The 226,147-nt window shown below is 72.8% G+C and carries 213 protein-coding genes and 1 pseudogene (2 of these 214 cut by a window edge); 88 read left to right on the top strand and 126 right to left on the bottom strand.

Going from position 1 to position 226,147, the window contains the following annotated elements:
* Both HTZ77_RS11305 and HTZ77_RS11310 read left to right on the top strand, forming a co-directional pair.
* On the top strand, positions 1 to 549 hold the 3' portion of the coding sequence (locus tag HTZ77_RS11305) for an alpha-L-rhamnosidase (protein WP_205302493.1). It extends 2,148 nt beyond the left edge of the window; the window shows 549 of its 2,697 coding nt (coding positions 2,149–2,697); the start codon falls outside the window, past its left edge; it ends in the stop codon at positions 547 to 549.
* A 6-nt stretch (positions 550 to 555) separates the two neighbouring features.
* A complete protein-coding gene (locus tag HTZ77_RS11310) occupies positions 556 to 705 on the top strand; it encodes a hypothetical protein (protein ID WP_175589460.1) in 150 nt (49 codons plus the stop codon).
* A gap of 88 nt (positions 706 to 793) precedes the next feature.
* On the opposite strand, the gene HTZ77_RS11315 is transcribed toward HTZ77_RS11310, so the two are convergent.
* Together HTZ77_RS11315 and HTZ77_RS11320 are read right to left on the bottom strand one after the other, a co-directional pair.
* Complete coding sequence (locus tag HTZ77_RS11315; RefSeq protein ID WP_175589461.1) at positions 794 to 1,411, bottom strand: ATP-dependent Clp protease proteolytic subunit; 618 nt, start codon at positions 1,409 to 1,411, stop codon at positions 794 to 796.
* Positions 1,412 to 1,413: 2 nt separating this feature from the next.
* Entirely contained in the window at positions 1,414 to 1,977 is a 564-nt protein-coding gene (locus HTZ77_RS11320) for a ClpP family protease (RefSeq protein WP_175589462.1), read from the bottom strand.
* A 136-nt stretch (positions 1,978 to 2,113) separates the two neighbouring features.
* On the opposite strand from HTZ77_RS11320, the gene HTZ77_RS11325 reads away from it, so the two are divergent.
* Both HTZ77_RS11325 and HTZ77_RS11330 read left to right on the top strand, forming a co-directional pair.
* Positions 2,114 to 3,340: a sensor histidine kinase gene (locus HTZ77_RS11325; RefSeq protein ID WP_328808529.1), complete on the top strand. Its 1,227-nt coding sequence runs from the start codon at positions 2,114 to 2,116 to the stop codon at positions 3,338 to 3,340.
* Entirely contained in the window at positions 3,337 to 3,984 is a 648-nt protein-coding gene (locus HTZ77_RS11330) for a response regulator transcription factor (protein WP_175589463.1), read from the top strand. The genes HTZ77_RS11325 and HTZ77_RS11330 overlap by 4 nt, the downstream gene beginning before the upstream one ends.
* Positions 3,985 to 4,000: 16 nt before the next feature.
* Here HTZ77_RS11330 and HTZ77_RS11335 read toward each other — a convergent pair whose 3' ends face one another.
* Positions 4,001 to 4,774, bottom strand: a complete 774-nt coding sequence (locus tag HTZ77_RS11335) for a hypothetical protein (protein WP_175589464.1) — start codon at positions 4,772 to 4,774, stop codon at positions 4,001 to 4,003.
* 56 nt (positions 4,775 to 4,830) lie between these two features.
* Here HTZ77_RS11335 and HTZ77_RS11340 point away from each other — a divergent pair, with 56 nt between their 5' ends.
* The 7 genes from HTZ77_RS11340 (at position 4,831) to HTZ77_RS11370 (ending at position 11,255) form a co-directional block, all read left to right on the top strand.
* Positions 4,831 to 5,832, top strand: coding sequence for an AAA family ATPase (locus HTZ77_RS11340; RefSeq protein WP_175589465.1), 1,002 nt, complete (start codon positions 4,831 to 4,833; stop codon positions 5,830 to 5,832).
* A complete protein-coding gene (locus tag HTZ77_RS11345; RefSeq protein WP_328808530.1) occupies positions 5,829 to 6,770 on the top strand; it encodes a DUF58 domain-containing protein in 942 nt (313 codons plus the stop codon). The genes HTZ77_RS11340 and HTZ77_RS11345 overlap by 4 nt, the downstream gene beginning before the upstream one ends.
* A complete protein-coding gene (locus HTZ77_RS11350; RefSeq protein ID WP_175589466.1) occupies positions 6,767 to 7,714 on the top strand; it encodes a VWA domain-containing protein in 948 nt (315 codons plus the stop codon). Before HTZ77_RS11345 ends, HTZ77_RS11350 begins: the two co-directional genes overlap by 4 nt.
* A gap of 11 nt (positions 7,715 to 7,725) precedes the next feature.
* Complete coding sequence (locus HTZ77_RS11355; RefSeq protein ID WP_175589467.1) at positions 7,726 to 8,316, top strand: class I SAM-dependent methyltransferase; 591 nt, start codon at positions 7,726 to 7,728, stop codon at positions 8,314 to 8,316.
* Positions 8,313 to 8,864 (top strand): TrmH family RNA methyltransferase, encoded by a 552-nt coding sequence (locus tag HTZ77_RS11360; protein ID WP_175589468.1) that lies wholly within the window; start codon positions 8,313 to 8,315, stop codon positions 8,862 to 8,864. The genes HTZ77_RS11355 and HTZ77_RS11360 overlap by 4 nt, the downstream gene beginning before the upstream one ends.
* Positions 8,865 to 8,939: 75 nt before the next feature.
* Positions 8,940 to 9,740 carry a glycerophosphodiester phosphodiesterase gene (locus HTZ77_RS11365; protein WP_175589469.1) on the top strand — a complete coding sequence of 267 codons (801 nt, stop codon included), beginning with the start codon at positions 8,940 to 8,942 and terminating at the stop codon, positions 9,738 to 9,740.
* 69 nt (positions 9,741 to 9,809) lie between these two features.
* The gene (locus HTZ77_RS11370) at positions 9,810 to 11,255 is read left to right on the top strand and encodes an MFS transporter (protein ID WP_175589470.1); all 1,446 of its coding nucleotides are present in this window, start codon (positions 9,810 to 9,812) and stop codon (positions 11,253 to 11,255) included.
* Here the strand turns inward: HTZ77_RS11370 and HTZ77_RS11375 are convergent.
* Positions 11,187 to 11,756, bottom strand: coding sequence for a winged helix-turn-helix transcriptional regulator (locus HTZ77_RS11375; RefSeq protein ID WP_205302494.1), 570 nt, complete (start codon positions 11,754 to 11,756; stop codon positions 11,187 to 11,189). The two genes, HTZ77_RS11370 and HTZ77_RS11375, sit on opposite strands and share 69 nt — an antisense overlap.
* Positions 11,757 to 11,789: 33 nt before the next feature.
* On the opposite strand from HTZ77_RS11375, the gene HTZ77_RS11380 reads away from it, so the two are divergent.
* From HTZ77_RS11380 to HTZ77_RS11390, 3 genes are all read left to right on the top strand, one after another.
* On the top strand, positions 11,790 to 12,290 hold the full coding sequence (locus tag HTZ77_RS11380; protein ID WP_175589471.1) for a nuclear transport factor 2 family protein: 501 nt from the start codon (positions 11,790 to 11,792) through the stop codon (positions 12,288 to 12,290).
* A 123-nt stretch (positions 12,291 to 12,413) separates the two neighbouring features.
* The gene (locus HTZ77_RS11385; protein WP_175589472.1) at positions 12,414 to 13,028 is read left to right on the top strand and encodes a hypothetical protein; all 615 of its coding nucleotides are present in this window, start codon (positions 12,414 to 12,416) and stop codon (positions 13,026 to 13,028) included.
* Between the two features lie 218 nt (positions 13,029 to 13,246).
* The gene (locus HTZ77_RS11390; protein ID WP_175589473.1) at positions 13,247 to 13,591 is read left to right on the top strand and encodes an RNA polymerase-binding protein RbpA; all 345 of its coding nucleotides are present in this window, start codon (positions 13,247 to 13,249) and stop codon (positions 13,589 to 13,591) included.
* A gap of 136 nt (positions 13,592 to 13,727) precedes the next feature.
* Here the strand turns inward: HTZ77_RS11390 and HTZ77_RS11395 are convergent, their stop codons facing one another.
* Complete coding sequence (locus HTZ77_RS11395; protein WP_175589474.1) at positions 13,728 to 14,891, bottom strand: DUF5685 family protein; 1,164 nt, start codon at positions 14,889 to 14,891, stop codon at positions 13,728 to 13,730.
* A 261-nt stretch (positions 14,892 to 15,152) separates the two neighbouring features.
* Positions 15,153 to 15,680, bottom strand: coding sequence for a GNAT family N-acetyltransferase (locus HTZ77_RS11400; RefSeq protein WP_175589475.1), 528 nt, complete (start codon positions 15,678 to 15,680; stop codon positions 15,153 to 15,155).
* Between the two features lie 197 nt (positions 15,681 to 15,877).
* Between HTZ77_RS11400 and HTZ77_RS11405 the strand changes: the two genes are divergently transcribed.
* The gene (locus HTZ77_RS11405; protein ID WP_175589476.1) at positions 15,878 to 16,360 is read left to right on the top strand and encodes a hypothetical protein; all 483 of its coding nucleotides are present in this window, start codon (positions 15,878 to 15,880) and stop codon (positions 16,358 to 16,360) included.
* A gap of 55 nt (positions 16,361 to 16,415) precedes the next feature.
* On the opposite strand, the gene HTZ77_RS11410 is transcribed toward HTZ77_RS11405, so the two are convergent.
* Complete coding sequence (locus HTZ77_RS11410) at positions 16,416 to 16,997, bottom strand: hypothetical protein (RefSeq protein WP_175589477.1); 582 nt, start codon at positions 16,995 to 16,997, stop codon at positions 16,416 to 16,418.
* 372 nt (positions 16,998 to 17,369) lie between these two features.
* On the opposite strand from HTZ77_RS11410, the gene HTZ77_RS11415 reads away from it, so the two are divergent.
* Both HTZ77_RS11415 and HTZ77_RS11420 read left to right on the top strand, forming a co-directional pair.
* Positions 17,370 to 18,617, top strand: a complete 1,248-nt coding sequence (locus HTZ77_RS11415) for a sensor histidine kinase (RefSeq protein ID WP_175589478.1) — start codon at positions 17,370 to 17,372, stop codon at positions 18,615 to 18,617.
* A complete protein-coding gene (locus HTZ77_RS11420) occupies positions 18,614 to 19,312 on the top strand; it encodes a response regulator (protein WP_175589479.1) in 699 nt (232 codons plus the stop codon). Before HTZ77_RS11415 ends, HTZ77_RS11420 begins: the two co-directional genes overlap by 4 nt.
* Positions 19,313 to 19,361: 49 nt before the next feature.
* Here HTZ77_RS11420 and HTZ77_RS11425 read toward each other — a convergent pair whose 3' ends face one another.
* From HTZ77_RS11425 to HTZ77_RS11435, 3 genes are all read right to left on the bottom strand, one after another.
* Positions 19,362 to 20,531 carry a cytochrome P450 gene (locus HTZ77_RS11425; protein ID WP_175589480.1) on the bottom strand — a complete coding sequence of 390 codons (1,170 nt, stop codon included), beginning with the start codon at positions 20,529 to 20,531 and terminating at the stop codon, positions 19,362 to 19,364.
* A 26-nt stretch (positions 20,532 to 20,557) separates the two neighbouring features.
* Positions 20,558 to 21,259, bottom strand: coding sequence for a helix-turn-helix transcriptional regulator (locus HTZ77_RS11430; protein ID WP_175589481.1), 702 nt, complete (start codon positions 21,257 to 21,259; stop codon positions 20,558 to 20,560).
* 129 nt (positions 21,260 to 21,388) lie between these two features.
* Positions 21,389 to 21,721, bottom strand: coding sequence for an antibiotic biosynthesis monooxygenase (locus tag HTZ77_RS11435; RefSeq protein ID WP_175589482.1), 333 nt, complete (start codon positions 21,719 to 21,721; stop codon positions 21,389 to 21,391).
* A gap of 94 nt (positions 21,722 to 21,815) precedes the next feature.
* Between HTZ77_RS11435 and HTZ77_RS11440 the strand changes: the two genes are divergently transcribed.
* Entirely contained in the window at positions 21,816 to 22,367 is a 552-nt protein-coding gene (locus HTZ77_RS11440) for a TetR/AcrR family transcriptional regulator (RefSeq protein WP_175589483.1), read from the top strand.
* Between the two features lie 122 nt (positions 22,368 to 22,489).
* On the opposite strand, the gene HTZ77_RS11445 is transcribed toward HTZ77_RS11440, so the two are convergent.
* Complete coding sequence (locus HTZ77_RS11445; RefSeq protein WP_175589484.1) at positions 22,490 to 23,128, bottom strand: response regulator; 639 nt, start codon at positions 23,126 to 23,128, stop codon at positions 22,490 to 22,492.
* Positions 23,129 to 23,131: 3 nt separating this feature from the next.
* Complete coding sequence (locus tag HTZ77_RS47410; RefSeq protein WP_175589485.1) at positions 23,132 to 24,313, bottom strand: sensor histidine kinase; 1,182 nt, start codon at positions 24,311 to 24,313, stop codon at positions 23,132 to 23,134.
* 222 nt (positions 24,314 to 24,535) lie between these two features.
* Here HTZ77_RS47410 and HTZ77_RS11455 point away from each other — a divergent pair, with 222 nt between their 5' ends.
* From HTZ77_RS11455 to HTZ77_RS11470, 4 genes are all read left to right on the top strand, one after another.
* A complete protein-coding gene (locus tag HTZ77_RS11455; protein ID WP_328808531.1) occupies positions 24,536 to 25,210 on the top strand; it encodes an ABC transporter ATP-binding protein in 675 nt (224 codons plus the stop codon).
* Positions 25,207 to 25,944, top strand: a complete 738-nt coding sequence (locus tag HTZ77_RS11460) for an ABC transporter permease (protein ID WP_175589487.1) — start codon at positions 25,207 to 25,209, stop codon at positions 25,942 to 25,944. Before HTZ77_RS11455 ends, HTZ77_RS11460 begins: the two co-directional genes overlap by 4 nt.
* Positions 25,945 to 26,328: 384 nt before the next feature.
* Complete coding sequence (locus HTZ77_RS11465; RefSeq protein ID WP_175589488.1) at positions 26,329 to 26,877, top strand: hypothetical protein; 549 nt, start codon at positions 26,329 to 26,331, stop codon at positions 26,875 to 26,877.
* 521 nt (positions 26,878 to 27,398) lie between these two features.
* Positions 27,399 to 28,406: a hypothetical protein gene (locus HTZ77_RS11470; RefSeq protein WP_175589489.1), complete on the top strand. Its 1,008-nt coding sequence runs from the start codon at positions 27,399 to 27,401 to the stop codon at positions 28,404 to 28,406.
* Between the two features lie 274 nt (positions 28,407 to 28,680).
* On the opposite strand, the gene HTZ77_RS11475 is transcribed toward HTZ77_RS11470, so the two are convergent.
* From HTZ77_RS11475 to HTZ77_RS11490, 4 genes are all read right to left on the bottom strand, one after another.
* The gene (locus tag HTZ77_RS11475; protein ID WP_175589490.1) at positions 28,681 to 29,184 is read right to left on the bottom strand and encodes an FxsA family protein; all 504 of its coding nucleotides are present in this window, start codon (positions 29,182 to 29,184) and stop codon (positions 28,681 to 28,683) included.
* A 69-nt stretch (positions 29,185 to 29,253) separates the two neighbouring features.
* Positions 29,254 to 29,997 carry a polyprenol monophosphomannose synthase gene (locus HTZ77_RS11480; protein WP_175589491.1) on the bottom strand — a complete coding sequence of 248 codons (744 nt, stop codon included), beginning with the start codon at positions 29,995 to 29,997 and terminating at the stop codon, positions 29,254 to 29,256.
* Between the two features lie 2 nt (positions 29,998 to 29,999).
* Positions 30,000 to 31,955, bottom strand: a complete 1,956-nt coding sequence (gene lnt, locus HTZ77_RS11485) for an apolipoprotein N-acyltransferase (protein ID WP_328808532.1) — start codon at positions 31,953 to 31,955, stop codon at positions 30,000 to 30,002.
* Positions 31,956 to 32,617: 662 nt separating this feature from the next.
* Positions 32,618 to 34,813, bottom strand: coding sequence for a HelD family protein (locus tag HTZ77_RS11490; RefSeq protein ID WP_328808533.1), 2,196 nt, complete (start codon positions 34,811 to 34,813; stop codon positions 32,618 to 32,620).
* A gap of 334 nt (positions 34,814 to 35,147) precedes the next feature.
* Between HTZ77_RS11490 and HTZ77_RS11495 the strand changes: the two genes are divergently transcribed.
* From HTZ77_RS11495 to HTZ77_RS11525, 7 genes are all read left to right on the top strand, one after another.
* A complete protein-coding gene (locus HTZ77_RS11495; RefSeq protein WP_175589492.1) occupies positions 35,148 to 36,386 on the top strand; it encodes an ROK family transcriptional regulator in 1,239 nt (412 codons plus the stop codon).
* A 36-nt stretch (positions 36,387 to 36,422) separates the two neighbouring features.
* Entirely contained in the window at positions 36,423 to 37,766 is a 1,344-nt protein-coding gene (locus HTZ77_RS11500; RefSeq protein WP_175589493.1) for an extracellular solute-binding protein, read from the top strand.
* Positions 37,767 to 37,768: 2 nt separating this feature from the next.
* The gene (locus tag HTZ77_RS11505; RefSeq protein ID WP_328808534.1) at positions 37,769 to 38,710 is read left to right on the top strand and encodes a carbohydrate ABC transporter permease; all 942 of its coding nucleotides are present in this window, start codon (positions 37,769 to 37,771) and stop codon (positions 38,708 to 38,710) included.
* Entirely contained in the window at positions 38,707 to 39,540 is an 834-nt protein-coding gene (locus HTZ77_RS11510; RefSeq protein ID WP_175589495.1) for a carbohydrate ABC transporter permease, read from the top strand. Before HTZ77_RS11505 ends, HTZ77_RS11510 begins: the two co-directional genes overlap by 4 nt.
* Entirely contained in the window at positions 39,537 to 40,805 is a 1,269-nt protein-coding gene (locus tag HTZ77_RS11515; RefSeq protein WP_175589496.1) for a family 4 glycosyl hydrolase, read from the top strand. The genes HTZ77_RS11510 and HTZ77_RS11515 overlap by 4 nt, the downstream gene beginning before the upstream one ends.
* Entirely contained in the window at positions 40,802 to 41,851 is a 1,050-nt protein-coding gene (locus HTZ77_RS11520) for an N-acetylglucosamine kinase (RefSeq protein WP_328808535.1), read from the top strand. Before HTZ77_RS11515 ends, HTZ77_RS11520 begins: the two co-directional genes overlap by 4 nt.
* 68 nt (positions 41,852 to 41,919) lie before the next feature.
* Complete coding sequence (locus HTZ77_RS11525) at positions 41,920 to 43,305, top strand: serine hydrolase domain-containing protein (RefSeq protein WP_175589497.1); 1,386 nt, start codon at positions 41,920 to 41,922, stop codon at positions 43,303 to 43,305.
* A gap of 6 nt (positions 43,306 to 43,311) precedes the next feature.
* Here HTZ77_RS11525 and HTZ77_RS11530 read toward each other — a convergent pair whose 3' ends face one another.
* The 7 genes from HTZ77_RS11530 to HTZ77_RS11560 all read right to left on the bottom strand — a co-directional run bounded on the left by HTZ77_RS11530 (position 43,312) and on the right by HTZ77_RS11560 (position 55,544).
* Complete coding sequence (locus HTZ77_RS11530; protein WP_175589498.1) at positions 43,312 to 43,770, bottom strand: Lrp/AsnC family transcriptional regulator; 459 nt, start codon at positions 43,768 to 43,770, stop codon at positions 43,312 to 43,314.
* 23 nt (positions 43,771 to 43,793) lie between these two features.
* Positions 43,794 to 44,387 (bottom strand): GTP-binding protein, encoded by a 594-nt coding sequence (locus HTZ77_RS11535; RefSeq protein ID WP_175589499.1) that lies wholly within the window; start codon positions 44,385 to 44,387, stop codon positions 43,794 to 43,796.
* Positions 44,388 to 44,747: 360 nt separating this feature from the next.
* Complete coding sequence (locus tag HTZ77_RS11540; protein WP_175589500.1) at positions 44,748 to 47,627, bottom strand: ATP-binding protein; 2,880 nt, start codon at positions 47,625 to 47,627, stop codon at positions 44,748 to 44,750.
* Positions 47,628 to 47,699: 72 nt separating this feature from the next.
* Positions 47,700 to 49,610: an amino acid transporter gene (locus tag HTZ77_RS11545; protein ID WP_175589501.1), complete on the bottom strand. Its 1,911-nt coding sequence runs from the start codon at positions 49,608 to 49,610 to the stop codon at positions 47,700 to 47,702.
* Positions 49,611 to 49,794: 184 nt separating this feature from the next.
* Complete coding sequence (locus HTZ77_RS11550) at positions 49,795 to 51,609, bottom strand: ATP-binding cassette domain-containing protein (protein ID WP_175589502.1); 1,815 nt, start codon at positions 51,607 to 51,609, stop codon at positions 49,795 to 49,797.
* A complete protein-coding gene (locus HTZ77_RS11555) occupies positions 51,606 to 53,369 on the bottom strand; it encodes an ABC transporter ATP-binding protein (RefSeq protein WP_205302496.1) in 1,764 nt (587 codons plus the stop codon). Before HTZ77_RS11555 ends, HTZ77_RS11550 begins: the two co-directional genes overlap by 4 nt.
* Positions 53,370 to 53,522: 153 nt before the next feature.
* Positions 53,523 to 55,544, bottom strand: coding sequence for a GTP-binding protein (locus HTZ77_RS11560; protein WP_175589503.1), 2,022 nt, complete (start codon positions 55,542 to 55,544; stop codon positions 53,523 to 53,525).
* 168 nt (positions 55,545 to 55,712) lie between these two features.
* Here HTZ77_RS11560 and HTZ77_RS11565 point away from each other — a divergent pair, with 168 nt between their 5' ends.
* Entirely contained in the window at positions 55,713 to 56,231 is a 519-nt protein-coding gene (locus tag HTZ77_RS11565) for an O-acetyl-ADP-ribose deacetylase (protein WP_175589504.1), read from the top strand.
* 13 nt (positions 56,232 to 56,244) lie between these two features.
* On the opposite strand, the gene HTZ77_RS11570 is transcribed toward HTZ77_RS11565, so the two are convergent.
* The 3 genes from HTZ77_RS11570 to HTZ77_RS11580 are packed head-to-tail and all read right to left on the bottom strand — an operon-like array spanning position 56,245 to position 59,166.
* A complete protein-coding gene (locus HTZ77_RS11570; protein WP_175589505.1) occupies positions 56,245 to 56,859 on the bottom strand; it encodes a hypothetical protein in 615 nt (204 codons plus the stop codon).
* On the bottom strand, positions 56,856 to 58,013 hold the full coding sequence (locus HTZ77_RS11575; protein ID WP_175589506.1) for an acyl-CoA dehydrogenase family protein: 1,158 nt from the start codon (positions 58,011 to 58,013) through the stop codon (positions 56,856 to 56,858). The genes HTZ77_RS11570 and HTZ77_RS11575 overlap by 4 nt, the downstream gene beginning before the upstream one ends.
* Positions 58,014 to 58,056: 43 nt before the next feature.
* The gene (locus HTZ77_RS11580) at positions 58,057 to 59,166 is read right to left on the bottom strand and encodes a M24 family metallopeptidase (protein ID WP_328808536.1); all 1,110 of its coding nucleotides are present in this window, start codon (positions 59,164 to 59,166) and stop codon (positions 58,057 to 58,059) included.
* Positions 59,167 to 59,308: 142 nt separating this feature from the next.
* Between HTZ77_RS11580 and HTZ77_RS11585 the strand changes: the two genes are divergently transcribed.
* Positions 59,309 to 60,616, top strand: coding sequence for a PP2C family protein-serine/threonine phosphatase (locus HTZ77_RS11585; RefSeq protein WP_175589507.1), 1,308 nt, complete (start codon positions 59,309 to 59,311; stop codon positions 60,614 to 60,616).
* A 49-nt stretch (positions 60,617 to 60,665) separates the two neighbouring features.
* Here the strand turns inward: HTZ77_RS11585 and HTZ77_RS11590 are convergent, their stop codons facing one another.
* Positions 60,666 to 61,184: a MarR family winged helix-turn-helix transcriptional regulator gene (locus HTZ77_RS11590; protein WP_175589508.1), complete on the bottom strand. Its 519-nt coding sequence runs from the start codon at positions 61,182 to 61,184 to the stop codon at positions 60,666 to 60,668.
* 54 nt (positions 61,185 to 61,238) lie between these two features.
* Between HTZ77_RS11590 and HTZ77_RS11595 the strand changes: the two genes are divergently transcribed.
* Both HTZ77_RS11595 and HTZ77_RS11600 read left to right on the top strand, forming a co-directional pair.
* Positions 61,239 to 61,958 (top strand): SDR family NAD(P)-dependent oxidoreductase, encoded by a 720-nt coding sequence (locus HTZ77_RS11595; protein WP_175589509.1) that lies wholly within the window; start codon positions 61,239 to 61,241, stop codon positions 61,956 to 61,958.
* Positions 61,959 to 62,006: 48 nt separating this feature from the next.
* The gene (locus HTZ77_RS11600) at positions 62,007 to 62,900 is read left to right on the top strand and encodes a 5'-3' exonuclease (protein ID WP_175589707.1); all 894 of its coding nucleotides are present in this window, start codon (positions 62,007 to 62,009) and stop codon (positions 62,898 to 62,900) included.
* 842 nt (positions 62,901 to 63,742) lie between these two features.
* Here the strand turns inward: HTZ77_RS11600 and HTZ77_RS11605 are convergent.
* Genes HTZ77_RS11605 through HTZ77_RS11615 form a run of 3 tightly spaced genes read right to left on the bottom strand, consistent with a single transcriptional unit; the run spans position 63,743 to position 65,375 of the window.
* Positions 63,743 to 64,723: an NAD(P)-dependent alcohol dehydrogenase gene (locus HTZ77_RS11605; protein ID WP_175589510.1), complete on the bottom strand. Its 981-nt coding sequence runs from the start codon at positions 64,721 to 64,723 to the stop codon at positions 63,743 to 63,745.
* Positions 64,720 to 64,953 carry a helix-turn-helix transcriptional regulator gene (locus tag HTZ77_RS11610; protein WP_175589511.1) on the bottom strand — a complete coding sequence of 78 codons (234 nt, stop codon included), beginning with the start codon at positions 64,951 to 64,953 and terminating at the stop codon, positions 64,720 to 64,722. The genes HTZ77_RS11605 and HTZ77_RS11610 overlap by 4 nt, the downstream gene beginning before the upstream one ends.
* Positions 64,947 to 65,375, bottom strand: coding sequence for a hypothetical protein (locus HTZ77_RS11615; protein ID WP_175589512.1), 429 nt, complete (start codon positions 65,373 to 65,375; stop codon positions 64,947 to 64,949). The genes HTZ77_RS11610 and HTZ77_RS11615 overlap by 7 nt, the downstream gene beginning before the upstream one ends.
* Positions 65,376 to 65,506: 131 nt before the next feature.
* On the opposite strand from HTZ77_RS11615, the gene HTZ77_RS11620 reads away from it, so the two are divergent.
* On the top strand, positions 65,507 to 66,931 hold the full coding sequence (locus tag HTZ77_RS11620; protein WP_328808537.1) for an RNB domain-containing ribonuclease: 1,425 nt from the start codon (positions 65,507 to 65,509) through the stop codon (positions 66,929 to 66,931).
* Positions 66,932 to 67,002: 71 nt separating this feature from the next.
* Here HTZ77_RS11620 and HTZ77_RS11625 read toward each other — a convergent pair whose 3' ends face one another.
* From HTZ77_RS11625 to HTZ77_RS11660, 8 genes are all read right to left on the bottom strand, one after another.
* Complete coding sequence (locus HTZ77_RS11625; protein WP_175589513.1) at positions 67,003 to 67,173, bottom strand: hypothetical protein; 171 nt, start codon at positions 67,171 to 67,173, stop codon at positions 67,003 to 67,005.
* 472 nt (positions 67,174 to 67,645) lie between these two features.
* Entirely contained in the window at positions 67,646 to 70,369 is a 2,724-nt protein-coding gene (locus HTZ77_RS11630; protein ID WP_175589514.1) for a DEAD/DEAH box helicase, read from the bottom strand.
* A gap of 93 nt (positions 70,370 to 70,462) precedes the next feature.
* On the bottom strand, positions 70,463 to 71,350 hold the full coding sequence (locus HTZ77_RS11635) for a YegS/Rv2252/BmrU family lipid kinase (protein WP_175589515.1): 888 nt from the start codon (positions 71,348 to 71,350) through the stop codon (positions 70,463 to 70,465).
* Between the two features lie 16 nt (positions 71,351 to 71,366).
* The gene (gene tatC / locus HTZ77_RS11640) at positions 71,367 to 72,179 is read right to left on the bottom strand and encodes a twin-arginine translocase subunit TatC (protein WP_235994547.1); all 813 of its coding nucleotides are present in this window, start codon (positions 72,177 to 72,179) and stop codon (positions 71,367 to 71,369) included.
* Between the two features lie 85 nt (positions 72,180 to 72,264).
* A complete protein-coding gene (tatA, locus tag HTZ77_RS11645) occupies positions 72,265 to 72,579 on the bottom strand; it encodes a Sec-independent protein translocase subunit TatA (RefSeq protein ID WP_175589517.1) in 315 nt (104 codons plus the stop codon).
* Positions 72,580 to 72,648: 69 nt separating this feature from the next.
* Positions 72,649 to 72,804: a hypothetical protein gene (locus HTZ77_RS11650; RefSeq protein ID WP_175589518.1), complete on the bottom strand. Its 156-nt coding sequence runs from the start codon at positions 72,802 to 72,804 to the stop codon at positions 72,649 to 72,651.
* Positions 72,801 to 73,766: a helix-turn-helix transcriptional regulator gene (locus tag HTZ77_RS11655; RefSeq protein ID WP_328808538.1), complete on the bottom strand. Its 966-nt coding sequence runs from the start codon at positions 73,764 to 73,766 to the stop codon at positions 72,801 to 72,803. Before HTZ77_RS11655 ends, HTZ77_RS11650 begins: the two co-directional genes overlap by 4 nt.
* Before the next feature lie 28 nt (positions 73,767 to 73,794).
* Positions 73,795 to 74,769, bottom strand: a complete 975-nt coding sequence (locus tag HTZ77_RS11660) for a helix-turn-helix transcriptional regulator (RefSeq protein WP_175589519.1) — start codon at positions 74,767 to 74,769, stop codon at positions 73,795 to 73,797.
* Between the two features lie 38 nt (positions 74,770 to 74,807).
* Here HTZ77_RS11660 and HTZ77_RS11665 point away from each other — a divergent pair, with 38 nt between their 5' ends.
* Positions 74,808 to 75,890 (top strand): DUF3866 family protein, encoded by a 1,083-nt coding sequence (locus tag HTZ77_RS11665; RefSeq protein WP_175589520.1) that lies wholly within the window; start codon positions 74,808 to 74,810, stop codon positions 75,888 to 75,890.
* Here the strand turns inward: HTZ77_RS11665 and HTZ77_RS11670 are convergent.
* The 8 genes from HTZ77_RS11670 to prcB form a co-directional block, all read right to left on the bottom strand.
* Positions 75,836 to 76,315 (bottom strand): DUF3291 domain-containing protein, encoded by a 480-nt coding sequence (locus tag HTZ77_RS11670; RefSeq protein WP_175589521.1) that lies wholly within the window; start codon positions 76,313 to 76,315, stop codon positions 75,836 to 75,838. The genes HTZ77_RS11665 and HTZ77_RS11670 overlap by 55 nt on opposite strands.
* A gap of 32 nt (positions 76,316 to 76,347) precedes the next feature.
* Positions 76,348 to 77,016: a helix-turn-helix transcriptional regulator gene (locus HTZ77_RS11675; protein WP_175589522.1), complete on the bottom strand. Its 669-nt coding sequence runs from the start codon at positions 77,014 to 77,016 to the stop codon at positions 76,348 to 76,350.
* Positions 77,017 to 77,096: 80 nt separating this feature from the next.
* On the bottom strand, positions 77,097 to 78,035 hold the full coding sequence (locus HTZ77_RS11680; RefSeq protein WP_175589523.1) for an FKBP-type peptidyl-prolyl cis-trans isomerase: 939 nt from the start codon (positions 78,033 to 78,035) through the stop codon (positions 77,097 to 77,099).
* Between the two features lie 85 nt (positions 78,036 to 78,120).
* The gene (pafA, locus tag HTZ77_RS11685) at positions 78,121 to 79,479 is read right to left on the bottom strand and encodes a Pup--protein ligase (protein ID WP_175589524.1); all 1,359 of its coding nucleotides are present in this window, start codon (positions 79,477 to 79,479) and stop codon (positions 78,121 to 78,123) included.
* 401 nt (positions 79,480 to 79,880) lie between these two features.
* A complete protein-coding gene (locus tag HTZ77_RS11690; protein ID WP_175589525.1) occupies positions 79,881 to 80,450 on the bottom strand; it encodes a hypothetical protein in 570 nt (189 codons plus the stop codon).
* Between the two features lie 90 nt (positions 80,451 to 80,540).
* The gene (locus HTZ77_RS45190; RefSeq protein WP_205302498.1) at positions 80,541 to 81,644 is read right to left on the bottom strand and encodes an SIMPL domain-containing protein; all 1,104 of its coding nucleotides are present in this window, start codon (positions 81,642 to 81,644) and stop codon (positions 80,541 to 80,543) included.
* 547 nt (positions 81,645 to 82,191) lie between these two features.
* Positions 82,192 to 83,058: a proteasome subunit alpha gene (gene prcA, locus HTZ77_RS11700; protein WP_175589526.1), complete on the bottom strand. Its 867-nt coding sequence runs from the start codon at positions 83,056 to 83,058 to the stop codon at positions 82,192 to 82,194.
* Between the two features lie 20 nt (positions 83,059 to 83,078).
* Positions 83,079 to 83,927, bottom strand: coding sequence for a proteasome subunit beta (gene prcB, locus HTZ77_RS11705; protein ID WP_175589527.1), 849 nt, complete (start codon positions 83,925 to 83,927; stop codon positions 83,079 to 83,081).
* 219 nt (positions 83,928 to 84,146) lie between these two features.
* On the opposite strand from prcB, the gene HTZ77_RS11710 reads away from it, so the two are divergent.
* Positions 84,147 to 85,235 carry a DNA polymerase IV gene (locus tag HTZ77_RS11710; RefSeq protein WP_175589528.1) on the top strand — a complete coding sequence of 363 codons (1,089 nt, stop codon included), beginning with the start codon at positions 84,147 to 84,149 and terminating at the stop codon, positions 85,233 to 85,235.
* Here the strand turns inward: HTZ77_RS11710 and HTZ77_RS11715 are convergent.
* The gene (locus tag HTZ77_RS11715; RefSeq protein WP_175589529.1) at positions 85,211 to 85,672 is read right to left on the bottom strand and encodes a hypothetical protein; all 462 of its coding nucleotides are present in this window, start codon (positions 85,670 to 85,672) and stop codon (positions 85,211 to 85,213) included. The genes HTZ77_RS11710 and HTZ77_RS11715 overlap by 25 nt on opposite strands.
* Positions 85,673 to 85,704: 32 nt before the next feature.
* A complete protein-coding gene (locus HTZ77_RS11720) occupies positions 85,705 to 85,914 on the bottom strand; it encodes a ubiquitin-like protein Pup (protein WP_175589530.1) in 210 nt (69 codons plus the stop codon).
* Positions 85,915 to 86,061: 147 nt separating this feature from the next.
* On the opposite strand from HTZ77_RS11720, the gene HTZ77_RS11725 reads away from it, so the two are divergent.
* Entirely contained in the window at positions 86,062 to 86,469 is a 408-nt protein-coding gene (locus tag HTZ77_RS11725; RefSeq protein WP_175589531.1) for a hypothetical protein, read from the top strand.
* A gap of 92 nt (positions 86,470 to 86,561) precedes the next feature.
* Here HTZ77_RS11725 and dop read toward each other — a convergent pair whose 3' ends face one another.
* From dop to HTZ77_RS11745, 4 genes are all read right to left on the bottom strand, one after another.
* Complete coding sequence (gene dop / locus HTZ77_RS11730; protein WP_205302499.1) at positions 86,562 to 88,076, bottom strand: depupylase/deamidase Dop; 1,515 nt, start codon at positions 88,074 to 88,076, stop codon at positions 86,562 to 86,564.
* Positions 88,077 to 88,162: 86 nt separating this feature from the next.
* Complete coding sequence (locus HTZ77_RS11735) at positions 88,163 to 89,287, bottom strand: acyltransferase family protein (protein WP_175589532.1); 1,125 nt, start codon at positions 89,285 to 89,287, stop codon at positions 88,163 to 88,165.
* Positions 89,288 to 89,451: 164 nt separating this feature from the next.
* Positions 89,452 to 91,215, bottom strand: a complete 1,764-nt coding sequence (gene arc / locus HTZ77_RS11740) for a proteasome ATPase (RefSeq protein WP_175589533.1) — start codon at positions 91,213 to 91,215, stop codon at positions 89,452 to 89,454.
* A 204-nt stretch (positions 91,216 to 91,419) separates the two neighbouring features.
* Complete coding sequence (locus HTZ77_RS11745; protein ID WP_175589534.1) at positions 91,420 to 92,280, bottom strand: tRNA (adenine-N1)-methyltransferase; 861 nt, start codon at positions 92,278 to 92,280, stop codon at positions 91,420 to 91,422.
* Positions 92,281 to 92,335: 55 nt separating this feature from the next.
* On the opposite strand from HTZ77_RS11745, the gene HTZ77_RS11750 reads away from it, so the two are divergent.
* Both HTZ77_RS11750 and HTZ77_RS11755 read left to right on the top strand, forming a co-directional pair.
* On the top strand, positions 92,336 to 93,433 hold the full coding sequence (locus HTZ77_RS11750) for a GNAT family N-acetyltransferase (RefSeq protein ID WP_175589535.1): 1,098 nt from the start codon (positions 92,336 to 92,338) through the stop codon (positions 93,431 to 93,433).
* Positions 93,434 to 93,646: 213 nt separating this feature from the next.
* A complete protein-coding gene (locus HTZ77_RS11755) occupies positions 93,647 to 94,135 on the top strand; it encodes a hypothetical protein (protein WP_175589536.1) in 489 nt (162 codons plus the stop codon).
* Between the two features lie 295 nt (positions 94,136 to 94,430).
* On the opposite strand, the gene HTZ77_RS11760 is transcribed toward HTZ77_RS11755, so the two are convergent.
* The gene (locus HTZ77_RS11760) at positions 94,431 to 96,065 is read right to left on the bottom strand and encodes an FHA domain-containing protein (RefSeq protein WP_175589537.1); all 1,635 of its coding nucleotides are present in this window, start codon (positions 96,063 to 96,065) and stop codon (positions 94,431 to 94,433) included.
* Positions 96,066 to 96,559: 494 nt separating this feature from the next.
* Entirely contained in the window at positions 96,560 to 97,696 is a 1,137-nt protein-coding gene (locus HTZ77_RS11765) for a site-2 protease family protein (protein WP_328808539.1), read from the bottom strand.
* A gap of 115 nt (positions 97,697 to 97,811) precedes the next feature.
* Between HTZ77_RS11765 and HTZ77_RS11770 the strand changes: the two genes are divergently transcribed.
* The 3 genes from HTZ77_RS11770 (at position 97,812) to HTZ77_RS11780 (ending at position 101,015) form a co-directional block, all read left to right on the top strand.
* Positions 97,812 to 98,672 (top strand): RecB family exonuclease, encoded by an 861-nt coding sequence (locus tag HTZ77_RS11770; RefSeq protein ID WP_175589538.1) that lies wholly within the window; start codon positions 97,812 to 97,814, stop codon positions 98,670 to 98,672.
* Between the two features lie 442 nt (positions 98,673 to 99,114).
* Complete coding sequence (locus HTZ77_RS11775; protein WP_175589539.1) at positions 99,115 to 100,335, top strand: sensor histidine kinase; 1,221 nt, start codon at positions 99,115 to 99,117, stop codon at positions 100,333 to 100,335.
* Positions 100,332 to 101,015 (top strand): response regulator, encoded by a 684-nt coding sequence (locus HTZ77_RS11780; protein ID WP_175589540.1) that lies wholly within the window; start codon positions 100,332 to 100,334, stop codon positions 101,013 to 101,015. Before HTZ77_RS11775 ends, HTZ77_RS11780 begins: the two co-directional genes overlap by 4 nt.
* Positions 101,016 to 101,109: 94 nt before the next feature.
* On the opposite strand, the gene HTZ77_RS11785 is transcribed toward HTZ77_RS11780, so the two are convergent.
* From HTZ77_RS11785 to metH, 8 genes are all read right to left on the bottom strand, one after another.
* Positions 101,110 to 102,189, bottom strand: coding sequence for an ABC transporter ATP-binding protein (locus tag HTZ77_RS11785; RefSeq protein ID WP_175589541.1), 1,080 nt, complete (start codon positions 102,187 to 102,189; stop codon positions 101,110 to 101,112).
* Positions 102,186 to 103,214: an ABC transporter ATP-binding protein gene (locus HTZ77_RS11790; RefSeq protein ID WP_175589542.1), complete on the bottom strand. Its 1,029-nt coding sequence runs from the start codon at positions 103,212 to 103,214 to the stop codon at positions 102,186 to 102,188. Before HTZ77_RS11790 ends, HTZ77_RS11785 begins: the two co-directional genes overlap by 4 nt.
* Positions 103,211 to 104,224 (bottom strand): ABC transporter permease, encoded by a 1,014-nt coding sequence (locus HTZ77_RS11795; RefSeq protein ID WP_175589543.1) that lies wholly within the window; start codon positions 104,222 to 104,224, stop codon positions 103,211 to 103,213. Before HTZ77_RS11795 ends, HTZ77_RS11790 begins: the two co-directional genes overlap by 4 nt.
* A gap of 93 nt (positions 104,225 to 104,317) precedes the next feature.
* Complete coding sequence (locus HTZ77_RS11800) at positions 104,318 to 106,084, bottom strand: ABC transporter substrate-binding protein (protein WP_175589544.1); 1,767 nt, start codon at positions 106,082 to 106,084, stop codon at positions 104,318 to 104,320.
* A 58-nt stretch (positions 106,085 to 106,142) separates the two neighbouring features.
* Positions 106,143 to 107,141 (bottom strand): ABC transporter permease, encoded by a 999-nt coding sequence (locus HTZ77_RS11805; protein WP_175589545.1) that lies wholly within the window; start codon positions 107,139 to 107,141, stop codon positions 106,143 to 106,145.
* A 255-nt stretch (positions 107,142 to 107,396) separates the two neighbouring features.
* Complete coding sequence (locus tag HTZ77_RS11810) at positions 107,397 to 107,897, bottom strand: cellulose synthase (RefSeq protein WP_175589546.1); 501 nt, start codon at positions 107,895 to 107,897, stop codon at positions 107,397 to 107,399.
* A gap of 181 nt (positions 107,898 to 108,078) precedes the next feature.
* Entirely contained in the window at positions 108,079 to 108,723 is a 645-nt protein-coding gene (locus HTZ77_RS11815) for an HAD family hydrolase (protein ID WP_175589547.1), read from the bottom strand.
* 159 nt (positions 108,724 to 108,882) lie between these two features.
* Positions 108,883 to 112,317, bottom strand: a complete 3,435-nt coding sequence (gene metH, locus HTZ77_RS11820) for a methionine synthase (protein WP_407940496.1) — start codon at positions 112,315 to 112,317, stop codon at positions 108,883 to 108,885.
* Between the two features lie 283 nt (positions 112,318 to 112,600).
* Here metH and HTZ77_RS11825 point away from each other — a divergent pair, with 283 nt between their 5' ends.
* Both HTZ77_RS11825 and HTZ77_RS11830 read left to right on the top strand, forming a co-directional pair.
* A complete protein-coding gene (locus tag HTZ77_RS11825; protein WP_175589549.1) occupies positions 112,601 to 113,455 on the top strand; it encodes a PAC2 family protein in 855 nt (284 codons plus the stop codon).
* Between the two features lie 192 nt (positions 113,456 to 113,647).
* Positions 113,648 to 114,196: a hypothetical protein gene (locus HTZ77_RS11830; protein WP_175589550.1), complete on the top strand. Its 549-nt coding sequence runs from the start codon at positions 113,648 to 113,650 to the stop codon at positions 114,194 to 114,196.
* 29 nt (positions 114,197 to 114,225) lie between these two features.
* On the opposite strand, the gene HTZ77_RS11835 is transcribed toward HTZ77_RS11830, so the two are convergent.
* Both HTZ77_RS11835 and HTZ77_RS11840 read right to left on the bottom strand, forming a co-directional pair.
* Positions 114,226 to 115,044: a sirohydrochlorin chelatase gene (locus HTZ77_RS11835; protein ID WP_235994548.1), complete on the bottom strand. Its 819-nt coding sequence runs from the start codon at positions 115,042 to 115,044 to the stop codon at positions 114,226 to 114,228.
* 239 nt (positions 115,045 to 115,283) lie between these two features.
* Complete coding sequence (locus tag HTZ77_RS11840) at positions 115,284 to 116,555, bottom strand: uroporphyrinogen-III synthase (RefSeq protein WP_328808540.1); 1,272 nt, start codon at positions 116,553 to 116,555, stop codon at positions 115,284 to 115,286.
* Positions 116,556 to 116,840: 285 nt separating this feature from the next.
* On the opposite strand from HTZ77_RS11840, the gene HTZ77_RS11845 reads away from it, so the two are divergent.
* Positions 116,841 to 117,326, top strand: a complete 486-nt coding sequence (locus tag HTZ77_RS11845) for a peptide deformylase (protein ID WP_175589551.1) — start codon at positions 116,841 to 116,843, stop codon at positions 117,324 to 117,326.
* Here HTZ77_RS11845 and HTZ77_RS11850 read toward each other — a convergent pair.
* Genes HTZ77_RS11850 through HTZ77_RS11860 form a run of 3 tightly spaced genes read right to left on the bottom strand, consistent with a single transcriptional unit; the run spans position 117,262 to position 119,093 of the window.
* Entirely contained in the window at positions 117,262 to 117,546 is a 285-nt protein-coding gene (locus tag HTZ77_RS11850; protein ID WP_205302501.1) for a WhiB family transcriptional regulator, read from the bottom strand. The genes HTZ77_RS11845 and HTZ77_RS11850 overlap by 65 nt on opposite strands.
* Positions 117,547 to 117,576: 30 nt before the next feature.
* A complete protein-coding gene (locus HTZ77_RS11855) occupies positions 117,577 to 118,500 on the bottom strand; it encodes a glycosyltransferase (RefSeq protein WP_175589552.1) in 924 nt (307 codons plus the stop codon).
* Positions 118,497 to 119,093, bottom strand: a complete 597-nt coding sequence (locus HTZ77_RS11860) for a D-glycero-alpha-D-manno-heptose-1,7-bisphosphate 7-phosphatase (protein ID WP_312888165.1) — start codon at positions 119,091 to 119,093, stop codon at positions 118,497 to 118,499. Before HTZ77_RS11860 ends, HTZ77_RS11855 begins: the two co-directional genes overlap by 4 nt.
* A 172-nt stretch (positions 119,094 to 119,265) precedes the next feature.
* Between HTZ77_RS11860 and HTZ77_RS11865 the strand changes: the two genes are divergently transcribed.
* Genes HTZ77_RS11865 through HTZ77_RS11910 form a run of 10 tightly spaced genes read left to right on the top strand, consistent with a single transcriptional unit; the run spans position 119,266 to position 129,373 of the window.
* Positions 119,266 to 120,897 carry a carbamoyltransferase family protein gene (locus tag HTZ77_RS11865; RefSeq protein ID WP_175589553.1) on the top strand — a complete coding sequence of 544 codons (1,632 nt, stop codon included), beginning with the start codon at positions 119,266 to 119,268 and terminating at the stop codon, positions 120,895 to 120,897.
* Positions 120,894 to 122,021, top strand: a complete 1,128-nt coding sequence (locus tag HTZ77_RS11870) for a glycosyltransferase family 2 protein (RefSeq protein ID WP_175589554.1) — start codon at positions 120,894 to 120,896, stop codon at positions 122,019 to 122,021. Before HTZ77_RS11865 ends, HTZ77_RS11870 begins: the two co-directional genes overlap by 4 nt.
* Positions 122,018 to 123,031 (top strand): glycosyltransferase family 9 protein, encoded by a 1,014-nt coding sequence (locus tag HTZ77_RS11875; RefSeq protein WP_175589555.1) that lies wholly within the window; start codon positions 122,018 to 122,020, stop codon positions 123,029 to 123,031. The genes HTZ77_RS11870 and HTZ77_RS11875 overlap by 4 nt, the downstream gene beginning before the upstream one ends.
* Positions 123,028 to 124,359, top strand: coding sequence for a glycosyltransferase (locus tag HTZ77_RS46040; RefSeq protein ID WP_175589556.1), 1,332 nt, complete (start codon positions 123,028 to 123,030; stop codon positions 124,357 to 124,359). The genes HTZ77_RS11875 and HTZ77_RS46040 overlap by 4 nt, the downstream gene beginning before the upstream one ends.
* A 3-nt stretch (positions 124,360 to 124,362) precedes the next feature.
* Positions 124,363 to 124,911, top strand: coding sequence for a D-sedoheptulose-7-phosphate isomerase (locus HTZ77_RS11885; RefSeq protein WP_175589557.1), 549 nt, complete (start codon positions 124,363 to 124,365; stop codon positions 124,909 to 124,911).
* Positions 124,908 to 126,242: a D-glycero-beta-D-manno-heptose 1-phosphate adenylyltransferase gene (gene rfaE2, locus HTZ77_RS11890; protein WP_175589558.1), complete on the top strand. Its 1,335-nt coding sequence runs from the start codon at positions 124,908 to 124,910 to the stop codon at positions 126,240 to 126,242. Before HTZ77_RS11885 ends, rfaE2 begins: the two co-directional genes overlap by 4 nt.
* Positions 126,243 to 126,294: 52 nt before the next feature.
* Complete coding sequence (locus HTZ77_RS11895; protein ID WP_175589559.1) at positions 126,295 to 126,969, top strand: SDR family oxidoreductase; 675 nt, start codon at positions 126,295 to 126,297, stop codon at positions 126,967 to 126,969.
* Positions 126,960 to 127,844, top strand: coding sequence for a glycosyltransferase family 9 protein (locus HTZ77_RS11900; RefSeq protein ID WP_175589560.1), 885 nt, complete (start codon positions 126,960 to 126,962; stop codon positions 127,842 to 127,844). Before HTZ77_RS11895 ends, HTZ77_RS11900 begins: the two co-directional genes overlap by 10 nt.
* A complete protein-coding gene (locus HTZ77_RS11905) occupies positions 127,841 to 128,803 on the top strand; it encodes a UDP-glucuronic acid decarboxylase family protein (protein WP_175589561.1) in 963 nt (320 codons plus the stop codon). Before HTZ77_RS11900 ends, HTZ77_RS11905 begins: the two co-directional genes overlap by 4 nt.
* Positions 128,804 to 128,833: 30 nt before the next feature.
* Positions 128,834 to 129,373: a cysteine hydrolase family protein gene (locus HTZ77_RS11910; RefSeq protein WP_175589562.1), complete on the top strand. Its 540-nt coding sequence runs from the start codon at positions 128,834 to 128,836 to the stop codon at positions 129,371 to 129,373.
* Positions 129,374 to 129,415: 42 nt separating this feature from the next.
* Here HTZ77_RS11910 and mshC read toward each other — a convergent pair whose 3' ends face one another.
* The 5 genes from mshC to HTZ77_RS11935 are packed head-to-tail and all read right to left on the bottom strand — an operon-like array spanning position 129,416 to position 133,393.
* Positions 129,416 to 130,639 (bottom strand): cysteine--1-D-myo-inosityl 2-amino-2-deoxy-alpha-D-glucopyranoside ligase, encoded by a 1,224-nt coding sequence (mshC, locus tag HTZ77_RS11915; RefSeq protein WP_175589563.1) that lies wholly within the window; start codon positions 130,637 to 130,639, stop codon positions 129,416 to 129,418.
* A 10-nt stretch (positions 130,640 to 130,649) separates the two neighbouring features.
* Positions 130,650 to 131,348: an NRDE family protein gene (locus tag HTZ77_RS11920; protein ID WP_175589564.1), complete on the bottom strand. Its 699-nt coding sequence runs from the start codon at positions 131,346 to 131,348 to the stop codon at positions 130,650 to 130,652.
* A gap of 39 nt (positions 131,349 to 131,387) precedes the next feature.
* On the bottom strand, positions 131,388 to 132,152 hold the full coding sequence (locus HTZ77_RS11925; protein ID WP_175589565.1) for an SCO1664 family protein: 765 nt from the start codon (positions 132,150 to 132,152) through the stop codon (positions 131,388 to 131,390).
* Positions 132,149 to 132,697, bottom strand: a complete 549-nt coding sequence (locus HTZ77_RS11930; RefSeq protein ID WP_175589566.1) for a DUF3090 domain-containing protein — start codon at positions 132,695 to 132,697, stop codon at positions 132,149 to 132,151. Before HTZ77_RS11930 ends, HTZ77_RS11925 begins: the two co-directional genes overlap by 4 nt.
* Before the next feature lie 9 nt (positions 132,698 to 132,706).
* Entirely contained in the window at positions 132,707 to 133,393 is a 687-nt protein-coding gene (locus tag HTZ77_RS11935; RefSeq protein WP_175589567.1) for a histidine phosphatase family protein, read from the bottom strand.
* Positions 133,394 to 133,457: 64 nt separating this feature from the next.
* Between HTZ77_RS11935 and HTZ77_RS11940 the strand changes: the two genes are divergently transcribed.
* Together HTZ77_RS11940 and HTZ77_RS11945 are read left to right on the top strand one after the other, a co-directional pair.
* Positions 133,458 to 134,405: an aldo/keto reductase gene (locus HTZ77_RS11940; RefSeq protein ID WP_175589568.1), complete on the top strand. Its 948-nt coding sequence runs from the start codon at positions 133,458 to 133,460 to the stop codon at positions 134,403 to 134,405.
* 182 nt (positions 134,406 to 134,587) lie between these two features.
* A complete protein-coding gene (locus tag HTZ77_RS11945) occupies positions 134,588 to 135,490 on the top strand; it encodes a hypothetical protein (protein ID WP_175589569.1) in 903 nt (300 codons plus the stop codon).
* A gap of 84 nt (positions 135,491 to 135,574) precedes the next feature.
* On the opposite strand, the gene fabI is transcribed toward HTZ77_RS11945, so the two are convergent.
* Together fabI and fabG are read right to left on the bottom strand one after the other, a co-directional pair.
* A complete protein-coding gene (gene fabI, locus HTZ77_RS11950) occupies positions 135,575 to 136,339 on the bottom strand; it encodes an enoyl-ACP reductase FabI (RefSeq protein ID WP_175589570.1) in 765 nt (254 codons plus the stop codon).
* A 1-nt stretch (position 136,340) separates the two neighbouring features.
* A complete protein-coding gene (fabG, locus tag HTZ77_RS11955; RefSeq protein ID WP_175589571.1) occupies positions 136,341 to 137,036 on the bottom strand; it encodes a 3-oxoacyl-ACP reductase FabG in 696 nt (231 codons plus the stop codon).
* Positions 137,037 to 137,113: 77 nt separating this feature from the next.
* Here fabG and HTZ77_RS11960 point away from each other — a divergent pair, with 77 nt between their 5' ends.
* The gene (locus HTZ77_RS11960) at positions 137,114 to 138,610 is read left to right on the top strand and encodes a TldD/PmbA family protein (protein WP_175589572.1); all 1,497 of its coding nucleotides are present in this window, start codon (positions 137,114 to 137,116) and stop codon (positions 138,608 to 138,610) included.
* A gap of 32 nt (positions 138,611 to 138,642) precedes the next feature.
* The gene (locus HTZ77_RS11965) at positions 138,643 to 139,998 is read left to right on the top strand and encodes a metallopeptidase TldD-related protein (protein ID WP_175589716.1); all 1,356 of its coding nucleotides are present in this window, start codon (positions 138,643 to 138,645) and stop codon (positions 139,996 to 139,998) included.
* A 154-nt stretch (positions 139,999 to 140,152) separates the two neighbouring features.
* On the opposite strand, the gene HTZ77_RS11970 is transcribed toward HTZ77_RS11965, so the two are convergent.
* Complete coding sequence (locus tag HTZ77_RS11970; protein ID WP_175589573.1) at positions 140,153 to 140,365, bottom strand: dodecin; 213 nt, start codon at positions 140,363 to 140,365, stop codon at positions 140,153 to 140,155.
* A 99-nt stretch (positions 140,366 to 140,464) separates the two neighbouring features.
* Here HTZ77_RS11970 and HTZ77_RS11975 point away from each other — a divergent pair, with 99 nt between their 5' ends.
* Positions 140,465 to 140,779 (top strand): DUF3099 domain-containing protein, encoded by a 315-nt coding sequence (locus HTZ77_RS11975; protein WP_175589574.1) that lies wholly within the window; start codon positions 140,465 to 140,467, stop codon positions 140,777 to 140,779.
* A 314-nt stretch (positions 140,780 to 141,093) separates the two neighbouring features.
* On the opposite strand, the gene HTZ77_RS11980 is transcribed toward HTZ77_RS11975, so the two are convergent.
* The 3 genes and pseudogenes from HTZ77_RS11980 to mobA form a co-directional block, all read right to left on the bottom strand.
* Positions 141,094 to 141,351 (bottom strand): DUF6457 domain-containing protein, encoded by a 258-nt coding sequence (locus HTZ77_RS11980; RefSeq protein WP_175589575.1) that lies wholly within the window; start codon positions 141,349 to 141,351, stop codon positions 141,094 to 141,096.
* 56 nt (positions 141,352 to 141,407) lie between these two features.
* Positions 141,408 to 141,665: a hypothetical protein gene (locus HTZ77_RS48695; protein WP_175589193.1), complete on the bottom strand. Its 258-nt coding sequence runs from the start codon at positions 141,663 to 141,665 to the stop codon at positions 141,408 to 141,410.
* A gap of 600 nt (positions 141,666 to 142,265) precedes the next feature.
* Positions 142,266 to 142,781 (bottom strand): annotated as a pseudogene (gene mobA / locus HTZ77_RS48700) (molybdenum cofactor guanylyltransferase); the annotation flags it as partial.
* A 29-nt stretch (positions 142,782 to 142,810) separates the two neighbouring features.
* On the opposite strand from mobA, the gene HTZ77_RS11995 reads away from it, so the two are divergent.
* Positions 142,811 to 143,422 carry a LysE family translocator gene (locus tag HTZ77_RS11995; protein ID WP_175589576.1) on the top strand — a complete coding sequence of 204 codons (612 nt, stop codon included), beginning with the start codon at positions 142,811 to 142,813 and terminating at the stop codon, positions 143,420 to 143,422.
* Positions 143,423 to 143,445: 23 nt separating this feature from the next.
* On the opposite strand, the gene moaA is transcribed toward HTZ77_RS11995, so the two are convergent.
* On the bottom strand, positions 143,446 to 144,435 hold the full coding sequence (gene moaA, locus HTZ77_RS12000) for a GTP 3',8-cyclase MoaA (protein WP_175589577.1): 990 nt from the start codon (positions 144,433 to 144,435) through the stop codon (positions 143,446 to 143,448).
* Between the two features lie 239 nt (positions 144,436 to 144,674).
* Between moaA and HTZ77_RS12005 the strand changes: the two genes are divergently transcribed.
* The 4 genes from HTZ77_RS12005 (at position 144,675) to HTZ77_RS12020 (ending at position 148,377) form a co-directional block, all read left to right on the top strand.
* Positions 144,675 to 145,316, top strand: coding sequence for a GNAT family N-acetyltransferase (locus tag HTZ77_RS12005; protein ID WP_175589578.1), 642 nt, complete (start codon positions 144,675 to 144,677; stop codon positions 145,314 to 145,316).
* A gap of 73 nt (positions 145,317 to 145,389) precedes the next feature.
* Positions 145,390 to 146,544, top strand: a complete 1,155-nt coding sequence (locus HTZ77_RS12010) for an RtcB family protein (RefSeq protein WP_175589579.1) — start codon at positions 145,390 to 145,392, stop codon at positions 146,542 to 146,544.
* 80 nt (positions 146,545 to 146,624) lie between these two features.
* Entirely contained in the window at positions 146,625 to 147,215 is a 591-nt protein-coding gene (locus tag HTZ77_RS12015; RefSeq protein ID WP_175589580.1) for a hypothetical protein, read from the top strand.
* Positions 147,216 to 147,264: 49 nt separating this feature from the next.
* Complete coding sequence (locus tag HTZ77_RS12020) at positions 147,265 to 148,377, top strand: glycerophosphodiester phosphodiesterase (protein ID WP_235994549.1); 1,113 nt, start codon at positions 147,265 to 147,267, stop codon at positions 148,375 to 148,377.
* 40 nt (positions 148,378 to 148,417) lie between these two features.
* On the opposite strand, the gene HTZ77_RS12025 is transcribed toward HTZ77_RS12020, so the two are convergent.
* The 3 genes from HTZ77_RS12025 to HTZ77_RS12035 are packed head-to-tail and all read right to left on the bottom strand — an operon-like array spanning position 148,418 to position 151,493.
* Positions 148,418 to 149,251, bottom strand: coding sequence for a carbohydrate ABC transporter permease (locus HTZ77_RS12025; RefSeq protein ID WP_175589581.1), 834 nt, complete (start codon positions 149,249 to 149,251; stop codon positions 148,418 to 148,420).
* Positions 149,248 to 150,168, bottom strand: coding sequence for a carbohydrate ABC transporter permease (locus HTZ77_RS12030; protein WP_205302504.1), 921 nt, complete (start codon positions 150,166 to 150,168; stop codon positions 149,248 to 149,250). Before HTZ77_RS12030 ends, HTZ77_RS12025 begins: the two co-directional genes overlap by 4 nt.
* Entirely contained in the window at positions 150,165 to 151,493 is a 1,329-nt protein-coding gene (locus tag HTZ77_RS12035; protein ID WP_175589582.1) for an extracellular solute-binding protein, read from the bottom strand. Before HTZ77_RS12035 ends, HTZ77_RS12030 begins: the two co-directional genes overlap by 4 nt.
* Before the next feature lie 272 nt (positions 151,494 to 151,765).
* On the opposite strand from HTZ77_RS12035, the gene arfA reads away from it, so the two are divergent.
* Positions 151,766 to 153,271, top strand: a complete 1,506-nt coding sequence (gene arfA / locus HTZ77_RS12040) for an arabinosylfuranosidase ArfA (RefSeq protein ID WP_175589583.1) — start codon at positions 151,766 to 151,768, stop codon at positions 153,269 to 153,271.
* Positions 153,272 to 153,307: 36 nt separating this feature from the next.
* On the opposite strand, the gene HTZ77_RS12045 is transcribed toward arfA, so the two are convergent.
* Positions 153,308 to 154,345: a LacI family DNA-binding transcriptional regulator gene (locus HTZ77_RS12045; protein ID WP_175589584.1), complete on the bottom strand. Its 1,038-nt coding sequence runs from the start codon at positions 154,343 to 154,345 to the stop codon at positions 153,308 to 153,310.
* A 169-nt stretch (positions 154,346 to 154,514) separates the two neighbouring features.
* Here HTZ77_RS12045 and HTZ77_RS12050 point away from each other — a divergent pair, with 169 nt between their 5' ends.
* Positions 154,515 to 155,243, top strand: coding sequence for an AAA family ATPase (locus HTZ77_RS12050; protein ID WP_175589585.1), 729 nt, complete (start codon positions 154,515 to 154,517; stop codon positions 155,241 to 155,243).
* A complete protein-coding gene (locus HTZ77_RS12055) occupies positions 155,240 to 155,776 on the top strand; it encodes an NUDIX hydrolase family protein (protein ID WP_175589586.1) in 537 nt (178 codons plus the stop codon). The genes HTZ77_RS12050 and HTZ77_RS12055 overlap by 4 nt, the downstream gene beginning before the upstream one ends.
* A 58-nt stretch (positions 155,777 to 155,834) precedes the next feature.
* Here HTZ77_RS12055 and HTZ77_RS12060 read toward each other — a convergent pair whose 3' ends face one another.
* From HTZ77_RS12060 to HTZ77_RS12070, 3 genes are all read right to left on the bottom strand, one after another.
* Positions 155,835 to 156,311, bottom strand: a complete 477-nt coding sequence (locus HTZ77_RS12060) for a hypothetical protein (protein ID WP_175589587.1) — start codon at positions 156,309 to 156,311, stop codon at positions 155,835 to 155,837.
* Positions 156,312 to 156,474: 163 nt separating this feature from the next.
* Positions 156,475 to 157,647, bottom strand: coding sequence for a hypothetical protein (locus tag HTZ77_RS12065; RefSeq protein WP_175589588.1), 1,173 nt, complete (start codon positions 157,645 to 157,647; stop codon positions 156,475 to 156,477).
* A gap of 89 nt (positions 157,648 to 157,736) precedes the next feature.
* Complete coding sequence (locus HTZ77_RS12070) at positions 157,737 to 159,572, bottom strand: AMP-dependent synthetase/ligase (RefSeq protein ID WP_175589589.1); 1,836 nt, start codon at positions 159,570 to 159,572, stop codon at positions 157,737 to 157,739.
* 154 nt (positions 159,573 to 159,726) lie between these two features.
* Between HTZ77_RS12070 and HTZ77_RS12075 the strand changes: the two genes are divergently transcribed.
* On the top strand, positions 159,727 to 161,223 hold the full coding sequence (locus tag HTZ77_RS12075) for a peptide MFS transporter (RefSeq protein ID WP_175589590.1): 1,497 nt from the start codon (positions 159,727 to 159,729) through the stop codon (positions 161,221 to 161,223).
* A 69-nt stretch (positions 161,224 to 161,292) separates the two neighbouring features.
* A complete protein-coding gene (locus HTZ77_RS12080; protein WP_328808541.1) occupies positions 161,293 to 161,913 on the top strand; it encodes a trimeric intracellular cation channel family protein in 621 nt (206 codons plus the stop codon).
* Positions 161,914 to 162,007: 94 nt separating this feature from the next.
* Here the strand turns inward: HTZ77_RS12080 and yczR are convergent, their stop codons facing one another.
* Positions 162,008 to 163,444: a MocR-like transcription factor YczR gene (yczR, locus tag HTZ77_RS12085; RefSeq protein WP_175589591.1), complete on the bottom strand. Its 1,437-nt coding sequence runs from the start codon at positions 163,442 to 163,444 to the stop codon at positions 162,008 to 162,010.
* A 63-nt stretch (positions 163,445 to 163,507) separates the two neighbouring features.
* Between yczR and yczE the strand changes: the two genes are divergently transcribed.
* Complete coding sequence (gene yczE, locus HTZ77_RS12090) at positions 163,508 to 164,110, top strand: membrane protein YczE (RefSeq protein ID WP_175589592.1); 603 nt, start codon at positions 163,508 to 163,510, stop codon at positions 164,108 to 164,110.
* Positions 164,111 to 164,189: 79 nt separating this feature from the next.
* Positions 164,190 to 165,980, top strand: a complete 1,791-nt coding sequence (locus HTZ77_RS12095; RefSeq protein ID WP_175589593.1) for a glycoside hydrolase family 15 protein — start codon at positions 164,190 to 164,192, stop codon at positions 165,978 to 165,980.
* Between the two features lie 86 nt (positions 165,981 to 166,066).
* On the opposite strand, the gene HTZ77_RS12100 is transcribed toward HTZ77_RS12095, so the two are convergent.
* Both HTZ77_RS12100 and HTZ77_RS12105 read right to left on the bottom strand, forming a co-directional pair.
* Complete coding sequence (locus HTZ77_RS12100) at positions 166,067 to 167,038, bottom strand: hypothetical protein (RefSeq protein WP_175589594.1); 972 nt, start codon at positions 167,036 to 167,038, stop codon at positions 166,067 to 166,069.
* Between the two features lie 43 nt (positions 167,039 to 167,081).
* Positions 167,082 to 168,026 carry a S66 peptidase family protein gene (locus HTZ77_RS12105; RefSeq protein WP_328808542.1) on the bottom strand — a complete coding sequence of 315 codons (945 nt, stop codon included), beginning with the start codon at positions 168,024 to 168,026 and terminating at the stop codon, positions 167,082 to 167,084.
* 31 nt (positions 168,027 to 168,057) lie between these two features.
* Between HTZ77_RS12105 and HTZ77_RS12110 the strand changes: the two genes are divergently transcribed.
* A complete protein-coding gene (locus HTZ77_RS12110) occupies positions 168,058 to 168,942 on the top strand; it encodes a sulfotransferase family protein (RefSeq protein WP_175589595.1) in 885 nt (294 codons plus the stop codon).
* Here the strand turns inward: HTZ77_RS12110 and HTZ77_RS12115 are convergent.
* From HTZ77_RS12115 to HTZ77_RS12170, 12 genes are all read right to left on the bottom strand, one after another.
* Entirely contained in the window at positions 168,914 to 170,800 is a 1,887-nt protein-coding gene (locus HTZ77_RS12115; RefSeq protein WP_175589596.1) for an ABC transporter ATP-binding protein, read from the bottom strand. The genes HTZ77_RS12110 and HTZ77_RS12115 overlap by 29 nt on opposite strands.
* A 115-nt stretch (positions 170,801 to 170,915) precedes the next feature.
* Positions 170,916 to 171,749: an enoyl-CoA hydratase/isomerase family protein gene (locus tag HTZ77_RS12120; RefSeq protein ID WP_175589597.1), complete on the bottom strand. Its 834-nt coding sequence runs from the start codon at positions 171,747 to 171,749 to the stop codon at positions 170,916 to 170,918.
* 123 nt (positions 171,750 to 171,872) lie between these two features.
* A complete protein-coding gene (locus HTZ77_RS12125) occupies positions 171,873 to 172,088 on the bottom strand; it encodes a helix-turn-helix domain-containing protein (protein ID WP_020547488.1) in 216 nt (71 codons plus the stop codon).
* A 113-nt stretch (positions 172,089 to 172,201) separates the two neighbouring features.
* Positions 172,202 to 173,800, bottom strand: coding sequence for an ABC-F family ATP-binding cassette domain-containing protein (locus HTZ77_RS12130; protein WP_175589598.1), 1,599 nt, complete (start codon positions 173,798 to 173,800; stop codon positions 172,202 to 172,204).
* A 182-nt stretch (positions 173,801 to 173,982) separates the two neighbouring features.
* On the bottom strand, positions 173,983 to 176,643 hold the full coding sequence (locus HTZ77_RS12135) for an exo-rhamnogalacturonan lyase family protein (protein ID WP_175589722.1): 2,661 nt from the start codon (positions 176,641 to 176,643) through the stop codon (positions 173,983 to 173,985).
* 4 nt (positions 176,644 to 176,647) lie between these two features.
* Positions 176,648 to 177,547, bottom strand: a complete 900-nt coding sequence (locus HTZ77_RS12140; RefSeq protein ID WP_235994550.1) for a carbohydrate ABC transporter permease — start codon at positions 177,545 to 177,547, stop codon at positions 176,648 to 176,650.
* A 12-nt stretch (positions 177,548 to 177,559) separates the two neighbouring features.
* Positions 177,560 to 178,534: an ABC transporter permease gene (locus HTZ77_RS12145; RefSeq protein WP_328808543.1), complete on the bottom strand. Its 975-nt coding sequence runs from the start codon at positions 178,532 to 178,534 to the stop codon at positions 177,560 to 177,562.
* A gap of 56 nt (positions 178,535 to 178,590) precedes the next feature.
* Entirely contained in the window at positions 178,591 to 180,120 is a 1,530-nt protein-coding gene (locus tag HTZ77_RS12150) for an extracellular solute-binding protein (protein ID WP_328808544.1), read from the bottom strand.
* A 32-nt stretch (positions 180,121 to 180,152) separates the two neighbouring features.
* Positions 180,153 to 180,767: a YesL family protein gene (locus tag HTZ77_RS12155; protein ID WP_235994551.1), complete on the bottom strand. Its 615-nt coding sequence runs from the start codon at positions 180,765 to 180,767 to the stop codon at positions 180,153 to 180,155.
* Positions 180,768 to 180,908: 141 nt separating this feature from the next.
* Positions 180,909 to 181,565, bottom strand: coding sequence for a DUF1961 family protein (locus HTZ77_RS12160; RefSeq protein ID WP_205302505.1), 657 nt, complete (start codon positions 181,563 to 181,565; stop codon positions 180,909 to 180,911).
* A gap of 13 nt (positions 181,566 to 181,578) precedes the next feature.
* The gene (locus tag HTZ77_RS12165; protein ID WP_175589600.1) at positions 181,579 to 182,595 is read right to left on the bottom strand and encodes a LacI family DNA-binding transcriptional regulator; all 1,017 of its coding nucleotides are present in this window, start codon (positions 182,593 to 182,595) and stop codon (positions 181,579 to 181,581) included.
* 463 nt (positions 182,596 to 183,058) lie between these two features.
* Positions 183,059 to 183,772 (bottom strand): acVLRF1 family peptidyl-tRNA hydrolase, encoded by a 714-nt coding sequence (locus tag HTZ77_RS12170; RefSeq protein WP_175589601.1) that lies wholly within the window; start codon positions 183,770 to 183,772, stop codon positions 183,059 to 183,061.
* Positions 183,773 to 184,050: 278 nt separating this feature from the next.
* On the opposite strand from HTZ77_RS12170, the gene HTZ77_RS12175 reads away from it, so the two are divergent.
* Positions 184,051 to 185,076 carry an EAL domain-containing protein gene (locus HTZ77_RS12175; protein WP_328808545.1) on the top strand — a complete coding sequence of 342 codons (1,026 nt, stop codon included), beginning with the start codon at positions 184,051 to 184,053 and terminating at the stop codon, positions 185,074 to 185,076.
* A gap of 204 nt (positions 185,077 to 185,280) precedes the next feature.
* On the opposite strand, the gene hisG is transcribed toward HTZ77_RS12175, so the two are convergent.
* Together hisG and HTZ77_RS12185 are read right to left on the bottom strand one after the other, a co-directional pair.
* Entirely contained in the window at positions 185,281 to 186,126 is an 846-nt protein-coding gene (gene hisG, locus HTZ77_RS12180) for an ATP phosphoribosyltransferase (RefSeq protein ID WP_175589603.1), read from the bottom strand.
* Between the two features lie 64 nt (positions 186,127 to 186,190).
* Entirely contained in the window at positions 186,191 to 186,454 is a 264-nt protein-coding gene (locus HTZ77_RS12185; protein WP_175589604.1) for a phosphoribosyl-ATP diphosphatase, read from the bottom strand.
* Between the two features lie 263 nt (positions 186,455 to 186,717).
* Here HTZ77_RS12185 and HTZ77_RS12190 point away from each other — a divergent pair, with 263 nt between their 5' ends.
* The 4 genes from HTZ77_RS12190 to HTZ77_RS12205 all read left to right on the top strand — a co-directional run bounded on the left by HTZ77_RS12190 (position 186,718) and on the right by HTZ77_RS12205 (position 191,131).
* A complete protein-coding gene (locus tag HTZ77_RS12190) occupies positions 186,718 to 187,731 on the top strand; it encodes a LacI family DNA-binding transcriptional regulator (RefSeq protein ID WP_175589605.1) in 1,014 nt (337 codons plus the stop codon).
* Positions 187,732 to 187,942: 211 nt separating this feature from the next.
* A complete protein-coding gene (locus tag HTZ77_RS12195) occupies positions 187,943 to 189,199 on the top strand; it encodes an extracellular solute-binding protein (RefSeq protein ID WP_175589606.1) in 1,257 nt (418 codons plus the stop codon).
* Positions 189,200 to 189,251: 52 nt separating this feature from the next.
* Positions 189,252 to 190,184 (top strand): carbohydrate ABC transporter permease, encoded by a 933-nt coding sequence (locus HTZ77_RS12200; RefSeq protein WP_175589607.1) that lies wholly within the window; start codon positions 189,252 to 189,254, stop codon positions 190,182 to 190,184.
* Positions 190,184 to 191,131 carry a carbohydrate ABC transporter permease gene (locus tag HTZ77_RS12205; protein ID WP_175589608.1) on the top strand — a complete coding sequence of 316 codons (948 nt, stop codon included), beginning with the start codon at positions 190,184 to 190,186 and terminating at the stop codon, positions 191,129 to 191,131. Before HTZ77_RS12200 ends, HTZ77_RS12205 begins: the two co-directional genes overlap by 1 nt.
* Positions 191,132 to 191,412: 281 nt before the next feature.
* On the opposite strand, the gene HTZ77_RS12210 is transcribed toward HTZ77_RS12205, so the two are convergent.
* The 11 genes from HTZ77_RS12210 to HTZ77_RS12260 all read right to left on the bottom strand — a co-directional run bounded on the left by HTZ77_RS12210 (position 191,413) and on the right by HTZ77_RS12260 (position 202,554).
* Positions 191,413 to 193,422: a DEAD/DEAH box helicase gene (locus HTZ77_RS12210; RefSeq protein ID WP_175589609.1), complete on the bottom strand. Its 2,010-nt coding sequence runs from the start codon at positions 193,420 to 193,422 to the stop codon at positions 191,413 to 191,415.
* Between the two features lie 401 nt (positions 193,423 to 193,823).
* A complete protein-coding gene (locus HTZ77_RS12215) occupies positions 193,824 to 194,183 on the bottom strand; it encodes a metal-sulfur cluster assembly factor (RefSeq protein ID WP_175589610.1) in 360 nt (119 codons plus the stop codon).
* Positions 194,180 to 194,620, bottom strand: a complete 441-nt coding sequence (sufU, locus tag HTZ77_RS12220; RefSeq protein WP_175589611.1) for a Fe-S cluster assembly sulfur transfer protein SufU — start codon at positions 194,618 to 194,620, stop codon at positions 194,180 to 194,182. Before sufU ends, HTZ77_RS12215 begins: the two co-directional genes overlap by 4 nt.
* Before the next feature lie 2 nt (positions 194,621 to 194,622).
* Positions 194,623 to 195,906 carry a cysteine desulfurase gene (locus HTZ77_RS12225; RefSeq protein ID WP_328808546.1) on the bottom strand — a complete coding sequence of 428 codons (1,284 nt, stop codon included), beginning with the start codon at positions 195,904 to 195,906 and terminating at the stop codon, positions 194,623 to 194,625.
* Entirely contained in the window at positions 195,903 to 196,649 is a 747-nt protein-coding gene (sufC, locus tag HTZ77_RS12230) for a Fe-S cluster assembly ATPase SufC (RefSeq protein ID WP_175589612.1), read from the bottom strand. Before sufC ends, HTZ77_RS12225 begins: the two co-directional genes overlap by 4 nt.
* 4 nt (positions 196,650 to 196,653) lie before the next feature.
* Positions 196,654 to 196,971, bottom strand: a complete 318-nt coding sequence (locus HTZ77_RS12235; RefSeq protein ID WP_175589613.1) for a non-heme iron oxygenase ferredoxin subunit — start codon at positions 196,969 to 196,971, stop codon at positions 196,654 to 196,656.
* Between the two features lie 84 nt (positions 196,972 to 197,055).
* The gene (sufD, locus tag HTZ77_RS12240; protein ID WP_175589614.1) at positions 197,056 to 198,180 is read right to left on the bottom strand and encodes a Fe-S cluster assembly protein SufD; all 1,125 of its coding nucleotides are present in this window, start codon (positions 198,178 to 198,180) and stop codon (positions 197,056 to 197,058) included.
* Entirely contained in the window at positions 198,180 to 199,592 is a 1,413-nt protein-coding gene (gene sufB, locus HTZ77_RS12245; protein ID WP_175589615.1) for a Fe-S cluster assembly protein SufB, read from the bottom strand. Before sufB ends, sufD begins: the two co-directional genes overlap by 1 nt.
* Positions 199,589 to 200,299, bottom strand: coding sequence for a helix-turn-helix transcriptional regulator (locus HTZ77_RS12250; protein ID WP_328808547.1), 711 nt, complete (start codon positions 200,297 to 200,299; stop codon positions 199,589 to 199,591). Before HTZ77_RS12250 ends, sufB begins: the two co-directional genes overlap by 4 nt.
* 86 nt (positions 200,300 to 200,385) lie before the next feature.
* Positions 200,386 to 201,684, bottom strand: coding sequence for a multidrug effflux MFS transporter (locus tag HTZ77_RS12255; protein WP_175589617.1), 1,299 nt, complete (start codon positions 201,682 to 201,684; stop codon positions 200,386 to 200,388).
* 93 nt (positions 201,685 to 201,777) lie between these two features.
* Complete coding sequence (locus HTZ77_RS12260; protein ID WP_175589618.1) at positions 201,778 to 202,554, bottom strand: VOC family protein; 777 nt, start codon at positions 202,552 to 202,554, stop codon at positions 201,778 to 201,780.
* Between the two features lie 219 nt (positions 202,555 to 202,773).
* Between HTZ77_RS12260 and HTZ77_RS12265 the strand changes: the two genes are divergently transcribed.
* Positions 202,774 to 203,682, top strand: a complete 909-nt coding sequence (locus HTZ77_RS12265; RefSeq protein WP_175589619.1) for an ABC transporter ATP-binding protein — start codon at positions 202,774 to 202,776, stop codon at positions 203,680 to 203,682.
* On the top strand, positions 203,679 to 204,458 hold the full coding sequence (locus HTZ77_RS12270) for an ABC transporter permease (RefSeq protein WP_175589620.1): 780 nt from the start codon (positions 203,679 to 203,681) through the stop codon (positions 204,456 to 204,458). The genes HTZ77_RS12265 and HTZ77_RS12270 overlap by 4 nt, the downstream gene beginning before the upstream one ends.
* A 15-nt stretch (positions 204,459 to 204,473) precedes the next feature.
* On the opposite strand, the gene HTZ77_RS12275 is transcribed toward HTZ77_RS12270, so the two are convergent.
* Positions 204,474 to 205,640: an MFS transporter gene (locus HTZ77_RS12275; protein ID WP_175589621.1), complete on the bottom strand. Its 1,167-nt coding sequence runs from the start codon at positions 205,638 to 205,640 to the stop codon at positions 204,474 to 204,476.
* A 139-nt stretch (positions 205,641 to 205,779) separates the two neighbouring features.
* On the opposite strand from HTZ77_RS12275, the gene HTZ77_RS12280 reads away from it, so the two are divergent.
* Positions 205,780 to 206,688 (top strand): EamA family transporter, encoded by a 909-nt coding sequence (locus HTZ77_RS12280; RefSeq protein ID WP_407940498.1) that lies wholly within the window; start codon positions 205,780 to 205,782, stop codon positions 206,686 to 206,688.
* Positions 206,689 to 206,737: 49 nt separating this feature from the next.
* Here HTZ77_RS12280 and HTZ77_RS12285 read toward each other — a convergent pair whose 3' ends face one another.
* The 5 genes from HTZ77_RS12285 to HTZ77_RS12305 are packed head-to-tail and all read right to left on the bottom strand — an operon-like array spanning position 206,738 to position 211,321.
* Complete coding sequence (locus HTZ77_RS12285; protein WP_328808548.1) at positions 206,738 to 207,439, bottom strand: GntR family transcriptional regulator; 702 nt, start codon at positions 207,437 to 207,439, stop codon at positions 206,738 to 206,740.
* On the bottom strand, positions 207,429 to 208,439 hold the full coding sequence (locus HTZ77_RS12290; RefSeq protein WP_328808549.1) for an ornithine cyclodeaminase family protein: 1,011 nt from the start codon (positions 208,437 to 208,439) through the stop codon (positions 207,429 to 207,431). The genes HTZ77_RS12285 and HTZ77_RS12290 overlap by 11 nt, the downstream gene beginning before the upstream one ends.
* A gap of 4 nt (positions 208,440 to 208,443) precedes the next feature.
* On the bottom strand, positions 208,444 to 209,433 hold the full coding sequence (locus tag HTZ77_RS12295) for a proline racemase family protein (RefSeq protein WP_328808550.1): 990 nt from the start codon (positions 209,431 to 209,433) through the stop codon (positions 208,444 to 208,446).
* The gene (locus HTZ77_RS12300; RefSeq protein ID WP_175589622.1) at positions 209,430 to 210,431 is read right to left on the bottom strand and encodes a proline racemase family protein; all 1,002 of its coding nucleotides are present in this window, start codon (positions 210,429 to 210,431) and stop codon (positions 209,430 to 209,432) included. The genes HTZ77_RS12295 and HTZ77_RS12300 overlap by 4 nt, the downstream gene beginning before the upstream one ends.
* Complete coding sequence (locus tag HTZ77_RS12305) at positions 210,428 to 211,321, bottom strand: dihydrodipicolinate synthase family protein (protein WP_175589623.1); 894 nt, start codon at positions 211,319 to 211,321, stop codon at positions 210,428 to 210,430. Before HTZ77_RS12305 ends, HTZ77_RS12300 begins: the two co-directional genes overlap by 4 nt.
* Positions 211,322 to 211,462: 141 nt before the next feature.
* Here HTZ77_RS12305 and HTZ77_RS12310 point away from each other — a divergent pair, with 141 nt between their 5' ends.
* Positions 211,463 to 212,449 carry a COX15/CtaA family protein gene (locus tag HTZ77_RS12310; RefSeq protein ID WP_175589624.1) on the top strand — a complete coding sequence of 329 codons (987 nt, stop codon included), beginning with the start codon at positions 211,463 to 211,465 and terminating at the stop codon, positions 212,447 to 212,449.
* 125 nt (positions 212,450 to 212,574) lie between these two features.
* Complete coding sequence (locus HTZ77_RS12315) at positions 212,575 to 213,240, top strand: SanA/YdcF family protein (RefSeq protein WP_328808551.1); 666 nt, start codon at positions 212,575 to 212,577, stop codon at positions 213,238 to 213,240.
* Here HTZ77_RS12315 and HTZ77_RS12320 read toward each other — a convergent pair.
* Both HTZ77_RS12320 and HTZ77_RS12325 read right to left on the bottom strand, forming a co-directional pair.
* Positions 213,212 to 214,363 (bottom strand): PrsW family intramembrane metalloprotease, encoded by a 1,152-nt coding sequence (locus HTZ77_RS12320; protein WP_175589625.1) that lies wholly within the window; start codon positions 214,361 to 214,363, stop codon positions 213,212 to 213,214. The genes HTZ77_RS12315 and HTZ77_RS12320 overlap by 29 nt on opposite strands.
* A 90-nt stretch (positions 214,364 to 214,453) precedes the next feature.
* On the bottom strand, positions 214,454 to 215,410 hold the full coding sequence (locus tag HTZ77_RS12325) for a heme o synthase (RefSeq protein WP_175589626.1): 957 nt from the start codon (positions 215,408 to 215,410) through the stop codon (positions 214,454 to 214,456).
* 354 nt (positions 215,411 to 215,764) lie between these two features.
* On the opposite strand from HTZ77_RS12325, the gene tkt reads away from it, so the two are divergent.
* From tkt to pgl, 5 genes are all read left to right on the top strand, one after another.
* Positions 215,765 to 217,795 carry a transketolase gene (gene tkt, locus HTZ77_RS12330; protein WP_235994638.1) on the top strand — a complete coding sequence of 677 codons (2,031 nt, stop codon included), beginning with the start codon at positions 215,765 to 215,767 and terminating at the stop codon, positions 217,793 to 217,795.
* 2 nt (positions 217,796 to 217,797) lie between these two features.
* Positions 217,798 to 218,889: a transaldolase gene (gene tal / locus HTZ77_RS12335; protein ID WP_175589628.1), complete on the top strand. Its 1,092-nt coding sequence runs from the start codon at positions 217,798 to 217,800 to the stop codon at positions 218,887 to 218,889.
* A gap of 99 nt (positions 218,890 to 218,988) precedes the next feature.
* On the top strand, positions 218,989 to 220,674 hold the full coding sequence (zwf, locus tag HTZ77_RS12340; protein ID WP_235994552.1) for a glucose-6-phosphate dehydrogenase: 1,686 nt from the start codon (positions 218,989 to 218,991) through the stop codon (positions 220,672 to 220,674).
* On the top strand, positions 220,674 to 221,588 hold the full coding sequence (locus HTZ77_RS12345) for a glucose-6-phosphate dehydrogenase assembly protein OpcA (RefSeq protein WP_175589629.1): 915 nt from the start codon (positions 220,674 to 220,676) through the stop codon (positions 221,586 to 221,588). The genes zwf and HTZ77_RS12345 overlap by 1 nt, the downstream gene beginning before the upstream one ends.
* 164 nt (positions 221,589 to 221,752) lie before the next feature.
* Positions 221,753 to 222,526 carry a 6-phosphogluconolactonase gene (gene pgl, locus HTZ77_RS12350; protein ID WP_175589630.1) on the top strand — a complete coding sequence of 258 codons (774 nt, stop codon included), beginning with the start codon at positions 221,753 to 221,755 and terminating at the stop codon, positions 222,524 to 222,526.
* Between the two features lie 13 nt (positions 222,527 to 222,539).
* On the opposite strand, the gene add is transcribed toward pgl, so the two are convergent.
* From add to HTZ77_RS12370, 4 genes are all read right to left on the bottom strand, one after another.
* Positions 222,540 to 223,613: an adenosine deaminase gene (gene add / locus HTZ77_RS12355; RefSeq protein WP_175589631.1), complete on the bottom strand. Its 1,074-nt coding sequence runs from the start codon at positions 223,611 to 223,613 to the stop codon at positions 222,540 to 222,542.
* Between the two features lie 80 nt (positions 223,614 to 223,693).
* Complete coding sequence (locus HTZ77_RS12360; protein WP_175589632.1) at positions 223,694 to 224,314, bottom strand: TetR/AcrR family transcriptional regulator; 621 nt, start codon at positions 224,312 to 224,314, stop codon at positions 223,694 to 223,696.
* Positions 224,315 to 224,393: 79 nt separating this feature from the next.
* On the bottom strand, positions 224,394 to 225,263 hold the full coding sequence (locus tag HTZ77_RS12365) for an oxidoreductase (protein WP_175589633.1): 870 nt from the start codon (positions 225,261 to 225,263) through the stop codon (positions 224,394 to 224,396).
* A gap of 190 nt (positions 225,264 to 225,453) precedes the next feature.
* Positions 225,454 to 226,147, bottom strand: the 3' portion of a protein-coding gene (locus HTZ77_RS12370) for a hypothetical protein (protein ID WP_175589634.1). It continues 167 nt past the right edge of the window; the window shows 694 of its 861 coding nt (coding positions 168–861); its start codon lies beyond the right edge, outside the window — the gene reads right to left on this strand; the stop codon is at positions 225,454 to 225,456.

Raw genomic sequence — 226,147 nt, forward strand, 5'->3', positions numbered from 1 at the left:
CTGACCGAGCACGGCCACGCCGACCTGGCGTACGCGCTGCTGCACCAGGAGGACTTCCCGTCGTGGTGCTACTCGATCCGGCACGGCGCCACCACCATCTGGGAGCGCTGGGACGGCTGGACCGAGGAGGGCGGCTTCCAGTCGGCGAACATGAACTCCTTCAACCACTACGCGCTCGGCTCCGTGGGCGACTGGCTGTACGGGCGGGTCGCCGGCATCGACCAGGACTCCGGCTCGGTCGCCTACCGGCGGCTGCTGCTGCGACCGACCGTCGGCGGGCGGCTGAGCTGGGCGCGGGCGCACCAGGAGACGCCGTACGGCCGCGTCGCGTGCGGCTGGCGCCTGGAGGACGGGGTCGTCGCCGTCGAGGTCTCCGTGCCGCCGGGCGCGACGGCCGTCCTGCACGTCCCCACCTCCGACGCGGCGGCCGTGCGCGAGGGCGGCCTGCCGGTCGAGGCGGCCGAGGGGGTGCGGGTGGCCGGTGAGTGGCGCGGTGTGCTGGCCGTGGAGCTGGCCTCCGGCGACTACGCCTTCACCGCGCCCCTCTGACCCCCGATGCACCCCGAGTCGCTGTCGTACGACTACGCCACCGGCATGGTCTGGTCGCTCACGGAGTGGACCAGGAACCAGTGCGCGACCGAGACGCCCGCCCCGCGGAGCTGCGGGCGCGCCATCTTCGCCTTCCCCCGCACCGCCCTCCCCTAGCCGGACGGGTCCGGTCCGGAAAGCCCGGCCCGGGTGGAGAGCGCCCCCCAGCTCTCCACCCGGGCCGTACCGGTTTCCCGCGCGGGGCTCAGCGGGCGGCCGAGAGGGTGCGCTTGCGGGAGGCGAAGACGTCGTCCACCAGCCCGTACGTGCGCGCCTGCTCGGCCGTGAAGATGCGGTCGCGCTCCAGGTCACGCCGGATCTCCAGCACCGGACGGCCGGTGTGCCGGGACAGGACCTCCTCCTGCTGGTCGCGCATGCGCAGGATCTCGCGCGCGTGGATCTCCAGGTCGCTGGACTGGCCGCGCGCGCCCTCGGTCGCGGGCTGGTGGAGCAGCACCCGGGCGTGGGGCAGCGCGGCCCGCTTGCCGGGCGTGCCCGCCGCCAGCAGCACCGCCGCCGCCGACGCGGCCTCGCCGATGCAGACCGTCTGGATCTCCGGCCGGACGTACTGCATCGTGTCGTAGATGGCCGCCATCGCGGTGAACGACCCGCCCGGCGAGTTGATGTAGAGGCTGATGTCGCGGTCGGGGTCGAGCGACTCCAGGGTCAGCAACTGCGCCATGACGTCGTTGGCGCTGGTGTCGTCGATCGGGGTGCCGAGGAAGATGATGCGGTCCTCGAAGAGCTTGGCGTAGGGGTTGGTCTCCTGCACGCCGTAGGAGGTGCGCTCGGTGAAGGACGGCAGCACGTAGCGTCCGCTCATGATCAGTTCATCCCCCCGGAGATGTGGTCGACGAATCCGTACTCCAGGGCCTCCTGGGCGGTGAACCAGCGGTCGCGGTCGGAGTCGGCCTGGATGCGCTCCAGCGGCTGGCCGGTGTGGTGGGCGATCAGCTCGGCCAGGCGGCGCTTGGTGTGCAGCATGTTCTCCGCCTGGATCTGGATGTCGGCCGCCGTGCCGCCGATGCCGCCCAGCGGCTGGTGCATGACGACGCGGGCGTTGGGCAGGGCGAAGCGCTTGCCCTTGGCGCCGGCGCACAGCAGGAGCTGGCCCATGGAGGCGGCGAAGCCCATGGCCACCGTCGCCACGTCGCACGGCACGAACTGCATCATGTCGTACAAGGCCATCCCGGCGGTCACGGAACCGCCCGGCGAATTGATGTAAAGGGTTATGTCGCGCCCCGGGTCCTCGGCCGCCAGCAAAAGCATCTCCCCACAGAGCCGATTGCAAATGTCGTCGTCGACCTCCTGGCCGAGAACGAGGATGCGCTCTTTCAGAAGACGCTGGCTGAGCTGGTCAGGCCACTGTGTGCGCGAGGTCTCCGTCATGGGTCGCCTTTCTCTCGGACTATGGGGAAACGCTAGACCCGGACCCGCGCCATTCATCGGGCTTTTCGCTGGCGGCGCATTTCTCTCAGGGCGCATTCCTCCGAGAGCGAATAATCATCGACATATACTCACGGATGTGAGAAAGAACCTCCCCCGCCACTGGGCCTGCCTCATCCTGGGCGGGGCGCTGCTGATGCCGTACATGATGGCCGGGGCCCTGGTCGCCGGGCTGACCGCCGGCGGCCGGGGCCAGTTCCTGCTGCCGCTGCAGGTGGGGCTGTACGCGGCCGTGCTCCCGGTGGTCGCGGTCACCGGCCTGTTCCTGCCGGTGCGGGGGCTGGAGGTGAGCGCCGCGCAGGGGCTGCTGGGCGCGCGGGTGGAGACGCCGCCCCGCGAGGCGCGCCGCTCGTGGCAGGAGCGGCGGCGCACGGCCGCGTGGTTCACGCTGCACCTGGCCGTCGGGGGCGTGGTCAGCGGCTTCACGCTGGCGATCGTGCCGTTCACGGTGTACACGCTGGCGCTGCCGTTCCTCGGGGCCCCTCTGCCGGTGATGGGCGTCGAGGTGCGGCCGGGCTGGCCGGCGCTGGCGTGGACCCTGGCCGGGATCGCCGCGCTGGCGGCGCTGGTCCTCATGGCGGCGGGGGCGGGGGCGCTGCTGACCCGGCTGGCGCCCGTGCTGCTCGGCCCGACCCCCGGCGAACGGCTGGCGGCGGCCGAGGAGCGGGCGCGGGTGCTGGCCGAGCGCAACCGGCTGGCCCGCGAGCTGCACGACTCGGTGGGTCACGCGCTGAGCGTGGTGACCCTCCAGGCCGCCGCCGCCGGACGCGTGCTCGACCGCGACCTGGAGACGGCGCGGACGGCGCTGGACGCGATCGAGCGGTCGGCGCGCGCGGCGCTGGAGGACCTCGACCACGCGCTCGGGGTCCTGCGCGCCGGTGACCCGCCCGGCGGGCCCGGGGCACCCGGCGGCTGGGCGACGCTGGACGATCTCGACGCGCTCGTCGCCGCGTCGGGGGCGCCGGTCGAGCACGAGGTGGGCGACGTGTCCGCCGTTCCCGCGCCGGTCTCCCGGGAGGCGTACCGGATCGTGCAGGAGGCGCTCACCAACGCCATCAGGCACGGCCGCTCCCCGGTACGGCTGGCGGTGGCCGTGCGGGACGGCTCCCTGCGGCTGGAGGTGACCAACCGCACCGCCGCCCTCGCCCCCGCACCCCGGAGCGGGAACGGGCCCCGGGGCGGCCGGGGGCTGGAGGGCATGCGCGAGCGCGTCCGGCTCCTGAACGGCGACCTGGACGCCGGACCGGCCGAAGGGGAGGGGTGGTGGCGGGTGAGCGCGCGGCTCCCGCTACGGTCGGCGCCATGACGGTGAGGGTCGTGATCGCCGACGACGAGGACCTGGTGCGCACGGGCCTGCGCGTCATCCTGTCCTCCGAGCCGGGTGTGGAGGTGGTCGGCGAGGCGGCCGACGGCGCCGAGGTTCTGCCCGTGGTGCGCCGCGAGCGCCCCGACGTGGTGCTCATGGACGTGCGGATGCCGGCCGTGGACGGCATCCAGGCGACCCGGCGGCTGGTGGCGCTGGACGACCCGCCGAAGGTGCTCGTCGTCACGACGTTCGAGAACGACGACTACGTCTACGACGCGCTGCGCGCCGGGGCCGACGGGTTCCTGCTCAAGCGGACCCGGCCTGACGAGCTGCTGCGCGCGGTGAAGCTCGTCGCGGCCGGTGACACGCTGCTGTTCCCGGCGGCGATCCGGGCGCTGGCCGCCCGCCGGCCCGGCTCGGACGTGCCGGGCATCGGCCGGCTGACCGGCCGGGAGGGCGACGTGCTGCGGCTGATGGCCCGGGGGCTGTCCAACGGCGAGATCGCGGCCGAGCTCGTCGTGGGCCAGGAGACGGTCAAGACCCACGTCGGCAACGTGCTGGCCAAGCTCGGCGCCCGCGACCGCACCCAGGCCGTCATCGCCGCGTACGAGTCCGGCTTCGTGTCCCCGTCCGACCCCCGCTGAGGCCTCAAGCCGGTTCTCAGAGCTGCTGGTCCTGGCCCTGGTCCTCGCCCGGTGAGCGGCCCGGCGAGCCCTGGCCGCTCTCGCTCGGCGACGGCGTCGGCGAGGGCGAGGGCTGCTGCGGCTCGGGCGTCATCGGGCTGGGCGGCGGCGTCGGCTCGAAGTTGGTGGGCGGCAGCGGCCGGGGCAGCGGCTCGCCGTCCGACCTGCCGAACAGCAGCAGCAGGGCGATCGTCGTCAGCAGCGCCACCAGCACGGCCAGCGCCAGGGCGGCCATGAGCACCCGCCTGCGGGTCTCGGTGAGCGGGGCCGGCCGCGGCGGGGGCCCGGGCAGCGCGGGATCGCGGTCGGTCAGCCAGTACGGCACGAAGTCGGGACCGTGCGCCGGCCCGATGAGGGTGCCCCCGACCATCACCGGCCCCAGGAACCACTCGGCCCCCGGCCGGCCCGGCACGTACGGCACGGCCACCCACGGCGCCCGCCCGGTCTCCATGGCCAGCACCTCAGGCGCGCCCTCCGGCACGGCGGCCCGCGGCCGGGACACCTTGACGAGCCAGCCGCGCATGCCGCCGCCCCGCGCCGACGCCTCGCGCATCGTGGTCACGAAGCGCTCGCGCGCCGCCGCGTCCAGGGCGGCCCCGTGGGTCAGCACGGCCAGGGACACCGCGCGGCCGTCGGCGCCCTGCCCCAGGTACACGAAACCGGCCGGGGCCTGGTGCAGGCGCGCCTGCACGACGAACGGCCCCAGCCGCGGGGGATCGCCATACTGCAGCGGACTTGCCACGTTTGCCATGAAAGCACAGACGTGGCGTGATGCACGTTGGCGGCACGTTTGGTGGAATGGGCGTCATGAGCGTCGCCGAAGAGTTGCCAGGCGGGACGGACGCGGGCGTGCTGCGTCAGGCCCTCGACGAGGTCCGGCGGGTCATCGTCGGCCAGGACCACATGGTCGAGAGGCTGGTCGTGGCCCTGCTCGCGCGCGGGCACTGCCTGCTGGAAGGAGTTCCCGGCGTCGCCAAGACCCTGGCCGCCTCCACCCTGGCCACCGTGGTGGGCGGCACGTTCGCCCGCATCCAGTTCACCCCCGACCTGGTGCCGAGCGACATCGTCGGCACCCGCGTGTTCCACCCGTCCAACGAGAAGTTCGACGTCGAGCTGGGCCCGGTGTTCGTCAACTTCCTGCTGGCCGACGAGATCAACCGGGCGCCGGCCAAGGTGCAGTCGGCGCTGCTGGAGGTGATGGCCGAGCGGCAGGTGACGCTGGCCGGCGTCACCCATCCGCTGCCCCGGCCGTTCATCGTGCTGGCCACCCAGAACCCGATCGAGTCCGAGGGCGTCTACCCGCTGCCGGAGGTGCAGCGCGACCGGTTCCTGTTCCGGGTGCGGGTGCCGCACCCGAGCGCGCACGAGGAACTGGAGATCCTGCACCGCATGAGCGTCACCCCGCCCACGCCGGCGCGGGTGCTGGAGCCGGAGCGGCTGCTCGCCCTGCAGGGCGCGGCCGAGGCGGTCTCGGTGCACCAGCTCGTCGCCGACTACGTGGTACGGCTGGTCATGGCGACCCGCTCGCCGGCCGAGTACGGCCTGGCCGACCTGACCGAGACCATCGAGATCGGGGTGAGCCCGCGCGCCACCCTGGGGCTGGTGTCGGCCGGGCGGGCCCTGGCGCTGCTGCGGGGCCGCGACTACCTGCTGCCCGACGACGTGCGCGACGTGGCCGTGGACGTGATGGCGCACCGGCTGATGCTGACGTTCGACGCGCTGGCCGACGGGGTGGACCCCGAGCAGGTGGTCAGGCAGATCCTGCACGCCGTACCCCCGCCCCTCGTCGTCTGGAACCAGAACCGGTGAGTCCCAGCAGTACTGCCGAGCAGGCGCTGCGGCGCCTGGAGCTGGTGGTGACCCGCAGGCTCGACGGCCTGCTGCACGGCGCCCATCTGGGGCTGCTGCCCGGCACGGGCAGCGAGGCCGGCGACAGCCGGGTCTACGTGCCCGGCGAGGACGACGTGCGGCGCATGGACTGGGCGGTGACCGCGCGCACGACGGTGCCGCACGTGCGCGACCTGATCGCCGACCGCGAGCTGGAGACGTGGGCGCTGGCCGACCTGTCGCCGAGCATGGACTTCGGCACGGCCGACACCGACAAACGCGACCTGGTGGTGTCGGCGATCGGCGCGCTCGGGTTCCTGTCCAGCCGCATGGGCGACCGGTTCGGCGCGCTCGTGCTGCACGACGAGTACGTCCACCGCATGCCCGCCCGCACCGGCCGGCCCGCCCTGTACGGGCTGCTGCACTCGCTGATGGACGCCCCGCGCGGCCGGCCCGTGCCCGACGCGCCCGACCTGGCCGAGGCGATCGAGGTGCTGGCCGCCACCCGAAGGCGGCGCGGCATGCGGGTGGTGGTGTCCGACTTCCTCGACGCCCACCCGGAGCTGGACCCGGCGGCCGAGCGGCCCTGGGAGCGGCCCATCCGCCGCCTGGCGGCCCGCCACCAGGTACTCGCGGTCGAGGTGATCGACCCGCGCGAGCTGGAGCTGCCCGACGTGGGCCGGGTCGCGTTCGCCGACCCCGAGACCGGGAACGTACGCGAGGTGCATCTTTCACCCAAGATCCGGCAAGCCTATGCCGAGGCGGCCGCGGCGCAACGTGAGGGCACCCGGGCGGCGCTGCGCCGCGCCGGCGTCGCCCACCTCGTGCTGCGCACCGACCGCGACTGGGTGTTCGACGTGGCGCAGTTCGTGCTGCGCCAGCGCCGCATGAGCCACCTCGCGCACCGGAGATCCTCATGACCTTCCTGTCTCCCGCGTGGCTGTGGCTGTTCGCGCTGCTCGTGCTGCTGGCCGCCGGTTACGTGGCCGCGCAGTTCGCCCGGCGCCGCTACACGGTCCGCTTCACCAACCTGGCGCTGCTCGACCTCGTCGCGCCCGCCGGGCCGGGCTGGCGCCGGCACGTCGCGCCGGGCCTGTTCCTGCTGATGATGGCGCTGCTGGTGCTCGGCGCGGCCAAGCCCGCCGACCAGGTGCGCGTGCCGCGCGACCGCGCCACCATCATGATCGCGCTGGACGTGTCGCTGTCGATGGACGCCGGCGACGTGCGGCCCAACCGGATCAGCGCGGCCAAGACCGCGGCCCAGGCGTTCGTCAAGGAGCTGCCCGACCGCTTCAACGTGGGCGTGGTGTCCTTCGCCCGGTCCGCGAACGTCGTCATCTCCCCCACCACCGACCACCAGGCCGTGATGACCGCCATCGGCAACCTGTCGACCCGGCCGGGCACGGCCATCGGCGAGGCGGTCTTCAACGCGCTCGACTCGGTCCGCTCGTTCGACCAGGAGGCGGTCACCGACCCGCCGCCGGCCGCCATCGTGCTGCTGTCCGACGGCGACAACACCTCCGGCCGCTCGGTCACCGAGGCCATCGACGCGGCCAAGCAGGCCCGCGTCCCCGTCTCCACGATCGCGTACGGCACGCAGGAGGGCACGGTCTCCATCGACGGCCGGCCGGTCAACGTGCCCGTGAACAAGCAGACCCTGCAGTCGCTGTCCGAGGGCACCAGCGGCCGGGCCTACACGGCCGAGTCGGGCAGCGAGCTGCGCGACGTCTACGAGCAGATCGGCACCTCGCTCGGGTTCAAGCTGGTGAACCAGGAGATCACGCAGTGGTTCATCGTGGCGGCGATCGTCGCGGGGGTGCTGGTGGCGGGCGCCGCCGTCCTGTTCGGTGCGCGGATCCCGTAACGTTCAGGCACGTGGCCCACTACTTCTCCGAACAGCCGGGAGCCGCCAGCAGACCGGGCACCGTCGATCTGGTGCTGCCCGACCTGCACCTGCGGCTGGAGACCGACCGGGGCGTGTTCTCGCCCGAGCGGGTCGACCTCGGCACGCGCGTCCTGCTGGAGACCGTCCCGCCCCCGCCGCGGGAGGGCGACCTGCTCGACCTGGGATGCGGCTACGGCCCGATCGCGCTGACCATGGCCTCGCGCGCCCCGGAGGCGACGGTGTGGGCCGTCGACGTCAACCGCCGCAGCGTGGAGCTCACGGAGCGCAACGCCCGGGCGGCGGGCCTCGGCGGGGTGCGGGCCGTGCACGCCGACGAGATGCCGGACGAGGTGACCTTCCAGGCCATCTGGTCCAACCCGGCGATCCGCATCGGCAAGCCCGCCCTGCACGCGATGCTCACCAGGTGGCTGTCACGCCTCGCGCCGGGCGGCGTCGCCTACCTGGTCGTCCAGAAACACCTCGGCTCCGACTCCCTGCAGCGCTGGCTCGGCGAGCAGGGCTGGCAGGCCTCCCGCGAGGCCAGCCGAGCCGCCTACCGAATCCTGAAAGTGGAAGCATGAGAAGGCAGCTGCGCCCCACCGACGTCAAACGGCTCAACCGCGCCTGGCGGCGTCAGACGGGCAACCGGCTCTCCCTGATCCTCGAGTCGGTCACCGGCCCGTTCAACGTGGGCTCGATCTTCCGGACCGCCGCCGCGTTCGGCGCCGACCAGATCTGGCTGGCCGGCAACGCCACCCCGCCGACCAACCCCAAGGCCGGCAAGACCGCGCTCGGCACCGAGCGGCTGGTCACCTGGCACGAGCCGATGCCGGCCCCCGACGCCGTCAAGGCGGCCCGCGACGACGGCTACACGGTGCTGGCGATCGAGCTGACCGCCGGGGCCGCGCCGCTGCACCGGGCCGACCTCGACCGCGACGTGTGCCTGGTGGTCGGCAGCGAGGACCACGGCTGCTCCCCCGCCCTGCTGGACGCCGTGGACGGCGCCTGCTACATCCCGCAGGTCGGCCGCGTCGGGTCGGTCAACGTCGCCGTGGCGGCCGCCATCGCGCTGGCCGAGGCGCGCCGCCAGGAGTGGCAGAATCTGGCTGAGGCGCCTGAGTCTCCCTGATTTTGGGGGATGCTCGCTGATTCGTAACCGTCGTCCGCATCCACATCGGCATCCACGGAAGGCATACTTCAGGACGTGCTCAGCCGTCGTTTCGCCTTTCTCGACCATCCGGGCCCGCTCGCCTTCGCCCATCGCGGGGGCGCGGCCGAGGGCGCGGAGAACTCCGCCGCGGCCTTCGAGCGGGCGGTCCGGCTGGGCTACACGTACCTGGAGACCGACGCGCGGGCCACGGCCGACGGCGTGCTGCTGGCCTTCCACGACCCGACGCTCGACCGGGTCACCGACCGGCGGGGACGCGTGTCGGAGCTGCCGTACCGCGAGGCGGCCCGGGCCAGGATCGGCGGCGAGCACGAGATCCCGCTGCTGGAGGACCTGCTCGGCACCTGGCCGGAGGCCCGCTTCAACATCGACGTGAAGGAGGCCGGCGCCATCGCGCCGCTGGCCGACGCGATCAGGCGCACCAACGCCTACGAGCGGATCTGCCTGACGTCGTTCTCCGACGAGCGGCTGCTGATGGCCCGGGCCGCGCTCGGCCGCGAGGTCTGCTCGGCGCTCGGCCCGCGCGGCGTGGCCGCGCTGCGCGCCGCCGCCTCGACCTCCGGCTACGGCCGCCTGCTGGCCCGGCTGTCGCGGGCGGGCGTGCCCTGCGCGCAGGTGCCGATGGGCTTTCGCGGGCTGCGCGTCACCACGAGCCGCCTGGTCCGCACGGCGCACGCCATCGGCATGCAGGTGCACGTGTGGACCGTCAACGACCCCGCCCGCATGGACCGGCTGCTCGACCTCGGGGTCGACGGCATCATGACCGACGACATCACCGGCCTGCGCGACGTGCTCGACCGCCGCGGCCAGTGGCATCCCGGCCGCATGGCCGCCTGAGCGGTGGCCGCCACGGCCGCCGGGGCCTCACCGGCAACCTGGACAGCGTCCTAGGAGCGACTCGACACCATGCCCGTACCCGCACCCCCCGCGGTTCCCGACGACCCCACCGCCGACTCCCCGGCCGCCCGCCGGCGCGAGCAGCGCGGCTGGTACGTCTACGACTGGGCCAACTCCGCGTTCTACACCACGATCATCTCGGTGTTCCTCGGCCCGTACCTGATCCCCGTGGCGCGCACCGCGGCCTGCGCCAGGGACTTCCCGACGGTCGCGGCCGAGACGTGCGCGCGCGACTTCGACAAGCTGGCCGCCGCGCATCCCGGGCTCGGGTACGTGGACGTGCTCGGCGCCGACGTGCGCCCCGCGGCGTTCTTCGGGCTGACGCTGACGATCGCGGTGTTCCTGCAGATCGTCTTCCTGCCGATCGTGGGCGCGCTGGCCGACCACACCGGCCGCAAGCGCGAGCTGCTCGGCGCGTTCGCCTACGTGGGCGCGCTGGCCACCATGGGCCTGTACTTCGTGGAGGGCGACCGCTACCTGCTCGGCGGCACGCTGTTCGTCGTCGCCAACCTGGCCTACGGCTCGTCGGTCGTCGTGTACGACTCGTTCCTGCCGCAGATCTCCACGCCGGACGAGCGCGACGCGGTGTCCTCGCGCGGCTGGGCGATCGGCTACCTGGGCGGCGGCCTGCTGCTGGCCCTCAACCTGGTGCTCTACCTCCAGCACGAGAGCCTGGGCCTCAGCGAGGGCATGTCGGTGCGGATCAGCATGATGTCGGCCGGGCTGTGGTGGGCGACGTTCACGATCGTGCCGCTGCTGCGGCTGCGCAACCGGCCGGTGCCCGCCCACGAGGGCACGGCGCTGCGCTCGGTGGCGGGCAGCTTCCGCCAGCTCGGCCGCACCCTGGCCGAGCTGCGGCGCTATCCGCTGACCCTGCTGTTCCTGGTGGCGTACCTCATCTACAACGACGGCATCCAGACCGTCATCGGCAACAGCGCGGCCTTCGCCTCGGAGGCGCTGAAGCTGAGCAAGACCGTGCAGATCAGCGCGATCCTCATGGTGCAGTTCGTGGCGTTCTTCGGCGCGCTGCTGCTGGGCCTGCTGGCCCGCCGGTACGGCACCAAGCGGACCGTGCTGGCCAGCCTGGTGGTCTGGACGGTCATCGTCGTCGCCGCGCTGTACGTCCAGGAGGGACAGGCGACGCAGTTCTACCTCATGGCGCTGGCCATCGCGATCGTGCTCGGCGGCACCCAGGCGCTGTCGCGCTCGCTGTTCTCCCAGGTGATCCCCAAGGGGCGGGAGGCGGAGTACTTCAGCCTGCTCCAGATCAGCGACAAGGGCTCGGCGTTCATCGGCGCGCTGACGGTGACGATCGCGCTGCAGCTCACCAACAGCTACCGGATGGCCATGGTCTCCATGATCGTCTTCTTCGTGGTGGGCTTCGTGCTACTGGCCCTGGTCAACCTGCCCAAGGCCATCCGCGACGCGGGCAATGAGGTGCCCCACCGGATCTGACTCCCGCCTGCCGTCCTCGCGGGCCGGCGGGGCCGCGAGGACCATCGTGCCGGGCCCCTGGGCCGCCCCGGGCCCGGCGACGGGGGTGACCGTGTCGGCGTTCGCCTCGCCGCCGCAGTGGGGACAGGTCACGACGGGGGTGAACCGCTCGCCGCAGGAGTGGACGAGCAGCGCCGGCGGGCCGCCGGGCGGCGTGGCCCAGCGGTCGCCCCAGGCCATCAGCGTGAACAGCGCGGGCACGACGTCACGGCCGGCCTGGGTCAGCCCGTACGCGTAGCGCACCGGCCGGTCCTGGTACGGGCGGCGCTCCACCACGCCCGCCGCCACCAGATGCTCCAGCCGCCGGGTCAGCAGGTTGCGCGAGATGCCGAGGTCCTCGGCCAGTTCGTCGAACCTGCTCAACCCGAGGAAGAGGTCGCGCAGGATCAGCGGCGTCCACGGCTCGCCGAGCACACCGACGGCCTGGGCGATGGAGCAGTGCATCTCACCGAACCTGTTCACGACACCAGCTTAGTGGGTTGATAAAGTGAACTCATGTCAGTTCACATTCAGGACTCACCTGCGAGGGCCTACCGCGAGGCGGGCGAGGCCAAGAACGTCGACGCGGTGATGGCGACCCTGTCCCCCCGGATCTCCTTCCACTCCCCGCTCACCGGCTCGACCCCCTTCGAGGGGCACGACCGGGTGCGCGAGGTGTTCGCCGCGGCCCTGGGCGCGCTCACGGAGGTGCGCTACCACACCGACGTGGGCGACGAGCGGACCCGCATGGTCGCGGCCACCGCCCGGCTGGGCTCGCAGCGCATCGAGGAGTCGGCGCTGCTCCGGCTGGACGAGCACGGGCTGATCGAGGACCTCACCCTGTGGATCCGGCCGCTGCCGGGCCTCACGGCCCTCATGGCGGCCCTGGGTCCCCGGCTGGCGCGGGCCGGCGGCAAGCCCGGGCTGGCGGTGCTGGTGGCGGCGGCCACGCGGCCGCTGGCGGTCATGACCCGCCTCGGGGACCGCACGCTGGTCCCGCTGCTGAACCGCCCCTGACCCGCGACCCCTCCTTCTCGTGAGGCCGGAGCACTGAAAAGAGAGCACTGCTCTTGACGAACGCCGCTCCCAGGAGAGAGCATTGCTCTCATCACAGAGCGATGGTTTCACCTGGGAGTGGTCATGAGTCCTCGTCTCACCTCGGCGGCACTGGCGTCCGCCGGCCTGCTGTTCCTCGTCTACCCGGCCGTACGGCCCGCGGGCGACGACGCCGCCGCCATGGCCGCGCCCGCCTGGGTGGTCGGGCACCTGGCCGCCATGCTGGGGTTCGTCCTGCTGGGACTCGGCCTGCTCGGGCTGCGCGAGTTGCTCGGCGACCGGCTGTCCCTGCGGGCCGCGGCCGTGACCTGGGTGGGCGCGGGCCTGACGCTCCCCTACTACGGCGCCGAGGACTTCGGGCTGCACGTGATCGCGCGCAGGTCGTTGCGCGACGGCGCGCCCGCGCTCATGGAGCTCGCCGGTGAGTTCCGGTTCCATCCCGTGGCGATGACCATGTTCGCCGCCGGGCTGGCGCTGCTCGGCGTCGGGACCGTGCTGGCCGCCGTCGCGGTGCGGCGCTCCGGGCTCATGGCCGCGTGGAGCGCGGCGCCGCTCGCGCTCGGGTTCGCGCTGTTCATCCCGCAGTTCTTCGGCCCCTACCCGCTGCGGGTCGCGCACGGCGCGCTCATCGCCGTGGGCGGGCTGTGGCTGGCGGCCGAGACGTGGCGGTCAGGCCGGCGAGCGCCCGCAGCGGCGTGAACTTCGCCGCCGGCGCCGGTGTCGCCCGGCCCGGACCTGGCGGCCGCACATGCGCAAACGCCGGTCGCACCGGGTCTGGCGCGCCTCCGGAGGGAACTCCTGAGCGCGCGGGCGATTGGATCACGCCACGGGTGGGAATCCCATCACGGTATCAAGCGTTAGACACCGTGGGAGACAGACCCCCCGCGCAATGGGGGCCCTGTAGGAGGCATTCAGACATGGGCGAGCGAGCACTTCGTGGCACCCGGCTCGGGGCAACCAGCTACGAGAACGACCGTAACACGGATCTGGCCCCACGCCAGGAGGTGTCTTACACCTGTCCGAAGGGGCATCTCTTCGAGGTACCGCTCGCCGCCGAGGCTGAGATCCCCGCGACGTGGGAGTGCCGCATGTGCGGCGCCACCGCGACGCGGGTGGACGGCGAGCAGCCCGAGTCGAAGAAGACCAAGCCGCCGCGGACTCACTGGGACATGCTCCTGGAGCGGCGGTCGATCGAGGATCTGGAGGAGGTGCTCAACGAGAGGCTGGCCGTCCTGCGCGCCCAGCGTCGCAAGAGCGCCTGAACTCATCTTCACGGTGTGAGGGCCCCCGGGCAGCCGCCCGGGGGCGCCTTGTTGGACGCCGGTCTCCGATGACGGGGACCGGCGTTCGCCATGCCCGCGGATCGGCCTGACGGAGGCCGCCCGCCCCTCGTGGCGTTCAGCTCCCGCAGGAGCAGTCGCAGCAGTCGCAGCAGCCATCACAACCGTCGCACCCGTCACGCAGGAAGCAGCGCTCGTCCCAGGCGGCGTTCTTCAGCTCGCTCCACTCGGGCCGCCACAGCCCGCAGGTGACGACGGTGCCCACGGCGGCCACCGTCCGCAGGGGCCAGACGGGACGCCGCCGGGACGCCGTCTCGTGCCCGCCGAAGGCGCGGGTCACCGCCCGCCGTACCTCGGTGCCGAGCAGCACGTCCACGAGGTGCCGCTGCTCCAGCTCCAGGTCGCGTACGGCGAGCCCGATGCCGTGGGCGGCGTCGTCGCAGACCCGCCGCGCCTCCTCCCGGGCGGTGCCCGTGGCGGTGAGCGGGTTGAACGCGCCTCGCGCGGCGTCCTCCTCCTGGTCCTCGGCGGCGTCGAGCAGGTGGGCGAGGCGGCCGAACAGTGTGCCGATCTCGGCCAGCGCCGCGGCGTTCCCGGGACGGCCGGCCAGGACCGCCGTGTGCGCGAACGCCGCCGCGACCGCCTCCTCCGTGGGCCGGGTCAGCTCCAGCAGCGCGACCGCCGCTCCCCCGGCGCCGGGGGCGGCCGCACGCCGTTCCCGGTCGGGCAGGGCGGTGGCGGCGCGGCGTTCCCGGTCGAGCAGGGCGGTGGCGGCGCGGCGTTCCCGGTCGAGCAGGGCGGCGGCGGCTCGGCGCTCCAGCGCGATCTGCCGGTCGGCCGTCGCCGCCAGCGTCGCGGTGTCGAAGCCCACCTCCGCCCCGAGCCGCGCCCCGGCCGCCTCCCAGCGGGTCGCCAGCAGGCGGCTCGCGGCGGCCGCGGCCGGGGCCGCGTCGCCGTCCGCGGCGTGGTCGCGGAGCCGCCCGGCGGCCAGCACCAGCGACACCGAGGCGGCCAGCCGCGCCCCCCGCGCCCGATGGTCCACGACGTCGGCCCGGCGGAGGCCGCGCAGCGCGCACGGGCCCGCGGTGCGGTGCGGAGAGGCGGACGGGAGCTGGGCCTCGGTGAGCACCGAGACGATCAGGGTGTCGTAGTTGGTGGCCAGCCGGGCGGCCTGCCCCTGCCCGTCCCTCAGCGTGAGGCAGAGGCCGCACAGGTGGGCGCGCCACGCGTCGCGCACGCTCGCGCAGGCATGCGTGACGCAGGGGCGGATGATTCCGAACACACAACCTCGCCGGTCTTGGAACGATCTATGCGATTGGTCGGAGGATCGTACTGCGAAAGCGGCTCGGGATGATACGGGCCCTCCCCCGGAGCGGGACGATGTGTCTACTCGACCGGGTCCGCGTCCGAACTCAGACGTAGTAGGTCCACGGCAGGACCTGGGCGGCGGTCGTGCAGAACGCCTCGGAGGCCATGCAGGAGCCCGGCTGTCCTGTCTCACCTGATGTGAGGCAGCCTCATCGATCATGAGGCATCCCACCGATCAGTCGCGGAGTTCGCCTTCAAGGAGGCCCATAAGGATCATGTCGTGCCACTTGCCATCACGACGGAAGCACTCGCGGACGCGGCCCTCCTCGACGAAGCCCACCTTCTCGTAGACGCGGCGCGCGGCGGTGTTCTCTGCCGCGAAGTCCAGAGTGATCCGGTGCAGACGCATTTCATTGAAGCCGTACCTGCACATCAGGCGCATCGCCTCAGTGGCGTAGCCACGACCCCAGACATCCTTTTCGCCGAGCTGGATATCCAGCTCGGCATTCCCGACCTCCGGCTTGGCGTCCCTGAGCCGGACGAACCCGACGGCACGCTGATCGTGGAGCGACTCGATGATGAACCGGCAGTTCTCGTAGCTGTTGCGCGACACCGCCGCCAGCCGCTCCTGCGCCTGCACGAACGACTCGGGATAGCCGCTGCTCATCCAGCGCATCACCTCGGGGTCGTGACTCCAGCGCCATATGCTCTCGAAATCCGTGGGTTCGACGGCGCGTAGGCGGACAAGCTTTCCCGTCAGCATCGCCGAGTTCTACCAGCGTGCGATCCGGACAATCAACTGATCCCCCACATCGATGAGACAGTCCGCAGTATGGAGAGGTACGACGAATCCACCATGCCGAGAGAACGCGGAGATGCCTCAGGATTGAACGAGACGGAACACCAGCCCCGATGCCCATGGAGCATCGATCTCTCCTGTCGCACTGCCCGGAGGCCGCCTTGACAGAGATCACCCCTGCCCGGTTACGCGACCTCGCCGGCCGCGCCCAGGCCCTCGCCGCGGAGGTCCGGGCACTGGCCGGCAGCCCGGCCCTCGATTCCCTCGAACGGGAGCACCTGCGCGCGGCCCTGCACGCCGCGGACTGGCTCGACCGGGGCGGCGAGGATCTGCGGCGCGCGGCGGGCGACCTGGCCAGGCTCCGCTCCGTTCCGGAGCCGGCGTGCGGCGTCCCGTGGGGCGTATGTCCCGAGCACGGCAACACCCTGTCCTCCAGCGGGGGCGTCACCACCTGCCGGGTGTGCCGCCGCCGCTGGGACCATGACCGGCTCGGCCGGCCGTGCCAGGAACCGGTGACGTGGAAGGTCACCGACCGGGCGGGCACCGTGACCAAACTGTGCGACGGCCACGTCCTCGCGGCCCGCGCGGCCGTCGAGGGCGCCACCTTCACCCGCCTCGACACCACCAGAGGCGACCAGCCCTGACCGGTCCGCTCGCTGCGCCACGCTGCCCTTCCACCCCGGCCGCTGAACCGCACCGTCAGGCGGTCTCGTTCACGACGGCGGTCCGGCGCGGCAGAACCGGCAGCGCGAGCCAGATCAGCGACGCGCCCGCCACCACGTGCACGGCGCTGGTGAGCAGCGTGTCGGGCAGCGGGGCGAGCACCGCCAGCAGCGGCAGCGCGACACCGTACCCGTACACGGCGGGCCGGGGGAAGATCCGCGAGCGCGCCATCGAGACGGCGAACAGCACCGTGCCGGCCACGAACACCGCGGTCGCGGCGAGGAACGCCGCCCTGGTCGGCCCCTGGAGCAACCGCTCCACGATCGCGGGCTCCAGGTAGAACAGCACGAGGTTCAGGGTGAACGCGACACCGGCGAACAGGCCGAGCCCGACGACGTTCACCGCGTACGCGACGAGCCCGAAGCGCCCGCCGGCGGCGGCCTGGTGGAGGTAGAGGACCGTCAGGGCCGGTGTTCCCAGCGCGGTCCCGAGCCCGAGGACGAAGCTCGTCACGGCGGTCTCGCCGGTGAACGCCTCGACCAGTGCCGGGCCCGCGATCGACAGGCCCAACAGAATCGCGCAGATCGCGCCGAAGCGCGGCAGCCAGGTGGAAGTCATGAGGAAGCGGCTCCTTGCCGTCGGCAGTGGACGTGACGACCGTAGGAGGCCCGGGGCCGGCGGGTGCAGATGCCGGTCGTCCCGGCTCACGTCCGGAGGTCACGGCGCGTACGCCGGGCGGGGCCGCCGGATCCGGAGCCGACCGTGCCGGTCGGCATGTGCCGTCCGGCCAGAACCGGCCCGCGACGATCGACCCCCGGCGGAAGCGGGGCGTAGCCTGACGGCGGGCGCTCCGGCCGGACGGACGGGGACCCGCCGCCGCACACGAGCGGCTCCCGTTCCCCTCACCGAGGTCGCGCGAGCCGGGCACGGCCGTGAGGGACGTGCCGCCCGGGAGGCGGCGTGCCGCCGTACCGGTAGGGAGGGTTTGGGATGACTCCGTCACCGACCGCGCTCGCCCCGGCCGCCGACACCCCGTCACGCGCGTCCGGGCGTCCGGTGCCGTGGGTCGCGCCGGTGCTCTACGCCGCGGTTCTGGCGGCCGGGCTGTACCACGACGCCGTCGCCGCCGTCCCTCCGCCGCCCTCCGCGGTGGCCGTCTTCGTCGCCGGTCTGGCGGCGTTGTCCGGCCTGGACGTGCTGGAGCGGCGCTGCTACCGCGCGCGGACGCCCAAGGGCCCCGCCGCCGCCCTCGCGGGAGCCCGGCTGGCCCTGTTCGTCGTGGTCGCGGCCGCCGATCCGGCCGGCCTGTCCCGGGTGCTGTGGGTCCTGCTGCCGTTCACCGCGTACTTCGCCTTCGGCCGCCGTGTCGCGATCGCGCTGGCCGCCGTGTGCCTGGGCCTGCTGGTCGCGTGGTTCTCGATCGCCGCGCCGGGCTGGTACCTGAACGCGGCCTACGTCTCCGACCTGCTCATGTTCGTCCTGGGCCTGGTCCTCGCCGTCGCCATGGCCGCCGTGGCGGTCGGCGAGCAGGAGTCGCGTACGCGACTGGAGCACGCGCTGCACGAGGTGGCGGAGTCCCACACGCGGCTCAGCAGGTACGCCGAGCGCGTCGCCGAGCTCACGGCGGCCGAGGAGCGCAACCGGGTGGCGCGCGAGATCCACGACAGTCTGGGGCATCACCTCACCGCCGCCGCGGTGCAGATGGAGAAGGCGGAGGCGTTCCTCGACCGCGACCGGCCCACCGCCGAGCGCGCCCTGGCCGACGCGCGGACGTCGGCCGCGCGGGCCCTGGAGGAGGTCCGTCACTCGGTACGCGCGCTGCGCGGGGAGGCGGGGCCGTTCCGCCTGTCGGAGGCGCTCGCCGAGCTCGTACGGCTCCTGGACGGCGCCCGTCCGCACGTGACCCTGGAGACGGCCGGCGACGAGGCGGGCTACGACGCCGCGGCGCTGAGGGCGCTGTACCGCGCCGCGCAGGAGGCGCTGACCAACGCCCTCAGACACGCCGCCGCCGGACGGGTCACGGTCTCGGCGACCTGCGGGGACGTGGAGGCGCTGCTCGTCGTGACGGACGACGGCACCGGCCTTCCCCCCGGCCCCTGGGAGGAGCGGGGGGTCGGCCTGCGCGGGATGCGGGAGCGGATGCGCCTCGCCGGCGGAGCCGTCGCCGTCACGAGCCAGGCGGGGCACGGCACCACCGTCACCGTGACCGTGCCGCGCCGGTCGGCGGTGGGCCGATGACGCTCTCCCCCGCGGACCCCAACGGTCCGGCCGGACCAGGCGAGCAGCGCGTGCGGGTGCTGGTCGTCGACGACCAGGAACTGGTCCGCGAGGGCATCGCCTCCCTGCTCGGCATCCAGCCCGGCATCGTCGTCGTGGGCACGGCCGCGGACGGCCGGGAGGCCGTCGAGGCCGCGCTCTCGCTGGAGCCGGACGTGGTCCTCATGGACGTCCGCATGCCGCGCATGAACGGCGTCGAGGCGGTGTCGGTCCTGCGCCACCGGGCCCCCGCCTGTCGCGTGGTGATGCTGACGACCTTCGACAACGACGAGTACGTCGTCGAGGCGCTGCGGGCGGGCGCGGCCGGCTACCTGCTGAAGAACCTCCCCGCCGCCCGGCTCGCCGAGGCGGTGCGGCTGGCGTCCGCCGGCGTCGCCCAGCTCGACGCCTCGGTCACCCTGCGCCTGGCCGCCGCCCTGCCGTCCGAGCCGGGACCCGGCCGCGACGCCGGGCCGTCACCGGCCTCGGTCCTGACGCCGCGCGAGATCGAGGTCCTGCGGCTCATCGCGACCGGGTCGACCAACAGGGAGATCGCGGCACGCATGTACCTCAGCGAGGGCACGGTGAAGAACCACATCTCGCGGATCCTCGGCCGGCTGGGCCTGCGCGACCGGACCCAGGCCGCCGTCTACGCCAGGGATCACCGGCTCCTGTGAACGCCCCCGGGAAGCGCGGCCACGCCGGGCCGGATCCGGGGTCCCCTGCCTACGGGCTGACCAGCGCCAGATCGAGCACGTCGATGCCGACCGGGGTGCGCTCGGTCGCGATCCGGCTCGTCGCCCACGGACCGGGGAACCGGTGCAGCAGTGCGCGAACCGCGATGGCGACCTCGTGCCGGGCCAGGTGCGCGCCGAGGCAGAAGTGCACACCATGGCCGAAGGACAGGTGCTCGTTGGGCGTCCGGCCGGGCCGGAACTCCTGCGGCTCGGCGAACACCCGGGGATCCCGGTTGGCCGAGAGCACCATGGCGATCACCCGCCGGCCGGCCTCGATGGGGTGCCCGGCGATGCTGGTCGGACCGGTGGTGAACCGGTCGGTGCCACCGATCGGGGGGAGGAACCGCAGCACCTCCTCGACGGCATCGGGCACCAGTCCAGGGTCGGCGCGCAGCCGGGCCAGCGCTTCCGGGTGTGCCGCCAGGCACAGCACGATGTTGACCAGCAGGGTCTTGGTCGTCTCGTGGCCGTTGATGAGCAGCAGCGTGCAGAAGTCGAGCACCTCCTCGTCGGAGAGCCGGCTGCCGTCCGGCTCGGCGGCCAGCAGGGTGTCGATCACGTCGCCCCGGGGTCGGGCGCGGTGTTCGGCGAACACCTGGCGGAAGTACGCGGCCAGCTCGGCGTGCGCGGCGCGGAACGCGGCCTGGCGCGCCGGGTCCTCGCTGAACGAGCCGGCGAAGGAGGTGATCGCCTCGGTCCAGCGCACGAAGTCCGGTTGCCGGTCCGCCTCCACTCCGAGCAGCGCGGCGATGGTGCGCACCGGCAACGGGTGACCGAGCCGGCCGATCACGTCCAGCTCACCGTCCACCTCGGCCAGTTGCGTCCGCACGGTGTCGGTGATCGAGGGAAGCAACGCCCGGATCGCGCGGGGTGTGAAGGCCCGGCTGACCAGCCGGCGCAGCAGGTGGTGCCGGGGCGGGTCGATCGCCGACAGGCCGCCGAGAATCGGATTGTCCCGGTGCGGCACGGGTCGCGCGCTGTGGCGCAGCTCGTCGGACGAGAACACCGGGTAGTCGGTGAGCACCCGCCTCACCTCGGTGTAGCCGTGCACCACCCAGGCCCCGAGCGGTTCGACGAAACGCACGCCGTCCCCGGCGAGACCGTCCCGTGCGGTCTGCCCGTACCAGTCGAAGATCTCTTTGACGCCGTCATCAGCCATGCGCCGAGTGTGTGGGCCCGGGCTGGTCAAGGCTTGGAGAAAACGGACACCGGCAGCAACGTGGCCGGCGACGCCCCCACCGCGTGCCGGAACTCGGCGAGCAGGTGTGACTGGTCGTAGCAGCCGCTGCGCACGGCGATGGCCGCCCAGTCCGGGCGCTCGCCCCTGGCCAGCGCGGCGTGCGCGGCGGCGAGCGCGTGGTGCAGCCGCACCACGCGCACGTACGACTTGGGCCGCAGCCCGACCGCCGCCCCGAACCGCCGCCGTAGCTGCCGCTCGGACAATCCGGCCCGGACGGCATGCCGGTCCACCGGCGCACCCGGCGCCGCGTGCATCGCCGCCAGTACGACGCGCACCCGCTCGTCGACCCGGCATCGCCCGGCCCGCGCCCGCACCAGTGCCAGCGCCCCGGCCAGCCGCTCGGTCACCGGCCCGTCCAGCCGCCCGACCTCGATGGGCGCCCCGGCCAGCGGCACCTCGTCGGCCGCGACCCCGAACAGCCCGGTCACCGTCCCCGGTCGCAGCCGCACCCCGACCAGGGGCCCGCCCTCGGGCAGCGGTCCCCGCCGGACGCGCGTCTCAGGACCGGCCAGCCAGCATGCCCCGTCCGGCATGACCAGCAGGTCGACGGCGGGGTGCGGCAACCCCCTCGGCACCGCGTCGCCATCCAGCACCCAGCTCCCGGCCACCAGGTGGGCCAGGTCGGCAGGCACGGTCAAAGCGGTCACCAGCGCAGTCAACCGGGTGCCCGCCGCGTTCGCCAGCGATTAAGAAGACGACTCGTCCGGTGAGTCGGCGGCAGCACATGAGGGTTGCGGCGATGGCGACAAAGGAATCGTTGGAGGAACGCAGCGGTCTCAGAGGGACACGATCTGATGGATCACGTGGGGGCGGACGAAGAGTTCGTCGTTGGTGCCATCAACGCTCCCGGGTGGGGACGCGCCGAACTCCGCCTCAAGGGCCTCCTTCGTCTCCGCTGACCGAAGCGTCGCGAACGCCGCCTCAAGCGCCCCCGGAGAGTCCATCTTCACGATGGAGACGACGGATTCACCGTCTTCGGCAAGCCAGCAATCGGCTGAGAGGCAGCCGGTCACGTTGCGGAAGACCCGGGCCACTCCTTCCACGTGCCTGGCGAACTGATCGCGGTAGTGGGCGTACGGATAGTGATAGGCGATGAAGCCTGTCTTCATGACGACCTCCTCATATACGCTGCCGTATATTGAGGACCGTAGCCCCTTATATACGCTGCCGTATAGATGGTGGGCGTGTGAGAGGAGTCACATCGTGGGTGCGATCAGGACCCCTCGTGAAGCATGGGTCGAGCAGGGCCTGAAGGCCTTGGCGGAAGGCGGTCCGGAGGCGGTGCGGGTCGAGGCTCTCGCCAAGGCGCTCGGGGTGACCAAGGGCGGCTTCTACGGATACTTCGCGGACCGGAACGCCCTGCTCGAGGAGATGTTGGAAGCCTGGGAGCGGGAGAGTGTCGACGATGTCCTCAGCAGGATCGAGGAGGAGGGCGGTGATCCGCGAGCCAAGATCCAGCTGGCCGGCCGGCTCACTCTTTCCGCCGACCGTCTGCTCCCGATCGATCTCGCCATCCGTGACTGGGCCCGGCATGACGCGGCCGTCGCCGTCCGGTTGCGCCGGGTGGACAACCGGCGGATGGCTCTGCTGCGCGAGATGATCGGCACCTTCTGCTCCGACCCGGACGAGGTCGAGGCCCGCAGCCTGCTGGCATTCTGCATGGCGATCGGCAGTCACTTCCTCGCCGCGGAGCACCTCGGCCGCAACCGCGAGCAGGTCATCGCCCGGGCGGCCGACATCCTTCTGGCAACGTGATCGACACGAGGCTGCTGGGCTCTACTCGTAGCCGATCGATCAGTATGGTCGCGCACATTGATCCAGCGCGTGGCGTACGCCGGGTTTCACTGCCGCCCGCTCAGCCACCGAGCGCTTTCGGACTACAGGAGGCCGGCGTCGCGTACCGTGTTCGCCACGTCCACGCGGCTGTCGGTGCCGAGTTTGGCGAAGATGCGGGTGATGTTGGCCTTCACCGTGGCCACGCTCACCGACAGGTTCGTGGCGATCTCGGGGTTCGAGCTGCCCTTGGCCACCTCGATCGCCACCTCGCGCTCGCGCGCGGTGAGCTGGTCCAGCTCCTTGACGGCCTGCGGCTTGTACCGGCCGGTCGCCGCCGCGATCACCTGGTGGGCGACGCTCGGTGACAGGGCCGGCTCGCCCCTGGCCACCGCGCGCACAGCCTCGATCATCTTCGCCGGCGGCGTGTCCTTCAGCAGGAAGCCGTGCGCGCCGAGCCGCAGCGCGCGCAGCACCATGTCGTCGGCGTCGAACGTGGTCAGCACCAGAATGCGCGGCGGCGACGGTCGATCGAGCAGCAGCTCGGTGGTCGTGAGCCCGTCCTGGACCGGCATCCGGATGTCCATCAGGACGACGTCGGGCCGCATGTCGCGGACCACGGTCATGGCCTGCCTGCCGTCCGCCGCGTCGCCGACGAGATCCAGGTCGGGCTCGCCGCCGAGGATGAGGCGCAACCCCGTGCGTACCATCGGGTCGTCGTCCACGATCACCACTCTGATCACGGGTCAAGCCTCCCATGGCAGCCGCACGTCGAGAATGAAGCGTCCGTCCTGGACCGCGTGGTTCATGGTGCCGCCGGCCATCCGGGCACGCTCGGCCAGCCCGACCAGGCCCAGCCGCCCGCCAGGGCCAGGGCCGCCGAGGCCGGGGCCGGAGCCGGAGCCGGGGCCGGAGCCGGACGATCCGGCGTATGGAGCCGGGTTGCTCATCCGGATCCGCAAGCCCTGGCCTGGTCGTCCGCCGAGCTCGGCTCTCACCCGGGCGCCCGGCGCGTGCTTGCGCGCGTTGGTCAGCGCCTCCTGCACGATCCGGTACGCGTGCCGCCCGGTCTGCGCCGGCAGCAACTCGCGCCCGTCGATGGTGTCGGTCACCTCGACCCGCTGCCCGGCCACGCGTACTTCGTCGAACAGGGCGTCCAGGTCGGCCAGGTTCGGCTGCGGGTCCTCGACGCCGCCGTCGCGGCTCAATGTGCCGAGTACGGTGCGCAGCTCGTTGAGCGACTGGTGTGCGTTCTCCTGTATCGCCTGGGCCGCCTTGCGGGTCTGCTCGGCGGTGAGGTCGGTGCGGTGCGCCAGGCCTCCGGCGAGCATCGCCAGCAGGGAGATCCGGTGTGCCAGCACGTCGTGCATCTCGTGGGCGATCTTGACCCGTTCGGTCAGTCTGGCCTGCTCGACGCGGTGCGCCTGCGCCTCGAGCGCGGCCTGTCGCCGCGAGGCGGCCAGGTCGCGCCGCGCGCTCAGGTAGAGGCCGAAGACGGTCAGCCCGCCGACGATCACGCTGCCGGTCACGATCGTGACGCTCGTGACGGAGACGACCCTGAGCCGGTCGGCGCTCCGCCACAGGATCTGCGTCGCTGGGCACAGCCACACGGCGAGGGCGATCGGGACGATCTGGCGCCAGCGGCGATGCGTGCACAGGGAGACGTAGGTGACGTAGGCGGGGCCGGCCGCGGTGGTCGAGTAGAGGGTCAGGAGCGCGGTCGCCAGCGCGACCTGCCAGGGGAAGCGGTGCCGCCATCGCATCAGCGCCAGACCGGCCCCGAACAGGGCCAGATCCAGCGCAATCTGGGCGAGGCCGGGGGCGACCTCGCGGTTCAGGGCTGACAGGATCGAGATCCCGCCGACGAACAGCGCGGGCACAGTGGCGCAGAGGTAGCGCAGAGCCTCGCCCCGGCTCTTCTCTTTCACGCCCGGCTCACCGACGCCCCGCTCATCCGCCCCTGGCTCATTCACACCCGACAGCCTAAGGAAGTACTGGAGCCGCCCCTAGCTACCAGGGTCCAGAACGGGTAGCCCTGGGTCCATCTCTCGGCCGGTGGCCATCGCCCTGGGTCCGATGACCCGAGGCGGGGAACCCGGTGAACTAGGACCGTGATCGAATTCCATTGCGTCAGCAAGACATACAAAGGGGTGAAAGCCCTCGACGAGGTGTCCTTCACCGTCGAGGCAGGCAGCGTCACCGGGTTCCTCGGGCCCAACGGCGCGGGAAAGTCGACGGCTCTGCGCGTCCTGACCGGGCTCTCGCGGCCGACGTCGGGGTCGGCCACCGTGTTCGGGCTGCCGTACGCCGAACTCGTCTGTCCCGGCCGCCGGGTCGGGACGCTGCTCGACGCCGGCGCCCTGCATCCGGGGCGCAGTGGGCGGGAGGTCCTGACGCTGGGGGCGATGATGCTGGGCCTGCCCCGCTCGCGCGTCGGAGAGAGCCTGGAACTGGTCGGGCTGACCGGCAAGGAGAGCAGGCGGGCCGTCGGCGGCTATTCGCTGGGCATGCGGCAGCGGCTCGGTATCGCCCACGCGCTGCTCGGCCGGCCTGAGGCGCTCGTGCTGGACGAGCCCGCCAACGGCCTCGACCCGCAGGGCATCCAGTGGATGCGCGGGCTGCTGCGCAGCCTGGCCGACTCCGGCTGCGCGGTGCTGCTCAGCTCCCACCTGCTGCACGAGGTGGAGCAGGTCGCCGACCAGATCGTGATGATCGGACGCGGTCGCGTGCTCGCCCGGGGCTCCGTCGCCGAGCTCGCCCGCGGTGGCGGCCTGGAGCGGACCTTCCTCGAACTGACCGCCCAAGCCGACAGGAGCGCCGCATGACCCCTACCGACATTCCGTTCACCAGGCTGCTGCGGGTCGAGACCCGCAAGCTGTTCGACACGCGCAGCGGTCTCATCCTCGCGGTGAGCGCGATCGGGCTGGCGCTCGCGGCCGTCGTCGCCCGGGGCCTCACGTCGGAGCCGCGCTGGTTCACCCTGGCCGGGACCGCCGCCATCCCGCTCGGGACGCTGCTGCCCGTGCTGGCCATTCTCACGGTGACCAGCGAATGGCGGCATCGCACCGCGCTGACCACGTTCGCGCTGGAGCCCCGGCGCGGGCGGGTGCTGGCGGCCAAGTGCCTGCCGCCACTGACGGCCACCGTGGCGGGCTGCGTGCTCGCACTGCTGGCGGCCCTGCCCATGACCGCCGTCGCCGCCGCGGTTCACGGCGTCGAGGCCACGTGGACCGTCGCGCCCGCCCAGGTGCTGGGCTGGATCGCGACGATGGTGCTGCTGACCGGCCAGGGCCTCGGCATGGGTCTGGTGTTGTTGAACGCGCCGGCGGCGATCGTGATCTGTCTGGCCGGCACGGCCCTGTGGAGCGCTGTGGCCCGGCTCGGCGACATGGGCGCGATCCTGGCGGACTGGCTCGACCTCAACCGCACTACCAACCCCCTGATGAACGGCGGGTTCACCGGCGACGCCGCCCTTCGGCTGGCCGTGTCGGTGTTCGTGTGGATCGTCGTTCCGATGGCCGCAGGAATGCTGCGCATCTCGAGGAAGGAGATCGGCTGACGGCGGCGGGGCCGTTGGCTGCGATCGGTGCCGGGTCCCGCCACCTTGATGCCCGTGCACGCCGGCCTGACGTGCACGAGCACCTTCGACAACGCCGTGCCGACCGCGTCGTGGTGGCTGTCGTCCACCAGGTAGTAGCGCACCATGACCACGTCCTCACTGGTCAGGCCAGCCGCCTCGACCGCGTCGAGCGTGATGGCGAAGGCCGTCATGGCCTATAGGTGCCCCACACCGGCCTACACGGACCGACACCTGTCAACGCCTCAACCCGCCGCAGGGAAACACCTGCGCCCGCGGCCGCCGGCCGGACAAGATGCGAGATGTCCCCGGCCCGGGTCCCAAGAAGGGGACCCCGGGATCGCACACCATCGAGAGGGGCACCTCGTGCCGAAGAAGACCAGCGACGGTCCGCACAGCTACGACGCGGACACCGACACCGTCCGGGTGAGCCGTACTGATCTGTGGCGGTTGCTGCTGACCTTCCGGAACCTGGCCCCGGGGCACGGCCAGGGCTCCTGGTCGCACATGGAGGACCATGACATCTCCTTCGAATGCCTGGCCGACGCCATCGACGCGGCCAACCAGGTGCTCAACGGACGCACGTGGACGGGGCCGGACTACCGGATGCGCTGCGATCTGTCGCAGGCCTACCGCTGGCCCCAGCACGCGCCTTACGACGGCGGCCTGGTGACCGCGGTCCGGGTCGTGGACGCCGCCTCCGGTACCGACCGCGGCTCGCATTACGTCCCGGCCCCCCGGCTGGAGTCCTGGCCGACGACGCTGTGCGGGTTCGGCTTCACCCCGCAGGAGGCACGGCCGGTCGACGGCGACCCTGACTGCACCGCCTGCCTCCGCGAGCCGGCCCTGGTGGAGCATCTGCAAGCGACCACCGGCGGCGAGCCCCGTACGACACCGGCCGCCAGGACGCGCTGACGCCACCCCGCGCCGGCCATGGGGAGCAGTCGTCTGCCCTGTGAACGCGGCTTGGGCCTGCGGATCACGGATCGCGCTGGACGCGCGGCCCGATGCGGTCCTCGCGCGCCCGCCAGGCGGCCCGCGTGAAAGCACAGGCAGACCCCATTTCCATGATCCCACGACCATAAGAATGATGGCGCTATCCGTGATTTAAGCCCCCTTCTGGCGCTGAGCGCGACAGAAGGTGCGAAGCATCGTTTATGAGCCACAGAGTCTACCAATGCCATAGTTCAGTGGGAAACCTGGGATAAAAGGAGGCAAAGTTACTTTCGATGTCGAGCAATAGCGCTCGGCGGCGCGGATAGGTGGGCCACCGACGGGCACTCGACCATAGATAGCGGATACCGCGACCGTAGTAAAAGTGACATTTGCGACGAGTTGCGTCGACATAGAAAGAGGCTGCAATGGTAGCGCAAATGGGGCGGGAGAAGCCCGTACGAGACGAGTCTCTCCCCGCAGGAACCCTCTACCACACCTCAATGAACGATTCGGGGGCGTGGGAGGTCTGGACCCCGAACTTCAACGGCGCCGACAAGATGACCTCGGTGTTCGCGGTCAATGACGTCGCCGGCAACACCGGACTGTTCGGCATCGGAGCCGACGGAACCCTGTACCAGACCGCCATGAACAAATCGGGGTACTGGGACGAGTGGACCCCGAACTTCAACGGCGCCGCCAAGATGACCTCGGCGTTCTCGATCTACGGCGTCTCCGGCAACACCGAGCTGTTCGGCATCGGGACCGACCATAACCTCTACCACACCTATATGGACGATTCGGGGTCGTGGTACGAATGGACCCGTAAATTCCTCGGCGGGTGCCACATGGCCTCGGTGTTCGCGATGAACGCCAACACCGGCAACACCGAGCTGTTCGGCATCGGGACCGACAACACCCTTTACCACACCTTCTTGGATCAATCGGGGCGCTGGGACCCGTGGACCCCGTACTTCAACAGCGCGCCCCCGATGGTCTCGGTGTTCGCGGTTTCGCTCATCGCCGGCGGCATACAGACAGGCGACACCGGGGTGTTCGGCATCGGGACAGACGGAACCCTGTACTACTGCACGGTCGGCTGGGACGAGGGGTCCTGGACGGAGTGGACCCCGAACTTCAACGGCGCCGCCAAGATGAACTCGGTGTTCGCGATATACGCCGACGCCTCCGGCAACACCGAACTGTTCGGCATCGGGACCGACGACACCCTCTACCGCACCTACTACTTGGGAGGTGACTGGGACACGTGGGAGCCGAACTTCAATGGCGCCGCCAAGATGACCTCGGCGTTCTCGATCAATGACGTCGCCGGCGACACCGAACTTTTCGGCATCGGAGCCGACGGAACCCTGTACCAGACCGCCATGAACAATTCGGGGGACTGGGGCACCTGGGTCCCGAACTTCAACGGCGCCGCCAAGATGACCTCGGTGTTCTCGATCAACGGCGTAACCGGCAACACCGAACTGTTCGCCATCGGGACGACCTGATCGCCATGCCCGACCGGTGGCCTTCACACCAAGAACGCCGACGGGGGTGAGCGAAGAGTTTCGCGCGGTTATCCGCTCGAAGCGGAAGGTGCCAGGTGCGGCGCTTGGCGACCGCCCTCTCCTGGCCCACGCCGGGGGGCTGGGGGCCGGAAGACCCCCGGACGGGGGTGTGGGGGCTTGCCCCCGCGGAGCGCTGCCCGGAGCCCCATGGCGCGAAGCGCCCCGCGAAGGACCATGCCCTTCGTCCTGAAGCCCCATCAGCGACTTCGACGGGCTACGACTCGCGGTCCTCGCGCAGGACCTCGCCGTGGACCACCTTGCCGCCACGCGCGGGGCCGCCGTCGGCCGCGGCGTCCGGCGCGCCCGGGAACGGCTCAGGGAAGAGCTGCGCGTACGGCGAGGCGGCGGCCATGCGCTTGACCCGGCGGTCGAAGAACCACGCCCCGAGGCGGCGCATCAGCGGCCGGGTGAACGGCAGCACGCACAGGAACCCGGCGATGTCGGTGAAGAAGCCGGGCGTCAGCAGCAGCGCACCGCCCACGAGGATGAGCCCGCCGTCGGCCAGCTCGCGGTCGGGCATGCGCCCGGACCCCAGCGCCTCCTGCAGCGCCCGCCAGGCGCGCCGGCCCTCGCGGCGCACGAGCCAGGCACCGAGCAGGCTGTCGGCGATCAGCAGGGCCACGGTCGGCCAGCCGCCGATGACCGAGCCGACCTGGATGAGCAGCCAGATCTCCAGGACGGGTACGACCAGGAAGGCCAGGAACAGCAGGAGCCGCATCGTTTCCTCGATTTCAGCACACGCGCGTACGGAAGGAACAACGACCGGCGGGGCCGCCGCGTTCCGCGATCAGATGCGTCTCCTGCCGAAGCGGGCCGGCAGACCCGTGAAACCCCACACGGCGATCCGCCAGAACGCCTCCGTCATGATGCGCCGGCTCATCTTGCTGGTGCCGACGGTCCGCTCGACGAACGTGATCGGCACCTCCACCACCCGCAGCCCGTGCCGCGCGGTGCGCAGGGTGAGGTCGACCTGGAAGCAGTAGCCCTGCGACTCGACGTCGGCCAGGCCGATCTTCTCGAGCGTCTCGGCCCGGTAGGCGCGAAAGCCCGCGGTCGCGTCGCGGACGGCGAGGCCCAGCATGATCCGGGTGTAGACGTTGGCGCCGCGCGAGAGCAGCTCGCGGGCGACGGGCCAGTTGACCACCTCGCCGCCGGGCACCCAGCGCGAGCCGATGGCCAGGTCGGCGCCGCCGGCCAGCGCCTCCAGCAGCTTGGGCAGCTCCTCCGGCTGGTGGGAGCCGTCGGCGTCCATCTCGACCAGCACGTTGTAGCCTTCGCCGAGGCCCCAGCGGAACGCCTCGATGTAGGCGGCGCCGAGCCCCTCCTTGCCGGGCCGGTGCAGGACGTGGACGTGGTCGTCCTCGGCCGCGAGCCCGTCGGCGACCTCGCCGGTGCCGTCGGGGCTGTTGTCGTCCACCACGAGCAGGTGGGCCTCCGGCAGGGCCGCCCGCACCCGCTCGACGATCACCGGGACGTTGCCGCGCTCGTTGTAGGTCGGCACGATGACGAGCACTCGGCCAAGAGTCTCCATGATCAGCCCTTCCCCGTCCGGTCGGCTTGCCGCCTGCCGCGCCACACGGCGACGCCCACGGCCGCCACGCCCATCAGCGCGAGCGCCCACTCGGGCAGCGCGCCGACCCGGGTGGCGATCGTCTCGCGGGTGCGCACGGGCACCGTCACCACGTTCATGTCCGCGACGAGCTCGCGGGTACGCCAGGAGACCTTACCGTCAGGCGTGACGTACGCGGAGATCCCCGTGGTCGCGGCCGTCACGACCGCGCGGTTGTGCTCCACGGCCCGGATCTGCGACATGGCGAGCTGCTGGGGCGGCAGGTTGGACAGCGCGTAGGAGGCGTTGTTGGTCTGCACCACGATCGGGCTCGCCCCGGTGCGCACGGTGCCGCGGACGGTGCCGTCGTAGGCCACCTCGTAGCAGTTGACCGCGCCGACCGTCACGGGCCCCATCTTCAGGTCGCCCGGCCGGGTGCCGGGCACGGACTGCCGGCCGACCAGGCTCGCCCGCTGCCACAGCGCGAGCACGATGTCCTTGAACGGGGTGTACTCCCCGAAGGGCACCAGGTTCTGCTTGTCGTAGTGGGCGCCGGGCCCGGTGACCGGGTCCCAGACGAGGCTGCGGGTGGCGCGCTCCGTGTCGCCGATGGCCACGACCGCGCCGACCAGGGTGGGCACGCCCACCGCCTTGACGGAGGCGTCGATGGTCGCGCGGGCGAACGCGTCACGGTAGGGGTCGATGTCGGTGGAGTTCTCCGGCAGGACGACGAGATCGGGCCGGGGCAGCTTGCCCGCCCGCACGGCGGCGGCCAGGCGCTCGGTCTCGGCGGAGTGGTTCTTCAGCACGACGGCCGGCTCGTCGCCCAGGGCGTACATGCCGCGGCCGGGCACGTTGCCCTGCACGATGCCGACGTTGACGGTGCGGCCCTCGTCGCCCGGGTGCGGCACGGCGAGCGTGAGCGCGGGCACCGCCACCGCGAGCGCGACCGGCGCCAGCTTCCGCGCCGCGCCGCCCCGCGCGGGACGGGCGGCGTACGCCGGAAGGACGCGGCTCACGAGGGCGTGGGCCAGCAGGGCGCCGGACAGCACGACGGCGAACGACACGAGCGGCGCGCCGCCGACCGCGGCGAAGCCGGTGTAGGCCGACTCGCCCTGGCTGAAGGCCAGCCGCGCCCAGGGGAAACCGCCGATGGGCACCAGCCCGCGCGCCCACTCCATGGCCACCCAGAGCCCGGCGAACCACAGCGGCCACAGCCGCAGCCGGAACACCGGCGAGGCCAGAGCGGCCATCGCGGCATAGAACAGGCTCTCCACGGCCACGAGCATCGCCCACACGTCGTCGCCGATGGTGCGCACCCAGGAGAGCGTGGGCACGAGGAAGACGGCGGCGGCCAGGTAGCCGAGCCAGGCGGCGCGGCGGGGGCGGGTGCCGTACACGGAGGCCACGACCAGCGTGATGCCGAGCGGCGCGGTGACCCACCAGCCGAGCGGCGGGAAGGCGAGGAACAGCAGGATCCCGCCCGCGGCCGCGGCGACCACCCGGGCGAGCAGGACACGCACGGGCTCACGCGCCGGCCTCCCGGGCCTCACGGCCGCCTCGGCGGGGCTGCCGGGGGGCGGGGTGCTCTCGGGCGGCTCCACGACCGCCCCGGCCCCGCGGGCGCTCTCGGGCGGCTCCACGACCGCCCCGGCCACGGCAGGGCCCTCGGCGCCCGCGCTGTCGCGGGGCGCCGAGTCGGGGGCGGTCTCGCGGGGCCCAGCCTCGGAGGCGGTGCCCGTGGCGTCGTGGAGTGGGGAGCCGGTGGTGCCGGGGGTGCCGGTGTCCGCGCGGTAGGAGGACTCGACGTCGGTGACGCTGCCCGCACGGTCAAGGGAGACGACGTCGGTGACGCTGCCCGTGCGGTCGGGGGATGGGGTGGTGGGACGGGGGCGTGTGGAATCGCCGCCGGTGGGCGGTAGGCCCGTCCTTTCCTGCACCACTCCGCCTGCTCCCCTTCCGCCGCGGGCGGTCCCCGCGGAGCCCCGGCTGGTGCCCGGGGCGAAACGCGTTCTTGCCGAAACGGTACCGCTCCTGGGCGACCATCCGGTCGCGAGGCGCGTCCTCCTCCGAGAATAGGGGTCCCAGGCAGGGGCGACACCCCGGCATCGAGGGGCGATCGCAGGAGCCGATCGCGGGGCGACGGGCGGGCGGGGGGCGGATCGCGGGTGGCGAGCGCGGACAGCGGCTGGGTGATCCCCGGTCAGACGGAGCCGTGGGACCACCCGGCGCTGATGGCGATCCTGCGCACGAGAGCGGGAAGAGGGCCCGGAAACCCTTCGGACCGGACCCGTCTCGTCGGCGGCGAGCGCGGAATTCCGTTGTCTACTGGGCTACCGGGCCCGTCCCGGGTCCAACCCCCCGCCCGGCTGGGGTGCCCCGACTCGACGGACCGACGGCCCTGCACCTGGCTGTGTGGACGGAGTCACGCTCCGTCACGGACGCAGGATCCGACGATGTCAGAGACGGCCAACCGGCCAAGTCCCGTGCTGGACTGCGCAGCAAACTACCGACTCCACCTCAGATGTCAACCGTGTCCCGATCAGCGGGAACATCAAGTTTTCGCAGGTAGGACATGCTTGGCCTGCCGCCCCCAAGCGCCCTAAAGACCGTTTGTCGGTAGATTTCCCCGCGCCTCCAGGCCCGCCAGCGGCTCCGGCAGCGGCTCCTCGTGGACGACCCCCAGCCGGCGCGTCGCCCGGGTCAGCGCGACGTACAGGTCGTTGAGCCCGCGCGGCGACTGGGCGACGACGCGGCCCGGCTCGGCCACGATCACCGAGTCGAACTCCAGCCCCTTGGCCTCCGCCACGCCCATCACGGCCACCGGCGCGTCGAGGGCCACCGCTCCCCCGCTCCGCCCGGAGCCGGGCGCGACCACGACCGCGCCGTCCACGGCCCGGCAGACGGCCTCGCCGATCCCGGCCAGCAGCGCGTCGGGCGCCACGACGGCGACCTTGCCGCCCTCGGCGGCCTCCGCCTTGACCAGCTCGGGCAGCTCCGCCAGCGGCGCCACCCACGGCCGCGCCCCGGTCTCGCGCACCGAGGCGGGCGGCTCCAGCGACGGGTCGATGGCGGCCAGCACGCGCGCGGCCACCTCCATGAGCTCGACCGGGGTGCGGTAGTTGACGGTGAGCCGCTCCTGCCGCCACCGCCCGGCCACGTACGGGTCGAGCACCCCGCCCCAGGAACGGGCGCCGGCCGCGGACCCGGTCTGGGCGACGTCGCCGACGATGGTCATCGACCGGGTGGGCACGCGCCGCATGACGGCCCGCCACGCCATCGGCGACAGCTCCTGCGCCTCGTCCACGATGACGTGGCCGTAGGCCCAGGCGCGGTCGGCGGCGGCCCGCTCGGCGGTGGTGAGATAGGGGCCCTCGCCCCGCTGGCGCTCGGCCAGCCGTTCGGCCTCCATGACGTCGGACAGCCCGGTCAGCTCCAGCACCTCGCGCGCGTAGGCGAGCTCGGCCTCGCGCTCGTGCTCCTCGGCCCGGCGGGCGGCGGCCAGCTCCTCCTCGGCCTGGAGCGCGGTGGCCCGCAGCACCTGCTCGTCGATCTCGCCGAGCAGCTCGGCGGCCTCGTCCAGCAGCGGCACGTCCGACTCGGTCCAGGGGGCGCCGCCGTCGCGGCGCAGCAGCGCGCGTTCCTCCGGGCTGAGCGCGGCGGCGGCGTAGCCGAGCCGTTCGGGCGAGCCGTACAGGCCGAGCAGCAGCCGCTGCGGGGTCAGGTACGGCCACAGCCGGTTGAGCGCGGACTTGACCGCCGGCTCGGTGCGCAGCTCCTCGCGCAGGTCGGCCAGCTCGTCCTCCTCGATGAGGCCCTTGCCGAGCTTGCGGGCGGCCTGCCGGGCGAGGGCGTTGAGCAGCGACCGGACGAAGACCGCGCGGGCCTGGTTGTGCGGGCGGCGCGAGCGGGTGGCCTTGTTGCGAGCCGCGTCGAGCATCGCCCGGTCGACGGTGAGGGCGTGGCGGCCGAGGTCGAGCTCGATCGGCTTGCGCGGCACCCGCTGGCGGTCGCGGACCGCGCGGGCGATCACCTCCGCCATCCGCAGGTCGCCCTTGACCGCGGCCGCCTCGGGCCGCTCGCGGGCGGTGGCGGTCAGGCCGGGGTAGAGCTCGCCGACCGTGGACAGCAGCACGTCGTTCTCGCCGAGGGACGGCAGGACCTGCTCGATGTAGCGCAGGAACGTCGGGTTGGGGCCGAGGACGAGGACGCCGCGCCGCTCCAGCCGCTCGCGGTGGGTGTAGAGGAGGTAGGCGGCGCGGTGCAGGGCGACGACGGTCTTGCCGGTGCCGGGGCCGCCCTGGACGACGAGGACGCCGTTGAGGTCGGAGCGGATGACGCGGTCCTGCTCGGCCTGGATGGTGGCGACGATGTCGCGCATGCGGCCGGTGCGCTGCTCGTCGAGCGCGGCCAGCAGCGCCGCCTCGCCGTTGAGCGTCGCGCGGTCGTCGTCGCTGAGCGCGTCGAGGTCGAGCAGGTCGTCGTCGACGCCGACCACGACGCGCCCCTTGGTCTGCAGGTGCCGGCGGCGGGTGAGGCCCATCGGCGCGGCCGGGGTGGCGCGGTAGAAGGGCTGCGCGACGGGGGCGCGCCAGTCGATGAGCAGCCGCTCCTGCTCGTCGTCCGTGAGGCCCAGCTTGCCGATGTAGAGGCGGCCCTCCTCGACGTGGTCGAGGCGGCCGAAGACCAGGCCCCGCTCGACCGCCCACAGCCGGGCCAGCCGGGAGGCGTACATGCCGGCGAAGGTGTCGCGTTCGGAGCGGTTCTGCATCGTTCCCACGGCTCCCGTGGCCAGCACCTCCTTGAGCTGACTCTGGGTGCGGTCGCGCAGCGTGTCGAGCCGCTCGTAGAGGCGGGCGACGTACTCCTGCTCCCTGGCGAGCTCCGTTTGACGGGTTGTCGCCAGACCATTATTGTTGTTAATGGGACACTCCGGGCCATTCTGCTTGTTGTTACGACAAACGACGACACTAGCACGCCTGTTGAGGCACTCCCATCTTTCCGCGCCATCCCCTCCCCCAGGTACGGTCACGGCTTGGTTGCGGCTCTTGACCAGGACCCCGCCGACTCCTTACGTTCTCGGTGAGTTAGGAAAGTTTCCTAACTCACCGTCTCAGAGCGAAGGAGCACACGTGAGCGGTCCGGTCCCCGGGACTCCGAGCCTGCTGCGCGCCATCAACGACCGCGCCGCCCTGCGGGTCCTCCTCGACCGGGGACCGCTCACCCGCCCCGAGATCGGCACCCTGACCGGACTGTCGAAGCCGACGGCCTCCCAGCTCCTCGCCCGCCTCCAGGAGGCCGGCCTGGTGGTGCTGGACGGCGTCCGCGAGGGCCTGCCGGGCCGTACGGCGGAGGTCTACCGGATCAACCCCGCCGCCGCGTACGTGGGCGCCCTGGACGTTACCCCCGGCCGCATCGAGGCGCGCGTCGCCGACATCACGGGCACCGTCGTCGGCGAGCACACGCTGCCCACGCCGCGCCGCCCCGGCGGCGAGCTCGTCGAGCGGCTCAGCGCGGCCCTGGAGGGCGCGAGCCCGCCGGACCGGCTGCGGCAGGTGGTCATCGGCGTGCAGGCCGCCCTCGACCCGTCCACGGGCGCCCTGGGGTACGCCACGGCCAAGGACATGCCCGGCTGGCAGATCCCCGGCCTCGTGCCGGCGCTGGCGGAGGGCCTCGGCGTGCCCGTGGCCGTGGAGAACGACGTCAACCTCGCCGCGCTGGCCGAGCAGGCCCACGGCGCCGCCCTCGGCCATCCCGACTTCGTGCTGCTGTGGGCCGACGAGGGCATCGGCGCGGCCGTGGTGCTGGGCGGGCGGATGCACCGGGGCGCCACGGGCGGCGCCGGCGAGGTCGGTTACATGCCCACGCCCGGCGCGCCGACGGCCCGCGAGGCCGGGCGCTACGCCAACCACGGCTACCAGGCGCTCACCGGCGGCCCCGCCGTCCTGCGGTTGCTGCGCTCGTACGGCGTGCGCGGCGCCGACTTCCGGCAGGCCGTCGCCAACGCGGTGCGCGCGGCCGAGTCCGCCGCGCGCGGCGGCGGCGACGCGCGGCGGGCCGAGGACGCCCGGGCCGGGCTGCGCGACATCGCCGCCCGCCTCGCGGTGGGCCTGGCCGCGATCACCTCCGTGCTCGACCCCGGTCTCATCGTGCTGGCCGGCGGCATGGTGCTGGCCGGCGGCGAGCCCCTGCGCGAGCTGGTCGAGCACGAGCTGCACGCCCTCACCATCCCCCGGCCGCGCCTGCGGCTGTCGTCCGTCGAGGGCAACCCGGTGCTCGCCGGAGCCCTCGACCTCGCCCTCGACCTGGCCCGCGCCGAGGTGTTCGGCTTCACCCCGGACACCGTGCGGGCCGCCACGACTCCGGCATGAACTCCCCCGTCCCCCCATGATGAGGAGGCACCCCCCGTGCGCTTCGTCCCCCTCGCGGTCGCCGGGCTCACCGCCCTGGCGCTGACCGCCTGCACCGCGGGCAAGGAGGCGGCGCCGTCGCTCGGCGCCCGCCCCGCGCCCTCCGGCTCGGCCGCGCCCTCCCTCCCGGCGGCCACCCTCGAACTGTGGCACGGATTCTCCACGCCCGCCGAGGTGAAGGCGTTCGAGGACGCCATCGCCGGGTTCAACCAGAAGTTCCCGCAGATCACCGTCAAGGCCGTCAAGGGCGTCCAGGACGACCAGATCACGCAGGCCATCCGCGGCGGCAAGGCCCCCGACGTGGCGGCCTCCTTCACCACCGACAACGTCGCCCAGTGGTGCAGGTCGGGATCGTTCCAGGACCTCACCCCCGTCATCGCCCAGGACGGCATCGACCTCGGCGTGCTGCCGCAGGTGGCGCGGACCTACACCGAGTACGCCGGCAAGCGCTGCACGCTGCCGCTGCTGGCCGACGCGTACGGCCTCTACTACAACAAGGCGCTGATGAAGGGCAGCCGGCCGCCCAGGACGCTGTCGGAGCTGACCGCGCTCACCAAGAAGCTGACGGTGCGCGACGCGAACGGCGACATCAAGGTGGCCGGCTTCATCCCGAGCTTCCAGTACTACGAGAACTCCCCCAGCCACCTGGCCCCCATGGTGGGCGCGAAGTGGTACAACGACGACGGCACCTCGGCCATCGGCTCCGACCCGGCGTGGAAGGAGCTGCTGCGCTGGCAGAAGGACCTCGTCGACTGGTACGGCTACGACAAGCTGGAGAAGTTCCGCAAGGGCCTGGGCGACGAGTGGGGCGCCGAGCACCCGTTCTTCACCGGCAAGGTCGCCATGATCCTCGACGGCGAATGGCGCAACGCGATGATCGCGGGCGATCCGAAGGCCAAGGCCATGGACTACGGCACGGCCCCGCTGCCGGTCGCCGACGCCAGGCCCGAGCTGTACGGCAGCGGCTTCACCGCCGGCACCGTGATCGGCGTGCCCAAGGGCGCCAGGCATCCGCAGCAGGCGTGGGAGCTGGTCAAGTACCTCACCACCGACACCGGCTCGCTGGTGACGCTGTCCAACGCGCTGCGCAACGTGCCCACGACCAGGGCCGCCATGGAGTCGCCGAAGCTCACCAAGGACGCGAACTTCCAGACGTTCCTCGACATCTTCGCCCACTCGAGGACCTCGACGCTGCCGTCGGCCGTCAACAGCGTCTTCAACCAGGAGGCGCTGGCCACGTTCTTCACCCGATGGGAGAAGGGCGCGGTGCCCGACCTGGACGCCGGTCTGAAGTCCGTGGACAAGCAGATCGACGACAAGCTCAAGCTGTCGGGGAGCTGAGCGTGGCGTCCGTCGCATCGGCCGCGCCGTCCCGGTGGCGGCGCGGCGAGGGCCTGCGCGCCCTCGTGTGGCTGTCGCCGTGGCTGGCCGGCGTGTCGATCTTCTTCGTCTACCCGCTGCTGGCCACGGTGTACTTCTCCTTCCACCACTACGACCTGTTCACGCTGGAGTGGGCCGGCCTGGACAACTACCGCTACTTGCTGCGCGATCCCCGGGTGGTGACCTCGGCGAGGAACACGCTGTGGCTGGTGGCCGTCATGGTGCCGGTCCAGACGCTGTTCTCGCTGGGGCTGGCGCAGCTCGTGGTCCGGCTCAAGGCGGGCGTCGGGCTGTTCCGCACGATCTTCTACCTGCCGTCGCTGGTGCCGGTGGCCGCCGGGACGATCACGTTCGTGTTCCTCATGAACCCCTCGACGGGGCCGTGGAACCAGTTCCTCGCGCTGTTCGGCGTCACCGGCCCCGACTGGTTCGGCGATCCGGCCTGGTCCAAGCCGAGCCTCACGCTGTTGTCGGTGTGGAGCTGCGGCCAGATCGCGGTCATCTTCATGGCGGCGCTGCTGGACGTGCCCCGGCACCTGTACGAGGCGGCCGCGATCGACGGGGCCGGCCCGTGGCGGCAGTTCCGCAGCGTGACGCTGCCGTCGATCGCGCCGGTCCTGATGTTCTCGGCGGTGACGGGCGTCATCTACGCCGTCCAGTACTTCGCGCAGGCGATGATCGCCTCCCGGGTGGCGTCGGGCGCGACGGACTCGCCGGGCAGCTCGTTCACGCCCGGCTATCCCGACGAGTCGCTGCTGACGCTGCCGCAGTGGCTCTTCCAGGCGGGTTTCCGCGACTACCAGATGGGATACGCCTGCGTGCTCGCCCTGGTCCTGTTCGCCGCGTCGATGGTGTTCACGCTGCTCCTGCTGTGGCAGTTCCGGCGTTCGGAGGGGGCCACGTGAGCGCCCGCCGCAGGCGGGTGCTGGTCTGGATCGCCCAGCACGCGCTGGCGATCGTGCTCGCGCTGATGTTCCTGGCGCCCGTGGTGTTCCTGACGCTGACCGCGCTCATGACCGACGAGCAGGCGCTGACCAGCGACCTGTGGCCCCGGTCGTGGAACTGGGACAACTTCGCGGTCGTGTTCGCCAAGTCGCAGCTGCTGCGCTGGACGGCCAACACGCTGCTGTACGCCGGCCTGGGCACGCTGTTCACGCTCGTGTCGTCCGTGCCGGTGGCCTACGCCCTGGCCCGCTTCCGCTTCCGGGGGCGGCGGGCGGCGTTCCTGCTCGTGGTGGCGGCCATGATGCTGCCTCCGCAGGTCGTCGCGGTGCCGGTCTACCTGGTGTGGGCCAGGCTCGGGCTGACGGACACGCTGTGGCCGCTCATCCTGCCGATGCTGCTCGGCGACGCCTTCTCCATCTTCCTGCTGCGCCAGTTCCTGGTGACGATCCCGCGCGAGTACACGGACGCGGCCAGGGTGGACGGCTGCTCCGACGTGCGCACGCTGGTCAGCGTGATCCTGCCGATGGCCCGCCCGGCCGTCGCGGCCGTCGCGCTGTTCCAGTTCTTCTACTGCTGGAACGACTACTACGGGCCGCTGCTGTACGCGGGCGTGCAGCAGGAGGGCTGGACCCTGTCGCTGGGGCTGGCCACCTTCAAGGCGTTCCACAGCGTGCAGTGGAACCTCACCATGGCCGCCACCCTGCTGGTGACGGCCCCCATCATCATCGTGTTCTTCTTCGCCCAGAGGGTCTTCATCGAGGGCGTGACGCTGACGGGAGTCAAGGGTTGAAACTCGCCGTGGTCGGGGGCGGCTCGACGTACACGCCGGAGCTGGTCGACGGGTTCGCGCGGCTGCGCGACGTGCTGCCGCTCACCGAGATCGCGCTCATCGACCCCGATGAGCGGCGCCTGGGGCTGGTGGCCGGGATGGCGCGGCGCATGCTCGCGCACGCCGGGCACCCGGCGCGGGTGACGGCCGGCTCGTCGGTCGAGGAGGGCGTCGCCGGGGCGGCCGCCGTGCTGTTCCAGCTCCGGATCGGCGGGCAGGCCGCCCGTGAGGTGGACGAGACGCTGCCGCTGCGGTGCGGCTGTGTCGGACAGGAGACGACCGGCGCGGGCGGCCTGGCCAAGGCGCTGCGCACGGTCCCGGTCGTGCTGGACCTCGCGGAGCAGGTGCGCGAGCACGCGCCGGAGGCGTGGATCGTCGACTTCACCAACCCGGTCGGCATCGTCACCCGGGCGCTGCTCGACGCGGGACACCGCGCCATCGGACTGTGCAACGTGGCGATCGGCGTCCAGCGGCGCGCCGCGGCGGCCCTCGGGGTCGCGCCGTCGCGCGTCACGCTCGACCACGTCGGGCTCAACCACCTCACCTGGCTGCGCGCCGTCCGCCTCGACGGGGCCGACGTGCTGCCCGCGCTCATCGACGGACACGTGAAGGAGCTGGCCGAGGGGGCCGGCCTGCGTCCGGAGCTGATCCGGCGGCTCGGCGCGGTGCCGTCGTACTACCTGCGCTACTACTACGCGCACGACGAGGTGGTGGCGGAGCAGCGGACCGCGCCGCCGCGGGCGGCCGAGGTGTCCGCCGTGGAGGCGCGCCTGCTGGAGCTGTACGCCGACCCGTCGGTGGTCACCAAGCCGGAGGAGCTGGAGCGGCGGGGCGGCGCCTTCTACTCGGAGGCGGCCGTGGACCTGCTGGCCGCGCTGCTCGGCGGCCGGGACGACGGCCCTCCCCAGGTGGTCAACGTGCGCAACGGCCGGACTTTGCCGTTCCTGCCCGAGGAGGCGGTGGTCGAGGTGCCCGCGTCCGTCACCGCCGCCGGCGCCGTGCCGCTGCCGGTGCGGCCCGTCGAGCCGCTGTACGCGGGGCTGATCGCGCACGTCTCGGCGTACGAGACGCTGGCCCTGGAGGCGGCGCTGCGCGGCGGGGCCGACCGGGTGCGCGACGCCCTGCTCGCCCACCCGCTGGTCGGCCAGGACGCGGTCGCCGAGGAGCTGACGGGGCTGCTGCTGGAGGCCAACCGCGCCCACCTGCCGTGGGCGGTGGGCCGGTGACCCGCCGCAGGCTCCTGCTCGCCGTGGACGGCGGCAACAGCAAGACGGACGTGGCGGTGGTCGCGGAGGACGGCGAGGTGCTGGCGACGGCGCGCTCGGGGCCGTTCACGCCGCACAGCGCCGGGGTGGCGGCCGCGGTCGACGAGATCGAGCGGGGCGTGCGGGAGGCGCTGGCGGCCCTGGCGCGGGGCGCGGACGGGGCCGGTGGGCCGGCGGCGCCGGTCGGCGGGTTCGACCACGTGGCGGCCTACCTGGCGAACGCCGACCTGCCGGCGGAGGAGGAGGCGCTGGCCCGGGAGCTCGCCGCCCGGGGGCTCGGCCCGGACGTCGTCGTCCGCAACGACACGTTCGCGCTGCTGCGGGCCGGCGCGTCGGCGCCGTGGGGGGTGGCGGTGGTGTGCGGCGCCGGCATCAACGCGGTCGGCGTCTCCCCCACCGGGGAGGTGGCCCGCTTCCCCGCGCTCGGCCGGGTCAGCGGCGACTGGGGCGGCGGCTCGGGCCTGGGCGAGGAGGCGCTGTGGCACGCCGTCCGCGCGGAGGACGGCCGCGGACCCGCCACGGCGCTGGCGGACGTGGTCAAGGAGTGGGCCGGTACGGCCACCGTGGAGGAGCTGGTCCTGGGCATCCACTTCGGGCGGGTGGACGGGGCGCGGCTGCACGAGCTGGCCCCGGGGGTGTTCGCCGCCGCGGCGGCGGGCGACGCGGCGGCGGCGGGGCTGGTGGAGCGGCAGGCCGCGGAGGTGGTGGTCATGGCCGAGGTGTGCCTGCGCCGGCTCGGCCTGCTGGGGACGCCGGCCGAGGTGGTGCTGGGCGGCGGGGTCCTGCGGGCGCGCGACCCGCTGCTGACGGCGCTGCTGGACGAGGGGTTCGCGGCGCGGGCGCCGTACGCGAAGGTGGTCGTGTGCGGGGTCCCGCCGATCGTGGGGGCCGCTCTGAACGGGCTGGAGCGGCTGGGGGCGCCGGAGGCCGCCAAGGCCCGTCTGCGCGCCCGCTGGGAGCCTCAGGGGGCCGCCGGGCGCCTGGCAGGTGTCACCGGCCCGGCATGACCCCTGTCCTGCGGAACCGGTGACAGCGTGGACTGCCCCGGCCGGGCCGGGGCGATCATGCTGGCGGCATGACTACTCCCTCGTTCTCCCGGCCGGGACGCGGCGCCGCAGGGGCGCGCCGCGCCGGGCGTCCGGGCCTGCGCGCGGCCGCGGGCGCCCTGGCGGGCGCGCTGGTCCTCTCGACGGCGTTCACGTCTCCCGCGCGGGCCGCGACCGCCGGGCCGGACCCGGCGTCGCCCGCACCGGCCACGGCCACAGCCCCCGACCCGGCGTCGCCCGCGCGGGCCGCGGGACTGGACCGGGCGGCGCTGCGGCGCACGCTCGACGCCGTCCACGAGGCCGGCATGTACGGCCTCTACGCGGAGGCCCGCGACGGCGGCCAGGCGTGGCGCGGCGCCTCCGGCGTCGCCGACGTGGTCACCCGCCGGCCGGCGCGGCCCGACATGCGCCACCGGGTCGGCAGCATCACCAAGACGTTCACCTCGGTGGCGCTTTTGCGGCAGGCCGAGCGGGGCGCCGTCGACCTGGACGCGCCGGTGAGCCGCTACCTGCCGGGGCTGATCCCGGGCGAGCGCGGCGACCGGATCACCGTCAGGATGCTGCTCAACCACACCAGCCACATCGGCGACTACATCGCGGGCGCGTTCCCCTCGCTGCTGGAGGGCTCGCCCGCCAGTCTCGACGACAACCGCTTCCGCCGGTTCGCGCCGGAGGAGCTCGCGCGCCTCGGCCTGGCCGCCGAGGCGAGCGGCGAGCCGGGGGCGCTGCCGGGCAGGTACTCCAACACCAACTACGTGATCGCCGGCCTGCTGCTGGAGAAGGTGACCGGCGAGGACGCCGAGCGGGTCATCACCCGCGACGTCATCCGCCGGGCCGGGCTGCGCGACACGTTCTTCCCGGCCACGCCGCGCCTGCCGGCGCCGTCGTCGAAGGCGTACGAGTCGATGTACGGGCTCATCGACCCGCCGCGCGACTACAGCGTGTACGACATGTCGTGGGCGAGCACCGCGGGGGCGCTGGTGTCCACCATGGACGACCTCAACCGCTTCTACCGGGCGCTGCTGCGCGGCGAGCTGATCGGGCCGGAGCGGCTGGCGCAGATGCGGACGACCGTGCCGGTGCTGTCGCCGGGCGGGCGCGTGGACTACGGGCTCGGCCTGTACACGGTGGAGCTGCCGTGCGGGCGCTTCTGGGGGCATGACGGGGGCGTCTTCGGCATGACGACCCAGTCGCTGGTCAGCGAGGACGGCCGCCGTGAGCTGTCGTTCGGCCTGAACCTGACGAAGTACCAGCGGATCGGCGACGACGGCAGGCCCCAGCCGGGCCCCATCGACTACGCGATGGGCGAGCACATGCTGGTCGCCCTGTGCGGCCAGGTCCCCCAGGCCGAGGCGCGGACGGCGCGGGCGCCCTTCCAGCCGTTCGCGATGGACCGGGCTCCGCTCGGCCGCTGACCCTCCTCAGGCCGGGGAGTGATCGGCGATCTCGGGGGCCCGGTGCTCGTACGGCGTGCTGAGGACGACCGTGGTGCGGGTGGAGACGTTGGCCGCGGCGCGGATCTGCTGGAGCAGGTCCTCCAGCGCCACGGGCGAGGCCACCCGCACCTTGAGGATGTAGCTCTCGTCGCCCGCCACGCTGTGGCACGCCTCGATGGCGGTCAGGTGGGCCAGCCGGTCGGGGGCGTCGTCCGGCGCGGCGGGGTCGATCGGCTTGATCGACACGAACGCCGTCAGCGGCAGCCCGATCGCGTCGTGGTCGATGACCGCGGTGTACCCGCGCACCACGCCGCGCTTCTCCAGGCGGCGCACCCGCTGGTGGACGGCGGAGACCGAGAGCCCGGTCTCCCTGGCCAGGTCGGTGAAGCTCATCCGGCCGTCCTTGGCCAGCAGCGTGACGATCCGGCGGTCGATCTCCTCCATCGGTCAAAAATAGCCCGTCGAGGTCACGACATGGTTCCGACCGGGGTGGCGCCCCGGCGCATGGCGTGCTCGACGAGCGTGATGAGCACCTCGCGGCCGGAGTCGCGGCGGCGGGCGTCGGTCATCACGATGGGGATCTCCGCCTCCAGGTTGAGGGCCTGGCGCACCTCGCCGACCGTGAACTCCCGGGCCCCGTCGAAGCAGTTGAGCGCCACGACGAACGGCGTGTCGCGCTGCTCGAAGTAGTCGATGGCGGGGAAGCAGTCGGCCAGGCGGCGCGTGTCGGCGAGCACCACGGCGCCGAGGGCCCCCATGTTGAGGTCGTCCCAGACGAACCAGAACCGCTCCTGGCCGGGCGTGCCGAACAGGTAGAGCATGTAGTCGCCGCTGATGGTGATGCGGCCGAAGTCGAAGGCGACGGTGGTGGTCGGCTTGCCCTCGATGCCGGCCAGGTCGTCGATGTGCTGGCCGATCTGGGTGAGGATCTCCTCGGTGCGCAGCGGCCGGGTCTCGGACACGGCGGTCACCATCGTGGTCTTGCCCGCGCCGAAACCACCCGCGATCAAGATCTTGATCGCGGTGGGCAACCGCCACCGATCAGAACGACCGAAATCCATCGAGCACCGCCTGTACATCCCTTCGCGGGCAAGACCCTCGCCATGCCGCGCGCGCACACATTTGCCCTGGGGAGCCTTGGTCGGCGGAGGCCTGTCAAGGCGCGAGAAGAGGTCGATCTACATGCCTGGCATCGGTCACCCTAGCAACGCCTCAAATTCCACTCAAGTCGCAAAGCGCCTCAGAGATCAATATGTCATACCAGAGCGCGGAGTGTGGGTTACTGACGCTCTTCAGGGGTTGGTCAGGAAGGCTGTCACGGCTTTCCGGGTGCCCGTTAGGCCGCTCCGGACGGGGTGAGGACCGGGTGAACGGTGGGGCGGGGCCGCGCCCGTCCCCTCCTCGGGCGTGGCCCCGCCGGCTCAGCGGGTCTGCCCGCCTTCCCCGCCTGCTCCGGCCGCCCCGCTGGTCAGAGCGGGCCGCACGGTGCCCGGGGGGTGCGCGCCGCAGGCGTCCAGCTCGCGTGCGCAGGTCTCGGCGAGCGGCCGGGCGCCCAGCCGGTCGAGCAGCTCGTACGCGGTCCGCAGCCGCTCCGCCGCGGCCCTCCTCCTGCCGGTACGCCGCAGCACCATGCCGAGCCCGAGAAGCGCCCGTCCCTCCTCCAGGGGGTCGGCGGCTACCCGGGCCAGCTCCAGGGCGCGGAGGAGTCTGATCTCGGCGCCGGCGGGCACGTTCCGGGCGCCCAGCAGCAGCCCCTCCAGCCGGGCCCGGGCCGGCCCCGTGCACCGGGTGTCGCCGCGGGCGGCCAGCTCGGCCTGCGCCTCGTCCAGGCGTCCCTCGCTGATCAGCCGCTCCACGAGCAGCGGCCACAGGCCGGCCGCGAACGGGTCCCCGTAGGCCGCCGCCATGTCCGGGCTCCCCGCCGTGGGACTCCCCGCCGTGGGGACGAGCGCCCGCGGAACGAGCGCCCCGGACGTGAGCGACCCGGAGGTGAGCGACCCGGGAGTGTGCGCCCCGGGGGCGGGGAGCATGGGGGCGAGCAGCGTCATGGCGGCGCCCGCCACCGCCTCGCCCCGGGCGTGGCGCATGCGGCGGGCGGCGGCGAGCGCCGCCCCGGCGTGGGCCAGGGCCCGTTCCCGCTCGCCGCGCGCCGCCGGGACGGCCGCGCACACCACGCCCAGCCACGGCAGGAGCCAGCGCTGGCCGAGCCCCCGTGCCTCGGCCAGTGCCCGCTCCGCCCGCGCGGCGGCCTCGTCCCACCGCCCGTCCCGGTACTCGGCCACCGCCAGCAGCGCAGCGGCCATGAGCCGGTGATGGGGCAGCCCCGCCCGCTCCAGCGCCGCGACGACCCCGCCCAGCACGGACAGCGCGCCGGGCACGTCGCCGTCGCGCAGCCGCGCCACGCCCGCCGCCAGCCCGTCCTCGGGCATGCCGGCGCGCGGCCATCCAGCCAGGGCCAGCACGTCGTACGGCCGCGCCGCCGCCCCCTGGAGGGGCTGCCCCACGGCCAGGTCCGCCCAGCCCGCCGCGGCGTGCAGCCGGCCCCTGACCAGGTTGAGCCAGGCGAGCTGCTCGGCCGTGTCGGCGGCGAAGGCGGGCTCGCGCTCGCGCCAGGCGTCCGCCAGCAGCTCCCCCGCCCGCTCCAGGCGTCCCGCCGCCAGAGCCAGCCGTCCCAGCACGTACCGGCGGAACGGCCGGGGGTCGGCGCTCGGCTCGGCGGCCAGCTCGACCGCGCGGGTCACGTCCCCGCCGAGCAGGGTGTGCTCCAGTACGGCGGTGCGCAGCTCCTCGCGCCGGGCGGGCGACTCGGACAGGGCGGCGGCGGCGTGGAGGCAGGCGGCGGCCTCGCGCCACTGCCCGTGCTGCACCTCCTTGGCGGCCAGCCCGGCCAGCTCCTCGGCCAGCGCGTCGTCGGGCCGTCCGGCGGCGGCCGCCCGGTGGCGCAGGGCCGCGCCGGCGTCCTCGACGAGACGGGCGGCGGCCTCGTGCAGGCGGGCCCGCTCGGCCGCCCCGAGCCAGGCGCGGGCGGCGGCTTGGGCCAACGGGCTCGCGAACCGCACGGTCCGTCCGGGGCCCTCCTCCAGCACCCCGGCCTCCACGGCCTTCTGCAACGCCTCGAACGCCCCTCCCCTGGGGGCGCCGCCGCCCGTCAGCGGACGCCGGTGCCCGCCCGCGGCCGCCGCCTCCGGCGCGCCCGGAGCGGTACGGGGCCCCTGCGCCCCGGCCGGGTCCCGGACGGCGGCGGCGACCGCGACGGCCATGTGCAGGTCGCAGCTCTCCCCCAGGACGGCGCACGCCGCCACGAGCGTCCTGGCCGCCGGGTCGCAGGCGCCCAGGCGGCGGGCGAAGGACCGGGTGTAGGTCTCCGGGGCGGGCAACGGCGTACCGGTGTCGGCGAGACGCCGGGGCGTGAGGGTGGCGAGGAGGGCGCGGGCGTGCAGCGGGTTCCCGCCGGTGTGCGCGCACAGCCGCTCGGCGGCCCGCCCGCTCAGCCCCACCTCGGCATGAGCGGCGCGCCCGGTCACCCCCGCCTCAGCATGTGCGGCGCGCCCGGTCACCCTTGCCTCGGCCTGCGCGGCGCGGGCCAGGGCGGACAGGTCGGCGGCCGTCAGCCCGCCCAGGGCGAGGCGGCGCACCGCGTCTCCCGCCAGGAAGCGTCTCAGCCCCTCCGGCAGCCACTCGTCCCCGAGGTCCCGCCCGGCGACCGCCACCAGCAGCCGCCCCCGCGGCAGGCGGCGCAGCACGTAGCCGAGGGACAGCAGCGAGGACCGGTCAGCCCACTGGACGTCGTCCACCAGCACCGCCAGCGGCCCTTCGGCCTCCAGCCGGTCGATCTCCGCCGCCAGCGCCCGGCCGGCCCGCCAGGGGTCGTCGAGTCCGGCCGCCTGCCGCACGAGCTGCCGTACGAGCCCGAACGGCAGCTCACGCTCCCCCCGTTCGCCGCTGACGGCCAGCACCCGCATCCCCGCGCCGGCCCCGGCCCGGCCCCCGCGGTCGGCCCGGGGTCCCGTACCGGCGTCGAGGCCCTCCGCGCACTCCGCCAGGGCCTGGTGGAGCAGGGCGGTCTTGCCGATCCCCTCCGGGCCCTCCACCGCGACGACCCGCGCGCGCCCCTCCACGGCGGCGCGCAGCTCCGCCCGCAGCAGCGCCAGCTCCGCCGCCCGCCCCACGAAGACGGCGTCCCGGGAGAACGGCGCGCTCCCCCCGAAGGCGGCGTCCCCGGAGAACGGCGCGCTCCCCCCGAACGCCACGTCCTGGATGGACGCGGTGTCCCCGAGGGACACCGCCCGCCCGACGTCCATCGCCGCTCCCCTCCGTCGCCCTCCTCTTCACGGAGCGCGGAGCGGCCCCCCTGATACATCGGGGGATCGGCGTCAGCCCACGTGGACGACGGGACGCCGCTCGGCGTCGGGCTCGGCCTGCCGCAGCACCTCGCGGGTCAGCGGCGGGATGTCGCCGCCGCCGAACACCAGGTAGCGCAGCAGCGCCCCGATCGGGTTGCCCTCGGCGGCCCAGTGGAAGTACACGTGCGGCATCTTGCCGGTCTGGTCGCGCAGGTAGAGCAGCAGCGCGGCGATGGCGTTGGCCACGGTCGGGCTCTCCAGGCGCAGGATGCGGTACCCGTGCCGCTCCTCCCCCTTCACCCTGACCTCGCTGGCGAACTCGGAGGCGTCGGGCACCGTGACCTCCAGGAACAGGATGCCCTCGGTGGGCCGCAGCCGGTGCAGCTCCCACGCCTCGCGGGCCTTGTCGATGTACTCCTTGCAGTCGCGGGCGTGCGGCTCGTTGGCGATGAGGCGCAGGTCGCCCGACTCGTTGACGAACTGCCGGGCGAGGTCGTCCAGCGTGATCTCCGTGACGCGCAGCTCGGTCGAGCGGGTCGCCCGCGAGATGAGCGAGGTGATCACGATGGCGAGCACGAACAGCAGGGCGATGACCAGGCCGTCCGGCCGCTCGATGATGTTCGCCACCAGCGCGTACGCGAAGATCAGGGTGATGACGCCGAACGGCACGGCCGCCTTGTACCGGCGGCTGACCCAGGCCGACAGGGTGACGGCGACCGCGGCCGACAGGATGAGCGCGAGCACGCCGGTGGCGTAGGCGCCGCCCTGGGACTCGACGTCTGCGCCGAAGAACAGCGTGATGAGGAACGAGATGACGGTGAAGACCAGCACCATGGGCCGGGCCGCGCGCGACCAGTCGGGCGCCATGCCGTACCGGGGCAGGTAGCGCGGCACGATGTTGAGCAGCCCCGCGAGGGCGGAGGCGCCGGCGAACCACAGGATGGCGATGGTGCTGAGGTCGTAGGCGGTGCCGAACCAGTCGCCGAGGTATTCGTGGGCCAGGTACGCCAGGGCGCGCCCGTTGGCCGAGCCGCCCTCGGCGAACTCCTCGGCCGGGATGAGCACGGTCGTGGCGAAGCTGGAGGCGATGAGGAACACGCTCATGATGAGCGCCGCGGTGGTCAGCAGCTTGCGCGCGCCCTTGACCCGCTGCTCCAGGTTCCCCTTGACCAGCGGCATCACGGCGACGCCGGTCTCGAAGCCGGACAGGCCGAGGGCGAGCTTGGGCATCACGTACAGCGACACGGCGACCATGGCGACCGGGCTGGCGTAGTCGGAGGCCAGCAGGTTCTGCCAGTCGGCGACCTTGGCGGGCGCCGACAGCACGTGCCGGACGGCGGTGGCGACCACGACGACGTTCAGCACCAGGTAGACGGCCACGAGCACGACGGCGATGGAGATCGCCTCGCTGAACCCGGCGAGGAACACGCCGCCGAGCGCGGCGATCAGCAGCAGCGTCACCGGGACCTGCCAGCCGGCCAGCGCCTTCGGCACGAACGGGTTGTGCAGGATGTGCGCGGTGGCGTCGGCCGCCGACAGCGTGATCGTCACGATGAACGCCGTGGCGACGAACCCGAGCAGGAACAGCACGAGCAGCTTGCCGCGCCAGCCGGGCAGCAGCCGTTCGAGCATGGACAGGGAGCCCAGCCCGTGGGGGCTCTGCTCGGCGACGGCCCGGTACGTCGGCAGCGCGCCGAAGAGGGTGAGGGCCACCAGCAGCAGCGTGGCGATGGGGCTGAGCGCGCCGGCGGCGAGGGCGGCGATGCCCGGCTGGTAGCCCAGCGTGGAGAAGTAGTCGACGCCGGTCAGGCACATGACCTGCCACCAGGCGTGCTGATGCTCGGGCGCCTCCTCGTGGTGCGGTCCGGTGGTGCGGTGATCGGAGCGCTGCAGTCCTTTCAGCAGCCACTCGCGTACCCCTGAGCCGGCCGTACTGACCACGTTCTCCCCCTGTGCGACGCGCGTCCCGCCCTGGGACGCCCTCTTGTGGTGGACAACTGTGCCACGCACCCCGGAGGTTCCGTCACCCACCCCTTCTCCCGACATGTCTGGCATGACGCCCGTCCCTTCCCAGCAGGACGTGGCGTACTCATGTCCTGCCGGGAAGGGGCCGGGAGCTGCGGAGCTACTCCGGGGCGCGCTCGCCGGCCTCGGTGACGCCCTCCTCCGCCCACAGCCGCCGCATCTCCGGGCAGTCCGCCAGCAGCCCGGCGAGCGTCCCGCGCCCGGCGACCCGGCCGCGGTCGAGGACGACGATCTCGTCGGCGCGTTCGAGGGCGGCCCGCCGGTGCGAGACCACGAGCAGCGTCGCGGGCCCGCCGCCGTCGCGGGCGGCCGTCGCCAGCCGGTCCCACAGCAGCTCCTCGGTCTCGACGTCGAGCGCGGACGACAGGTCGTCCACGACCAGCAGGTCGGGGGCCCGTACGAGCGCGCGGGCGGCGGTCGCGCGCTGCGCCTGGCCGCCGGACAGCCGGACGCCGCGCGGCCCGACGAGCGTGTCCAGCCCCTCGGGCATCGCGGCCAGGTCGTCGGCCAGCGCCGCCAGGGCCAGCGCCCGCCCCAGGCCCTCGGCGGGCGCGCCGAGCAGCAGGTTCTCCCGCAGCGACGCCGAGAACAGCCGGGGCACCTGCCCGGCGTGGGCCACCCGGCCGGGCACCAGGAACGTCCCGGGGTCGGCGACGGGCCGGCCGTTCCAGGTGATCGTCCCGCCGTCCAGCGGGACCAGCCCGAGCAGCGCCCGTACCAGCGTCGTCTTGCCGGCGCCCACGGCGCCGGTGACCACCGTGAACGACCCGCGCCGCACCCTCAGGTCCACCTCCCGCAGCCCGGCACCGCGCGGCCCGAGGCGGACGGTCAGGCCGCGCGCCTCCAGCACCTCCAGCGGGTCGTCGTGGCGGGGCCGGGGCGTGACGGCGGGCGGCTCGCGGTGGAACCACACGCCGCTGTCGCGCGCCAGCGCGCGGACGTCCTCGTGCGGCGCCATGAGCCGGGCGAGCCGGCCGGTGGCCACGGCGGCGTGCGGCAGCCGGGCGAGGATCCCGCCGACGACGCGCGGCAGCGCCGCCAGCCATCCGGCGTAGCTGGTGAACAGCGCCAGGTCGCCGACCGTGAACCCGCCGCGCCGCATGGCCGGCGCGGCGAGCACGAGCACCAGGCCGGCGCCGATCTCGACCGTCGCGTTCGTGACGCCGTCCAGCAGGTCGGTGGCCAGCCGGTCGCGGACGGCGGCGTCGCGCCGCGCGCGGTTGCGCGCGCGCAGCCGCTCCAGGGCAGCCTCCTCGGCGCCCGCGACCTTGATCGCGAGCACGCCGCCGAACATCTCCCCGACGTACGCGGTGACGTCCGCGCCGAGCACCCTGGCCCGCTGGTGCAGCGACCGGATCCGCCGGCGCAGCAGCCGGCTCGCCGCGCCGATCACGACCATCGGCACCACCAGTGCCGCCGTGACGGCGGGGTCGATCGCCACCATGACGCCCAGGGCGGTCCCGCCGAACAGGATCGCCCCGGCCAGCGGCACCGCCTCGTCCACCAGCTCCACCAGGTCGCTCACGTCGTCGCGCAGCCGCGCGAGCGTGTCGCCCTGGGCGTGCGGCAGCCTGTCCGCCACGGGGCCCGGGGCGGTCAGGACGGAGCGGAGCACGTTGGCGCGCAGCAGGGTCGCCGCCGCGTCCCACCAGTAGTCGCCGTACGTCCAGGCGACCACCATGGTCGCCCCGCGGGCCAGCTCCACGCCGACGAGCGCGGCGCACAGCCACAGCATCTGGTCCAGGGCGGCGGGGGCCTGGCCGCTGATCCCGTCGAAGATCTTCTGCAGCGCGAGGCCGGTGAGGAGCGGCAGCACGCTGACCGGCATCCAGAGCAGCGCGCCCACCAGGAACCGGCGCAGGTCGAAGCGCACCAGCCCGGCCACCACCGTCCAGACGTCCTTCGATCCGCTCATCGGGTCACCCCCGCCAGGTCCAGCAGCCGGGAGAAGCGGCTGCCCGGGTCGGCGGCCAGCTCGGCGCGGGGGCCGAACTCGACCACCCGCCCGCGGGACATGACCGCGATCTTGTCCACCCGCGACAGCGACGACAGCCGGTGCGCGACGATCACCCCCGTACGCCCGGCGAGCAGCCGGTCCATGCCGCGCTCGACGCGGCGTTCGGTGGCGGGGTCGAGCCGGCTGGACGCCTCGTCGAGCACCACCAGCCCCGGGTCGGCCAGGAACGCCCGGGCGAACGCCAGCAACTGCGCCTCCCCGGCCGAGACGCCGCGCAGCCCGGTGTCGAGGCCGTCCGGCAGCCCGGCCAGCCAGTCGCCGAGCCCGGCGTCGGCCAGCGCCCGCCGCAGCACGTCGTCGCCGGGCGACGGCCGGAACAGGGTGAGGTTGTCGCGGACGCTCGCGTCGAACAGCCGCACGTCCTGGGTGACCGCGTACACCCGCTCGCGCAGGGAGCGCTCGTCCACGTCCCGCAGATCGACGCCGCCCACCCGCACCGCGCCCGCGACCGGGTCGTACAGGCGCAGCGCGAGCCGCGTGATCGTGGTCTTGCCGCTGCCGGTGCGGCCCACCAGCCCGAGCGTCTCGCCCGGCGCCAGCGTCAGCGTGACGTCCGACAGCACCGGCCCGCCGCCCTCCTCGGCGGCGTCGTAGGCGAAGGCGACCCCGTCCAGCTCCAGCGCGAGCGCTCCCGCCTCCGGCAGCCGGCGGGGCCGCGCGGGGGCGGGCAGCGTGCGCCGCTCGGCCAGCAGGCCGCCGATGCGGGTGATCCCGGCGAGGGCGCCCTGGTAGTCGCGTAACCGGTCGATGAGCCGTTCGAACGGCGCGCGCACCATCACCGTGCACTGGAACACCAGGACGGCGGTGCCGACGGTGAGCGTCCCGGTGGAGCGCGCCCACGCGGCCAGGGCCAGCATGAGCGCCGTGCCGGCGGCGAACGCGACCGACGTGCCCGCCAGCAGGCCGCTGCCGATGCGGTCGGCGCGGTGCTCGGAGCGGTACCAGGCGGCGGCGGTGCCGAGGAAGCGGGTGACGACGTGCTCGCCGGCGCCGTTGGCGCGGATGTCCTCGGCTCCGGCGATCCGCTCCTCCATCTCGCCGTACAGCCGCGCGCCGGCCGCCCGCGCGGCGGTGGCGGAGGGCACGGCCAGCCGCTGGGCGCGGGTCGTGGCGAAGCCGGCCAGCACGCAGTACGCGAGCAGCGCGCACCCGAGCCGGAGGTCGGCCGCCAGGACGACGCCGAGCACGCCCGCCAGCAGCAGCGCGCCGGCCACGACGTCCATGAGGAACGCCACGACGAACCCCGACACGGCCACCACGTCGCCGTCCACCCGCTCGATCAGCTCGCCGGGCGTGTGCCTGCCGTGGAAGTCCATGTCGAGGCCGAGGGCGTGCCCGGCCAGGCGCTCGCGGAGGCGGTCGGTGCCGTCCCAGGCGAGCCGGCTCGCCAGCCGGGCGGCGACCAGCCGGGCCGCCTGCCCCGCGACGGCCGCGGCCAGGGCGGCGAGCGCGATGAGGGTGAGCCGGCCGGTGCCCGCGCCGGCGATGGCGTCGTCGACGAAGCGGCGGGTGAGCTGGGGGCCCGCGAGCGGGAGCGCGGTCATGGCGGCCACGGCGGCGCCGAGCGCCAGGCCCGCCCGCCGTCCGGGCCGCATGAGCCGCAGCACGAGCCGCCGGACTTCCCTGTCCGTACGAGCCGTCGCATCGTCCGCACGCACTCGCCTGTCCGCGCGAGCCGTCGCATCGTCCGCGCGGGCCTTCCGACCGTCCGCGCGGGCCCGCCCCTGGCCGGGACGGGCCTTCCGGGCGGTCGCGCCGGATCCGGTGGCATGCCGGTCCTCCCGGTCCTGCCGGGTCTCGGAGGTCATCGGCTACACCCTCCGCGCGACGTGCAGGAGGTACTGCTCGCGGTCGAGCGGGTCGCGCCCGTCGCGCCGCCTGACCGGCGCGGGCCCGCGGACCGGCCGGTAACGGTCGAACGACGTCTCCAGGACGCCTTCGCCCCGGGTCAGCCCGGGCACCTGCCGTTCCAGCCGGTGGACCTCCGCGGCCGGGATGTCGCCCTCCAGCTCGCACCACGCGCCCCGCCACACCGTGCCCCCGTGGACGGCGCGCAGCCGCCCCAGGACGGCCGCCGCCTGCATGGCGGTGTCGGCCGGGACCTCCAGGTGGAAGCGGTGGACCGGCTCGCACACGACCGTCCCGGCCCGCCGCAGCGCGCTCATCAGCACCAGCGGCGTCAGGAGCCGGAAGTCGCGGGCCGTGGAGATCGGCGAGGCGTAGCCGGAGCGCGTCATGGTGACCACGCAGTCCACGACCTCCCAGCCGGACAGGCCCTGCCGCAGCGTCTCGCGCACGGTGGCGCCGATCGCCTCGGCCAGCTCGCCGGCCGACTTGTAGACGTACAGCGGGAGCGAGCCCAGCGCGGCGTCCACGCGGAAGGCGACGCCCGAGCCGGGCGGCGCCGGCTCGACGCGCAGCCCGACCGTGGCGACGAACGGGTTGCCGTCCTGGCCGAGCAGCTCGACGGCCTCCCCGGTGGCGGCGGGGCGTTCGACGCAGATGGTGGTGGTCTCGCGGAAGCCGACCTCCAGGCCGTATTCGGCGGCCAGCGTGGCCTGGACGACCTCCTTCTGCACCTCGCCGTAGAGCGAGATGGAGACCTCCTGCCGCTCGTCGTCCTGGCGCAGGCCGATGAGCGGGTCCTGCTCGGCCAGCTCGGCCAGGGCCGCGTGCAGGGCGCCGCGCTCGGCGGGACTGCCGGGCACCACGACGGTCTCCAGGCTGGGCGGCGCGAACCACCCGCCGCGCGGCGCTCCCGAGGACGGCCCCGGGCGGCCCGCCTCGCGGATCTCGTCGCCGATGCGCGCCTCGGGCAGGCCGCACACCGTCCCGATCCGCCCGGCCGTGAGCGCGGCCCGTGGCCCGGCGCCGCCCCGGTCGAAGACGCGGATCGCGGTGATCCTGCCCTCGCGCTCATCCGCCGCGCCGGGAGGGCCGAAGCGGACCCGGTCACGCACCCTGAACGTCCCGGACCGCGCCCGCACGTAGGCGACCCGCTCCCCGGCCGGCCCCCGCTCGACCTTGAAGACGGTGCCCGACGCCGGCGCGTCCGCGTCGCCCTCGGCCGCCGGAAGCAGCTCCTCGATCCCGGCCATGAGCGCGTCCATCCCGGCGCCGGTGATCGCCGAGCCGAACAGCACCGGGTACGCCCGCGCCCGCGCCGTCTGGTCCGCGAGCGCGCGCCGCACCCGGTCGTGGGTGAGGGCGGGCCCGTCGGCGACGTAGGCGGCCAGGAGCGCGTCGTCCCGGTCGGCCAGCGTCTCGGCCAGGCCGGACAGGAAGCCGGCGTCGCGGGGCCCGTACGGGACGAAGGCGGCCGCACGCGTCCCGGCCCCGCGCACGGCGCCCAGCGGGACGGCGTCCGGGGTGAGCCGCTCGGCGACCGCCCGCAGGACCCGGCCGGGATCCGCGCCGGAACGGTCGATCTTGTTGACGAAGATGATCGCGGGGATGCGCAGCCTGCGCAGCGTCCGCATGAGCACGCGCGTCTGCGCCTGCACCCCTTCGACGGCGGAGACGACGAGCACGGCGCCGTCCAGGACGCCGAGGGCCCGCTCCACCTCGGCGATGAAGTCGGGGTGGCCGGGCGTGTCGATGAGGTTGACCGTGACTCCGCCGACCCCGCCGGCCCCGCCGACGGCGAACGACACGACGGCGGACTTGATGGTGATGCCGCGCCGGCGTTCGAGCGCGAGCGTGTCGGTCTGCGTGTTGCCGTCATCGACGCTGCCGACCTCGTCGATGACACCGGCGGCGTGCAGCAGCCGCTCGGTCAGGCTGGTCTTACCGGCGTCTACATGCGCCAGGATCCCCAGGTTGAGCGTTCGCACGAAGCGTCATGTCCTTCACGTAGACGAAACCTCCTTGCTGGATGGACATGGACCTACGCCGCATCTCGGGCCTCCTCGCTCGTTCGCCGGTCGTCGCGGGGAGTGAAACAGACGGCGCACCCCGCGCACAACCGATTAACCGGCGGCCCCTGCGGAAGATTCGCTCCCATGAGGATCACGCTCGTCCAGGGGGACATCACCGTGCAGCGCGTCGACGCGGTCGTCAACGCGGCGAACCCGTCCCTGCTCGGCGGCGGCGGCGTGGACGGGGCCATCCACCGGCGCGGCGGCCCGGCGATCCTCGCCGAGTGCCGGCGGCTGCGCGCCGACCGGTATCCCGACGGGCTGCCGGTCGGCCAGGCGGTGGCCACGACGGCCGGCGAGCTGCCCGCCCGCTGGGTCATCCACACCGCCGGCCCCGTCTACTCGGGCCGGGAGGACCGCTCGCACCTGCTGGCCTCCTGCTACCGGGAGGCGCTGCGGGTGGCCGACGAGCTGGAGGCGGTCACCCTGGCGCTGCCCGCGGTGTCGGCGGGGATCTACGGCTGGCCCGTGGCCGACGCGGCCCGCATCGCGGTGACCACCGTTCGGGCCGCCCGCACGGGGGTGGAGGAGGCGCGGTTCGTGCTGTTCACGGCCGACGTCCACGCCGCCTTCGCCCGCGCCCTGCGGGACGCGGGCGGGTGAGCCGGCCCCGGCGTCAGCCGCCGGGCCCGACGGGGTCGTACGGGGCGCCGTCGCCCGTCGTGGGCAGGTCGCCGCGGGTCACGGCCGTGGGCGGCGGGGCCGGCGTGCCGTCCCCCACCGCGGGACGGGCCCCGGTCGCGGCCTCGCGCAGCGCCTGCCTGCCGACCTGGCCCACCGCGGCGGCCAGCCGGACGTAGTGGTCGCCCCGGACGACGGTGTAGTCCTGGCGGACCCCGTCGGTCCGGTACCAGCCGTCCCCGTCGCGCTCGCACCGCACGGCCGCGCGCCCGTCGCCGCCGCTCACGGGCGTGGACGCGCACACGTCGTCGTCGAACGCGCCCCGGTCGACCCGCAGCTCCACCGGCTGGCCGGTGCCCTTCACGGGGGCGTAGAGGACGCCGAAGCCCTCCTCGTTGACGCCGCCGGCCGACTGCTCCATGATCTGGTAGCCGTCCAGGTCGACGGCGTAGATGAGGTCCGGCGCGGCCCCGGAGGCGCGGGCCCGGTCCACGACCTCCTGGCTCAGCGCCCCCTGCGTCCCACACGCCGCGAGCACCGCCATCGCGAGCCCGGCCGGCAGGAGCGCCCTCGACGGGCGGGACGGGCCGCCCTTCCCGGCGCCCTTCACAGGCCCGGCCGCTCCTGGGCGAGGGCGCGGCCGATGACCAGCCGCTGGATCTGGTTGGTGCCCTCCACGATCTGCAGCACCTTGGCCTCGCGCATGTACCGCTCGACGGGGAAGTCCTCGACGTAGCCGTACCCGCCGAGCACCTGGACCGCGTCCGTGGTGACCTTCATGCACATGTCCGTGGCGAACAGCTTGGCCATCGCGGCCCGCGTCCCGTACGGCCGGCCGGCGTCGCGCAGCCGCGCGGCGTCGAGGTAGAGCGCCCGGGCGGCGGCGACCTGCGTGGCCATGTCGGCCAGCATGAACGACACGCCCTGGAAGTCCACGATGCGGCTGCCGAACTGGCGGCGCTCCCTGGCGTAGGCGGAGGCGGTGTCGAGCGCGGCCTGGGCCACGCCGACCGCGCAGGCGGCGATGCCGAGCCGGCCGCCGTCGAGCGCGGCCATGGCGATGCGGAAGCCCTCACCCTCGGCGCCGACCAGCGCGTCGTGCGGCAGGCGCACCCCGTCGAAGCGGACCTGGGCGGTCGGCGAGGAGCGCATGCCCATCTTGTGCTCCGGCGCGCCGAACGACAGGCCCTCGACGCCGGCCGGGACGTGCAGGCAGGAGACGCCGCGCGCGCCCGGCTCGCCGGTGCGGGCCATGAGCAGGTAGAAGTCGGCGACCCCGCCGTGGGTGATCCACGCCTTGACGCCGTCGACGGTGTAGCCGTCGGGGCCGGGCACGGCGCGGGTGGTCAGGGCGGCGGCGTCGGAGCCCGACTGGGGCTCCGACAGGCAGTACGCGCCCAGCAGCTCGCCGCCCACCATCGCGGGCAGCAGCTCGGCCCGCTGCTCCTGGCTGCCGTAGGCGGCGACGGGGAAGCACGACAGGGTGTGCACGGAGGTGCCGAGGCCCACGGCCAGCCATCCGGCCGCCAGTTCCTCCACCACCTGGAGGTAGACCTCCTGCGGCTGGGCCGCGCCGCCGTACTCCTCGGAATAGGGCAGGCCGAGCAGCCCGGCGGCGCCCAGCGTGGTGAACACCTCGCGCGGGAACCGCCCGGCCGCCTCGTCGGCCGCGGCCCGGGGCGCCACCTCCTTGGCGACCAGCTCACGGGTCAGCTGGATCAGCTCGTGCGCCTCGGGGGTGGGCAGGGCACGCTCAACAGTCATCGGTGAATACTCCTTGTGAGAGTGTACGTGCCCTGCATTCTGCCTAAACGATCACCAGTTCACGAGGGGTGAGGTTCAGCCGCTCGCCCTCGTTCTCGCCGCAGACCACGATGTCCTCGATGCGGGCGCCGTGGCGGCCGGGCAGGTAGATGCCGGGCTCGACGGAGAAGGCGAAACCGGGCTCCAGCGCCTCGGCGTTGCCGGAGACGATGTAGGGCTCCTCGTGGGTCTCGATGCCGATGCCGTGGCCGGTGCGGTGGACGAAGTACTCGCCGTAGCCGGCCTCGGTGATGACGTCGCGGGCGGCGGCGTCGATCGACTCGCAGGTCACGCCGGGCCGTACGGCGGCGCAGGCGGCCTCCTGCGCCCGGCGCAGCACCTCGAAGTACGCGGCGTACTCGGCGGGCGGCTCGCCCACGCAGTAGTTGCGGGTGGAGTCGGAGCAGTAGCCGTTGTGGAGCTGGCCGCCGATGTCGACCACGACCGGCTCGCCCGGCTGGATGACGCGGTCGGACACGTCGTGGTGCGGGCTCGCGCCGTTGGGGCCGGAGGCGACGATGACGAAGTCGACCGTGGCGTGGCCGGCGGCGAGGATCGCCTCGGCGATGTCGCGGCCCACCTCGCGCTCGGTGCGGCCGGCCCGCAGGAACTCGGGCACCTGGCGGTGCACGGCGTCGATCGCCTCGCCGGCCTCGCGCAGCGCGGCCACCTCCACCGCCGACTTGCGCATCCGCAGTTCGCGCAGCACGCCGCCGGCCAGCACCTGCCGGGTGTCCGGCAGCACGTCGCGGAAGCGCAGCGACGACATGGCCCACATCCGGTCGGCGAGCCCGACCGTCGCCACCCGTCCGAGCCGGTCGGCGGCGATCCGGTACGGGTCGTCGGTCTCGTCCCAGGCCACGAACTCCAGGCCGAGCCGCGAGGCGGGCGACGCCTCCGCCGCGGGCAGCTCCAGGCGCGGCACCAGCATGTACGCCTCGCCCGAGGCGGGCACCACCAGGCAGGTGAGCCGCTCCAGCGGCTTGGCGTCGTAACCGCTCACGTACCGCAGGTCGGGACCCGGGGTGAGCAGGAGGGCGTCGATGCCGGCCTTGGCGGTGGCCTCCTGGACGGCGGCGAGACGGGACACGGGATACAGATCTGAGGACGTCACGGCCACAATCTACTCCCGACGCCCCCTCCTAAAATCCGCGAAAAGGTCTTACAACACGCCAAGCCATCGCTACCGTTCGCTCACACTCGACCGCATAGTGTGAGGCGAATGTCCCGTTCCACTGCATTCGAGGGTGTGTCTCATGGTCGACGTCATCAGCGGCGGGCCGGGGCAGCGGCGGCGTCCGGGAGGTGCCGCCGGCGCGCCGCACCCGGGCGCCACCGAGCGGGAGCTGCTGGCCGTGCGGCTGGCGCACGCCCAGCGGCTGGGCAACATGGGCTGGGCCGAGTGGGACCTGCGCACCGGGGAGGCCGCCTGGTCCGACCAGGTGTACGTGATCTTCGGCCGTGACCCGGCCAAGGGGCCGGCGGACCTGCCGGAGCTGGCCGGCCTGGTCGAGCCGGACGACCTGCGGATGCTGGAACAGCTCCTGCTGACCGTGGTGCACGAGGCGGAGGCGGCGCAGGCGGAGATGCGCATCCGGCGCGGCGGCGAGCTGCGCAACCTCCGCGTCGTCCTGGAGCCCCTGCTGTCGGCGGGCCGTCCGGCCGACGACCCGGGCACCGGCCCGGCGGCCGCCGGGCTGCGGGCGGCGGCCACGGTGCGCGGCGTCCACGCGGTCTTCCAGGACATCACGGGCCGCCGCCGGGCCGAGCGCATCATGTCGGAGTCGCGCCGCCAGCTCCTGGAGGCCCGCGTCAAGGCGGCCGAGGAGCGGCACGTGATGCTGGCGCTGCGCGAGGCGATCCTGCCCGACCCGGTCGGCTGCCTGGACCTGCCGCGCACCCGCGTCGCCGTGCGGTACGTGCCGGCGGAGAAGACCGCGAGCCTCGGCGGCGACTGGTTCGAGGCCGCGTCCCTGCCCGACGGGCGGGTGCTGCTGGCCATCGGCGACGTGTCGGGGCACGGCCTGCCCGCGATCGCGCACATGGCGCAGCTGCGTCACGCGCTGGTCGGGCTGACGATGACCGGGCGTCCGGCGAGCGGCCTGCTGACGCTGCTGAACGACCTGGTGATCCACCGCCTGGAGGGCACCACCGCCACGGCCGTGATCGGGCACCTGGACTCCTCGACGCGGGTGTTCAGCTGGGCGCGGGCCGGCAACCTGGCGCCCGTCCTGGTGCGCGACGGCACCGCCCGGCAGCTCGAACAGGCCAGGGGCGTGCTCCTCGGCGCGGCCTGCGACCAGGCGTACCATCTGGCGCGCATGGAGCTGCGGGAGGGCGACCTGCTGCTGATGTTCACCGACGGGCTGGTCGAGCGGCGCAACCGCGACATCGACGAGGGCCTGGCGCTGGTGCTGGCCGCCGCCGCCCGCCTGCCCCGCGACGATCTGCACCTCGGCCTGGACGCGGCGCTGGACCGGCTGCTGGAGGAGATCGGCGGCCCGAACCCCGAGGACGACGCCTGCCTGCTCGCCGTCGGCATCCAGAACCGCCCCGACGCCTGACCACCGACGCCTGACCACCGGCAGCGTCCAGGACCGTCCTGGCGCCTGGTCACGGGGCGGGCCGCGCCATCCTGTCCCGGACGTCGGCGGTCAGCTTCTCCAGCAGGTCCGCGAGCGTGGCCCGTTCCGCCGGGGCGAGTCCCGCCACCAGGGACGCCTCGCGGCCGAGGACCGAGTCGACCGATCGTTCGATGAGCGCGTGGCCCTCGTCCGTGAGCGAGACCGCGACGCTCCTGGGCCCGGTGTCGCCGGGGGCGCGCCGGATCAGGCCGGCGCGCTCGGCCCGGGCCACCCGCTGGGAGATCGCGCCGGCCGTCACCAGCGTGCGGCGGGCCAGCTCGCGGGTGCTCAGCCGGTACGGCGGGCCGGACCGGCGGATCACCGACAGCAGGTCGAGCGTGGCCGCGTCGATCCCGGCGGCGCGCAGGACGCGGGCCCGGTCGTCGGCGAACATCTTGGCCAGCCGCCAGATGGGCGTGACGATCTCGATGGAGTCGGTCGGCGTGCCGGGGCGCTCGCGCTGCCAGGCCGCGGCGATCTCCGCGGGACTGGTCGGGGTTTGGACCATCTGGGCATCCTCCGCTACGTTTAGGGCTAAACGTACCAGCCGTGAGGAGGAATCATGGGCAGGACCGTGCTCGTCACCGGAGGAACCAGCGGCATCGGCAAGGCCGTCGCCGCCCGCTTCGCCGCCGACGGTGCCGACGTCGTCATCACCGGCCGCCACCCGGACACCGTCGAGCCCGCCGCCAAGGAGCTGGGCGTGCGCGGGCTGGCCTGCGACGCCGCCCGCCCCGACCAGGTCGCCGCCCTGGCCGAGGAGCTGGGCGGCTCGCTCGACGTGCTCGTCAACGCCGCGGGCGGCCTGCCCGCCCGGCCGGCCGCCGGGACGCCGCCGCTGGAGGCGCTCGCCCAGGAGTGGCTGTCCAGCGTCTCCGGCAACGTCCTCACCGCGGTCCTCACCACGACCGCGGTGAGCGACAGGCTCGCGCCGGGAGGCACGGTCGTCAGCATCGGGTCGATCGGCGCCGAACGCGGCGGCGGCTCCTACGGCGCCGCCAAGGCCGCGCTGGCCGCCTGGAACGCCACCCTGGCCGCCGCGCTCGGCCCCCGGGACGTCACCTGCAACGTCATCTCCTCCGGGTACGTCACCGGCACCAACTTCTTCGGTGACGGGATGGCCGAGGAGCGCCACCGCAGACTCGTGGAGGAGACGCTGCTCAAGCGGCCGGGCACGCCCGGCGACATCGCCGAGACCGTCTTCTTCCTCGCGTCCCGGGGCGCCCGGCACATCACCGGACAGACCATCCACGTGAACGGCGGAGCCTTCACGACCCGCTGACCGGCGCGCGGGATTGTCAGTCCCGGATGCCACCATGGGGGGGTGCTGATGCTGCTCGACACCCCGTCGCTGTACTTCCGCGCCTTCTACGGCGTGCCCGACTCGGTCACCGCGCCCGACGGCATGCCCGTCAACGCGGTGCGCGGCCTCATCGACATGATCGCCACCCTGGTGCGGGCCCACTCCCCCACCCGGATGGCGGCCACGATGGACGCCGACTGGCGGCCCGCGTTCCGCGTGGCGGCCATCCCGACGTACAAGGCCCACCGGGTGGCCCAGGGCGACGAGGAGGAGGTGCCCGACACGCTGGTGCCGCAGATCCCGGTGATCGAGCAGGTGCTCGACGCGCTCGGCATCGCCCGGCTGGAGGCGCCCGGCTTCGAGGCCGACGACGTCATCGGCACGCTCACCCACCGCGAGGACGGGCCGGTCGACATCGTGACCGGCGACCGCGACCTGTTCCAGCTCGTCGACGACGCCCGCCCGGTGCGCGTCCTCTACACCGCCCGCGGCATCCGCAACCTGCAGATCGTGGACGAGGCGTTCGTGGCGGGCAAGTACGGCATCCCGGGCCGCGCCTACGCCGACTTCGCGACCCTGCGCGGCGACCCGAGCGACGGCCTGCCGGGCGTGGCCGGTGTCGGCGAGAAGACGGCGGCCTCGCTCATCACCCGTTTCGGCTCGCTGGAGGCGCTGCTCGCCGCGCTCGACGCGGGCGTCACGGAGGGATTCCCGGCGGGGAGCCGCACCCGGCTGTCCGCCGCCCGCGACTACCTGAGCGTCGCGCCGGCCGTGGTCGAGGTGTCCTCGGAGGTGCCGCTTCCCGCCGCCGACCTGGCGCTGCCGGGCAAGCCGCGCGACCCCGAGGCCCTCGTACGCCTGGCCGACCGCTACGGCCTGGACAGCCCGCTGAACCGCCTCCTGGACACCCTCCCCGGCTGACCACCCAGCTGACCACCCACCAGTCCCCCGCCCCACGGCTCCCGCGGACGCTCGCCGCCCCTCAGCCCGTTCCCTCCCGCCAGACACAGGTCTGCCTGCCCCCTCCCCGCCTGCCCACCTCTCCGCCCGCCCGACCTCCGCCTGCCCACCACACCTGCGCGCGCCTTTCATCCCTCGCCAGGCCGCTCCCCACCTGTCCCTTCGGCCCGCCTGCCATCCCTGGCCTGGCCGCTCCCCCACCCGTCCCTCCGCCCGCCTGCCATCCCTCGCCAGGCCGCTCCCCCTCTGCTCCTTGTCCCGATCGCCTCCCAGGCGGCGCGCCCGACACCTGCCTGCCCGCCCCTCCGCCGTCCCTCGTGCCACCGCCTGGCAGGTCGCCCCGCCTGCGGCTTCGTCCGGCCCTCCCCCGACCGGCCCCGATCGCCCTCCGCCCGGCCGACCTCCTGGCACACCGCCCGGTCCGGCCACGCCCCCGATCGCCTTCAGCGCGAGCGAAGTCTCACTGGGGACGCCTTCCTCGGTCGGCCCGATGCAGGCCAGATGAGGGTGAGGCAAGAGACGGGCCGAGTGGGGAGCAGGCCAGATGAGGGGCGACCCGAGGCGGGGCTCAGGCCGAATGCGGGGAGCCAGGCCGCGTGAGGGGTCAGGCCGAGCGGAGGTCACGCCCCGGAGGCCAGGCACTGACAAGTGGGCCCGTGCGGGAGGTCAGGCCGCGGGAGAAGTGGGGCCGGGTAAGAAGGCCGGGCCGGTAAGAAGTCTGGCGGAGCGAGAAGCCTGGCCGGGTGAGGAGTCTGGCCGAGCGAGAAGCCGGGCCGGGCGGAGGTCGCGGCGGGCGGGTGGGGTCAGACGGTGAGAACGATCTTGCCTGCGGGGTGCCCCTGGGCGAGGTGTTCGATCGCGGCACTCGCCTCGGCGAGCGGGTAGGCGCGGCCGATCACCGGCCTGACCGCGCCCGACTCGATGAGCCCGCCCAGTTCCGCCAGGTCGTCGGCGTTCTCCCTGGCGGTGAGGCCGCGCAGCCGCTGCCTCGTGGTCAGCTGCACCACGGGCCGGCGCAGCAGAGCGCGCGAATACCCGCCCAACAGCCCGGGGGCGTCGTGACCGCCACCGGCGAGGACGAGCGTCCCGCGCGGCGTCAGGGCGCGCCGCAGCAGCGACATCGGACGGCATCCCGCCACGTCGACGATCACGTCGTGGCGCGGCCCGTCGCGGTCGACCTCGTCGCGGGTGTAGTCGACGACCTCGTCCGCCCCCAGCGAGCGCACCAGATCCGCCTTGTCCGGCCCGCACACGGCGACGACGCTCGCGCCGAACGCCTTGGCGATCTGCACGGCGAACGTCCCGATCCCGCCCCCGGCGCCGATGACCATCACCCGCTGTCCCGGCCGCACCTGGCCGGCGTCGCGCACGGCCTGTAACGCGGTCGTCCCCGACACGGGCACCGCCGCGGCCTCCTCGAACGACAGCCCCGCGGGCTTGCGCGCCAGCAGCCGCTCGGGCGCCGCCGCGTACTCGGCGAACGAGCCGTGTTCGCACGTGCCGTGCACCTCGTCGCCGGGCCGGAACCGCGTCACGCGGGAGCCGACGGCCTCCACGGTCCCGGCGAGGTCCCGGCCGCGTACGCGCTCCTTGGGGCGGCGCAGCCCGAACCCCATGAGGCGCACGGCGGGCGGCCGGCCGGTCATGAGGACCCACACGCCCGGGTCCACGCCGGCGGCGCGCACCCGGACGAGCACCTCCTCCTCGCCGATCCGCGGCGGGTCGGTCTCCTCCAGCCGGAGCACGCCGGCCGGTCCGTACACGTCCTGGACGATCGCTTTCATGAGTCCCCCTCGGGCGGGTCGGGATACTGGAACACGTCGTCGAGCGGGACGCCGAAGACGCGGGCGATCCGGAAGGCCATCTCCAGGGACGGCGAGTAGCGTCCCTGCTCGATGGCGATGACGGTCTGCCGGGTCACTCCGATGCGGTCGGCGAGGTCCGCCTGGGTCATCTCGCCGTGCTCGAAGCGCAGGGCGCGGATGCGGTTGGTGACACGCGTGGGCTTCACCACTCCGGCATGCTCCTGCGGTAGGCGGCGACCTTGGCGAAGCCGCCGAGGACGGCCGACACCACGAAGCAGAGGTAGACCGCGTTGGCGATCCAGAACCGCTCCCAGCCGGCCATCGCCATCAGCATCGCCGCGATGGCGCCGATGGCGACGAACGCCTGGCCGACGTGGTCGCCGAAGCGGGCGATCTCCCGGTCGCGCACGTCCCTGACCCGCGACGCCCGGGGGTTCACCATCGCCATGACGATCTCGGCCAGGATCGAGGCCGCGACGGCCCCGCCGACCGACCACAACAGGGCCGCCTCGTACGGCACCTCGGCCAGCGGCCGTCCGCCGGCCCGGCCCGCGATGATCACCGCGTACGCGGCGTAGGCCACCACGGAGACGACCAGCCTGATCCATGCGCGTTTCTCTTCGTGCGTCATCGCCCATCCTTGCGATGTACAGAATCTTTGACATCATCAAGGTAACCCATCTTTGACCTCATGTACAGAATCCTTTACATCCCCAGGGGCCCCGACCGGCCGGGCGCGCGCCGCGCGGTAGGTTGATCGGCGTGTCGAAGACGAGCATTCAGGTCCGAGACGGTGTCCCCCAGCGCCTGGAGGACGGGTTCGCGCGCATCACGCGCGAGGCCGACCTGCCGGCCGAGTTCCCTAGAGCGGTGCTCGACGAGGCCGACTGGGTGGCCGAGGCGCCCCGCGTCTCCGGCGAGGACCTGACCGAGCTGCCGTTCGTCACCATCGACCCGCCCGGCGCCATGGACCTCGACCAGGCCGTCCACCTGGAGCGCCTCGGCGGCGGCTACCGGGTGTGGTACGCCATCGCCGACGTGGGCGCGTTCGTCCGGCCGGGCGGCGCCGTCGACGCCGAGGCCCGGGTCCGGGGCGAGACCGTCTACCTGCCCGCGGGCAAGGTGCCGCTGCACCCCACGGTCCTGTCGGAGGGCGCGGCCAGCCTGCTGCCCGGCGCGACCCGTCCCGCGGCGGTGTGGCGGATCGACCTCGACGCCGACGGCCGCACGCTCGGCGCCGACGTGCGCCGCGCCCTGGTGCGCAGCCGCGAACGGCTCGACTACGCCTACGTCCAGGCCGCCGTGGAGACCGGCACGGCCGACGGCACCCTCGGCCTGCTGGCCGAGATCGGCCCGCTGCGGCTGGAGCTGGAGCGTGAGCGCGGCGGCGTCACCCTGCCCACCCCCGAGCAGGAGGTCGCGCCGGCCGACGGCGGCTACCGGCTCGAATACCGCGTGCCGCTGCCCGCCGAGGCGTGGAACGCCCAGATCTCCCTGCTCACCGGCATGGCCGCGGCCACCATGATGCTCGACGCGGAGATCGGGCTGCTGCGCGTGCTGCCGCCGCCCCAGCCGGACGACCTGGCCAAGGTACGCCGGGTGGCGGCGGCGCTGGGCGTCGCCTGGGCCGACGACGCCACCTACGGCGAGGTCGTCCACGGGCTCGACGCCAAGAGCCCGCAGCAGGCCGCGTTCCTGCACGAGTCACGGGTGCTGCTGCGCGGCTCCGGCTACGTCGCCTTCGACGGCGCTCCTCCCCCGCTGGCCGACCACGCCGCGGTGGGCGCGCCGTACGCGCACGTGACCGCGCCGCTGCGGCGCCTGGCCGACCGCTACGCCACCGAGGTGTGCCTGGCGGTCGCGGCGGGCGAGCCGGTGCCCGAGGACGTCGCCCGCGCCCTGCCGGAGCTGCCGCCCCTCATGGCGGCCGCGGGCCGGCGCGGCAGCGCGGTGGAGCGGGCCTGCGTGGACCTGGTGGAGGCGTTCCTGCTGCGCGACAGCATCGGGGAGGCGTTCGAGGCCGCGGTGATCGACGTGTCGGCGGACGGCCGGGGCGGGCAGGTCCAGCTCGTGGAGCCGGCCGTGATCGCCCGCTGCGACGGCGCGCTGCCGCTCGGCGAGAACGTCACGGTCCGCCTCGTGCAGGCCGACCCCGCCACCCGCGAGGTCCGCTTCGCCCTGGCCTGACAGCGTCCCTGGCGTTCGGCATGGCTGTGGCCGCGGCCCGGGTGGACGGGCGCGGCCACAGAGGCGCGGATTCACTTCTTCAGGACGCTCCAGCCCGCCCCCACCCCCATGAGGTGCAGGGCGACGCAGAGGAGCCCGGCCAGCCCGAGCGTGGTGACCGTCAGGACGCCGCCCACGGACAGCCCCGCGAGGGCGAAGATCAGGGCGAGCAGGAAGAACACGGCTGCGGCGAGGGCGAACATGGCAACCTCCGGAGGTCCGACGGACGCCGGGGATCCGAACCGGGGCGTGGCCTCAGCGCGGTGCGTCCGAAGCGTTACGGGCTTTCCGACATGGGGATGTCCGCCGGGTTCGGGCAGGAAACTGGCTCGGCGGTGACGTTGCGTAGACCACTGATGACAACACCTTGACCGGCCGGTCAGTCCGCGCCCCGGAGAAGTCCTCGCCCCCCGGCAGCACTCCAGCCCTGACGAGGCCCGTACCAGGAGAAAGGGCGCGCCCCATCGGAGACGGGCGCCGCCCTCGACACTGGACGCGCCTCTCGCAGACGGCCGCGCCTCCCAAAGGTGGGCGCGCCTCTCGGAGGCGAACACGCCCCTCGGAGGTGGACGCGCCCCCCGAAGATCGGCTGCGCCCCCTCAGAGACGACCGCGCCCCCTCAGACACGGCCTCGGCCCCTCAGCGATGGGCGCGGCCCCCGAAAGCCGGGCGTGCCTAGCTCAGGGACGAGTACGCCACCACGCCGCGCCGCATGCCGTCGATCGCCTTGGACGCCGTCTGCCTGATCTTGCTGTTCGGCGGCGCGGCGTTGCCGAGCTGGCCGAGCAGGTCCATGAGCTGCTTGATCCACCGGACGAAGTCGCCGGCCGCCAGCTCGTTGCCGTTGACGCCGTCCATGAGCACCGCGTCCAGGGTGTGCCCCTTGGTCCAGCGGAACGCCGCCCAAGCGAACCCCAGGTCGGGCTCACGGATGGTGTCGAGGCCGTGGTCGGACTCGATGCCCTCCAGCTCGGCCCACAGCCGCACCATCGCCGTCAGCGCGTCCTGCGCCCGCCCGGCCGGGATCTTCGGGCGGCGGGCGTCGTCGGACTGCCGCGACTCGAACACCAGCGCCGACACGCACGCCGCCAGCTCGGCCGGCTCCAGGTTCTCCCACAGCCCGCTGCGCAGGCACTCGGCCGTCAGCAGGTCGAGCTCGGTGTAGAGGCGGCCCAGGCGGCGGCCCTCGTCGGTGACGGTCTCGTCGTGCAGGTAGCCGAGCTGCTCCAGCACCGCGCAGATGCGGTCGAAGGTGCGCGAGATGACGTGGGAGCGGCCCTCGACGCGTCGCCGCAGCCCCTCGGTCTCGCGCAGCAGCTTGTAGTAGCGCTCGGCCCAGCGGGCGTGGTCCTCACGCTCGTCGCAGCCGTGGCAGGCGTGCTGCCGGATGCGCCGCCGCAGCTCGTTGACCTCCTCGTCCTCCACGCTGTGGTCGCGCGCCCTGGGCGGCTTGCCCAGGTCACGGTCGCCGATCTTGGCGAGCAGCGTGGAGACGAGGTTGGCGCGCTCCTTGGGCGAGCGGCCGTTGAAGTTCTTCGGGATGCGCAGCTTCTCCAGCGGCTCGACCGGCACGGGGAAGTCGGCCGGGTCGAGCTTCTTGATCTGCTTGCCGATGGTCAGCACCAGCGGGCTCGGGCCGTTGCCGCGCGGGTTGCGGCCGGGGTCGAGCACGATGGCCAGGCCCGCCCGGCGCCCGCCGGGCACCCGGATGACGTCGCCCGGCTGGAGCGCCTCCAGCGACCGCACGGCCGCCGCCCGCCGCGCCGAGCCGCGCTGGCGCGACAGCTCGGCCTCCCGGTCGGACAGGCGCCGCCGCAGCGCCGCGTACTCGGTGAAGTCGCCCAGGTGGCAGGTCATCGCCTCCTGGTAGCCCTCCAGCGCCTCCTCGTGCTTGCGCAGCTGCTTGGCCAGCCCGACGACCGCCCGGTCGGCCTGGAACTGCGCGAACGACTCCTCCAGCAGCGTGCGGGCGCGCTCGCGGCCGAACTGGCCGACGAGGTTGACGGCCATGTTGTACGAGGGCTGGAAGCTGGAGCGCAGCGGGTAGGTGCGCGTGCCGGCCAGGCCGGCGACCGACAGCGGGTCCATGCCCGGCTGCCACAGCACCACGGCGTGGCCCTCGATGTCGATGCCGCGCCGCCCGGCCCGGCCGGTGAGCTGGGTGTACTCGCCGGGCGTCAGGTCGGCGTGCGACTCGCCGTTCCACTTGTCGAGCTTCTCGATCACCACGGTACGCGCCGGCATGTTGATGCCCAGCGCCAGCGTCTCGGTCGCGAACACCGCCTTGACCAGGCCGCGGGTGAACAGCTCCTCGACGACCTCCTTGAAGGCCGGCAGCATGCCCGCGTGGTGGGCGGCCAGGCCCCGCTCCAGGCAGTCGCGCCACTCCAGGTAGCCGAGCACCGCCAGGTCCTCGTCCGGCAGGTGGGAGGTGCGCTCGTCGACGAGCTGGCGGATCTCGTGCCGCTCCCGCTCGGTGGTGAGCCGGATGCCCGCGTACAGGCACTGGGCCACCGCCGCGTCGCAGCCGGCCCTGGAGAAGATGAACGTGATCGCCGGCAGCAGGCCCTCGGCGTCGAGCTTCTCGATCACCTGGGCGCGGTCCGGCGGCCGGGAGCGCTGCGGCCGGCCGTAGCCGCGCCGGCCGCGGCCCATGGCGAGCCGCTCGGCGTCGCGCGTGACCCGCATGAGCGTCGGGTTGATGCGCGCCACGTCGTCGTCGCTCATGAACATGTCGTAGACGCGGTTGCCGACCATCATGTGCTGCCACAGCGGCACCGGCCGGTGCTCGTCGACGATGACGGTGGTGTCGCCGCGCACCTCGCCCAGCCACTCGCCGAACTCCTCGGCGTTGCTGACCGTCGCCGACAGCGCGACCAGCCGGACCGACTCGGGCAGGTGGATGATGACCTCCTCCCACACCGCCCCGCGGAACCGGTCGGCGAGGTAGTGGACCTCGTCCATCACCACGAACCCCAGCCCGGCCAGCGTCGCCGAGCCGGCGTAGAGCATGTTGCGCAGCACCTCGGTGGTCATGACCACGATCGCGGCCTCGCCGTTGACGCTGTTGTCGCCGGTCAGCAGGCCCACCTTGGCGCTGCCGTAGCGCTTGACCAGGTCGTTGTACTTCTGGTTGGACAGCGCCTTGATGGGGGTGGTGTAGAAGCACTTCTGGCCCTGCTCCAGGGCGAGGTGGACGGCGAACTCGCCGACGACCGTCTTGCCCGAGCCGGTGGGGGCGGCCACGAGAACGCCGTCGCCGGCCTCCAGCGCGCGGCACGCGTCCGCCTGGAAGTCGTCGAGCTGGAAGTCGTACAGTCCTCGGAACGATCTGAAAGCGGCCCCGTCGTCTCCGAACTTGTCGCGGAAGGCCGCGTACCGTTCCGCTGGCGTCGTCATGACGTCAGCCTACCGAAACCGCCATTCCGGTCCGTCCCGGCGCCGACGGCGATGTCCGGGATCTCCGGCCGCCATGCCTTGACCATGGAGATCTCAGGCGATGACCTGGAGCTCGCCCGGCACCGCCGTGCACGTCACCGGGCCGCTGCCCAGGCGTTCGCCGTCGGCGTAGACCGGGACGCCGTCCGCCTCCAGCCGCACGTGCCGCGCCCGCCTGACCGTCACCGCCGGATGGGTCACGTGCGTGCCCCGGTAGACGCCCGGGAACACCCGCAGGAACTCCCCGACGCCCAGCCCGCCCGCCACGACGACGTCCAGCAGCCCGTCGTCGGGCCGCGCGTCCGGGCAGATCCGCATGCCCCCGCCGTAGGAGCGGGTGTTGCCGACGGCCACCAGCACGGCGTCGCGTTCGAGCACCTCCTCGCCGTCGAGCGTGACGCGGAACGGCACCGGCCGGAACGCGCGCAGCTCCTCCACCACCGCCCGCACGTACCGGGCCCGGCCGGACGGCCACGTCAGCCGGTTGGCCCGTTCGTTGACCCGGGCGTCGAAGCCGCAGCACAGCACGCTGGCGAACAGCTCCTCGCCCTGGCCCGTCACAGCGCGGGCCACGTCGAGCGGCCGGGTCCTCATGCGCAGCACCGTGCGGGCCGCCGCCATCGGGTCGCCGCACGGCACGCCCACGGCGGCGGCGACGTCGTTGCCGGTGCCCACGGGGATGATGCCGAGCGGCACGTCGGTGCCGGTCACGGCCTGCACGGCCAGGTGGACGAGCCCGTCGCCGCCGAAGGCCACGAGCGCGTCGGGACGCTCGGCCACGCAGGCGCAGGCCCGTTCGAGGGCGTCGGCCGGGTCGGCGCCGGCGATCACCGACACGTCCGCGCCGCCCATGCGCAGACGGCGCACCACGGGTTCGAGCAGGCGCAGCGCGCGGCCGCCGCGGGCCGCGGGGTTGACGAGCAGGGCGAGTCGAGGGGACACGCCCGGAACCTATCGCCTATCTGCCCGAACCGGAATCCTCTTCCAGCGGGGTGTTGTCGTCGGTCAGCGTCGACGCCTCGTCGTCGGACAGGCCGGCGAACTCGCTCTGCGGCTGCCGCTTCTCGCGCAGGTACATGAACAGCTCGGCCGCCAGGAACAGGATGATCATCGGCGTGGCCAGCGCCATCATGCTGAGCGGGTCGCCGCCGGGCGTGATCACGGCGCCGAAGACGAACATCAGGAAGATGACCAGCCGCCGGTGCTTGGCGACCGTGGCGTGCGAGACCACACCGATGACGTTGAGGAACGCCAGCAGCAGCGGCAGCTCGAACGACACCCCGAAGATCACCAGCATGATCAGGACGTAGTCGAGGTAGTCGTCGATCGAGATGGCCGCGACCGTGTCGTCGAGCGAGAAGCTCAGCAGGAACGCCAGGGCGGTGTCCATGATCATGTAGGACACGGCCGCGCCGAACGCGAACAGCGGGATGGCGAGCGCGAGGAAGGTCAGCGTGTAACGCTTTTCGGTGCGGTAGAGGGCAGGGGTGACGAACGCCCAGATCTGGTAGAGCCAGACGGGTGAGGACAGCACCATGCCTACCAGCAATGAGACCTTCAGCGTGATGAAGAACGACGCGAAGATGCTGTTGTAGGTCAGACTGCAGTGGCCGGTGAGCTGCTTCGCCTGGAGGGTGGAGCAGTAGGGCTCCTTGAGCACCTCCCACACCGGCCCCGAGACGATCCAGCCGATGACCATGCCGACCGCCACCGCGGCGATCGCGATGAGCAGTCGGTTACGCAGCTCACGGAGGTGCTCCATGAGCGGCATCCGGCCTTCTGGGTCCCGTTCCGGCTTCGGGCCCGACCGTTTCAGCAACGCCATCTAGCAGTCCAGGTGGCCGAAGGGACGGGGGTCAGGGGCGCTTGTCGGCCTGCGCCGCGGCGCGCAGCCTCGCGGCCTGCTCCTCGAGCTGCCGGGCCTGCTCCTCGGCGGAGAGCGCCGGGGCGGGCGTGGCCGGCGGGATCTGCTGCGGCGCCGGCTGAGCCTGCTGCTGCGCCTGCACCACCGTCGGCCTGTCGTCGTCGTCATCGTTCATCTTGCTGGTCTCCGCCTTGAAGATGCGCAGGGACCGGCCGACGCCACGGGCGAGGTCCGGAAGCTTCTTGGCACCGAAGAGCAGGACCAAGGCCACCAAGATCAGGATGATCTCTGGAGCTCCCAAGTTCATGTGACGTCCTTCATGGTGAGAGCGAAGTGCTGTGCTTAGGACCGATCGTACGCCGATGGGGGCGATGCCTCATCCCCTGGCGTCCGATTTGACATTGAACAGCGCGTGAACTTGAGCGATCTCGCTGTTCAACGTCCGCGCCGCCCGCGCGACCCGGGTGCCGGCGACCAGGAGCACGACCAGCCCGGCCACGACGAGCCCGGCGGCCAAGAAGATCCACGTCATGACCGGTGAGCGTAGCGGGCCAGGGCGCGTTCGGCCTCCTCACGCACCCGTTCGGCCATCGCCGGCGGCGAGACGACGCGGCCGGTGTCGCCGAGCCGCAGCGCCAGCTTGAGCACCCAGTCCTCGTCACGGGCCCGCAGCGTGATCCGCAGCCGGCCCTCGCCGAGCTCCTCGGCCCGCTCGCACGGGTAGTACTCGGCCACCCACCGCCCGGCGGCCGTGACCTCCAGCTCGACCAGCTCGTCGGTGGGCGAGGGCCGGAAGACGCCCTGGGCGACGTCGATCGGCTCGGCCCCGGCGGGCGGGTCGGCGGGCACGTCGAGCACGTCGGCGCCGAGGACCCGGTCCAGCCGGAACAGCCGCATCGCCTCGGCCCGGTAGCACCAGCCCTCCAGGTAGGTGCGGCCGTCGGCCACCACCAGCCGCATGGGGTCGACCTCGCGCGGGGTCACCTCGTCGCGGCCGGGCACGTAGTAGCGCAGCGACAGGCGCCGCCGCCCGGTCAGCGCCTCGCGCACGCGCGGCAGCGCGTCGGGCGCGGCGTCGACGTCCACGGCGACCTGGCTGCTGACGGACGCGGCGCCCTCGCCCGCGGCCCGCTCCAGCTTGGCCACCACGCGCGGCAGCGCGTCGCCGGGCACCTCGGCCAGCTCGGGCATCGCGGCCAGCATGCGCAGCGCGACGAGCAGGGCGCTGGCCTCGTCGATGCCGAGCCGCAGCGGCCGGGCGATGGTCTCGGCGTTGTCGATGAGGATCTCGCCGCCGTCCCACGACACGTCGATGAGGTCGCCCGGCGTGTGGCCGGGCAGTCCGCACATCCAGACGAGCTGCAGGTCGTCGATGAGCTGCTTCTCGCTCAGCCCGAACACCTCGGCGACCTCGCCCACCTGGGCGCCGGGGTGGGACATCAGGTACGGCACGAGGGCCAGCAGCCTCGGCAGCCGGTCGGCGGAGCCGCTCACGCCGCCCCCTCGGGGGACGCGGATCCGGTCATGCCAGGGTTCCCTTCAGTCGGCGGATGACGGCCTCGCGGGCGTCGGGCGGCTCGACGACCTCGACGTCGGAGCCCAGGCTGGCCATCCATCCGGCCAGCCGCTCGGGGTCGGAGAACGGCAGCTCCGCCTCGTCCCACTCCTCCGGCTCGCCGGCGGCGGGGCGGACGGCGCGGGCGAGCTGGCGCAGGCCCTGGCAGGTGCCCCGGCGGACGCGGATCACGGCCACGCGCTCCTCCACGGGCTCCTCCGGGAAGCCCACCATGGACCGCAGGTCCACCCCGTCGGGCACCTCGACGGCGCCCGGGCGGCCCAGGGTGGCGACCTGGCCGGTGACGCGGCTGAGCCGGAAGGCGCGCGGCGCCTGGCGGTCGCGGTCGAAGCCGGCGAGGTACCAGCGGCCCCGGCGGCTGACCACGCCCCACGGCTCGACGGTGCGGGTGCGCACGCTCTCGCTGCCGGAGCTGCGGTAGTCGAAGCGGACCACCCGCCGGTCGCGCACGGCCTCCCACAGCGGCGGGAAGGCCGGGTCGCGGGTGTCGACGCGCAGCTCCAGCGCTCCTCCGGCCCGGCCCAGGCCGCCCACGGTCTCGTCGGTGGCCACGCCGCCGGCGCGCAGCTTCAGCAGGGCGCCCGAGGCGGCCTCGGCCAGGCTCGCGCGCTGCCACACCTGGGCGGCCAGGCCCAGCACGGCCGCCTCGTCGGGCTCCAGGGTGATCTCGGGCAGCTCGTAGGACTCGCGGCGGATGCGGTAGCCCGGCTCGTCCTCCCAGGGGTCGCGCACCACGTCGATGGGGATGCCGATCTCGCGCAGCTCGTTCTTGTCGCGCTCGAACATCCGCTGGAACGCCTCGTCGCCGTCGCGGTCGTAGCCGGGCACCGCGTGGCGGATCTGCTCGGCCGACAGGGGCCTCCCAGTGGCGAGCAGGCAGATCACCAGATTCAGCAACCGCTCGGTCTTACGGCGTGACATCTGCCTCACTCCTCCTTCATCGACGCTACCCTGCCCCCGTGATCAGATGGCGCAAGGGCGAGGTCGTGCGGATCCGCCGAGAGTGGCCAGGGGCGGTGGAGCTGGACGTCGCCGTGCCCGAGGGGCGGTGCCGGGCACTGGCCTATCCGGCACTGGTGGGCCGCCCGGAACCCGGCGACGAGGTGCTGCTCAACACGACGGCACTCGCGATGGGTCTCGGTACGGGAGGTTACGCCATGGTGGTGGCCCTCCCGAACCGTTTACCGGAAGATCCGCAGGGGCCGGGGCACCTGGTGAAGGCCCGCTACACCCCGATGCAGGCGACGGTGCTCGGCGCGGACGAGCAGGACTCGCCCCACCACGAGCTCCTGCGCGAGGCCGACTCGGTCGACGGGATGCCCGTGGTGGTGGCCGACCTGCACTCGGCGCTGCCGCCGATCCTGTGCGGGCTGTACGAGGCGGTGCCGGGCGGCGCGGGCGGCGGCGTGCGCGTGGCGTACGTGATGCAGGACGGCGGGGCGCTGCCGGCGTGGTTCTCGATGGCGTGCGCGACGCTGCGCGAGGTCGGCTGGCTGGCCGGGGTGGTGACGGTCGGGCAGGCGTTCGGCGGCGACGTGGAGGCGGTGACCACGCACACGGGGCTGCTGGCGGCCCGGCACGTGCTGGAGGCGGACGTCGCGATCGTCACCCAGGGGCCGGGCAACCTCGGCACGGGCACCCGGTGGGGCTTCTCCGGCGTGTCGGCGGGCGAGGCGGTCAACGCCGCCGCCGTGCTGCTCGGCCGGCCGGTGGCGGCGCTGCGGATCAGCGAGGGCGACCGGCGCGAGCGGCACCTCGGCGTGTCGCACCACTCGCTGACGGCCTACGGCCGGGTGGCGCTGGCGCGGGCCCAGGTGCCGGTGCCGATGCTGCCGGGCGAGTTCGGCGAGCGGGTGCGTGACCAGGCCGAGCTGCTGGCCGTCCGGCACGAGCTGGTCCCCGTGCCGGTGGACGGCCTGCACGAGGCGCTGCGCGCCTCGCCGGTGCGGCTCTCGACGATGGGGCGGGGGCTGGAGGAGGACCTGGCCTACTTCCTGGCCTCGGCGGCGGCGGGTAGGTTCGCCGCCTCGCTGCTCTCGTAGGGCTCCTGGAAGGTGAACGCCTCGGGGCCCGGGCCGTGGGCCCTGAGGTGTTCCAGCCGCCGCATGGCCTCGGCCAGCGTCGGGATGTGCCCTTCGGGCACCCACCACATCACCGTGTACGGCTCCGCGATGCGCAGGAACCACTCCCTGCGCCGGCGCAGCACGCCCAGGTGGGCGCTGCGGTAGGTGAAGGTCCACACTGCGTCGATCGACTCCCACACCGAGAAGTTCACGAGCAGGTGGTCGCCGTAGTCGTGGATGACCGTGGCGGTGGGGTCCTCGTCGCTCTCCTTGAGCCGCCACACGAACCCGGGCGCGGCGTCGGCGATGGTGTTGATGGGCTCCAGGAGCTCCACGAACGTGGCGAGCTCGGGGCCGTCGATGGGGGCGCGCAGGTGGGCGACGTTGAGCTGGGCGAGGTGCATGGCGTCAGCACACCATGCCCGTCGCTTCTATGTCAATCTTCATTTGTTTTAGAATCCGATGGCAGGGCGAGGGAGACGCAGCACTCCCCCGGCCTCGGGTCCAGCGCCGCGCGTTCCGGCCGGTCGCCCAGGCCCTCCAGCAGGCCCTGGCAGAGCGCGAGGTTCATCGAGCACACCAGCAGCGGATGCTCCTGCGACAGGGCGTGGAAGGGGCAGTTGCGCAGCCGCAACCGGCCTTCGCCGGCGTCGTCGGCGTAGGGCTCGTAGCCGCGCTCGGCCAGCACGGCCTCCACGGGCTCGCCCCGGCGGCCCCGGGCCAGCCGGGCGCCCGCCGCCCTGGCCACCTCCTCGGCCTTCTCCTCGGCGCCCAGCGCGTCCGCCACGCCCGCCAGCACCGAGGCCAGCATGGCGTAGTCGCGCGGCGGCAGGCTCACCGACCGCTCGCCCGAGGCGCGCCGGTACACCTTCGCCGGCCGGCCGCTGCCCGGCCCGCGCCGCTCCGGCTGCCGGAAGCCGCTCTCCAGCAGTCCGGCCTCCACCAGCTTGTCGAGGTGGTGGCCGGCGAGGGTCCTCGACACCCCGGCGGCCTCGGCCGCCTCGGCCCGGCCCACGTCGCCGCCGCTGCCCGCCACGGCCTCGTACAGGCTGCGCCGCACGGGATCGTGCAGCAGGGAAAGGGCCTCCAGATGGTCTTCGCGCACAGCCGGAGTCTAGGCGCGCCGACGCCCTCCCCGGACGCCGGCACGACCGGCCCGGGAAGGGCGTTGCGGAGAACCCGGCCTCAGTAGGCGGACAGGACGTCCACCACGAACACGAGGGTGCTGTTGGCCGGGATGTTCTGCTGCGCCTGCGCGCCGTAGCCGAGGTCCGGCGGGATGCTCATCACCACGCGGCTGCCGACCGGCACGCCCACGAGCCCCTTCTGCCAGCCCTGGATGACGCCCGACAGCGGGAACGACGCCGGCTGGCCCTTGGTCCAGCTCGAGTCGAACTCCTTGTCGGTGCCCCAGATCTTGCCGGTGTAGTGGACGGTCAGCGTGTTGGCCGCCTGCACCTTCTGGCCGGTGCCCTGGATCAGGGTCTTGACGACGAGCTCCTTGGACGGCTTCTCGCTCGTCTTCGTGGTCAGCGTCGGCGCCTTGTCGCCGCCGGGGCTGACCACCTTGACGCCCTTGATGCTGTCGCCGGTCTCCTTGCCGGTGGCGGCCTTGAGCGGCTCGGGCGGGGCGCCGACGACGTCGATGACGAACACCTTGGTCGGCTGGGCGGCCTGCGTCGCCTGGGCCTGCTGCTGGGTGGAGTCGGAGGCCATCACGGCCAGCAGCCGGCCGCCGTGCTTGACCTTGGTGAAGCCGTCCCGCAGCACCTGCGGGAGCTGCTCGTTGACCGGGATGGTCTCCGGCTGCTTGGTGTCGTAGGAGGAGCCCTGGAAGGCGTTGTGCTTGCCGTCCCAGTTGTAGACGGTGAGGTTGACGATCACCTGGCCGCCGCTCTTGACCTCCGGGCCGGTGCCCGGCGCGATCACCTGGTACGACGACTTGGTGGCGGGCGCCCCCGAGATCGTCACGGTGGGCTTGGCGCCCAGGTTTCCGGTGACCTTCACACCCGCCGCCCCGCCTCCGGCCCCTTGGGAGCCGGAGGTGGTGGCGGTGTCGGAGCCGCACGCGGCGGCGAAGAAGATCAGTGGCACGGCGGCCAGGACGGCCAAGGCGCGGCGCATGGACTTCCCTCGGTGGACTGCAGGTTCGCGTCACCCTATCCGACCGGCGGGTAGGGCCGAGGTAAACCGACGGGTAAAGCGGCGGCTACATCCCCGCGATGAGCTTGTCCACACGCTCGTCCACGCTGCGGAACGGGTCCTTGCACAGCACCGTGCGCTGCGCCTGGTCGTTCAGCTTGAGGTGCACCCAGTCGACGGTGAAGTCGCGCCGCTTCTCCTGCGCCTTGCGGATGAACTCGCCGCGCAGCCGCGCCCGGGTCGTCTGCGGCGGCACCGACTTGGCCTCGAAGATCTTGAGGTCGGACGCCACCCGTTCCACCGAGCCGCGCTTCTGCAGCAGGTAGTACAGGCCGCGCTTGCGGTGCACGTCGTGATAGGCCAGGTCGAGCTGCGCCACCCTCGGCGAGGACAGCGGCAGGTCGTACTTCTTGCGGTAGCGCTCGATGAGCTGGTATTTCGTCACCCAGTCGATCTCGCGGGCCACCAGGTCGAGGTTGCCGCTCTCGACCGCCGTCAGCGTGCGCTCCCACAGCTCCAGCACCCGCTGGGCGGTCGCGTCGCCGCCGCGCCGGTCGACGAAGTCCTTGGCCTTCGACAGGTACTCCTGCTGGATCTCCAGGCTCGACGCCTCGCGGCCGTTGGCCAGGCGGACCCTGCGCCGGCCGGTCATGTCGTGCGAGACCTCGCGGATGGCCCGGATCGGGTTCTCCAGCGACAGGTCGCGCATCACGGTGCCGGCCTCGATCATGCGCAGCACCAGGTCGGTGGCGCCGACCTTGAGCAGCATGGTCGTCTCGCTCATGTTCGAGTCGCCGACGATCACGTGCAGGCGCCGGAACCGCTCGGCGTCGGCGTGCGGTTCGTCGCGCGTGTTGATGATCGGCCTGCTGCGGGTGGTGGCGCTCGAGACGCCCTCCCAGATGTGCTCGGCCCGCTGCGAGACGCAGTAGACGGCGCCGCGCGGCGTCTGCAGCACCTTGCCGGCCCCGCAGATGATCTGCCGGGTCACGAGGAACGGGATGAGCACGTCGGCCAGCCGGCCGAACTCGCCGTGCCTGCCGACCAGGTAGTTCTCGTGGCAGCCGTAGGAGTTGCCGGCCGAGTCGGTGTTGTTCTTGAACAGGTAGATGTCGCCGGCGATGCCCTCCTCGCGCAGCCGCTTCTCGGCGTCGACGAGGAGGCCCTCGAGGATCCGCTCGCCGGCCTTGTCGTGGGTGACGAGTTCGATGACGTTGTCACACTCGGGTGTTGCGTACTCAGGATGGCTGCCCACGTCGAGGTACAGGCGTGCGCCGTTGCGGAGGAAGACGTTGCTCGATCGGCCCCAGGACACGACTCGCCGGAACAGGTAGCGCGCGACCTCGTCGGGCGACAGCCTGCGCTGTCCCCTGAACGTGCAGGTCACGCCGTACTCGTTCTCCAGCCCGAAGATGCGACGATCCATCACCTCACACTATGCCCACGGATCGGCGAGCGGGAGGGATCTTCGGCGTGTTTTGCCGCTCCGCGCCCTCCGGGCGTCGCGCCCGTCCGGTTCGTCCCCCTGATCCCCGTGCCGGACGGGGCTCCTGGAGCGCCTCGTCTCCGGCCGCCCGTCGCGTCCGCGGCACGCCAAGGGGCGGGGCCGGGGCCGCCCACCCGGCCTCGTACGGGGGGCACGGCGCCCTGCCCCGCCCCCATGGGACGGCATGGTCCGGACGCCCCACGCGGGCGCCCCCGCGCCCCACGTGGGTCTCCGTACCGCCTCCCCTCCCCCGGCGAGGCGCCCCCCTGGCGACCTCGCGGACGGATCCGTCGAGAGCGGACCGCGCCCCCACCCGGGACGACGGCCTCGCAGCAGCGGTCTCAGGGGGTGTAGATCTCCTGAACCTTGACGATCTCACCCTTGTACACGGTGATCAGCGACGGCTGGCCCTGCTTCTTGTGCCGCTTGAGCAGCACCGGACGGTCGCAGCGCTTGGAGCCGAGCCCGGTGGAGCGGCTGACCGTCATCTGCGACATGGTCGCCTTGCAGCCGAAGGCCGACAGGTACACCACGTCCTTGGCGACGCGCGAGGCGTAGGCCGTCACGTCGCCCTCGGGCGGACCGACGAAGTAGCCCTCGGTCTGGCCGCCCTTCTTCCACTTGACCGGCTCGTACTCGGCGACGTCGCCGCGGATCACGGTGATCCAGCCGCGCAGGATGCCGTCGTGCCGGGAGTGGATCCCCTTGGTGAAGTCGTGCTTCGGGTCCGGCTGGAAGGAGGTCCCGAAGATCTTCGGCGCCTTGAAGGCGGGGATGGGCCGCGCCGCGGCCTCGGTGCCGCCGGAGGCTCCCGCGGTGGCCGCCGTGGCCGCCCAGGAGGCCGCGCCGGAGGTCAGGACCAGGGCGGCGGAGGCGCCGACCGCGAGCAGTGCTCGGAAAGAAGTCTTCACGGACAGGTGAGACCCCTCGCCCCAGGTCGGAGTTCACTCCAACAAAAGTGACATAGGTCACAACTGTGGCGAGGGGTCTCGGAGAGCGCGTCAGATCAGCTCGTACACCACGTTGACGATCACGGAGATCGACGACTGGCCAGGGCTGACGAACGCAGCGTCAGCCCCCGCCAGCGAGAAGCGCGGCGTCGAGTCGGACTGCTCGTCGATCTTCACGACCCGGCCCACGTGCCGGCCGGCCAGGGCCGCGAGCTGACGGGCCTTGTTCAGCGCGTCGCGGTACGCCGCCGCCCGCGCCCGCGCGAGCAGCGCCTCGGCCTTGGAGACCTCGAACGAGATGCCGTTGATCTGCACCTCGTCCCCGACGGCCGCGACGGCGTCGATGACCGCGTCGGCCCGCGACATGTCGCGCAGGATCACCTCCACGCCCTGCGCCGCCCGGTAGCCGACGACCTGGGGCCCGTCCTTGTACTCGGCCCCGAGGGTGAGGTTCTCGGTGCGCATGTCGTTCACGGAGATGCCGGCGCCCTGCACCGCGGCGGCGAGGCGGGCGCGGGCGGCCTTCGCGGCGCTGAACGCGGAGGAGGCCCGGTCGCGGCGCACGTCCACGCCCACGCTGAGGCGCATGACGTCGGGCGGCGCCTGGACGGTGCCCTGGCCGACGACCGTGAGCTGCGCCGGCTCTCCCGGCCACGTGCCGTTCGCCGCCGGCGCCGCCGGCGCCGCGCCCGACGTCGCGCCGGCGGACGGCCGGACGGACACGCGAAGCGTCCGATGACCGGAGAAGCGAAGGGTGTCGCGACCGGACGAACGCGGAGCGGTGCGGTCCGTGCCATCGGTGCGAACGGCGCGGACGGTGCGGTCCGGGCGGTCGGCGCGAACGGCGCGGTCCGGGCGGTCGGCGTGAACGGCGCGGTCGGCTTCGGTGGAGCGCGGGGCCGGGCGGGTTGACGGAAGGAGTGCCTGGTGGGTGGAGGGGCGCGCGGCGTCGCGGGCGCTCCCCCGGTGGGACGCGTGCCACGTCACGGCCCGGGACAGGTGCCCGGCCCTGTGGGTGCCCGGCGCGCCCGAGCTCTCGGAGTGGCTGATCGGGGGAGACTCGGGGCGGGGACCGGCGGAGGCGAGCGCGGGACCACCCTGCGCTCCCAGGAGGACGAAGGTGGCGGAGGCCACGACGACACTCAGTTTGATCATGAGGTCATGGCAGCACCCGGCGCCCCGGCCGCTGCCCCGCCGACACCCGCCCCGCCCGACATTTGACCGAACCCGAAGATCGCGGGGACGGCCCGGGCTCCCCCCTTTACCTACCGGCCCCGCCCACCGCGTGCGGACGGCGCGGGCTGAGCCGTCTTGTGCGGGCGGGCGGATGCCCTGTGGGCGCGGGTGGTCTGTGCGCGCGGGTGGTCTGTGGGCGCGGGTGGTCTGTGGGCGCGGGTGGTCTGTGGGCGCGGGTGGTCTGTGCGCGCGGGTGCGCTGTGGGCGGATGATGTGTGGGCGCCGGTGCTGCGTGCGGGGGTTGGTGGTGTGAGCGCAGGTGCTGCGTGGGCTCCGATGTGAGAGCGCGGCTTGAGGGCGACGCGATCATCAACGTGGCACAGCCCGAGCATGACGCCACGCGGGACCCGGCGCACCCGCGAAGCCGCGACGGCCGTGGTCTCACCACCTCACGCTGGTGAGACCACGGCCGCCACGAAGACTCCGTCGCCGGAACGACGGCACGGTGGGCACCCGCCCGGAGCTCCTACAGGGGCGAGGAGCCGTCGTCGATGTCGCCCTCCGGCCCCGTGGGCGGCGGGGTCGCCTGACCCGAAGCACCCGAAGCACCCGAAGCACTCGAAGCACCGGAAGCGCCCGAAGCGCCTTCGCCGGGAGCGGCCCCCGGCGGCGGCTCCTCCGCCGTCTCCTCGGCCGCCCCACCGCCCGCCGACGCCTGCGACAGCAGCCGCTCCAGCCGCGCGCCCGTCAGCCGCAGGAACTTGCGGTGCTCACGCTTGCGGTCCAGCACCGCCACCTCGAGCTGCGCCACCGGCGGACGCTCACCGCCCGGCTCCGTCAGCGCCGTCAGCGCCACCTCCAGCGCGTCGGCCAGCGGCATGCCCTCGCGGTAACGCTCCTTCAGCCGCGTGGCCACCGCGTCGGCCTGGCCGCCCATCGCGGCGAAACCGTGCTCGTCGAACACCGACCCGTCGAAGGTCAGCCGGTAGATGGCGTCGCCGTCGGAGGTGTCGCCGACCTCGGCGACCACGACCTCCACCTCCAGCGACTTGATCGACTCGGTGAAGATGCGGCCCAGGTTGGAGGCGTACAGGTTGGCCAGGCCGCGCCCGGTCACGTCGGAACGGTCGTAGGTGTAGCCGTTGATGTCGGCGTAGCGGATGCCGCCGAGCCGCAGCTCCTCGAACTCGTTGTAACGGCCCACCGCGGCGAACCCGATGCGGTCGTAGATCTCGCTGATCTTGTGCAGCGCCCGCGACGGGTTGGGCGCCACGAACAGGATGCCGTCCTCGTACTGCAGCACGACGACGCTGCGGCCCCGCGCGATGCCCTTGCGCGCGTAATCCGCCTTGTCCCGCATGATCTGCTCAGGGGACGCATATCCGAAAGGCATGGACACCGTGATGGTCCTTTCTAGCGCAGCGGGGCGATGGGGCCGTCAGGGGAGATCAGGCGCTGCTCGAGCATCTGCTCGACATAGCCCGCCACCTGCTCGTCCGTCAACCGGCGGTAGCCGTCGCCGTCGATCACCGAGACGAGCGGCCAGATCTTGCGCGTCACGTCCGGGCCGCCGGTCGCCGAGTCGTCGTCGGCCGCGTCGTACAGCGCCTGGATGAGCGTCATCACCATGTCGTCGGCCGAGGCCCCGTCGCGGTAGAGCTTCTTCAGCGCGCCGCGCGCGAAGATCGAACCAGACCCGATCGCGTCGAACCGGTCACGCTCGTACGGACCGCCCGCCACGTCGTAACTGAAGATCCGCCCCTCGTCGCGGTCGGGATCGTAGGCCGCGAACAGCGGCACCACCACGAGGCCCTGCATCGCCATGCCGAGGTTGCCGCGGATCATCGTGGCCAGGCGGTTGGCCTTGCCTGCGACGGACAGGGTGCGGCCTTCCATCTTCTCGTAGTGCTCCAGCTCCACGCGGTAGAGCCTGGCCATCTCGATGCCGGTGCTGGCCGTGCCGGCGATGCCCATGCAGGAGTAGTCGTCGGCCCGGAACACCTTCTCCACGTCACGCTGCGAAATGATGTTGCCGGACGTCGCCCGCCGGTCGCCCGCCATCACCACGCCGCCGGCGAAGGTCGCCGCCACGATCGTGGTCGCGTGGGGAACCTGGTCACCGATCGGGGTGGCGAGGACCTTGTCACGCTGCGGCAGCAACTCAGGCGCGTACGCCGCGACGAACTCCGTGAACGAGGAACTCCCGTTGTTGTGGAAAAGCTGGTTCACCAAGCCGGCGGGCAGATCCCTGTGCGATGCCACGCGACTCCCTCCCAAAGGTCAGTGTTCCTAGAGCGACACTACTCATGTTGTGTTGCTGTCTGCACTTCCCACGATCAGCTCACGGCGAACCGGTCACCAGATCGTTTCTTTACACTCGCCAGACGTCCGCACCGCCCGCGACGACCCGAATGTCCCCCACTCGCGCGACGCGGCCGACCCGGACCGCCCCGCCGCCCCCCGGCAGGCGATACTGGCACCATGACGGGGCCGGAGGAGTCCGGGCGGGGCTGGGTCCTGCACGTCGACCTCGACCAGTTCATCGCCGCCGTGGAGCTCCTGCGCCGCCCCGAGCTGCGCGGCAGGCCCGTCGTCGTGGGCGGCACCGGCGACCCCACCCGGCCGCGCACCGTCGCCGCCACCGCCACCTACGAGGCCCGCGCGTACGGCGTCCACTCCGGCATGCCGCTGCGCACCGCCCTGCGGCTCTGCCCCGAGGCGGTCTTCCTGCCCAGCGACAGACCCGCCTACGAAGCCGCCTCCGAACAGGTCATGGCGACGCTGCGCCGCTTCCCCGTCCGGGTCGAGGTCTGGGGCTGGGACGAGGCGTTCGTCGGCGCCCGCACCGACGACCCCGAAGCGCTCGCCGCCGACCTGCGGCGGGCCGTCCTCGCCGCCACCGGCCTGTCCTGCTCCGTCGGCATCGGCGACAACAAGCACCAGGCCAAGCTGGCCTCCGCCTTCGCCAAACCCGCCGGCGTCCACCGGCTCACCACCGGCACCTGGGCCCAGCAGATGTACGAACGGCCCACGGACGCCCTGTGGGGCATCGGGGCCAAGACCGCGCGCAAACTCGCCGGACTGGGCCTGCACACGGTCGCCGACCTCGCCGCCGCCGACCCCGCCGAGCTGGCCCGCCACTTCGGCCCCGTCAACGGCCCATGGCTGCACCACCTCGCCCACGGCAGGGGCGAGTCCGAGGTCGTCACCACCCCGTGGGTGCCGCGCGGCCACAGCCGCGAGACCACCTTCCCCCAGGACCTCACCGACGCGTCCGACATCGCCGGCCAGGTCAGCGCACTCGCCCGGCAGGTCGCCTCCGACGCCGCCGAGGCCGGACGCGCCGTCGTCCGCGTCTCCGTCAAGGTGAGGTTCGCCCCGTTCCTCACCCGCACGCGCCAATCACGGCTCGCGGCGCCCACCACGGACCCCGCCGAGCTCACCCGTGTCGCCCTCGCCGTCCTCGGCCGGTTCGACCTCACCCGCCCCGTACGCCTGCTCGGCGTCGCCGTCGAGTACGCCCCACCGGGCGACGAGGCGCCCGCCTACACCCTGACCGCCCTCGAATAGAACGCCGAGCGCGCCCGCTCATCGCCCCGCTCCGGCCGCGCGCCCCCCTCTGCCGGCAACGCCTCCCCGACGTGCTCCTCGGCCGACACGGCCGCCTCCCCGCACGCCGGCGCGCGCCGCACCACCGCCGCGTCGCCGCGCACGTCCTCGTGCCGCACCACCGCCGCGTCGTCGCGCACGTCCTCGTGCCACAACCCGTAACGCCGCGACAGACGATAGGTCCGCGTCGGGGCCGCCTCGTCGGCGGGCGACGCCTGCGGCGGGACCACGAACTCGGGCCAGACCCCCTCCCCCGCCAGGGAGTGGGCGGCCGGCTCCAGCACCATGGCGGTGTCGTCGAAGTGGCCGGGCCCGTTGTTGCCGTCGCGCCCGAACTCGGGGAGCGCCTTGGCCTCACCGCAGTCCGGGCACCGCTTCAAGCCCTCGTCGCTTTCCATGACCTTGCCCTGTTTTGCCCGTCCGCTTTGCCCTACTCTCCGCCCTTTTGGACGTAGCTGCGCACGAACTCCTCCGCGTTCTCTTCGAGAACTTCGTCGATCTCGTCGAGGATCGCGTCGACGTCGTCCGTCAGCTTCTCCTGGCGCTCCTGCACATCGGGCGCCGCCGACGCCTCGGTCTCCTCGACCTCGCTGTCGCGCCGACCGGCCTGCTTCTGGCCGCCGGTGTCCCTGCTCGCCATGTCGTACCTCCACTCGGGGGACTGCCTCCTGAGGCATATCTTCCCCGAACCGGACGACATTTCGCGCCGATGGGCAGCCGATCTTGCCGGTTTGTCTAGATAGCTGTACTATCCAATGCGTTCGCGCTGCTCTGCCAGGAGGTTCCCGTGTCCCCCGCTTCCCTCACCATGGCCGGTGTGCTGCTCATCACCGTGCCGACGATCGCCTTCGGCGGCGTCACCCTGCTGAAGTTCCTCATGCGGGGCGTCCCGGGCTACATCGACAACCCCGTGCGGCGCGGCCTGTGGCGCGCCGGGCACGCCCACGCGGGTGTGCTCGTGCTGTTCAGCCTGGTGGCCATGCTCTACGTGGACCAGACCGGCCTGCCGGAGGGCCTGAAGTGGCTGGCGCGCCTGCTCATCGTGGCCGCGCCCATCCTCATGCCCCTGGGCTTCTTCCTGTCGGTCATCCGGCCGTCCGACACGAAGCCGAGCCGCCTGATCGGGCTCACGGTGGCGGGCGGGGCCTGCCTGGCGGTGGGCGCGCTCACGCTCGGCGTAGGACTGCTGATCTGAGCGCCTTCACGCCGGAGATCGGATGGTCACGCAAAGGAGAGAACGGCGTCCCGGACGGGTTCCGGGGCGCCGTTCGCGTACGCGGAGCGAGGTCAGTCGCCGCCGGTGAGGGCCGCGACGAGGTCGGCGGCGGTGCGGCAGCGGTCGAACAGCTCGCCCACGTGGGCCTTCGTGCCGCGCAGCGGCTCCAGGGTGGGGACCCGCTGCAGGGACTCGCGGCCGGGGATGTCGAAGATGACGGAGTCCCAGGAGGCGGCGGCGACGGACTCGCTGTACTGGCGCAGGCAGCGCCCGCGGAAGTAGGCGCGGGTGTCGGTCGGCGGGTTCTCCACGGCCCGCTGGACCTCCTCCTCGGTGACGAGGCGCTGGATGCGGCCGCGGGCGACGAGGCGGTTGTACAGGCCGCGGTCGGGCCGGATGTCGGAGTACTGGAGGTCGACGAGCTGGAGCCTGGAGTGGGACCAGGGCAGGTTGTCGCGGGTGCGGTAGCCCTCCAGCAGCTCCAGCTTGGCGACCCAGTCGAGCTCGCGTGAGAGCTGCATGGGGTCCTCGGCCAGGCGGGTCAGCACGGACTCCCAGCGGTCGAGGATGTCCTTGTTCATCTCGTCCTGGGCGGTGCCGCGTTCCTCGACGTACTTGCGGGCCTGGTCGAGGTACTCCATCTGGAGCTGGACGGCGGTCAGCCGGCGGCCGTCGCGCATGGAGATCTCGTAGCGGCAGGTGGGGTCGTGGGAGACGGCCCGCAGCGCCTGCACGGGGTTGTCCACGGCGAGGTCGCGGGTGATGAAGCCGTCCTCGATCATGGCGAGGACGAGCGCCGTGGTGCCGAGCTTCAGATAGGTGGAGATCTCGGACATGTTGGCGTCGCCGATGATGACGTGCAGCCGCCGGTACTTCTCGGGGTCGGCGTGGGGCTCGTCGCGGGTGTTGATGATGGGCCGCTTGAGGGTGGTCTCCAGGCCGACCTCGACCTCGAAGAAGTCGGCGCGCTGGCTGATCTGGAAGCCCTCGCCGCGTGAGTCCTGGCCGATGCCGACCTTGCCGGCGCCGACGACGACCTGCCGGCTGACGAAGAAGGGGGTGAGGTGGCGGACGATGTCGGCGAAGGGGGTGGCGCGCCGCATCAGGTAGTTCTCGTGACAGCCGTAGGAGGCGCCCTTGGCGTCGGTGTTGTTCTTGTAGAGCTGGATGGGCGCGTTGGAGGGGATGGCGGAGGCGCGCTGCGCCGCGTCGTACATGACGCGCTCGCCGGCTTTGTCCCAGATGACCGCGGCGCGGGGGTTGGTGCACTCCGGGGTGGAGTACTCGGGGTGCGCGTGGTCGACGTAGAGGCGGGCGCCGTTGGTGAGGATGACGTTGGCGAGGCCGAGGTCCTCGTCGGTGAGCTGGCTGGGGTCGGCGACCTCACGGGCGAGGTCGAAGCCGCGGGCGTCGCGGAGGGGGTTCTCCTCCTCGAAGTCCCAGCGGGCCCTGCGCGCGCGTGCCGCCGAGGCCGCCAGGTAGGCGTTCACCACCTGCGAGGAGGTCACCATCGCGTTGGCGCCCGGCTGACCTGGTACGGAGATGCCGTACTCGGTCTCGATGCCCATCACCCGACGCACCGTCATGCAACACCCTCTGTTCGTCCGGATCTGCCTATCCGCCGTTTATATGCCCGAGCCTATGCCCTTCACAGTGCCCCAGGGTCACAGAGTTATGGCACCGACGCCTTTTGGACCTGTACGGCCGGGACCGGGTGGGTCCGTGGGGTGCGGCGGGGCCTGAGGAGACGCTGGATCGGGCGTTCGGCAAAGGTGTAGACGAGATACGACAGGACGATCGCCGCCAGCGCGGTGACGGTCGCGGTGAGCCAGGGCGGCAGGCTGCCGGTGAGCCGCGGGACGAGCGCGACGGCGACGGCGGAGTGGAACAGGTACAGCGGGTAGGTGGTCGAGCCGAGGGCGGTGAGGACCTTGGAGGGCCGGAGCCGCAGGAGGCCGAGGGCGACGAGCGCCATCACGGCGTAGACCAGGGTGATCGTGACGATGACCGAGACGTCGGTGACGGGCATGTTCTTGAAGCCGGCGACCTCGATGCGGCCGTGGACGCGTTCGAGGGCGGCGTGCAGGGACATCGCCCAGCCGGCCACGACGTAGAGCCAGGGTAACCAGGCGCTGCCGTGCTTGTGGATGAGGTACAGGGCCATGCCGGCGACGAAGTAGGGGGCGTAGCGCGGCATGACGATCTCGTTGAGCAGGTCGTTGCCGAGCAGTTCGGCGCCGAGCGCCGCGGCGAGCCAGACGCCGCCGAGGACGAGCACGCGCCCGTAGGTGACGCCGATGACGACGAGGATCGCCATGATCAGGTAGAAGCGCAGCTCGGCCCAGAGCGACCAGTAGACGCCGGCGGCGTCGGTGACGCCGAACAGGCGCTGGAACATGGTCGCGTTGACGGCGTAGTCGCCGGGGGTGAGTTTCGGGTCGAGGGCCTTGGCGTCGGTGAGGCCGTACAGGGCCGCGACGGCCGCCAGGCTCAGCCAGTACGCCGGGTAGAGGCGGACGAGCCGGGAGCGGGCGAAGGCGCCCAGGGAGCGGCCCCACGCGCTCATGAGGATGACGAAGCCGCTGATGACGAAGAACAGCTCGACGCCGAGGATGCCGAGGCCGGCGAAGGGGGCGACGGCGGGGAACAGCTCGGCGGGCCGGTCGCCCCAGACCGAGGCGTAGGCGACGAGGTAGTGGAAGGCGAGCACGGCCAGGGCGGCGGCGAATCGCAGCAGGTCGAGCTCGGCCAGCCTGCCGTCTCCTCGGGCGCGGCGCGGCCGGTTGTGGTGATGCACGCCCGTTGGACGTCACGACGATCACTTCGGTTCCCATCCGTCACAGCTTTCACACTCCGTGTCCGGATTCGGGTGTGACGGGAGGGGTATTCGGTCGCGGCCGGGAACGCGAGAGGGCCGCGCGGGTGGATCCGCGCGGCCCTCTTCGGGTGACGAGGTCGCGACTACAGGTACTGGCCGGTGTTGGCGACGGTGTCGATGGAACGGCCGGCCTCGGCGCCCTGCTTTCCGGAGACGAGGGTGCGGATGTAGACGATCCGCTCGCCCTTCTTGCCGGAGATGCGGGCCCAGTCGTCGGGGTTGGTGGTGTTGGGCAGGTCCTCGTTCTCGGAGAACTCGTCCACGCAGGCCGTGAGCAGGTGCTGCACCCGCAGGCCCTTCTGGCCGCTCTCGAGGAACTGCTTGATGGCCATCTTCTTGCCCCGGTCGACGATGTTCTGGATCATCGCGCCGGAGTTGAAGTCCTTGAAGTAGAGGACTTCCTTGTCGCCGTTGGCGTAGGTCACCTCGAGGAAGCGGTTCTCCTCGCTCTCGGTGTACATGCGCTCGACGACGCTCTGGATCATGCCGTGGATGGTCGCCTCGCGGGAGCCGCCGTGCTCGGAGAGGTCCTCCGGGTGCAGCGGGAGGTCCGCGACGAGGTACTTGGAGAAGATGTCCTTGGCCGCCTCGGCGTCCGGCCGCTCGATCTTGATCTTGACGTCCAGGCGGCCGGGCCGCAGGATCGCCGGGTCGATCATGTCCTCGCGGTTGGAGGCGCCGATGACGATGACGTTCTCCAGTCCCTCGACGCCGTCGATCTCCGACAGCAGCTGCGGGACGATGGTGTTCTCGACGTCGGAGGACACGCCCGAGCCGCGGGTGCGGAAGATCGAGTCCATCTCGTCGAAGAACACGATGACGGGAGTGCCCTCGGAGGCCTTCTCCCGGGCCCGCTGGAAGACCAGGCGGATGTGCCGCTCGGTCTCGCCGACGTACTTGTTGAGCAGCTCGGGGCCCTTGATGTTGAGGAAGAAGCTCTTGCCGGACTGGCCGGTCTTCTCCGCGACCTGCTTGGCCAGGGAGTTGGCGACCGCCTTGGCGATGAGCGTCTTGCCGCAGCCGGGAGGGCCGTAGAGCAGCACGCCCTTGGGCGGGCGGAGCTGGTGCTCGCGGAACAGGTCGGCGTGCAGGTAGGGCAGTTCGATGGCGTCGCGGATCTGCTCGATCTGCCGGGACAGGCCGCCGATCTCCTCGTAGGAGATGTCCGGGACCTCCTCCAGGACGAGCTCCTCGACCTCGGACTTGGGGATGCGCTCGTAGACGTAGCCGGAGCGGGGCTCCAGCAGAAGGGAGTCGCCGGCCCGGATCGGCTGGCCCACCAGCGAGTCGGCCAGGCGGACCACGCGCTCCTCGTCGGCGTGCGAGATGACCAGGGCGCGCTTGCCCTCGTCGAGGAGCTCCTTGAGCATCACGATCTCGCCGACCTCTTCGTAGCCGAGGGCCTCGACCACGTTGAGGGCCTCGTTGAGCATGACCTCCTGGCCACGCCGCAGCGAGTCGACGTCGACGGCCGGGCTGACGTTCACCCGCAGCTTGCGGCCGCCGGTGAACACCTCGATCGTGCCGTCTTCCCGGGCCTCCAGGAAGGTGCCGAAGCCGGATGGCGGCTGCGCCAGCCGGTCGACCTCCTCCTTGAGGGCGACGATCTGGTCCCGGGCCTCCTTCAGTGTGGCGACCAGGCGCTCGTTCTGGCCGGTGACGGCCGCGAGGTTCGCCTGCGCCTCGTGAAGGCGCTCTTCGAGGACTCTGGCCTGACGGGGTGACTCGGCCAGCTTCCGCCTCAGCGCGGTGATCTCCTCCTGCAGGAAGGAGACCTGTGTTGAAAGATCAGCGACCTCCCGTTCGCGCTGCGCGGCTCGAGCCTCTGCATCATCGCGAGCTGCCACGCCCCGTCACCTCCTTCCCAGTCGAGGGCGACTACTTAGGACCTTACCTATCTCGGGCCCCTCCGTAACCTGGCCGGGCAGTGTTCGTAGAGTGACATTCAGTGTTCGGTGAATAATCCTCGATCGTGCGTTTAATCCTGCCAGCGCGGTAGCCCGGCGGCTTGTTCCCGTCTCACGCACCAAAGAAGCCTCGTGGCCGAATTGTCATAGTTCTTCGGTGGTTCCCTTCGGTCGTCGGCGACGTGGCGGGGGTGTGACGCCGTCCGCCATGCGGCGGGCGGTGACGAGGAATCCCGTGTGGCCGATCATCCGGTGATCGGGCCGTACGGCGAGTCCTTCGACATGCCAGTCGCGAACCAGGGTCTCCCACGCATGGGGCTCCGTGAAACTCCCGTGATCGCGGATAACCTCGACGGTCTTGGACATCTGCGTGGTCGTCGCCACGTAGCAGCAGATCACTCCGCCGGGGGTCAGCGCCTTGGCGGCGGCGTCCACGCACTCCCACGGGGCCAGCATGTCGAGGATGACGCGGTCGACGTCGACCTCGTCGATCGAGGCGACGAGGTCGCCGACGACCAGCCGCCAGTTGGCCAGCGGGCCGTCCTCCTCGGTGCCGAAGAACTTCTCCACGTTGCCCCGGGCGACGTCGGCGAAGTCCTGGCGGCGCTCGTAGGAGGTGACGTGCCCCTCCGGGCCGACGGCCCGCAGCAGGAAGCAGGTCAGCGCGCCCGAGCCGACCCCCGCCTCGATGACCCGGGCGCCCGGGAAGATGTCGGCCATGCCGACGATCATCGAGGCGTCCTTCGGGTAGATCACCGCGGCGCCGCGCGGCATCGCCAGGGTGTAGTCCTGCAGCAGGTGCCGGAACGCGAGGTACTGGGTGCCGCCGGAGGAGCGCACCACGGAGCCCTCCGGCTGCCCGATCAGGTCGCTGTGCGGGATGGCGCCCTTGTGCGTGTGGAAGACGCCGTCCTGCTTGAGCGTGAACGTGTGACGCTTGTTCTTGGGGTCGGTGAGCTGCACCTGATCCCCCACCTGGAACGGCCCATGCCTGCGGAAACCCATGGCGGCAAGGTTATAGGGCTTTCGACCGGCCTCCGACGCGCGATATGTATGGGTCATGCTCCCTCGTGCCGTCCTGTCCACCGGATCCCTCGTCCTGCGCGCCCCTGAGGAGGCCGACGTGGAGGCGATGACCGCCACCTGTGGCGACCCGGTGACCACGCGCTTCCTGCCCCTGCTGCCGTCGCCGTACACCGAGCAGGACGCCCGCGACCGCCTGGCCGTCGCGGCGCGCAAGTGGGAGGAGGGCGGCGCCGAGTTCACCGTCGCCGAGAACGGCGCCTACGCCGGGGCGGTGCGCGTGTCGCCGCCCGACCGGTGGGGCGTGGTCGAGATCGGCTATCTGGTCGCGCCGTGGGCGCGCGGCAAGGGCGTGGCCACGACGGCCGTGCGGGCGGTGACCCAGTGGCTGTTCGACCAGGGCGTCCACCGGGTGGAGCTGCGGGCGGAGGTGGAGAACGTCGCGTCGCTGCGGGTGGCGCTGAAGGCCGGCTTCCGGGAGGAGGGACGGCGGCGCGACGCGCGGGAGACCCATGACGGGCGGCTGACCGACCAGGTGCTGTTCGGACGGCTGGCGCTGGACGCGGGCGAGGAGGCGCCGTCGTACCTGCCGCCGTTCGAGGGCGGCGAGCTGACCGACGGCGTGGTGCGGCTCACGCCCATCGAGGTCGGCGACGCCCGAGAGTTCCAGCGGATGATGGCCGAGCCCAGCACCGCGGCCTACGCGGTGGGCCCGGTGGCCACGCTGGAGGAGATCGAGCGGCGCTGCCGCAACACCGGCTACTGGTGGGTGACCGGGCAGCGGATGGAGCTGGCGATCCGCGACGCCGGGTCCGGGACGTTCGCGGGGCACGTGCAGCTCATGCAGGTGGTGCCGCTGATGGGGCAGGCCATGGTGGGCTACTCGCTGCTGGAGGAGTTCCGGGGCCGGGGCTTCATGACGCGGGCCGTACGGCTGCTGGTGGACTGGGCGTTCGCGAACACCCCGCTGCACCGGGTCACCGCGGGCACGAACGCGTCCAACGAGGCGTCCCACGCGGTGCTGCGGCGGGCCGGGTTCGAGCAGGAGTGCGTGCACCGGGAGCTGTTCCTGACGAGGGACGGCACGCGGGCCGACGACATCCACTGGGTGCGGCTGCGGCCTCGCGAGGCGTGATCCGCCGCTCTGCTCCGTGAGGCCGGCACGCGCTTTCCGCCGGAGGGCGCCGCGGTTGGCAAAAATCGGACTTTCCCGTTGAGGTCTGGTCAACGGGCGGGTCTCGGAGAATACTCCGGGTCACCGCACCCGTAGATCGCGTGATGAGAGAACGCGATCTTTCCCCCTCCCACGGAGGGTACGTCGATGCCTGGCAACCGCGCTCATGTCGTCGTGCACGAACTCATCCGCTCCTTCGCCTGCCCGGACGCGGCGGCGCTGGCCGACCTGCTGGCCCGCGCCGCGGCCTCCCTCTCCGGCACGGGATACGCCGGACTCGTCCGGGTGGACCCGCTGCGGGAGACGGCCCACGCCGTCCACGTCCACGCGCCGCCGGGCGACCCGCTGCGGGTTCGGCCCTGGCTGGCCGGGTCGGGGGTGCTCAAGCTCCTGACCACGTCGGACCGGCCGGTGCGCCTGCCGCGGGACGTCCCGGCGGGCGAGCCGGGGTTCCTGGCGGCCCCGGTGCCGCTGGCGGTCCGCGAGCACCTGCGGCTGTGGGTGGCCGGGCGGGACTTCGGCGATCACGACGAGCACCTGCTGAGCCGGCTCGCCACCGCGGGAGGACGCGCTCTGGAGGCGGCCAGCGGGCTGGACGCGGCCGCTCGGCTGCTGCGCGGGGTGCACGCCTTCGGCGAGGGCCACCCGGCGGCCTCACGCTGACGGCGGCCCGCCCGCCTCCCCGTCACGTCCCGCCCAGGGGATCGCCTTCCCCGTCATGTCCTAACCGGGGAAGGCCTTCCCCCGTCACGTCCCGCTCGGGTCGCCTTCCCCGTCACGTCCGGCCCGGGTCGCCTTGCTTGTCACGTCCCGCCCGGGCGACGCCTTCTCGCGCACAGGGAGCACGCACCGGGAACGCCCGCGGGAACGACGAGGCCCGCGCGACCGGAGGTGGTCGCGCGGGCCCGGTGACCGGATGCGTCCGGCCGGTCGGCGGATCGCTGTCGGCCGAGGTCGGTCAGGTGCGGTGCGGCTCGAAGCGCATCGTGCGGGACACGCCCACCCGGACCGTGGTGCCCGGCGCGATCGTGACCGGCTCGTTCGGCGGGATGTCGTAGAAGTTGGGGTCGCCGGGCGGCTGGATCTGGGTGCCGTTGACGGAGCCGAGGTCGACCAGGTTGACGTCCCAGCCGTCGAGCGCCACCCGCAGGTGGCGGCGCGAGACCGAGCCGTCGGGGCTGGTGACCTTGGCGGGACGGGCGGAGCCGCCGGCCACCTCGGGGGCGCGCTCGGGGTCGCGGCCCAGGAGGTAGTCGCTCTCCAGCGGCAGCGTCGTGCCGTCGTCCAGGATGAGGACCCCGAGCGACGGGCGCGGCCCCTTGTACGGCACGAGGGTGCGCTGCACCAGGGCGATGCCGCAGACCGCGCAGTAGGGCGAGCGCGGGTCGTTGAAGTGGTCGTTCTTGCAGTCGACGCCGTAGACGAGCGGACGGTCGCCGTGCTCGGGCTGCTCCTGGCCGCCGTGCTGGCCCGGCCCGGGCTGGCCCGGCTGGTCGTACCCCGGCTGGCCGGGCTGGTCGTATCCCGGCTGACCCGGCTGCTCGTACCCCGGTTGGCCGGGCTGGTCGTAGCCGGGCTGACCCGCCTGGTCGTACCCGGGCTGGCCGCCCTGGTCGTACGGGTCCGGGTGGTCGCCCGACGGCGGGCCGGAGGGCTGGGCCGGCTCGAAGTAGTCGGGCACGGCCGACAGGTGGGGGCCGGGCTGCGGCTCGGGCTGCCCCGGCTGGTCGTACGGCTCGCCGGCGCCGTTGGGCGTGTGGGCGGGCTCGTCGTAGCTGGGGTAGCCGCCGGCGGGCTGCGGCTGCTCGTGCAGCGGCTGGAACGGCGAGGCGGGCGACTGCTCGGCGGGCGGCGGCGGGAAGCCGAGGGAGCCGCCGGCGCCCGCGGACTCCGGCGCGGGGGCGGCCTGCGGCCCGGACGGCGGCCCGGGCTGGAAGCTCTGCGGCGCGGCGGCCGGCGGCTGGTCGCCCGACATCGGGTAGGGCGGCATGTTCACCGGGGCGCGCTCGGGGGCGGGCGGCTGGATGAGGTCGGGCTCCATGTGCAGCGCCGTGTTCGGCAGTTCGCTGGTGAGCTGCCGGGCCGGGGCGGGCGCGGCCTGCTCGCCGAGGTCGCCGAGGTCGCCGAAGTCTCCGGACAGGCCGCCGCCGTGGACGACGCCGCCGTCGAAGCGGACGGCGGGATGCGGGGCGCCGGCGCCGGGCAGGGTGAGCTCCACGCGCGCGACGGGGCCCGCGATGAGCCGGTCGGCCCAGGTCAGCGAGTCGCTGCCGGCCAGGCGGGTCTCGCCGTCGGCGGTGGTGATGACGGCCGCGGCCGATCCGCTGACCAGGACGGCGACGCCTCCGCCGCCGACCGGTCCGGCCACCGCGCAGGTGGCGGGGTCGCCCGTCATGTTGGCGGCGAGCACCTGGGCCGCGCGCCTGGCGAGGGCCCGGCCGTCGCCGCCGGAGGCGGCCGTCGAGCGCAACGCCTCAAGCAGGTCGCCCGCGGCGGCCTCGCCCGCGTCGCAGGCCAGCAGCAGCCCGCCGAGGTAGGCGACGAGGCCGTCGCCGGGAAGCGGACGCACCACGCCGAAGCCCTGGTCGGTCATGAGTCCTCCTTCACGCCGACGGTGGTGCGCTGACGCTCAACGGTGCCCTGGCTGCGCTCGGTCACTCAACTCTCCTCCCCGGAAGCCGGCGATATTACGGCACCCGCACTGCCGTGCTGGCCACCAGCCTTACGCGTCCCAGCGGCGGGGAGCGCCACGGCGAGGCGGTGCCGATCCGTCGGATCGTCGGGCCGCGGCGAACCCCTCCGGTCTGTGAGTTCGGCCAAACGGAACACTATCGGCCAGCCGTCGCTTCCTCGAACCGCCGGGGGTGGGATCGGGCCGGCACGCATCCGGCCTGATCACCAGTTACGACACTAGCCGGGGGCTGCCGGTTATTCGAGTGGGACAAATCAGGCGCACCCCCAGAAGGGCCCGCCGGACCGGGCGAAGCCCATCAGAACCACCCAGGACGACCTGCGAGGGACCCGCCGCCCGACCGATCGAGCCCCCACCGCCCCGGTACCCGGCTTCACGGGCGGACGCCGGCGGGGTCAGACGCCGGTGAAGACCCGGTTGACGTCGGAGGTGGCCAGGACGCCGTAGATCTCGCCGGTGCCCTCGATCAGGAGGTACTCCCCCGCCGGGGTCTCGCGCATGGCGTCGATGAGCGGCTCCCCGGTCAGGTCGGCGGCCAGGATCATGGACGGCTCCAGCGACTTGGCCAGCGAGGCGACGTTCACCCAGGGGCGGCGGTGCTCCGGGGTGGCCTGCACGGCGGCCTCGTTGACGATGGCGACGGGCCGGCCGTCGTGGTCGACGACGACGAGCGCCCCGGCCCGCCGCTCGCCGGCCTGGCGCAGCGCCTCGGCCAGCGGCGTGTCGCCGGCGACCGGGATGGCCCGGCGGGCCAGGGAGCGGGCGTTGACCTGCGGGATGCGGGCGCGGATGCGGGCCACGCGCAGCGACTGCGTGGCGCCCATCCAGATGAAGGAGGCCAGCACCACCGGCCAGATCATGTCGCGGTAGTCGAGGGGGTCACCGGCGACGGCGGCCATGGCGAGCGGCCCGACCACGAGGAGCACGGCCAGGACCCGGCCGCCCCAGGCGGCGGCGACGGTGCCGGTGCTGGGCTTGCTGGTGAGCTTCCACACCCCGGCGCGCAGCATGCGGCCGCCGTCGAGCGGCAGGCCGGGCAGCAGGTTGAAGACGCCCACGATCAGGTTGGAGAGCCAGAGCTGCCAGATCAGCACCTGCGGGATGCCGCCGCCGTTGATGAGGTACATGTCGGCGAGCAGGCCGCCGCCGGCCAGCGCCAGCGAGAGCGCGGGCCCCGCCGCGGCGATCATGAACTCCTTGGCCGGGGTGGGCGGCTCCTTCTCGATCTCGGACACGCCGCCGAGCAGGTAGAGGGTGATGCGCCGCACCGGCAGCCCGTACGCCTTGGCCAGGACGCTGTGGGCCAGCTCGTGCAGCAGCACCGAGACGTACAGCAGGACCGCGAAGACGAACGCGACCGCGTAGGCGGCGACGGTGTCGAGCTCGGGCAGCATGCTGCGCACGGAGTCGCCGAACACCCAGGTGATGAAGGCGGCGACGATGAACCACGTCCAGGAGACGTAGACCGGGATGCCGAACGGCTTTCCCATCCTCAGGCCCGAGAACTCCTGCCGGGGGCTCTGCTCGCTCACCGAACTCCTCGTCGTCCGTCATGGGGTGTCGCTGCCTCAGATGCTACGCGCCGGACGGGGTGATCCCGCTTTCCCCGTCGCGGTTCTGTCGGAGGAGTGACCTAGAGTGCGGTGCATGACGTTGACCGATCCGGTGATCATCGGAGCTCTCTCCCCGTCCCGGGCGGGCGACTTCATGACCTGTCCTCTCCTCTACCGCTTCCGCGTGGTCGACCAGTTGCCGGAGCGGCCGTCGCCGGCGGCCGTGCGCGGCACGGTGGTCCACGCCGTGCTGGAGCGCCTCTACGACCTGCCTGCCCCGGCGCGCTCCGTTCAGGCCGCCCTGGAGCTGCTGGAGCCCCAGTGGCTGCGGCTGCTCGACGAGGAGCCGCAGTACGCGGAGATGTTCGCCGACGACGCCGAGCGGGCCGAGTGGCTGGCGCAGGCGCGATCCATGCTGGAGCGCTACTTCACGCTGGAGGACCCGACCCGCCTGGAGCCCGCCGAGCGGGAGCTGTACGTCGAGGCGGTGCTGGAGGGCGGGCTGATGCTGCGCGGCTACGTCGACCGGCTCGACGTCGCGCCGAGCGGCGAGGTGCGCGTGGTCGACTACAAGACGGGCAGCGCGCCCGGGCCCGACTTCGAGGCGAAGGCGCTGTTCCAGATGAAGTTCTACGCGCTGGTGCTGTGGCGGCTGCGCGGCGAGGTGCCGAGGTTGCTGCAGCTCGTCTACCTGGGCGGCAAGGGCGAGGTGCTGCGGTACGCGCCGGACGAGGCCGACCTGCTGGCCACGGAGCGCAAGGTGCGGGCGCTGTGGGAGGCGATCGAGCGGGCGCTGCAGTCGGGCGAGTGGCGGGCGCGGCGCAGCCGGCTGTGCGACTGGTGCGACCATCAGGCGCTGTGCCCGGAGTTCGGCGGCACACCGCCGCCGGTGCCGGCCCGCGAGCCGGGCGACACCGTCCGCCGCAACCGCCGCGCCGCGACGGACGAGTTGTAGAGATTCTTCTGTTACGGCACAGCCGACGTCACGCGCACGCGCCGACGTCGGCTGAGCTCTGTCATGGCCGGTCGTGAGGGCTCACGGGGTGCTCGCCGTGACGACGCGCGTCCTTGGCCGCCTGCGTGGTCACGACGTCACCGTGACGACGCGCACGCCCTCGTGACCCGAGCGGCCATGGGCGCGGGGCACCGGTTCCTCCCGTAGGAGGAGGTCGACCGGGGTGGGGCGGGCTTACAGTGGCAGGCACCCCGCCGGTGGAGGCGGGGCCGAGCAGTGACGGCACGCGGGGAGGCTTGAACGTGTCCCAGGGGTTCACGCCCCGCCGGCGACCCCCAGGGTGTCCCGACTTCCTGACCGCTCATCCCCCGGTGCCGCCTGCCCGGCGGGGCGGTGGGCGTGTCCCTGCGGGCGGCACGACGGGCCGCTTCCGGAGGCACCCGTGAGGGTGTGGCGCCGGGTGCTGGTGCGTGACGCCCTCCTGGCCGTGCTCGTGGCGGCCGTGTCGCTGACGCTGTTCACCTTCTGGGGTCCCGGAGCGCGCGGCGTGCCGGTGGAGGGGCTGCGGGATCCGGACGCGCTGGGCGTCGTGCTGGTGCTGCTGGCGTGCGTGCCCGTCGCGGTGCGCAGGCGGTGGCCGCTGACCGGCCTGTGCGCGGCCCTGGTGCCCGAGACGGCGCTGGAGGGCCTCGGGTACGGCACGGGCCTGACGGGGGCGGCCGGGCTGGTGATGCTGTACTCGGTGGCCGCCTACCGGGGTCTGGCGATGGCGCTGGGCGGTCTGGCCCTGTCGCTGGCGCTTTACGCGACCTCCGCGGCGGCGGGGGCCGGCGCGCCGGCGGCCTGGAGCGACCACCTCGTGGTGGTCGTGGCCCTGGTGGCCGTGTGGGGCGTGGGCCGGAGCCTGCGGCTGCGCCGCGCGTACATGGAGGAGCTGAGGGACCGGGCGGCGCGCCTGGAGCGGGCGCGCGCGGCCGACCGGCGGGCGGCCCAGGCCGAGGAGCGCGCCCGGATCGCGCGCGAGCTGCACGACGTGGTCGCCCACCACGTGAGCGTGATGACCGTCCAGGCGTCGGCGGCGCGCCGCGTGCTGGCCTCGGATCCCGGGCTGGCGGGCGAGGCGCTGACGGCGATCGAGGAGACCGGCCGGATGGCGCTGACCGAGATGCGGAACATCGTCGGGGTGCTGCGGGCGGACGCGCGGGCCGAGCTGGGGCCGCAGCCGGGCACGCGCGACCTGCCGGCGCTGGTGGACCAGATGCGGGAGGCGGGGCTGGCGACGGGGCTCGCGGTGGAGGGCGCGCCGGGGCCGGTCCCGGCGGGCGTGGACCTGGCCGCGTACCGGCTCGTGCAGGAGGGGCTGACGAACGCGCTGCGGCACGCGGGGGCGGGCGCCACGGCCCGGGTGACGGTGCGGTACGAGCCGCACGAGCTGGACGTCCGCGTCGAGGACGACGGACGCGGCGCCGGCGACGGCGGTGACGGCGACGGCCGGGGCCACGACGCGAACCCGCAGGAGGGCGGGGCGCGGGCGGGCAGGGGGCATGGATTGGTGGGGATTCGCGAGCGTGTCGCGCTCTATGGTGGAATTCTCAGCATCGGCCCGAGGCCGGGGGGCGGTTTCGAGGTGCGGGCGAGGTTCCCGCTGAAGGACGGACAATGACGATCAGGGTGCTGCTGGTGGACGACCAGCCGCTGCTGCGCACGGGGTTCCGCCTGATCCTCGAGGCCGAGCCGGACCTCACGGTCGTGGGGCAGGCCGGCGACGGCAAGGACGCCCAGGAGCAGACCCGGGCCCTGCTGCCCGACGTGGTGCTCATGGACATCCGCATGCCGGGTGTCGACGGCATCGAGGCGACCCGCCGGATCGTGCGGGAGGCCGCGCCGGGGGCGCACGTGCCGAAGGTGCTGGTGCTGACGACGTTCGACCTCGACGAGTACATCGTGGAGGCGCTGCGGGCGGGCGCGTCCGGCTTCCTGCTGAAGGACGTGCCGCCGGACGAGCTGGTGCAGGCGATCCGGGTGGTGGCGGCGGGCGACGCGATCGTGGCGCCCAGCGTGACCCGGCGGCTGCTGGACCGGTTCGCGACGCGGCTGCCGGCGGCCTACGAGCAGCCCGCCCCGGCGCGGCTGGACCGGCTGACCGAGCGGGAGCTGGAGGTGCTGCGGCTGATCGCCAAGGGCATGTCCAACGCGGAGATCGCGGCCAAGCTCGTGGTGAGCGAGACGACGGTGAAGACGCACGTCGGCAACGTGCTGACCAAGCTCGGGCTGCGCGACCGGGTGCAGGCCGTGGTGCTGGCGTACGAGACGGGGCTGATCACTCCCGGCGCCCTCTCCTGAGCGCCCCTCGCGCGCTGCCGACCACACGGCGGGCTGACAGCGCGCGACCGCCCGCCCCCGGGCCTTGCCGGGCGGCGGGCGGGCGGGCGGTGTGTCAGGCGTTGACCGGCTCGTCCTTGCCGGTCGCCGGCGCCTCCGGAGCGCCGGGGGCGTTCTCCGGGAAGTGGCAGGCGACGCGGTGGCCGCTCGCCAGCTCCGCCAGCGGCGGCTCGACCTTCTTGCAGATCTCCTGCGCCTTCCAGCAGCGGGTGTGGAAGCGGCAGGCGGGCGGCGGGTTGAGCGGGCTCGGCACGTCGCCGGTCAGGCGGATGCGCTCGCGCCCGGCGCGGCCCCGCGGGTCGGGCACCGGGACGGCCGACAGCAGGGCGTTGGTGTAGGGGTGCATGGGCGTCGCGTACAGGCTCTTGCGCTCGGCGATCTCGACGATCTTGCCGAGGTACATGACGGCGACGCGGTCGCTGATGTGGCGGACCACCGACAGGTCGTGCGCGATCACCACGTAGGTGAGGTCGAGCTCGTTCTGCAGGTCCTCCAGCAGGTTGACCACCTGGGCCTGGATGGACACGTCGAGCGCCGAGACCGGCTCGTCGGCGATGATGAGCTTGGGCTTGAGCGCGAGCGTGCGGGCGATGCCGATGCGCTGCCGCTGGCCGCCGGAGAACTCGTGCGGGTAGCGGTTGTAGTGCTCGGGGTTGAGGCCGACGAGTTCGAGGAGGTCCTGGACGGCCTTCTTGACGCCGTTCTCGGTCTGGACGCCCTGGATGCGGAACGGGGCGCCGACGATGGCGCCGACCGTGTGGCGGGGGTTCAGCGACGAGTACGGGTCCTGGAAGATCATCTGCATGTCGCGCCGGAGCGGCCGGAGCCGGCCCTGGCTCATGTGCGTGATGTCCTGGCCCTCGAACATGACCTGGCCGCCCGTGGGCTCCAGCAGCCGGGTGACCAGCCGGCCGGTGGTGGACTTGCCGCAGCCGGACTCCCCCACCAGGCCGAGGGTCTCGCCCTTGTAGACGTCGAAGCTGATGCCGTCCACGGCCTTGACGGCGCCGACCTGGCGCTGGAACAGGCCCTTGGTGACGGGGAAGTGCTTCTCCAGGTCGCGGACGGACAGGAGCGGCTCGCCCTGCCGGGCGGGCGCGGTCTGCGTCGCGGGCTGGGTCTGTGGCTCGGTCACGGGGTCTCCAGCACTGGCTTGATCTCGTTCTCCCACAGGTCGCGCCGCTCGGCCGGGCTCATGTGGCAGCGCACCAGGTGGCCGCCCTCGGTCTCGGCGAGCGCGGGCGCCTCGGTGCGGGCCTTGTCGCCGGTGCGCTCGGTGTACGGGCAGCGCGGGTGGAAGGCGCAGCCCGGCGGCACGTTGATGAGCGACGGCGGGCTGCCCTTGATCGGGAGGAGCCGCTCGGTGGGCTCGCGGTCGAGACGGGGCATCGACCCCAGGAGACCCCACGTGTAGGGGTGCTCGGGACGGTAGAAGATGTCGTCGGCCGAGCCGTACTCGATGCACTTGCCGCCGTACATGACGAGGATGTCGTCGGACAGCTCGGCGACCACGCCCAGGTCGTGCGTGATGATGATGAGCGCGGAGTCGAACTCGCGCTGCAGGTCGCGCATGAGGTCGAGGATCTGGGCCTGCACGGTGACGTCGAGCGCGGTGGTCGGCTCGTCGGCGATGAGCAGCTCGGGGTCGCACGAGAGCGCCATGGCGATCATGGCGCGCTGGCGCATGCCGCCGGAGAACTCGTGCGGGTAGGAGTCGACGCGGCGGCCGGGCTCGGGGATGCCGACGCGGCCCAGCATGTCGATCGCGTGCTTGCGGGCCACGGCCTTGGTGACCTTGTTGTGGATGCGGTACGCCTCCACAATCTGGTCGCCGACGGTGTAGAAGGGGTGCATCGCCGACAGCGGATCCTGGAAGATCATCGCCATCTTCTTGCCGCGCAGGCCGCGCACGTGCTCCTGCGAGGCGCCGACGAGCTCCTCCCCGTCGAGCCAGATCTCGCCGGAGATGTTCGCGCCGCGGCCCTTGTGCAGGCCGAGGATGCCCAGGCTGGTGACCGACTTGCCGGACCCGGACTCGCCGACGATGCCGAGCGTCTTGCCGCGTTCGAGGCCGAAGGTCACCCCGTCCACGGACCTGACCAGGCCGTCGTCGGTCGGGAAGTGGATCTTCAGGTCTTTGACGTCGAGAAAGGGGCTCACGCCAGCCTCACCCTCGGGTCGACGACCGCGTAGAGCAGGTCGACGATCAGGTTGGCCAGGATGATGAAGGCGGCCGCGATCAGCGTGACGCCCATCACCTGGGGGAGGTCGTTGTTGCTGATGGCGTCGACGGCGTACTTGCCGATGCCGGGCAGCGAGAACGTGCTCTCGGTGAGCACCGCGCCGCCGAGCAGCAGTCCGAGGTCGAGGCCGAACATCGTGAGCACGGGCGTGAGCGTGGCGCGCAGGCCGTGCTTGAGCACCACGACCCGTTCGGCCAGGCCCTTGGCCCGGGCCGTGCGGATGTAGTCCTCGGACATGGTCTCCAGCATGCCGGCGCGGGTGAGCCGGGCGTAGCCGGCCGCGTACAGGAAGGCCAGCGTCACCCAGGGCAGGATCAGGTTGTTGGCCCAGGTGAGCGGGTCCTCGGAGAACGGCACCCAGTCGGCCACGTCGCCGACCAGGCCGAGCTGGTCGCGGAAGATGGCCAGGGACACGATGCCGGTGAAGAAGATCGGCAGCGAGACGCCGGCCAGGGCGATGCCCATGGACAGGCGGTCGAAGAAGCTGCCCCGCCTGAGCGCGGAGACCACGCCGGTCGCCACGCCGAAGATGACCCACACGACGGCCGCGCCGAGCGCCAGCGACAGCGTGATCGGCAGCCGGTTGAGGATGTCGGGCAGGACGGGGTTCTGGCTCACGTACGAGTAGCCCAGGCAGGGGGCCGGGCAGTGCTCGATACCGGGGCCGTAGTTGCGGTCGACACCCGTGAAGATGCCCTTGACGAACCGCCCGTACTGCACGATGACCGGGTCGTTGAAGCCCAGCCGGATGGCCGTGTCGTGGATGACCTGGGCGTTGGCCGCCTTGCCCACGTACCGGGAGGCGAGGTCGTCAGCAGACATGCCAGCGAGCCGAGGCACGAGGAAGAAGATGGCGAACGTCGCGATGCTCACCACGAAGAGCAGCATGACGGCAGCTATCAACCGTCTGACAATGTATGTGAACACTGATCTCGGCCACGGCGGCCGGGCCTTGTGGGCCCGGCCGCCAAGCCTTCACCTGCTTTCGACGGACGTTCCGGCGGGACTGCCGGCCGGGTACTACTGGGTGCTCAGCGTGAGGAACTCGTACATGCCCCAGTTCTGGCTGACGAAGACGTTCTTCAGGGTCGGCGGCCGGTAGAACAGGCCGTGCGCCCACACGTAGGGCAGGATGAACGCCGAGTCCATGACCTGCTTGTCGACCTGGGCCCAGATGGCGCCGCGCTTGGTGGCGTCCGTCTCGGCCGCGGCCTGGTCGATCAGCGCGTCGATCTTGGGGTCCTTCACGCCGAGGTTGGTGTTACCGGCGGGACGGATGACCCGGCTGTCCACGATCTGCTGGAAGAAGCCGAAGCCCTCGGGGTAGTCGGCGCCCCAGCCGTAGACCATGAGGCCCAGGCCGTTCTTCTTGGCGAAGTCGGGCTTGCCGGCGTAGAGCTTGAAGTAGTCACCCTGCGGGTAGCCCTTCAGGTCCAGCTTGATGCCCACGCGGCCGAGCGACTGCTGCAGCGCCTCGGCGGTCTGCTTCTCGGCGGCGCGCTCGTTGCGGAAGGAGATGGTGGTGCTGAAGCCGTTGGGCTGGCCGCAGGCCGCCAGCTCCTCCTTGGCCTTGTCGACGTTGCCGCCGGGGGTGGCCTCGACGCCGTACGGGTCGATCTTCTGGTAGCCGGTCATCTTCGGCGGCATGAGGCTCAGGGCCACGTCGCCACCGGCGTCGGGGCCGCCGTAGGCGCCCTGGATGGCCGAGCGGTCGGCCGCGTAGAGGACCGCCTTGCGGCAGTGGATGTTGTCGAACGGCTTGACGTCACCGTTGATGTTGGTGAACCAGGTCCGGTCGATCAGGGCCGAGTCGGCGTACTGCTTGACCTTCTCGTCGGTCAGGACCGTCTTGCGGGCGTTGGCCGCGACACCGGTGCTGTTGACCTTGACGTCGATCTTGCCGGACAGCAGGCGCTGGTCGAGGTCGTCCTCGTTCTGGCCCAGCAGCACCTCGATGGAGTCGTTGAGCTGCTTGCGGTTCGGGTCGGTCGCCGCGTCCCAGTTCGGGTTCTTCACGAGCTCGATGCGCTTGGTGAGCTCGTGCGACTTGAACATGTACGGGCCGGTCGCGACCGGGTGCTCCTTGTACTTCGAGCCGGTGTCCTTGGCCTCGGGCACGGGGGCCGTCTGCGGGAGCATGGCGAAGTAGTCGAAACCGCCGTACGCCTTCTTCAGGTGGAAGACGATCGTCCGGTCGTCGGGCGTCTCGATGCCCTTCCAGGAGTCGAGCTTGCCCTTCATCTTGTACGGGCCGGTGTAGTCGCCCGTGTCGAGCCAGTCGTTGAAGTAGGTGGGGCCGCTGGGCAGGATGTCCTTGTCCAGGGAGCGGGCCACGGCGTACTTCACGTCCTTGGACGTGACCGGGGTGCCGTCCTCGAACTTCACGCCCTCGCGCAGCTTGTACGTCCAGGTCTTGCCGCCGTCGCTGGGCTTGCCCAGGTCCTCGGCGAGGTCGCCGACGAGCTGGAGGCCCTCCTCGCCCGGCACCGGCTTGAACATGGTCAGCGCGCGCGTGTAGAAGCGGGCGAAGTTCCACGCGTAGCCGTAGTACATGTCGCCCGGGTCGACCGAGTCGAAGTCACCGGGCATGCCCATCCGGAGCGTGCCACCGGTCTTCGTCGACGGGTTGACGACCTGCGTCACCGCCGCCTTGTACTGGCTGGCGGGCGCCGCGTCGCCGCCGCCGGTGGAGCTCTTGGAGCCACCGCCGCCGCCACCGCAAGCGGAGGCGACCAGGGCGAGGGCGGCGGTCACCGCGACCGCCGACGCAGTTGATCTTATCTTCATCGACCTGACACACCCCTTGATCTGGGAGTTCGTAGCACTTGCGGAAACCTCACGAGGTCTATCGCGCCTTGGGGTCGAATGCGTCCCTGAGGCCGTCACCGAGCAGGTTGAACGCCAGCACGGTGATGAAGATCGCGAGACCGGGGAAGAGCATGAAGTTCGGCGCGACGTCGTAGTTGTGGACGGCCTCGGCGAGCATGCCTCCCCACGTCGGGGTCGGCGGCCGCACGCCCACGCCCAGGAAGGACAGCGCGGCCTCGAAAAGGATGTTCGACGGGATCAGCAGCGTCGAGTAGACCAGGATCGGCGCGATCAGGTTGGGCAGGATCTCCTTGAACAGGATCACGTGGTTGCGCGCGCCGAGACTGCGGGAGGCGTCGACGAACTCGCGTTCTCGCAGCGAGAGGGTCTGCCCCCGGATGATGCGCCCGATGTAGGGCCAGTTGAAGAAGCCGATGATGAACACCAGCAGGCTGATCCGGAGTGTGTCGCCCGACATGCCGAACGCCTTGTCGGGGATCACCCCCGCCAGCGCCAGAGCGAACACCAGCAGCGGGAAGGCCAGGAAGATGTCCATGGCCCGGCTGATGATGGTGTCGATCCAGCCGCCGAAGAAGCCGGCGATCATCCCGAGCACGGTGCCGAGCACCACGCAGAGCAGGGTCGCGAAGAACGCGATCAGCAGGGAGATGCGCGCTCCGTACACGATGCGACTGAACAGGTCGCGGCCGGTGGTCGGCTCGACACCGAACAGGTAGTCCCAGCTGATGCCGCCGAACGCGCCGATCGGCGCCTGGATGGCCGGGTCGATCTTCTCCCGGTGCCACTCGGCCGGTGGGTGGCCGAGCCAGGACACGATCAGCGGCGCGAAGATCGCGATCAGGATGAGCAGCACGATGACGATGCCGCCGGCCATGGCGACGCGATCGCGCCTGAGGCGCATCCAGGCGATCTGACCGAGGGAACGCCCCCGGATGGCCGAAGACTGCGCCCCTTCGAGAACGGTCTCCGGTCCGGCCTCGACAGCCGATTCCGGCAGATCGAGCGGTGCGGTCATTCCAGTAGCCCCCTGGATTCCAGACGACGTCGTCCGTGTGTGCGGCGCGGTCCCGGTCGGGGTGGACGCCCATGCTTGGCAGACCGCGGTGTCGCGGCCCCAGGAGGCAGAATCTATGGCCTGAGCTGGTGTGACTAGCCCCTCATCGGCCGATGTGGCTCAACTGTGACTGACGCGAAACTCATTCGTATCGATCTTGAACGGGATGTCAGGAAGCCATCGCGATTCTGTCCCGGATCTGTGACACAAGCTTAGTCACTTGATGCCGCGCCGCCGGAGGATGTCCTCGATGTCGGAGAAGTCGTCGTCGCTCTTGCGCTTCGCCGGGGCCTCGACCGCAGGCTTGCCCGTCTGAGCGGGCCGTCCACCGGCGACCGCCGGGGCCTCCGCCGGGCCGGCCGGGGCCTCCTTGCCGCCCTTGCCGCCCTTGCGGCGTTCGCCGTCGCGGGACAGCGCGCGGCCCCGCAGCACCCCGGAGGCCACGAACAGGACCGCGGACACGCCCGCCACCGCGACGCCGGCCCACACGAAGGGGCTGAACACCAGGCTCGTGACGAAGCCCACGACCGTCGTGCCGATCGTCCACAACGCCTGCAGCGCCCCGGTCAGGTAGGCCGCCAGGGGCAGCAGCGCCCACGCCGCCACCCGCATGCCCGCCGCCACTCCCCTGCGCCGGAACGCCAGGAAGCTGAGCACCAGCCCCACGGCGGTCAGGCCGACGCACAACGGGAACCAGGTCGCGATCTGTCCGGACATTCGGCCGCCCCTCGTTTCGACTACGTCCCCATCCTGGCACGCGGGCGCGTCTCAGCCGCTCCTCCGCGAGGACCACTTCTCCCTTAGGGGACGATCCAGGCATCTCAGGGATTCCCCGGGTTCCGGGCATACGTCACGGTGCGGGACCGGTGAGGGCGGGGCCGGGGGCGTGAGCCCGGGGTCAGGCCGGGACGAGCGCGCGCAGGTCGGCGATCGTGACCTCGGTCAGCGAGGAGACCACCAGGCGGCCCGGGGCGGGCTCGACGGGCAGGACGCTCGGCACCGCGACCACCGCGCAGCCGGCCGCCGTGGCGGCCGCGACGCCGGTGGGCGAGTCCTCCAGCACCACGCACCGCACCGGCTGCACCCCGAGCAGGCGGGCGGCCGTCAGGTACGGCTCCGGGTCGGGCTTGGTGCGGGTCACGTCGTCGGCCGTGACGACGGCGTCGAAGCGCTCGCGGCCGACGGCCTTGAGCACCGCGTCCGCGATGTCCCTGAGCGACGAGGTGACCAGCGCCACCGGGACGCCCTCGGCGCGCAGCCCGTCGAGCAGCTCGGCCGCCCCGGGCATGACGTGGACGCCCTCGGCCAGCGCGCCGACCATGCCGTCGACCATCCACCGCCACAGGGTCTCGGGCGGCAGGTCGGCGCCGGAGACCTCCAGCATGTACGCGACCGTGCGCTCCATGGAGCCGCCCAGCAGGTGCGCCTGGTGCTCGGCGGACCAGGCGGTGCCGAGCCGGGCCATCACGGCGGTCTCGATCTCCAGCCACACCTTCTCGGTGTCGACGAGGAGGCCGTCCATGTCGAACAGGGCGGCTTGCATGCGTCTCCGATCGGTCGCTGACGGGCGGCGGGTGAGCCGGACATCGACCGTACCCGGACCCGGATGACGGGCGTCCGCCGGGGTCGGCCCCGTACGGACTGCGCCCTTCGGGGGCCCAGGGCCCGGACGGGCCCGGGACCTGGGCGGACGACGGCCGGGTCAGACGTTGAAGTACTTGGCCTCGGGGTGGTGGGCGACCAGGGCGGAGGTGGCCTGCTCGGGGTGGAGCTGGAACTCCTCCGACAGGCTGACCCCGATGCGCTCGGGCGACAGCAGCTCGAACAGCTGCACCTGGTCCTCCAGGTTGGGGCAGGCCGGATAGCCGAACGAGTACCGGCAGCCCTGGATGTTGACCTTGAGCATGTCGTCCAGCGACTCCTCGCCGCCGATGCCCAGCTCGGCCCGGACCCGGGCGTGCCAGTACTCGGCCAGCGCCTCGGTGAGCTGGACCGACAGGCCGTGCAGCTCCAGGTAGTCGCGGTAGGCGTCCTTGGCGAACAGCTCGGCCGTGGCCTCGGAGATCTTGCCGCCCATCGTGGCCACCTGGAACGCCACCACGTCCGTCTCGCCCGACTCGCGCGAGCGGAAGAAGTCGGACAGGCACAGGTGGCGGTCGCGGCGCTGGCGCGGGAAGGTGAAGCGGGTGCGCTCGTCGCCGGCGTCGTCCAGGATGATCAGCGAGTCGCCGTCGCTGACGCACGGGAAGTACCCGTAGACGACGGCCGCCTCCAGCAGGCCCTCGGTCTGGATGCGGTCGAGCCACATGCGCAGCCGCGGCCGGCCCTCGGTCTCGACCAGCTCGTCGTAGTCCGGACCGTCGCCGCCGCGGGTCGGCTTGAGCCCCCACTGGCCGAGGAACAGCGCCCGCTCGTCGAGGAAGGCGGCGTACTCGGTCAGCGAGATGCCCTTGACGATGCGGTCGCCGAGGAAGGGCGCCTTCGGCAGCGGGTTGTCGGCGGCCACGTCGGAGCGGGCGGGCAGCTCCTCGACGGGGGTGCGCTGGAGCACCGCGCCGGTCTTGACGCGGCGCTCGCGCAGCGGCGGCAGCGTCGCGCCGGCCACGCCGCGCTTGACGGCCATGAACGAGTCCATGAGCCGCAGCCCCTCGAACGCGTCGCGGGCGTAGCGCACCTCGCCCGCGAACAGCTCGGCGAGGTCCTGCTCGACGTAGGCGCGGGTGAGCGCGGCGCCGCCCAGCAGCACCGGGTACTTGTCGGACAGGCCCCTGGAGTTCATCTCCTCCAGGTTCTCCTTCATGATGACCGTCGACTTCACCAGCAGGCCGGACATGCCGATGACGTCGGCCTTGTGGTCGTCGGCGGCCTCCAGGATCGCCGAGACCGGCTGCTTGATGCCGAGGTTGACGACCTGGTAGCCGTTGTTGGACAGGATGATGTCGACGAGGTTCTTGCCGATGTCGTGGACGTCGCCCTTGACGGTGGCCAGCACGATGCGGCCCTTCGTCTCGCCCTCCACCCGGTCCATGTGGGGCTCCAGGTAGGCGACGGCCGCCTTCATCACCTCGGCCGACTGGAGCACGAACGGCAGCTGCATCTGGCCGGAGCCGAACAGCTCGCCGACCGTCTTCATGCCGTCGAGCAGCACGTCGTTGATGATCTCCAGGGCGGGCCGCTGCTCCATGCCGGCGTCGAGGTCGGCCTCCAGGCCCTTGCGCTCGCCGTCGATGACGCGCCGCTTGAGCCGCTCCCACAGCGGCAGCGCGGCCAGCTCCTCGGCCTTGCCAGCCCGCAGGGCGGCGGCGTCGACGCCCTCGAACAGGTCCATGAAGCGCTGCAGCGGGTCGTAGCCGTCGCGGCGCCGGTCGTAGACCATGTCGAGCGCGACCTGGCGCTGCTCGTCCGGGATGCGGGCCATCGGCAGGATCTTGGAGGCGTGGACGATCGCCGAGTCGAGGCCGGCGTTGACGCACTCGTTGAGGAACACCGAGTTGAGCACCATCCGCGCGGCCGGGTTGAGGCCGAAGGAGATGTTGGACAGGCCCAGCGTGGTCTGCACGCCCGGGTAGCGGCGCTTGAGCTCGCGGATGGCCTCGATGGTCTCCAGGCCGTCGCGGCGGGTCTCCTCCTGGCCGGTGGCGATGGGGAAGGTCAGGCAGTCGACGATGATGTCCTCGACCCGCATGCCCCAGTTGCCGGTCAGGTCCTCGATGAGGCGGGTGGCGACGCGCACCTTCCAGTCGGCGGTGCGGGCCTGGCCCTCCTCGTCGATGGTCAGGGCGACCACGGCCGCGCCGTGCTCGCGGACCAGCCGCATGATCTTCTGGAAGCGGGAGTCGGGGCCGTCGCCGTCCTCGTAGTTGACGGAGTTGACGGCGGCGCGCCCGCCGAGCATCTCCAGGCCGGCCTGGAGCACCGCCGGCTCGGTGGAGTCGAGCATGATCGGCAGCGTGGAGGCGGTGGCGAAGCGGAAGGCCAGCTCGCGCATGTCGCCGACGCCGTCGCGGCCGACGTAGTCGACGCACAGGTCGAGCATGTGGGCGCCGTCGCGGGCCTGGTCGCGTGCCATCTCGACGCAGTCGTCCCAGTGGCCCGCCAGCATGGCCTCGCGGAACGCCTTGGAGCCGTTGGTGTTGCACCGCTCGCCGATGGCCAGGTAGGAGGTGTCCTGCCGGAACGGGACGGTCTGGTAGAGCGAGGACGCGCCCGGCTCGGGGTGCGGGCGGCGGGCGGCGGGCTCGCGGCCGCGGACCCGCTCGACGACCTGGCGCAGGTGCTCGGGCGTGGTGCCGCAGCAGCCGCCGACCATCGACAGGCCGTAGTCGCGGGCGAAGGTGTCGTGGGCGTCGGCGAGCTCCCCGGCGCTCAGCGGGTAGTAGGCGCCGTCGGAGGTCAGCACCGGCAGGCCCGCGTTGGGCATGCAGGACAGCCTGAGCCGGGAGTGGCGGGCGAGGTAGCGCAGGTGCTCGCTCATCTCGGCGGGGCCGGTGGCGCAGTTGAGGCCGATCACGTCGACGCCGAGCGGCTCGATCGCGGTGAGCGCGGCGCCGATCTCGGAGCCGAGCAGCATCGCGCCGTTGGTCTCGATCGTCACCTGGGCGATGATCGGCACGTCGCGGCCGGCGGCCTCGGCGGCCCGCTTGGCGCCGATGACGGCCGCCTTGACCTGGAGGAGATCCTGGCAGGTCTCGATGATGAGGGCGTCGGCGCCGCCGGCGATCAGTCCGGCGGCGTTGTCGCGGTAGGCGTCGCGCAGGCTGGCGTACGGCATGTGGCCGAGGGTCGGCAGCTTGGTGCCGGGGCCCATGGAGCCGAGCACGAAGCGCGGCCGGTCGGGGGTGGACCAGTGGTCGGCCCGCTCCCGGGCGATGCGCGCGCCCGCCTCGGAGTACTCGAAGACCCGGTCGGAGATGTCGTACTCGCCGAGGGCGGCGAGGTTGGCGCCGAAGGTGTTGGTCTCGACGCAGTCGACGCCGACGGCGAAGTAGGCGTCGTGGACGCCGGCGACGATGTCGGGCCGGGTCACGTTGAGCACCTCGTTGCAGCCCTCGTGGCCCTGGAAGTCGTCGAGGGTCGGGTCCTGCGCCTGAAGCATCGTGCCCATGGCGCCGTCGGCGACGATCACTCGCTGGGACATGGCTTCACGGAAGGCGGACGCGGAGCTGCTCATGGCGCTCAGCTTATCGGCTGCGCTGGAGCCGGGCTGGAGCGGACACGAGTTTTCGATCATCGAGGATCGCGGGGCCGCCTCCGAGGGGCCCGCCAGGGGCCGGGGGTGTGCGGCGCCGTCACGCGATCCCGGCGCTCGCGGATGGTGCGCGGCCGTCCCGCGTCTGGTAAAGCTGATCATCGCCACTCGGTGACATGAGCGGCTCCTCACCGCATAGGCTAAGCGGGACGGAGAAGAGAGGAGGCGACACATGATAGAGCTCGAAGGGCTCCCCGAGCTCGTCGACCCGGTGCTCATCGCCGCGTTCGAGGGGTGGAACGACGCGGGCGAGGCATCCAGCGGTGTGATCGCCCACCTCGAGTCCGCGTGGAAGGCCGAGCCGCTGGTCGCGCTCGACCCCGACGACTATTACGACTTCCAGGTCACCCGGCCGGTCGTGGAGATGGGCGACGGGCTGACCCGGTCGATCGTGTGGCCGACCACCCGGCTCCTCCACGCCCGCCCGCCGGGCCTGGAGCGCGACGTGGTGCTGCTACGGGGCATCGAGCCCAACATGCGCTGGCGCTCGTTCTGCGCCGACATCATCGAGGTCTGCCGCGAGCTGGGCGTGGAGCTGGCCGTCATGCTGGGCGCGCTGCTCAACGACTCGCCGCACACCCGTCCGGTGCCGATCCTGGGCGGCGCGACCGACGAGGAGCTGGCCCGCTCGACCAACCTGGAGCTGAGCCGCTACGAGGGCCCCACCGGCATTGTGGGGGTGCTCCAGCACGCCTTCGGCGAGGCGGGCATGAAGGCCGTGTCGCTGTGGGCGTCGGTGCCCCACTACGTCGCCCAGCCGCCCAACCCGAAGGCGACGCTGGCGCTGCTGCGCCGCCTGGAGGACGTCCTCGACATCCCGATGCCGCTCGGCGACCTCGACGAGGAGGCGCGCGCGTGGGAGCGCGGCGTCGACGAGCTGGCGTCCCAGGACAGCGAGGTGGCCGAATACGTCAAGGAGCTGGAGGACCGCAAGGACGCGGCGGAGCTCCCCGAGGCCAGCGGAGACGCGATCGCGGCGGAGTTCGAGCGGTACCTCCGGCATCGCGACACCGATACTGACAGCTAACTTCCAGCATTACGGCCGCGCCTTCGGGGCGGCTTTCGGGTCATAATCAGGGCCGTACGACGGCCAGGGCGAGCCGGTCCCCTTTCCGGCCCGGGCCTGGACGAGGTTGAGCCAGGAGAGTCGGGCGTGCGCCGGTCACAGGGGCGTCACCCCGCCCCGATCCACGTGACCGCCCACGTAAGGCCCCCCATGGTGACATCTCACGTAGACCCGCACCAGCGAAGCCAGGACGCCAGGCGACGCGTCCTGGAGATGGCGCTCTCCCTGCGCGACGGGCCCCCGGGCGGCTCGGTCGACCACTTCCTCGCACTGCTGCAGTACCGCCTGCCGTTCTGGCTGAGCGTGCTGCACGACCTGACGCACCACGCCGGCCGCGGCACGGTCGCGGGCAACCTCGTGCCGGTGGCGCGGGCGGGCCTCGACTACCACCTGGAGGTGCAGGCGGCGGCGCTGCCCGCGTTCAGCTCGCCGAACGTGACGGTGCGCATCCGCGAGGCGCTGCGCGCCGCGGGGTTCGGGCCGGAGGCGGAGGTGGCGCCGCTGGCCGCGTACCTGGAGGAGGAGCGGCGGCTTGGCCGGGTGGCGGCCGGCGTGGACCCGGAGGCGAGCGCGCGGCTGCTGCTCGCGGGGTGCTTCCACCGGGCCTACATCGAGCTGTTCGTGGGGGCGGACATGGTGCCGGCGCGCGAGGTGAGCGCCGAGGAGATCGTCCGCGAGCTCCGCCTGGAGCCGCCTTCCTGACCCTCGGCCCGCCCTGACCCGGAACGGGGTCAGGCGGTGGCGGCGCGGGGTGTGAGGGCGGCCTCGTCGTAGCGGTTCCACACCAGCGAGGCGACGTCCGGGTCGGCGCCCAGGGGGTCGGTGACCAGGTCGGCGCCCGCGGCCAGGAGGCGGCCGTGGAAGAAGCCGGGCGCCAGCACGTACGACGCGACGGCCACCCGCCGGGCGGGACCTGAACGGAGCCGTTCCAGCGCCTCGGCCGGCGTGGGCGTCCCCGCCGAGGCGAACGCCGCCGTGACCGGCCGGCCGAGCCGCACCGCCAGGCGGTGGGCGGCGGCGCGCACGTCGGCCAGCGCCGACGGGTCGGACGAGCCCGTCGCGCCGAGGATCACCGCGTCCGTACGGCGCAGCCCCGCGCGGCCGAGCCCGCGGGCCAGCGCGGAGGTCAGCAGCCCGTGAGGACCCAGCGGGGCGGCCATGAGCGCGTCGGGCCGGTGCGCGGCCAGGACGGCGGGCAGGTCCACGCGCACGTGGTAGCCGCCGGCGAGCAGCAGCGGCACCACAACCACGGGGCCGGGCACGGCGGGGAGCACGTCGCGCAGGAGCGGGCGGCTGATCTCCAGGTAGGCCAGTTCGACGCGGCGGCCGGGCCGCTGGCGGCGTATGACGGCGGCCAGCTCGGCGAGGGTCCGCTCCCCCGCGGCGCTGCGCGTCCCGTGCGCGGCCAGCACCAGCGTGGGGGCGCCACCGGCCCGGCTCCGCGCCGCGCCTGCCGCGCCGCCCGTTCCGTTGCTCACCCGATCGGCCGCCTCCGCCGAAGAGACGGCTCGCACGTCGCGGCCCCCGAAGGCGGCGGGCTGAAGGCTCATGCCGGCGGACGGGAAGCCCGGCCCCACACGCGGGAGACTCACGCTCGCGGACGGAAGAGTCAGCCCGGTGGACGGAAGGCCCGGGCCCGCGGGCGGCAGGCTCAGGTCGGCGGGCGGAAGGCTCAGGTCGGCGGGCGAGAGACCCGACACGGCAGGCGGAAGCCTCGGGCCCGCGGGTGGGAGGCGCGGGTCGGCGGGTGGGGGGTTCTGGTTGTCGTGGGGGCGCCGGGGTCGCGGGGTCACTGGTGTGCCTCGTGGGAGCAGGCCAGGCGGTAGCCGCGTTTGACGACCGTCTCCACGATGCCGCCGGGCCCGAGGGCGCGCCGGAGCCGGGTGATCGCCATCTCCACCGCGTGCTCGGCCGAGTCGCGGGCGACGCTGCCGGGCAGCACCGTGCGCAAATCCGTGCGGGACACCACGTGGCCGGGCTTGTCGGCCAGCCGCTTGAGCACCGCCATAGGCGCGGGCGGCAGCGGACGCAGCTCGCCGTCCACGACGACGGCGTGGCCGCGGATCTCCATGTGGTGTCCGCCGGCGACGACACGGGTGACACCGTGCTCGGGCAGGTGGCGGGCCAGGGCGCGGGCGAGCGAGCCGAGCCGGGAGCGTTCCGGCTGGAGCGTCGGGACGCCGCGGGAGACGAGCGGCTCGGCGGTGACGGGTCCGACGCAGGCGGCGACCACCCGGTCGCCGAACGCGTTGAGCAGCGCCTCCTCCACCCCTTCGGCGCGGGCGGCGGCGAGCATGGCGTGAACGGCCGGCGCGCTGGTGAAGGCCACGGCGTCCACGGCGCCGGAGATCGTCTGGGTGATGAGGCGGCGCAGCGGCGAGGGGTCGCGGTAGGGCAGCCAGCGGTAGACGGGGATCTCGATCACCTCGGCGCCCGCGCCGCGCAGGTCGGCGACGAAGTCGGCCAGCGGCTCCCCGTGGAGCTGCACCGCGATGCGCCGGCCCCGCAGGTCCTGGGCGAGCAGGTGCTCCTTGACCTCCTTGCAGGAGTCGGTGGAGGGCGTCCAGTGGTCGTCCAGGCCGGCGGCGCGGACCGCTCCCCTGGCCTTGGGGCCGCGGGTGAGCAGGCGGGCGCGGGCGAGCTGGGCGACCAGCTCGCCGGACAGGCCCCATCCCTCGGCCGCGGCCACCCAGCCGCGAAAGCCCACGCCGGTGGTCACCACCACGTCGTCGAGGGGCCGTTCCAGGCTGTGGCGGGTGGCGGCCAGCAGGTCGGCGTCCTCGGCGAGCGGCACCAGGCGGATCGCCGGGGCGCTGACCACGCGGGCGCCCCGCCGTTCGAGCAGCGCGCCGAACTCCTCGCGCCGCCGGGTGGCGGTGACGCCGACCGTGAAGCCGGACAGGGCGTTGGGGGCCGTCTCGTGGGGGCGGGCCCGATCCTCGGCCGCCCTCCCGTCGGGGCGGGCCCGATCCTCGGCCGCCCTCCCGTGGAGGCGGGCCTGATCCTCGGCCGCCCTCTCGTCGGGGCGGTCCGGGTCCTCGGCGGCAAGCGGCGCGCTCACGCGGGCACCTCCTGACGGGTCGGGGGCGTCGGCGGGCCCGGCCGGGCCCCGAGCACCCGGCCGGGCATCACAGGCACGTGAACCAGAAGTGAGATCACGCCTTCAATGCTGCTTTCCGGCCGTTTCGCCGCTGGGTCCCGGTTGTTACCGCTGTGCTACAAGCGCCACCGCTGGGCCATACGCGCGGGTGTCACCGCGATGCCACATCCGCCGCACCTCCGGGGTTGATCGCGAGCGGGCGCGGGAAGCCTTCCCGATGACCAAGCGACCTTTCGGGGAGGTTCGGTGACGGTCCGGCCCATCCGCCTGTTCGACGACCCGGTGCTGCGCTCGGTGGCGCAGCCGGTGCGCGACTTCGACCGCGAGCTGCGCGCCGTGGTGAAGTCCCTGACGGCCACGATGCGGGCCGGGCCCGGGCGCGCGGGTCTGGCCGCGCCGCAGATCGGGGTTCCGCTGCGGGTGGTCGCCTACGCGTACGAGGGCCGCTCGGGTCATCTGGTCAACCCGCGCCTGGAGCTGTCGGAGCGCCGTGTGACGGCGGACGAGGCGTGCCTGTCGGCGCCGGGGGTGTGGTGGCCGCTGGAGCGCTCCTACATGGTGGTCGCGCGCGGCCGCGACATGTTCGGCAAGCCCGTGTCGGTCCGGGCGCTGGGCGTGCTGGCCAGGGTGCTGCAGCACGAGGTGGACCACCTGGACGGCGTGCTGTTCAGCGATCACCTGGGAGAGGAGGAGCGGGAACGGTTTCTCGCCGTCGCGCTACCGTCGGGATGAGGGAGCGGCGCTGCTCGGGGTCGGTGCCGCCCCAGACGCCGTTGAGCTGGCGGGTGTCGATCGCGTAGTCGAGGCAGGGCTGGCGGACCGGGCATCCCCGGCATACGGCCTTGGCCTGCTCCACCTGCTCACGGCCCGGGCCTTCCGTCGAGATCGGGAAGAACAGCTCCGGGTCCATGGCCTGGCAGGCGGCCCCGCGCGACCAGTCGTGCATCATCATGCCGACGGCGCCTACCCCTTTCCCGGCGGGTCACACCACTTCGTCCAGCAGCCGGTCCCAGTCGGCCAGGAACCGGTCCAGGCCGTAGCGGGCCAGAGCGGCGGCGCGGGCGGCCTTCCCGGCCTGCGCGGCCCGCTCCGGGTCGGCGGCGAATTCCCGCAGCGCCTCGACCAGCACGTCCACCTTGGTGGAGATGACGCCGGCCTCCTGCGGGACCGCCTCGATCGCCTCGGTGGCGGCCAGGGCGACCACGGGCATGCCGAGCGTCATCGCCTCGATGAGGGCCAGGCCGAGCGAGGTCCACCGGTACGGGTGCAGGTAGACGCGCCGGCGGGCCAGTTCGGCGTGCATGAGGTGCTGCGGGAGGTCCTCGTACGTCCCGTACGGCAGGCCCGCGACCTTCATGCCGAACACGTCGAGCGGCACGGCCGCGTCGAAGCGGGGCAGCAGGTCGGTGCCGGCGACCCGGGTGCGGCGCACCGGCTCGTTGACCACGACGCCGGCCCGGGGCAGCTCCCCGGTGCAGAGGTGCCCGGGGTCGGGGACGCCGTGCTCGATCACCCGGGTGGGCGCGCGGCCGTTGTCCCAGTACAGCTCGTTGAAGTGGGTGACGTGGACGAGCGTGAGGTCGGCGCGGCCGGCGAGGAGGTGGCGGGTGCGCGGCACGTCGCCGGCGGGCGTGTTGTGCTCGACGTAGACGCCGGGCAGGTCGCGGCCGAGCCACTCGCGGGCCAGCTCCAGGTCGCGGGGCCGCTGGCAGACGACCACGTCGAGCGGTTCGTGGCGCAGCCGGTCCCAGGAGACCTCGCGCGCGCTCGCGGGCCAGTCGTAGGTGTCGGCGCGGCCGCGGCCGTCGGGGCCCCGATCGGGGACGAGCGGCAGCACGTACTCGTGCCGGCCGCGGACGAAGGCGTTGGTCCAGGCCCCGTGCACGTGCCAGAGCAGGATCCTCACCAGCGGCTCCAGCCGAGCACCCGGGCGCGGCGCGAGTGGCTGCCGGCGGGCACCGGGCCGCCCTCCACGCCGGCCAGCAGCCGGTCGGTCACCTCGGTGAGGTCGGCGGCGACCTCGGGCGCCTCCAGGACCTCCTGCTGAAGCGTGAGCGGCGTGGGCACGAGGATGCCGCGCGCGCCCGCCGCGCGGGCGGCCTCCATGTCCCTGCCGATGTCGCCGACCACCACGCAGTCGCGCGGGCTGACGTCGAGGACGGCGGCGGCCCTGATGAGCAGGCCGGGCGCGGGCTTGCGGCAGGTGCAGCAGTCGCCGTCGTCGTGGACGCAGATCGCCCACGCGTCGAACGGGCCCAGCAGTTCCTCCACCCGGGCGTTGACCTGGCCCATCTCGTCGGGCGTGATGAGCCCCTTGGCCACCCCCGACTGGTTGGTCACCACGGCCACCGGGATCTCCGCCCGCCGCAGTCGCGACAGCGCCTCGGCCGCCCCGGGCATCGGCTCCACCTTGCGGGGGTCACCGTTGTAGGGAACGTCCTTGATCAGAGTCCCGTCACGGTCGAAGAGCACGGCCCCGGGACCTCGCTGTGTGAACACCACTCACCTCCGTCGCGCCGGCCGGTCTGCTACCCGGCGAATCGCCCCGCTAACAACTACGGAGAGTGACCAATAGCAGGATAAAAGAGGTATTTCCGCACCTAGATGCGATGGCCCAGGTTTGAGAGTCGCTTCTCTCGGTAGCGGTTCTCCATCAGGTGGGAGGAGTTCGATGAGATTTCTCGGCATCAACGCGATCTTTCACGACCCCGCCGCGGCGATCGTCGCCGACGGGCGCATCGTCGCCGCCGCGGAGGAGGAACGGTTCAGCCGCCGCAAGCACGGCAAGCGGCCCCTCGCCTTCTCGGCCTGGGAGCTGCCGGAGCAGGCGGCGGCCTGGTGCCTGAAGGAGGCGGGACTCTCCCCCGAGGACATCGACGCGGTCGCCTACTCCTACGATCCGTCCCTGGTCGTCCAGCGGCCCGAGGGCGACTGGGAGGACCTGCGCACGAAGTACGCGGTGCGCGCGCCGAACTTCCTGGCCACGGCGCTGCCCGGGCTCGACCCGGCGCAGGTGCGCTACGTCCCCCACCACGTGGCGCACGCCGCCTCGGCGGGGCTGGCCTCGCCGTTCCGCGACTGCGCGGTGCTCGTGTGCGACGGCCGCGGCGAGAACGTCTCCCACCTGGCCGGCCGCTACCGCGACGGCGAGCTGGAGGTGCTCGCCGCGCAGGAGCTGCCGCACTCGCTGGGCCTCATGTACGAGGACGTGACCCAGCACCTGGGCTTCCTGCGCTCCTGCGACGAGTACAAGGTCATGGCGCTGGCCTCCTACGGCCGGCCCCGCCACCTGGAGGCGCTGCGCGAACTGATCCACACCACCGGCGACGGCGGCTTCCGGGTCGAGCCGATCGACTGGAACTCCTACGCCAAGGCCCTGTCCAGGGACGCCGCCTGGACGGACGACCACGCCGACCTGGCGGCCAGTGTCCAGGCGCGGCTGGAGGAGGTGCTGCTGGAGCTGGTCCGGTGGCTGCACGAGCGCACCGGGGAGCGGCGGCTCGCGCTGGCGGGCGGGGTGGCGCTCAACTGCGTCGCCAACACCCGCCTGCTGGACGAGGGACCGTTCCAGGAGGTGTGGGTGCAGCCCGCCGCGGGCGACTCGGGCACCGCGCTGGGCGGCGCCCTGCACCTGGCCCAGGCGTACGGCGAGCGGGCCGCGCCCATGGCCGGCGCCGACCTGGGGCGCGGCTTCACCGACGAGGAGCTGGGCGCCTGGCTGGACGTGGCGCGGGTGCCGTACACGCGGCCGGCCGACCTGGCCGACGCCGTGGCGGCCGAGCTGGCCGCCGACCGGATCGTGGCCTGGTTCCAGGGCCGGTCGGAGTACGGGCCGCGGGCGCTGGGCCGCCGCTCGCTGCTCGCGCACCCGGGGCACGCCCGCAACACCGAGCGGCTGAACGACGTCAAGGGCCGCGAGCAGTTCCGGCCGATCGCGCCGATGGTGCTGGAGTCGCGGGCCCGCGACCTGTTCGGGCGGGGGCCGGTGCCCTCGCCGTACATGCTGTTCGTCCACGACGTGGACCCGGCGTGGCGGGACCGGATCCCGGCCGTGGTGCACGTGGACGGGACGGCCCGCATCCAGACGGTGTCGCCGCGGTCGGAGCCGCTGCTCGCGCGGATGCTGTCGTCGTTCGAGGCCCGTACCGGGCTGCCGGTGGTGGTCAACACGAGCCTGAACACGGCCGGGCGGCCCATGGTGGACGACCCGCGCGACGCGCTGGAGTGCTTCGGCTCCTCGCCGGTGGACGTGCTCGTCCTCGGGCCGTACCTGGTGCGGCGGCAGGAGGTGTTCGCTCCGTGATCACGGTGGTGGTGCCCACCGTGGGACGGCCCAGCCTGCGGGCGACGCTGGCCGCCCTCGGCCCGGACGTGCCGGTGATCGTCGTGGACGACCGGCCGCCCGGGCACGACGGACCGCTGATCGTCGTGGACGACCCGGCCGGGCACGACGGGCCGCCCCTGGTGACGCCCGCGCACGTGCCCGCCGGCGTACGGGTCGTGACGTCCGGCGGGCGGGGACCCGCCGCGGCGCGCAACGCGGGCTGGCGGGCGGCCTCGACGCCGTGGGTGGCGTTCCTCGACGACGACGTGGTGCCCGGCCCCGGCTGGTACCAGGCGCTGCGCGAGGACCTGGCCGGGCTGCCGCCCGAGGCGGCGGGCAGCCAGGGCCGCATCGAGGTGCCGCTGCCCGGCGACCGGCGGCCCACCGACGCCGAGCGGAACACCGCCGGGCTGGCCGGAGCGCTGTGGATCACCGCCGACATCGCGTACCGGCGCGAGACGCTGGAGCGGGTCGGCGGGTTCGACGAGCGCTTCCCCCGGGCCTACCGGGAGGACGCCGACCTCGCGCTGCGGCTGACCAACCGGGGGCACACGTTGGCGCTGGGCGAGCGGGTCACGGTCCATCCCGTGCGTGACGACGGGTTCTGGGCGAGCGTGCGCTTCCAGCGGGGCAACGCCGACGACGCGCTGATGCGGCGCCTGCACGGGCCGGGCTGGCGCGAGGCGATCGGCGGGACGCGCGGGCGGCTGCGCCGCCACGCGGCGACCACGGCGCTCGGGCTGGCCGCCGCCGGCCTCGGCCTGGCCGCCCTGCTGACCGCCGGGCGCGGGAAGGGGCGTCGGACGGCGTTCCCGCTGACCGCCGGGCGGGGAAACGGGCACCGGACGGCGTTCCCGCTGATCGCCGGGCGGGGGAAGGGGCGTCGGAGGGCGTTCCCGCTGACCGCCCGCCGCTCCCCCGTGTGGCCGGCCGCCGTCGCGGGCGCGGGGTGGGTGGCGATGACCGCCGAGTTCGCCTGGGCCCGGATCGCGCCGGGCCCGCGCACACCCGGCGAGGTGCTGCGGATGGCCGTCACCAGTGTGCTGATCCCGCCGGTCGCCGTGGCGCACCGGCTTCGGGGGGAATGGAAGGTGCGGCGATGAGCGGACGGGTGCTCGTGGCGCGGCTGGACGACGCCGGGGACGTGCTGCTGGCCGGCCCCGCCGTCCGGGCCGTGAGCGCGCGCGGGGGCGAGGTGACGCTGCTCGCGGGCCCGCGCGGGCGGGCCGCGGCCGAGCTGCTGCCCGGCGTGGACCGGGTGATCGTGTGGCGGGCGCCGTGGATCGACCACCGTCCGCCGCCTGTGTCGCGGCACGACGTGGACGACCTCATCGCTCAGGTCGGCGGGACCGACGAGGCGGTGATCCTCACGTCGTTCCACCAGTCGGCGCTGCCGCTGGCGCTGCTCCTGCGGCTTGCCGGGGTGCGCCGCGTCTCGGCCATCAGCAACGACTACCCCGGCTCGCTGCTCGACGTGCGGCACGTCGTGGACGAGGGGCTGGACGTGCCCGAGCCGGAGCGGATGCTGTCCGTGGCCCGCGCCGCCGGCTTCGAGCTGCCGCCGGGCGACGACGGCCGGCTCGCCGTGCGCCGGCCGCTGCCCGACGTCTCCCGTCTCGGCCTGGGGCCCGGCCCGTACGTCGTCGTGCACCCCGGCGCGTCGGCGCCCGCGCGGACCTGGCCGGCCGAGCGCAACCGCGAGGCCGTGCGCGAGCTGGCCGACGACGGCCACCGGGTCGTCGTCACCGGCATGGAGCGCGAGCTGACGGCGTACGTCGCCGCCGGCGCGCCCGGCGCGGCCCTGGACCTCGGCGGCGCGACCACGCTGGCGCAGCTCGCGGCCGTGATCGAGGGCGCCGCCGTGCTCGTGGCCGGCAACACCGGTCCCGCCCACCTGGCGGCGGCCGTCGGCACGCCGGTCGTGAGCCTCTTCGCGCCGGTCGTCCCGGCCGGGCGGTGGGCCCCGTACCGGGTGCCCGCGGTCCTGCTGGGCGACCAGGACGCGCCGTGCCGGGACTCCCGGGCGCGGGTGTGCCCGGTGCCCGGCCATCCCTGTCTGGCGCAGGTGACCAGCGAGCAGGTGGTCAAGGCAGTGAGGGAGCTGAACCAGTGAGAATCGCCCTGGTCTCGGAACACGCGGATCCGCTCGCGGCCATCGGCGGGGTGGACGCCGGCGGCCAGAACGTCTACGTCGCCGCCCTGGCCACCGCCCTCGGCGAGCGGGGCCACGAGGTGGTGGTCCACACCCGGCGCTGGGACCCGTCGCAACCGGCGCGGGTGGAGATCGCGCCCGGCGTGCGGGTCGAGTACGTCGAGGCGGGCCCGGCGGCACAGGTGCCGAAGGACGAGCTTCCGCCGTACATGCCGGAGTTCACCGCGCGCCTCGCGGCGCGCTGGGAGGCGGATCCGCCGGACGTCGTCCACGCGCACTTCTGGATGAGCGGGCAGGCCGCGCTGCGGGCCGCCGGGAACGTGCCGGTGGTGCAGACGTTCCACGCGCTCGGCGCCGTCAAGCGGCGCTGGCAGGGCGCCGCCGACACCAGCCCGCCGCACCGGGTGGACACCGAGCGGCAGATCGGCCGCAGCGCCGACGCCGTGCTCGCCACCTGCCGCGACGAGGTGAACGAGCTGCGCGCGATGGGCGTGCCCGAGCAGCGGATCGTGATCGTGCCGTGCGGCGTCGACCTCGGCCGCTTCCGGCCGGACGGCCCGAAGGGGCCGTGGCCGGGCGGCGCCGGCCCGGCCGGCACGACCCCGGGAGCGGACGGGCCGGGCCCGACGGGATCGAACACGCCGGGATCGAACACGCCAGGATCGGACACGCCGGGATCGGACACGCCGGGATCGGACACGCCGGGCCTGCCGGGGGCGGGCAGGGCGCGGGTGCTCAGCATCGGGCGGCTGGTCCCGCGCAAGGGCGTGGACACCCTCGTGCAGGCCATGCGGCTGCTCCCCCGCGTCGAGCTGGTGATCGCCGGCGGGCGCGTGGACGACGAGGAGGCGGTGCGGCTGCGCGAGCTGGCCGACGGGTACGGCCTGGCCGGGCGCGTGCGGATCGTCGGGAGCGTCCCGCGCGACGAGGTGCCGGCGCTGATGCGCGCGGCCGACGCGCTGGTCACCGTGCCGTGGTACGAGCCGTTCGGGATGGTGCCCGTCGAGGCCATGGCCTGCGGCGTGCCCGTGATCGCCTCGGCCGTCGGCGGCCACCTCGACACGGTCGCCGGGTGCGGCCTGCTCGTGCCGCCCCGCCGCCCGCGCGCCCTGGCCAGGGCGCTCAAGGACGTGCTGGCCGACCCGGGCCGCCGCCGCGCGATGGGCGCGGCCGGGGCACGCCGGGCCCGCCAGCGCTACGGCTGGCCGCGCGTCGCCGAGCGTACGGAGGCGGTCTACACGCAGGTCATCGACGGCCGGATGTGCCGTCTCGCGGCGCTGGGAGGGTGAGAGATGGACGCGCATCTGGAGAAGCTGTGCGTGACTCTGGCGCGCGTCGACGGTCACACGGCCGTCGTCCGCGCGTGGGGCGGCACGCTCGCCGGGCTCCTGTCCTCCGGCGGCAGGCTGCTGGCCTGCGGCAACGGCGGATCGGCGGCCGAGGCCCAGCACCTGACGGCCGAGCTGGTGGGCCGCTACCGCGCCGACCGCCCGCCGTACGCGGCGATCCCGCTGCACGCCGACACCTCGTCGCTGACGGCGATCGCGAACGACTACGGCGCCGAGGAGGCGTACGCGCGCCAGGTGCGCGCCCACGGCCGCCGGGGGGACGTGCTCGTGTGCCTGTCCACCAGCGGCGGCAGCCCGAACGTGCTGGCCGCCGCCAAGGCGGCCCGCGAGTGCGGGATGCTCGCCTGGGCGCTGACCGGGCCCGCGCCCAACCCGCTGGCCGGCATGTGCGACGAGGCCGTCACGGTGCCCGCCGAGGAGACCGCGACCGTTCAGGAGGTGCATCTCGCCCTGATCCACCTGCTCTGCGACGCGGTCGAGGAGGCGCTGTGAGCGGGCCGCTCGTCGTCATCGGCGACACCCTGCTCGACGTGGACGTGGAGGGCCGCGCGGACCGGTTGTGCCCGGACGCGCCCGTCCCGGTGGTGGACGTCGACGCCGAGCAGGCCCGGCCCGGCGGCGCGGGCCTGTCCGCGCTGCTGGCCGCCCGCGACGGCGCCGACGTGGTGCTCGTCACCGCGATCGGCGACGACCAGGACGGCCGCCGCCTGTGCGGGCTGCTGGCGGGCGAGGTGGAGCTGGTGCGGCTGCCGCTGCGCGGCGGCACCGTGCGCAAGACCCGGATCCGGGCCCGGGGGCAGACGCTGGTGCGCGTGGACTCCGGCGACGGCCGGGCCCGTCACGCCGCCCACGACGTGGTGGCCGCGGCGCTGCGCCTGGCGGGGGCGGTGCTGGTGTCCGACTCCGGCCGCGGCGTCACCGGGGTGACGCGCGACCTGCTGCGCGGGGCAGACGCGCCGCTGGGGTGGGACCCGCATCCCCAGGGCGAGCAGCCGGTGCCCGGCTGCGCGCTGGTGACGCCGAGCGAGGCCGAGGCCAGGCTCATGTGCGACGGCCCGTACGAGGGGCCCGACCAGGCCGCCCGCCACCTCATGCGCGCGCTGCGGGCACGGGCCGTGGCCGTCACGCTGGGCGGGCGCGGCGCGGCGCTGGCCCGCCAGGGCTGCGCGCTGACCCAGGTGCCCGCGCCGGTGTCGGCCCCCGGGCAGGACGTGTGCGGCGCGGGCGACCGGCTGGCCGCCGCCGCCGCGCTCGCGCTGCGCGACGGCTCCGGCGTGGAGGAGGCCGTGACGATCGGCGTCGGCGAGGCCTCGCGCTTCGTCGAGCGGGGCGGCGCCGCCTCCATCCGCATCCAGCAGCAGGAGCTCGGCGACCGGCCGCGCACCGCGCTGGAGGTGGCCGAGCTGACCCGTGCCTACGGCGGGCGGCTCATCGCCACCGGCGGCTGTTTCGACCTGCTGCACGCCGGGCACGTCAGCCTGCTGCGGCGGGCGCGGGCGCTCGGCGACGCGCTGGTGGTGTGCGTCAACTCCGACGACTCCGTCCGCCGGCTCAAGGGCCCGACCCGGCCCATCGTGGACGTGCGCGACCGGGTCGAGGTGCTGCGGGCGCTGGGCTGCGTGGACGCGGTGCTGGTGTTCGACGAGGACACCCCGGCCGCGGCCATCGAGCGGCTCCGGCCGGACGTGTGGGTCAAGGGCGGCGACTACGAGGGCGACGTGCTGCCCGAGGCCGAGGTCCTCGACCGGCTGGGCGGCGAGGTCGTCGTCCTCAGCAGCCTTCCGGGCCGCTCCACGACCAACCTCATCAGGGAGATCCGCTGACGACGTTCCCGCGGGTACGCGGGAGGCGCGACCACGACGACAAGGAGATCACATGAAGGTGCTCATCACCGGAGGCGCCTCCGGCCTCGGGCGGGCGACCGCCGAGGCCGTGGCCAAGGAGGGCTGGCGGCCGCTGGTCGTCGACGCGCGAGATCCCGGGCAGGACGTCGAGCACGTGGTCGCCGACCTGGCCGACCGGGCCGAGGCCGAGCGGGCCGTGCGCGAGCTGGCCGAGCGGGCCGGCGGCCTCGACGCCGTGGTGACCGCGGCCGGTGTGGACGCCTGCGGGCGCCTGGAGGACGTGCCGGCCGACGCCTGGGATCGGGTGATCATGGTCAACCTGCTCGGCACCGCCTCGGTCGTGCGGGCGGCGCTGCCGTACCTGAAGGAGTCGCGCGGCAAGGTCGTCACCTGCGCGTCCACGCTCGGGCTGCGGCCGCTGAGCGACGCGAGCGCCTACTGCGCGTCGAAGTTCGGCGTGGTCGGCTTCACCCGGGCGCTGGCCGTCGAGCTGGCCGGGCAGGTCGGGGTGACGCTGCTGGTGCCCGGCGGCATGCGGACGGCGTTCTTCGACGGCCGGCCGGAGCAGTACAAGCCGGGCCCCGACGCCAGTCTCAACGACCCGGCCGACGTGGCGCGCACGGTCGTGTTCGCGCTCGGCCAGCCGGCCGGGTGCGAGCTCAGGGAACTGGTGGTGTGCCCCTCGACGGAGACGTCATGGCCCTAGAGCTTCTCGCGCTGCGCGGGCTCGGCCTGGGCGACCTGCTCACGGCCGTGCCCGCGCTGCGCGCGCTGCGGCAGGAGTTCCCGGTCCACCGGATCACGGTGGCCGCGCCGGCGCCGCTGGAGCCGCTCATGCCGCTGACCGGGGCGGTGGACGAGCTGATCGACGTGCGCGGCCCCGGGCCCGTGCCGTTCGAGCGGCCCGATGTGGCGGTCAACCTGCACGGCAAGGGACCGCAGAGCATCGACGCGCTGCGCCGCACCGAGCCGGGGCGGCTGCTCAGCCACACGGTCGGCCCGCCCTGGCGGGACGGCGTGCACGAGGTGCGGCGCTGGTGCGACATGCTGGAGTGGTACGGGGTCAAGGCCGACCCGTCGGACCTGACGCTGGGCGTGTCCGACCGGACCGGGCCCGTGGTCGTCCATCCGGGCGCCGCCTTCCCGGCCCGGCGCTGGCCGCCCGAGCGGTTCGCGCAGGTGGCCGCGGTCCTGGAGCGGGCCGTGGGCGAGGTCGTGGTCACCGGCGACGCCGGGGAGGCGCCGATCGCCGCGCGGGTCGCGGAGCTGGCCGGGCTGCCCGCCGGGCGGGTGCTGGCCGGCCGTACGGACCTGGCGGGGCTGATCGACGTGGTGGGCCGGGCCCGGCTCGTGGTCTGCGGCGACACGGGCGTCGGCCATCTGGCGACCGCCTTCTGCGTGCCGTCGGTGGTGCTGTTCGGGCCGGTGCCGCCCGCGCTGTGGGGGCCGCCGCCCGGCTGGCGGCACGTCGCGCTGTGGGCCGGGCGGGCCGGCGACCCCCACGGCGGCCGGGTGGACCCCGGCCTGCTGCGGATCGATGTCTCCGAAGTCCTCGACGCCGTGATGGAGGTCACCTCATGAGGGCGCTGGTTACCGGCGGAGCCGGTTTTCTCGGCTCGCACCTGTGTGAACGCCTGCTCGGCCAAGGGGCCGAGGTCATCTGCATGGACAGCTTCCTCACCGGAGGCCCGCGCAACGTCGAGCACCTGATCGACCGGCCGGAGTTCCGCATCATCGAGTGCGACCTGACCGGATACGTCCATGTTCCCGACCGGCTGGACCTCGTCCTGCACTTCGCCTCGGCCGCCTCCCCCGCCGACTACCTGCGCTACCCCATCGAGACGCTGCGGGTGGGCAGCGTCGGCACCCTGCACGCGCTCGGGCTCGCCCGGGAGAAGGGCGCCCGGTTCGTGCTCGCCTCCACCAGCGAGGTGTACGGCGACCCGCTGGAGCACCCGCAGAAGGAGACGTACTGGGGCAACGTCAACCCGGTCGGGCCGCGCAGCGTGTACGACGAGGCCAAGCGCTTCGCCGAGTCGCTGACCACCGCCTACCGGCAGTCGCGCGACACCGACACCGGCATCGTGCGGATCTTCAACACCTACGGCCCGCGCATGCGGCCCTTCGACGGCCGGGCGATCCCGACCTTCATCCGGCAGGCGCTGCTGGGCGAGCCGCTCACGATCACCGGCGACGGCACGCAGACCCGGTCCGTCTGCTACGTGGACGACACGGTCACGGGCATCCTGGCCATGGCGGCGAGCGATTTCGCCGGCCCGGTGAACATCGGCAACCCGGACGAGCTCACCATGCTGGAGCTGGCCACGCTGATCAAGAAGCTGGCGGGGTCGTCGTCGCCCGTCGAGTTCATCGAGCGGCCGGCCGACGACCCGATGGTGCGCCGGCCGGACACGACGCTGGCCGCCGAGCGGCTCGGCTGGCGGGCCGCGGTGCCCGCCGAGGAGGGCCTGCGCCGGACCATCGACTGGTTCGCCTCCGAGCTGGCGGGCCAGGGCAGACTGGAACGGCTGGGCGCCTGAGCCGGCCGTCGGGGGGTGGTGGTTTCGAGGATGCCGGGAATCGCGATGGTCGTGCTGGACATGCTGAACCCGTACGACCACGAGGACGCCGACCGGCTCGTGCAGGGAGTGGAGCCGATCGTGCCCAGGCTGGCCGAGCTGGCCGGCCGGGCGCACCGGCGCGACGACGTGGAGCTGATCTACGTCAACGACAACTACGGCGACTTCACCGCCACCCGCGAGGACCTGGTGGCGCGGGCGCTGAAGGGACGCCGGCCCGACCTGGTGCGGCCGGTCGTGCCGCCGCGCACCGCGGCGTTCCTCACCAAGGCGCGCCACAGCGCCTTCTACGGCACGCCCCTGGACCACCTGCTGCGGCAGAGGGGCATCGGCACCGTGATCCTGACCGGGCAGGTGACCGAGCAGTGCGTGCTGTACAGCGCGCTGGACGCGTACGTGCGGGAGTTCGGGGTGGTGGTGCCGCCGGACTGCGTGGCGCCGGTTCACGGGGATCTCGGCCGGGCCGCGCTGCGCATGATGGAGCGCAACATGTCGGCCGAGATCGTCCCGGCGCGCCGCCTCCTGACGTAGGGGCCGGAGAGCCCGGTCAGGGGGCGGCGCCCGTGGCCTTCGTCAGAGGGCGACGCCGAGGAGCGCGTCGGCCAGGTCGCGGACCAGGCCGGGCGCGCCGGTGTCGGCGCCCTCGCCGGCCAGCGCCTCGTCGGCCCAGGCGTCGATCGCGGCCAGCGCGCCCGGCGCGTCGAGGTCGTCGGCCAGCCGCTCGCGCACCCGCGCCAGCACGTCGCCGGCGGGCGGTCCCGACGGGAGCGCCACCGCCTCGCGCCAGCGGGCCAGCCGCCGCTCCGCCTCGGCCATCAGCTCCGTGGTGTACTCCCAGTCGGAGCGGTAGTGGTGGGCCAGCAGGACCAGCCGGATCGCCATCGGGTCGCGCTCCTGGCGCAGCCGCGAGACGAACACGAGGTTGCCCTTGGACTTCGACATCTTCTCGCCGTCGAGGGCGACCATGCCGGCGTGGGTGTAGAACTTGGCGAACGGCCACTCGCCGGTCGCCGCGTGCCCCTCGGAGGCGCCGCACTCGTGGTGCGGGAAGATCAGGTCGGAGCCGCCGCCGGCCACGTCGTAGCCGGCGCCCAGGTGGTCGAGCGCGATGGCCGTGCACTCGATGTGCCAGCCGGGACGGCCCCGGCCCAGCGGCGAGTCCCAGGCCGGCTCGCCCGGCCGCTCGGCCCGCCACAGCAGCCAGTCGAGGGGGTGGCGCTTGCCCGGCCGCTCGGGGTCGCCGCCCCGCTCGGCGAACAGCTCCAGCATCTGCTGCTCGCCGTAGCCGGACACCTGGCCGAACTTCGGGGCGTCGGCCGAGCTGAAGTAGACGTCGCCGTCCAGCCCGTAGGTGACGCCCTTGGCCGACAGGGCCTCGATCAGCCCGGCGACGCGGCCGACGACCTCGGTGACGCCGACGTACTCGCGGGGCGGCAGGATGCGCAGGGCCTCCATGTCCGTGCGGAACAGCTCGATCTCCCGCTCGGCCAGCTCCTGCCAGGGGACGCCGGTCTTCTCGGCGCGCTCCAGGAGCGGGTCGTCCACGTCGGTGGTGTTCTGTGTGTAGTGGACGTCAAGGCCGCCGTCGCGCCACACCCGGCCGACCAGGTCGAAGGCGAGGTACGTGTTGGCATGCCCGAGGTGCGTGGCGTCGTACGGGGTGATGCCGCACACGTACATGCGGGCCGTGGGACCCGGCTCGGTCGGGCGTACCTGCCCGGTCGCCGTGTCGTGGAGCCGCAGAGGGACGCTCTGACCGGGCAGTTCGGGGATGTTCGGGGCGGACCACGATCTCATGGCTTTGAGCCTATCTGTCCCGCTCGGCGGTCAGGTCGGTGAAGTCGTACGTCACGTCGTCGCGGGCCAGCGTGACCCGCATCGCCGACAGCGACGTGAGGACCTTGCCGTCGGGCGTCTCGTGGCGGACGAGCAGCGACTCGGGGTCGGCGGAGGGCGCCTCCTCGCCGGGGACGCGCCAGTCGCCGGCGCGGAAGCGGGGCAGGTTGGCCACGACGCGGGGGTGGGCGGGGTCGAGTCCCGCCCCGTTGACGATCATGTTGATGCCGTCGGGCACGGGGGTGACGGTCAGCCGCTCGCCGTCCCAGCCGGCCAGCCGCGCTCCCGGCGGCTCGGCGAGCAGCAGGTAGAAGGGGTCGTACACGGTGAGGTCGGCCCGCGACAGGCTCGCCTCCGCGGGGGCGCCGGCGGGCAGCGGGTCTCCCGGCAGGGTGCCGGTGGCGGCGGCGCGCAGGGCCAGGTCGCCGCGGGAGACCCGGGTGTCCTCGGGGGCCGTGCAGCCGCAGCCGTTGAGCAGGGCGGCGGCGCGGCGGGCGGCCGGGTGGACCGCCAGCCAGGTGCCGCCCGCCTTGAGGTCACGGCCGCCGATCACGCCGGGGTAGCGCTCGGGCCAGTGCTCCCCCGGCCCCTCCCAGGGCCGGTCGGCGTACTCGTCGCGCACGAACAGGAGTGTGAGGGGCCACCCTGTCTTCACGATCACGGTGCACATGGGGCACAGCGTAGTAGCTCTATGTCGTAGTAAATGCCTTTAGATCGGCGGCCAGGGGATGGCAGGCCAGTCCTCCGACGGCGACGGGTGGACGCCGGTGTCGAGCAGCCGCCTGACGCGCTGCCAGGTCGCCTCCACCTCCGCCTGGGTCAGCAGCTCGCGCAGCCGGCGCCCGAGCGCGCCCGACTCCAGCTCGCGCTCCAGCTTGGCGAGCACGGCGACGGCCTCGCGCGCCAGGGGCTTGCCGCGCCACTGCCACAGCACGGTGCGCAGTTTGTCCTCGGCGGCGAAGCAGACGCCGTGGTCGACCCCGTACACGTGGCCGGTGGGCAGCGGCAGCAGGTGGCCGCCCTTGCGGTCGGCGTTGTTGACCACCGCGTCGAAGACCGCCATGCGGCGCACCACCGGGTTGCGGCTGCGCACCAGCCGCATGAGGTCGATCTCGCGCTCGGTGTCGATCCAGAGCTGGCACATGCCGGGGCCGAACGGGCCGTCGCGGTAGACGGTGGGCGGCACGATCTGCCAGCCGGTCGCCTGGGACACCTCGAAGGCCGCCACCTCGCGCGCCGCCAGCGTGCCGTCGGGGAAGTCCCACAGCGGCCGTTCGCCGCGCACCGGCTTGTAGACGCACGCGACGGTGCTCCCGGCGAGCGTGACGGAGCAGTAGAGGGTCAGGTTGGTCGCCTCGACCAGGCGGCCCACCACGTCCAGGCGGCCGTCACGGAGGAGCTTCAGCGCCCTCTCGTCGTCCATGACCGGCGTGTGCGAGTGCCTGACGGCGGGCTCGCTCTCCGGGGCGCTCATGAAGCCGCCTCACCCCCGCGGTAGCCGTTGAGCCGGACACAGATGTGCCCCTCGGCGTCGAGGGGCTGGCCGCACAGGGGGCAGGGTGGCCTGCCCGCGGCGACGAGGCGCAAGGCCCGTGCGGTGAAGGCCCGCGCGGCCCCGGCGCTGATGCGGACCCGCAGCACGGCGGGCTCGGGCGCGTCGAGGTCCTCGTCGTCGACCATCTCCTGCGCCTCGATCACCACCTGCGAGGTCTCGGGGTCCCACGCGAGCGCCATGGTGCCCACCCGGAAGTCCTCGGCCAGCGGGACGTCGAGAGGGGCTTCGTCGGTGAGCTCGGCGGGCGCCAGGGCCGGCACGTGAGCGGTGCCCCCGCTGCGCCGCAGCACCTCGTCGAGCAACTCGTCGAGCCTGCCCGCGAGCGCGGCGACCTGCAGCTTCTCCAGCGCGACCGTGGTCAGTCTGCCCTCGGCTCTGGCCTGCAGAAAGAAGGCTCGGGCGCCCGGTTGCCCCAGGGCACCGGCCACGAACCTCTCTGGTGGGTCGTAGTCGAAGACCGGCATAGCCTGACCTTACGTGGTCCCGGGTCCGCCGCCGACGGCGGCATCGCTCCCGGTGATGTTTTCTCCCCCGTCTTTCTCCTCCGAATCCTCGGGGAGCCGCAATTCCCCCATATCGTTAAGCCTGAGGAGAAAGGGACGCAAGGGAGCATAGCGAATCACTGTGAGCGCCGCAGGATCTGCCGTTATCCGCTGAAACTGGTCAAGGTGAAGGCCCAGCGCATCGGCCACGATCGCCTTGATCACGTCGCCGTGGCTGCACACGAGGTAGACACCCTTCTCCCCCACGCGCGCGTTCCACTCCCGGACCGCCGCCACCGCCCGGTGCTGCACGTCCGCCAGCGGCTCACCGCCGGGGAAGACCGCCGCGCTCGGATGGGCCTGCACGACCCGCCACAGCGGCTCCTTGGCCAGCTCCTCCAGCGGGCGGCCGGTCCAGCCGCCGTAGCCGCACTCCACGAACCGCTCGTCGGTCTTCACGGCCATGCCGCGCCCCTCGGCGACGGCCGTCGCGGTCTCCACGCACCGCTCCAGCGGGCTGGAGACCACCGCGTCCAGCCGCACGCCGGCGATGCGCCCGGCCAGCGCGCCGGCCTGCCGCCGTCCCTCCTCGCTCAGATGAACTCCCGGTGTACGGCCGGCCAGGACGGGCCCCGTGAGGGCGGTGAGGCCGTGGCGGGCCAGAAGCAGCGTGGTCACGACCCAAGTGTCGCAGGCGTGGATCACGGCTTTTCCGCGGCCCGGACGGTACCCTTTCGGGACCATGCAGCAGCGCTATGTCGGCCGAAGCGGCCTGTCGGTGTCCCGGCTGGGGCTCGGCACGATGACCTGGGGGCGTGACACCGACGCCGACGAGGCCTCGGCGCAGCTTCGCACCTTCGTGGACGCGGGGGGCACGCTCGTCGACACGGCCGACGTCTACACCGGCGGCGACGCCGAGCGCCTGCTCGGCCGGCTGCTGCGCGACCAGGTGCCCCGCTCCGAGCTGGTGATCTCGACCAAGGCCGTGGTGACGCCGCTCGGCCGCCGCCCGCGCGACGCCTCCCGCCGCCATCTCGTGGCCGCCGTGGACGCGTCGCTGGCCCGCCTCGGCGTCGACCACGTCGACCTGTGGCAGCTCCACACCTATGACGACGAGGTGCCGCTGGAGGAGACCCTGGCCGCGCTCGACGCGATCGTCTCCTCCGGCCGGGCCGTCTACGCGGGCGTGTGCGACTACGCCGGCTGGCAGCTCGCCGCCGCGGCCGTCGCCCAGCGCTGCGTGCCCGGCCGCGTGCCGATCGTCTCGGCCCAGGCCGAGTACTCCCTGCTGGCGCGCGAGCCGGAGCGGGAGCTGCTGCCGGCCGCCGAGCACGTGGGGGCCGGGGTGCTGGCCTGGTCGCCGCTCGGGCGGGGGGTGCTGACCGGCAAGTACCGCACCGGCATCCCGGCCGACTCGCGGGCCGCCACGCCGCACTTCGCCGACTTCGTCCGGCCGTACCTCGACGACCGCTGCCGGTCGGTGGTGGAGTCGGTGATGACGGCCGCCGACGGGCTCGGCGTCTCGCCGCTGGCGGTGGCGCTGTCGTGGGTGCGCGACCAGCCGGGCGTGGCCTCGGCCATCGTGGGGGCCCGTACGCGGGGGCAGCTCGCGGGCATCCTGGCGGCCGAGGAGGTCGTGCTTCCCCGGGAGATCCGCGAGGCCCTGGACGACGTGTCCTCCCCGGACTGACACGGGTGTCGCGGGCCGTTCAGAAAGTCGCGGGCCGTTCAGAAAACCGGACGAAAAGAACCGGAGTCGGGCTCGCGTATCACTACTCGATACCGAATCGCAACTTTGGCGGTAAACACCTGCGTCTCGGCGGCGATGTCCGTAAAGATTTCATCCAAGGCGATGCGGGAGGGGACGAATCGATGGGGAGCAGGACCGCTGGGTCGGCCGGCGTCCTGGCGACGGCACTGGCGGCGACCGCGGTCACCGTGGCCCTCATTGTGCCCGTCGCCGGACCGGCCGCGGCCGACGACTGTCCCAAGGGGGACGGCTTACTCGGCGGCGTGACGGGCACGGTCTGCGACACGGTCGGCAAGGTCACCGGCACCGTCGACAACGTGACCGGCGGCAAGGCCAAGGGCCTGACGGACAAGGTGGACGACACCACGGGCAAGGTGCTCGGCAAGGTGGGCGAGGCCGTGCCCACGGTCAGGCCCGGCCAGGGCAGGAAGAACGACCCGGACCCCACGCCGACCACCAGGGACACGCTGCTGCCCACGACGCTGGGCGACGTGTGCCTGCCGGTGCTGGCCTGCGACGACCAGAGCGTCCGCGACGACGGCCCGACGCCCGGCCCGAGCGCCACCGCCCTGTCGCCCGCGCAGCGGCGCACGGCGCAGCCCGGGCTGCCCACCCGCTCCGGCACGGCCCGGCAGCGCAAGGACGACGACAAGCACCCCACGGCGACCCCCACGGCCGGGCCCACCCGCTCCGCCACGCAGCCGGACAGCCAGCCGTACCTCCTGGACACCAAGCAGGAGCGGATCAGCGAGGAACCGGCGGCCGACCCGGAGGAGCCGCGCATCGACCTGCTCTGGCCGCACCCCCTCGTGCGCGACCTGACGGCGCCGCTGCACGACCAGCAGATCGTACGGCCGAGCACCCCCGCCTCCGACGTGCTGGGAACGGCGCTGACGGTCATGCTGCTGCTGTCGGCGGTGGCGGCGACGCGGGTGGTGCAGCAGCGGCGGCACCGCTCGGACCAGCCCGACTCGATCCCGTTCGAGCCGTCGACGGCCGCCAACGGCCGCCACCGCCTCGCCTGAGCCGCCCGCCGGCCGATCCCGGGAAAAAGCCGAGCCCGGCCGCGCTGCGGTCAGCGGGCCGGGCGTGGAAGGGGTGACGAGGCGTCAGGCGCCGATCGCGTGGACCCCGCCGTCGACGTGGACGATCTCGCCCGTCGTCGCCGGGAACCAGTCGGACATCAGCGCGAGGCACGCCTTGGCGGCCGGCACCGTGTCGGACAGGTCCCAGCCGAGCGGCGCCTTCTCCGGCCAGCTGTCCTCGAACTCCTTGAAGCCGGGGATCGACTTGGCCGCCATCGTGCGCAGCGGACCGGCCGCGACGAGGTTGACCCGGATGCCCTGCTTGCCCAGGTCGCGGGCGAGGTAGCGGGAGGCGGACTCCAGGCCGGCCTTGGCCACGCCCATCCAGTCGTAGACCGGCCACGCCTTGGTGGCGTCGAAGTCGAGGCCCACGACCGCGCCGCCCTCCTTCATCAGCGGCAGGCAGGCCACCGCGAGCGACTTGAAGGAGTACGTGGACACGTGCAGGGCGGTCGAGACGTCCTCCCACGTGGTGTTGAGGAAGTTGCCGCCGAGCGCGGTCTGCGGGGCGAAGCCGATGGAGTGGACGACCCCGTCGAGGCCGTCGACGTGCTCGCCGACCCGGGCGGCCAGCGTGTCGAGGTGCTCGGTGTTCTGCACGTCGAGCTCCAGCACCGGCGCGGGCTGCGGCAGCCGCTTGGCGATGCGCTCGACCAGGCTGAGCCGGCCGAAGCCGGTGAGCACCACGGTGGCGCCCTCCTCCTGGGCCAGCTTGGCGACCGAGAACGCGATGGAGGCGTCGGTCAGCACGCCCGTCACGAGGATCCGCTTGCCTTCGAGAATGCCCACGTCAGTGCCCCATTCCGAGTCCGCCGTCGACCGGGATCACGGCCCCGGTGATGTAGGAGGCGTCGTCGCCGGCCAGGAAGCGGACGACGCGCGCGACCTCGCCCGGCGACGCCTGCCGCCCGAGCGGGATGTTCTTGATGATGGCCTCCTCGTCCAGGCCGGCCGTCATGTCGGTCTGGACGAAGCCGGGTGCGACCACGTTGACCGTGATGCCGCGCGAGCCGTACTCGCGCGCCATGGAGCGGCCGAACCCGATGAGGCCGGCCTTGGAGGCGGCGTAGTTGGTCTGGCCGGCGGAGCCGAGCAGGGCGACGACCGAGGAGACGAGGATGACGCGCCCGCGCTTGAGCTTCATCATCGGCCGGATGGCCCGCTTGGCGACCCGGTAGGCCCCGGTGAGGTTGGCGTCGATGACGTCGGTGAAGGTGTCCTCCTTCATCATCGCCAGCAGGGTGTCCTTGGTGATGCCGGCGTTGGCCACCAGCACCTCGACCGGGCCCTGCTCGGCCTCCACCTTCTCGAAGGCGGCCTCGACGTCGTCCATGCTGGTCACGTCGCACCGGACGCCGAACAGCCCCTCCGGGGGCTCTCCCGAACGGTAGGTGACCGCGACGGCGTCGCCGGCCGCGGCTAGTTCACGGGCGATCGCGAGGCCGATGCCGCGATTGCCCCCGGTGACGAGTACAGAGCGTGCCATGAGACCTGACGCTATCCCCTACCGGCGGGTATCCGCTTGTCCGGGCCAGACAAGATCACAGGGTTAGGATCGTGGACATGCGCCAGATGGACCCCGATTTCCTGGAGCTGCCGCTGCGGCAGCTCGCGGACGCCGCCCTGCAACGCGCCCGTGACCTGGGTGCCGAGCACGCCGACTTCCGGCTCGAACGCGTCAGGGCCGAGATGCTGAGCCTCTACGACACCCGGCTCGAGGGCGCGATGGACGCCGACGACCTGGGCTACGCCGTGCGCGTGGTCAAGGGCGGCACGTGGGGCTTCGCCTCCGGCATCCTCCTCACCCCGGAGGCTGCCGCGGCGGTGGCCGAGCAGGCGGTGCGCGTGGCCGAGGTGAGCGCCCCGATCAACCGCGAGCCGATCGAGCTGGCCCCCGAGCCCGCGCACCGCGACGTCACCTGGGTCTCCTCCTACGAGATCGACCCGTTCACGGTGCCGTCGGCCGACAAGGTCGCGCTGCTGGCCGAGTGGTCGGCCGGGCTGCTGAAGGGCGCCGACCACGTCTCGGCCCGGCTGTACCAGGTCAAGGAGCAGAAGTTCTACGCCGACACGGCGGGCACGGTCACCACCCAGCAGCGCGTGCGCATCCATCCGAACCTCAACGCGATGAAGGCCTCCGACGGCGGCTTCGACGACATGTCGACGATCGCCCCGCCGGCGGGCCGCGGCTACGAGTACATGACCGGCACCGGCTGGGACTGGGCGGCCGAGCTGGCCCGCATCCCCGAGCTGCTGGCCGAGAAGCTGGCCGCGCCCTCGGTCGAGCCGGGCGAGTACGACCTGGTGATCGACCCGTCCAATCTGTGGCTGACCATCCACGAGTCGATCGGCCACGCCACGGAGCTGGACCGGGCGCTCGGCTACGAGGCGGCCTACGCGGGCACCAGCTTCGCCACGTTCGACAAGCTCGGCGAGCTGACATACGGATCGCCGATCATGAACGTGACCGGTGACCGCACGGTCGAGCACGGCCTGGCCACGATCGGCTACGACGACGAGGGCGTCGAGGGGCAGTCGTTCGACATCGTGCGCGACGGCGTCCTGGTCGGCTACCAGCTCGACCGGCGCATGGCGCTGATGAAGGGCTTCGGCCGCTCCAACGGCTGCGCGTTCGCCGACTCGCCCGGCCACATGCCGATCCAGCGCATGGCCAACGTCTCGCTCGCCCCGGCGCCCGGCGGCCCCTCCACCGAGGAGCTGATCTCGGGCGTGCGGCGCGGCCTCTACATCGTCGGCGACAAGAGCTGGTCCATCGACATGCAGCGCTACAACTTCCAGTTCACCGGCCAGCGGGCGTACCTGATCAGCGACGGCCGGCTGGCCGGCCAGGTGCGCGACTTCGCCTACCAGGCGACCACGACCGACTTCTGGCGGTCGATGGAGGCGGTCGGCGGGCCGCAGACGTACGTGCTCGGCGGCGCCTTCAACTGCGGCAAGGGCCAGCCGGGGCAGGTCGCCCCGGTCAGCCACGGGTGCCCCTCGGCGCTGTTCCGGGGCGTCCGGATCCTCAACACCGTGCAGGAGGGTGGGAAGAAGTGAGCGAGCACATCACCGGCGGTTCGCCGCAGGAGATGGTGGAGCGGGCACTGGAGCTGTCGCGGGGCGACGGCTGCGTCGTGCTCGCCGACGAGGGCTCCACCGCCAACCTCCGCTTCGCGGGCAACACCCTGACCACCAACGGCGTCGCCCGCTCCTCGCGGCTGACCGTCATCTCCGTCGTGGGTGAGGGCGTCGGCGTCGTGTCGCGCGCCGCCGTACGCCCCGACCAGCTCGCCGACGTGGTGGAGGCGGCCGACCGGGCGGCGCGCGAGGCGCAGCCGGCCGAGGACGCCCGGCCGCTCGTCGAGGGCGTGCCGGCCAGCCCGTCCTGGGGCGACCCGGTGACGCCGACGGACATCGGCGTCTTCGAGGACTTCGCGCCCGCGCTGGGCGAGGCGTTCGCCGCCGCCGAGTCGGGCGGCAGGAAGCTGTACGGCTTCGCCGAGCACACCCGGACGACGACGTTCCTCGGCACGTCGGCGGGCCTGCGGCTGCGCCACGACCAGCCGTCCGGGCGGCTGGAGCTCAACGCCAAGTCGGCCGACCTGAAGCGGTCGGCGTGGACCGGCGTGGCCACGCGCGACTTCTCCGACGTGGACGTGACGGGCCTCGACTCGTCGCTGGCCCGGCGGCTCGAATGGGCCAAGAACCGGATCGACCTGCCGGCCGGCCGCTACGAGACGATCCTGCCGCCGAGCGCGGTCTCCGACCTGATGATCTACCTGTACTGGTCGGCGGGCGTCAGGGACGCGCTCGACGGCCGCTCGGTGTTCTCCAAGCCCGGCGGCGGCACCCGGGTGGGCGAGCGGCTGGCCGAGCTGCCGATCACGCTGGCCGGCGACCCGTCGGCGCCCGGGCTGGAGTGCGCGCCGTTCGTCGTGGCGCACTCCTCCAGCCGGGACTCGTCGGTGTTCGACAACGGCCTGCCGCTGGAGCCGACGGCGTGGGTGAAGGACGGGCGGCTGGAGGCGCTGCAGCAGACCCGCTACTCCTCCGAGCTCAGCGGCATGCCGGTGACCCCGCCCGTCGACAACCTGCTCATGACGTGCCGCGAGGGCGGCGCGTCCCTGGACGAGATGATCGCCTCCACGGAGCGGGGGCTGCTGCTGACCTGCCTGTGGTACATCCGCGAGGTCGATCCGCAGACGCTGCTGGTGACGGGGCTGACCCGGGACGGCGTCTACCTCGTCGAGAACGGCGAGGTCGTGGGCGAGGTCAACAACTTCCGGTTCAACGAGAGCCCGGTCGACCTGCTCGGCCGCCTGTCGGAGGTGGGCGCGAGCGTGCCGACGCTGCCCCGGGAGTGGAACGACTACTGGACCCGGGCGGTCATGCCGGCCGTGCGGGTGCCCGACTTCAACATGTCGACGGTGAGCCAGGCGAGCTGATCCTCGCCGGCTGACGTCACCGTGCCGCCGGCCAGCCGGGTGAGCCCCTCGCGGGCCACCGGCCGTCCCGGCGGACATCGGGTGTCGGGCGTCGGGCGTCGGATGTTCGGTGTCAGGCGCCGGGCTTCAGGCGCCGGGCTTCAGACGCCGGGCTTCAGGCGTCCTCCAGGCGGAAGCCCACCTTCATGCCCACCTGGTAGTGGGCGACCTCTCCCCCTTCGATGTGCCCCCGCACCTCCGTCACCTCGAACCAGTCGAGGTGCCGCAGCGTCTGCGAGGCGCGCCGGATGCCGTTGCGGATGGCCTGGTCAACGCTCTCGGCCGAGGTCCCGACTATCTCGGTCACCCGGTACGTTCGATCCGTCATCTCCACATCCTCCTTACTCGAAAGCCATGATCGCATGACCGGCCGTCCTGGGCCGGGCGGCCGTCGCCCGGCGCTCCTCCGAGGTCTACGGTGGGAGATATGAAGCGCTGGCGTAAGAAGCACGACGTCCATCAGGTGACGGACGCCAGACCCTCGCTGACCGCGGACATCCAGCGCCGCGAGGTGAGCTACCTGATCAAGATGGGGATCCGCACGATCTGCCTGATCCTGGCCGTGGTGGTGCCCGTGCCGTGGCCGTACCGGCTGCTGTTCATCGCGGGCGCAGTCTTTTTGCCATACATAGCCGTAATCGGGGCCAATGAGAGGGGGATGGATGTCCCTCCTCCCACCTTTCAGACACCGGAAGCTAACCAAAGCGAGATACCAAGGCACCGACGCGAGATCGGGTCGTGACTAAGTCTTGACGCATCCCATGGGTTGTAGGTGTACGCTTTAGCCAAGCACTCCGGTCCCCCGTCGGAGTGCTGATGCCGGCGTTCCGGGCCCCCGTCGGAACGCCGATGAAGCGACGCCGGGTGGTTTGCCCCCGTAACCACCCGGCGTCGCCCTTTTCTGGGAAATCCCGCGCCGTAGATGATCAATCCAGCGCTGGCGCCGATCGTGTGATAGGGCCCCTTTCCCGAAATCGTTTTCGCTTCGAACCGTCCATAATTGCCAGGAAACTTTCAGGTTCGCGCAGCGCTTGACAAGAAGAGTTCGTCGGAGTGTCAGTCGTCCGTCAGCGTCTGGGCCGTGGCCCGCCCCCAGTCGCGGGCGAGGGCGGTGAGGCGCGCGACGGCGTCCTCGGGCGCGGTGCCGGCGCCCTGGGCGAGCCCGAGCAGGTAGGCGGTCAGCGGCGCCGCCGGCCGGGCCACGCCGTGCGCCACCTCCTTGGTGAGTTCCAGGATCAGGTCGCGGTCGACGCGGGCCGGGTCGACGCCGAGCTCCTTGCAGGCCAGCGCGGTCCACTCGTTCAGCACGTTCATGGGTGCGCGGCGCGGCCTTCCGTCCCGGGACGGCGCGTCGGGACGCTCCGGTGCCGTCACGGGCCGGGCGGCGCGCCTCCTCCTGTCGTCGGGAAGGGGACACGGGTCGTGTCACCGAGGCGGGCTTCGTACAGGTCGTCCATTGTGTCGCAGTCGAACCAGGGGCGCCCCGGCAACGTGACGCGCGCGGCGACGAGGGGGGCCAGCAGGCCGCGCAGGGACCGCCCGCCGTACCGGCCGAGGGCCTCCCGCAGCGCCGCGGTGTCCCAGACGCCCAGCAGCCACTGCTCGCGCCCGTCGCCGTCGACGGCCACCACTCCGGCGCGGCGCGCGCCCGCGGGGACGTCCGGATCGCCTTCCTCCCGGCCCGGAGCCGCCCTGTGATCGCCTGACGCGGGCGGGGCGGCCCCTTGTGCGGGGGTGACCCTTTCCGGGGTTCCAGGCCCGCCTGGGAGCGCTCCTGAGCCGGTGCGGACATCGCGCCGCGAGCCGGGAGCGGGCGCGTCAGGCGCGGCACCGCCGTCAGACTCGGCGCCGCCGTCAGGCGCGGCGCCCCCGTCAGGCGCGGCGGGCGCGTCCGGCGCGACGCCGCCTCGCGCGCTCGCCTCGGCGCCCCTCTCAAGCGCGGCACCCGCGCCAGGCACGGCGGGCACGTTCCGCTCGGCGCTCCTCTCAGGCGCGGTGAGCTCCCCAGAGGGCGCAAGTGACACACCGGTTGAAGGAGGCACGCGGGCCGTAGAAGACGCAGTGGCCGGGGGAGACACAGAGGCGAGCAGCGTCTCAGGGGCGAGGTGCACCTCAGGCGACAGAGGCGACTGCGGGGCTGCCGACAGTCGAGGGTCGGGAGACGGAGGCGACGGCGGAGGCGGGGCGGTCGGGGCGGTCGGGGCGGTCGGGGCGGTCGGGGCGGTCGGGGCGGTCGGGGCGGTCCGAGGCGGCGGCAGGGCGGCGAGGAGGGCGGCGATGTGGGACGGGGCCAGGAAGGGGAGATCGGCCGCCAGCAGGACGACCCTCGGCGCCGTGACCTCGCGCAGCCCCGCGCGCAGTGCGGGCACCGGCCCCCCTCCCGGAGGGTCCTCCCGGGTGAAGACCACTCCCGGCAGGTCGCGGACGGGCCCGACCACCACCACGCGCCCGGCCCCCGAGACGGCGCCGGCGACCCACTCCAGCAGCGTCCGCCCGCCCACGACGAGCCCCGGCTTGTCCGCCCCGCCGAGCCGCCGCGCCTCTCCCCCGGCCAGCACCACCGCGTCGTACCCAGCACTCATGCCCTCACCGTACGCACACCCGCGCCCCTCCCGCGCGACAACCCTCCACCGCGGCCCCCGGCGAGCACCACCGGCCCGCGCCGCGCCCCACGGCTCCGGTGCGGCGGCTGCATGACCGCCGCGAGCAGCAGCGCCCCTTCTATTGCCAACACAAATTGACATAGAAGGGGCGTCAGTGGTCCGATGGCGCGATGAGCACCGAGTTCCTTCTCACCACCCTGGTCATCGTCGTCACGCCCGGCACCGGCGTGCTCTACACGATGGCCGCCGGCCTGGCCCGCGGCGGGCGGGCCGGCATGGTCGCGGCGCTGGGCTGCACCCTCGGCATCGTGCCGCACATGGCCGCGGCGGTCACCGGCCTGGCCGCCCTCCTGCACGCCAGCGCGCTCGCCTTCCAGGCGCTGAAGTACCTGGGCGTGGCCTACCTGCTGTTCATGGCCGTCATGACGCTGCGCGAACGCGGGGCGCTCAGCGTGGAGCCGGAGACCGCCCCGCGACCGGCCGGCCGGGTCATCGCCTCCGGCATGCTGGTCAACCTGCTCAACCCCAAGCTGTCGATCTTCTTCTTCGCGTTCCTGCCGCAGTTCGTGAGCACGGAGGAGCCGGCCGCGCTCGTCCGCATGCTGGAGCTGAGCGGGGTGTTCATGCTGGTGACGTTCGTGGCGTTCTGCGGCTACGGGTGGTTCGCGGCGGCCATCCGGGGTCAGGTCGTCTCGCGCCCCGCGGTGATGACGTGGATGCGGCGCGTCTTCGCCGGGGCGTTCGTGGCGCTCGGCGTGAAGCTGGCCCTCACCGAGAACTGAGCCCCGGCGGAGCCCCGCGGACCTCAGCCGCCGATCGCCGACATCGGGCGGGACGGCTGCAGGAACGACGGGTCGTCGATGCCGTGCCCCGCGCGCTTGCGGGCCACGGCTGCGGTCCAGCGCGCGGCCAGCTCCTCGTCCGTGGCGCCGGCCCGCATCGGCGTCTTGAGGTCGGACTCCTCGGTGGCGAACAGGCAGTTGCGCACCTGGCCGTCGGCGGTGAGCCGGACGCGGTCGCAGGCGCCGCAGAACGGCCGGGTCACCGAGCCGATCACGCCCACCCGGGCCGGCCCGCCGTCCACCAGGAACCGCTCGGCCGGGGCGCTGCCGCGCTCCTCCAGGTCGTCGGGGCTCAGGTCGAACGAGCCCGACAGCCGCTCGAGGATCTCGTCGGCGGTCACCATGTTCTCGCGGCTCCAGCCGTGCTGGGCGTCGAGCGGCATCTGCTCGATGATGCGCAGCTCGTAGCCGCGGTCGAGGCAGAAGCGCAGCAGCGGCACGGCCTCGTGGTCGTTGACGTCGCGCATGAGCACGGTGTTGATCTTGACGGGGCGCAGGCCGGCCTCGTGGGCGGCGGCCAGGCCCTCGATCACGTCGGTGAACCGGTCGCGGTGCGCCAGCCGCTTGAACACCTCGCGGTCGAGCGTGTCGAGCGAGACGTTGACCCGGTCGAGCCCCGCCTCGGCCAGCGGCCCGGCCAGCCTGGCCAGGCCGATGCCGTTGGTCGTCAGCGACACCTGCGGGCGCGGGCGCAGCGCTGCGGTGCGGGCGACGATGTCCACCAGCTCGCGGCGCAGCAGCGGCTCGCCCCCGGTGTAGCGGACCTCGGTGACGCCGAGCCGCTCGACGCCGATCGCGACCAACCGGACGATCTCGTCGGCGGTGAGGAGCTGGGCGTTGGGCAGCCAGTCGAGCCCCTCGGGCGGCATGCAGTACGTGCAGCGCAGGTTGCACTTGTCGGTGAGGGACACCCGCAGATCCGTCGCCACCCGTCCGAACGAGTCCCGCAACACGGGCGTCACCTCCTGTCAGATCTCCGGCTGTCCGGGTCGCCGGACGGCCAGCCTACGGCCGGCCCCGCCGCCTTCCCGCACCGCATGGTCGTATCGTGCCGCATCCCACCACAACAGCCACGCGACGGGACCGATTCCCTCCTTTCCTCCAGGATCCCCCCTCTCCTGGTCAGGGCGGTACGGCCGGCCCCCGGTAAAACCCTTGCCGGACACCGGTGACGTCCTGCCATGATCCCGGCATGCGACACTGGCCTCTGTTCTCCCTGTCCATCACCACGCCCCGGCTGGAGCTGCGGGTACCCTCGCTCGCCGACCTGGACGAGCTGGCCGAGCGCGCCGCCGAAGGCGTCCACGACCCGGCGGAGATGCCGTTCTTCCAGCCCTGGACGGACGCCTCCCCGGAGGAGCGGGCCCGCGGCACCCTGCGCTACGTCTTCGGGCGCTGGGGCGCCTGGACGCCGGAGTCCTGGAGCTGCCCCCTGGTCACGGTGTCCGAGGGGCGGGTCGTCGGCGTGCAGGAGCTGGAGGCCGTGGACTTCGCGGTCACCCGCGAGGTGCGGACGGGCTCGTGGCTCGGGCTGCGCCATCAGGGCCAGGGCATCGGCACCGAGATGCGCCGGGCCGTGCTGCACCTGGCCTTCGACGGGCTCGGCGCCGAGAGCGCCGTCTCGGAGGCGTTCCTCGACAACCACCGGTCGCTGGGCGTCTCCCGCCGGCTCGGCTACCGGGACGACGGCCTGGCGCGCCACAGCCGGCGGGGCAAGCCTGCGGTGCAGCAGCGGCTGCGGCTGGACCGCGAGCACTGGAGCACGCCGTCCGGTCACCGCATCGACGGGCTGGAGCCATGCCTGCCGCTGTTCGGCGCCGCGCGGGACGCGTAGCGGAAAAACCGGTGGGGCTCGCGGTCATGATCGCGGCACACTGGGGCACGGACGAGCCAAGGAGATGTCTGTCATGCCGAACCAGCCCGTGCCCGACGTGCTGTCGTGGGCCAGCGAGATCGACGACGCCGCGATCGCGCAGGCCGCCCGCACCGCGCGCCTTCCGTTCGTCGCCGGCCACGTCGCCCTGATGCCCGACGCGCACGTCGGCATCGGCGCCACGGTCGGCTCGGTCATCCCGACCGAGGGCGCGATCATCCCGGCGGCGGTGGGCGTGGACATCGGCTGCGGCATGGTCGCCACCGAGACGACCCTGACCGCCGCCGACCTGCCCGACACCCTCGACGCCCTCATGCCGCTGGTCGAGCGGCACATCCCCGCCGGCGTCGGCAAGGGCCACGACGACCCGGCCCTGGACCACGCGCTGGGCGGCCTCGGGCGGCCGCGCACCGAGCTGACGGCCAAGCAGGAGCGGACGGTCGCCGTCCAGTTCGGCACGCTCGGCTCGGGCAACCACTTCGTCGAGGTGTGCCTGGACGAGCGCGAGCGGGTGTGGACGGTGCTCCACTCGGGCTCGCGCGGCATCGGCAACCAGCTCGCGACCAAGCACATCACCGGCGCCAGGGGCCTGATGGAGCGCCAGGAGCTGAGCCTGGAGGATCCCGACCTGGCCTACTTCACCCAGGGCACGCCGGAGTTCGAGGCGTACGTCGAGGACATGCTGTGGGCGCAGCGCTACGCCATGGCCTCGCGCGCCCGGATGGACCACGTGCTGGTGGACGCCCTGTTCCAGATCGTCGGGAAGGGGTCGCGGGTACGCAAGATCAACTGCCACCACAACTTCACCCAGCTCGAGAGCCACGGCGGCAAGGAGCTGTGGATCACCCGCAAGGGCGCCATCAAGGCCGCCACCGGCGACGAGGGCGTGATCCCGGGATCGATGGGCACGCGGTCGTACATCGTGCGCGGGCTCGGCAACCCTGACTCGTACGACTCGTGCTCGCACGGCGCGGGACGCCGCATGTCGCGCAACAAGGCCAGGAAGCAGCTCAGCGCCGGCTCGCTGGCCGAGGCGATGCGCGGCCGCACCTGGAACGCGGACCGGGCGGACGCCCTGGTGGACGAGCACCCCGAGGCGTACAAGCCGATCGACCAGGTCATGGCCGACCAGCGCGATCTGGTGGAGGTGCGGCACACGCTCGGCCAGGTGTTCAACTACAAGGGCTGACCCGCGGCGACGAAAGGTGTTCGGCCTGGTCAAAGCGGGTAACGGATGGGCGTCGGGCAGGAGTCGAGAAAGGACCCGCCATGCGCCGTCCCGTCGCCGTCTCCGCCGTCGCGCTGGTGCTCGCGACCGCGGGGTGCACCGGCCTGACCTACAGCTCCGAGGACGTCACCCGCATCTTCACCCCGAAGAACCAGGGGGCCAACGCCGCCGCCAAGGGGGTGTTCGTGCGCAACGCGTTCCTGCTCGGCGCGTCGCTCACGGGCCGCCCGGAGACGCCGGCCGCCGGGCTGCCGCTGTACGCCGTCCTCATCAACGAGCGGGCCGAGCCGGTGCGGCTGGAGAAGGTCACGCTCGGCAAGGGCGGCCAGGTCCAGCTCTCCGGCACCGTCGAGGTGCCGCCCCGCGGCATCGTGGGCACCGACCGGCCGATCGGCACCGTCACCGGCGTGGCCAACACGGGCGCGGTGCCGATGACGTTCAGCTTCACCGCCGGGCCGAACGACATGCTGCTCGTCGTGCCGGTCGTGGCGCGCACGGGCGTGTTCGCCTCGCTCAGCCCGAGCGGGGCGCCGCCCAACCCCAGCGGAGCCCCCAGCCCCGCCGGCTCTCCCGCGCCGTCCGGCTCCGCTCCGGACGTCACAGGGAGCCCGTCACCCACCGCCACCCCATGACCATCCGGGCGTAACCCCCGGGCCACCCGTCCGGTCTAGCGTTCGCCGCATGATGACGCGCAGATGGGTCGCGGGCGCGCTGGCCGTCCTCGTGGGCGGCCTCGGCGGTACGGTCGCCGTCGTGCTTACGCAACCCGACCCCGCCTCGGCCGCCGGCCGAGGCCACTCCCCCGTCGTGATCGGCCACCGCGGCGCCAGCGCCCACCGGCCCGAGCACACCCTCCTGTCGTACGAGGCGGCCATCGCCCTGGGCGCCGACTACATCGAGCCCGACCTGGTCTCCACCAAGGACCACGTGCTGGTGGCCCGGCACGAGAACGAGATCTCCGGCACCACCGACGTGGCCTCCCGGCCGGAGTTCGCCGGGCGGCGCACGACCAAGACGATCGACGGCCGGCCGGTGACCGGCTGGTTCACCGAGGACTTCACGCTGGCCGAGCTGAAGACGCTGCGGGCCAAGGAGCGCGTGCCGGACCTGCGGCCGGACAACGCGGCCTTCGACGGGCTGGCGGAGATCCCGACGTTCGAGGAGGTCGTGCGGCTCGCCGAGCGGCACGGCGTCGGCGTCTACCCGGAGACCAAGCACCCGACCTACTTCGACTCGGTCGGCCTGTCGCTGGAGGAGCCGCTGCTGGAGGTGCTGAACGCGCACAAGGTGCGCAAGGTGTTCATCCAGTCGTTCGAGACGGCCAACCTGCGCGACCTGCGGTCGAAGACCCGGCTGCCGCTCATCCAGCTCGTCACGTGGGGCGGCGCGCCCTACGACTGGGTGGCCGCGGGCGATCCGCGCACCTACGACGACATGGTCAAGCCTGAGGGACTGCGCGAGGTGGCGTCGTACGCGGACGGCATCGGCGTGGACACCCGGCGCGTGGTGCCGGCCGGCCCGGACGGCAGGCTGCTGGAGCCCACGACGCTGGTGACCGACGCGCACCGCAGGCGCCTGGAGGTGCACGTCTGGACCGTGCGCAACGAGAACTCCCAGCTCCCCGCCGACTACCGGCTGGGCAACCCGGCGAGCCCGGTGTATCCGCGCGCCACGGGCGACGTGATGGGCTGGCTGGACCGGCTGCTGGACCTCGGCGTCGACGGGGCGTTCTGCGACGACCCGGGCATGGGGCGGGCGGTCGTCGCCCGCCGCGCCGCCCGCGCGGGAGCCTGATCGCGAGGGGGTCCCGCCCGGCGGGACCCCCTCGGGGACGTCACTGCCCGGCCAGGCCGGTGTGCGCGACGCCGCGGATGATCTGCCGCTGGAACAGCACGAACACCACGAGCAGCGGCAGCCCGGCGAGCACGACGGAAGCCATGATCTGGGCGTAGCGCAGGCCGAACGTGCCCTGCACGACGTTGGCCAGCCCGACGGGCAGGGTCATCGTGTTCGGGTCGGTGGAGACCAGGAACGGCCACAGGAAGTTGTTCCACGTCGTGATGAACGTGAAGATCGACACGGCGGCGAGCACCGGCCGCGACAGCGGCAGCACGATGGTGAAGAACACCCGCCAGCGTCCCGCGCCGTCCACGAAGGCCGCCTGCTCCAGCTCCGGCGGCACGTCCTGGAAGAACTTGTAGAGGATGTAGACGATCAGCGGGGCGGCCACCTGCGGCAGGATGATCGCCCACCAGGTGTCCACCAGCCCCAGCGAGACCATCTCGGCGAACAGCGGCGCGATGAGCACCTGGGGCGGCACCATGATCCCGGCCAGGATCACGGTCAGCAGCGCGCGCCGGCCGCGGAAGCTTGTGCGGGCGAAGCCGTAGGCCGCCATGGCGGAGAACAGGACGGTCATGGCGGTCACGACCGCCGCGGTCACCAGCGAGTTGACCGCCCACTTCACGATGCCGCCGGTGCCGAGGACGAGGCTGTAGGCGTCGAGGGTGACGCGGCTGCCGATCCATTCCAGCGGCAGCTTCGTCGTCTCGGTCTCGGGTTTGAGCGAGGTGGCCACGGCCCAGGCGATGGGCGCGAGCCAGGCGGCGGCGAGCACGAGGGCGACGGCCAGCAGCACGAGCCGGCCCCAGCCGAACCTCTTGGTCATGACGGCTCCTCGCTCTTGCGGAACAGCCGCAGCTGCGCCAGGGAGACGACGACGATGAGAGCGAACAGGATGTAGGAGACGGCCGAGGCGTAGCCGATGCGGTAGCCGGTGAACCCGGCGTCGTAGGCGTACTCGATGATCGGCCGGGTGGAGTCCCCGGGGCCGCCGCCGGTCATCAGGTAGATCTGGTCGAAGACCTTCAGCGAGGCGAGGAGCTGGAGCACGACGACCAGCGCGGTCGTACGGCCGAGCAGCGGCAGCGTGATGGAGCGCAGCCGGTGCCAGGCCGAGGCCCCGTCGAGCTCGGCGGCCTCGTACAGGTGGTGCGGGATCGACTGGAGCGCGGCGAGGTAGAGCAGGAAGTTGAAGCCGACCGTCCACCACACGGTGGTCAGCACCATCGACCACATCGCCGTGGACGGGTCGCCCAGCCACAGCACGTCGGTGCCGAGGGCGCCGTTGATCAGGCCGTACTCCGGCGGGTAGATCATCTGCAGCCACAGCAGCGACACGACGGCCGACGGCAGCAGGAACGGGCCGAAGAACGACAGCCGCCACAGCCACTGCACGAAGCGCAGGTTGTGGACCAGCAGGGCGAGGCCGAGGCCGAGCAGCACGAGCGGGATCGTGCTGAGCACGGTGAACACGACGGTGTTCCCCAAGGAGCGCCACATGCGGGGGTCGCCGAACGCCTCGGCGTAGTTGGCCAGGCCGACGAAGCGGTCGTTGGTGCCGGCGATGTTGACGCTCGACAGGCTCATCCGCAGGCCCTGGAGCAGCGGCCAGACCAGGAAGGCGAGGTAGATCGCGAAGAAGGGGGCGACGAACAGCAGCCCGTGCTGGGTCCAGCCGCGCCGCGGCCGGGCCTCCTCGGCGGGCGCGGCGGCGGAGGCGGGGACGGCGACGGTGGTCATCATCGCTCCTCTGGCGGGAAGGGGTTGGGCGCGGCCATCAGCCGGCTCAGCGCCTGCCTGGCCTGGGCGAGCCCCTGTTCGGGGGTGCTGGCGCCGCTGATGACCGGGGAGAACGCCTGGCCGAACTCCAGCCACAGCCGCGAGGCGGAGCCGGCGAACCACGCCCTCGGGTCCAGGGCGACCTCGGTGATGACCGAGCGGTACTCCGACTGGGGGCGCAGCGCGAGGTAGTCGGGCTGCTCCAGCGTGGGCAGGTAGGCGGGGACGTGCCCGGCGACGGCCCAGTCGGCGCTGTTCTTCACGAGGTGGGCGATGAAGCGGTAGGTGGCGCGCTCGACCTCGGGGTCGCGCTCGCGCTGGTGCGGCAGGACGAAGGCGTGGCAGTCGGCCTGGGCCGAGCCCTTGCCGAAGACGCTGGGGAAGCGGGCCATGCTGAACGGGGTGCCGCGCTGCTTGAGGCCGGTGGTCTCCCAGTCGCCGTTCCACAGGAAGGCCGCCTGGCCGTTGGTGAAGGCGGCCACGGAGGCGCCGTAGTCGGTGCGCGGGTCGCACAGCCCCTCCTCGCCGAGGGTGCGCATGAGGCGCAGCGCGTCGAGCGCCCTGGCGTCGTCGAGGGTGACGCGGGAGCCGTCCTCCGACAGCAGCGTGCCGCCGCTCTGCGGGTAGAGCGACCACCAGAGCCGCCAGGGGCCGACCGTGCCGAGGCCGAGGGCGTCGAAGACGAGCGGCGGCTTGCCGCCGAGCGCGGCCTTGGCCCTGCGCAGCGCGGCGAGCAGCTCCTCCGGGCCGTTGGTCGGCAGCAGGCGGCCGTCGGGGCCGAGCAGCCCCGCCCGCTCGCAGATGTCGGTGTTGTAGTACTGCACCATCGGGTGGGCGTCGAACGGCACGGCGTACAGCTCGCCGCCGACGTGCGCCCGTTCCCAGATGGGCGGGCTGAAGTCGGCGGCCTTGAGGCCGTTCTCGGCGAGCAGGGCGGTGTCGATCGGGTCGAGGATGCGGCCCGCGCCGATGCCGGACAGGCGGGCCAGGTGGAAGGTGGCCAGGTCGGGTGAGCGGCCGCCGGCCCCGGCCATGGCGATCTTCGTGTAGTACGGCTCGCCCCAGGCGAGCACGTTCTCCTCCACGGCGATGTCCGGGTTGCCCGCGCCGAACGCGCGGACCATGCCGTTCATGATGATGCCGTCGCTGGCGCCGAGGAAGTGCCAGTAGCGCACGCGGGTCCGGGCCGAGCCGGCTCCCACGGGGATCGAGCAGCCGGCGGCGCCCGCGCCGAGGAGCGCGAGGCCGCCGCCCAGGAGGCTGCGGCGGGTGATGGGGGGTCCGTCCACGATGGGCCTCTTCCTCTGGACAGGGATGTCGTGGATGTTGACGTGAACATCTCGCCCGCGCGAAGGGCGCGCGGGATCGACGGGTGGGGGTCCGTGACGGCGGGCGGGTCGCGGGAGGCGCCGCCCGGGTTCAGGGTGCCTTGAGTGTTAGCGGTCACAATGCGCATGTCAAGACCCCGGGTTCGATACCGCACAGACCTTGACGTTCAACGTGATAACGCTAACAATCAGGGCATTCTTGTCACGTCTGCACCACAGGAGCGCGAGACCACGTGAGCACCACTGCCCGCGAGGCCCACCTCACCATCGATCCGGCGTTCCGCGTGGCCCCCGTGCGGCGCCGCACGTTCGGCACGTTCGTCGAGCACCTCGGCCGCTGCGTCTACACCGGCATCCACGAGCCCGGGCACCCGTCGGCCGACGAGGACGGCTTCCGCCGCGACGTCCTCGACCTGACCCGCGAGCTGGGCGTGAGCACGGTCCGCTACCCCGGCGGCAACTTCGTCTCCGGCTACCGGTGGGAGGACGGCGTCGGCCCGCGCGACAGGCGGCCGCGCCGGCTCGACCTCGCCTGGCACAGCACCGAGACCAACGAGATCGGCGTCGACGAGTTCGTCGCCTGGTGCCGCAAGGCCGGCGTGGAGCCGATGATGGCGGTCAACCTGGGCACCCGGGGCATCGCCGAGGCCGTGGACCTCCTGGAGTACTGCAACCACCCGTCCGGCACGGCCCTGTCCGACCAGCGGGTCGCCAACGGCGCCAAGGAGCCGCACGACATCCGCATGTGGTGCCTGGGCAACGAGATGGACGGCTTCTGGCAGACGGGGCACAAGACCGCCCGCGAGTACGGCCGGCTGGCCAACGAGACCGCCCGCGCCATGCGCATGGTCGACCCGAACCTGGAGCTGGTCGCCTGCGGCAGCTCCGGCTCCTCGATGCCGACCTTCGGCGCGTGGGAGGCGGAGGTGCTGGAGCACACCTACGACGTCGTCGACTTCGTCTCCTGCCACGCCTACTACGAGGAGAAGGACGGCGATCTCGGCAGCTTCCTGGCCTGCTCGACCGACATGGAGTACTTCATCCGGTCCGTGGTCGCGACGGCCGACCACGTCGGCGCCAAGCTGAAGTCGCGCAAGCGGATCGACATCTCCTTCGACGAGTGGAACATCTGGTACCTGTCGCGCCACCAGGCCGCCGAGCCGCCGCGCGACTGGCCCGTCGCGCCGCCGCTGCTGGAGGACCGCTACCACCTGGCCGACGCGGTCGCCTTCGGCGGGCTGCTCATCACGCTGCTGCGCAACAGCGACCGGGTGACGGCCGCGTCGCTGGCCCAGCTCGTCAACGTGATCGCGCCGATCATGACCGAGCCGGGCGGGCGGGCCTGGCGGCAGACCACGTTCCACCCGTTCGCGCAGGCGTCGCGCTACGCCTCGGGCGAGGTGCTGCGGGTCGAGCCGGTGTCGCCGTCGTACGAGACGGCCGAGTACGGCGAGGTGCCGATGCTGCACGCGGTGGCCACCCGCGCCGAGGACGGCGGCGTCACGGTGTTCGCGGTCAACCGGTCCACCGACGGCCCGCTGTCGCTGGAGATCGACGCGCGGGCGCTGGGCGGCGTCCGCGTCACGGGCGCGACGACGCTCACGGACGTGGACGTCTACGCCCGCAACACCGCCGATGACCCGGACCGGGTGGCGCCCCGCGCCAACCCGGACGTGGAGCACGACCCGCTGCGGGTGCTGCTGCCGCCGGTCTCGTGGAACGTGATCCACCTGGGCTGATCCCCGCCACCTGCGGCCGCCCGCCGGGGCGGCCGCTCAGGCGCGCTTCGGGGAGCCGGTGCTCTCCCGCACCACCAGGTCGGGCTCGACCAGCCGGCGCGTCTCCCCCTCCTCGCCCGCCATGCGGTCGAGGAGCAGGTGGAAGGCGTGCCGGCCGACCTCGCGGAAGTCCTGCCGCACGGTGGTCAGGGGCGGCCAGAAGTACGCCGACTCGGGCACGTCGTCGAAGCCCACCACGCTCACGTCCTCGGGCACCCGCCGCCCGGCCTCGCGCATGGCGCGCAGCACCCCGAGCGCCATCTGGTCGTTGCCGACGAACACGGCCGTCACCGACGGGTCGGCGGCCAGCCGCCGGCCGAGCTGGTGGCCCGAGCGGGGGCTCCAGTCGCCGCGCAGCGGCTCGGGCACCGGCCGGCCCTCGGCCTCCAGGACGCTCTTCCAGCCCTCGATGCGGCCGCTGGCGTCGATCCAGTCGGCCGGGCCGCCCAGGTGCCAGACGGTCTCGTGGCCGAGGCTCAGCAGGTGGCGGGTGGCGCGGACGGCGCCGGCCCGCTGGTCGACCATGGCGACCGGCACCGGGATGTCCTCGCCCGCGTCGACCGCGACCACCGGCAGGTCGGGCGGCAGGTGGCGCAGGCCGTCGGCGGCCGACTCGTGCGGGGCGACGATGATGACGCCGTCGACCGACTGCGAGCGCAGCCGGTGGACGCCCTCCTCGATGGAGCGCCGGTTGAGCGCGCTCAGGCTGGCGATGCTCACGGTGTAGCCGCTGAGCCGGGCGGTCTGCTCGATGCAGTAGAGCGTGGAGGCGGGGCCGTACAGGGTGGTGTCGATGCTGACCACGCCGAGCACGCCCGAGCGGCCGGTGACGAGCTGCCGGGCCGCGGAGTTGGGCCAGTAGTCGAGCTCGCGCACGGCCGCCAGCACGCGCGCCCGGGTCTCGGCGCGCACCCGGTCGGGCGTGTTGAGCACGCGCGAGACGGTCATCGCCGAGACGCCGGCGAGCGCCGCGACGTCGCCGAGCACCGCGGGTCTGCTGCGCGGCCGCCCGCCCCCGTCCGATGCCGTCGCCATCCGCCTCACCCCTTTCCCGATAACGCTAACAGGAACGGTCCCGCCGCGCGTCCCGGAAGGCGATCCCGGAGGACGATCCCGGCGTCCCGGAACCACGCCGCCCGGGTCTTCGTTCGCCAGTCAGGCGGGAGCTCCCCCGCGCGACGGATCGGACGCGGAGGTTCCCCGGATGACCGGACACACCAGCCGAACAGCTTCGCCCCTCTCAGCGGACCCGGTGCGGACCGGGACGCTGCGCTACCCGGCCGGGTCGCTGGTGATCCTCACAGGTCTGCCCGGCGCGGGCAAGAGCACGTTGCTGCGCCGCCTGTACGGGCTGGACGGCTCCGAGACGGCGCCCGTGGTCGCGGGCGGGGTGACGGTGATCGACTCGATGCAGTCGAGGCTGCGCTGGGCCGGGTCCTTCGGGTGGGTGCCCAAGCCGGCGCGCACCGCGCTGGTCTTCGCCACCCATCTGTGGCGGATCCGGCGCGGGCTGGCCGCCGGTCCGGTGATCGCGCACAACCGCGGCTGCGGGCCCGTGGTGCTGCGCCTGTTCGCCCGGCTGGCGCGCCGTCGCGGCGTGGCCTTCCACCTGCTGCTGCTCGACGCCTCCCCCGAGGCCGCCCTGGCCGGCCAGCGGGCCCGCGACCGGGTGGTGGGGGCGCGTACGTTCTCCTACCACCGCCGCCGCTGGGAGGCGCTGCTGGCGCGGGCCCGGGCGGGCGCCGCCGCGCCCGCGGCGGGCGCGACGGTGATCGACCGGCGCGCCGCGGACCTGCTGGGCGGCATGGGCGGCCCGGGCGCCATGGGAGGCATGGGAGGCATGGACGGCATGGACGGCCCGGGCGGCATCGTCTTCGACGCCACGCCCGCCTCCCCCGCCGGGCGCGCGAAGCCCAGTACGATCAACAGATGACCGAAATGACCGAAACCACGCCCGGCTGGCTCGCTCCCGAGGAGCTGGAGTCGCTGCGCGGCCGGATGCCGATCCTGTACGTCGACGCCGTGCCGGTGCGGGTGGACGACACGGGCACCGTGACCCGGGTGGGCCTGCTGCTGCGCATCGCCCCGGACGGCACCGTGAGCCGGGCGCTGGTCTCCGGGCGGGTCCTCTACCACGAGCGGGTCCGCGACGCGCTGCTGCGCCACCTGGAGAAGGACCTCGGGCCGGTCGCCCTGCCGAGCCTGCCGCCCTCGCTCACGCCGTTCACGGTGGCGGAGTACTTCCCCACCCCGGGCGTCACGCCGTACCACGACCCGCGCCAGCACGCGGTCTCGCTGGCCTACATCGTGCCGGTGCGCGGCGACTGCCGGCCGCGCCAGGACGCGCTGGACCTGGTGTGGTTCACGCCGGAGGAGGCGGCCTCGCCGGTGGTGCAGCAGGAGATGACCGGCGGCCACGGGGTGCTGCTCAAGCAGGCGCTGGCGACCGTGGGCCGGCTGACCTGACCTCCGGACGGCGACCGCCCGGCCCCCAGGAGAGAGCCGGGCGGTGCGATGTGGCGCGTCAGCGGCGGCCGACGACCTTGACCCAGTCCGTGGCCTCCGCCGGGTCGAGGTGGCGGGAGCCCTCGAAGACCGCCCGCCACGTGCCCGAGGTGTAGGCCGGGACCCTGGTGTGGAAGGAGCCGTCACGGTCTGTCGTGACCGTCTCGACGTGCTCCCAGTCCCCGCCGCGGTCCGACTGGAAGAGGATCACGATCCGCTTCCAGCCGAGCCGGTGCCACGACTCCGACTCCTTGCAGTAGTCGGCGTGGTGGACGGAGACGAAGCCGCTGATGTAGTCGTCCTCGCACTCCACCGCGAGCCGGCCGTCCAGCGAGAGCGTCCTGCCCTGCCAGACGGGCTCGGGGCCCGCGTCGAACCGGAGCACGGTGTGGCCGCCGTCGACGGCCGGGTCCGCCAGCGCGGGGGCGGCGGCCGCCCCCACCATGGTGACGCCCAGAGCGGCCGCCGCCAGGCCGGCGGCGAGTCGTCGCATCATCGGATGAACTTCCTTCCCCGTGTGGAACGCGCGTCCGGACGGGCGCGCGTCATCGCGAATGACGCGATCGGGTAAAGAAAAGTTGCGATCCGCTGATCACGGTTATGCAACGACTCTTCATTTCATAGCCCGATATATGTCTGTTTTGGGCTATTTATCGGATTTAGTCGGCGAGTTGGTGGATTTTCGAGAGGATCGGGGCGTAGCGCGGGGTCCCCTCGTAGCGCACGCGCCACGAGCCGCCGGTACGGCCCGCCACGTCCGTGGCGAAGGCGCCGCCCTCCCCGGTGGTGACCTCGGCCACCTCCTCCCACGTGCTGCCGCCGTCGGGACGCCAGAGGATGTCCACCGGCTGCTCGGCGAACGGGGCGTAGTCGGCGACGCCCTTGGGGCCGAGGCGGTTCAGCGAGCCGGCGAAGCGCACGGCCGAGCCGTCGGTGGTGGGGGTGACGCGCACGCCGTCCAGCTTGGTCTCGCGGCGGAGCTGGAACGTGCTGTACTTCGTCGTCGTGGCCCCGTCGGCGCCGGTGGCGGTGGCGGTGACCGTCCAGGTGCCCGCCGGGTAGTTCCGGGTCAGCCCCTTGTCGGGCAGGAAGCGCCAGGTCTGCCAGTCGCCGTTGAAGCTCATCCAGCTCGGCGTCGGCTGCCAGGACACCGACTGGTCGCGCTTGCCGCGGCCCTTCCCCGAGTCGCGGGGGTCCGCGCGGCGCTTGTGGTCGCGCTGCGGCGCGGCCAGGCGGGCCGCGCCGGGCACCACCGCGGAGTGGTCGCGGGACGACGCCGCCAGGGCGGGCTGGTGGTCGCGCGCGGGGATCAGCGGACGGCCCTGCGGACGGACGGCGCGGCCGACCGGCACCACGGGCGCGCCCTGGTCGTCGGCGGCCACGGCGGGCGGCATCTGGGCCGGCGTCCCCGGAGCGGGGACGGCCGGGCGCGGGGCCGGCGCGGCCGGGGCGGGCGCGGGGGCGGCGCCGGTGGAGGGGTCGGTCGCGTCCTGCGGCGGCTTGCCGGGCTCGACCTTGACGGTCACCCCGTTCCTGTACTTGACGTCCTTGGCCACCACGTCGATCACCATGCGGACGGAGTCGCCGGGGCCGACGACGGGAGAGGCCGGGCGCACGACGATCTCGCGGATGGTCGGGGCGGCGGCCCGCGCGGCGGCGGCGAGGCCGGAGCCGGCCGGGTTCACGGCGGAGGCCCCGTGGGATGCGGCGTGGGACGCGGTGTGGGATGCGGCGGTGGAGGCGGGCGGGAGGCTCGTGGCGGCGGAGGACGCCGGCGCGGGCACCGTGAGGGCCCCCGCCGCGAGCGAGACGAGAACGAGTCTTCTGGTCATGATCCAGACCGTAGGAACCGGCCGGTCATGGCAGGGACCACGACACACGCCCCGGAAGGCAAAGACTCCGTCGCCGGCGCGGAGCCCGCTCAGCCCGCGTACAGCTCCTCGATGACGGCGGCGTACTTGGCGTGGATGACCCGCCGCTTCAGCTTGAGGCTGGGCGTGAGCTCCTCGCTCTCGGCGGTCCACTCGTTGCCGAGCAGGGCCCACCGCTTGACCTGCTGGACCCGGGCGAGCCGTTCGTTGGCGGCGGCGACGGCCGCCCCGACCTCCTTGAGCACGTCGGGGTGGGCGGCCAGCTCGGCGAGGGCGCCCTCGATGCCGCGGGCGCGGGCCCAGCCGGGCGCCACGTCCGGGTCGAGGGTGAGGACGGCGACCGGGTGGGGCCGGTTGTCGCCGTAGGCGAGGGCCTGGCCGACCAGGGGGTGCTCCTTGAGGAGGTTCTCGATCGCGGCGGGTGAGATGTTCTCGCCGCCGGAGGTGATGATGAGCTCCTTCTTGCGGTCCACCACCCGGTAGAAGCCGTCGTCGTCGACCGTGCCGATGTCGCCGGTGTGCAGCCAGCCGTCGCCGTCGACGAGCGCGGCGGTGTCGTCGGGCCGGTTGAGGTAGCCGCGGGTGTTGAGGGGGCTGCGGGTGAGGATCTCGCCGTCCTCGGCGATGCGCACCTCGACGCCGGGCTCGGCCCGGCCGACGGTGCCCAGGCGGTAGCAGCCGGGGCCGTTGCCGGTGAACGCGCCGGTCGTCTCCGTCATGCCGTACACGTCGATGACCTTGAGGCCGAGCCCGGCGTAGAAGCGCTGCACCTCGCCGGGCAGCGGCGCGGCGCCCGTGGCGGTCCACTGCGCGCGGTCGAAGCCGATGAGCGCGCGCACGCCCGCCAGCAGCTCCGCGTCGGCGCGCTCGTACGCCGCCCGGACCTCGGGGGTGACCGCGTGGCCGTACTGGCCCCCCTCCACGTACGCCACGCCCGCCGCCATCGCCCGCCGCACGGCCTCCTGGCGCTCCTCCGGCTGGGCGGAGAGCACGGCCAGCAGGCGCGCCATCATCTTCTCCCACACGCGCGGCACGCCGAAGAACATCATCGGCCGCACCTGCCCGAGCGTGGCGCCCAGCTCGGCCAGGTCGGTGCAGAAGTGCACGTGCGAGGCCTTGACCAGCGGCAGGTAGAGACTGAGCACCCGCTCGGCGATGTGGGCGTAGGTCAGGTACGAGATCTGGGTGCCGCCCTCGGGCAGCGTGGCCATGCGGTCGGTGGCCGCCACCTCGTACAGCACGTTGCGGTGGGTGAGCGGCACGCCCTTGGGGTTGCCGGTGGTGCCCGAGGTGTAGAGGACCGTCACCACGTCCTCGGCGGTCACGGCGCGCCAGCGGGCCTCGGCGGCGTCCGGGTCGGCGGCCAGCGCGTCGCGGCCGAGCGCGAGCAGGTCGTCCCAGGACATGAACCGGTCGTCGCCGGCCGGCGCGCCCTCCAGCAGGACGATCGTGCGCAGCGCGGGCAGCCGGTCCAGGACGGGCCGCCAGCGCGCGAGCTCGGCGGGGCCGCCCAGCACGGCGCAGACGGCGCCGACGTCGGCGGCGACGAACGCGATCTGCTCGGCCGCGAACGTGGAGTAGATCGTGCACCCGATCCCGCCCGCGTGGACGGCCCCGAGGTCGGCCAGCACGTGCTCGCTGCGGTTGACCATCATGAGCGCGACCGTCTCGCCGGGCCGCAGGCCGATCGCGGCGAACCCGGCGGCGATCTCCAGCACCCGCCGCCGCGCCTCGGCGTAGGTGAGCGTGACCCAGCCGCCCTCGGCCGGGTCGGAGTAGGCGGGCGCGCCGGGGTGCCGCTCGGCCGTCACCCTGAGCTGCTCGCAGATGGTCCGGCCGGCGATCAGCTCGTCGATCTCCGCCCGCACGCCGAGGACACCGGCCATGGCACGCGCTCCTCACATGTTCACTTGTCCCGTTCACTTATCCAGGGGCATGCATCGCACCACACCTCCCGGGTAGCGGCAAGACCTCTCCGGAAGGCGGGAATCCTGTCACGTAGAGTGATGCAACGGATGCGGAAGATGCCCGGGGGCGCGCATGACCACGCACGAGACGCACGAACGCACGTTCTTCGGCCACCCGTGGGGGCTGGCGACGCTGTTCGGCACCGAGATGTGGGAGCGGTTCAGCTGGTACGGCCTGCGGGCCATCCTGGCCACGTTCATGGCCGCCTCCCCCGCCCAGCACGGCCTCGGCCTGAGCGAGCAGACGGCCACGGCCGTCGTCGGCGTGTACGGCGCGCTCATCTACCTGGTGGCGCTGCCGGGAGGCTGGATCGCCGACCGCCTGCTCGGGCCGCGCCGCTCGGTGTTCTGGGGCGGGTTCGTCATCATGTGCGGCCACATCAGCATGGCCGTCCCGGTCACGTCGTCGTTCTTCGTCTGGCTGGGGCTGGCGCTGATCATCGCCGGGACGGGCCTGCTCAAGCCGAACATCTCGGTCATGGTGGGCAAGCTCTACCCGGAGGAGGACGACGGCCGCCGCGACGCCGGGTTCTCGCTGTTCTACCTGGGCATCAACTTGGGCGCGTTCTTCGCGCCCATCGTGGTGGGCTGGCTGGCCGACGGCGACCGCTGGCACCTGGGCTTCAGCGCCGCGGCCGTCGGCATGGCGCTCGGCCTCGCGCAGTACGTCCTCGGCCGCAAGCACCTGCGCGGCGTCGGCGACGAGCCGAACATGCCGCTGACCCCGGAGCACCGCCGCCGGGCGCTGCGGCACGTGGGGCTGGCCGCGCTCGGCGTCGTGGTGGTCATGGCGATCTGGGTGGCGACGGGGACGTTCACGATCGACCGGTTCACGGTGGTCGTGACCCTCGTCATCCTCGCGGTGCCGGTCGTGTACTTCGGCTACATCCTGACGGGCAGCCACGACCTGACCGAGGACGAGCGGTCGCGGATGAAGGCCTACGTCTGGCTGTTCGTCGCCGCCGCGATCTTCTGGATGCTGTACGACCTGGCGCCGAGCAAGCTGCTGTTCTTCGCCCAGAACCACACGGACCTGACGCTGTTCGGCGTCCACATCAACGCGGCGACCACCCAGTCCTTCAACCCGCTCTTCATCATGATCTTCGTGCCGGTGTTCGCGACGCTGTGGGTGAAGCTGGGCAGGCGGGTGAGCACGCCGCAGAAGTTCGCCTTCGCCCTGGTCATGGTGGGCCTGAGCTTCCTGGTGATGGCGCTGGCCGCCACCCTGGCCCAGGGCGGCCGGGTGTCGGTGTGGTGGCTGGTGCTGGTCTACCTCATCCAGGTGTTCGGCGAGCTGTCGCTGAGCCCGGTCGGCCTGTCGGTCACCTCCAAGCTGGCCCCGCAGGCGTTCAAGGGACAGATGCTCGGGCTGTGGTTCATCTCGATCTCGGTGGGCGACGCGATCGGCGGGCAGACCGGGCGGCTGAGCAACGTGATGTCCGACCCGGCGTACTACACGCTGCTGGCGCTGATGGCGATCGTGGCCGGGATCGCGCTGCTGATGTTCACCAGGAAGCTGCGCCACCTGATGTCCGAGCACCACGAGCCCGCGACGCCGCCCACCCGCTGAGGACGCCGGCGGGGCCGGGGCGGAGGCCGACCCCGGCGGCTCCGCCGGGTCCCTTGATCCGATAGACATGTGACCGTGCCCGAACTGCTCGACCTCGTGGGAATCTTCGTCTTCGCGCTGTCCGGCGCGCTCATGGGCGTGCGCAAACGGCTCGACGTGGTCGGGATGGCGGTGCTCGCCGAGATGACGGCGCTGGGCGGCGGCGTGGTGCGCGACCTCATCCTCAACGTCCGGCCGGCCGCCTTCCAGAGCGTGGGGTACGTGCTGGTGCCGCTGGCGGCCACGGCGATCGTGTTCTTCTGGCACCCGCACGTGGCGCGGGTGATGCCGGCCGTCCTCGTGTTCGACGCGGCCGGTCTCGGGCTGTTCTGCGCGGTCGGCACGCTCAAGGCCCTGGAGTACGGGCTGAGCCCGCTGCACGCCACCCTGCTCGGCGTCACCACGGGCGTGGGCGGCGGCATGCTGCGCGACGTGCTGGCCGGCGAGATCCCGACGCTGCTGTACGACCGGCAGCTCTACGCGGTGCCCGCACTGCTCGGCTCGGCCATGATGGCGGAGCTGTCCACGCTGGGGCTGCACGGCTGGCCGGCCACGCTGGCCTCGGCGGTGGTGGCCTTCGGGCTGCGCGTGGCCGCGATGCGCTACAAGCTGCGCGCCCCGCTGGCCCGGGGCGTCCCGCCCTCCGAGTGAGCCGCCGCCGGGCCCCGGAGCCGGAATGAGGGCCGCCGGGCCGCGAAGCCGGGAGGGCCGGGCGAGGCCGGGCGCGGCCGGGCGCGGGCCCGGGTCAGATCATCGGGACCAGCGCGTCGGCGGGCAGGCCGCCCGCGGCCGGGCCGCGCTCGCGGGCGGCGGCGATGCGTTCCACGGCCTCCTCCAGCACCGCCGGCGGCAGCGTGTACGGCACGCGCAGGTACCCCTCCAGCGTCCCCTCCAGGCCGAACCACGTCCCCGCCGCCAGCCGCACGCCGCGCGTGGCGGCGGCCTCGCACAGGGAGACGGCCGAGGCGGAGTCGTGCCGCACCCACAGCGACCCGCCGCCGCGCGGCACCTCGAACCGCCAGGCCGGCAGCCGCTCGCGCAGCGCGGCCACCAGCGTCGCGCGGGAGGCGCGCAGGCCGCGCAGCCGCTCGGCCCTGGTCTCCTCCATCCGGTCGAACAGCCGGGCCACCGTGAGCTGCTCCAGCACCGGGCTGGCGATGTCGACGGCCGCCCGCCGCACGGCCAGCCGGCGGATCAGCGCGGTGCCGGCGCGCAGCCAGCCGATGCGCAGCCCGCCCCACCACAGCTTGGAGGCCGAGCCGATGGTGACCATGCGGTTGTCGGTGTCGAAGGCGGCCATGGGCGCGTGACCGCCGTCGTCGTCCCCGTCCAGGTCGAGCTCCGCCCACGTCTCGTCGATGACGATCATGGTGTCGGTGCGGCGGGCCGCGCCGGCGACGGCGGCGCGGGTGGCGTCGTCCATGAGGGCGCCGGTCGGGTTCTGGAAGTCGGGCATGAGGTAGGCGACGCGGGCCGCCGACTGGCGCAGGGCGCAGGCGACGAGATCGGCCTGCCAGCCCTCGTGCGAGATGCCGACCGGCACGAGCCGGGCGCCGCGGTGCCGGGCCACGTCGATGGCGTGCGTGTAGGTGGGCGACTCGACCAGGACGGCGTCGCCCGGCCCGGCCAGCAGGCTCATGGCCAGGTGCAGGGCGTGCTGCGAGCCGGTGGTGACGAGGATCTGCTCGGGCCGGGTGGCCAGGCCGCGCGCGGTGTAGCGGGCGGCGATCCGCTCACGCAGCACCGGCAGGCCCATGGGGTCGTAGCCGTTGCCCATGCCGTACCGCGGCAGGTCCTCCACCGCCTCGGCCATCACCTCGCGCAGCGCGGAGGGCGCGGGCGGGGCGGCGGTATGGAGCTGGATGAGGCCGTCCTGGCCGGTGGACAGCCACGGGTTGTCGGCGGTGGAGGCGGGGTCGGGCAGCGCCGTCCAGCTCCCGGAGCCCTGCCGGCTCTCCAGGTACCCTCGCTCGCGCAGCAGGTCGTAGGCGGCGGTCACGGTGGTGCGGCTGACGCCGAGGGTCTCCGCCAGGTGCCGCTCGGCGGGCATGCGCACGCGGACGGGGATGCGCCCGTCGAGGATGAGCGCGCGCACGGCGTCGGCGAGCGCCCGGTAGTACGGCCGGGCCTCCGCCGGCACGTCGGTGAGCCGGGCCACCTGCGCCGCCCCCAGAAACCTCATCAGGCCACTTTTCATGATTGGACCTGTTTTGGCAAGCAGGTGGCCTGCCACTCTGGGACCACTATGAGCGAAGCGTCCATTCCCCATCTGGGCTCCCTGCCCTCCCGCCTCACCCGGCTCTACGGCGGCCTGGCCCTGTACGGCCTCGGCATCGGCCTGCAGGTCCGCTCGGGGCTGGGCAACGGCCCGTGGGACACCTTCCACCAGGGTGTGGCCGGCCACCTGGGCCTGTCGATCGGCACCGTGATCATCGGGGTGGGCGCGCTGGTCATGCTGCTGTGGATCCCGATGCGGCAGCGGCCCGGCCTGGGCACGATCAGCAACGTGATCTGCGTCGGCCTGTTCGCCGACGCCGCGCTGTTCCTGCTGCCCGTTCCCGGCCACTGGGCGCTGAGCTGGCTCTACCTGGCTCTGGCCCTCGTGTCGATCGCGATGGCCACCGTGCTCTACATCGGCGCCGGCATGGGCCCCGGACCGCGCGACGGCCTGATGACCGGGCTGGTCCGGCTCGGCCTGTCGCTGCGGCTGGGCCGCTTCCTCATCGAGGTGACCGTGCTGGCGGCGGGCTGGCTGCTCGGCGGCACGGTGGGCGTCGGCACGCTGGTGTTCGCGCTGGCGATCGGGCCGCTGACCCAGCTCTTCGCCCGCCGCTTCCCCCTGACGTGATCGCGCCGCCGGGTCCGTCATGACGCGACGTGCTCGGACCCGGCAGCGCGATCGCCCTCACGGCGAGTAGCGTCAAGGCATGCGGATCGAGGACTACGCCCTGATCGGAGACATGCAGTCGGCTGCCCTGGTGGGCAGGGACGGTTCGATCGACTGGCTCTGCCTGCCCAGGTTCGACTCCCCGGCGTGCTTCGCGGCGCTGCTCGGCGGAGACCGCAACGGCCACTGGTGGATCGGCCCGCCCGGCCGGCAGCCCGCCACCCGCCGCCGCTACCGTCCCGACACGCTCATCCTGGAGAGCGAGTGGGACACCCCCACGGGCACGGTCCGAGTGATCGACTTCATGCCGCCCCGCGACGTCAACCCCGACGTGGTGCGCATCGTGGAGGGCGTCTCCGGCACGGTCGAGGTGGCCACCCAGTTGCGCGTGCGCTTCGACTACGGCCGCATCGTCCCCTGGGTGCGGCGCACCGACGGGCACCTCCAGGCCGTCGGCGGGCCCGACTCCGCCTGGCTGCACTCGCCCGTCCCCCTCAAGGGCGGCGACTACGCCCACCGCGCCACCTTCCACGTCAAGGCCGGCCAGCGGCTGCCGTTCGTGTTCACCTGGCACCCCTCGCACGAGCCGATGCCCACCCAGATCCATGCCGAGCACCAGCTCGACGAGACCGAGTCGCTGTGGAAGGAGTGGGTGGCCACCTGCACCCACGGAGGTCCCTGGCGCGACGCGGTGGTGCGCTCCCTCATCACCCTCAAGGCCCTGACCTACGCCCCCACCGGCGGCATCGTCGCCGCCCCCACGACCTCCCTGCCGGAGGACCTCGGCGGGGTCCGCAACTGGGACTACCGCTACTGCTGGCTGCGCGACGCCACGATGACGCTCGAGGCGCTGCTGAACAACGGCTACCTCGGCGAGGCCGCCGAGTGGCGGTCGTGGCTGCTGCGCGCGATCGCCGGCCGCTCCCAGGACCTCCAGATCATGTACGGCGTGGCGGGCGAGCGTCGGCTGCCCGAGATGCAGCTCGACTGGCTCGACGGCTACGAGGGCTCCCGGCCGGTCCGCATCGGCAACGACGCCGTCAACCAGCTCCAGCTCGACGTCTACGGCGAGGTGATGAACGCCCTCTACCTGGCCGGCGCCTCCGGCCTGACGGCCGACGAGCGCGCCTGGTCCATCCAGCGCCAGCTCCTGGACTACGTCGAGGAGCACTGGGACGAGCCGGACGAGGGCCTGTGGGAGGTGCGCGGCCCGCGCCGGCACTTCACCCACTCCAAGGTCATGTGCTGGGTGGCGCTCGACCGGGCGGTCAAGTACGTCGAGCGGTACGGCCGGGTCGGCCCCGCCGACAAGTGGCGGAGCACGCGCGACCGCATCCACGCCGAGGTGTGCGAGAACGCCTTCGACGCCCAGCGCAACACCTTCACCCAGTCCTACGGCTCCACCGAGCTGGACGCGTCGCTGCTGCTCATGCCCATGGTCGGGTTCCTGCCCGCCGACGACCCGCGCATGGTGGGCACCGTGGCGGCCATCGAGAAGGAGCTGATGTCCGACGGCTTCGTGCTGCGCTACCCGGTGGCCGAGGACAACGACGTCGACGGGCTGCCCGGGGGCGAGGGCGCGTTCCTGGCGTGCAGCTTCTGGCTGGTCGAGGTCATGGCCATGCAGGGGCGCAAGGACGAGGCGAAGGAGCTGTTCGAGCGGCTGCTGGCGCTGCGCAACGACCTGGGCCTGCTGTCGGAGGAGTACGACCCCCGCTACTCCCGGCTGGTCGGCAACTTCCCGCAGGCGTTCAGCCACGTGCCGCTGATCCACGCGGCCCGCGCGCTGTCCGAGCACGACGAGACGCCCAAGCTGGCCCGCGACACCTGACCCGCGGGCGGGGCGCTCGCCATCCCGCGCTCGGGCGCGCCGCGCTCACCGTGGGCGGGGCGGGGCGGGGGGCCGGGGCGGGCCGGTCAGGCGGCGAGGCGGGCGAGGACGCGGGCGAAGTCGGGCGGGGGCGCGACGACCAGCCGCGTCTGCCCGTCGCGCAGCTCGATGTCGGCCCGGATGAGCGTCAGCCGCCCCTGGTGCCACCAGTAGACCTGCGGGCTGAGCCCGCCCGTGCGGGCGGCGTGGACGCGCAGCCGCTCGATGGCCCGCACCACGCCGATCCCGTTCACGGGATGCACGAGCAGCGTGTACGGGTCGGGCAGCACGGCGAGGACGCCGTGGGCGGGCACGGGCAGGTAGGCGCCGAGCCAGCGCAGGTGCGTCGCCGCCGAGGGGGTGCGGCCGGTCAGCCGGGTGACGGCCGTGCCGGACAGCTCGATGGCCTCGACCGACAGCCTCTCGCCGCGCCGCACGTTGCCGACGGCCCGGTCCAGGGCCTCGCCGGGCGGCACGGGCCAGCAGCCGGCCTCCTCGGGCAGCACCGGGCGGGCGCCGACGGTGAGCAGCTCCACCAGGTCGCCGTTGAGGTGGCGGCCGACCACGCGGGTCAGGTCGGGCACGTCGTCGACCGCCTCGACGCGGGTGCCCAGCAGCGGCCCGGCCCGGTCGTAGTCACAGGCGTCCACCCCGCCCGCGGGGTCCGCGATGTCTCCGGCGCCGCCCGCGGCGTCCGCCATGCCCCTGGCGCCGGGGTCCGCGATGCCTCTGGCGCCGCCCGCGGCGCCGACGGCTCGCGCCAGGTGCTGGGAGACGAGGGTCGGCCAGTCCTCGCGCGGCCGGCGGCCCGCCTCGCGGCGCAGCCCGGTGAGCCGGACGAGGATCTCGCCGTCGCGCGGCCGGCGGGGAGCCGGCAGGCGGAGGGTGAGCGAGGTGCCGTCGGCGGCGAAGGCGCAGGTGAAGCCGAGGGAATCAGCCACAAGTGCGAGCAGGGAGTCGAGGTCGACGTCCTCGACCGCCCTGCGCGAGGGTTTCCGGCCACGTCGGAAGAACTTCACGCGCGGCGTCCCATCATGTCCGATTTGTCCTGGTCTGTCCCTCCTACCTTGCCTGGTCGCCGCTGCGGATCGGTCCAGCCAGCGAGCACGATTCGGTATCGATAACGGCCGGGGCTCCAAGCCACACACTCAGCTGTGGTGATCCGTGCCCAACCGGCAGTCCCGCCAGGATCGGCACGCCCAGCGGCAGCAGCCGGTCGCGCAGCACCGGATAGGGGTCACCGCAGTCCACCCACGAGCCGAGCACGAGGCCCCGCACACCGTCGAACGCCCCAGCCTGCAGGAGCTGGGTGAGCATCCGGTCGATCCGGTACGGCTCCTCGCCGATGTCCTCCAGCAGCACGATCCGCCCGTCGAAGGACGGGTGGTGGCGGGTGCCGCACATCGCGGCGAGCAGCGACAGGTTGCCGCCGGTCAGCACGCCCTCGGCCCGGCCCGGCGACAGCACCAGCTCGCCGGTGACCGCGGGCGCCCGTCCGGCCAGGGCCGCCTGGAAGTTCTCCCACGACACCGGCTCGGGCCCGCTCTCACCGGCGATCGTGTCGCAGGCCGGCATCGGGCCGTGCAGGGTCGGCACGCCCAGTTCGGCGGCGAAGACGTGGTGCAGCGCGGTGATGTCGCTGGAGCCGACGAGCGTCTTCGGCCCGGCGGCCCGCATCGCGTCCCAGTCGATCAGGCCGAGCAGCCGCGCCGCGCCGTACCCGCCCCGCGCGCAGAACACCGCGGAGACGGCCGGGTCGCACCAGGCGGCCTGCAGGTCGGCGGCGCGGCCCTCGTCCGAGCCGGCCAGGTAGGGCAGCTCCTGCCGGTCGAGCACCCGCCCGCCGGCCGCCACCTTCAGCCCCAGCCCCTCCAGGCGCTGGATGCCGCGCTTGAGCAACGTGGCGTCCGGCGGCCCCGACGGCGCCACGACCGCGACGGTGTCGCCCGGCCGCAACGCGGTGATCTGTCCTTCGGGCCTGACGGGCCCGGTCCCTGGCTCGTTCACGTGCCAAACGGTGTCACACTTGTGCTCCAGTATGCGACTTCCGCCCCACATCCTCGTGGTCAACGGCATCAAGGTCCGCCGCCCGGTCTTCCTGCTCGGAGCGCCGCATTCCGGCACGGATCTGCTCGGCCGTGCCCTGAAGCGGTCACCGGGCTTCCACGTGACCATGGGCCGGGCCTGCGTGGCCCACGTCCTGTACGCCTTCGCCCGCAAGCCGTCCATCGGCGAGAGCTCCGGCGCCGTGCGGGTGCTGCGCGACGCGCTGGCCGAGTCGTGGCAGGTGATGCCCGACTCGTGCCGGCTGTGCGGCCCGGCGTGCCGGGAGGCGGGCGGGGTCACGGGCGGCGGCCCCTGCGTCGCGACGGCCGACGTCACCCGCTTCGGCGACGCCAGCCCCGACCTCATCTACAGCGCCGCCACGCTGCTGCGCGCCTTTCCCGACGCCCGGTTCGTCCAGATCGTGCGTGACGGCCGCGACGTGGTGGCCGACATGCTGGCCGACCCGGCGTGCCTGGCGTGGTTCAAACCGGCGATGCTGTCGGGCGAGACCGAGTTCCCCAACGCGTTCCTCGGCGTCAACCGCGACGAGCACCTCGACAAGTGGAAGGGCATGCCGGTCGCCGGCAAGAGCGCCCTGCGCTGGCGCAGCGCCGTGCGGCTGAGCGCCGTGCTCCGCCGCGACCTGCCCGAGGACCAGCTCCTGACCCTGCGCTACGAGGATCTGGCGCTCAGGCCGGCCCAGGCGGTGGCGTCGGTGGCGGCCTTCCTCGGCACGCGCGTCTCCAAGGTCGCCCTGTACGGCGGCGGCCCGCCGGAGAGCGGCGCGTGGCGCACCCGGCTGCGGCCGGACGACCTCGCCCTGGTGGAGAAGGTCGCCCGGCAGGAGCTCACGACGCTGGGCTACCTGACGAGCTGAACTGCGTGCGGTGCAGCTCCGCGTACAGGCCGCCGCGCGTGAGCAGCTCGTCGTGCGAGCCGCGCTCGGCGATCCGCCCGTCCTGGACCACGAGGATCTCGTCGGCCTCGCGGATCGTGGACAGCCGGTGCGCGATCACCAGCGAGGTGCGGCCCGCGAGTGCCGTCTTCAGCGCCTGCTGCACGGCCGCCTCCGACTCCGAGTCGAGGTGGGCGGTGGCCTCGTCGAGCACGACGACGCGCGGCGCCTTCAGCAGCAGCCGCGCCAGCGCCAGCCGCTGCTTCTCGCCGCCCGACAGCCGGTGGCCGCGGTCGCCGACGACCGTGTCGAGCCCGTCGGGCAGGCTCTCGACCAGCTCGCCGATCTGCGCCGCCCGCAGCGCCTCCCACAGCTCCTCGTCGCTCGCGCCCGGGCGGGCGTAGCGCAGGTTGGCGCCGATCGTGTCGTGGAACAGGTGCGGGTCCTGGGCGACCACGCCGACGGTGTCGCGCAGCGAGGCGAGGGTGGCCTCGCGCACGTCGAGCCCGTTGAGGCGGACCGCTCCCTCGGACACGTCGTACAGCCGCGACACCAGCGAGGTGATCGTGGTCTTGCCCGCGCCGGACGGTCCGACCAGCGCCACGAGGCGGCCGGGCCGGGCGGTGAACGACACGCCCTTGAGCACGGGGTGGGCGGGGGCGGTGTCCTGCCGGGCCACCGACTCCAGCGACGCCAGCGACACCTCCTCGGCCGCGGGGTAGCGGAAGTGGACGTCGTCGAACGTGATCGTCACCGGGCCGTCGGGCACGGGGCGGGCGTCCGGCCGCTCGGCCACCATGGGCCTCAGGTCGAGGACCTCGAAGACCCGGTCGAAGCTCACCAGCGCCGTCATCACGTCCACGTGCACGTTCGACAGCGACGTCAGCGGGCCGTACAGGCGCATGAGCAGCGCGGCCAGCGCCACGAGCGTGCCCAGCTCGAACACGTCGCCGATGGCCAGCACGCCGCCGATGCCGTACACCAGGGCCGTCGCGAGCGCGGCGACCAGGCCGAGCGCGACCCGGAACACGGTGCCGTACATGCCGACCGTGACGCCCACGTCGCGCACCCGGGCGGCGCGCCCGCCGAACACGGCGGCGTCGTCCTCGGGCCGGCCGTACAGCTTGGCGAGCATGGCGCCGGCGACGTTGAAGCGCTCGGTGCTGACGGAGCTCATCTCGGCGTCGAGCTGCATCTGCTCACGCGTCAGCGCCGACATGCGGCGGCCCACCCACTTGGCCGGGATCACGAAGATCGGCACCAGCACCAGCGCGACCAGCGTCACCTGCCACGACAGCACGAGCATGGCGCCGAGCACGAGCACCAGGCTGATCACGTTGGACACCACGGACGACAGGGTGCTGGTCAGGGCGCGCTGGGCGCCGATGACGTCGGTGTTGAGCCGCGAGACCAGCGCGCCGGTCTGCGCCCGCATGAAGAACGCCACCGGCATGCGCTGCACGTGGTCGAACACCTCGGTACGCAGGTCGTAGATCAGTCCCTCGCCGATGCGGGCCGAGAACCAGCGCTGCGCCAGCGTGAGCCCGGCGTCGACCACCGCGAGCGCGGCGATCGCCAGCGCCAGGCCGACGACGACGTCCGTGCGCCTGGGCAGGATGCCGTCGTCGATGATCGCCTTCATCAGCAGCGGGTTGGCGACCACGACGCCCGCGCCGGCCATCACCAGCAGCAGGAACGCGGTGATCTGCCGGGTGTACGGGCGCGCGTAGCCCGCGATGCGCCGCACGGTGCCGGGCGCGAGCCGCTGCTTGGTCACCGACCCGTCACGGCGCAGCGACGCCATGACCTGGGGGCCGAAGCCCCCTCCCATCATCGCCATCCGGGGCCCTCCTCCCCCGGTATGAGCGCCGCCGGCGGCCCCGCTGATTCCCGGCGGCGCGTATCGGACGCGTATCGGATCAGACACGGGGCCGGGCGGGCCGGGACCCGGGCGGTCAGGGCTGGGCGGAGAAGAGCGCGCGCAGGCGTTCGGCCTGCTCGGCGCCCTCGGCCGCGCACTGCTCCTCCAGGGTGCGCGAGCGCGCGCCCTGGAGGAGCCGCTTGGTCGCCGTGGCCGCGTCCCGGTTGGTCGAGAGCAACCCGGCGATCTTGTCGTGCACGGCGCTGTCCAGGTCGTCACGGGCGACGACCTGTTCGGCGAGCCCGATGCGCAGGGCCTCGCCGGCCTCCACGGTCCTGGCGGTCAGGCAGATGTCGATCGCCCTGGCCAGGCCCACGAGCTCGACCAGCGGCTTGGTCCCGGTCAGATCGGGCACCAGCCCCAGGGCGGGCTCCTTCATGCAGAACTTGACGTCGTCGGCCACGATCCGCAGGTCGCAGGCGAGCGCGAGCTGGAAACCCGCGCCGATCGCGTGGCCCTGCACGGCCGCGACGGAAACGATCTCGGGGCGGCGCAGCCACAGGAACCCCCGCTGTGCCTGCCGCAACCGCTGCTCGAACGCCGCGGCTCCGAGCCGCGCTGCCGAGCTGAACGAGCCCTGTCCGGGCACCCCCTCTGGTGTGAACATCCGCAGGTCGATGCCTGCCGAGAAGGACGGTCCCTCACCTCTCACGACGACGACGCGTACCCGTTCCGGCAGTTCATCACCGATGCGGGCCAACGCTGACCAGGTCGCGAACGTCTGAGCGTTCCGCTTGTCCGGCCGGTCCAGCGTGATCGTCGCGATCTCACCGTCCACCTCGAAGCGCAGTCCGTGTTCCTCCGGTTGTCCGGCGGACACGTCCTCCGTGTACCCCCCGCGCTCCCGTGGCGCCTTCGCTCCCGCCATCGCCCGCTCCCTCGTGCCCACTGAACCGTCGCGCCCGAGCTTACAGAATGAGATTCTGGGCCCGGGCGCGACGGCTGGCTGACTAGGGACGGGCGGCTGCGGTCGCACGTTCCGAGGCGGCCGTCAGCGCTTGGACTTGCCTCGGGTCGCCCCGCCGCGCCCGCGCAGAGTCACGCCGGACTCGCTCAGGATGCGGTGGATGAACCCGTAGGACCGACCGGTCGAAGCGGCCAGGGCGCGGATGCTCTCACCCGCGGCGTAGCGCTTCTTGAGATCGCCGGCCAGCTTTTCACGGTCGGCCCCGGTGACCCGGGTGCCCTTCTTCAGTGTCTCGGCCACGAGTACCTCCTGTAGTGCCGGACTTCCGCAGCGTTACTCCGCCATGATCAGTCATTTCAGCGGGATCGGCTACCTACTCCACGGGAAAAGATCCGTACCCACCCAAATTAAGATCAGGCAAGTGCCACAAGATCGGAAAATTCGGCGCTCCATGCGTCTTCAGTTCCGTCCGGTAGCAAGATCACCCTATCCGGTGACAGGGCGTCAACGGCACCCTCGTCGTGGGTGACGAGCACGATGGCTCCTGAATACGACCTCAGAGCGTTGAGGACCTGCTCCCGGCTGACCGGATCGAGGTTGTTCGTGGGCTCGTCGAGCAACAGGACGTTGGCGCTGGAGAGCACGAGCATCGCCAGCGCGAGGCGGGTCTTCTCACCGCCGGACAGCACGCCGGCCGGCTTGTCGGCGTCCTCTCCGGTGAACAGGAAGGATCCGAGCACCTTGCGCAGCTCGGTGTCGGTGAACGCGCCGCCGGCCGAGCGCATGTTCTCGAGGATCGTGCGATCGGCGTCGAGCGTCTCGTGCTCCTGGGCGTAGTAGCCGAGCTTGAGGCCGTGGCCGGGCCGGACCTCGCCCGTGTCGGGCTCCTCCTGGCCGCCCAGCAGCCGCAGCAGCGTGGTCTTGCCGGCGCCGTTGAGGCCGAGGATGACGACCCGGTGACCTCGGTCGATGGCCACGCTGACGTCGGTGAAGACCTCCAGCGAGCCGTACGACTTGGACAGGCCCTCGGCCGTGAGCGGGGTGCGCCCGCACGGCTGCGGCTCCGGGAAGCGCAGCCGCGCCACCTTGTCGCTCTGACGCTCCTCCTCGGTGCCCGCGAGCAACCGGTGGGCGCGGCGCATCATGTCCTGGGCGGCCTTGGCCTTGGTGGCCTTGGCGCGCATCTTGTCGGCCTGGGCCAGCAGGGCGCCGGCCTGCTTCTCGGCGTTGGCCCGCTCGCGCTTGCGCCGCTTCTCGTCGGTCTCGCGCTGCGCCAGGTACGCCTTCCAGCCGACGTTGTAGTGGTCGATGACACTGCGGTTGGCGTCCAGGTGCAGGACCTTGTTGACCGTCGCTTCAAGAAGGTCGACGTCATGGCTGATGATCACCAAGCCGCCGTGATGAGAACGCAAAAAATCACGAAGCCACCCGATTGAGTCGGCATCTAGGTGGTTTGTCGGCTCGTCGAGAAGGAGAGTTTCCGCCCCGCTGAAAAGAATGCGCGCCAATTCCACACGCCTGCGCTGTCCGCCGGAAAGCGTTTCCAACGTCTGTCCGAGGACGCGGTCCGGCAGTCCGAGACTGGAGGCGATGGAGGCGGCCTCCGCCTCGGCCGCGTAGCCGCCGAGGACGTGCATCTGGTCCTCCAGCCGGCCGTAGCGGCGCACCGCCCGCTCGCGGGTCTTCTCGTCGGCGGAGGACATGCCGAGCTCGGCCTCGCGCAGCTTGCGCAGCACCTCGTCGAGCCCCCGCGCGGACAGGATGCGGTCGCGGGCCAGCACCTGCAGGTCACCCGTACGGGGATCCTGCGGCAGGTAGCCGACGCTGCCGCTGGTGGTGACCGACCCGGCGGCGGGCAGCGCCTCGCCGGCCAGGACCTTGGTCAGCGTGGTCTTGCCCGCGCCGTTGCGGCCCACCAGGCCGATCTTGTCGCCCGGGTTGACCCGGAAGGAGGCGTTTTCGATGAGCAGGCGCGCGCCGGCGCGCAGCTCGATGTCACTGGCGATGATCATGGTTGACGGAACACTCCCGAGCTAGGGAATCGAGGGAAGGGGTGTACGTGCGCGGTCGCGTGCCGTGCCGTCAATCGGGAGTGTGCATACCGATCAGTGTAGGCCCCTGAGCTGGAGCACCACCTCTGGTTATCTCCCAGCTCATCCCGGGTGTGCCCTTCCTTCTCCCCCGTCCCGTACGTCTACCGCCGCGGCGTCTCCTCCTCCGGCGGATGCCCGGGCAGGTGGTCGCCGATGAGCGCGAGGTTCTGGATGGCCGCCAGCCCGTACTGGGCGGCGTCGTTCGTGGAGACGAACGGCGCCTCGTCGAGCGCGGCGAGCACCCGCGGCCCGTCCACGCGCGTCAGCCGCCAGTGCGGCTCGCGCTGCAGCTCGTTGCGGTTGAGCTGGTCGTCCTCGTCCAGGTAGAACTTGCGCCAGGCGCGCGCGGCCTGCGCCGGATCGCCGGTGCGGGCGGCCGCGTACGCGGTGAGGCGGCTGTGCGCCTGCACCAGCGAGATGCCGCGCAGCGGATGGCCCACCTCGGCCTCCTGCTCCGCGGCGGGCGCCAGGTAGAGCCGGCAGTAGTCGAGCCAGGCCCGCTCGAAGCCCGGCACCCCGAGGTCGAGCGCGATCAGCTCGGAGCACAGCTCCGGCAGGCCGAACACCGACGACAGGTGCGAGACCATGACCGCGTCGCGGGAGGTGTCGAAGCGGCCGGTGGCCAGGTCGAGCCGGGCCTCGCCGGTCAGGAAGCCGCGCGGCAGCGCCCCGATGCCGGCCATCGTGCCGAGCAGCCGGTCGCGGGCCCGCTCGTCGCCGTGCCGCTCCCAGCGGGTCAGCCAGGCCGCGGCCAGCGCGCCCCAGTCGGTGCCGAGCCCGACCGACAGGGCCGACGGGTCGGGCGTGTAGACGTCCTCGCGCACCTTGCGCTGCGGATCGACGACCAGGAACGTCGTCTCCGGCTCCGAGAGCTCGTCCAGCAGGTCGCCGGTGCGCTCGTCGGCGGTCAGGTAGTAGTAGAAGCGCCGGTAGGCGGCGTTGGAGATGCGCAGCTGCTTGCAGCTGCACCCCCAGTGCTGCACGTTGTGCCGGCTGCCGAGCCCCTTCCAGCGGCCGAGGTGGTGGACGTCGACCTCGCCGGTGTGGCGGGTCATCGCCTCGGCGAGGCGGAAGACGTCCGCCCGGCCGGTGCGCAGGAACTGGTACCACAGCCACAGGTCGGGCGACAGCTCGGAGTTGTCCCAGGCGTAGCCGCCCACGTCGTAGCGCCAGGTGTGGCGGTCGGCGTCGTAGGTGTGCATGACGTCGCCGTAGTCCCAGAAGCCGTACCAGCGGCGCTGCTCGCGTTCGCGCGCGTACAGGTCGAACAGGAAGTCCAGCCGGTCCTCGATCGCGGCCCGCGCCGGGGTCGAGCGGTCCGGCGGCGCCCAGTCGCCGAACACGCCCGCCGCGCGGATCCGCGCGGGCGGCGCGGTCAGCAGCGCCGGGTCGCTCAGGGCGGCGGCGTGCGCGGCCAGCGCCTCCGCCGGGGGCGTGGCCTCGTGGACCCGCAGGGTCAGCTCGTGGGTGCGGGCGACGCCATGCGCGTCGCCGAAGCCCGGCTCATGGTCCTCGTAGGTGATCTCCAGACCTTCGAGCTGCTCGGCGAAGGTGTCCTGGCCCATCCCGTCGTGCCAGAACCGCAGGTCCATGGCCGGGGCCGACGGCGACCAGAGCCAGACCGTCGCCGTGGCGAGGTCCGTGGCCGCGTTCCTGACGTCGAGCCTGGTCGGGTGCAGCCGCCAGAAGTCGCGCAGCCCGAACCCGAGGCCGCCGCCGACCCCGCCCACGTAACCGTAGCCGGCCGAACGGGTGCCCGCGGGGACCGTCACCCAGGCGTGGCCCTCGCCGGTGCGTTTGCGCAGCGTGAAGCCGTCGGCGCTGCTCTGGTCGAGCGTGTAGTCGTTCCAGGCCGGGATGAGGTGGAGGCGGCCGGCGACCTCGGGGTTGCCGATGGGGCCGCACGGGCGGCCCTCGACCTGCGCCCGCCGCACGGCCTCGCCCGGGTCGCGGCGCAGGCCGGTCAGCCCGCGCACGGCCTCGGTGAGGAAGCCGCCGGGGCCGGCGAGCCGTATGTGCCGGTCGTGCGGCTCGTCGCGCATGACGACGTCGGCGCGCAGGCCGAGCCCGGCCAGGAAGTCGCGCTCCGGGTCGCCGTCCCAGACGAAGGAGTGGACGAGGCGGACGTCCTCGGCGCCGGCGTAGAAGTACAGACGCACGGTGAACGGCAGGGACGCGCGCCCGTCCTGCCGGTCCGCGCGGACGTGCTGGCCGTCCAGGCGGACGACGGCCCGGACCGGGCCGGCCTGCTCCACGGTGACGCGGGTGACGTGGCCGGTCGCCTCCGTCCGCGTGACCGTGCCGCCGTCGTCGGGCGTGGGCCCGTCCTGGTGGAGACTCACCAGCCGGACGTCACGGACGATCTCGCGGGAGCCGCGCGTGACCGAACGGGCGAGCGTGGCGCCCGACTCCTCGATCGTCCACGTCACGACGCCCGTGCTCACCCGCAGGTTCCCGTCCTCGCGCGTCACGGTGACGGGACTGCCGGGCATCGGCGGCGCGTGCCCCGGCTCCAGCCGGTACGTCCCGGCGGGCTCCCGCTGCGGCGGCACGGCGTGCGCCGACCACTTGACCGACCCGTCCGGCCAGGTCGCGGTCACCCAGCTCTGCGTGGGCACCGCGCGGCCGTCGGGGCCGATCAGCGTGTACGGCGCGGCCCGCCCGACGGCGCCGCGCGGCCACGGCACCCCGAAGGTCACCCCCTCCCCCCGGGGCGTCCGGGAGTCGTCCAGCCAGCGCAGCGTCGTCGCGACGGTGTTCAGGGTCTTACTCCTTGACCGAGCCGATGAGCACTCCCTTGGTGAAGTGCTTCTGCAGGAACGGATAGAAGAACAGGATCGGCAGCGTGGCGATGACGACCACCGCGAACTTCAGGCCCTGCTCCGGCGGCACCCAGGTCCGGTCCATCTGCGACAGGGCGTTGGCAGCGTCGGTGCTGATGAGCTGGCGCACCAGGATCTGCAGGGTCCACTTGTCCGGGTCGCTGATGTACAGCAGCGGCGACATGTAGTCGTTCCAGATGCCGACCGCGTAGAACAGCGAGAACGTCGCGATGATCGGCTTGGACAGCGGCAGGACGATCTTGAAGAAGACGCCCATCTCGTTGCAGCCGTCGATGCGCGCCGCCTCCTCCAGGGCCTGCGGCAGCTCCTGGAAGAAGCTCTTCACGATGATCAGGTAGAACGGGTTGATCGCCAGCGGCAGGATGAGCGCCCAGTAGCTGTCCAGCAGCCCCAGGTCGCGCACCACCAGGTACGTGGGGATCATGCCGCCGGTGAAGACCAGCGTGAAGATGATCAGGTTGAGCACCAGGGCCCGGCCCGGCAGGTACCGCTTGGCCAGCGGGTAGGCCATGGTAAACGTCAGCAGCACCTGCACCACCGTGCCCACCGCCGTGACGACGACGGTCGTGAGCAGGGCGCGGACGAACGCGTCGGTGGCGAAGATGTAGCGGTACGACTCCGTGACGAACGTCTCCGGCCACAGGAAGAAGGGGCGCGAGGAGATCTCCGCCTCGCCCGCGAACGACCCGGCCAGGACGTACAGCAGCGGCAGGATGGTGATCAGCGCCAGGCCGACGAGCACGGCGATGTTGACGGCGTCGAACACCCGGCTGCCCACGGTGCTGTACTCGGTGTTCAGCTTCTTGTGCTTCATGCTGTTCATGTCCAGGGCCCCCTAGAACAGTCCCCGCTGGCCGAGGCGCTTGGCCAGCCAGTTGGAGCCGAAGATCAGGATGACGCCGGCCACGCCCTTGAACAGGCCGACGGCGGTGGAGTAGCTGATCGCGCCCTGGGTGATGCCGGAGTAGTAGACGTAGGTGTCGAACACGTCCGCGACCGAGCGGTTCAGCGAGGTGGTCATCAGCCAGATCTGCTCGAAGCCGGAGTCGAGCAGGTTGCCCGAGGCGAGGATGGCCATGACGACGATCGTCGGGCGGATGGCGGGCAGCGTGACGTGCCAGAGCTGCTTGAAGCGTCCCGCGCCGTCCATGCGTGCCGCCTCGTAGAGCTGCGGGTCCACGCCGGCCAGCGCGGCCAGGTAGATGATCGTGCCCCAGCCGGTCTGCTTCCACAGCTGCTGCAGGATGATCAGCGGCCGGAACCACTCCTCCTGCGCCATGTAGTCGATCTTCGCGGTGTCGCCGAGGAAGTCCCGGATCCATCCGGAGAGCACGCCGAAGTCCGCCGCGAACAACACGTACGTCAGCGCCGCGACGATCGTCCAGGACAGGAAGTGCGGGATGTAGACCAGCGACTGGACCGTGCGCTTGAGGACGTTGATCCGCAGCTCGTTCAGCAGCAGCGCGATGATGATCGGCGCGGGGAAGACGAAGACGATGTGCAGCAGCGCCAGGAACAGCGTGTTGAACATCAGCCGGCCGAAGTCGGGCCCGGAGAACAGCTCCTCGAAGTGCTTGAACCCGACCCAGGGGCTGCCCGAGTAGCCGAGGAACGGCAGGAAGTCCTGGAAGGCGATCGTGACGCCGTACATCGGCAGGTACTTGAAGATCGCGAAGTAGGCGACGCCCGGAAGGAGCATCAGGTAGAGCCAGCGGTAGCGCCCGAACACGGCGCTCAGCCCCACCCCGGGGCGTCGGTGCCCGGATTTGCCCGCCGCCTTCACGGGAGGCGGCGCCAGGTCGGTGGCCACAGCGGCCTCCTTTCATGTGAGGGACCCGGGGTGCGCCCCGGGTCCCTCAGGCGAGGTCAGTTCGTCTTGCCGAGCTTGGAGACCAGGTCGTTGACCTCGGCGGCGACCTGCGTGCCGCCGCTGTCGTACCAGCGCTTGATCTCGCCCTTGAGCTGCTCCTCGGTGATCTCACCCGACAGGAACTTGATCCGGGCGTCCGGGATGATCGTGTCGATCTGCGCGCCCCTGGCGACCTTGGTGGGCGAGACCACCGGCAGCGCCGGGTTGAAGACGGCCGTCTTGAGGTCCTCCTCCATCAGCTCCTTCTGGAGCTTCAGCATGTCCTTGTACGGCTGCCCGGACGGCGTGCGGGCGTAGGCGAGGCCGCCGATGTCGTTCGTGCCCTTGGTGCTGAGCTGCGTGAACGCGTTGTCGACGTCCTTCTGGACGATCTCGACCTTGGGGTCGGTCTCGTTGATCAGCGCGGCGATGTCGCCCTCGGGCTTGAAGTTGCGGCCCTCGATGCCGTTCTGCAGCAGGACCTGGCCCTCCTTCGTGGCCAGCTTGTCCAGGGTCTTCAGCAGGTTGTCGAGGTCCTGCTCGGTCGGCACGCTCTGCCGGGAGATGGCCAGGACGTCGGCGTAGCCGGTGAACGGGTAGGAGAACTTCTGGCCGTCGGAGCGCTTGAGGTTGCCCACCATGGCGACCTTGGGGCCGTAGAACGCGGGATCGTCCTTCTCGTCCCTGAACTTGTCGAGCAGCGCCCTCGACCGGATGTTCACGTCGATGATGATGCCGCCCTTGCCCAGGTAGAACGGGTCGTTCCACTTGGCCGAGTCGAGCGTCGCGAAGTCCGGGTTGACCAGGCCCTCGCCGACCATCTTCTTGAGGAACTTGTTCGCCTCGAGGAACTCGGGGGTGTCGAACCCGGGGACGAGCTTGCCGTTGCGCTCGCCCCACTCGTTCGGGGCGCCGAACCAGGTCTCGACCACGTCGTACGGGCTTGCGCTGGCGTAGTTGCCCGGCCACTTCGGGATGATCAGGCCGTAGGTGTCCTTCTTGCCGTTGCCGTCCGGGTCCTTCTCGGTGAACGCCTTGGCGATGTCGTAGAGGTCGTCGACCGTCTCGGGCAGCTTCAGGCCGAGCTTGTCCAGCCAGTCCTTGCGGATCATGACCGCCGAGCGGAGGGAGGGCCGCATGCGGTAGAGGCCGTAGATCTTGCCGTTGATGGAGGAGTTCAGCGCGCTGCGCGGGTCGGCGGCCTTGAGGTTCGGATACTTGTCCAGTTTGTCGGTCAGGTCCCAGAACGCTCCGGCCTGCGCCGCCTTGACGAAGCCCGGCAGGTGCGGGTCCACGACCATGACCTGCGGGAGGTTGGACGAGGCGAACGTGACGTTGAGCTTGTCGGTGTACTCGGCGTTGGGAACCCAGTTGACCTTGAGCTTCTTGCCGAGGAACTTCTCGACCGCCTGTTGCATCTCGCCGTTCGGGTCGGGCGCGGTGCCGAACAGCTTGGCCATCACGGTGATCGTGTTGGAGTCGGTCTGGGGCGCGTCGCCGCCGCCCGAGCAGGCCGAGGCGGTCAGTGCGGCCGTGAGCGTTAACACACCGGCGAGAAGCCGGCTACGACGTGATGCGCTCATGAGTTCCCTTTCGAAAGCAGTCGCGCCTCGTTCTCCGCGAAGAAGCGCTGGCAGAGCCACGTGTTGAGTGAGATCCACCCGCCGAAGCTGATCAGCGGGGCGAGGATGGGCGCCGCCGAGGTCGCGGAGGCGATGGCTGATAGCGCTAGCAACAACAGCACGGACGAGGCCGGACGCAGCAGCGCTAGCTGCGCCGCCTTGGGCCAGTAGGCCCGCAGCGGCAGGTCGTAGTGCGCGTAGAGCGGCCCCACCTGCGCCCCCACACCGGCCAGTGCGACGAGCGCCACGAGGGACGCGATCCGCAGCGCTCCGGAGGCGGGCCCCAGGGCGCTCAGGTACAGGTAGTCGCCCACCAGGACGACGCCCAGCACCGCGGCGGGCAGCACCAGCAGCGAGCCGCGGACGAACTCCCGCCGGTAGACGGCCCAGAACTCGCGTGTCGCCTGAAACGATTCACCACGAGCGTGCCTCCGGGCCAGCGTGTAGGCGGCCATGGTGGAGGGCCCCAGTCCCAGGACGACTCCGCCCGCGAGGGTGAAGACGATCCACAGCAGGTTCAGCCGGACCGCCCAGACGAACTCGGAGCAGACCGCGTAGACCCTGGCTGACATGGTGGAATGGCTCATCCGGCAGCACTTTCTCGTGGCGTGTGCGCGGACACGGCGATGGGGGCGTTGCGCTGCGGTTCCCTCCCGGTTACGGGCGGATGACCGCTGCGGTTGTGGCGAACGTAGTGTTGAATCGACTCAGAGTCAATGACGGGAAACCCGGAGATTTGCGTACTCGCCGATCAACGGGGCCATCTGCCGGAAACCGATCTTGCCTCCGGCCAGGGCCGGACCGCCCACGAGGCCCGCGTCCATCCAGCGGAACGAGACCAAATCGTTGACCGCGAACGTCACCTCACCTGCGCGGACGTCGAGCCGCATGGCGTAGGGACCCTCGGCGTCGAGCACCGCGGGCAGCGGGTCGGGCCCCTGCGCGACCAGGTGGAAGCCATGGCTCTTGCGCAGGTTGCAGGTGTGCAACTTTCGCTCCGACTGCCACATCCGCCGGAAGTAGGACACGTGATAGGCGTCGATGTCGCCGCTGTGGTACTGCTCGTACGGCCCCTCGCGCCGGGCCAGCGCCGGGTCGAACAGGTCCTCGCCGCGCCCGCCCCGCGCATGGAAGAACATGATGGCCAGCCCCGGCTCCCTGACCGGCCAGAAGTCCCACTCGATCCGCACGTCGGCGGGGAACTCCTCGGGGCACCAGAGCACCAGGTTGGCGGCCTGCCCGTCGGCCGGCGGGCGCAGGCTCTCCAGCCGCATCCTGCCCAGCGGAAAGGAGACCGCCCCGGCCCCCTCCATCCGGAACCCCTCCAGGTCGTCGGGGCCGGCGAGCCGGTTGCGGTAGATCTCGGTCACGATGCCGCTCCTTCTAGTCGCGCCTCCGCAGCGCGCTGGACTCCCGGACCACCAGGTCCGGTTGGAAGATCACCTGCCGGTGCCGGTGCCGCTCCGGATGGGCGACCTCCTCCAGCAGGAGCTCGACGGCCGTACGGCCGAGCAGTTCGCGCGGCTGCCGTACCGACGAGAGGGGGACCGCCGCCGCGGCGGCGAAGTCGATGTCGTCGTAGCCGACGATGGCCATGTCGCCGGGCACGCTCAGCCCGCACGCGGCCATGGCCTGCAGGAACCCGAGGGCGAGCAGGTCGTTGGCGCAGAGCGCGGCCGTCGGCCGCTCGGCCGGGGGCAGGGCGGCGACGCGCTCCCCGGCTGCCCGCCCGGCCGCGGCGCTGAGCATGGGCATCGACGCGTCGAGCAGCTCGACACCGCCGGCGGCCTCGACCGCGCCGGCCGCGCCCGCGCGCCGGTCGGCCACCTGTTTGATCGACGGCGGCCCGCCCACGAACGCGATGCGGCGATGCCCCCGCTCGATGAGGTGGGCGGCGGCGATCTGCCCGCCCAACCGGTCGTCCACGGCCACCGAGCACTGCAGCCCGGTGGCGGCGCTGTCGACCAGCACCACGGGGGTGCCCCTGGCCGCGAGGTCGGCCAGCCTCGGGCTTCCCGCGTCGACCGGGGTGATCAGTATGCCCATGACGCGCTGCTGTTCGAGCTGGTCGAGGTGGCGGCGTTCGCGGTTGGGGTCGGTGCCGCTGTTGCACAGCACGACCATCGTGTCGTGCTCGTCGGCCAGCGCCTCGGCGCCCTGCGCGACGTCGGCGAAGAAGGGGTTGGCCACGTCGAGGACCACCAGCCCGACGGTGCGGCTGCGGCCGACCCGCAGATGGCGGGCCACCTCGTTGCGCACGAAGCCCAGCTCGCGGATGGCGTCGAACACCCGCGCCCGGGTCGCGGGCGCGACGATCTCGGGGCGGTTGAGCACGTTGCTCACGGTGCCGACCGAGACGCGCGCCAGACGCGCGACCTCCTTGATGCTCCTTGTCGCCATGGATCCTCACGAGGCCGCGCCGGGGGGTGAACGCCGCTCATCATAGCGGCCGGGGAGATCGTTTTGAATCGACTCAAGCTGCGGTTTCGCTGGCAACCGCTTACCGGAGTATTATTCTGTTTTCTGTTCAGGGCGTTCAGGGGGGCGTCTCTCGTGGGTGCGGGCATGGGGCGATTCAGCGCGCACGGGACGGTCCAGCGATGTGACCCTCGCTCGACAGGACCCGCCACTCGCCCGCACGTGACGGAGCCCGACACGGGCCCCGACTGGTCGGCGGAGGGCGACACTAGTCCCCGGCTGATCGGCGGAGCACGACACGAGTTCCAGCCGATCAGCAGAGCACGACACGAGCCCCAGCCGATCAGCAGAGCACGACACGAGCCCCAGCCGATCAGCAGAGCGCAACACTAGTCCCGGCTGGTCGGCACATCACAAGCCGCCGCACCGGCGCCGAACTCCCCTGTCAGCGGGCGGAAGCGCCCGGTTCCTCCGCGCCCCGTTCCTCGGCGTCCGGTTCCTCCGCGTCCGGCGGGTCCATCACGTGGATCCGGACGGCGCGGAACTCCGCCGGCGTCGCGCGCAGCACGGCCAGCTTCGGGTCCGGGACGGTCAGGAACGACTCCGCCTCCAGGGCCAGCAGCGGCGCGAGACGGCGGTCCGCGCGCAGGGCGTCCACGGCACGCCGGTCGCCGCCCAGCACCACGGCCTCCAGCTCCGGCAGGTGCGGCGTCAGGACGCGCAGGGCGGTGTCGGCCGCCGTCTCCAGCGCCTGGTCCGCCTGGTTGCGGCGGCGTCTGGCGAAGCGCTGCTGCGACCAGCCGCCCGCCGCTGTCCGCCCCTGGACCAGCCGGGATCCGACCTTGGACGCCACCAGCTCCGTCCCCTGGAACACCCCTGCCGCGTACCCGCCGAGCCGTACGAGCACGACCCCGATCCGCCGCTCCGCGCGGGCGTGTGCGACCAGCCGGGTGACGTGAGGGGGGCCAGGGAGCATGGGCGGGAACGGCACGCGCAGCTCGGCGAGCGCCCCGTCGGCGGCCGCCAGCCGCACCGCTCGTTCGTCGCCCGACGCCTCGAACGGCCCGTGCCGGTCGGCGAAACCGTCGATCCACGGGTGGACCCGTTCCGGCGGCACGGACACCCACCGCCCGCCGCCCTTGGCCGGTCGCGCGCTCATGCCCGAAGGCTAACCGACCCCTCACCCACCACGCGGACGAGTGAGGGCCCAGACACCGATCGCCCACCGCCCGGACGAGCGAGGAGCCCGGACACGGACGGACGACGGCTGGGACGAACGACCAGGAAACTCCCAGCGGGCTATGGGGCGGCCCCCGATCGGTCAGCCCATGGGCCCAAGCTCCTGGTCGATCAGCCCATGGGAACGTCGTGGGAAATGTCGGTGAACTTCGCTTCATGTGCCTTCTACGGGGCCCCTGCCGCTCCCATCATCTCTACGTGTCCTCCCTGCTCACAGGCCCCGTTGTGGATCTCGGCACAGGGGCCGTCATCGCTGCTCCCGCCGCCGTGGACGCGGCGGGCTACCTTCCGGACGTTCCGCTGCCCCTGGTGCTCGACCTGCCCATCCAGGTCGTGATGGAGGGCGCCGGGGCGCTGGCGCCGCTGCACGAGGCGCTGCGGAGGTCCGGCAGACATCCCCGCGAGACCATGCTCGTGCTCTCGGGGCCCTGCGCGCCGGAGGGCCGGCCGGTGCTGCGGGTCGCGCTGGAAGGGCTGCGCAACTACGGCTATCTGCTGGGCTTCGGCGGCGCCGGGACCGAGGGGGTGCCGCTCGACCTGATCGCGGAAGCCGCGCCGTACGCGCTCGCCCTGGCCCCGGAACTGGTCGTACGGGTCCACCGAGACCATCGGGCGGCGGCCGTCGGGCAGGCGATGGTGGCACTGGCCCGCGGCATCGGCGCGCACGTCCTGGCCCAGGGGGTCGAGGAGGAGGCGCAGCTCGCGGTGGTGCGCGGCTGGGGTGTGCGGCTCGCGGAGGGTCCGCTGCTGGGCCCGGGGCCGGACGGGCGGGTACGGGTGCCGCTGCCGGTCACCGACGAGCTGCCCGGCATGGTGGAGCTGGGGCCGCGCGTGCAGGAGCTGCTGCTGCCCGCCGTGACGCTCCCCGCCGAGGCGAAGGCCGAGGAGGTGGCGGCCGCCTTCGGCCACGAGCCGTCGATCACGAGCGTGATCCTGGTGGACGAGTACCAGCGGCCGCAGGGCAGTCTCGATCGCGGTCGTTTCCTGCTGTCGATCGCCGCCCGCTACGGGCACGCGCTGCACGGCTCGAAGCCGGCGCGGCGGCTGGCCGACCCGCCGCGTACGGTGCCGAAGACCACCTCGGCAGTGGCCGCCATCCAGGCGGCCGGCCGGGACTCGGCCCGCGTCTACGACGACCTGGTGGTCACCGACGAGCTCAACCGCTGCATGGGCATCGTCCGCGTGTCGGACCTGATCCGGGAGGTGACGACGACCAGGCCCTGAGACCCCTGACCGCGGGGCACCCGCGCGCGGGGCCGCCCGCGCGCGGCCCGGTCGCGCACGGAGACCTGAAAACAGAGACCTTGAGAACGGAGACCTTGAAAGCGGTCCCGGATGCCGGGGAGGCCCTCCCGAGGCGCCGGGTCCCCCAAGACCGGACGAACCCGGAACGGGCCCCGAGGGCGGCGCGGCCCTCGGGGCGGTGGGTCAGAGGCGGCAGGCGTAGATGTCGGTGACCAGGATGGCGCGGGCGCCGATGTCCCAGAGCTGGTCCATCACCTGCTGGTGCCCCTTCCGGCGGACCATGGCGCGCACCGCGACCCAGCCCTCGCGGTGCAGCGGCGAGACCGTCGGCCCCTCCATGCCGGGGGTCAGCGCGATGGCCTCCTCGATGCGCTCGGCGCGGATGTCGTAGTCCATCATGACGAAGTCGCGCGCGTGGACGACGCCCTGGAAGCGGCGCACGAGCTGCTGGACCCCCGGCTGCTCGGGGGCGCTCTGCCGCCTGATCAGCACGCCCTCCGAGCGCATGATCGGCTCGCCGAAGACCTCCAGCCCGACGTTGCGCAGCGTCGTGCCGGTCTCGACGACGTCGGCGATGGCGTCGGCCACGCCGAGCCGGATGGCGGTCTCGACCGCGCCGTCGAGCTTGATGACGCGCGCGTCGACGCCTGCGTCGGACAGGTACTTGCCGAGCAGGCCGGCGTAGGAGGTGGCCACGCGCATGCCGTCGAGGTCCTTGACCGAGGCGAACGTGCCGGACCTGGCCGCCAGGCGGAAGGTGGAGTCGCCGAAGCCGAGCGGCATGATCTCCTCGACCGGCGCGCCGGAGTCGACGAGCATGTCGCGGCCGGTGATGCCGACGTCGAGGGTGCCCTCACCGACGTAGACGGCGATGTCGCGGGGACGCAGGAAGAACAGCTCGCAGCCGTTGTCCTCGTCGAGGACGAACAGCTCCTTGCTGTCACGGCGGGGCCGATAGCCGGCCTCCTTGAGCATGGCCTGGGCGGCTTCGCTGAGCGCGCCCTTGTTGGGTACGGCTAGGCGGATCATGTCGGTGTGGTCTCTCCGTGTCTCGCGGTGCTGGCATGGGCGGGCGAGGCGGGCGCTCGGCGCCCTAGAGATGCTTGTAGACCTCGTCCAGCCCGATGCCCTTGGCGAGCATGAGGACCTGCACGTGGTAGAGGAGCTGGGAGATCTCCTCGGCGGCCCGGTCGGCGGACTCGTGCTCGGCGGCCATCCAGCTCTCGGCGGCCTCCTCGACGACCTTCTTGCCGATGGCATGGACGCCGGCGTCGAGCGCGGCCACGGTGCCCGAGCCCGCGGGCCGGGTGCGCGCCTTCTCGGACAGCTCGGCGAACAGCTCTTCGAAGGTCTTCATGGTCTCTCTCGTCGGTCGGCTGACGTGCACGACAAGCCTAGTCGGCCCGCGTGGGTCGCACGCCCGGTGTCCGGAACCCGAGACAACAACCCCGGAAAATGATCTTTACTTCATTCTGTCATTCGCCTAGGGATGCTTTTATATCGTTCGCCCGGACGGCAGGCCACCGCCCGCGAACCGATGAACCGGGTAAGCACGTGACCATAGGCCGTCCCCGTTCCCGCTGATACGGTTCAGTGAAACTTTCATGGCGGAGGTGCCGCGTGAAGAGGCCGACGATCGCCGACATCGCCAGGCGCGCGGGCGTGTCCAAGGGCGCGGTGTCCTACGCCCTGAACGGCCGGCCGGGCGTGTCGGAGGAGACCAGGGCGCGCATCCAGGCGATCGCCCAGGAGATCGGCTGGCGCCCGAACCTGGCCGCGCGCCTGCTGAGCGGCGCCGGCGCGGGCGCGATCGGGCTGGTCGTGTGCCGCCCGGCGCGCTTCCTCGGCGTCGAGCCGTTCTTCATGGAGCTGATCAGCGGCATCGAGGGCGAGCTGGCGGCCCGCTCGTACGCGCTCATGCTGCAGGTGGCCGCCGGGCACGAGGACGAGATCGCCGTGCACCGCCGCTGGTGGGGCGAGGGGCGCGTGGACGGCGTGATCCTCCTCGACCTGCACGCGGACGACCCGCGCGTGCCGGTGGTGGAGACGCTGGGCATGCCGGCGGTGGTGATCGGCCATCCGTCGGCCGCGGGCCCGCTGCCCGCGGTGTGGTCGGACGAGGCGGCCGCGATGCGGGGGGTGATCGAGCACCTCGCGGCGCTCGGCCACCGGCGCGTCGGGCGGGTGGCGGGCCCGGCCGCCCTGGCGCACACCGCGATCAGGGACGCGGCGTTCGAGGAGGCGCTGGCCGCGCTGGGGCTGGAAGGAGCGCCGGCGGCGCACACCGACTACACCGGCGAGGCGGGCGCCCGGGCCACCCGGCGGCTGCTCAGCTCGCGCGCGCGGCCCACGGCGATCGTCTACGACAACGACATCATGGCGCTGGCCGGCCTGTCGGTGGCCCAGGAGATGGGCCTGGAGGTGCCGGCCGGGCTGTCCGTCGTGGCCTGGGACGACTCCCCGCTCTGCCAGGTGGTGCGGCCGCCGCTCACGGCGCTGGCGCGCGACATCCCGGCCTCGGGCGCGCGGGCGGCGCAGCTCCTGCTGCGGATGGCGGCGGGCGAGCGGGTCGCCGGCGTGGAGGACGCCGCGGCCCGCCTGCGCCCGCGCGGAAGCACCGCCCCGGCTCCCTGAACCGCTTCACGTACGACCGTCATGTCGCGCAGCCCCGGACGGAAGAGGCGGCCCCGGTGATTTCGATCGCCGCCTATTGTAACTTACCCGTTTAAGTGGTGAGATCCCCATACCTGTGAAATCGGGCGCCGGGCCGCGGGATGCCCCGTATTCCGCACGCCTCCGTCAGGGGAACCGGGCGCCCATCCGACCGACAGATCGGACGCCCCCCATGCGACGAACGACGGCAGTCTGCGGCACGGTCCTGGTGGCGCTCCTGAGCGCCGCCTGCGCCACCAGCGGCCAGTCGGAGACCAGGCAGGCCGACCAGAACGCCCCCGCCGCCCTGTCCTTCTGGTCCACCGGCGGAGACGACGAGACCGCGATCTTCCAGAAGGCCGCGGACCTGTACAAGCAGTCGCACCCCAACGTGACGATCAAGGTGCAGACCCTGACGTGGGACGACGCGTACGCCAAGCTGCTGGCCGCGGCCAGCAGCCGCAGCGGCCCGGACATCCTGTCCGGCGGCATGACGTGGACCATCCAGTTCGGCGCCCGGGGCGCCATGGTGGACCTGCGCAAGCACGGCCTCGACGCGCTCAAGGCGCAGGCCCAGCCCGCCCAGTGGGAGTCGGCGGTCTCCCCCGACGGCTCGGTGTACGGCGTGCCGCTCGACATGTCGACCTTCGCCCTGTTCTACCGCAAGGACCTGCTCGACCAGGCCAAGGTCACCCCGCCCAAGACGTGGGAGGAGCTGGTCGCCGCCATCGACAAGCTCAGGGCCGCCGGGGTGAGGAAGCCGTACAGCCAGGACTGGGGCAACCTCGACTGGATCGGCTACTTCAACTACCTCTACCAGGCGGGCGGCTCGTTCTACACCCCTGACTGCAAGCCGGCGCTCGGCACCCCGCAGGCCCAGCAGGCGCTGACGTTCTGGGCGGACCTCTACCGCAAGCACGGCGCGCCGACCGCGACCGTCGAGGGCTCCGACGCGCTCGACACCGGCACCGCGCTGGTGGTGGCCGGCAACTGGATCGCCAAGGGCATCGACGTCAACAAGCCGGAGCTCAAGGGCAAGTGGGCGATGACCACGCTCCCCGCCGGTCCCGCCGGTCCGACCACGTTCATCGGCGGGCGGGCGATCGGCGTCACGTCGTTCAGCAAGTACGCGCAGATCGGCGCGGACTTCGTGAAGTTCCTCTACTCCGACGAGGCGATCACCGCGATCGTGGACGAGGCCAAGAAGCGCAACCTGCCGTTCATCCCGCCGCGCGCGGACAAGGTGGTGTCCGCCTCGACGTTCACCCCCGAGCAGGCCCAGGTGTTCGAGGCGTCGATCAGGACCGGCAAGGCGGCGCCCGGCTGCCCCGGATGGGACGAGAGCGCGGGAGACGTGGCCAAGCAGCTCCAGTCGGCCATCCTCGGCAAGGCGGACGTCAGGACCGCGCTGGCCGAGGCCGCGAAGGTCATGGAGCGCAACGCCGGATAGCCGCCCGCCGGGACCGGTGGGCGCCGGTCCCGGCCAGATCCAGGAGCCTGACATGGCCAACACGGCCGACATGGCGACCCCCGCCGCCTCTCCCCTGCGCAGCGCGCTGCGACGCTACGGCACCTCCTACCTGATGCTGCTGCCGTTCCTCGCGCTGTTCGCGGGCTTCCTCCTCTGGCCGCTGGCCAACTCGCTGTTCCTGAGCTTCACCCGCTTCGACGGGATCAACCCGGCCGAGTTCACCGGCCTGGACAACTTCCGCCGGCTCGCCGGGGACGCCCGGTTCCGCCACGCGCTCGGCAACACGGCCCTGTACGTGGTCGCGTCGGTCGGGCTGGGGACGCTGCTGTCGCTGGGCCTCGCACTGGCCTTCAACGGCACCAGCCGGCCGCACCGGATCATGCGCACCCTGTTCTTCCTGCCGTCCGTCACCTCCTCCATCGCGCTCATGCTCATGTGGAAGTGGGTGCTGTTCCCCAGCGACGTGGGCCTGGCCAACACCGTCGTCGGCTGGTTCGGCGGCCACGCCGTCGCCTGGCTGGCCACCCCCGGGCTCACCGTCCCGATCCTGGTGCTGATGTCGGTGTGGGGCGGCATGGGGTACGGCATGGTGCTGTACGTGGCCGGGCTCGGCTCGATCCCGGAGGAGTACTACGAGGCGGCCCGCATCGACGGCGCCTCCACCTGGCAGCAGTTCCGCCGGATCACGCTGCCGCTGCTGCGCCCGGTCACCACGTACGTGGTGGTCACCGGCCTCATCGGGGCGTTCCAGGTGTTCGAGGCGGTCTACATCGTCTTCCGCGGCACCAACAACGTCGGGGGCGTGCTCGACTCCGGCCTGATGATCGTCCCCTACCTGTACGACCAGGGCTTCACCCACTTCAGGCTCGGCTACGCCTCGGCGATCGCGTGGGTGCTGTTCGTGATCATCTTCGTGCTGAGCCTCGTCAACCTGCGCCTGGGCCGCGCGATGAAGGAGCTGTGATGGCCGTCCTGGAGACCGTCGCCCCCGACCGCCGCGCCCGGCGTCCGGCGCCGGCGCCCGACCGCCGCGCGCGGGTCAACCGGCACCTGCTGCGCCTGCCGTTCCACCTGCTGTCGCTGACGATGGTCGCGCCCTTCTACTGGCTGGTCATCACGGTCTTCAAGACGCCGACGGAGCTGGCCAGGACGCCGCCGTCGTTCGTGCCGCGCTCGCCCACGTTCGACAACTTCCACGACCCGGACTGGTCGCCCCGGCAGATCAACCCCGGTCACCTGCAGGGCATCTTCCAGCGCTTCCAGGTGGACTTCGGGTTCTGGCGGTTCCTGTTCAACAGCCTGTTCATCACCACCGCGATCACGGTGGGCTCACTGCTGATCTGCTCGCTGGCGGCGTACGTGATCGCCAAGCACGACATCAAGGGACGCCGGGTGATCTTCCTGATGATCATCGCGTCGATGATGGTGCCGTGGCAGACCACGCTCATCCCCAACTACGTGATCATGCGGAACCTGGGCTGGCTGGACAGCTACACCGCCTACATCGTGCCGGCGCTGGCCAAGGCGTTCGTGCTGTTCTTCCTCGTGCAGTTCCTCCAGTCGCTGCCGAACGAGCTGATCCAGGCGGCCCGGGTGGACGGCGCCGGGGAGTGGCGGATCTGGTGGACGATCGTGCTCCCGCTGCTGCGGCCCGCCCTGGCCGCCATGTCGATCTTCATCGTGCTGGCGGAGTGGAACAACTTCCTCTGGCCCCTGATCATCGTGCAGAGCGACGAGATGGCGAACCTGCCCGTGGCGCTGGCCAGGCTCAACTCCTACTTCGCCGGCCCCGACCATCAGGGCGCGATCATGGCGGGCGGCCTGCTGGCGTCGATGCCGACGATCGCGTTCTTCCTCGTCTTCCAGAAGTACTTCACCCGGGGCATCGCGCTCAGCGGCCTCAAGGGCTGACCGGCCTCACCCCTGGCGTGCCTGGAGCAGGTCCAGCAGGTCCCGGTCCACCTCGAACCCGTCCAGCGGCCCGGTCCCCGTGCGGCGCGGCGCTTGGAGGGACACCAGTGCCGCTTGCTTCAACGTCCGTCCGGCGACGGTCGGCTCTGTCCGGGTGATGAGGGTGTCCGCCCGCAGGGGAGCTCGGGCGGCGGGAGCGGGTGCTGTTTTCCGGGGGAACGACGCGGCCCGCCGTACCAGTCCTCTGGAGGGGTACGGCGGGCCGTCAGGGATGTCGCGGGTCAGCGGCCGAAGCGGCGGCCCTCCGAGCGGAAGCCGCCACGCGGGCCGCGGTCGTCGCGGTGGCCGCCGGAGCGGTGGCCGTCGCGCGGACGGTCGTCGCCGCGGAAGCCGCGCTCGCGGTCGGCCGAGAACGGCCGGCCACGGTCACCGCCGCGCGCGCCGCGCTCGTCGGAACGGAAGCCGCCGCCACGCGGGCCGCGGTCGTCGCGGAACCCGCCCCGGGCACCGCGGTCGTCGGAGCGGAACGGACGGTCGTCCGAGCGGAAACCGCCACCACGCGGAGCGCGGTCGTCCCCGCGGAACGGCCGGTCCTCGGAACGGGCCGGACGGTCGTCGGAGCGGAAACCGCCGTCACGGGCCGGACGGTCGTCGGAGCGGAAGCCGCCGCCGCGCGGGCCACGGTCGCCGGAGCGGAACGGACGGTCGTCCGAGCGGAAACCGCCGCCGCGCCGGTCGCGGTCGTCACGGCGGAAACCGCCCTCACGACGGTCCTCGCCGAACGTGCGCGGCTCACGCGAGCCCGCCCCCTGCTCGCCGCCCTCGAACCGGCGCCCGCCGGACGGCCGGTCACCGTAGGAGCGGTCGCCGTCCTCACGGCGCGAGCCGTAGGAGCGCTCGCCGCCCTCGCCCGGCACCGAGCCGGAGCCGTCGTGGCGGCGGGGCCGGCGGTCGCCGTCGCCGTCGCGCCCGAAGTCACGGCGCCCACGCCGCCCGCGGCGCTCGCCGTGCCCGCCGCCGTGACCGTGCTCGCGGCGCGGACGCAGCGGCTTGCGCACGTCGGGCTCCCACACGGGGATGGCCTCGCCGCTCGGGAGACGGGCGCCCGTCACCTCGGCGACCCGCGGGTGACCCGGGGTGGCCTTGAGGCGGAACGGGTGGATGCCCGCCCGGCGCGTGAGCTGGTCGGTGGAGCGGCGCTCGTTGGGCAGCACGAGCGTGACCACGGTGCCCTTCTCGCCCGCGCGGGCCGTGCGGCCGCCACGGTGCAGGTAGCTCTTGTGGTCCTGCGGCGGGTCGACGTGCAGCACCAGGCTGATGTTGTCGACGTGGATGCCGCGGGCGGCCACGTCGGTGCAGACGAGCACGTTGATGACGCCCTCGCGGAACTCGGCGAGGATGCGGGTGCGCTGGTTCTGGCGCTTGCCGCCGTGCAGGCCGCCGGCCCGGACGCCGACGCGGGCGAGCTGCTTGCACAGCCGGTCGACGCCGTGCTGGGTGCGGACGAAGATGATCGTCCGGCCCTCGCGGTTGGCGATCTCGGCGGTGACGTCGAACTTGTCGTCGCGCGAGACCTGCATGACGTGGTGCTCCATCGTGTCGACCGGGGAGGTCGCGGGGGCGACGGAGTGGGTGATCGGGTCCTTGAGGAAGCGCTGGACCAGCTTGTCGACGTCGCCGTCGAGCGTGGCCGAGAACAGCAGCCGCTGCCCGCCGGGCGAGGTCTGCGCGAGCAGGTCGGTGACGACCGGGAAGAAGCCGAGGTCGCACATGTGGTCGGCCTCGTCGAGGACGCTCACCTCGACGTCGGCCAGCGAGCACTCGCCCTGGCGGATGAGGTCGCCGAGCCGGCCGGGGGTGGCGATGACGATGTCGACGCCGCGGCGCAGGGCCTCGATCTGCTTGCCCATGGACATGCCGCCGACGACGACCTTCATGCGCAGGCCGAGGCCGCGGCCGAGCGGCTCCAGCGCGTCGTGCACCTGGAGGGCCAGCTCGCGGGTCGGGACGAGGATCATCGCGCGGGGACGGCCCGGGGCGGGCTTGACGCCGGCGATGCGGGCCATGGTGGGCAGGCCGAAGGCGAGCGTCTTGCCGGAGCCGGTCTGGCCGCGGCCGAGGACGTCGGCGCCGGTCAGCACGTCGGGGATGGTGGCGCTCTGGATGGGGAAGGGGCTGTCGATGCCCTGGCGGGCCAGGCCGGCCACGAGCGGCTTGGGCAGACCCAGCAGCTCGAATCCGGACGGGCCCTGCTCGGCGGGGGCGAGCTCGGGCAGGACAGCGTCAAGCATGGTCACGAACGTCGTGCCTTTCCGTCGAAGTGGCGCGTCACTTCTGCGAAAGGACGAGCCGGGAGGTGCGGCGACATGCCGCACTCATTGCGAGGCGCGGGTGATCGGCACCCGCTGGGGTGGGGACTGGCCCGGACCGGTGTGCTCACCGGCATGTCGTCGGGCCGTCTACGCGCACCCGGTTGCCGGCCGCAGGCGGCGAGACGCACAGGAGGTGCGCCAGGTGCACGTCGTGCCAACGCGGGGAGGACCAGGGGTATTCCCCGCCCGGTCCGGCTCTCGGACCGAGGCACAGGCGCGGCCGGCACCGGGGTGCCGGCCGTACTGCTCAAAATCACGCTATACAGGACGAACCGCTCGGTGCGTCCCGCTGGAGGCTGATGCTGCTGAAGGTCAGGAGATCAGACGTTGAAGCCTAGCATACGGAGCTGCTCACGGCCCTCGTCGGTGATCTTGTCGGGCCCCCACGGCGGGAGCCAGACCCAGTTGATCTTCACATCGGAGACCATACCATCGAGCGCGGAGTGCGCCTGATCCTCGATCACGTCCGTGAGCGGGCAGGCGGCGCTGGTGAGCGTCATGTCGATGGTGGCCACGGGCCGGCCGCCCTCGGCGGGGTCGAGGTTGAGGCCGTAGATCAGGCCGAGGTCGACGACGTTGATGCCCAGCTCGGGGTCCACGACGTCCTTGAGCGCCTCCATGACCTCCTCGACGGTGGTCTCGCCGTCGAACGAGGTGGGCGTCTCCACCGGCTTGCTCATCTGCTGGCACTCCTCACTACAGCGTCCTTGTAGGCCATCCAGGACAGCAGCGCGCACTTGACCCTGGCGGGGAACTTGGCGACCCCGGCGAACGCCACGGCGTCGCCGAGGACGTCCTCGTCGGCCTCCACCTGTCCCCTGCCCTGCATGAGCCGGGTGAACTCGTCGACGACCGACAGCGTCTCCTCCACCGTGGAGCCCGCGGTCAGCTCGTGCAGGACCGAGGCGGCGGCCTGGCTGATGGAGCAGCCCTGGCCGTCGTAGGAGACGTCCTCGATCCGGCCGGCGTCGCCGACCTTGACCCGGAGCGTGATCTCGTCGCCGCACGTCGGGTTCACGTGGTGGACCTCGGCGTCGTACGGCTCGCGCAGCCCCCGCCCCTGCGGGTGCTTGTAGTGCTCCAGGATCAGCTCCTGGTACATCGACTCGCCGATCATGGCTATGCGAACACCTTCTGAACGTGGTGGAGGCCGCGCACCAGGGCGTCGATCTCGCCCGTGGTGTTGTACAGGTAGAACGACGCCCGCGTGGTCGCCGGTATTCCGAACCTGAGGTGCAGCGGGCGCGCGCAGTGGTGACCGACCCGCACGGCGATGCCGAAGCTGTCGTCGAGGATCTGCCCCACGTCGTGCGGGTGGATGCCCTCCAGCGTGAACGACAGGGTCGCGCCGCGCCGGTCGAGGGTCTCGGGCCCGATGAGCCGCAGCGTCGGCACCTCGCGCAGGGCCTCCAGCGCGTACGCCGTGAGCTCGCGCTCGTGCGCCTCGATCGCGTCCATGCCGATGCCCTGGAGGTAGTCGACGGCCGCGCCGAGACCGATGGCCTCGACGATCGGCGGCGTGCCCGCCTCGAACTTGTGCGGGATCGGCGCGTACGTCGAGTGGTCCATCCAGACCGCCTCGATCATCTCGCCGCCGCCCAGGAACGGGGGCATGGCCTCCAGCAGCTCGCCCCGCCCCCACAGCACGCCGATGCCGGACGGGCCGAGCATCTTGTGGCCGGTGAAGGCGACGAAGTCGACGCCCAGCGCGGCGACGTCCACCGGGTGGTGGGGCACGGACTGGGAGGCGTCGAGCATCACCAGGGCGCCCACCTCGCGGGCGCGCCGCAGCACGTCGGCGACCGGGTTGACGGTGCCGAGCACGTTGGACTGGTGCGCGATCGAGACGATCTTCGTGCGTTCGGTGACCAGCTCGTCCAGGTCGGACAGGTCGAGCCGGCCCTCGTCGGTGACGCCGAACCACTTCAGGCTCGCGCCGGTGCGCTGGACGAGCAGCTGCCACGGCACGATGTTGGAGTGGTGCTCCATCTCGGAGATGACGATCTCGTCGCCGGGGCCGAGCGCGAAGCGCGGGTCGGTGCCCTCGCCCGAGGAGCCCCACAGGTGGGGGCCGAAGGCGTGGGCCACCAGGTTGAGCGCCTCGGAGGCGTTCTTGGTGAAGATCACCTCGTCGCGCGAGGGCGCGCCGACGAAGGCGGCCACCTTGTCGCGCGCGCTCTCGTACGCCTCGGTGGACTCGGCGCCGAGCGCGTGCATGGCGCGCCCGACGTTGCTGTAGTGCATCGCCAGGTGCTCGCGCACCGTCTCGACGACCGGCGTGGGCTTCTGCGAGGAGTTGCCCGAGTCGAGGTAGACGAGCGGGCGCCCGCCGGGCAGCTCGCGGGAGAGAACCGGGAAGTCCTTCCTGATCCTCTCCACGTCCAAGCTGGTGGGATAAGTCATGCAGTCGCCTTCGTGTACTGCTCGTAGCCCTCGGACTCGAGCTTGTCGGCCAGCTCCGGGCCGCCCTCCTCGACGATCCGGCCGCCCGCGAAGACGTGGACGAAGTCCGGCTTCACGTAGCGCAGGATGCGGGTGTAGTGCGTGATGAGCAGCACGCCCGTGTCGCCGGAGGCGCGGAAGCGGTTGATGCCCTCCGACACCACGCGCAGCGCGTCGACGTCGAGGCCGGAGTCGGTCTCGTCGAGCACGGCGATCTTGGGCTTGAGCAGCTCGAGCTGGAGGATCTCGTGGCGCTTCTTCTCACCGCCGGAGAAGCCCTCGTTGAGGTTGCGCTGGGCGAAGGCGGCGTCGATGGACAGGGCGTCCATGCCGTTCTTGAGGTCCTTGGCGAACTCGCGCAGCTTGGGCGCCTCGCCGCGCACCGCGGTGACGGCCGAGCGCAGGAAGTTGGACACCGACACGCCGGGGACCTCGACGGGGTACTGCATGGCGAGGAACAGGCCGGCGCGGGCGCGCTCGTCGACCGACAGCTCCAGCAGGTCGACGCCGTCGAGCAGGACCTGGCCGCCGGTGATCGTGTACTTGGGGTGACCGGCGATCGCGTAGGCGAGCGTGGACTTGCCGGAGCCGTTGGGGCCCATGATGGCGTGGGTCTCGCCGGACCTCACGGTGAGGTTGACGCCGCGAAGGATCTCCTTGTCCTCGACGGCGACCTGGAGGTCACGGATCTCAAGGGTGGACATGTGCTTATGACTCCTTCGAGAGCGAGACGAGCACGTCATCGCCGTCGATCTTGACTGTGTAGGTGTTCACGGGCCTGGTCGCGGGCGGGCCGGTGGGCTTGCCGCTGCGGATGTCGAAGCACGAGCCGTGCAGCCAGCACTCCAGGGTGTCGTCGTAGACCTCTCCCTCGCTGAGCTTGACCTCGGCGTGGGAGCAGATGTCGTGCAGCGCGAAGACCTCGCCGCCCTTGCGGACGAGCGCGACGGGGATCTCCTCGACCTCCACGCCGAGCACCCCGCCGTCGGGGATGTCGGACACGCTGCACACCTTCTCGTAGCTCATGAGTCGTTCACCACTCCTCACTCGCTACGCGGGCCGCTCCTTCGTCGCGGACCACTCCGCTCGCTGCGTCGGGTTCTCTCCTACTCATCGCGCGAGCTCCGCCTCGACCGCGCTCATGACGCGCTCGCGGATCTCCTCGATCTCGATGCGCTCGATGAGCTGGCCGAGGAAGCCGCGGATGACCAGGCGACGCGCCTCGTCGAAGGGGATGCCGCGCGCCTGGAGGTAGAAGATGTGCTCGTCGTCGAGGCGGCCCGACGTCGAGGCGTGACCCGCGCCGGCGACCTCGCCGGTGAGGATCTCCAGGTTGGGCACCGAGTCGGCGCGGGCGCCGTCGGTGAGGATGAGGTTGCGGTTGAGCTCGTAGGTGTCGGTGCCCTCGGCCTCGACCCGGATGATCACGTCGCCGATCCAGACGGCGTGGGCGTCCTCGCCCTGGAGGGCGCCGCGGTAGTCGACGTTGCTCTTGCAGTGGGGCTGCGAGTGGTCGACCAGCAGGCGGTGCTCCAGGTGCTGGCCCGCGTCCACGAAGTAGACGCCGGCCAGGTCGGCGTCGCCGCCGGGGCCGGTGTAGGACACGCTGGGCGAGAGCCGGACGAGGTCGCCGCCGAGGGTCACCACGAAGCTGCGGAAGGTGGCGTCCTTGGCGAGCTGGGCGTGGTGGTGGGAGACGTGGACGGCGTCGTCCTCCCAGTCCTGGAGGCTGACGACCTTGAGGGAGGCACCGTCGCCGACGACGAACTCGATGTTGTCGGCGTAGACCGCGCTGCCCTGGTGCTCGATGACGACCACGGCCTCGGCCAGCGGCTCGACGACGACCACGATGTGGCCGTAGGAGGCGCCGTCGGCGCCTCCGCCGCGCAGCTCGACCGTGATGTGGCCGTCCGGCGTCGCCTCCTTGGGCACCGTGATGACCAGCGCCTTCTCGAAGGCGTTGTAGGCCTGGGCGCTGACCCGGTCGGCCGGCACGTACGCGCGGCCGATGCGCGGGTCCTCGCGCCCGACCCACTCGGCGCTCACGCCGGACGGGGTGAACGCCTGGACGACGAGCTGGCCGGTGGCCTCGGCCTTGCCGCTGTGCAGGCCCTTGAGGCGCGACAGCGGGGTGAAGCGCCACGCCTCCTCGCGCCCGGTCGGCACGTCGAAGTCGGCCAGGTCGTACGACGCCTTCTCGTGCAGGGTCGACAGGGGCTTCTCGTTCAGGCCCATCAGCCGACGGCTCCTTCCATCTGCAGCTCGATCAGCCGGTTGAGCTCGAGCGCGTACTCCATGGGCAGCTCACGCGCGATCGGCTCGACGAAGCCGCGCACGATCATCGCCATCGCCTCGTCCTCGTCCATGCCGCGGCTCATGAGGTAGAACAGCTGGTCCTCGCTGACCTTGGAGACCGTGGCCTCGTGCCCCATGGAGACGTCGTCCTCGCGGACGTCGACGTAGGGGTAGGTGTCGGAGCGGCTGATCTGGTCGACGAGCAGCGCGTCGCACTTGACGGTGCTGGCGCTGCCGTGGGCGCCCTCCTCGATCTGCACGAGACCGCGGTAGGAGGTGCGGCCGCCGCCGCGGGCCACCGACTTGGAGATGACGCTGGAGCTGGTGTGGGGCGCCAGGTGCACCATCTTGGAGCCGGCGTCCTGGTGCTGGCCCTCGCCGGCGAAGGCGACGCTCAGGGTCTCGCCCTTGGCGTGCTCGCCCATGAGGTAGACGGCCGGGTACTTCATCGTGACCTTGGAGCCGATGTTGCCGTCGATCCACTCCATGGTGGCGCCCTCGTAGGCGACGGCGCGCTTGGTCACCAGGTTGTAGACGTTGTTCGACCAGTTCTGGATGGTCGTGTAACGGCAGCGGGCGTTCTTCTTCACGACGATCTCGACGACCGCGGAGTGCAGCGAGTCGGAGGAGTAGATCGGCGCGGTGCAGCCCTCGACGTAGTGGACGTAGGAGTTCTCGTCCACGATGATCAGGGTCCGCTCGAACTGGCCCATGTTCTCGGTGTTGATCCGGAAGTACGCCTGGAGCGGGATCTCGACCTCGACGTTCGGCGGCACGTAGATGAACGAGCCACCGGACCACACGGAGGTGTTGAGGGCGGCGAACTTGTTGTCGCCGACCGGGATGACCGAGCCGAAGTACTCCTTGAAGAGCTCCTCGTGCTCACGCAGGCCGGTGTCGGTGTCGACGAAGATGACACCCTTCTCCTCAAGGTCCTCACGGATCTTGTGGTAGACGACCTCCGACTCGTACTGGGCGGCGACGCCGGCGATGAGCCGCTGCTTCTCGGCCTCGGGGATGCCCAGCTTGTCGTAGGTGTTCTTGATGTCGGCGGGCAGTTCGTCCCAGGAGGCGGCCTGCTTCTCCGTCGAGCGGACGAAGTACTTGATGTTGTCGAAGTCGATGTCGCTGAGGTCGGAGCCCCAGGTCGGCAGCGGCTTCTTGTCGAACAGGCGGAGGCCCTTCAGGCGAAGGTCGAGCATCCACTCCGGCTCGTTCTTGAGCGCGGAGATGTTGCGCACGACGTCCTCGGACAGGCCACGCTTGGCCGCCGCCCCGGCGGCATCCGGGTCGGCCCAGCCGAACTTGTAATTCCCGAGGCCTTCCAGCTCCGGGCGGTCGGTGACAGTCACCTTCCGGACTCCTTGCTCTTGTCTCTATGTGCGGGATCACCCAGCGATTGCGGGCTGACGTGTGTGGTGCAGACCCCGTCGCCGTGGGCGATCGTGGCCAGGCGCTGCACGGGGGTGCCGAGAAGCCGGGCGAACGCCTCGGTCTCGGCCTCGCAGAGCTGCGGGAACTCCGCCGCCACGTGCGCCACCGGACAGTGGTGCTGGCAGAGCTGGTCTCCGCCGGACTTGGCCTTGCTGGCCGACGCGGCGTAGCCCTCGGCCGAGAGCGCCTGCGCCAGCACCTCGACCCGCTGCTCGGCGGGCACCGCGCGCATGACCGGCTCCAGCCGCCGCAGCAGGCCGGAGACCTGCGTGCGGGCGAAGTCGGTCACCGCCTCGTCCCCCATGCGCTCGGCCAGGAAGCGCAGCGCGCTCCCGGCCAGGTCGTCATAGGCGTGCTCGAAGGCACTGCGCCCCGCGTCGGTGATGGCGAACAGCTTGGCCGGTCGCCCGCGCCCGCGCTGGCCGCGTGGTCGTACCGTGCGAGGCTCTATCATCCCGTCGGACAGCAACGCGTCGAGGTGACGGCGGACGGCGGCCGGGGTCAGCCCGAGCCGCTCGCCCAGCGCGGCGGCCGCGACGGGACCGTGCTCCAGGATGAGCCGGGCCACGCGCGCGCGGGTGCTGCGCTCGCTGCCAGGCTCGATCGTGGTGGGCACGTTTTTCACAACATCAGTGTGCCGTAATTCCTTCCCGCCCCACAAACGGATCCGGGGAAAGGGTCAATGCAATTTCTCACGCAGGTAAGCCTTACCTAATCCCCTGCTCGGCGGCTTGCAGCCCGGTCGGGACGTCCCCGCACGACCGCGAAGACGACGGTCGCGAGCGCCAGCAGCGCCAGCATGACGGCGGCCATCGGCGTCGCCGAGCCCGAGCCCACGAGGCCCACGAGCGGGGCGGCGAGGGCGCCCAGCGCGAACTGGAGCACCCCGAGCAGGGCGGAGGCGCTGCCCGCGACCTGCGGCGGCTGCCCGGCCAGGGCGAGCGCGCCGGTGCCCGGCAGCACCAGGCCCTGGCCGCACATGATGACGAACAGCCCCGCCACGATCCCGGCCAGGCCCAGCCCGGCGACCGCGGCCGTCAGCAGCAGCGCGGCGCCCGCGACCGCGACGGCGAGGCCCGTGAAGACCAGCCGCGCGGGCGCGACCCGGCCCGCGAGCCGCCCGCCGACCTGCGCCATGACGGTCAGGCCGAGCGCGTTGAGCCCGAAGATCAGGGAGTACTGCTGGGGCGTGGCGTGGTAGACCTCCTGGATCACGAAGGGCGAGCCGGAGATGTAGGAGAACATCGCGGCGAAGCCCAGGCCGGCGGTCAGGGCCGAGCCCATGAACGGGCGGTCGCGCAGCAGCCGGCCGAAGGTGCGCAGGGTGTGCCCGAGCCCGCCGCCCTCCCGCTTGTCCGCCGGCAGGGTCTCGCGGACGCCGCCGACCACGGCCAGCAGCAGCACCAGGCCGGTCAGGCTGAGCGCGACGAACACGCCGCGCCACGAGGTGAACGACAGGAGCTGGGCGCCGGCCACCGGGGCGAGGATCGGCGCGAGGCCGCTGACGAGCATGAGCGTGGCGAAGATGCGCGCGATGGCGGGGCCGTCGTACAGGTCGCGCACCACGGCGCGCACGATCACCAGGGCGGCGCCGCCGAGGACGCCCTGCAGCAGCCGCAGCGCGATCAGCACGGGCACGTTGGGCGCGAACGCGCACAGCAGCGAGGCCACGGCGAACCCGGCGACGCCGACGAGCAGCGGCCCCCTGCGCCCGCGCACGTCGCTCACCGGCCCGGCGATGACCTGGCCCGCGGAGACGCCGATGAGGCAGGCCGTCAGCGTGAGCTGCACCTGGGCGGGCGTGCTCAGCAGCTCCCCGGTGATGGCGGGCAGGGCCGGCAGGTACATGTCGATGGACAGCGGGCCGATGGCCGACAGCGCGCCGAGCACGAACAGCAGCAGGGCGCCGGCCCGCCTGGAACGGGGGGCGCCCTCCTCGGCGCCCGCCGATCCTGACAGGCTGGATCCCGGCGGTGCTGATGCGGACGGTGACGCCGGCGCCACGGACATGCGCGTACCCCTCTCCCTCGCAGGCGTGCGGCCCACGAGGGCCGAGGGAGAGGAACAGCGGTAAAGTCCTCCTAATTCCCGGTCATCTGATTTTTACTGATTTTCGCGGAGCTGGATGACCGAGACGGCCGCCCCCTGCGGGTCCTGGAACATCCCGAACCGTCCCGGCGGCGAGTCCATGGAGTCGACGAAGATCTCCGCGCCGCGGCGCCGCGCGGCCCCGATGGCCGCGTCGAGGTCGGCGACCGCGAAGTAGACCATCCAGTGCGAGGGCGTCTCCGGCGGGTACATCGGCCCCATCTCGATCATCCCGGCGACGCTTCTGCCGCCCGCGTGCCACTCGGTGTAGGTGACGCCGTCCATCTGCTGCGGGCGGGGCTCCCAGCCGAACACCGCGCGGTAGAACCGCTCGGCGGCCTCGGGGTCGCGGGTGACGAGCTCGTTCCAGCAGAACCCGCCCGGCTCGTTGACCAGGTCGGCGCCGTGGTGCCGGCCCGCCTGCCAGATCGAGGCGTACGCGCCGTCCGGCCCCTGGAAGACCGCCATCCGGCCCTCCTCCATGACCTGCATCGGCCCGGCGACCACGGTGCCGCCGGAGTTCTTGATCCGGTCGGCGGTCGCGTCGGCGTCCTCGACGGCGACGTAGCTGTTCCAGTGGGACGGCATGGCCTCGTCGTGCAGGGGGCCCACGCCGGCGACCCGCTTGTCGCCGTGGAAGAACTGGCCGTAGCCCCCGGCCGCGGGATCGTCGCTCATCTCGGCCCGCCAGCCGAGGACCTCGCCGTAGAAGCGCACCGACGCCTCCACGTCCGAGCTCGACAGATCCACCCAGCACGGGACACCCGGCTCGTAGCCGCTGCGCTCTGACATGGGAACCCTCCTTGCCGTCCTCGCCGGCCGCCGCCCCCTCGCGGCTGCCGCCCGACTCGCCCCCGCCATCAGGCTTTCACCCGGCCGGGGCCCCCGCCGGGAAACGCGCGGTAAACAGGTGGCCATATCCGGCCAGTGCCGCGTGAGCGGCCGGGACGCGGTCGCGCGCGGCCCGGGCTGCGCACGGGACCGCTCCGCGCACTCCTTAGACTCATGGCCATGGACTCCCCAGCCGTCGAGATCATCGGCCTGGTCAAGCGCTACGGCTGCACCACAGCGGTCGACGGCCTGTCGATGCGCGCCGCCCGTGGCGCGGTGACGGCCGTGCTCGGGCCCAACGGCGCGGGCAAGACCTCCACGGTCGAGATCTGCGAGGGCTTCCGCGAGGCCGACGAGGGCACCGTGCGGGTGCTGGGCCTCCCGCCCGCCGCCCCGGCGCTGCGGCCCCGCGTGGGGGTCATGCTCCAGTCGGGCGGCGTGCCGCCCGCGACGCGCTGCGGCGAGTGGCTGCGCCTGGTCTCCCGCTTCTACGCCCGTCCGCTCGACGTCGACGCCCTCCTCGTACGGCTGGGCCTGGCCGCCCACGCGCGCACCCCGTACCGCCGCCTGTCGGGCGGCCAGCAGCAGCGGCTGTCGCTGGCCGCGGCGGTCGTCGGCCGGCCGGAGCTGGTCTTCCTCGACGAGCCGACGGCCGGGCTCGACCCGCAGGCCCGCCACGCCTGCTGGGACCTCGTGACCGACCTGCGGGCCGCGGGCGTGGCGGTGCTGCTGACCACGCACCACATGGACGAGGCCGAGCGGCTGGCCGACCACGTGGTGATCATCGACGGCGGGCGGGTGGTGTCCGAGGGCAGCCCGGCGGCGCTGACCGGGGCCGAGCGGCAGCTCCGCTTCCGCGCCCGGCCCGGCCTGGCGCTGGAGGAGCTGCTCAACGCGCTGCCGTCGGGCAGCGCGGCCAAGGAGTCGCCGGCCGGCCACTACATCGTCGAGGGCCTGGTGGGCCCGGAGCTGCTGGCCACCGTGACCGCCTGGTGCGCGGCCGAGGGCGTCACGGCCGACGACCTGCGCATCGAGCGCCGCACGCTGGAGGACGTCTTCCTCGAACTGACCGGCAGGGAGCTGCGATGACGACGCCGGACACGGCGGCCCTCGACCTCACCCCGGCGCCCGGGGCGGCGCCGTTCCCGCGCATGGTGCTCGCCCAGGCGGGCGCCGAGGTGCGCGCGACGCTGCGCAACGGCGAGCAGCTCCTGCTGACCCTGGTCATCCCGGTGCTGCTGCTGGCCGGGTTCACGCTGGCGCCGCTCATCGACGTCGGCGGCGGCAGCCGGGTGGCCTTCCTCGCGCCGGGCGTGCTGGCGCTGGCGGTCATGTCCACGGCGTTCACCGGGCAGGCGATCGCGACCGGGTTCGAGCGGCGTTACGGGGTGCTGAAGCGGCTGGGCGCGACCCCGCTGTCCCGGGCCGGGCTCATGCTGGCCAAGACGGCGGCGGTGCTGGCGGTGGAGCTCCTCCAGGTCGTGGTCGTCGTGGCGGTGGGGCTGGCGCTCGGCTGGCGGCCCCACGGGTCGTTCGCGGCGGCGGCGCTGCTCATCGTGCTGGGCACGGCCGCCTTCAGCGGGCTCGGGCTGCTCATGGCGGGCACGCTGCGGGCCGAGGCGACACTGGCCGCGGCCAACCTCGTCTACCTGGTGCTGCTGGGGGCGGGCGGGGTGATGTTCCCGCTGTCGAAGCTGCCGGAGTCGGTGCGGCCGGCGCTGGAGGTGCTGCCCATCTCGGCGCTCACCGGCGGCCTGCGGACGGTGCTGTCGGGCGGCGCGCTGCCGCTGGGCGCGCTTGGGGTGCTGGCCGCGTGGGCGGTGCTGTGCCTGGCGCTGGCCTCGCGCACGTTCCGCTGGGAGTGACCGGCCGGCTGGGCTTCAGGGGGCGCGCCACCTGTGGCGGGTCGCGGCCGCCACGGCGGTCAGCGGCAGCGCCACCGCCCCGGCCACGCCGAACAGCAGCCCGTACGCCCCGGCGCCGGCCAGGGGCCCGGCCGCCGACGACGAGACCGCGCTGCCGATGAACAGCGCCGCCGCGAAGAACGCCACGGCCGTCCCCCGGGCGTGCGGCACGACCGAGGTCGCCCACGTCTGCAGCGACGAGTGCATGAACGACCAGCCGCCGCCGAACAGCAGCGCCGCCGCCGTCACGGTCACCAGGCTCACGTGCGCGGCGACCAGCGCGTACCCGAGGCAGAGCTGGGAGCCGCCCACGGCGATGAGCAGGGACGGAGGCCAGCGCCTCGACAGCCGCTTGACCAGCCGGGTCAGCAGCCACAGCCCCACGCCGTAGACGGCGGTGGCCAGGCCCGCCACCGCCGCGCTGACCCCGTGGTGCTGGAGCGCGGTGGCCAGGAACGGCAGGAGCCCCAGCAGCACGGCGCCCTCCACGAACGCCAGCCCGAACACCAGCAGCGCCCAGCGCTCCCGCAGCACCGTGCCGAGGTGGGCGCCGAGCCCGGCGACGGCGCCCCGGGGCGGCTCGGGCACCGAGCGCAGGCCGAGCGCGCAGGCCAGGGCGCACAGGGCGGCGGTGGTGAAGACGACGCGCCAGCTCACCAGGTCGGCCAGCACGCCGCCGAAGCCGGTGGCCACGGCCGTGCCGAGCGCGGCCGCGCCCATGAGGTCCGACAGGGCGCGCTGGCGGATCGGCGCGGCGACGGTGTCGCCGACGTAGGTGAGGGAGGTGGGGATCACCGCGCCGAAGCAGGCGCCGGCCACGACCCGCAGCGCGACCAGCGGGACCAGGCCAGGCATGAACGCGGAGGCCAGGCCCGCCGCGGTGGCGCCCAGCAGCGCGCCGCGCATCACCGGCAGGCGCCCGTACCGGTCGGACAGCACGCCCCACAGCGGCTGGGACAGGCCGTAGGCGAGGTAGTAGCCGCTCGCCACCGCGACGGCCGCGGCGAGCGTCACGCGCAGGTCCAGGGCGATCAGGACGAGCATGGGCCCGACGGCGAAGCGGTCGAAACTGCTGACGAGGGAGGCCGCGGACAGGGCGAACGGCGGCCGCACCAGGGCGACGGGCTCAGCGGGTGCGGTCATGTCTCCAGCGCGTGACGGGGGTACGGGGAACCGGCTTTTCGTCCTACCACCCTAAGTGGGGATATGTCGAGGCCGTTGACTATCCTCGGCACATCGCCCTTCTCGGCCCCTCTCTCGTCGCACGCCCCAGAGGAGCATCGTGACCGACTTCGCCTTGGACGACCCGTTCGACCGCAGGTCCGGACTGCCGCGGATGGGGAGTCTGCTGCGCACGGCCGCCGGATCCATCCCGCCGTCGGGGCTGGTCCTGCTGGGGATCTTCTCCGTGCAGCTCGGGGCGGGTTTCGCCAAGGAGCTGTTCGGGGCGCTGCCGCCGAGCGCGGTGGTGTTCCTCCGCATCATGGCGGGCGCGCTGATCATGGGCGTGGTGGCCCGGCCGAAGCTGCGGGGCATGTCGTGGCGTGCCTGGGCGGTCGGGCTCGGCTTCGGCGCGACGCTCGGCCTGATGAACCTGACGTTCTACGAGGCGCTGTCGCGGCTGCCGATGGGCATCGCGGTGGCGATCGAGTTCCTGGGCCCCCTAGGGGTGGCCGTGGCCGCGTCGCGGCGCCGGCTGGACCTGGTGTGGATCGGGCTCGCCGGGGTGGGCGTGGCGCTGCTCGCCCCGTGGGGCCAGTCGCAGAGCGTGAACTGGGTCGGCATCGGCTTCGCCCTGGCGGCCGGCGTGTGCTGGGCGGCCTACATCCTGCTGTCGGCCGCGGCGGGGCAGCACTTCCCCGGCACGACCGGGCTGTCGTTCGCGATGATCGTCTCGGCCGTGGTGGTCGCGCCGGTGGGCGTCGCGTCGGGCGGGACCGACCTGCTCCAGCCGGAGCTGGTGCTGATCGGGCTCGGGGTGGGGCTGCTGTCGTCGGTCATCCCGTACTCGCTGGAGCTGAACGCCCTGCGGCGGATGCCCAAGCACGTGTTCGGCATCCTCATGAGCCTGGAGCCGGCGGTGGCGGCGATGGTCGGGCTCGTGGTGCTGGGCGAGGTGCTGCACCTGCAGCAGTGGGCGGCGATCGCCAGCATCGTGGCGGCCAGCCTGGGCGCCACGCGGTCACGCTGACCGGGCGTCCGTCCGCTCGGACGCCCGCGCCCGGGAGGCGCCCGCGCGGCTAGGCGCCGGGCGCCGGGCCCGGGCCGGCCCAGATGCCGCGGACGTGGCCGATGTGCTCGGCCATGATGTGCCCGGCCGCGTCGCGCTCGCCCGCCTCCAGCGCGTCGAGCAGCGCCAGATGCTCGCGGGCCGAGGAGGCCAGTTTCTCGCCCGGAAGCTGCGACAGGCCGTACAGGCGGGCCCGGTTGCGCAGGTCGGTGACCACCGACACCAGCCGGGAGTTGCCCGACAGCGCCAGCAGCTCCAGGTGGAAGCGCAGGTCGGCGTCCACGTACGCGAGCAGGTCGCCGCGCTCGGCGGCGGTCACGATGTCCTCGGCCAGCGGCCGGAGCCGGGCGAACTCGCCGGTGGGCGCGTCGCCGGCCAGCCGGGCCACGGTCGGCACCTCGATCAGCCGGCGCAGCTCGGTCAGCTCGTCGAGGTCGCGCGCGGACAGCTCGGTGACCCGGAAGCCCTTGTTGCGCACGGCCTCGACCAGGCCCTCCTTGGCCAGGTCGAGCATCGCCTCGCGGACGGGCGTGGCCGAGACCCCGAACTGCTGCGCCAGCGCCGGCGCCGAGTAGACGACGCCGGGGCGCATCTCGCCCGTGACCAGCGCGGCGCGCAGCGCGTGCGCCACCTGCTCGCGCAGGCTCTGCCGCTCTCCGACCGCCGGCAGGTCGAGCCGGTGCTCCGCGCCCATCCGCTCATCAGCTCCCAACGTCCCACGCCTCGTACGCGGCCGCGGCCACCACCAGGTCCTCCCACGCCATGCCCGTGCTCTTGAAGACGCGGGGCCCGGGGCCCGGGATGACGCGGCCGGCGATCAGCTCGGCGAGGTTTCCGGCGAGATGACCAGTGGTGATCGTACCGTGGCTGATCGGCGCTATCACGTCCCCCGCCTCGGCCAGGGCCGAGGAGCGGGCCTCGACGACCACGGTGGAGCGGGCGACGAGGTCGTCGTCCAGCTCTCGGGCGTCGGGCTCGTGGGAGCCGACGGCGACGACGGTGGCGCCGTCGCGCGGCAGGGCGCCGGGGAACAGCGGCAGCCGGGCGGTGGTGCAGCAGGCGATGAGGTCGGCCCGGGAGACCGCCTCCTCCAGCTCGGAGGGCTCGGGGCCCCCGCCGGTCACGGGGAGCGCCCGGGCGCGCAGGCCCAGGACGGCGCGGCAGTGGGCGGCCAGCGCCTCGGCGCGGCCGGGGTCGCGGCCGGCGACGGTGACGCTCTCCACGGGGCGTACCGCGGCGAACGCCTCGGCGTGCCCGTACGCCTGCGGGCCCGTGCCGAACACCAGCAGCTCGCGCGCGTCCGGCTCCGCCAGGTGCCGGACGGCCAGCGCGGAGACGGCCGGGGTGCGCAGCGAGGTGAGCGCCACCCCGTCGAGGGCGGCCAGCGGCGTCAGCGTGCCGCCCTCGAACAGCAGGTACGTGCCCTGGATACGGGGCAGCGCGCGCCCGGGGTTGCCCGGGGCCACGGTGACGGCCTTGACCCCGGCGTAGCGGCCCGCGGCGGCGGGCATGAGCAGGAGCTGGCCGCCGGGCAGGTCCGCGGCGGTGCGCAGCGGCGTGTCCTCGGGGTCGAGCCCGGCGCGCAGGGCGTCCTCCAGGACGCGCACGGCCCGGTCCATGGGCACCAGCCGCCGCAGCGTGCCGGCGTCGAGGTACGGCAGCCCGGAGGCGTCCGGGCGGGGCGGGGGCTCCATGGTCAGATCATCCGTCACCAGGTCACCGCAGCACGAATCCGGCGCCGAGCGGGTCGTCCGGGTCCAGCTCGAAGACGTGCCGGCCGGTGCGGTAGGCCATGCCCTCGACCTCCGGCACCACCCCCTCCTCCGTGACCCGGGCGACGCGCGCCCGGAAGGTGGAGCCGACGACGCTGTCGTGGACCAGCGGCTCCCGGACGCCCTCGTCGTGCAGGAGCGCCAGGCGCGCGGCCGTGCCGGAGCCGCACGGCGAGCGGTCCACCTCGCCGTCGGCGAAGACGGTGACGTTGCGCTGGTGGACGCGGCCGTCCTCGCCGGGCAGCTCGTCGTGGAAGATCACTCCGTAGACGCCGGACAGCCGCTCGTCGGTGGGGTGCCGGGTGGCCGGGTGGCCCTCCAGGTCGCGCTTGATCCGGCGGGCGCGGGCGATCAGCTCGGTCAGGTGCCCGGCGCGCGCCTCCAGCCCGACGGAGCGGGCCGGCAGGCTGGCGTAGACGGCGCCGCCGTAGGCGAGGTCCACGCTCGTGCCGTCCGCCGGGACGCCGCGGGCGAGCACGAACGACGGGACGCCGACGAACGTGACCGCCTCGATCCGCCCGCCGGAGCAGCGCACGCGGGCGGTGACCCGGCCCGACGGCACGTCCACGACGACGTCGGTCTCCCCGTCGGGCGCGGCGGCCACCAGGCCCTCGCGGACCGCGTGGACGCCGAGCGCGATCGTGCCGTGCCCGCAGGCGGTGGAGAAGCCGTCCTTGTGCCAGAACAGCACCCCGAGGTGGGCTCCCGGGTCGTCGGGCGGGACGAGGTAGCAGCCGTACATGTCGGCGTGGCCGCGCGGCTCGTGGCAGAGCAGCCGCCGCAGCCGGTCGGCCTCGCCGCCCGGGCGCAGGGCGTGCTCGCGGCGGTCGAGCACGCTCGCGCCGGGCAGCTCGGGCGCCCCGCCGGTGACGATCCGGAACGGCTCGCCGCCGGTGTGGTAGTCGATCGTGGTGACGGTGCCGGGTGCGGTCACAGCTCGAAGCCCTCCGGGAACGGGTCGCGCGGATCGAGGAAGTACTGGGCGGTGCCGGTGACCCAGGCGCGGCCGGTGATCGACGGCACCACCGCCGGGGCGCCGCCGACCGTGGCGTCCTCCAGGAGCCGGCCGACGAAGCGGGTGCCGATGAACGACTCGTTGACGAAGTCGCGGCCCAGGGGCAGCTCGCCCCGGGCGTGGAGCTGCGCCATGCGGGCGCTGGTGCCGGTGCCGCACGGCGACCGGTCGAACCAGCCGGGGTGGATGGCCATCGCGTGACGCGAGTGGCGCGCGTCGGAGCCCGGCCCGGCGAGGTAGACGTGGTGGCAGCCGCGGATCCGCGCGTCCTCGCGGTGGACCGGCTCGTCGGCGGCGTTGATCGCCGCCATGGTGGCCATGCCGGCGGCCAGGATCTCGTTCTTGGCCTTGCGGTCGAACGGCAGCCCGTACGCGTCGAGGTCGACGATGGCGTAGAAGTTGCCGCCGTAGGCGAGGTCGTAGCGGATGTCGCCGTAGCCGGGCACGGTGACGGAGGCGTCCAGCCGATCGCTGTAGGACGGCACGTTGCGCAGCGTCACGGACATGGCCATGCCGTCCTCGACGGCGACCTCGGCCACGACGAGCCCGGCGGGCACCTCCAGGCGCACGGTGGTGACCGGCTCGGTCACCTCGACCATGCCGGTCTCGACGAGCACGGTGGCCACCCCGATGGTGCCGTGGCCGCACATGGGCAGCAGCCCCGACACCTCGATGAACAGCACGCCCCAGTCGGCGTCCGGCCGGGTGGGCGGCTGCAGGATGGCGCCGCTCATGGCGGCGTGGCCGCGCGGCTCGTTGATGAGCAGCCGCCGGATGTGGTCGAGGTGGTCGCGGAAGTACACGCGCCGCTCGCCCATGGTGGCGCCGGGGATGACGCCGACGCCGCCGGTGATGACACGGGTCGGCATGCCCTCGGTGTGGGAGTCGACGGCGTGGAAGACGCGCCTGGTCCTCATCGCAGGCCCTCCGCGAGCGCCTTCTCGGTGGCGGCGCGCACGACGGCCTCCTGCTCGGCGTCCAGCGGGAGGCGCGGCGGCCGGCACGGGCCTCCGTAGCGGCCGGCGAGGTCCATCGACAGCTTGATGGCCTGGACGAACTCCGTCCTGGAGTCCCAGCGCAGGAGCGGGTGCAGGCTGCGGTAGAGGGGCAGCGCGGTGGCCAGGTCTCCCGCGGTCGCGGCCCGGTAGAGCTCGACGCTGGAGGCGGGCAGCGCGTTCGGGTAGCCGGCGATCCAGCCGACGGCCCCGGCCACGGCCAGCTCCAGGAGCACGTCGTCGGAGCCGACCAGCAGGTCGAGCCCGGGCGCCAGCTCGGCGATCTCGTACGCCCGGCGCGCGTCGCCGCTGAACTCCTTGACCGCGACGATCAGCCCCTCGTCGAAGAGCCGGGCCAGCAGCGCGGGCGTCAGGTCCACCTTGGTGTCGTAGGGGTTGTTGTAGGCCACGACGGGCACGCCCGCCCTGGCCACCTCGCGGTAGTGGTCGAGGACGGCGGCCTCGCCGGCCCGGTAGGCGTTCGGCGGCAGCAGCAGCACCGAGCCGCAGCCGGCCTCGCCGGCCCGCTCGGCCCACGCGCGCGACTCGGCCGCGCCGTACGCGCCGACGCCGGCCATCACGTTCGCTCCGCCGACGGCCTCGACGGCGGTCTCCATCACGCGGGCGCGCTCCTCGGGCGTGAGCGTCTGGTACTCGCCGAGGGAGCCGTTGGGCACGATCCCGTCGCAGCCGCCGTCCACCAGCCAGCGGCAGTGCTCGGCGTACCGGTCGAGGTCGACGGTGAGGTCGTCGCGCAGGGGCAGCGCGGTGGCCACCATGACCCCGTGCCAGGGCCGGACGCGGTCGCTCATGACAAGTCCTCCAGGTCGGAGGGGGTGCGGGCAGGACAGAGCAGCGCACCTCCCGCGCAGTAATATGTCACATACTTTCGAGCTTGAGAAGGGCGTTCCCCGGTGACGGGACCGCCCTCCCCGGCCCATACCATCGATGACGTGAAGCAATCCACGGACCACCCGAACCGCCTCGTCCGGCTCCTGCTGTCGCCCTGGCATCCCACGGCGGAGTCGTTCAGCGGCTGGGCGCTCGCGTCCGTGGCGGCCAACGCCGGCATCACCGTGAGCGGCGCCGCCGTCCGCGTCACCGGCTCCGGGCTCGGCTGCCCGACCTGGCCGCGGTGCACACCCGACAGCTTCGTGCCGGTGGCGCATCCCGAGCTCTCGATGGCCACCATGCTGGTCGAGTTCGGCAACCGGCTGGTCACCTTCCTGGTGCTGGCGGTCGGGGTCGCCTGCGTGCTGTCGGCGCTGCGCCTGCGTCCGCAGCGCCGGTCCCTGCTCCTGCTGACCCTGCTCCAGCCGCTGGGCGTCGTGGCGCAGGCGATGTGGGGCGGCCTGGTGGTCAGGACCATGCTCAACCCGTTCACGGTGAGCGTGCACTTCCTCCTGTCGATCGTGCTGGTCGCCGCCTGCTGGGTGCTCTACCGGCGCACCCGGGAGGGCGACGGCCCGGTGCGTCCGCTGGTCCACCGCGACATCCGCCGGCTCGGCCACGTCTTGGTCCCGGCGGTGTTCGCCCTCCTGCTGGCCGGGGTGACCGCGACCGGCACGGGCCCGCACTCGGGCGACGAGCTGGCCTCGCGCTTCGACCTCGACATCGAGAGCGTGGTGCGGCTGCACGCCGACGTCGCCTACCTGGTGGTGGGGCTGACGTTCGCGCTGGCGTTCGCGCTGCGCGTGACCGGCGCGCCGCGCGAGGCCCGGCGGGCGGCGCTCGCCCTGCTGGGGGTCGAGCTGCTCCAGGGCGTGATCGGCTACACCCAGTACTTCCTGGCCGTGCCCGCGTTCCTGGTGGGGGTGCATGTCCTGGGCGCGACGCTGGTGTGGATCTTCACGCTGCGCGCCGTCACGGCGCTGCGCGTGCGCGACGCCGCCGAGGAGGCCCCCGCCCCCTCCCCCACCGGAGTGCCCGCCGCCGTCTGAGTGGTTGTGCCATGGTGTGGGGTGAGATGTCGGCCACTCCCCCACCGAGGCGAGGTGTAGTTTTGCGGCAGTTCGTCCGCCCCTTCTGGCGTGCCGCTCTTCGCGCACGCCGCCCCTCCCGGACCGTGTTACGCCGGGCCTACCAGGGGGCGGTCCTGCTTAGCGTGCTCGCCCTGGCCCCCATGACCTGGGCCTGGCTCGGCAGCGCGCCCCACCGCGTGGTCGCCGGCGAGCCCGGCTGGCGGGCGCGGGTGCCCGGCGCCGAGGCCGCGCTGGTGCTCGGCGCCGGCCTGTACGGCGGCCACCCCTCCCCCATGCTGGCCAGCAGGCTCGACATCGCCGCCGAGCTGTACCGGGCGGGCAAGGTCAGGGCCGTGCTCCTGTCGGGCGACAACAGCCGCAGGGAGTACGACGAGCCGTCGGCGATGGCCGACTACCTGGCCGCCCGGGGCGTGCCCCAGGAGGTCATGGTCCTGGACTATGCCGGCTTCGACACCTGGGACTCCTGCGTACGGGCCCGCCAGGTGTTCGGCGCCAGCCGGGTGACCGTGGTGACCCAGGCCTTCCACCTGCCCCGGGCGGTGACGCTGTGCCGGGCGGCCGGCCTGGAGACGTTCGGCGTGGGCGACGACTCGACCCGGCGCTGGGCCGCCACCACCTCCGTCTACGCCACCCGGGAGATCGCCGCGACCGCCAAGGGCCTCGCCGACGCCCTGCTGCTGCACTCCGAGCCGGTCTTCCCCGGCCCGCGGGAGACCTCGCTCACCACGATCCTGGCCCGCTCCCGCTGACCGCCGGGAACTGCGCCCGGGACATGCTCATGATCTCCAGCAGCGCCCGCTGCTCCTCGTGGAAGGCGTTCTCGTCCACCACGCGGCGCGCGGCCCGCTCGTGCAGCAGGCCCAGCTCGGTGGCGGCGAGCTGGTAGTCGCGCATGGCCCGCAGGCCCCGCTTGCCGCCGTGCGCGCGGGCCCACTGCCGGGCCTTGCGGCGCCGGGGCAGCGCGGACAGCATGTGGATGTCGCCGGCGTCGACCAGCCGCGTCGGTTCGTACGGCGGCAGGTAGCGCTGCAGGAGCGCGACGATGCGCCGCCGGTCGCGGAAGACCACCGCGATCAGCACGGCCAGCACCAGCAGCAGCGTGGCGTAGGCGATCACCAGGCCACGGAAGCCGCCGTAGGAGACCATGCCGTTCCACAGGCCGTGCAGCACCATCGCGCCCGCCCAGCCGGCCATGATGGAGAACACCCGCTCGGGTCCCTGGCGCTGGGCCGCGTAGGCCACCGCCACCCCGATCATCGAGGTGAACAGGGGGTGCGCGAACGGCGACAGGATGCCGCGCAGCACCACGGTGACGGCCAGGCCCACGCCGCCGGCCTCGGAGTTGAGCGCCTGGACGTAGTAGCTGACGTTCTCGCTCATCGCGAAGCCGAGGCCCACCATGCTCGCGTAGATGACGCCGTCGGTGGGCCCGTCGAGCTCGGCCCGGCGGAAGCGGAGCAGCCCGAGCAGCACCAGGCCCTTCATGGTCTCCTCGACCACGGGCGCGCCGAACGTGGCGACCAGGTTGCGGGCGCTGGCCGCCGACACGTTGACCGTGTCGGTGACATAGTGCAGGTTGAGCGAGTTGATCAGACCGGCGACGAGCACGGCGACGCCCGCGCCCCAGGCGAAGGCGAAGATCAGGTTGCTGCGCGGCTCGGGCTCCATCCGGTCGAGCGCGAGCACCGCGGCCAGCAGCAGCGGCACCGGCGCCAGGGCCAGCACGAGCGCGATCACGAACTGCACGGGCGCGCCGTTGATCACGTCGAAGGAGAGGGAGACGAGCGCGCAGATGCCGGTGAGGACCAGCCCGGTGATCAACGCGAACGAGGGGCGGTCCTTCAACACCCAGCGTGGATCACGGGACGTCATACGGTGACTTTAACGGATCACGGAGCAGGTGTCCCGCGCGGGAGCCCGCCCCGGTCAGGGGCCGTGGACGCGTCCCGCCGAGGGGTCCGCTCAGGACAGCAGCGGGTCGATCGCGACGGCCAGGAACAGCAGCGCCAGGTAGGCGTTGGACCAGTGGAAGAAGCGCATCGGGCGCAGGTCGACCCCGGTCTTGCCGGCGTTGAGCCGGGCCAGCAGGCGGTGCACCTCCCACAGGCACATGGCGCCCAGCACCGCGGCCACGATCGGGTAGAACAGCGTGGTCCCGGCCACCGGCCACAGGGCCAGCGAGCACAGCACGGTCGCCCAGGTGTAGGCGATCGACTCCAGGATCACCCGCCGCTCGGTGGCCACGACGGGCAGCATCGGCACCTCGGCCGCCGCGTAGTCCTCCTTGTAGCGCATGGCCAGCGTCCAGGTGTGCGGCGGCGTCCAGAAGAACACCACGCCGAACAGCACCAGCGGCGCCCAGTCGAGCCGGTCGGTGATGCCGGCCCAGCCGATCAGCACCGGCATGCAGCCCGCGATGCCGCCCCACACGATGTTCTGGGCGGTGCGCCGCTTGAGGATCATCGAGTAGACGAGGACGTAGAACAGGATCGCCCCGGTGGACAGCACGGCGGCGAGCAGGTTGGTCGTCGCCCACAGCCCGATCAGGGACAGCAGGCCGAGCACGATGCCGAAGATCAGCGCCCCGCGCGGGGAGACCTGGTGCCGGGCCAGAGGGCGGCGCCGGGTGCGGCGCATCTTCTGGTCGATGTCGCGGTCGACGTAGCAGTTGAGGGCGTTGGCGCTGCCCGCCGACAGCGTGCCGAACACCATGACCGCGACGGACGTCCACAGCGGCGGCAGCCCTCCGGCGGCCAGGAACATCACCGGCAGCGTGGTGATGAGCAGCAGCTCGATGATCCGCGGCTTGGTCAGGGCGATGTAGGCCTTGACGACCATGCCGATCGAGCGGCCGCTCGGGCGCGGCGCATCCTCCGCCGGAGCGGGGGCCGTCGCCTGCCTGTTCGTCAGCACCGTCAAGGCGCTTCCAGCACGTGCGGAGTCAACGCGTAACCTCTGATTAGAGCGGATCCGTGGACGGGGCGCCGTGGCGGCCCTGCGGACAACAACCAAACTGTAGTCGCAGGGTCGGCCGGTCCGGCCAATGGGGGGCTCGGGGCCGGGCGTCACCACACCTGGGACACGCGTGGAGGGAGTGGGGAACGTTCGGCGTCGCCACTCGGTTAGGGTCCGGTGTGGGCGGGATATGCCAAACCGGCACCATCCAATGACAACTAGATTCCGGAGATCGAGCACTTGAGCACCGAACTCGTGCCAGCCCTCGAATGGACCGACCTCGACAAGAAGGCGGTCGACGTCGTTCGAGCCCTGGCCATGGACGCAGTGGAGAAGGCGGGCTCGGGCCACCCCGGCACCGCCATGAGTCTGGCACCCGCCGCATACCTGCTTTTCCAGCGTACGATGCGCCACGACCCGACGGACCCGACCTGGATCGGTCGTGACCGATTCGTGCTGTCGTGCGGCCATTCGAGCCTGACCCTGTACATCCAGCTCTACCTGTCGGGTTACGGCCTCACCCTGGAGGACCTGGAGCGCCTGCGCCAGTGGGACAGCCGCACCCCCGGCCACCCCGAGCACGGCCACACGGCCGGCGTGGAGACCACGACGGGCCCGCTGGGCCAGGGCCTGGGCAACGCCGTGGGCATGGCGATGGCCGCCCGCCGCGAGCGCGGCCTGTACGACCCCGACACCGCGCCGGGTTCCTCGCCGTTCGACCACCACATCTGGTGCTTCGTCAGCGACGGCGACATCGAGGAGGGCATCAGCCACGAGGTGAGCGCCCTCGCCGGTCACCAGAAGCTGGGCAACCTGACGGTCGTCTACGACGACAACCACATCTCGATCGAGGACGACACCCTCATCGCCAAGTCCGAGGACGTCCTCAAGCGCTACGAGGCGTACGGCTGGCAGACGCTGAGCGTGGACTGGACCGAGACCGGCGACTACGTCGAGGACGTGCAGGCGCTGCACGCCGCGCTGGAGGAGTCGCGCGCCGAGACCGACCGGCCGACGTTCATCCGGCTGCGCACGATCATCGGCTGGCCCGCGCCCAACAAGCAGAACACCGGCAAGATCCACGGCTCCGCGCTCGGCGCCGAGGAGGTCGCCGCCACCAAGCGCGTGCTCGGCATGAACCCCGACAAGGACTTCGACGTCCCGGCCGAGGTGCTGCAGCACGCCCGCGAGGTGGCCCGCCGCAACCACGAGGGCCGCGCCGAGTGGCAGAAGTCCTACGACGCCTGGCGCGAGGCCAACCCGGAGCGCGCCGCCGAGCTCGACCGCATCTCCGCCCACCGGCTGCCCGACGGCTGGACCCAGGCGCTGCCGCAGTTCGAGAAGGGCGCGTCGATGGCCACCCGCAAGGCCTCCGGCGAGGTGCTCAGCTCCCTGGCGCCGATCCTGCCGGAGCTGTGGGGCGGCTCGGCCGACCTGGCCGAGTCCAACAACACCACGATGAAGGGCGAGCCGTCGTTCATCCCGGAGGAGTACCAGACCAAGGAGTTCCCGGGTAACCGCTACGGCCGCACGCTGCACTTCGGCATCCGCGAGCACGGCATGGGCGCCATCCTCAACGGCATCGCCCTGCACGGCGGCACCCGCCCCTACGGCGGCACGTTCCTCGTCTTCTCCGACTACATGCGCCCCGCCGTGCGCCTGGCCGCGCTGATGAAGCTGCCGGTCACGTACGTGTGGACGCACGACTCGATCGGCCTGGGCGAGGACGGCCCGACGCACCAGCCGATCGAGCACCTGTGGGCGCTGCGCGCGATCCCCGGCCTCGACGTGGTCCGCCCGGGCGACGCCAACGAGACCGCCTACGCCTGGAAGGCGATCCTGGAGCACAGCGACCGGCCGGCCGCGCTGGCGCTGACCCGCCAGAACCTGCCGGTCTACGAGGGCACCAGCGCCGAGGGCGTCGCCCGCGGCGGCTACATCCTGCGCGACGCGTCCGACGCCCAGCCGCAGGTGATCCTCATCGCCACCGGCAGCGAGGTCGAGCTGGCCGTCAACGGCCGTGACCTGCTGGAGGCGCAGGGCATCCCGACGCGGGTCGTGTCGATGCCGTGTGTCGAGTGGTTCCACGGGCAGGACTCGGCGTACAGGCAGAGCGTGCTGCCGCCGTCGGTCAAGGCCCGCGTCGCCGTCGAGGCGGGAGTCGCGCTCGGCTGGCGGGAGTTCGTCGGCGAGGCGGGGGAAGTGGTGAGCCTCGAACACTTCGGCGCCTCCGCGCCGTACAAGACGCTGTACGAGCAGTTCGGGCTGACGGCCGAGAGAGTGGCGGCGGCGGCCAAGGCCAGTCTGGCCAAGCTGGGCCACGACAAGGGTGAGACGACGGGAAACTGAAGATGAGCGAGATCCTCAACAAGCTGACCGGCCAGGGCGTGTCCGTCTGGCTGGACGACATCAGCCGCGAGCGGCTGCGCACGGGCAACCTGGAGCAGCTGATCCGCGAGAAGAACGTGGTCGGCGTGACCTCCAACCCCACGATCTTCGCCAGCGCGCTCAGCAAGGGCGACGCCTACGACGCGCAGCTGCACGACCTGGCCGTGCGCGGCGTCGAGGTGGGCGAGGCCGTGCGCGCCATCACCACCTACGACATCCGCTGGGCGGCCGACGTCCTGCGCCCCGTCTACGACGCCACCAACGGCGTCGACGGGCGCGTGTCGCTGGAGGTGGACCCGCGCCTGGCGCGTGACACGGACAAGACGGTGGCCGAGGCCCGCGCGCTGTGGTGGCTGGTCGACCGGCCCAACCTGTTCATCAAGATCCCGGCGACGCTCGAGGGCCTGCCCGCGATCACGCAGGCCATCGGCGAGGGCATCAGCGTCAACGTCACGCTGATCTTCTCGCTGGAGCGCTACCGCGCGGTCATGGACGCCTGGCTGGCGGGTCTGGAGGCGGCCCAGGCCAAGGGCCTCAACCTGGCCACGATCGAGTCGGTGGCCTCGTTCTTCGTCAGCCGGGTCGACACCGAGATCGACAAGCGGCTCGACCAGCTCGGCAAGACGGAGCTCAAGGGCCAGGCGGGCATCGCCAACGCGCGCCTGGCGTACGCGGCGTTCGAGGAGGTCATGGCCTCCGAGCGGTGGCAGCGCCTGCGCGCGGCCGGCGCCCGCCCGCAGCGCCCGCTGTGGGCATCGACCGGCGTGAAGAACCCCGAGTACTCCGACACCATGTACGTCGACCAGCTCGTCGCTCCCGGCACGGTCAACACGATGCCGGAGAAGACGCTCGACGCGACGGCCGACCACGCCCGGGTCACCGGCGACACGGTCCGCCCGTACTACGAGCAGGCGTGGAACACCATGGCCGCGCTCAAGGACGCCGGGGTGGACTACGACGACGTGGTCCGGGTGCTCGAGGACGAGGGCGTCGACAAGTTCGAGGCCTCGTGGAACGAGCTGCTCGAGAGCGTCCGCAAGAACCTGGTCCCCTGATGCCCGCTCCTTCGAGGGACGTCAGCGACCATGCGGAGGGGGTGGCGTGCGCCGCCTCCTCCGGCGGCGCACCGCTCGCCGTAGCACAGGAGGCTTGAGATGACAGACCCGCAGGCGCCCGCGGAGGGGGCGCAGGCTGTGGACAGCACGGTCGGCAGCGCGGTCGACGCGGCCACGCCGGGCAAGGGGAACGGCCCGGCCGGGGCGACCGCCGCGGCGTCGGCGGCCACCTCGGTCGCCGGCACCTCGACCACCATCGAGGCGGCCGCGGCCAACCCGCTGCGCGACCCGCGCGACAAGCGGCTGCCGCGGGTGGCCGGGCCGTGCGTCATGGTGCTGTTCGGCGTCACGGGAGACCTGGCCAAGCGCAAGCTGCTGCCGGCGATCTACGACCTGGGCAACCGGGGGCTGCTGCCGCCCGGCTTCTCGCTGGTCGGCTTCGCCCGGCGCGACTGGAAGAACCAGGACTTCGCCCAGCTGACGCACGACGCCGTCAAGGAGCACGCGCGGACGCCGTTCCGCGAGGAGGTCTGGAAGCAGATCCGCGAGGGCATCCACTTCGTGCCCGGCGAGTTCTCCGACGACGGGGCGTTCGACGCGCTGGCCATGGCGCTCAAGGAGATCGACGAGACCCGCGGCACGGGCGGCAACTACGCCTTCTACCTGTCGGTGCCGCCGAAGTTCTTCCCCGTTGTGGTGGAGCAGCTCAAGCGGACCGGCCTGGCCGACGCGCCGCCCGGTTCGTGGCGGCGCGTGGTCATCGAGAAGCCGTTCGGGCACGACCTGAAGTCGGCCCACGAGCTGAACGAGATCACCACCTCGGCCTTCCCGGAGAGCTCGATCTTCCGGATCGACCACTACCTGGGCAAGGAGACCGTCCAGAACATCATGGCGCTGAGGTTCGCCAACAACCTCTACGAGCCGATCTGGAACCGCAGCTTCGTCGACCACGTGCAGATCACGATGGCCGAGGACATCGGCATCGGCGGCCGGGCCGGCTACTACGACGGCATCGGCGCGGCCCGCGACGTGATCCAGAACCACCTGCTCCAGTTGCTGGCCCTGGTCGCCATGGAGGACCCCACCTCCTTCGAGGCGCAGTCGCTGCGGCGGGAGAAGGAGAAGGTGTTCAAGGCGGTCCGGTTGCCGGCCGACCTGGCGGCCAACACGGCGCGCGGCCAGTACGCCGCGGGCTGGCAGGGCGGCCAGAAGGTCGTCGGCTACCTGGAGGAGGACGGCATCCCGCCGGACTCCGTGACCGAGACGTACGCGGCCGTCAAGCTGGAGATCGCCAACCGGCGCTGGGCCGGGGTGCCGTTCTACCTGCGCACCGGCAAGCGGCTCGGCCGGCGGGTGACGGAGGTGGCCGTGGTGTTCCAGCGGGCGCCGCACCTGCCGTTCTCCAAGGACGACACCGAGATCCTCGGCCAGAACGCGCTGGTCATCCGGGTACAGCCGGACGAGGGCATCACGGTGCGGTTCGGCTCGAAGGTGCCGGGCACGGCCATGGAGGTGCGCGACGTGTCCATGGACTTCGCCTACGGCGAGTCGTTCATGGAGTCGTCGCCGGAGGCGTACGAGCGGCTGCTGCTGGACGTGATGATCGGCGACCCGCCGCTCTTCCCGCACCAGCGCGAGGTCGAGCTGTCGTGGAAGATCCTCGACCCGATCGAGGAGTTCTGGGCCACGCAGGGCCAGCCGGAGCCGTACCCGTCCGGGTCGTGGGGGCCGCCGTCGGCCGACGCGATGATGGCGCGCGACGGCCGCGTGTGGAGGAGACTCTGATGACGACCTTCATGCTGAGCGACACGACGGCGGGGAAGATCGCCGGCCAGCTCACCCTGCTGCGCCACCAGATGGGCGCGCCGGCCATCGGCATGGTGCTGACGCTCGTCGTGATCTGCGAGGAGCGCGACCAGTACGACGCGCTGCGGGCGGCCACCGAGGCGGCCCGCGAGCACCCGTCGCGCATCCTCGTGGTGATCAACCGGGAGACCGACGAGCCGACCCGGCTCGACGCGGAGCTGCGCATCGGCGAGTCCACGCCGGGCGAGGTGGTCGTGCTGCGCCTGTACGGCGAGCTGACCGACCACGCCGACTCGGTGGTGAGCCCGCTGCTGCTGCCCGACACCCCGGTGGTGGCCTGGTGGCCGGGCAAGGCGCCCGACGTGCCGGCCAAGGACCCGATCGGGATGCTGGCGCAGCGGCGCATCACCGACGCCCGCATGGCGCCCGACGGCGGCGTCAAGGCGCTGGCGACGCGGGCCAAGGGCTACGCGCCGGGTGACACCGACCTGGCGTGGGCCCGGCTGACGCCCTGGCGCAGCCTGCTCGCGGCGGCCTTCGACCAGCCCATCGGCAAGGTCCGCAAGGGCCAGGTGGAGGCGGCCTCGGGCAACCCGAGCGCGCCGCTGCTGGCGGCGTGGCTGTCCGAGCGGCTGGGCGCCACGGTGAAGGTCTCCGACTCGGCCGGTCCGGGTCTGACCACCGTGCGGCTGACCACGCCGGAGGGCGACCTGTCGGTGGCCCGCGCCGACGCCCGGCTGGCCACGCTGTCCCGGCCGGGGCAGCCCGACCGGAACGTGGCGCTGGCCCGCCGGCAGACCCCCGAGCTGCTGGCCGAGGAGCTGCGGCGGCTCGATCCGGACGAGACCTACGAGACGGCCATCAAGCGGCTGGCCCGCTCGTACAAGCCCTGACGTCGTCCGGACCTGTTCGGCGAGACGGCCGGGCGCCCCGTGCGGGTGCCCGGCCGTTTCGTTCGCCGGGTCGTGTCGCCGGAGGTCCACCTGTGGCGCGTTCGGCCGGGGCGCGCCGCGGGGCGTGGCGTGGCCGGGGCCGTGGGGATGGAAGACTGGTCCCCGTGAGCGTTCCAACCGTAGTCGTCCACCGAGACGCCGACATCCTGGCCAAGGCCGTGGCCGCGCGGATCATCACCCGGCTCGTCGACGTCCAGTCCGCCAAGGGCACCGCGTCGCTGGTGCTGACCGGCGGCACGATCGGCATCGCCACCCTCGCGGCCATCGCCGGCACGCCCGCGCGCGACGCCGTCGACTGGCGGCGCCTCGACATCTGGTGGGGCGACGAGCGTTTCCTGCCCGACGGCGATCCCGAGCGCAACGAGACGGGCGCCCGGCGGGCGCTGCTCGACCACGTCGACGTCGACCCGGAGCGGGTCCACGTCATGCTCGGCCCCGACTCGGGGCTGACGGCCGAGGAGTCGGCCGACGCCTACGCCACCGAGCTGGCCAAGGCGGCCCGGCCCGAGGACCACGGGCCCTCGCCGTCGTTCGACGTGATGCTGCTCGGCATGGGGCCCGACGCGCACGTGGCCTCGCTGTTCCCCGGCATGCCGGCGCTGTACGACACGCGGCCGGTGGTGGCCGTGCACGGCGCGCCCAAGCCGCCGCCCACCCGCATCTCGCTCACGCTGCCCGCGCTCCAGGCCTCTCGCGAGGTGTGGGTGATCGCCGCCGGCGCGGAGAAGGCGGGCGCGGTGCGGCTGGCCCTGTCGGAGTCCGGACCGGTGCAGGTGCCGGCGGCGGGGGCGCGGGGCCGCTCGCGCACGCTGTTCCTGCTGGACCGCGCGGCGGCCGGCAAGATCCCGCCCGGCCTCGGCCGGTTGGCCTCCCCCTGAGCGCTCAGGCGGCTCAGGCGGTGGCCTTCTCCAGCGCCTCGATCTCGGCCAGCAGCGCCCGCTTGCGCTCGGCAGGGAGGTAGGAGGCGGTCACGCCGTTGCGGGCCAGCTCGGCCAGCTCGCCCCGCCCGAGGCCGAAGACCCGGGCCACGGTCCGGTACTCCCCGGCCAGCGTGGTGTCGAACATGGGCGGGTCGTCGGAGTTGAGCGTCACGAACAGCCCCTCTTCCAGCAGGCGCGGCAGCGGGTGGTCCTCGATGCGGGCCACCTGCCCCGTGCAGACGTTGGAGGTGGGGCAGACGTCGAGCGGCAGCCGCGTCTCGCGCAGGTGGGCGACGAGCCGCTCGTCCTGGAGGCAGGCGATGCCGTGGCCGATGCGCTCGGCGCCGTACGCCTCGACGACCTCCCAGATCGTCTCCGGCCCGGTCATCTCGCCGCCGTGCGGGACGCTGTGCAGGCCGGCGTTGCGGGCGGCGGTGAACGCGTCGCGGTAGGCGTCGCGGTAGTGGACGCGCTCCTGCTCGATGCCTCCGATGCCGAAACCTACCAACGCCGCGGGAGGTTCCTCCAGGGCGTGTCCTACGGTGATCTCCGCCGCCTCGACGCCGTACTCGCCGGGGATGTCGAAGATGTAGGCCATCTCCACGCCGAACTCCTCCGGCGCGCGGCGGGCTGCCAGGTCGAGGGCCTCGGTGACCTCGCGCCGCGGCATCCCGACGATGTGGTGGGCGTACGGGGTGACCTGGAGCTCGGCGTACCGGGCGCCCTGCGCGGCCAGGTCGCGGGCCAGCCCGAGCACCAGGGTGGCGACGTCCTCCGGCTCGCGCGCCAGCGCGTTGACCGCCGTGTAGACCCGGGCGAAGTGCGGGAAGTCGGTGAACCGGTAGAAGGCGCGCAGCTCCTCCTCCGACGTCGGCACGCCGCCGTCGGGGTGGCGGCGCGCCAGCTCCAGGACCGTGGGGACGGACGCGGAGCCGATGAGGTGGACGTGCAGCTCGACCTTGGGCAGGGCGTCGATGAACGCGTCGAGGGCGGCGTCGCCCGAGGAGGCGTCCACTCGGGCCGGGATGGTGGCATCGGTCGTCATGGCGACGACCTTAGGCCGCCCTCCTGCCGTACGGACAGCTTTGGCGGCCGAATCTCACACAAAGCCGTCAGGTTCGCTCGTCATGGCTGGGATGGCTCGGCCGGCGCGGCGGGCTCGGTGGGCTCGGTCGCCCAGGCCCGCACCAGCGGCAGCAGCACCTCGTCGGCCGCCTCCGCCACGAAGGCGTCGTCCAGCGGCGGCCCGACGAAGATCAGCCGATGCCACACGAGGGCCTCGGCGACGGCGGCGAGCCGGGCGGTGTCCGCGCTCCTGGCCGGCTCGCCGCGCCCGGCGGCCCGCTCCAGCAGGGCCTCCACGCCGCCGAGGTCGCGGGTGAGCATGTGCGCGCGCAGCGCCCTGGCCAGCTCCTGGTTCGACACCAGCGTCGAGGACAGGCCCATGATGAGCGTGTGCTTGCGTTCGGCCGTCTCGCGCAGGGCCCCGACCAGCTCGGCCAGGTCGCCCCGGAGCGAGCCGGTGTCGCACGGGCGCGGCGTGTCCATGTCGAAGTGGTTGCAGATGACGTCCACGACCAGCTCGGGCTTGCCCGCCCAGCGCCGGTAGATCGTGGCCTTGCTGGCCCGGGCCCGCCGGGCGATCTGGTCGACCGACATCCGGTCGTAGCCCATCTCCGACAGCAGCTCCAGCGTGGCGTCGAGGATGGCCCTCTCGCGCACGGGGTCGAGTGGGGCCACGTCCACGTCCTCCGGTCCTGCCCGGCGGGTCCGCCCGGCGATGGTGCTCAGCTCGTCACGGAGTCGCCGGGTGCCCGTCGGTGCGTCACCGTACGGCGATCCGTTCGAATCGTACGCCGGTGAGCTCGGTGGACACGTCCCAGAGGCGGGCGGCGAGCTCCTCGGAGCGGGCGTCGGCGGACGGGGTGAGGAGGCGCAGCTTCGGGCCGACGAACTCGCCGCCGCGGATGTCCGGCGAGGTGGCGGCGTACAGGGAGGGCAGCGCGCCGGCCTCGGGGCTCAGCAGGAACAGGCTCAGAAGGGGCTTGAGCGGCCCCACCTTGACGATGTTCGTGGCGGTGGCGCCCGGATGCGTGGCCACGCTCCTGAGGTCGGCCCGGGTCCGCTCGGCGCGCCGCTGGAGCTCCAGGGTGAACAGCAGGTTCGCCAGCTTGGAGCGGCCGTAGGCGCTCATCCGGCCGTAGCCGCGCTCCAGGGTGAGGTCGTCGAAGTCGAGCCGGCCGCGGGCGTGGGCGTCGCTGGAGACGGTCACCACGCGCGCGCCCGGGCGGGCGAGCAGCTTCGGCAGGAGCAGTCCGGTCAGCGCGAAGTGGCCCAGGTGGTTGGTGCCGAACTGCAGCTCGAACCCGTCTTTCGTCAGGCTGCGGGCCTTCATGCCGACACCGGCGTTGTTGACCAGCAGGTCCACCTCGTCCACGCTCTCGGCGAACGCGCGCACGGAGGCCAGGTCGGCGAGGTCCAGCCGGGCGTGCTCGGCGCGGGCGGCGGGGACGGCCCGCCGGATCGCGGCCACGGCGTCCGCGCCCTTGGCGTCGGACCGCGCGGCCACGATCACGCGGGCGCCGCGCCGGGCCAGCTCCAGCGCGGTGGGCAGGCCGATGCCGCTGTTGGCGCCGGTGACGATCGCGGTGCGGCCGTCGAGGGTCGGCATGTCGTCGGGGGTCCAGGTGGTCATCGCCACTCCTGAGGCATTCAGGTGTACGGAACGGTTTCGTACACCATAGCTCTCTGCGGTCGCCCGCGCGATCCCCCACCCGCCCCGACCGCTGATCCGGCTGGCGTGCCGGAGCAGGGGCGGCTGCCCGCCGAGGCCGGCTGTGCGGGTCGCCTAAGGGAGGAGGCGTCCGGCGTCGCGCGGCGGCCGGTCAGCCCTCCAGGCGGCGACGGGCGTGTCGCTCCTCGCGGCGGGCCACCTCCAGGCGCTGCTCGCTCTCCCGCAGCTTCCTGCGGGCCTTGGTGAGCTTGCGCTCCAGCCGCGCCACCTTCTCCAGGCGCGTCTCGTGCTCCTGTACGGCCTCCGCCAGCGTTTCGCGCCACTCCAGGTAGGCCGACTCGGCCTCCATGCGCTCCTGCGCCCGGCGGGCCTCACGGGCGGCGCGCGCCTCGGTCTCACGCCTGGCCCGCTCCTCGGCCGCCGCCTTCCGCGCCGCCCGGCTCCCTCCGGTTCCCGCCTCGGACCTCGCCCCAGGGGCGCCGTCTGCCCTTCCGGTGGCGGCCTCCGCTCCCGCCGCCTCGGCTCTTCGCGTGCCGGCTCCGGACTCCGCCGGGGCCGGGGCGAAGCCGCTGTACTCCAGGGGTCGCACCAGGCGGCCCCGCCGCACCTCGGCCGCCGCGCCCTCGTCCACCACGGCGGCGTCCAGCGTCCGGTCCACCTCCACCGCCGCCGCGGCCGACAGCCCCGCGTCCTGCGTGACCAGCCGGCCGACCCGCTCCGCGACGGCGCCGCGCCGGCGCGCGACCTCGGCCAGCGCCTCCGCGTCGTGGGCCGCCCAGGCCCGGCGCAGTTCCTCCCCCACCTCCAGCAGCTCGCGCAGATCGTCCGGGTGCTCGCGGACGGCC

This window comes from Nonomuraea montanisoli (genome assembly GCF_013363975.1).
Classification (GTDB): domain Bacteria; phylum Actinomycetota; class Actinomycetes; order Streptosporangiales; family Streptosporangiaceae; genus Nonomuraea; species Nonomuraea montanisoli.

Coding starts and splice junctions, on each gene's coding strand:
- HTZ77_RS11605 (WP_175589510.1), bottom strand. CDS start 64,723: ATGAAAGCGATCGTCCAGGACGTGTACGGACCGGCCGGCGTGCTCCGG.
- HTZ77_RS12115 (WP_175589596.1), bottom strand. CDS start 170,800: ATGGCGATGATGGGAGGGGGCTTCGGCCCCCAGGTCATGGCGTCGCTG.
- HTZ77_RS12305 (WP_175589623.1), bottom strand. CDS start 211,321: ATGAGCGACCGCGTCCGGCCCTGGCACGGGGTCATGGTGGCCACCGCG.
- sufC (WP_175589612.1), bottom strand. CDS start 196,649: ATGTCCACCCTTGAGATCCGTGACCTCCAGGTCGCCGTCGAGGACAAG.
- HTZ77_RS12165 (WP_175589600.1), bottom strand. CDS start 182,595: ATGGCGACAAGGAGCATCAAGGAGGTCGCGCGTCTGGCGCGCGTCTCG.
- yczE (WP_175589592.1), top strand. CDS start 163,508: ATGAGCGAAGCGTCCATTCCCCATCTGGGCTCCCTGCCCTCCCGCCTC.
- HTZ77_RS12155 (WP_235994551.1), bottom strand. CDS start 180,767: ATGTCAGCCAGGGTCTACGCGGTCTGCTCCGAGTTCGTCTGGGCGGTC.
- HTZ77_RS11530 (WP_175589498.1), bottom strand. CDS start 43,770: ATGGAGGAGATCGACCGCCGGATCGTCACGCTGCTGGCCAAGGACGGC.
- HTZ77_RS11480 (WP_175589491.1), bottom strand. CDS start 29,997: ATGGAGACTCTTGGCCGAGTGCTCGTCATCGTGCCGACCTACAACGAG.
- HTZ77_RS11710 (WP_175589528.1), top strand. CDS start 84,147: ATGACGGGGCCGGAGGAGTCCGGGCGGGGCTGGGTCCTGCACGTCGAC.
- HTZ77_RS12200 (WP_175589607.1), top strand. CDS start 189,252: ATGGCCAACACGGCCGACATGGCGACCCCCGCCGCCTCTCCCCTGCGC.
- HTZ77_RS11400 (WP_175589475.1), bottom strand. CDS start 15,680: ATGCTGACGGGAAAGCTTGTCCGCCTACGCGCCGTCGAACCCACGGAT.
- HTZ77_RS11660 (WP_175589519.1), bottom strand. CDS start 74,769: ATGTCACGCCGTAAGACCGAGCGGTTGCTGAATCTGGTGATCTGCCTG.
- HTZ77_RS11625 (WP_175589513.1), bottom strand. CDS start 67,173: ATGTTCGCCCTCGCCGCAGCCGTGTTCTTCCTGCTCGCCCTGATCTTC.
- HTZ77_RS11330 (WP_175589463.1), top strand. CDS start 3,337: ATGACGGTGAGGGTCGTGATCGCCGACGACGAGGACCTGGTGCGCACG.
- HTZ77_RS12045 (WP_175589584.1), bottom strand. CDS start 154,345: ATGGCGACGGCATCGGACGGGGGCGGGCGGCCGCGCAGCAGACCCGCG.
- HTZ77_RS11925 (WP_175589565.1), bottom strand. CDS start 132,152: ATGAGCGCCCCGGAGAGCGAGCCCGCCGTCAGGCACTCGCACACGCCG.
- HTZ77_RS11995 (WP_175589576.1), top strand. CDS start 142,811: ATGAGCACCGAGTTCCTTCTCACCACCCTGGTCATCGTCGTCACGCCC.
- HTZ77_RS12185 (WP_175589604.1), bottom strand. CDS start 186,454: ATGAAGACCTTCGAAGAGCTGTTCGCCGAGCTGTCCGAGAAGGCGCGC.
- HTZ77_RS11910 (WP_175589562.1), top strand. CDS start 128,834: ATGCCGGGAATCGCGATGGTCGTGCTGGACATGCTGAACCCGTACGAC.
- HTZ77_RS11370 (WP_175589470.1), top strand. CDS start 9,810: ATGCCCGTACCCGCACCCCCCGCGGTTCCCGACGACCCCACCGCCGAC.
- HTZ77_RS11965 (WP_175589716.1), top strand. CDS start 138,643: ATGGTGGAGCGGGCACTGGAGCTGTCGCGGGGCGACGGCTGCGTCGTG.
- HTZ77_RS11460 (WP_175589487.1), top strand. CDS start 25,207: ATGACCCCTACCGACATTCCGTTCACCAGGCTGCTGCGGGTCGAGACC.
- HTZ77_RS12170 (WP_175589601.1), bottom strand. CDS start 183,772: ATGAGCGCGCGACCGGCCAAGGGCGGCGGGCGGTGGGTGTCCGTGCCG.
- HTZ77_RS12345 (WP_175589629.1), top strand. CDS start 220,674: ATGACGACCTTCATGCTGAGCGACACGACGGCGGGGAAGATCGCCGGC.
- HTZ77_RS11415 (WP_175589478.1), top strand. CDS start 17,370: ATGACTCCGTCACCGACCGCGCTCGCCCCGGCCGCCGACACCCCGTCA.
- HTZ77_RS11360 (WP_175589468.1), top strand. CDS start 8,313: ATGAGAAGGCAGCTGCGCCCCACCGACGTCAAACGGCTCAACCGCGCC.
- HTZ77_RS12365 (WP_175589633.1), bottom strand. CDS start 225,263: ATGACCACCTGGACCCCCGACGACATGCCGACCCTCGACGGCCGCACC.
- HTZ77_RS12215 (WP_175589610.1), bottom strand. CDS start 194,183: ATGAGCAAGCCGGTGGAGACGCCCACCTCGTTCGACGGCGAGACCACC.
- HTZ77_RS12300 (WP_175589622.1), bottom strand. CDS start 210,431: ATGAGGACCAGGCGCGTCTTCCACGCCGTCGACTCCCACACCGAGGGC.
- HTZ77_RS12070 (WP_175589589.1), bottom strand. CDS start 159,572: ATGGCCGGTGTCCTCGGCGTGCGGGCGGAGATCGACGAGCTGATCGCC.
- HTZ77_RS11920 (WP_175589564.1), bottom strand. CDS start 131,348: ATGTGCACCGTGATCGTGAAGACAGGGTGGCCCCTCACACTCCTGTTC.
- HTZ77_RS12055 (WP_175589586.1), top strand. CDS start 155,240: ATGACCGAAATGACCGAAACCACGCCCGGCTGGCTCGCTCCCGAGGAG.
- sufU (WP_175589611.1), bottom strand. CDS start 194,620: ATGATCGGCGAGTCGATGTACCAGGAGCTGATCCTGGAGCACTACAAG.
- HTZ77_RS11850 (WP_205302501.1), bottom strand. CDS start 117,546: ATGATGATGCACGACTGGTCGCGCGGGGCCGCCTGCCAGGCCATGGAC.
- HTZ77_RS11390 (WP_175589473.1), top strand. CDS start 13,247: ATGGGCGAGCGAGCACTTCGTGGCACCCGGCTCGGGGCAACCAGCTAC.
- HTZ77_RS11745 (WP_175589534.1), bottom strand. CDS start 92,280: ATGGGTTTCCGCAGGCATGGGCCGTTCCAGGTGGGGGATCAGGTGCAG.
- HTZ77_RS12270 (WP_175589620.1), top strand. CDS start 203,679: ATGACGACGCCGGACACGGCGGCCCTCGACCTCACCCCGGCGCCCGGG.
- HTZ77_RS11930 (WP_175589566.1), bottom strand. CDS start 132,697: ATGCCGGTCTTCGACTACGACCCACCAGAGAGGTTCGTGGCCGGTGCC.
- HTZ77_RS11595 (WP_175589509.1), top strand. CDS start 61,239: ATGGGCAGGACCGTGCTCGTCACCGGAGGAACCAGCGGCATCGGCAAG.
- HTZ77_RS11600 (WP_175589707.1), top strand. CDS start 62,007: ATGCTGCTCGACACCCCGTCGCTGTACTTCCGCGCCTTCTACGGCGTG.
- HTZ77_RS11550 (WP_175589502.1), bottom strand. CDS start 51,609: ATGAGCGGATCGAAGGACGTCTGGACGGTGGTGGCCGGGCTGGTGCGC.
- HTZ77_RS11980 (WP_175589575.1), bottom strand. CDS start 141,351: ATGAACGTGCTGAACGAGTGGACCGCGCTGGCCTGCAAGGAGCTCGGC.
- HTZ77_RS11900 (WP_175589560.1), top strand. CDS start 126,960: ATGGCCCTAGAGCTTCTCGCGCTGCGCGGGCTCGGCCTGGGCGACCTG.
- HTZ77_RS12065 (WP_175589588.1), bottom strand. CDS start 157,647: ATGACCAGAAGACTCGTTCTCGTCTCGCTCGCGGCGGGGGCCCTCACG.
- HTZ77_RS12320 (WP_175589625.1), bottom strand. CDS start 214,363: ATGACGTCCCGTGATCCACGCTGGGTGTTGAAGGACCGCCCCTCGTTC.
- HTZ77_RS11835 (WP_235994548.1), bottom strand. CDS start 115,044: ATGAGCCTTCAGCCCGCCGCCTTCGGGGGCCGCGACGTGCGAGCCGTC.
- HTZ77_RS11805 (WP_175589545.1), bottom strand. CDS start 107,141: ATGACCGCACCGCTCGATCTGCCGGAATCGGCTGTCGAGGCCGGACCG.
- HTZ77_RS12005 (WP_175589578.1), top strand. CDS start 144,675: ATGCGACACTGGCCTCTGTTCTCCCTGTCCATCACCACGCCCCGGCTG.
- HTZ77_RS11875 (WP_175589555.1), top strand. CDS start 122,018: ATGAGCGGACGGGTGCTCGTGGCGCGGCTGGACGACGCCGGGGACGTG.
- HTZ77_RS11340 (WP_175589465.1), top strand. CDS start 4,831: ATGAGCGTCGCCGAAGAGTTGCCAGGCGGGACGGACGCGGGCGTGCTG.
- HTZ77_RS11905 (WP_175589561.1), top strand. CDS start 127,841: ATGAGGGCGCTGGTTACCGGCGGAGCCGGTTTTCTCGGCTCGCACCTG.
- HTZ77_RS11940 (WP_175589568.1), top strand. CDS start 133,458: ATGCAGCAGCGCTATGTCGGCCGAAGCGGCCTGTCGGTGTCCCGGCTG.
- HTZ77_RS12235 (WP_175589613.1), bottom strand. CDS start 196,971: ATGAGCTACGAGAAGGTGTGCAGCGTGTCCGACATCCCCGACGGCGGG.
- HTZ77_RS12050 (WP_175589585.1), top strand. CDS start 154,515: ATGACCGGACACACCAGCCGAACAGCTTCGCCCCTCTCAGCGGACCCG.
- HTZ77_RS11970 (WP_175589573.1), bottom strand. CDS start 140,365: ATGACGGATCGAACGTACCGGGTGACCGAGATAGTCGGGACCTCGGCC.
- tkt (WP_235994638.1), top strand. CDS start 215,765: ATGGACGCAGTGGAGAAGGCGGGCTCGGGCCACCCCGGCACCGCCATG.
- HTZ77_RS11380 (WP_175589471.1), top strand. CDS start 11,790: ATGTCAGTTCACATTCAGGACTCACCTGCGAGGGCCTACCGCGAGGCG.
- HTZ77_RS12110 (WP_175589595.1), top strand. CDS start 168,058: ATGCGACTTCCGCCCCACATCCTCGTGGTCAACGGCATCAAGGTCCGC.
- HTZ77_RS11630 (WP_175589514.1), bottom strand. CDS start 70,369: ATGACGACGCCAGCGGAACGGTACGCGGCCTTCCGCGACAAGTTCGGA.
- hisG (WP_175589603.1), bottom strand. CDS start 186,126: ATGATCCGCCTAGCCGTACCCAACAAGGGCGCGCTCAGCGAAGCCGCC.
- HTZ77_RS11310 (WP_175589460.1), top strand. CDS start 556: ATGCACCCCGAGTCGCTGTCGTACGACTACGCCACCGGCATGGTCTGG.
- HTZ77_RS11335 (WP_175589464.1), bottom strand. CDS start 4,774: ATGGCAAACGTGGCAAGTCCGCTGCAGTATGGCGATCCCCCGCGGCTG.
- HTZ77_RS11945 (WP_175589569.1), top strand. CDS start 134,588: ATGGGGAGCAGGACCGCTGGGTCGGCCGGCGTCCTGGCGACGGCACTG.
- HTZ77_RS11315 (WP_175589461.1), bottom strand. CDS start 1,411: ATGAGCGGACGCTACGTGCTGCCGTCCTTCACCGAGCGCACCTCCTAC.
- dop (WP_205302499.1), bottom strand. CDS start 88,076: ATGACGGTGCGTCGGGTGATGGGCATCGAGACCGAGTACGGCATCTCC.
- HTZ77_RS12205 (WP_175589608.1), top strand. CDS start 190,184: ATGGCCGTCCTGGAGACCGTCGCCCCCGACCGCCGCGCCCGGCGTCCG.
- HTZ77_RS11475 (WP_175589490.1), bottom strand. CDS start 29,184: ATGCGGCTCCTGCTGTTCCTGGCCTTCCTGGTCGTACCCGTCCTGGAG.
- tatA (WP_175589517.1), bottom strand. CDS start 72,579: ATGAACTTGGGAGCTCCAGAGATCATCCTGATCTTGGTGGCCTTGGTC.
- HTZ77_RS11585 (WP_175589507.1), top strand. CDS start 59,309: ATGGTCGACGTCATCAGCGGCGGGCCGGGGCAGCGGCGGCGTCCGGGA.
- HTZ77_RS11810 (WP_175589546.1), bottom strand. CDS start 107,897: ATGTCCGGACAGATCGCGACCTGGTTCCCGTTGTGCGTCGGCCTGACC.
- HTZ77_RS12075 (WP_175589590.1), top strand. CDS start 159,727: ATGACCACGCACGAGACGCACGAACGCACGTTCTTCGGCCACCCGTGG.
- HTZ77_RS11865 (WP_175589553.1), top strand. CDS start 119,266: ATGAGATTTCTCGGCATCAACGCGATCTTTCACGACCCCGCCGCGGCG.
- HTZ77_RS11670 (WP_175589521.1), bottom strand. CDS start 76,315: ATGCACCTCGCCCAGCTCAACGTCGCCCACCTGCGCGCCCCCATCGAC.
- HTZ77_RS11760 (WP_175589537.1), bottom strand. CDS start 96,065: ATGACCGACCAGGGCTTCGGCGTGGTGCGTCCGCTTCCCGGCGACGGC.
- HTZ77_RS12255 (WP_175589617.1), bottom strand. CDS start 201,684: ATGTCCGTGGCGCCGGCGTCACCGTCCGCATCAGCACCGCCGGGATCC.
- HTZ77_RS11470 (WP_175589489.1), top strand. CDS start 27,399: ATGAACGATTCGGGGGCGTGGGAGGTCTGGACCCCGAACTTCAACGGC.
- HTZ77_RS12010 (WP_175589579.1), top strand. CDS start 145,390: ATGCCGAACCAGCCCGTGCCCGACGTGCTGTCGTGGGCCAGCGAGATC.
- HTZ77_RS11780 (WP_175589540.1), top strand. CDS start 100,332: ATGACGATCAGGGTGCTGCTGGTGGACGACCAGCCGCTGCTGCGCACG.
- HTZ77_RS11800 (WP_175589544.1), bottom strand. CDS start 106,084: ATGAAGATAAGATCAACTGCGTCGGCGGTCGCGGTGACCGCCGCCCTC.
- yczR (WP_175589591.1), bottom strand. CDS start 163,444: ATGAGGTTTCTGGGGGCGGCGCAGGTGGCCCGGCTCACCGACGTGCCG.
- HTZ77_RS12015 (WP_175589580.1), top strand. CDS start 146,625: ATGCGCCGTCCCGTCGCCGTCTCCGCCGTCGCGCTGGTGCTCGCGACC.
- HTZ77_RS12275 (WP_175589621.1), bottom strand. CDS start 205,640: ATGACCGCACCCGCTGAGCCCGTCGCCCTGGTGCGGCCGCCGTTCGCC.
- HTZ77_RS11615 (WP_175589512.1), bottom strand. CDS start 65,375: ATGACGCACGAAGAGAAACGCGCATGGATCAGGCTGGTCGTCTCCGTG.
- HTZ77_RS11575 (WP_175589506.1), bottom strand. CDS start 58,013: ATGACTGTTGAGCGTGCCCTGCCCACCCCCGAGGCGCACGAGCTGATC.
- HTZ77_RS11720 (WP_175589530.1), bottom strand. CDS start 85,914: ATGGCGAGCAGGGACACCGGCGGCCAGAAGCAGGCCGGTCGGCGCGAC.
- HTZ77_RS11715 (WP_175589529.1), bottom strand. CDS start 85,672: ATGGAAAGCGACGAGGGCTTGAAGCGGTGCCCGGACTGCGGTGAGGCC.
- HTZ77_RS11975 (WP_175589574.1), top strand. CDS start 140,465: ATGAAGCGCTGGCGTAAGAAGCACGACGTCCATCAGGTGACGGACGCC.
- HTZ77_RS11420 (WP_175589479.1), top strand. CDS start 18,614: ATGACGCTCTCCCCCGCGGACCCCAACGGTCCGGCCGGACCAGGCGAG.
- HTZ77_RS12265 (WP_175589619.1), top strand. CDS start 202,774: ATGGACTCCCCAGCCGTCGAGATCATCGGCCTGGTCAAGCGCTACGGC.
- sufD (WP_175589614.1), bottom strand. CDS start 198,180: ATGGGCCTGAACGAGAAGCCCCTGTCGACCCTGCACGAGAAGGCGTCG.
- HTZ77_RS11885 (WP_175589557.1), top strand. CDS start 124,363: ATGGACGCGCATCTGGAGAAGCTGTGCGTGACTCTGGCGCGCGTCGAC.
- HTZ77_RS12120 (WP_175589597.1), bottom strand. CDS start 171,749: ATGGCGGGAGCGAAGGCGCCACGGGAGCGCGGGGGGTACACGGAGGAC.
- HTZ77_RS11815 (WP_175589547.1), bottom strand. CDS start 108,723: ATGCAAGCCGCCCTGTTCGACATGGACGGCCTCCTCGTCGACACCGAG.
- HTZ77_RS11825 (WP_175589549.1), top strand. CDS start 112,601: ATGATAGAGCTCGAAGGGCTCCCCGAGCTCGTCGACCCGGTGCTCATC.
- pafA (WP_175589524.1), bottom strand. CDS start 79,479: ATGGATCGTCGCATCTTCGGGCTGGAGAACGAGTACGGCGTGACCTGC.
- HTZ77_RS12025 (WP_175589581.1), bottom strand. CDS start 149,251: ATGACCAAGAGGTTCGGCTGGGGCCGGCTCGTGCTGCTGGCCGTCGCC.
- HTZ77_RS12060 (WP_175589587.1), bottom strand. CDS start 156,311: ATGATGCGACGACTCGCCGCCGGCCTGGCGGCGGCCGCTCTGGGCGTC.
- HTZ77_RS11385 (WP_175589472.1), top strand. CDS start 12,414: ATGAGTCCTCGTCTCACCTCGGCGGCACTGGCGTCCGCCGGCCTGCTG.
- HTZ77_RS11895 (WP_175589559.1), top strand. CDS start 126,295: ATGAAGGTGCTCATCACCGGAGGCGCCTCCGGCCTCGGGCGGGCGACC.
- HTZ77_RS11350 (WP_175589466.1), top strand. CDS start 6,767: ATGACCTTCCTGTCTCCCGCGTGGCTGTGGCTGTTCGCGCTGCTCGTG.
- add (WP_175589631.1), bottom strand. CDS start 223,613: ATGACGACCGATGCCACCATCCCGGCCCGAGTGGACGCCTCCTCGGGC.
- HTZ77_RS11525 (WP_175589497.1), top strand. CDS start 41,920: ATGACTACTCCCTCGTTCTCCCGGCCGGGACGCGGCGCCGCAGGGGCG.
- HTZ77_RS12140 (WP_235994550.1), bottom strand. CDS start 177,547: ATGAACAGCATGAAGCACAAGAAGCTGAACACCGAGTACAGCACCGTG.
- zwf (WP_235994552.1), top strand. CDS start 218,989: ATGACAGACCCGCAGGCGCCCGCGGAGGGGGCGCAGGCTGTGGACAGC.
- HTZ77_RS11410 (WP_175589477.1), bottom strand. CDS start 16,997: ATGACTTCCACCTGGCTGCCGCGCTTCGGCGCGATCTGCGCGATTCTG.
- HTZ77_RS12260 (WP_175589618.1), bottom strand. CDS start 202,554: ATGTCAGAGCGCAGCGGCTACGAGCCGGGTGTCCCGTGCTGGGTGGAT.
- HTZ77_RS12095 (WP_175589593.1), top strand. CDS start 164,190: ATGCGGATCGAGGACTACGCCCTGATCGGAGACATGCAGTCGGCTGCC.
- HTZ77_RS12030 (WP_205302504.1), bottom strand. CDS start 150,168: ATGATGACCACCGTCGCCGTCCCCGCCTCCGCCGCCGCGCCCGCCGAG.
- HTZ77_RS11960 (WP_175589572.1), top strand. CDS start 137,114: ATGCGCCAGATGGACCCCGATTTCCTGGAGCTGCCGCTGCGGCAGCTC.
- HTZ77_RS11540 (WP_175589500.1), bottom strand. CDS start 47,627: ATGGACGTCGGGCGGGCGGTGTCCCTCGGGGACACCGCGTCCATCCAG.
- HTZ77_RS11535 (WP_175589499.1), bottom strand. CDS start 44,387: ATGGATTTCGGTCGTTCTGATCGGTGGCGGTTGCCCACCGCGATCAAG.
- prcA (WP_175589526.1), bottom strand. CDS start 83,058: ATGCCTTTCGGATATGCGTCCCCTGAGCAGATCATGCGGGACAAGGCG.
- metH (WP_407940496.1), bottom strand. CDS start 112,317: ATGTCCCAGCGAGTGATCGTCGCCGACGGCGCCATGGGCACGATGCTT.
- HTZ77_RS12210 (WP_175589609.1), bottom strand. CDS start 193,422: ATGCTTGACGCTGTCCTGCCCGAGCTCGCCCCCGCCGAGCAGGGCCCG.
- HTZ77_RS11435 (WP_175589482.1), bottom strand. CDS start 21,721: ATGAAGACAGGCTTCATCGCCTATCACTATCCGTACGCCCACTACCGC.
- mshC (WP_175589563.1), bottom strand. CDS start 130,639: ATGAGATCGTGGTCCGCCCCGAACATCCCCGAACTGCCCGGTCAGAGC.
- HTZ77_RS12195 (WP_175589606.1), top strand. CDS start 187,943: ATGCGACGAACGACGGCAGTCTGCGGCACGGTCCTGGTGGCGCTCCTG.
- HTZ77_RS11425 (WP_175589480.1), bottom strand. CDS start 20,531: ATGGCTGATGACGGCGTCAAAGAGATCTTCGACTGGTACGGGCAGACC.
- HTZ77_RS11590 (WP_175589508.1), bottom strand. CDS start 61,184: ATGGTCCAAACCCCGACCAGTCCCGCGGAGATCGCCGCGGCCTGGCAG.
- fabG (WP_175589571.1), bottom strand. CDS start 137,036: ATGGCACGCTCTGTACTCGTCACCGGGGGCAATCGCGGCATCGGCCTC.
- HTZ77_RS11750 (WP_175589535.1), top strand. CDS start 92,336: ATGCTCCCTCGTGCCGTCCTGTCCACCGGATCCCTCGTCCTGCGCGCC.
- HTZ77_RS12020 (WP_235994549.1), top strand. CDS start 147,265: ATGATGACGCGCAGATGGGTCGCGGGCGCGCTGGCCGTCCTCGTGGGC.
- HTZ77_RS11320 (WP_175589462.1), bottom strand. CDS start 1,977: ATGACGGAGACCTCGCGCACACAGTGGCCTGACCAGCTCAGCCAGCGT.
- HTZ77_RS45190 (WP_205302498.1), bottom strand. CDS start 81,644: ATGATCAAACTGAGTGTCGTCGTGGCCTCCGCCACCTTCGTCCTCCTG.
- HTZ77_RS11680 (WP_175589523.1), bottom strand. CDS start 78,035: ATGCGCCGCGCCTTGGCCGTCCTGGCCGCCGTGCCACTGATCTTCTTC.
- tal (WP_175589628.1), top strand. CDS start 217,798: ATGAGCGAGATCCTCAACAAGCTGACCGGCCAGGGCGTGTCCGTCTGG.
- HTZ77_RS12225 (WP_328808546.1), bottom strand. CDS start 195,906: ATGACTTATCCCACCAGCTTGGACGTGGAGAGGATCAGGAAGGACTTC.
- HTZ77_RS12130 (WP_175589598.1), bottom strand. CDS start 173,800: ATGATCATCGCCAGTGACATCGAGCTGCGCGCCGGCGCGCGCCTGCTC.
- tatC (WP_235994547.1), bottom strand. CDS start 72,179: ATGCCGCTCATGGAGCACCTCCGTGAGCTGCGTAACCGACTGCTCATC.
- HTZ77_RS11770 (WP_175589538.1), top strand. CDS start 97,812: ATGACGTTGACCGATCCGGTGATCATCGGAGCTCTCTCCCCGTCCCGG.
- HTZ77_RS11565 (WP_175589504.1), top strand. CDS start 55,713: ATGAGGATCACGCTCGTCCAGGGGGACATCACCGTGCAGCGCGTCGAC.
- HTZ77_RS11650 (WP_175589518.1), bottom strand. CDS start 72,804: ATGACGTGGATCTTCTTGGCCGCCGGGCTCGTCGTGGCCGGGCTGGTC.